Source organism: Mesorhizobium sp. B2-6-4 (assembly GCF_006441495.1).
Lineage (GTDB): Bacteria > Pseudomonadota > Alphaproteobacteria > Rhizobiales > Rhizobiaceae > Mesorhizobium.
Genome location: NZ_VFUE01000001.1, coordinates 228,216 through 455,859, shown reverse-complemented (window position 1 = coordinate 455,859; position 227,644 = coordinate 228,216). Strand labels below are relative to the sequence as shown.

At 64.2% G+C, this 227,644-nt stretch carries 208 protein-coding genes, 1 tRNA gene, 1 other RNA gene and 2 pseudogenes (2 of these 212 only partly in view); 107 read left to right on the top strand and 105 right to left on the bottom strand.

Translation table 11 applies throughout. From position 1 onward, the window contains the following. Positions 1-799, bottom strand: the 5' portion of a protein-coding gene (locus FJ426_RS02105) for a lipopolysaccharide biosynthesis protein (RefSeq protein WP_140559751.1). The gene continues 698 nt to the left of window position 1, outside the view; only the first 799 of its 1,497 coding nucleotides appear in the window; its start codon is at positions 797-799; its stop codon lies beyond the left edge, outside the window. A 188-nt stretch (positions 800-987) separates the two neighbouring features. Between FJ426_RS02105 and FJ426_RS02100 the strand changes: the two genes are divergently transcribed. The 6 genes from FJ426_RS02100 (at position 988) to FJ426_RS02075 (ending at position 8,663) form a co-directional block, all read left to right on the top strand. Beyond that, the gene (locus FJ426_RS02100) at positions 988-2,160 is read left to right on the top strand and encodes a glycosyltransferase family 4 protein (protein ID WP_140559750.1); all 1,173 of its coding nucleotides are present in this window, start codon (positions 988-990) and stop codon (positions 2,158-2,160) included. 15 nt (positions 2,161-2,175) lie between these two features. Further along, the gene (locus tag FJ426_RS02095) at positions 2,176-3,165 is read left to right on the top strand and encodes a glycosyltransferase family 2 protein (RefSeq protein ID WP_140497165.1); all 990 of its coding nucleotides are present in this window, start codon (positions 2,176-2,178) and stop codon (positions 3,163-3,165) included. Further along, positions 3,165-4,115 (top strand): glycosyltransferase family 2 protein, encoded by a 951-nt coding sequence (locus tag FJ426_RS02090; RefSeq protein WP_140559749.1) that lies wholly within the window; start codon positions 3,165-3,167, stop codon positions 4,113-4,115. The genes FJ426_RS02095 and FJ426_RS02090 overlap by 1 nt, the downstream gene beginning before the upstream one ends. Next, the gene (locus tag FJ426_RS02085) at positions 4,105-5,073 is read left to right on the top strand and encodes a glycosyltransferase family 2 protein (protein ID WP_140559748.1); all 969 of its coding nucleotides are present in this window, start codon (positions 4,105-4,107) and stop codon (positions 5,071-5,073) included. Before FJ426_RS02090 ends, FJ426_RS02085 begins: the two co-directional genes overlap by 11 nt. 74 nt (positions 5,074-5,147) lie before the next feature. Continuing rightward, positions 5,148-6,044, top strand: a complete 897-nt coding sequence (locus tag FJ426_RS02080; protein WP_140512943.1) for a UTP--glucose-1-phosphate uridylyltransferase — start codon at positions 5,148-5,150, stop codon at positions 6,042-6,044. A 237-nt stretch (positions 6,045-6,281) separates the two neighbouring features. Next, on the top strand, positions 6,282-8,663 hold the full coding sequence (locus FJ426_RS02075; protein ID WP_140497157.1) for a polysaccharide biosynthesis tyrosine autokinase: 2,382 nt from the start codon (positions 6,282-6,284) through the stop codon (positions 8,661-8,663). Positions 8,664-8,755: 92 nt separating this feature from the next. On the opposite strand, the gene FJ426_RS31215 is transcribed toward FJ426_RS02075, so the two are convergent. The 5 genes from FJ426_RS31215 to FJ426_RS02050 form a co-directional block, all read right to left on the bottom strand. Continuing rightward, complete coding sequence (locus tag FJ426_RS31215) at positions 8,756-9,238, bottom strand: hypothetical protein (RefSeq protein ID WP_181176915.1); 483 nt, start codon at positions 9,236-9,238, stop codon at positions 8,756-8,758. Positions 9,239-9,467: 229 nt separating this feature from the next. Continuing rightward, positions 9,468-9,788, bottom strand: coding sequence for a putative quinol monooxygenase (locus FJ426_RS02065; protein ID WP_140556862.1), 321 nt, complete (start codon positions 9,786-9,788; stop codon positions 9,468-9,470). A gap of 135 nt (positions 9,789-9,923) precedes the next feature. Beyond that, complete coding sequence (locus tag FJ426_RS02060; RefSeq protein WP_140559747.1) at positions 9,924-11,003, bottom strand: acyltransferase; 1,080 nt, start codon at positions 11,001-11,003, stop codon at positions 9,924-9,926. A gap of 244 nt (positions 11,004-11,247) precedes the next feature. Beyond that, the gene (locus FJ426_RS02055) at positions 11,248-13,155 is read right to left on the bottom strand and encodes a propionyl-CoA synthetase (protein ID WP_140824718.1); all 1,908 of its coding nucleotides are present in this window, start codon (positions 13,153-13,155) and stop codon (positions 11,248-11,250) included. 242 nt (positions 13,156-13,397) lie between these two features. Next, positions 13,398-14,087 (bottom strand): PIG-L deacetylase family protein, encoded by a 690-nt coding sequence (locus FJ426_RS02050; RefSeq protein ID WP_140523588.1) that lies wholly within the window; start codon positions 14,085-14,087, stop codon positions 13,398-13,400. Between the two features lie 27 nt (positions 14,088-14,114). Between FJ426_RS02050 and FJ426_RS02045 the strand changes: the two genes are divergently transcribed. The 5 genes from FJ426_RS02045 to nhaA all read left to right on the top strand — a co-directional run bounded on the left by FJ426_RS02045 (position 14,115) and on the right by nhaA (position 21,170). After that, positions 14,115-15,005 carry a DMT family transporter gene (locus FJ426_RS02045; protein WP_140497147.1) on the top strand — a complete coding sequence of 297 codons (891 nt, stop codon included), beginning with the start codon at positions 14,115-14,117 and terminating at the stop codon, positions 15,003-15,005. 47 nt (positions 15,006-15,052) lie between these two features. Next, positions 15,053-17,644, top strand: coding sequence for an ATP-dependent helicase HrpB (hrpB, locus tag FJ426_RS02040; RefSeq protein WP_140559745.1), 2,592 nt, complete (start codon positions 15,053-15,055; stop codon positions 17,642-17,644). A 72-nt stretch (positions 17,645-17,716) separates the two neighbouring features. Further along, on the top strand, positions 17,717-19,048 hold the full coding sequence (locus FJ426_RS02035; protein ID WP_140559744.1) for an ActS/PrrB/RegB family redox-sensitive histidine kinase: 1,332 nt from the start codon (positions 17,717-17,719) through the stop codon (positions 19,046-19,048). Between the two features lie 63 nt (positions 19,049-19,111). After that, positions 19,112-19,675, top strand: coding sequence for an ActR/PrrA/RegA family redox response regulator transcription factor (locus FJ426_RS02030; RefSeq protein ID WP_140497143.1), 564 nt, complete (start codon positions 19,112-19,114; stop codon positions 19,673-19,675). Positions 19,676-19,973: 298 nt separating this feature from the next. Continuing rightward, positions 19,974-21,170, top strand: coding sequence for a Na+/H+ antiporter NhaA (gene nhaA / locus FJ426_RS02020; protein ID WP_140559743.1), 1,197 nt, complete (start codon positions 19,974-19,976; stop codon positions 21,168-21,170). A gap of 242 nt (positions 21,171-21,412) precedes the next feature. Here the strand turns inward: nhaA and FJ426_RS02010 are convergent, their stop codons facing one another. The 3 genes from FJ426_RS02010 to cueR form a co-directional block, all read right to left on the bottom strand. Next, the gene (locus FJ426_RS02010; protein WP_140559812.1) at positions 21,413-21,913 is read right to left on the bottom strand and encodes an MmcB family DNA repair protein; all 501 of its coding nucleotides are present in this window, start codon (positions 21,911-21,913) and stop codon (positions 21,413-21,415) included. 177 nt (positions 21,914-22,090) lie between these two features. Then, a complete protein-coding gene (locus FJ426_RS02005; protein WP_140497139.1) occupies positions 22,091-22,510 on the bottom strand; it encodes an OsmC family protein in 420 nt (139 codons plus the stop codon). 50 nt (positions 22,511-22,560) lie between these two features. Next, entirely contained in the window at positions 22,561-22,980 is a 420-nt protein-coding gene (gene cueR, locus FJ426_RS02000; RefSeq protein ID WP_140559742.1) for a Cu(I)-responsive transcriptional regulator, read from the bottom strand. Positions 22,981-23,203: 223 nt separating this feature from the next. On the opposite strand from cueR, the gene FJ426_RS01995 reads away from it, so the two are divergent. Next, positions 23,204-23,821 (top strand): L,D-transpeptidase, encoded by a 618-nt coding sequence (locus tag FJ426_RS01995; protein WP_140497135.1) that lies wholly within the window; start codon positions 23,204-23,206, stop codon positions 23,819-23,821. A 146-nt stretch (positions 23,822-23,967) separates the two neighbouring features. Here FJ426_RS01995 and FJ426_RS01990 read toward each other — a convergent pair whose 3' ends face one another. The 5 genes from FJ426_RS01990 to FJ426_RS01970 all read right to left on the bottom strand — a co-directional run bounded on the left by FJ426_RS01990 (position 23,968) and on the right by FJ426_RS01970 (position 30,974). Continuing rightward, complete coding sequence (locus FJ426_RS01990; protein WP_140497133.1) at positions 23,968-24,537, bottom strand: NifU family protein; 570 nt, start codon at positions 24,535-24,537, stop codon at positions 23,968-23,970. 146 nt (positions 24,538-24,683) lie between these two features. After that, positions 24,684-25,175, bottom strand: coding sequence for a universal stress protein (locus FJ426_RS01985; protein WP_140497131.1), 492 nt, complete (start codon positions 25,173-25,175; stop codon positions 24,684-24,686). A gap of 103 nt (positions 25,176-25,278) precedes the next feature. Further along, complete coding sequence (gene trpS, locus FJ426_RS01980; RefSeq protein WP_140497129.1) at positions 25,279-26,346, bottom strand: tryptophan--tRNA ligase; 1,068 nt, start codon at positions 26,344-26,346, stop codon at positions 25,279-25,281. A 172-nt stretch (positions 26,347-26,518) separates the two neighbouring features. Beyond that, on the bottom strand, positions 26,519-28,126 hold the full coding sequence (gene murJ, locus FJ426_RS01975) for a murein biosynthesis integral membrane protein MurJ (RefSeq protein ID WP_140559741.1): 1,608 nt from the start codon (positions 28,124-28,126) through the stop codon (positions 26,519-26,521). Between the two features lie 46 nt (positions 28,127-28,172). Next, entirely contained in the window at positions 28,173-30,974 is a 2,802-nt protein-coding gene (locus FJ426_RS01970) for a [protein-PII] uridylyltransferase (protein WP_140559740.1), read from the bottom strand. A 187-nt stretch (positions 30,975-31,161) separates the two neighbouring features. Between FJ426_RS01970 and FJ426_RS01965 the strand changes: the two genes are divergently transcribed. From FJ426_RS01965 to FJ426_RS01955, 3 genes are all read left to right on the top strand, one after another. After that, complete coding sequence (locus FJ426_RS01965; protein ID WP_140824717.1) at positions 31,162-33,666, top strand: heavy metal translocating P-type ATPase; 2,505 nt, start codon at positions 31,162-31,164, stop codon at positions 33,664-33,666. 43 nt (positions 33,667-33,709) lie between these two features. Then, complete coding sequence (locus FJ426_RS01960; protein ID WP_140556843.1) at positions 33,710-34,102, top strand: DUF305 domain-containing protein; 393 nt, start codon at positions 33,710-33,712, stop codon at positions 34,100-34,102. Positions 34,103-34,180: 78 nt separating this feature from the next. Further along, complete coding sequence (locus FJ426_RS01955; protein WP_140559738.1) at positions 34,181-35,026, top strand: aldo/keto reductase; 846 nt, start codon at positions 34,181-34,183, stop codon at positions 35,024-35,026. A 256-nt stretch (positions 35,027-35,282) separates the two neighbouring features. Here the strand turns inward: FJ426_RS01955 and mutS are convergent, their stop codons facing one another. Next, positions 35,283-38,045 carry a DNA mismatch repair protein MutS gene (gene mutS, locus FJ426_RS01950; RefSeq protein ID WP_140556839.1) on the bottom strand — a complete coding sequence of 921 codons (2,763 nt, stop codon included), beginning with the start codon at positions 38,043-38,045 and terminating at the stop codon, positions 35,283-35,285. Positions 38,046-38,262: 217 nt separating this feature from the next. On the opposite strand from mutS, the gene FJ426_RS01945 reads away from it, so the two are divergent. Continuing rightward, a complete protein-coding gene (locus FJ426_RS01945) occupies positions 38,263-40,542 on the top strand; it encodes an NADP-dependent malic enzyme (protein WP_140497115.1) in 2,280 nt (759 codons plus the stop codon). Positions 40,543-40,584: 42 nt separating this feature from the next. Here FJ426_RS01945 and FJ426_RS01940 read toward each other — a convergent pair whose 3' ends face one another. Together FJ426_RS01940 and FJ426_RS01930 are read right to left on the bottom strand one after the other, a co-directional pair. Next, on the bottom strand, positions 40,585-41,286 hold the full coding sequence (locus FJ426_RS01940; protein WP_140559737.1) for a hypothetical protein: 702 nt from the start codon (positions 41,284-41,286) through the stop codon (positions 40,585-40,587). A gap of 472 nt (positions 41,287-41,758) precedes the next feature. Continuing rightward, positions 41,759-42,751: an adenosine kinase gene (locus tag FJ426_RS01930; protein ID WP_140497109.1), complete on the bottom strand. Its 993-nt coding sequence runs from the start codon at positions 42,749-42,751 to the stop codon at positions 41,759-41,761. Between the two features lie 217 nt (positions 42,752-42,968). On the opposite strand from FJ426_RS01930, the gene FJ426_RS01925 reads away from it, so the two are divergent. Further along, positions 42,969-43,853 (top strand): EamA family transporter, encoded by an 885-nt coding sequence (locus FJ426_RS01925; RefSeq protein ID WP_224705481.1) that lies wholly within the window; start codon positions 42,969-42,971, stop codon positions 43,851-43,853. A gap of 418 nt (positions 43,854-44,271) precedes the next feature. Further along, on the top strand, positions 44,272-44,985 hold the full coding sequence (locus FJ426_RS01920) for a sulfate transporter family protein (protein ID WP_140497105.1): 714 nt from the start codon (positions 44,272-44,274) through the stop codon (positions 44,983-44,985). 11 nt (positions 44,986-44,996) lie between these two features. On the opposite strand, the gene FJ426_RS01915 is transcribed toward FJ426_RS01920, so the two are convergent. The 5 genes from FJ426_RS01915 to FJ426_RS01895 all read right to left on the bottom strand — a co-directional run bounded on the left by FJ426_RS01915 (position 44,997) and on the right by FJ426_RS01895 (position 48,674). After that, positions 44,997-45,995, bottom strand: coding sequence for a proline racemase family protein (locus FJ426_RS01915; protein ID WP_140497103.1), 999 nt, complete (start codon positions 45,993-45,995; stop codon positions 44,997-44,999). A gap of 13 nt (positions 45,996-46,008) precedes the next feature. Further along, positions 46,009-46,809 (bottom strand): oxaloacetate decarboxylase, encoded by an 801-nt coding sequence (locus tag FJ426_RS01910; RefSeq protein ID WP_140497101.1) that lies wholly within the window; start codon positions 46,807-46,809, stop codon positions 46,009-46,011. A gap of 152 nt (positions 46,810-46,961) precedes the next feature. Continuing rightward, positions 46,962-47,621: an HAD family phosphatase gene (locus FJ426_RS01905; protein WP_181167621.1), complete on the bottom strand. Its 660-nt coding sequence runs from the start codon at positions 47,619-47,621 to the stop codon at positions 46,962-46,964. Further along, positions 47,621-48,106, bottom strand: coding sequence for a dUTP diphosphatase (gene dut, locus FJ426_RS01900; RefSeq protein ID WP_140559736.1), 486 nt, complete (start codon positions 48,104-48,106; stop codon positions 47,621-47,623). Before dut ends, FJ426_RS01905 begins: the two co-directional genes overlap by 1 nt. A 97-nt stretch (positions 48,107-48,203) precedes the next feature. Further along, complete coding sequence (locus tag FJ426_RS01895; RefSeq protein WP_140497095.1) at positions 48,204-48,674, bottom strand: Lrp/AsnC family transcriptional regulator; 471 nt, start codon at positions 48,672-48,674, stop codon at positions 48,204-48,206. A 115-nt stretch (positions 48,675-48,789) separates the two neighbouring features. On the opposite strand from FJ426_RS01895, the gene FJ426_RS01890 reads away from it, so the two are divergent. Beyond that, positions 48,790-49,038, top strand: coding sequence for a DUF6356 family protein (locus FJ426_RS01890; RefSeq protein WP_140512988.1), 249 nt, complete (start codon positions 48,790-48,792; stop codon positions 49,036-49,038). Positions 49,039-49,052: 14 nt separating this feature from the next. Then, complete coding sequence (locus FJ426_RS01885; protein WP_140559735.1) at positions 49,053-49,847, top strand: class II glutamine amidotransferase; 795 nt, start codon at positions 49,053-49,055, stop codon at positions 49,845-49,847. A 42-nt stretch (positions 49,848-49,889) separates the two neighbouring features. Here the strand turns inward: FJ426_RS01885 and FJ426_RS01880 are convergent, their stop codons facing one another. After that, the gene (locus tag FJ426_RS01880; protein WP_140824716.1) at positions 49,890-50,957 is read right to left on the bottom strand and encodes an FAD-binding oxidoreductase; all 1,068 of its coding nucleotides are present in this window, start codon (positions 50,955-50,957) and stop codon (positions 49,890-49,892) included. Positions 50,958-51,097: 140 nt separating this feature from the next. Between FJ426_RS01880 and FJ426_RS01875 the strand changes: the two genes are divergently transcribed. Next, positions 51,098-52,690 (top strand): peptide chain release factor 3, encoded by a 1,593-nt coding sequence (locus tag FJ426_RS01875; RefSeq protein ID WP_140550224.1) that lies wholly within the window; start codon positions 51,098-51,100, stop codon positions 52,688-52,690. Between the two features lie 169 nt (positions 52,691-52,859). Here FJ426_RS01875 and FJ426_RS01870 read toward each other — a convergent pair whose 3' ends face one another. Beyond that, positions 52,860-53,327 carry a VOC family protein gene (locus FJ426_RS01870; RefSeq protein WP_140497085.1) on the bottom strand — a complete coding sequence of 156 codons (468 nt, stop codon included), beginning with the start codon at positions 53,325-53,327 and terminating at the stop codon, positions 52,860-52,862. Positions 53,328-53,597: 270 nt separating this feature from the next. Here FJ426_RS01870 and ilvD point away from each other — a divergent pair, with 270 nt between their 5' ends. The 3 genes from ilvD (at position 53,598) to FJ426_RS01850 (ending at position 58,021) form a co-directional block, all read left to right on the top strand. Then, the gene (gene ilvD, locus FJ426_RS01865) at positions 53,598-55,442 is read left to right on the top strand and encodes a dihydroxy-acid dehydratase (protein ID WP_140559734.1); all 1,845 of its coding nucleotides are present in this window, start codon (positions 53,598-53,600) and stop codon (positions 55,440-55,442) included. A gap of 272 nt (positions 55,443-55,714) precedes the next feature. After that, the gene (locus FJ426_RS01855; protein ID WP_140559733.1) at positions 55,715-56,995 is read left to right on the top strand and encodes an amidohydrolase family protein; all 1,281 of its coding nucleotides are present in this window, start codon (positions 55,715-55,717) and stop codon (positions 56,993-56,995) included. A 102-nt stretch (positions 56,996-57,097) separates the two neighbouring features. Next, positions 57,098-58,021 carry a DMT family transporter gene (locus FJ426_RS01850; RefSeq protein ID WP_140559732.1) on the top strand — a complete coding sequence of 308 codons (924 nt, stop codon included), beginning with the start codon at positions 57,098-57,100 and terminating at the stop codon, positions 58,019-58,021. On the opposite strand, the gene FJ426_RS01845 is transcribed toward FJ426_RS01850, so the two are convergent. Beyond that, the gene (locus FJ426_RS01845) at positions 58,018-58,920 is read right to left on the bottom strand and encodes a phosphotransferase family protein (RefSeq protein ID WP_140559731.1); all 903 of its coding nucleotides are present in this window, start codon (positions 58,918-58,920) and stop codon (positions 58,018-58,020) included. The two genes, FJ426_RS01850 and FJ426_RS01845, sit on opposite strands and share 4 nt — an antisense overlap. A 104-nt stretch (positions 58,921-59,024) precedes the next feature. On the opposite strand from FJ426_RS01845, the gene FJ426_RS01840 reads away from it, so the two are divergent. Then, positions 59,025-59,657 carry a class I SAM-dependent methyltransferase gene (locus tag FJ426_RS01840; RefSeq protein WP_181165288.1) on the top strand — a complete coding sequence of 211 codons (633 nt, stop codon included), beginning with the start codon at positions 59,025-59,027 and terminating at the stop codon, positions 59,655-59,657. Here FJ426_RS01840 and FJ426_RS01835 read toward each other — a convergent pair whose 3' ends face one another. Both FJ426_RS01835 and FJ426_RS01830 read right to left on the bottom strand, forming a co-directional pair. Then, complete coding sequence (locus FJ426_RS01835; RefSeq protein ID WP_140559730.1) at positions 59,658-62,111, bottom strand: FAD-dependent oxidoreductase; 2,454 nt, start codon at positions 62,109-62,111, stop codon at positions 59,658-59,660. A gap of 4 nt (positions 62,112-62,115) precedes the next feature. After that, complete coding sequence (locus FJ426_RS01830; RefSeq protein ID WP_140497071.1) at positions 62,116-62,994, bottom strand: phosphotransferase family protein; 879 nt, start codon at positions 62,992-62,994, stop codon at positions 62,116-62,118. A 443-nt stretch (positions 62,995-63,437) separates the two neighbouring features. Here FJ426_RS01830 and FJ426_RS01825 point away from each other — a divergent pair, with 443 nt between their 5' ends. After that, a complete protein-coding gene (locus tag FJ426_RS01825; RefSeq protein ID WP_140497069.1) occupies positions 63,438-64,208 on the top strand; it encodes a DeoR/GlpR family DNA-binding transcription regulator in 771 nt (256 codons plus the stop codon). Between the two features lies 1 nt (position 64,209). On the opposite strand, the gene FJ426_RS01820 is transcribed toward FJ426_RS01825, so the two are convergent. Continuing rightward, positions 64,210-65,109, bottom strand: coding sequence for an NAD(P)/FAD-dependent oxidoreductase (locus tag FJ426_RS01820; RefSeq protein ID WP_140559729.1), 900 nt, complete (start codon positions 65,107-65,109; stop codon positions 64,210-64,212). Then, positions 65,099-65,548 carry an Rrf2 family transcriptional regulator gene (locus tag FJ426_RS01815; protein ID WP_140523665.1) on the bottom strand — a complete coding sequence of 150 codons (450 nt, stop codon included), beginning with the start codon at positions 65,546-65,548 and terminating at the stop codon, positions 65,099-65,101. The genes FJ426_RS01820 and FJ426_RS01815 overlap by 11 nt, the downstream gene beginning before the upstream one ends. Positions 65,549-65,637: 89 nt before the next feature. Between FJ426_RS01815 and FJ426_RS01810 the strand changes: the two genes are divergently transcribed. From FJ426_RS01810 to FJ426_RS01785, 6 genes are all read left to right on the top strand, one after another. After that, positions 65,638-66,564 (top strand): LysR substrate-binding domain-containing protein, encoded by a 927-nt coding sequence (locus FJ426_RS01810; RefSeq protein ID WP_140513010.1) that lies wholly within the window; start codon positions 65,638-65,640, stop codon positions 66,562-66,564. 126 nt (positions 66,565-66,690) lie between these two features. Continuing rightward, positions 66,691-67,845: an ABC transporter substrate-binding protein gene (locus tag FJ426_RS01805; protein ID WP_140559728.1), complete on the top strand. Its 1,155-nt coding sequence runs from the start codon at positions 66,691-66,693 to the stop codon at positions 67,843-67,845. 200 nt (positions 67,846-68,045) lie between these two features. Continuing rightward, positions 68,046-69,044 carry an ABC transporter ATP-binding protein gene (locus tag FJ426_RS01800; protein ID WP_140559727.1) on the top strand — a complete coding sequence of 333 codons (999 nt, stop codon included), beginning with the start codon at positions 68,046-68,048 and terminating at the stop codon, positions 69,042-69,044. Between the two features lie 223 nt (positions 69,045-69,267). After that, positions 69,268-70,233 carry an ABC transporter permease gene (locus FJ426_RS01795; RefSeq protein ID WP_140497058.1) on the top strand — a complete coding sequence of 322 codons (966 nt, stop codon included), beginning with the start codon at positions 69,268-69,270 and terminating at the stop codon, positions 70,231-70,233. Beyond that, the gene (locus FJ426_RS01790) at positions 70,223-71,038 is read left to right on the top strand and encodes an ABC transporter permease (RefSeq protein ID WP_140556820.1); all 816 of its coding nucleotides are present in this window, start codon (positions 70,223-70,225) and stop codon (positions 71,036-71,038) included. Before FJ426_RS01795 ends, FJ426_RS01790 begins: the two co-directional genes overlap by 11 nt. 63 nt (positions 71,039-71,101) lie before the next feature. After that, the gene (locus tag FJ426_RS01785; protein WP_140559726.1) at positions 71,102-72,529 is read left to right on the top strand and encodes a gamma-aminobutyraldehyde dehydrogenase; all 1,428 of its coding nucleotides are present in this window, start codon (positions 71,102-71,104) and stop codon (positions 72,527-72,529) included. A gap of 151 nt (positions 72,530-72,680) precedes the next feature. Here the strand turns inward: FJ426_RS01785 and FJ426_RS01780 are convergent, their stop codons facing one another. The 12 genes from FJ426_RS01780 to FJ426_RS01725 form a co-directional block, all read right to left on the bottom strand. Beyond that, positions 72,681-74,090: an FAD-binding oxidoreductase gene (locus FJ426_RS01780; RefSeq protein ID WP_140559725.1), complete on the bottom strand. Its 1,410-nt coding sequence runs from the start codon at positions 74,088-74,090 to the stop codon at positions 72,681-72,683. A 288-nt stretch (positions 74,091-74,378) separates the two neighbouring features. Then, on the bottom strand, positions 74,379-74,693 hold the full coding sequence (locus FJ426_RS01775) for a hypothetical protein (protein WP_140497050.1): 315 nt from the start codon (positions 74,691-74,693) through the stop codon (positions 74,379-74,381). 33 nt (positions 74,694-74,726) lie between these two features. Beyond that, positions 74,727-75,155 (bottom strand): nuclear transport factor 2 family protein, encoded by a 429-nt coding sequence (locus FJ426_RS01770; RefSeq protein ID WP_246675460.1) that lies wholly within the window; start codon positions 75,153-75,155, stop codon positions 74,727-74,729. Positions 75,156-75,173: 18 nt separating this feature from the next. After that, positions 75,174-75,653, bottom strand: a complete 480-nt coding sequence (locus FJ426_RS01765; protein WP_140559724.1) for a carboxymuconolactone decarboxylase family protein — start codon at positions 75,651-75,653, stop codon at positions 75,174-75,176. Between the two features lie 107 nt (positions 75,654-75,760). Then, positions 75,761-77,314 carry an alpha/beta fold hydrolase gene (locus tag FJ426_RS01760; protein ID WP_140556817.1) on the bottom strand — a complete coding sequence of 518 codons (1,554 nt, stop codon included), beginning with the start codon at positions 77,312-77,314 and terminating at the stop codon, positions 75,761-75,763. A gap of 112 nt (positions 77,315-77,426) precedes the next feature. Next, positions 77,427-77,738 (bottom strand): formate dehydrogenase subunit delta, encoded by a 312-nt coding sequence (locus FJ426_RS01755; RefSeq protein WP_140559723.1) that lies wholly within the window; start codon positions 77,736-77,738, stop codon positions 77,427-77,429. Further along, complete coding sequence (gene fdhD, locus FJ426_RS01750) at positions 77,728-78,552, bottom strand: formate dehydrogenase accessory sulfurtransferase FdhD (protein ID WP_140559722.1); 825 nt, start codon at positions 78,550-78,552, stop codon at positions 77,728-77,730. Before fdhD ends, FJ426_RS01755 begins: the two co-directional genes overlap by 11 nt. Positions 78,553-78,809: 257 nt before the next feature. Next, complete coding sequence (gene fdhF, locus FJ426_RS01745) at positions 78,810-81,719, bottom strand: formate dehydrogenase subunit alpha (protein ID WP_140559721.1); 2,910 nt, start codon at positions 81,717-81,719, stop codon at positions 78,810-78,812. A 10-nt stretch (positions 81,720-81,729) separates the two neighbouring features. Next, entirely contained in the window at positions 81,730-83,286 is a 1,557-nt protein-coding gene (locus FJ426_RS01740; protein WP_140559720.1) for an NADH-quinone oxidoreductase subunit NuoF, read from the bottom strand. Beyond that, the gene (locus FJ426_RS01735; RefSeq protein ID WP_140513030.1) at positions 83,283-83,762 is read right to left on the bottom strand and encodes a formate dehydrogenase subunit gamma; all 480 of its coding nucleotides are present in this window, start codon (positions 83,760-83,762) and stop codon (positions 83,283-83,285) included. The genes FJ426_RS01740 and FJ426_RS01735 overlap by 4 nt, the downstream gene beginning before the upstream one ends. A 132-nt stretch (positions 83,763-83,894) precedes the next feature. Beyond that, the gene (locus FJ426_RS01730) at positions 83,895-84,794 is read right to left on the bottom strand and encodes a LysR family transcriptional regulator (protein ID WP_140556811.1); all 900 of its coding nucleotides are present in this window, start codon (positions 84,792-84,794) and stop codon (positions 83,895-83,897) included. 92 nt (positions 84,795-84,886) lie between these two features. Then, entirely contained in the window at positions 84,887-85,264 is a 378-nt protein-coding gene (locus FJ426_RS01725; RefSeq protein WP_140559719.1) for a VOC family protein, read from the bottom strand. Positions 85,265-85,473: 209 nt separating this feature from the next. Between FJ426_RS01725 and FJ426_RS01720 the strand changes: the two genes are divergently transcribed. From FJ426_RS01720 to FJ426_RS01710, 3 genes are all read left to right on the top strand, one after another. Beyond that, complete coding sequence (locus FJ426_RS01720; protein WP_140497032.1) at positions 85,474-86,115, top strand: DUF47 domain-containing protein; 642 nt, start codon at positions 85,474-85,476, stop codon at positions 86,113-86,115. A gap of 3 nt (positions 86,116-86,118) precedes the next feature. Further along, positions 86,119-87,123: an inorganic phosphate transporter gene (locus FJ426_RS01715; protein WP_140497030.1), complete on the top strand. Its 1,005-nt coding sequence runs from the start codon at positions 86,119-86,121 to the stop codon at positions 87,121-87,123. Between the two features lie 77 nt (positions 87,124-87,200). Continuing rightward, a complete protein-coding gene (locus FJ426_RS01710; protein WP_140559718.1) occupies positions 87,201-88,385 on the top strand; it encodes an Mrp/NBP35 family ATP-binding protein in 1,185 nt (394 codons plus the stop codon). Positions 88,386-88,420: 35 nt separating this feature from the next. Here the strand turns inward: FJ426_RS01710 and FJ426_RS01705 are convergent, their stop codons facing one another. Further along, positions 88,421-88,873 carry a carbon monoxide dehydrogenase subunit G gene (locus tag FJ426_RS01705; RefSeq protein ID WP_140497026.1) on the bottom strand — a complete coding sequence of 151 codons (453 nt, stop codon included), beginning with the start codon at positions 88,871-88,873 and terminating at the stop codon, positions 88,421-88,423. Between the two features lie 151 nt (positions 88,874-89,024). Here FJ426_RS01705 and FJ426_RS01700 point away from each other — a divergent pair, with 151 nt between their 5' ends. From FJ426_RS01700 to FJ426_RS01680, 5 genes are all read left to right on the top strand, one after another. Beyond that, complete coding sequence (locus FJ426_RS01700) at positions 89,025-90,830, top strand: IlvD/Edd family dehydratase (RefSeq protein ID WP_140497024.1); 1,806 nt, start codon at positions 89,025-89,027, stop codon at positions 90,828-90,830. Positions 90,831-91,073: 243 nt separating this feature from the next. Next, a complete protein-coding gene (locus FJ426_RS01695) occupies positions 91,074-91,892 on the top strand; it encodes a sulfurtransferase/chromate resistance protein (protein WP_140559717.1) in 819 nt (272 codons plus the stop codon). Then, positions 91,889-93,280 (top strand): chromate efflux transporter, encoded by a 1,392-nt coding sequence (gene chrA, locus FJ426_RS01690; protein ID WP_140824715.1) that lies wholly within the window; start codon positions 91,889-91,891, stop codon positions 93,278-93,280. Before FJ426_RS01695 ends, chrA begins: the two co-directional genes overlap by 4 nt. Before the next feature lie 19 nt (positions 93,281-93,299). Beyond that, the gene (locus FJ426_RS01685) at positions 93,300-93,677 is read left to right on the top strand and encodes a VOC family protein (protein ID WP_140559715.1); all 378 of its coding nucleotides are present in this window, start codon (positions 93,300-93,302) and stop codon (positions 93,675-93,677) included. Between the two features lie 107 nt (positions 93,678-93,784). Continuing rightward, entirely contained in the window at positions 93,785-94,183 is a 399-nt protein-coding gene (locus tag FJ426_RS01680; RefSeq protein ID WP_140497299.1) for a hypothetical protein, read from the top strand. A 23-nt stretch (positions 94,184-94,206) separates the two neighbouring features. On the opposite strand, the gene FJ426_RS01675 is transcribed toward FJ426_RS01680, so the two are convergent. Together FJ426_RS01675 and FJ426_RS01670 are read right to left on the bottom strand one after the other, a co-directional pair. Further along, positions 94,207-95,793: a trimethylamine methyltransferase family protein gene (locus FJ426_RS01675; RefSeq protein ID WP_140559714.1), complete on the bottom strand. Its 1,587-nt coding sequence runs from the start codon at positions 95,791-95,793 to the stop codon at positions 94,207-94,209. Positions 95,794-95,986: 193 nt separating this feature from the next. Then, on the bottom strand, positions 95,987-97,480 hold the full coding sequence (locus FJ426_RS01670) for a PLP-dependent aminotransferase family protein (RefSeq protein ID WP_140497014.1): 1,494 nt from the start codon (positions 97,478-97,480) through the stop codon (positions 95,987-95,989). 260 nt (positions 97,481-97,740) lie between these two features. Here FJ426_RS01670 and pgi point away from each other — a divergent pair, with 260 nt between their 5' ends. Both pgi and FJ426_RS01660 read left to right on the top strand, forming a co-directional pair. Beyond that, entirely contained in the window at positions 97,741-99,384 is a 1,644-nt protein-coding gene (gene pgi, locus FJ426_RS01665) for a glucose-6-phosphate isomerase (RefSeq protein ID WP_140559713.1), read from the top strand. A gap of 5 nt (positions 99,385-99,389) precedes the next feature. Next, positions 99,390-100,112 carry an HAD family hydrolase gene (locus FJ426_RS01660; RefSeq protein WP_140497010.1) on the top strand — a complete coding sequence of 241 codons (723 nt, stop codon included), beginning with the start codon at positions 99,390-99,392 and terminating at the stop codon, positions 100,110-100,112. Here the strand turns inward: FJ426_RS01660 and FJ426_RS01655 are convergent. Both FJ426_RS01655 and FJ426_RS01650 read right to left on the bottom strand, forming a co-directional pair. Next, the gene (locus FJ426_RS01655) at positions 100,086-100,835 is read right to left on the bottom strand and encodes a methyltransferase (RefSeq protein WP_181172728.1); all 750 of its coding nucleotides are present in this window, start codon (positions 100,833-100,835) and stop codon (positions 100,086-100,088) included. The two genes, FJ426_RS01660 and FJ426_RS01655, sit on opposite strands and share 27 nt — an antisense overlap. Positions 100,836-100,843: 8 nt before the next feature. After that, positions 100,844-102,547 (bottom strand): long-chain fatty acid--CoA ligase, encoded by a 1,704-nt coding sequence (locus FJ426_RS01650; protein ID WP_246675464.1) that lies wholly within the window; start codon positions 102,545-102,547, stop codon positions 100,844-100,846. A gap of 97 nt (positions 102,548-102,644) precedes the next feature. Here FJ426_RS01650 and FJ426_RS31670 point away from each other — a divergent pair, with 97 nt between their 5' ends. From FJ426_RS31670 to FJ426_RS01625, 6 genes are all read left to right on the top strand, one after another. Further along, complete coding sequence (locus FJ426_RS31670) at positions 102,645-103,175, top strand: hypothetical protein (RefSeq protein WP_246675458.1); 531 nt, start codon at positions 102,645-102,647, stop codon at positions 103,173-103,175. A 210-nt stretch (positions 103,176-103,385) separates the two neighbouring features. Beyond that, entirely contained in the window at positions 103,386-104,978 is a 1,593-nt protein-coding gene (locus tag FJ426_RS01645) for an ABC transporter substrate-binding protein (RefSeq protein ID WP_140497006.1), read from the top strand. A 48-nt stretch (positions 104,979-105,026) separates the two neighbouring features. Beyond that, positions 105,027-106,034: an ABC transporter permease subunit gene (locus FJ426_RS01640; RefSeq protein ID WP_140497004.1), complete on the top strand. Its 1,008-nt coding sequence runs from the start codon at positions 105,027-105,029 to the stop codon at positions 106,032-106,034. Positions 106,035-106,104: 70 nt separating this feature from the next. Next, a complete protein-coding gene (locus tag FJ426_RS01635; protein ID WP_181169874.1) occupies positions 106,105-106,959 on the top strand; it encodes an ABC transporter permease subunit in 855 nt (284 codons plus the stop codon). A 2-nt stretch (positions 106,960-106,961) separates the two neighbouring features. Further along, on the top strand, positions 106,962-107,819 hold the full coding sequence (locus FJ426_RS01630) for an ABC transporter ATP-binding protein (RefSeq protein ID WP_140497000.1): 858 nt from the start codon (positions 106,962-106,964) through the stop codon (positions 107,817-107,819). Continuing rightward, positions 107,816-108,646 (top strand): dipeptide ABC transporter ATP-binding protein, encoded by an 831-nt coding sequence (locus tag FJ426_RS01625; RefSeq protein WP_140556803.1) that lies wholly within the window; start codon positions 107,816-107,818, stop codon positions 108,644-108,646. Before FJ426_RS01630 ends, FJ426_RS01625 begins: the two co-directional genes overlap by 4 nt. Before the next feature lie 117 nt (positions 108,647-108,763). On the opposite strand, the gene FJ426_RS01620 is transcribed toward FJ426_RS01625, so the two are convergent. From FJ426_RS01620 to FJ426_RS01605, 4 genes are all read right to left on the bottom strand, one after another. Continuing rightward, on the bottom strand, positions 108,764-110,044 hold the full coding sequence (locus tag FJ426_RS01620) for a cysteine desulfurase-like protein (RefSeq protein ID WP_140559711.1): 1,281 nt from the start codon (positions 110,042-110,044) through the stop codon (positions 108,764-108,766). Between the two features lie 47 nt (positions 110,045-110,091). After that, the gene (locus FJ426_RS01615) at positions 110,092-110,766 is read right to left on the bottom strand and encodes an amino acid ABC transporter permease (protein ID WP_140496993.1); all 675 of its coding nucleotides are present in this window, start codon (positions 110,764-110,766) and stop codon (positions 110,092-110,094) included. A 158-nt stretch (positions 110,767-110,924) separates the two neighbouring features. Then, positions 110,925-111,722, bottom strand: coding sequence for an ABC transporter substrate-binding protein (locus FJ426_RS01610; protein WP_140496991.1), 798 nt, complete (start codon positions 111,720-111,722; stop codon positions 110,925-110,927). Between the two features lie 437 nt (positions 111,723-112,159). After that, positions 112,160-112,936 (bottom strand): HpcH/HpaI aldolase/citrate lyase family protein, encoded by a 777-nt coding sequence (locus FJ426_RS01605; RefSeq protein ID WP_140559710.1) that lies wholly within the window; start codon positions 112,934-112,936, stop codon positions 112,160-112,162. A 125-nt stretch (positions 112,937-113,061) separates the two neighbouring features. Between FJ426_RS01605 and FJ426_RS01600 the strand changes: the two genes are divergently transcribed. After that, positions 113,062-114,153, top strand: a complete 1,092-nt coding sequence (locus tag FJ426_RS01600) for an LLM class flavin-dependent oxidoreductase (RefSeq protein WP_140559709.1) — start codon at positions 113,062-113,064, stop codon at positions 114,151-114,153. Positions 114,154-114,302: 149 nt separating this feature from the next. Here the strand turns inward: FJ426_RS01600 and FJ426_RS01595 are convergent, their stop codons facing one another. The 13 genes from FJ426_RS01595 to FJ426_RS01530 all read right to left on the bottom strand — a co-directional run bounded on the left by FJ426_RS01595 (position 114,303) and on the right by FJ426_RS01530 (position 128,142). Next, positions 114,303-114,698: a RidA family protein gene (locus FJ426_RS01595; RefSeq protein WP_140559708.1), complete on the bottom strand. Its 396-nt coding sequence runs from the start codon at positions 114,696-114,698 to the stop codon at positions 114,303-114,305. A 68-nt stretch (positions 114,699-114,766) separates the two neighbouring features. Then, complete coding sequence (locus FJ426_RS01590; protein WP_140559707.1) at positions 114,767-115,915, bottom strand: acyl-CoA dehydrogenase family protein; 1,149 nt, start codon at positions 115,913-115,915, stop codon at positions 114,767-114,769. Between the two features lie 210 nt (positions 115,916-116,125). Next, positions 116,126-116,938: an enoyl-CoA hydratase family protein gene (locus tag FJ426_RS01580; protein WP_140559705.1), complete on the bottom strand. Its 813-nt coding sequence runs from the start codon at positions 116,936-116,938 to the stop codon at positions 116,126-116,128. Next, positions 116,935-117,405, bottom strand: a complete 471-nt coding sequence (locus FJ426_RS01575) for a MarR family transcriptional regulator (protein ID WP_140513060.1) — start codon at positions 117,403-117,405, stop codon at positions 116,935-116,937. The genes FJ426_RS01580 and FJ426_RS01575 overlap by 4 nt, the downstream gene beginning before the upstream one ends. Next, complete coding sequence (locus FJ426_RS01570; RefSeq protein WP_140559704.1) at positions 117,399-118,172, bottom strand: SDR family NAD(P)-dependent oxidoreductase; 774 nt, start codon at positions 118,170-118,172, stop codon at positions 117,399-117,401. Before FJ426_RS01570 ends, FJ426_RS01575 begins: the two co-directional genes overlap by 7 nt. Continuing rightward, positions 118,169-120,463 carry a bifunctional salicylyl-CoA 5-hydroxylase/oxidoreductase gene (locus FJ426_RS01565; protein WP_140559703.1) on the bottom strand — a complete coding sequence of 765 codons (2,295 nt, stop codon included), beginning with the start codon at positions 120,461-120,463 and terminating at the stop codon, positions 118,169-118,171. Before FJ426_RS01565 ends, FJ426_RS01570 begins: the two co-directional genes overlap by 4 nt. A 141-nt stretch (positions 120,464-120,604) precedes the next feature. Further along, positions 120,605-121,204 carry a VOC family protein gene (locus FJ426_RS01560; protein ID WP_140523755.1) on the bottom strand — a complete coding sequence of 200 codons (600 nt, stop codon included), beginning with the start codon at positions 121,202-121,204 and terminating at the stop codon, positions 120,605-120,607. Positions 121,205-121,284: 80 nt separating this feature from the next. After that, positions 121,285-122,121, bottom strand: coding sequence for an ATP-binding cassette domain-containing protein (locus FJ426_RS01555; RefSeq protein WP_140559702.1), 837 nt, complete (start codon positions 122,119-122,121; stop codon positions 121,285-121,287). Next, a complete protein-coding gene (locus FJ426_RS01550; protein WP_140556781.1) occupies positions 122,114-122,992 on the bottom strand; it encodes an ABC transporter ATP-binding protein in 879 nt (292 codons plus the stop codon). Before FJ426_RS01550 ends, FJ426_RS01555 begins: the two co-directional genes overlap by 8 nt. After that, positions 122,989-123,837 carry an ABC transporter permease gene (locus FJ426_RS01545; protein ID WP_140559701.1) on the bottom strand — a complete coding sequence of 283 codons (849 nt, stop codon included), beginning with the start codon at positions 123,835-123,837 and terminating at the stop codon, positions 122,989-122,991. The genes FJ426_RS01550 and FJ426_RS01545 overlap by 4 nt, the downstream gene beginning before the upstream one ends. After that, positions 123,830-124,837 (bottom strand): ABC transporter permease, encoded by a 1,008-nt coding sequence (locus FJ426_RS01540; RefSeq protein ID WP_140559700.1) that lies wholly within the window; start codon positions 124,835-124,837, stop codon positions 123,830-123,832. The genes FJ426_RS01545 and FJ426_RS01540 overlap by 8 nt, the downstream gene beginning before the upstream one ends. Before the next feature lie 88 nt (positions 124,838-124,925). Continuing rightward, the gene (locus FJ426_RS01535) at positions 124,926-126,455 is read right to left on the bottom strand and encodes an ABC transporter substrate-binding protein (RefSeq protein ID WP_140559699.1); all 1,530 of its coding nucleotides are present in this window, start codon (positions 126,453-126,455) and stop codon (positions 124,926-124,928) included. Between the two features lie 112 nt (positions 126,456-126,567). Beyond that, positions 126,568-128,142, bottom strand: a complete 1,575-nt coding sequence (locus FJ426_RS01530; protein WP_140559698.1) for an NAD(P)/FAD-dependent oxidoreductase — start codon at positions 128,140-128,142, stop codon at positions 126,568-126,570. Positions 128,143-128,260: 118 nt separating this feature from the next. On the opposite strand from FJ426_RS01530, the gene FJ426_RS01525 reads away from it, so the two are divergent. From FJ426_RS01525 to FJ426_RS01500, 5 genes are all read left to right on the top strand, one after another. Further along, the gene (locus FJ426_RS01525; RefSeq protein WP_140559697.1) at positions 128,261-129,052 is read left to right on the top strand and encodes a cyclase family protein; all 792 of its coding nucleotides are present in this window, start codon (positions 128,261-128,263) and stop codon (positions 129,050-129,052) included. A gap of 305 nt (positions 129,053-129,357) precedes the next feature. After that, positions 129,358-130,929: an NAD(P)/FAD-dependent oxidoreductase gene (locus tag FJ426_RS01515; RefSeq protein WP_140559696.1), complete on the top strand. Its 1,572-nt coding sequence runs from the start codon at positions 129,358-129,360 to the stop codon at positions 130,927-130,929. Continuing rightward, positions 130,929-131,411 carry a MarR family transcriptional regulator gene (locus tag FJ426_RS01510; protein WP_140496955.1) on the top strand — a complete coding sequence of 161 codons (483 nt, stop codon included), beginning with the start codon at positions 130,929-130,931 and terminating at the stop codon, positions 131,409-131,411. Before FJ426_RS01515 ends, FJ426_RS01510 begins: the two co-directional genes overlap by 1 nt. Before the next feature lie 45 nt (positions 131,412-131,456). Then, complete coding sequence (locus FJ426_RS01505; RefSeq protein ID WP_140496953.1) at positions 131,457-133,610, top strand: indolepyruvate ferredoxin oxidoreductase subunit alpha; 2,154 nt, start codon at positions 131,457-131,459, stop codon at positions 133,608-133,610. Next, entirely contained in the window at positions 133,603-135,186 is a 1,584-nt protein-coding gene (locus FJ426_RS01500) for an indolepyruvate oxidoreductase subunit beta family protein (RefSeq protein ID WP_140496951.1), read from the top strand. The genes FJ426_RS01505 and FJ426_RS01500 overlap by 8 nt, the downstream gene beginning before the upstream one ends. Positions 135,187-135,201: 15 nt before the next feature. Here FJ426_RS01500 and FJ426_RS01495 read toward each other — a convergent pair whose 3' ends face one another. The 9 genes and pseudogenes from FJ426_RS01495 to FJ426_RS01460 form a co-directional block, all read right to left on the bottom strand. Beyond that, positions 135,202-136,941, bottom strand: coding sequence for a sulfatase-like hydrolase/transferase (locus FJ426_RS01495; protein WP_246675457.1), 1,740 nt, complete (start codon positions 136,939-136,941; stop codon positions 135,202-135,204). A gap of 94 nt (positions 136,942-137,035) precedes the next feature. Then, positions 137,036-137,269, bottom strand: a pseudogene (locus FJ426_RS01490) (hypothetical protein); the annotation flags it as partial. Between the two features lie 169 nt (positions 137,270-137,438). Further along, on the bottom strand, positions 137,439-137,735 hold the full coding sequence (locus FJ426_RS01485) for a hypothetical protein (RefSeq protein ID WP_140496949.1): 297 nt from the start codon (positions 137,733-137,735) through the stop codon (positions 137,439-137,441). A 107-nt stretch (positions 137,736-137,842) separates the two neighbouring features. Further along, the gene (locus FJ426_RS01480) at positions 137,843-138,292 is read right to left on the bottom strand and encodes a periplasmic heavy metal sensor (protein ID WP_140496947.1); all 450 of its coding nucleotides are present in this window, start codon (positions 138,290-138,292) and stop codon (positions 137,843-137,845) included. Continuing rightward, the gene (locus FJ426_RS01475) at positions 138,289-138,738 is read right to left on the bottom strand and encodes a hypothetical protein (protein WP_140496945.1); all 450 of its coding nucleotides are present in this window, start codon (positions 138,736-138,738) and stop codon (positions 138,289-138,291) included. The genes FJ426_RS01480 and FJ426_RS01475 overlap by 4 nt, the downstream gene beginning before the upstream one ends. Beyond that, positions 138,731-138,877: a hypothetical protein gene (locus FJ426_RS31210; protein ID WP_181165287.1), complete on the bottom strand. Its 147-nt coding sequence runs from the start codon at positions 138,875-138,877 to the stop codon at positions 138,731-138,733. Before FJ426_RS31210 ends, FJ426_RS01475 begins: the two co-directional genes overlap by 8 nt. Then, a complete protein-coding gene (locus FJ426_RS01470; RefSeq protein ID WP_140496943.1) occupies positions 138,870-139,412 on the bottom strand; it encodes an RNA polymerase sigma factor in 543 nt (180 codons plus the stop codon). Before FJ426_RS01470 ends, FJ426_RS31210 begins: the two co-directional genes overlap by 8 nt. A 44-nt stretch (positions 139,413-139,456) precedes the next feature. After that, a complete protein-coding gene (locus FJ426_RS01465) occupies positions 139,457-139,900 on the bottom strand; it encodes an EF-hand domain-containing protein (RefSeq protein ID WP_140496941.1) in 444 nt (147 codons plus the stop codon). A 305-nt stretch (positions 139,901-140,205) separates the two neighbouring features. Continuing rightward, positions 140,206-140,394: a DUF2158 domain-containing protein gene (locus FJ426_RS01460; protein ID WP_140496939.1), complete on the bottom strand. Its 189-nt coding sequence runs from the start codon at positions 140,392-140,394 to the stop codon at positions 140,206-140,208. Positions 140,395-140,937: 543 nt separating this feature from the next. On the opposite strand from FJ426_RS01460, the gene FJ426_RS01455 reads away from it, so the two are divergent. Then, on the top strand, positions 140,938-141,759 hold the full coding sequence (locus tag FJ426_RS01455) for a membrane-anchored protein (RefSeq protein ID WP_246675454.1): 822 nt from the start codon (positions 140,938-140,940) through the stop codon (positions 141,757-141,759). A gap of 10 nt (positions 141,760-141,769) precedes the next feature. Here the strand turns inward: FJ426_RS01455 and FJ426_RS31665 are convergent. Next, positions 141,770-141,905, bottom strand: a pseudogene (locus tag FJ426_RS31665) (IS630 family transposase); the annotation flags it as partial. A gap of 243 nt (positions 141,906-142,148) precedes the next feature. Between FJ426_RS31665 and FJ426_RS01450 the strand changes: the two are divergent. Both FJ426_RS01450 and FJ426_RS01445 read left to right on the top strand, forming a co-directional pair. Further along, positions 142,149-142,757, top strand: coding sequence for a hypothetical protein (locus tag FJ426_RS01450; RefSeq protein ID WP_224518983.1), 609 nt, complete (start codon positions 142,149-142,151; stop codon positions 142,755-142,757). Beyond that, positions 142,754-143,452 carry a hypothetical protein gene (locus FJ426_RS01445; RefSeq protein WP_140559695.1) on the top strand — a complete coding sequence of 233 codons (699 nt, stop codon included), beginning with the start codon at positions 142,754-142,756 and terminating at the stop codon, positions 143,450-143,452. The genes FJ426_RS01450 and FJ426_RS01445 overlap by 4 nt, the downstream gene beginning before the upstream one ends. Before the next feature lie 27 nt (positions 143,453-143,479). On the opposite strand, the gene FJ426_RS01440 is transcribed toward FJ426_RS01445, so the two are convergent. Next, positions 143,480-143,555 (bottom strand) — tRNA-Thr (locus FJ426_RS01440). Positions 143,556-143,918: 363 nt separating this feature from the next. On the opposite strand from FJ426_RS01440, the gene FJ426_RS01435 reads away from it, so the two are divergent. Then, positions 143,919-145,070, top strand: a complete 1,152-nt coding sequence (locus tag FJ426_RS01435; RefSeq protein WP_140496901.1) for a hypothetical protein — start codon at positions 143,919-143,921, stop codon at positions 145,068-145,070. A 24-nt stretch (positions 145,071-145,094) separates the two neighbouring features. Here FJ426_RS01435 and FJ426_RS01430 read toward each other — a convergent pair whose 3' ends face one another. Next, on the bottom strand, positions 145,095-146,696 hold the full coding sequence (locus tag FJ426_RS01430) for a cisplatin damage response ATP-dependent DNA ligase (RefSeq protein WP_140523788.1): 1,602 nt from the start codon (positions 146,694-146,696) through the stop codon (positions 145,095-145,097). 4 nt (positions 146,697-146,700) lie between these two features. Next, positions 146,701-147,711 carry a ligase-associated DNA damage response exonuclease gene (locus FJ426_RS01425; RefSeq protein WP_140496897.1) on the bottom strand — a complete coding sequence of 337 codons (1,011 nt, stop codon included), beginning with the start codon at positions 147,709-147,711 and terminating at the stop codon, positions 146,701-146,703. Positions 147,712-147,897: 186 nt separating this feature from the next. On the opposite strand from FJ426_RS01425, the gene FJ426_RS01420 reads away from it, so the two are divergent. Then, entirely contained in the window at positions 147,898-148,257 is a 360-nt protein-coding gene (locus FJ426_RS01420) for a hypothetical protein (protein ID WP_140559694.1), read from the top strand. A 48-nt stretch (positions 148,258-148,305) separates the two neighbouring features. Here the strand turns inward: FJ426_RS01420 and FJ426_RS01415 are convergent, their stop codons facing one another. The 7 genes from FJ426_RS01415 to FJ426_RS01385 form a co-directional block, all read right to left on the bottom strand. After that, a complete protein-coding gene (locus tag FJ426_RS01415) occupies positions 148,306-149,247 on the bottom strand; it encodes a glyoxylate/hydroxypyruvate reductase A (protein ID WP_140496893.1) in 942 nt (313 codons plus the stop codon). Between the two features lie 86 nt (positions 149,248-149,333). After that, positions 149,334-150,965: an ABC transporter ATP-binding protein gene (locus FJ426_RS01410; RefSeq protein ID WP_140513100.1), complete on the bottom strand. Its 1,632-nt coding sequence runs from the start codon at positions 150,963-150,965 to the stop codon at positions 149,334-149,336. Next, positions 150,962-152,107, bottom strand: coding sequence for an ABC transporter permease (locus tag FJ426_RS01405; RefSeq protein ID WP_140523799.1), 1,146 nt, complete (start codon positions 152,105-152,107; stop codon positions 150,962-150,964). Before FJ426_RS01405 ends, FJ426_RS01410 begins: the two co-directional genes overlap by 4 nt. After that, a complete protein-coding gene (locus FJ426_RS01400; protein WP_140496886.1) occupies positions 152,107-153,201 on the bottom strand; it encodes a microcin C ABC transporter permease YejB in 1,095 nt (364 codons plus the stop codon). Before FJ426_RS01400 ends, FJ426_RS01405 begins: the two co-directional genes overlap by 1 nt. Before the next feature lie 168 nt (positions 153,202-153,369). Further along, the gene (locus FJ426_RS01395) at positions 153,370-155,238 is read right to left on the bottom strand and encodes an extracellular solute-binding protein (RefSeq protein ID WP_140559693.1); all 1,869 of its coding nucleotides are present in this window, start codon (positions 155,236-155,238) and stop codon (positions 153,370-153,372) included. Beyond that, a complete protein-coding gene (locus FJ426_RS01390) occupies positions 155,238-157,115 on the bottom strand; it encodes an extracellular solute-binding protein (protein ID WP_140559692.1) in 1,878 nt (625 codons plus the stop codon). The genes FJ426_RS01395 and FJ426_RS01390 overlap by 1 nt, the downstream gene beginning before the upstream one ends. A gap of 165 nt (positions 157,116-157,280) precedes the next feature. Next, positions 157,281-157,982 carry a cytochrome c family protein gene (locus FJ426_RS01385; protein WP_140496880.1) on the bottom strand — a complete coding sequence of 234 codons (702 nt, stop codon included), beginning with the start codon at positions 157,980-157,982 and terminating at the stop codon, positions 157,281-157,283. Positions 157,983-158,173: 191 nt separating this feature from the next. Here FJ426_RS01385 and FJ426_RS01380 point away from each other — a divergent pair, with 191 nt between their 5' ends. Together FJ426_RS01380 and FJ426_RS01375 are read left to right on the top strand one after the other, a co-directional pair. Continuing rightward, complete coding sequence (locus FJ426_RS01380; RefSeq protein ID WP_140523806.1) at positions 158,174-158,902, top strand: 3-deoxy-manno-octulosonate cytidylyltransferase; 729 nt, start codon at positions 158,174-158,176, stop codon at positions 158,900-158,902. Positions 158,903-158,937: 35 nt separating this feature from the next. Further along, the gene (locus FJ426_RS01375) at positions 158,938-159,801 is read left to right on the top strand and encodes a prephenate dehydratase (RefSeq protein ID WP_140513110.1); all 864 of its coding nucleotides are present in this window, start codon (positions 158,938-158,940) and stop codon (positions 159,799-159,801) included. A 1-nt stretch (position 159,802) separates the two neighbouring features. Here FJ426_RS01375 and FJ426_RS01370 read toward each other — a convergent pair whose 3' ends face one another. Genes FJ426_RS01370 through FJ426_RS01360 form a run of 3 tightly spaced genes read right to left on the bottom strand, consistent with a single transcriptional unit; the run spans position 159,803 to position 161,534 of the window. Next, positions 159,803-160,102: a Dabb family protein gene (locus FJ426_RS01370; RefSeq protein ID WP_140496873.1), complete on the bottom strand. Its 300-nt coding sequence runs from the start codon at positions 160,100-160,102 to the stop codon at positions 159,803-159,805. 19 nt (positions 160,103-160,121) lie between these two features. Continuing rightward, on the bottom strand, positions 160,122-161,063 hold the full coding sequence (gene nudC / locus FJ426_RS01365; protein ID WP_140496871.1) for an NAD(+) diphosphatase: 942 nt from the start codon (positions 161,061-161,063) through the stop codon (positions 160,122-160,124). A gap of 51 nt (positions 161,064-161,114) precedes the next feature. Further along, on the bottom strand, positions 161,115-161,534 hold the full coding sequence (locus tag FJ426_RS01360) for an HIT family protein (protein ID WP_140556749.1): 420 nt from the start codon (positions 161,532-161,534) through the stop codon (positions 161,115-161,117). Positions 161,535-161,679: 145 nt separating this feature from the next. Between FJ426_RS01360 and ffs the strand changes: the two genes are divergently transcribed. From ffs to FJ426_RS31590, 13 genes are all read left to right on the top strand, one after another. Next, an RNA gene (ffs, locus tag FJ426_RS01355) (signal recognition particle sRNA small type) lies at positions 161,680-161,776 on the top strand. A gap of 105 nt (positions 161,777-161,881) precedes the next feature. Then, positions 161,882-163,714, top strand: a complete 1,833-nt coding sequence (locus tag FJ426_RS01350; protein ID WP_140559691.1) for a DNA polymerase III subunit gamma/tau — start codon at positions 161,882-161,884, stop codon at positions 163,712-163,714. 30 nt (positions 163,715-163,744) lie between these two features. Next, a complete protein-coding gene (locus FJ426_RS01345) occupies positions 163,745-164,068 on the top strand; it encodes a YbaB/EbfC family nucleoid-associated protein (protein WP_140496865.1) in 324 nt (107 codons plus the stop codon). A gap of 70 nt (positions 164,069-164,138) precedes the next feature. Beyond that, positions 164,139-164,546, top strand: coding sequence for a hypothetical protein (locus FJ426_RS01340; RefSeq protein WP_140496863.1), 408 nt, complete (start codon positions 164,139-164,141; stop codon positions 164,544-164,546). Positions 164,547-164,742: 196 nt separating this feature from the next. Next, complete coding sequence (locus FJ426_RS01335; RefSeq protein ID WP_140559690.1) at positions 164,743-165,702, top strand: cell wall hydrolase; 960 nt, start codon at positions 164,743-164,745, stop codon at positions 165,700-165,702. Between the two features lie 98 nt (positions 165,703-165,800). After that, on the top strand, positions 165,801-166,406 hold the full coding sequence (recR, locus tag FJ426_RS01330) for a recombination mediator RecR (protein ID WP_140496859.1): 606 nt from the start codon (positions 165,801-165,803) through the stop codon (positions 166,404-166,406). 197 nt (positions 166,407-166,603) lie between these two features. Then, on the top strand, positions 166,604-167,881 hold the full coding sequence (locus FJ426_RS01320) for a lytic murein transglycosylase (protein WP_140559689.1): 1,278 nt from the start codon (positions 166,604-166,606) through the stop codon (positions 167,879-167,881). A gap of 253 nt (positions 167,882-168,134) precedes the next feature. Next, entirely contained in the window at positions 168,135-169,778 is a 1,644-nt protein-coding gene (locus tag FJ426_RS01315) for an ABC transporter substrate-binding protein (RefSeq protein WP_140496855.1), read from the top strand. Between the two features lie 9 nt (positions 169,779-169,787). Continuing rightward, complete coding sequence (locus tag FJ426_RS01310) at positions 169,788-170,855, top strand: ABC transporter permease (RefSeq protein WP_140496853.1); 1,068 nt, start codon at positions 169,788-169,790, stop codon at positions 170,853-170,855. Between the two features lie 139 nt (positions 170,856-170,994). Further along, positions 170,995-171,921: a nickel transporter permease gene (nikC, locus tag FJ426_RS01305; RefSeq protein ID WP_140559687.1), complete on the top strand. Its 927-nt coding sequence runs from the start codon at positions 170,995-170,997 to the stop codon at positions 171,919-171,921. Further along, positions 171,918-172,763, top strand: coding sequence for an ABC transporter ATP-binding protein (locus FJ426_RS01300; protein WP_140523825.1), 846 nt, complete (start codon positions 171,918-171,920; stop codon positions 172,761-172,763). Before nikC ends, FJ426_RS01300 begins: the two co-directional genes overlap by 4 nt. Beyond that, positions 172,760-173,509, top strand: a complete 750-nt coding sequence (locus FJ426_RS01295) for an ABC transporter ATP-binding protein (protein ID WP_140559686.1) — start codon at positions 172,760-172,762, stop codon at positions 173,507-173,509. The genes FJ426_RS01300 and FJ426_RS01295 overlap by 4 nt, the downstream gene beginning before the upstream one ends. A gap of 202 nt (positions 173,510-173,711) precedes the next feature. Next, entirely contained in the window at positions 173,712-173,864 is a 153-nt protein-coding gene (locus tag FJ426_RS31590) for a hypothetical protein (RefSeq protein WP_210240535.1), read from the top strand. A gap of 12 nt (positions 173,865-173,876) precedes the next feature. On the opposite strand, the gene FJ426_RS01285 is transcribed toward FJ426_RS31590, so the two are convergent. The 3 genes from FJ426_RS01285 to FJ426_RS01275 are packed head-to-tail and all read right to left on the bottom strand — an operon-like array spanning position 173,877 to position 179,031. Next, positions 173,877-176,975, bottom strand: coding sequence for an efflux RND transporter permease subunit (locus FJ426_RS01285; RefSeq protein WP_140559684.1), 3,099 nt, complete (start codon positions 176,973-176,975; stop codon positions 173,877-173,879). Beyond that, positions 176,972-178,051, bottom strand: a complete 1,080-nt coding sequence (locus FJ426_RS01280; protein WP_140523837.1) for an efflux RND transporter periplasmic adaptor subunit — start codon at positions 178,049-178,051, stop codon at positions 176,972-176,974. Before FJ426_RS01280 ends, FJ426_RS01285 begins: the two co-directional genes overlap by 4 nt. Continuing rightward, positions 178,048-179,031: an efflux RND transporter periplasmic adaptor subunit gene (locus FJ426_RS01275; protein WP_246675452.1), complete on the bottom strand. Its 984-nt coding sequence runs from the start codon at positions 179,029-179,031 to the stop codon at positions 178,048-178,050. Before FJ426_RS01275 ends, FJ426_RS01280 begins: the two co-directional genes overlap by 4 nt. Between FJ426_RS01275 and FJ426_RS31660 the strand changes: the two genes are divergently transcribed. Both FJ426_RS31660 and FJ426_RS01270 read left to right on the top strand, forming a co-directional pair. Beyond that, on the top strand, positions 179,030-179,248 hold the full coding sequence (locus FJ426_RS31660; protein ID WP_224618226.1) for a hypothetical protein: 219 nt from the start codon (positions 179,030-179,032) through the stop codon (positions 179,246-179,248). The two genes, FJ426_RS01275 and FJ426_RS31660, sit on opposite strands and share 2 nt — an antisense overlap. 405 nt (positions 179,249-179,653) lie before the next feature. Beyond that, the gene (locus tag FJ426_RS01270; protein ID WP_140559683.1) at positions 179,654-180,931 is read left to right on the top strand and encodes a 4-aminobutyrate--2-oxoglutarate transaminase; all 1,278 of its coding nucleotides are present in this window, start codon (positions 179,654-179,656) and stop codon (positions 180,929-180,931) included. A gap of 54 nt (positions 180,932-180,985) precedes the next feature. Here FJ426_RS01270 and FJ426_RS01265 read toward each other — a convergent pair whose 3' ends face one another. The 3 genes from FJ426_RS01265 to FJ426_RS01255 are packed head-to-tail and all read right to left on the bottom strand — an operon-like array spanning position 180,986 to position 182,839. Then, on the bottom strand, positions 180,986-181,306 hold the full coding sequence (locus FJ426_RS01265; RefSeq protein WP_181167355.1) for a type II toxin-antitoxin system RelE/ParE family toxin: 321 nt from the start codon (positions 181,304-181,306) through the stop codon (positions 180,986-180,988). An 11-nt stretch (positions 181,307-181,317) separates the two neighbouring features. Further along, positions 181,318-181,548, bottom strand: coding sequence for a type II toxin-antitoxin system ParD family antitoxin (locus FJ426_RS01260; RefSeq protein WP_140496834.1), 231 nt, complete (start codon positions 181,546-181,548; stop codon positions 181,318-181,320). Positions 181,549-181,585: 37 nt separating this feature from the next. Continuing rightward, positions 181,586-182,839 (bottom strand): FAD-dependent oxidoreductase, encoded by a 1,254-nt coding sequence (locus FJ426_RS01255; RefSeq protein ID WP_140559682.1) that lies wholly within the window; start codon positions 182,837-182,839, stop codon positions 181,586-181,588. 438 nt (positions 182,840-183,277) lie between these two features. Between FJ426_RS01255 and FJ426_RS01250 the strand changes: the two genes are divergently transcribed. From FJ426_RS01250 to FJ426_RS01165, 18 genes are all read left to right on the top strand, one after another. Continuing rightward, the gene (locus FJ426_RS01250) at positions 183,278-184,567 is read left to right on the top strand and encodes an imelysin family protein (RefSeq protein WP_140523847.1); all 1,290 of its coding nucleotides are present in this window, start codon (positions 183,278-183,280) and stop codon (positions 184,565-184,567) included. Between the two features lie 108 nt (positions 184,568-184,675). Further along, entirely contained in the window at positions 184,676-184,987 is a 312-nt protein-coding gene (locus FJ426_RS01245; RefSeq protein WP_140523850.1) for a (2Fe-2S)-binding protein, read from the top strand. After that, positions 184,953-185,438 carry a bacterioferritin gene (bfr, locus tag FJ426_RS01240; RefSeq protein WP_140496826.1) on the top strand — a complete coding sequence of 162 codons (486 nt, stop codon included), beginning with the start codon at positions 184,953-184,955 and terminating at the stop codon, positions 185,436-185,438. The genes FJ426_RS01245 and bfr overlap by 35 nt, the downstream gene beginning before the upstream one ends. Before the next feature lie 12 nt (positions 185,439-185,450). After that, entirely contained in the window at positions 185,451-187,049 is a 1,599-nt protein-coding gene (locus tag FJ426_RS01235; protein ID WP_140523853.1) for a di-heme oxidoredictase family protein, read from the top strand. Further along, on the top strand, positions 187,049-188,128 hold the full coding sequence (locus FJ426_RS01230) for an imelysin family protein (protein WP_140559681.1): 1,080 nt from the start codon (positions 187,049-187,051) through the stop codon (positions 188,126-188,128). The genes FJ426_RS01235 and FJ426_RS01230 overlap by 1 nt, the downstream gene beginning before the upstream one ends. Before the next feature lie 2 nt (positions 188,129-188,130). Continuing rightward, a complete protein-coding gene (locus FJ426_RS01225; RefSeq protein WP_140559680.1) occupies positions 188,131-189,237 on the top strand; it encodes a DUF1513 domain-containing protein in 1,107 nt (368 codons plus the stop codon). A gap of 110 nt (positions 189,238-189,347) precedes the next feature. Next, positions 189,348-190,025: a tRNA (adenosine(37)-N6)-threonylcarbamoyltransferase complex dimerization subunit type 1 TsaB gene (gene tsaB, locus FJ426_RS01220; RefSeq protein ID WP_140559679.1), complete on the top strand. Its 678-nt coding sequence runs from the start codon at positions 189,348-189,350 to the stop codon at positions 190,023-190,025. Then, on the top strand, positions 190,025-190,519 hold the full coding sequence (gene rimI, locus FJ426_RS01215) for a ribosomal protein S18-alanine N-acetyltransferase (RefSeq protein ID WP_140559678.1): 495 nt from the start codon (positions 190,025-190,027) through the stop codon (positions 190,517-190,519). Before tsaB ends, rimI begins: the two co-directional genes overlap by 1 nt. 21 nt (positions 190,520-190,540) lie before the next feature. After that, positions 190,541-191,341: a lysophospholipid acyltransferase family protein gene (locus tag FJ426_RS01210; protein WP_140559677.1), complete on the top strand. Its 801-nt coding sequence runs from the start codon at positions 190,541-190,543 to the stop codon at positions 191,339-191,341. Between the two features lie 64 nt (positions 191,342-191,405). Further along, complete coding sequence (gene miaB / locus FJ426_RS01205) at positions 191,406-192,815, top strand: tRNA (N6-isopentenyl adenosine(37)-C2)-methylthiotransferase MiaB (RefSeq protein ID WP_140559676.1); 1,410 nt, start codon at positions 191,406-191,408, stop codon at positions 192,813-192,815. An 83-nt stretch (positions 192,816-192,898) separates the two neighbouring features. Beyond that, positions 192,899-193,891 carry a PhoH family protein gene (locus FJ426_RS01200; RefSeq protein ID WP_224518987.1) on the top strand — a complete coding sequence of 331 codons (993 nt, stop codon included), beginning with the start codon at positions 192,899-192,901 and terminating at the stop codon, positions 193,889-193,891. Positions 193,892-193,908: 17 nt separating this feature from the next. Next, positions 193,909-194,415, top strand: coding sequence for an rRNA maturation RNase YbeY (ybeY, locus tag FJ426_RS01195; RefSeq protein WP_140559675.1), 507 nt, complete (start codon positions 193,909-193,911; stop codon positions 194,413-194,415). A 27-nt stretch (positions 194,416-194,442) separates the two neighbouring features. After that, a complete protein-coding gene (locus FJ426_RS01190) occupies positions 194,443-195,537 on the top strand; it encodes a hemolysin family protein (protein ID WP_140496806.1) in 1,095 nt (364 codons plus the stop codon). A gap of 10 nt (positions 195,538-195,547) precedes the next feature. Further along, complete coding sequence (locus FJ426_RS01185; RefSeq protein ID WP_140559674.1) at positions 195,548-196,015, top strand: VOC family protein; 468 nt, start codon at positions 195,548-195,550, stop codon at positions 196,013-196,015. A 200-nt stretch (positions 196,016-196,215) separates the two neighbouring features. Further along, a complete protein-coding gene (lnt, locus tag FJ426_RS01180; protein WP_140559673.1) occupies positions 196,216-197,808 on the top strand; it encodes an apolipoprotein N-acyltransferase in 1,593 nt (530 codons plus the stop codon). A 139-nt stretch (positions 197,809-197,947) separates the two neighbouring features. Then, a complete protein-coding gene (locus FJ426_RS01175) occupies positions 197,948-198,367 on the top strand; it encodes a helix-turn-helix transcriptional regulator (RefSeq protein ID WP_140496800.1) in 420 nt (139 codons plus the stop codon). A 169-nt stretch (positions 198,368-198,536) separates the two neighbouring features. Further along, complete coding sequence (gene metK, locus FJ426_RS01170; RefSeq protein ID WP_140496798.1) at positions 198,537-199,802, top strand: methionine adenosyltransferase; 1,266 nt, start codon at positions 198,537-198,539, stop codon at positions 199,800-199,802. A 27-nt stretch (positions 199,803-199,829) separates the two neighbouring features. Continuing rightward, positions 199,830-200,531: a tRNA (guanosine(46)-N(7))-methyltransferase TrmB gene (locus FJ426_RS01165; protein ID WP_140496796.1), complete on the top strand. Its 702-nt coding sequence runs from the start codon at positions 199,830-199,832 to the stop codon at positions 200,529-200,531. A gap of 113 nt (positions 200,532-200,644) precedes the next feature. On the opposite strand, the gene FJ426_RS01160 is transcribed toward FJ426_RS01165, so the two are convergent. Beyond that, entirely contained in the window at positions 200,645-200,809 is a 165-nt protein-coding gene (locus FJ426_RS01160; protein ID WP_140496794.1) for a hypothetical protein, read from the bottom strand. Between the two features lie 294 nt (positions 200,810-201,103). On the opposite strand from FJ426_RS01160, the gene rimP reads away from it, so the two are divergent. The 10 genes from rimP (at position 201,104) to FJ426_RS01110 (ending at position 213,394) form a co-directional block, all read left to right on the top strand. After that, the gene (gene rimP / locus FJ426_RS01155; protein WP_140557592.1) at positions 201,104-201,751 is read left to right on the top strand and encodes a ribosome maturation factor RimP; all 648 of its coding nucleotides are present in this window, start codon (positions 201,104-201,106) and stop codon (positions 201,749-201,751) included. Positions 201,752-201,800: 49 nt separating this feature from the next. Further along, positions 201,801-203,396: a transcription termination factor NusA gene (nusA, locus tag FJ426_RS01150; RefSeq protein ID WP_140496790.1), complete on the top strand. Its 1,596-nt coding sequence runs from the start codon at positions 201,801-201,803 to the stop codon at positions 203,394-203,396. Positions 203,397-203,434: 38 nt separating this feature from the next. Beyond that, positions 203,435-204,085, top strand: a complete 651-nt coding sequence (locus FJ426_RS01145) for an RNA-binding protein (protein ID WP_140497289.1) — start codon at positions 203,435-203,437, stop codon at positions 204,083-204,085. Further along, on the top strand, positions 204,082-206,655 hold the full coding sequence (gene infB, locus FJ426_RS01140; protein ID WP_140496788.1) for a translation initiation factor IF-2: 2,574 nt from the start codon (positions 204,082-204,084) through the stop codon (positions 206,653-206,655). The genes FJ426_RS01145 and infB overlap by 4 nt, the downstream gene beginning before the upstream one ends. 114 nt (positions 206,656-206,769) lie before the next feature. Beyond that, positions 206,770-207,183: a 30S ribosome-binding factor RbfA gene (gene rbfA, locus FJ426_RS01135; RefSeq protein WP_140496786.1), complete on the top strand. Its 414-nt coding sequence runs from the start codon at positions 206,770-206,772 to the stop codon at positions 207,181-207,183. Continuing rightward, positions 207,183-208,154, top strand: coding sequence for a tRNA pseudouridine(55) synthase TruB (gene truB / locus FJ426_RS01130; protein WP_140560893.1), 972 nt, complete (start codon positions 207,183-207,185; stop codon positions 208,152-208,154). The genes rbfA and truB overlap by 1 nt, the downstream gene beginning before the upstream one ends. A 44-nt stretch (positions 208,155-208,198) precedes the next feature. Continuing rightward, complete coding sequence (gene corA, locus FJ426_RS01125) at positions 208,199-209,293, top strand: magnesium/cobalt transporter CorA (protein ID WP_140560892.1); 1,095 nt, start codon at positions 208,199-208,201, stop codon at positions 209,291-209,293. A gap of 139 nt (positions 209,294-209,432) precedes the next feature. Then, a complete protein-coding gene (gene rpsO, locus FJ426_RS01120) occupies positions 209,433-209,744 on the top strand; it encodes a 30S ribosomal protein S15 (protein ID WP_281405124.1) in 312 nt (103 codons plus the stop codon). 413 nt (positions 209,745-210,157) lie between these two features. Then, entirely contained in the window at positions 210,158-212,305 is a 2,148-nt protein-coding gene (pnp, locus tag FJ426_RS01115) for a polyribonucleotide nucleotidyltransferase (RefSeq protein ID WP_140513176.1), read from the top strand. Positions 212,306-212,374: 69 nt separating this feature from the next. Then, positions 212,375-213,394: a class I SAM-dependent methyltransferase gene (locus tag FJ426_RS01110; RefSeq protein ID WP_140560891.1), complete on the top strand. Its 1,020-nt coding sequence runs from the start codon at positions 212,375-212,377 to the stop codon at positions 213,392-213,394. An 18-nt stretch (positions 213,395-213,412) separates the two neighbouring features. Here FJ426_RS01110 and FJ426_RS01105 read toward each other — a convergent pair whose 3' ends face one another. From FJ426_RS01105 to fabA, 4 genes are all read right to left on the bottom strand, one after another. Then, positions 213,413-214,957, bottom strand: a complete 1,545-nt coding sequence (locus tag FJ426_RS01105; protein WP_140513180.1) for a bifunctional diguanylate cyclase/phosphodiesterase — start codon at positions 214,955-214,957, stop codon at positions 213,413-213,415. 126 nt (positions 214,958-215,083) lie between these two features. Next, positions 215,084-215,896, bottom strand: a complete 813-nt coding sequence (fabI, locus tag FJ426_RS01100; protein ID WP_140513182.1) for an enoyl-ACP reductase FabI — start codon at positions 215,894-215,896, stop codon at positions 215,084-215,086. Positions 215,897-215,927: 31 nt separating this feature from the next. Then, positions 215,928-217,148: a beta-ketoacyl-ACP synthase I gene (gene fabB / locus FJ426_RS01095; RefSeq protein WP_140496770.1), complete on the bottom strand. Its 1,221-nt coding sequence runs from the start codon at positions 217,146-217,148 to the stop codon at positions 215,928-215,930. Between the two features lie 49 nt (positions 217,149-217,197). Beyond that, positions 217,198-217,716 carry a 3-hydroxyacyl-[acyl-carrier-protein] dehydratase FabA gene (gene fabA, locus FJ426_RS01090; protein ID WP_140496768.1) on the bottom strand — a complete coding sequence of 173 codons (519 nt, stop codon included), beginning with the start codon at positions 217,714-217,716 and terminating at the stop codon, positions 217,198-217,200. 242 nt (positions 217,717-217,958) lie between these two features. Between fabA and irrA the strand changes: the two genes are divergently transcribed. Both irrA and FJ426_RS01080 read left to right on the top strand, forming a co-directional pair. Next, positions 217,959-218,390, top strand: coding sequence for an iron response transcriptional regulator IrrA (irrA, locus tag FJ426_RS01085; protein ID WP_181165297.1), 432 nt, complete (start codon positions 217,959-217,961; stop codon positions 218,388-218,390). An 85-nt stretch (positions 218,391-218,475) separates the two neighbouring features. Beyond that, on the top strand, positions 218,476-218,835 hold the full coding sequence (locus FJ426_RS01080; RefSeq protein WP_140560890.1) for a DUF4260 domain-containing protein: 360 nt from the start codon (positions 218,476-218,478) through the stop codon (positions 218,833-218,835). Positions 218,836-218,879: 44 nt separating this feature from the next. On the opposite strand, the gene FJ426_RS01075 is transcribed toward FJ426_RS01080, so the two are convergent. Continuing rightward, on the bottom strand, positions 218,880-219,440 hold the full coding sequence (locus tag FJ426_RS01075) for an SH3 domain-containing protein (protein ID WP_140496762.1): 561 nt from the start codon (positions 219,438-219,440) through the stop codon (positions 218,880-218,882). Between the two features lie 148 nt (positions 219,441-219,588). Between FJ426_RS01075 and FJ426_RS01070 the strand changes: the two genes are divergently transcribed. After that, positions 219,589-220,590 carry a D-glycerate dehydrogenase gene (locus tag FJ426_RS01070; protein ID WP_140496760.1) on the top strand — a complete coding sequence of 334 codons (1,002 nt, stop codon included), beginning with the start codon at positions 219,589-219,591 and terminating at the stop codon, positions 220,588-220,590. A gap of 30 nt (positions 220,591-220,620) precedes the next feature. Here FJ426_RS01070 and FJ426_RS01065 read toward each other — a convergent pair whose 3' ends face one another. The 7 genes from FJ426_RS01065 to FJ426_RS01035 all read right to left on the bottom strand — a co-directional run. Next, positions 220,621-221,109 (bottom strand): GNAT family N-acetyltransferase, encoded by a 489-nt coding sequence (locus tag FJ426_RS01065; protein ID WP_224680784.1) that lies wholly within the window; start codon positions 221,107-221,109, stop codon positions 220,621-220,623. A gap of 2 nt (positions 221,110-221,111) precedes the next feature. Further along, positions 221,112-221,870: a molybdopterin-synthase adenylyltransferase MoeB gene (locus FJ426_RS01060; RefSeq protein ID WP_140560889.1), complete on the bottom strand. Its 759-nt coding sequence runs from the start codon at positions 221,868-221,870 to the stop codon at positions 221,112-221,114. A gap of 39 nt (positions 221,871-221,909) precedes the next feature. Beyond that, entirely contained in the window at positions 221,910-223,052 is a 1,143-nt protein-coding gene (recF, locus tag FJ426_RS01055; protein ID WP_140560888.1) for a DNA replication/repair protein RecF, read from the bottom strand. 11 nt (positions 223,053-223,063) lie between these two features. Then, positions 223,064-224,182 (bottom strand): DNA polymerase III subunit beta, encoded by a 1,119-nt coding sequence (dnaN, locus tag FJ426_RS01050; RefSeq protein WP_140496751.1) that lies wholly within the window; start codon positions 224,180-224,182, stop codon positions 223,064-223,066. A 200-nt stretch (positions 224,183-224,382) separates the two neighbouring features. Continuing rightward, positions 224,383-225,927 carry a chromosomal replication initiator protein DnaA gene (gene dnaA, locus FJ426_RS01045; protein WP_140496749.1) on the bottom strand — a complete coding sequence of 515 codons (1,545 nt, stop codon included), beginning with the start codon at positions 225,925-225,927 and terminating at the stop codon, positions 224,383-224,385. Positions 225,928-226,775: 848 nt separating this feature from the next. Continuing rightward, the gene (gene rpsT, locus FJ426_RS01040; protein WP_140496747.1) at positions 226,776-227,042 is read right to left on the bottom strand and encodes a 30S ribosomal protein S20; all 267 of its coding nucleotides are present in this window, start codon (positions 227,040-227,042) and stop codon (positions 226,776-226,778) included. A 206-nt stretch (positions 227,043-227,248) separates the two neighbouring features. Then, a protein-coding gene (locus tag FJ426_RS01035; RefSeq protein WP_140560886.1) for an enoyl-CoA hydratase crosses the window boundary here: on the bottom strand, positions 227,249-227,644 show its 3' portion. 378 nt of this gene lie beyond the right edge of the window; only the last 396 of its 774 coding nucleotides appear in the window; its start codon lies beyond the right edge, outside the window — the gene reads right to left on this strand; it ends in the stop codon at positions 227,249-227,251.

The following is a 227,644-nucleotide window of genomic DNA, read 5'->3' as shown; positions in this document are numbered from 1 at the left end:
GGCTCAGCGGGAACAGGAGCAGCTTGTAGGCACGGTCATAGAGGCCGAGCTGCGCCTCGCCCCAGTATTTTCCGATCAGCACGTTGTCGAGATTGCGGGCGAAGAAATTGGCGAAGTTGAAGCCGGTTATGCCGGCGCCGAAATTGATCAGCTCGCTGATCCCGGCGACCTTGCGCGGCAGGCTGGGCCGCCAGCGCGAACTGGCCCAGTAGCACAGCGTCGGCAGCACGGCTCCGGTCAAGGTGCCGGCGAAAAGTGCCCAGTAGGAGCGGTCGATGAAGGTCCAGGCGATCGACACGGCAAGACCAGCCACGGCGCCTGCGACATCGATGATGGCCAGGCGGCCGAACTGCATGCGGCGGGTCAGGAGCGCCAGATGCTGCGCACCGAGGCCGTAGGCCATGATCTGCAGGCCCAGCGCCGCCACCAGGCCAGCCACACGCGGTTCGCCGTAGAAGGCGGCGACCAGCGGTGCCGCGCCGGCAAGCACGCAGGCCAGGATGGCGCTGACGGCGACATTGATCCAGAACAGGTAGTTCACCTCGTCGTGCCGTATGCCCGATTTCTGGATGGTCGCCTGGGTGAGGCCGAAATCCTGGAACAGCGCGATGAAGGCCAGCACCGGCGCGCACATCGCCACGACGCCGAAATCCTGCGGCAACAGGAGACGCGACAGCACGATGACGGAAATGATCTGCGTGGCGACCCGCACGGACTGCGACAAGGCCGTCACGACCGCGCCACGCCCGACCGATTTGCGCAGCGAGCCTTCTGGCGGATCGAATGGATTGGCTTCCAAATTCAGGATTCCTGATTCTTGTGCAGGTTCCGACAGGAACCCTGCAACCGCCGCCGCGGCCAAATTACGGCATTTATTTTGCAGTGCAACAAAAAACGTGGATTTTGCTACGCTGCACCAAAAATGTTGCGATGCAGCAAGACCTGTACTAGGTTCGCCGTGGGTGGGCCAACAGCGGTCGAGTTTTCATGCTGAATGTCTTGTACCTTGTGCATGACGTTTCCGACCCGGCAGTGCGCCGGCGGATTACAATGCTCAGGGCAGGTGGCGCCCAGGTCACGCTCGCAGGCTTCCGCCGCACGGCAAATCGCATTGCCGACGTCGAGGGTTTGCGGCCGCTGGATCTCGGCGCGACGCGTGACGGGCGATTCGCCCAGCGCCTGACGGCAGTCGCCAAGGTGGCGGTTTCGATCGGCACCAGGCTCCGCGGCATGCCGAGGCCCGATCTCATCATCGCGCGCAACCTGGAAATGCTGGCGCTCGCCCGCCGCGCCAACACGGCATTCGGCGCCGCGGTGCCGATCGTCTATGAATGCCTCGACATCCATCGCCTGATGCTTCGCAGCGATGCGGTCGGCAAGGCGCTGCGGGCCACGGAACGTTACCTTGCCAGGGACGTAAGGCTGCTGGTGACCAGTTCGCCCGCGTTCACCGCCAATTATTTCGAACCGTTCGGCCAGGTGACGGCGCCGGTCGAACTGGTCGAAAACAAATATTTCGAGGCAGCGGCGATCCTGCCGGCCGAGCATGAGATGGCCGAGGCGCCTGTCGCGCCACCCTGGCGCATCGGCTGGTTCGGGGCATTGCGCTGCCGCCGCTCGCTCGAACTCCTGGCCGATTTCTCGCGCCGCGCCGATGGCCGGTTCGAGATCGTGCTGCGCGGCCGCCCGGCGTTGACCGAATTCCCGGATTTCCACGCCTTCGTCGAGGCCGAGCCCTGGCTTTCGTTTCGCGGACCCTACCGCAACCCGGAGGACATGGCGGCGATCTACCGGGACGTGCATTTCTCCTGGGCGATCGATTTCTTCGAGGCGGGCCAGAATTCCGAATGGCTGCTGCCCAACCGACTCTATGAAGGCTGTCGTTTCGGCGCGGTGCCGATCTCGATGGCCAACACGGAAACTGGGCGGTTCCTCGGCCGGCAAGGCATCGGCATTCTGTTGCCCGAAGCCTCACCCGACGCGCTCGAAGCCGCCATCGGCAAGATGGAGGAGCGCCGCTTCAGCACGTTGAAGGAGCGCGTTCTGTCGCGCAACCCCAGGATATGGAGCTATGATCGCAGCGATTGCCAGGCGCTGGTCGACAAGCTTCGCAGCCTGGCCGCCATGCGCCAACCCTTCGCGGCCGAGGCTTTGGCCTAGGATGGAGATCGCCCGATGATGCAAGCGCTCCCCTCCAGCCTGATCGTGATTCCCTGCCTCAACGAGGCAGCCCATATCGGTGTGCTGCTCGACCAGCTCAGCCCCGCGGCCGCGAGGCTCGGCGCCAGGATCGTCGTTGCCGATGGCGGCAGCACCGATGGTACCCCGGCCATTGTCGGCGAGCGTGCGAAGGAAGATCCCCGCATCATCCTGCTCCACAATGAAAAGCGCATCCAGAGCGCGGCGATCAATCTTGCCGTCGCCAGATTCGGCGATGGTGCCGAATATCTGATCCGCATCGATGCCCATGGCGGCTATCCCGCCGACTATTGCGACCGGCTGGTCGAGGAAGCGCTGGCCACGGGCGCCGATTCTGTCGTGGTCTCGATGCTGACCAGCGGCAGCGGCACCGTGCAGAAGGCGGCCGCGGCGGCACAGAATTCAAAGCTCGGCACCGGCGGTTCCAAGCACAGGCATCTGTCCGCCGGAGAATGGGTCGATCACGGCCATCACGCGCTGATGCGGATTTCTGCCTTCCGGGCCGTCGGCGGCTATGACGAGACGTTCAGCCATAATGAGGACGCCGAGCTCGACTACCGGCTGAGACAGGCCGGCTACAGGATCTGGATGAGCGGCAGGACGCAGATGGTCTACTATCCGCGCGCGTCGCTCAGCGGCCTCTATTTCCAGTATCTCGGCTACGGCCGCGGACGCGCCAAGAATGTCCTGAAGCACCGCGTCATCCCGAAGGTCCGGCAGATGGTGCCGCTGCTGGTGTTCCCGGTGGTGGTGCTCGCGGCCTTTTCCTTCGTGCACTGGCTGGCGGCGGTGCCGCTTTTGATCTGGGCATCCGTATGCCTCGGCTATGGCCTGTGGACGGCGGTAAGCCAGCGCAATGCCGACATCGCGCTTGCCGGCGTCTCGGCGATGGTCATGCATTTCGGCTGGTCCGTCGGTTTCTGGCTGCAGCTTCTCGGCCTTGGCAAACAGCGCGGGGTCGCGTGATGGCGGTTACAGGCAAGAACCGCCGCATCGACATCGGCGTGTGCACGTTCCGCCGGCCGGAATTGGCCCACACGCTGCGCTCGCTCGATGCCATGGACAGGCCGGCCGGTTTCGATGTCCGGGTCATCGTCGCCGACAATGACGACACGCCGAGCGCCAGGGATCTGGTGACGGCCCTGGCGCGGGAACTGACGCTGCCGATCAGCTATCACCACTGCCCGGCGCGCAACATCTCGATCGCCCGCAATGCCTGTCTTGACGCCAGCACGTCGGATTTCGTCGCCTTCATCGATGACGACGAGACGGCTTCGCCGCGCTGGCTTGCCGAGCTCGTCGCAACAGCCCAGGCAAGTCGCGCCGCCGCTGTGCTGGGCCCGGTCAAGGCGCGCTATGGGGCCGATGCGCCGGACTGGATGCGGCGTGGCGACTTCCATTCGACCTTGCCGGTCTGGGTGCGCGGCGAGATCCGCACCGGCTACACCTGCAACGTGCTGCTCGACATGGGGTCGGACAGCCTGCGCGGGCGCCGCTTCAGCTTGGCGCGTGGCCAGACCGGCGGCGAGGACACCGAATTCTTCGACCAGATGCACAAGACCGGAGGCACGATCGCCTTTTCTCCGGAGGCTTGGGTGGACGAGGCCGTGCCGCGGACCAGGGCCGCGTTCGACTGGCTTGGCCGCCGCCGCTTCCGCGTCGGGCAGACGCATGGCCATCTCCTGGGGCGCAATGCGAGCGGCATTGGCCTGGTCAAACAGGTCGGCATTGCCTCGGCAAAGGCAGCCTATTGCTTCGCCGCGGCGTTTCCCTTCCTTGGCAGCCCCGTGCGGCGGAACCGCAGCGTGCTGCGCGGCATTATGCATGTCGGCGTCGTCAGCGGCCTTGTCGGCATCCGCGAGATTCGTCTCTACGGCCAGCCCTCGCCACAGGAAGGAGGCAAGCGTGCAGCCTGACGTCAGCTTCGTCCCGGACGTTTCCTTCGTCATTGCAGCCTACAACGCCGAAGCGACCCTCGACCGGGCGATCGCCAGCGCCATCGCGCAAAAGGGTGTCAGCGTCGAGGTCATCGTCGTCGACGACAAGTCGCGCGACGCCACGCTCGACGTGGCAAGGGCCTATCCGCAGGACATCGTGCGCGTCGTGGCGCTCGCGCAGAACAGGGGCCCCGGCGGCGCCAGGAATGCCGGCCTCGAGGCTGCCCGAGGTCGCTGGGTCGCGGTCCTCGATTCCGACGACGCGGTCTATCCCGGCCGCATCGCCGCCATGATCGCGCGGGCTGAAAGGGCGGGCGCGCAAATCGCCGTCGACAACCTCCAGGTCGTCCGCGAGGACGGCGTGATCGAGGATGCGATGTTCCCGACGCGCTATCTGGAGGAATTGGGCGAGATCTCGCTGGCCAGCTATATCGCCGGCAACGTCGTCTTCGAATCGAAGTTCAATCTCGGCTATCTCAAGCCGATCTTCGAGCGCCGCTTCCTGGAAGAAAACGGACTTCGCTACGACGAGGACCTGATCATCGGCGAGGATTACATTTTCCTGGCCAACGCCCTGGCCAAGGGCGGCAGGTGCGTGGTCGAGCCTGACATCGGCTATGTCTATCACATCCGCAGCGGCTCCATTTCGCGCGTGCTCGAGCCTCATCACGTCGAGGCGATGCGCAAGGCCGATGCGATTTTCGCTCAAAGCCATCAGATGGACGCGGCCACGCAAGCGGCCTTCGCCCGGCGCAGCCGCAGCCTGCGCAAGGCGGCTTCGTTCCTGTCGATGGTCCAGCACATCAAGGCGCGGTCCCCGCTCAAGGCGATCCGGACGGCGCTCAGCGACCCGGCGGCGGTCAGGCATATGGGCATGCCGATCGCCGTGCGGTTGCGACGAGTAGCGGCACAATTTGCCGTGGGGGCGGGGAGGTGAAGATGCAGGCACATGGAGGGATTTTTCCTGGCCTGCGAATGGACTGAAGTCGATCTCCTCAGAAGGAATTTGCGATGAAGAAAATCAGGAAGGCCGTGATACCGGTGGCGGGGCTTGGAACGCGGTTCCTGCCGGCGACCAAGTCGATGCCGAAGGAAATGCTTCCCGTCGTCGACCGGCCCGTCGTGCAATACGCCGTCGATGAGGCCTTCGAGGCCGGCATCGAGCACATCGTGTTCGTGACCGGCCGCAACAAGGCGGTTATCGAGGATTATTTCGACCTGCATCCGGAATTGATCGGAACACTGGAGCAGAGCGGCAAGAAGGCGCAATTGCAGTCGCTGGAAAGCCTGCTGCCGGTGGCCGGCGCCACCAGCTTCATCCGCCAGCAATCCCCGCAAGGCCTTGGCCACGCCGTCTGGTGCGCGCGCGAGGTCATCGGCAACGAGCCCTTCGCCCTGCTTTTGCCTGACATGGTCTCGTTCGGCGGCCGCGGCTGCCTGGCCGAGGTCGCCGACCTCTATGCCGAGACCGGCGGCAACGTCATTGCGGTCGAGCGCTGTGACCCGACCGAGACCAACAAATACGGCATTGTCGGCCGCGGCGCCGACATTGGCGGCGGTTTCGAGGTGACGGCGATGGTCGAAAAGCCGGCGCCGGCCAATGCGCCGTCGAACTTCTACATCAACGGCCGCTATATCCTGCAGCCCGAGATCTTCGCCCTGCTCGGCAACCAGCAGCGCGGCGCGGGCAATGAGATCCAGTTGACCGACGCCATGGTCCGCCTGGCGCAGGAGCAGTCCTTCTTTGCCCAGCCTTTCAAGGGCCGCATGTTCGACTGCGGCTCGAAGGAGGGCTTTATCCAGGCCAACATCGCCTTCGCCTTGGCGCGCGACGACATGAAGGGTCCGGTTTTCGAGATGCTCCAGGAGTTCGTCCGGTCGCATGAACGACAGGAAGAAGCCGCATAATGCCCATGTTTCGGGAGCATTGTCGGACGGCTGACGGTGCGATGCGCGCAACGCCCTGTGGCGTCCGGCATGGAACTTGCGTTGCTTTTTGGCAATGCTCCCGATCTTCGAAGTGCCTGGGAGCCAAGGCATGATCCCGGAAAGCGCAAGGCGGTTTTCGGAAAAGATCATGTTCAAACAGTGAGATAGAGCCCATCCCGATGATTGGGATGGACGGGCTCTGGAATTGGACCGAAGATGAACTATGCCAACTTTCCTCTCGACAAGAGGATGCCATTGCCGAATTCGGAAGCAGGAGACGGCGAAGACTTCATCGATGTCGAGCGGCTGCTTGGCATGGCAGCGCGGCAGGCCAAGGTGGTTGTCCTGGGCGCGGTCATTGGTCTTGTCCTGGGCCTGCTCTATCTGCAGACCACGCCGCCCAAATACCAATCGGTCTCGAGCGTGCTGATCGATGAGGGGCTGAACAAGATCGTCGACGACATTTCGGCGGCGTCGACGACCATGCAGACCGATTCGGCCATCCTGAGCCAGATCGAAATCCTGACCTCGACGAGGCTTGCCGCCGTGGTCGTCGACAAGCTGAAGCTCGACCGCAACGACGCATTCATGAACCCGCCCCAGTCGGCGCTCGCCCAGGGCATTGGCCTGATCCGCGGCCTGATCCAGTATGTTCGCCCTAGTCCTCCCATGCCGGGCGTCGGCGACGTCACCAAGCTCGACCCCGCCACCCGCGATGCGCTGATCGCGACCTCACGTCGCGACTACGCGATCCTCAAATTGCAGAACGAGGTGCAGGCGGAGCGCGTCGGGCGAAGCTATGTCATCGCGCTCGGCTACCAGGCGACGGACCCGGCACTGGCGACCGCGATCACCAAGGCCTATGCCGATGCCTATCTCGCCGACCAGCTCGACGCCTCCTTCGATGCCACCGAGCGCGCCGCGGTCTGGCTGCAGGGCCGGCTGACGGAACTGCGCGAAAGCTCGCAGGCGGCATCGCTCGCGGTCGAGAAATTCAGGGCCGAGCACGGCCTGTCCGCCAACAGCGACGGCCAGCTGATGAGCGCCAAGCAGCTTGCCGACCTCAACGCCCAGCTTATCGTGGCGCAGGCCGATACGGCCCGGGCCAGCGCCCGCTACCAGCAGTACAAGTCAATCGTCGAAAGCGGTTCGGAGAACGCCTTCAAGGATGCCGCCATATCGAGCGACCAGCCGAGCAGCTCGGTCATCGCGGCGCTCAAGACGCGCTATCTCGCCGTCGCCAAGCGGCAGCAGGATGTCGAGGCCAATTTTGGGCCGCAGCATCCGCAGGCGGTGGCGCTCGCCAAGGAGAAGGCCGACATATCGGCGCAGATATTCGGCGAGCTGAAGCAGCTGACCGAAAGCTATCGCAACGAATATGAAGTGGCGCTGGCGCGCGAGACCGCGCTCAGGGCCAATGTCGCCGCGGCGCAAGGCAAGAGCGCCATCGACAACCAGTCGCAGGTCAAGCTGCGTGAACTCGACCAGAAGGCGACGGCGCTCTCCACGCTCTACCAGACATTCCTCGGCCGCTACGAGGAAGCCGCCCAGCAGCAATCCTTCCCGGTCGGCAAGATCCGCATCATCTCGGATGCATCGACGCCGCTCAGCGCCTCCAGCCCGCGCACGGTGGTTGTGCTGGCGCTCTCGCTTGTGCTGGGCACGTTGATGGGTGCCGGGCTCGGCGGCCTGAACGAATTCAACGAGCGTTTCTTCAGGACCGGCGAGGATGTCCGCGACCGCGTCGGCCTCAAATTCCTCGGTTATCTGCCTGTCATCGGCGGCAAGACCGCCAGGGAGGAAAAGCCGGCCGACCCGGATCTCAAAACCGCCAAATCGCCGGCCGCGGCCGAAAAGCGCGCGCGCATGCGCGTCAGCGTCGATGCTCCGGCGTCGATGTTCTCCGAGACGCTGCGCAGCGCAAAGATCGCCTTCGACGTCGTCATGGAAGGGCAGGGCAGCCGCGTCATCGGCGTCATCTCGGTCCTTCCCGGCGAAGGCAAGTCGACGGTCGCGGCCAATCTGGCCGGACTGCTCGCCGCCAACGGCGCCAGGACGCTGCTGATCGACGGCGACCTGCGCAATCCGGGCTTGAGCCGCAGCCTCGGCATGGAGGCCGAGCAGGGACTGATGGAAGCGGTGGTGAGCGGCCAGACCTGGCAGTCGGTCGGCAAGATCGACCGGCAGACGAAGCTGGCGATCATTCCGGCCGTGCTGCGCGGCAATTTCTCGCATACCAGCGAGCTTCTCTCCTCGGCCGGCATGCGGCGCTTCATCGACAACGCCAAGGAGACCTTCGAATACATCGTCGTCGATCTGCCGCCGCTGGGGCCGGTGGTCGACGCCAAGGCCTTCGCGCCGCTTGTCGACGGCTTCGTGCTGGTCACCGAATGGGGCCGCACGCCGCGCGCGATGGTGAGGTCGATGCTCGAATCCGAACCCTATGTCGCCAACAAGATCGTCGGCGCGGTGCTGAACAAGGTCGATCTCAAGAAGCTCGCCAAATACGGCTCGTTCGGAGCGTCCGAAAAATTCTTCGGCCAGTACTCGAGCTATTATCTCGACAAGACCGAAGTGCGCAGCAAGACAACGGTCTGAGTTCAACCGTGGCGATTTCCGTGCCTGAGTGACGAGGCAGGTCATCGCCTATGTGGCTGCGGCGGGCTACAGTGGGAGTCTAAACCCGGGCATCATTCGGCAGGCAATGTCAGCTTACGCGGCCAATAGCGGCTCGCCACCAAAAGACTGAGATGGACGACAACTATTCCGAGGATGCCTGCCAAAGCCTTCAGTGAGCCGTCCGAAAGGCGCGCATGCCGACCGGGTTCGAGGAGCTGCATCAGCTCCAGCACAGTGGCTACGACGACAACTATAGTGACAGTTCCAGCCAAGCGGTTTGGAAAGCCGAGCCCCATTGCCACGCCGAACAGAACGTAGGCGAGGGCGCGTTCGAAATCTGGGTCACCCAGGTGGGGCCGCATCTGGATTGGCGACAGCGTCGCGAACACAATGATGGCGAGCAAAGCAAGGGCGGCAATGCGAGAGATGAGGGTCATTGCCGTTCGTAAAGCGAACAAGCCGGCGAAACAAGTACGGGCATCTTCAAGGGTCGAATTTATAACGAGGTAGCTTCCGTACTGCTTGGCGGATTCAAGCAGCCGCGCCCGATCCAAAGACCCATGCTAGCCCGTGACGCCCGGTTTCTTTGGCTGATTGACGATGTCTATGAAATGACATCCGGAGCAATATTATATTGCGCAGAATCGACGCGCTTTGAGGTTGGCGACATGGATTGGAAGCAGGTCGGCCCCAGAGCAGATCAGTCTATTTCGCTTGCCAGCGATTTCGACGGCAGGTCGATCGTCCGCTCTGGATGGACGGCGGTGTCGGTCCAAGCCCTGGTCAGTTTGAGTTCTGACCGGGTTTCGCAGACAGCGCGATCGGGTCGGTTTCGATAAGCCGAAGCGACCGCACCATGTTCGCCGTTTGCGTCTTGTACTTGAGAAAATGCGGTGTGGTCAGATGGGCGTCGTACGCCGTCTGATCGGCGTAGCATTCGATCACGCGCACCTTTTCAGGCGCACCTTTTTCCGACACGGCATGAAGGAAAAGCACGCCCGGCTCGATTCGCACGGAGGCCTCGATCTCTTCGGCAATCAGGGCCTTGTAGCTGTCGATCTGGTCAGGATCGATTTCCAGTTCGGCTATCCTGACGATCCGCATCGATTGGTCCCTAGCTTTGTACAGGGCCGCGACTCCCTATCCAGGCCTCGGAACCCTGCGGCTGGACAGTGCGCTCCTGCGAGGAAGGCACCGAGGTGCCTGTTGGTCAATCCTCATTGGTCAACAAGATCGCGACTACGCGGCCCTGAGCCGGTAGCGGAACACCGTGTGGTCGAGCAGCAGCCGGATGCGCGGTTCGGCTTCGGTCGCCACCAGCCAGCTTGCCGCGATCATGGTCGCTCCGACCGTTGCCATGGACAACAGATAAGGCAGCCCGGCGCGGACCATCGCGCCGAGCACCGCCGCGCCGATGACGTCGTGGATCAGATAGAGCGGGTAGGTCATCAGGCCGATCCGGCGCCAGCCGCTCCAGCTGAGGTCGAGCCGCAGCGACCACGCCATCAGGGCGATGGCGACCAGGAAGACAAGGATCGGCGGCGCATAGGGCATCGCGGCACCGACCTTAATGCTGTGGACGTCGACCGAGCTGGCGATTTGCAGCACGCCCCCGCCCAGGAACAGCAGGCAGAAGGCTAGGCGCGAGGCCGTCACCGCCTTGAACCGCATCAGCCAGATGAGCACGCCGACGGCGAAAAAAGAGCCATGGTGCACCAGGACGAGCTGCAGCCAGCGTGTCTCGGCGAGGTCGGACCAGCCGAGCGGATAATAGAGGCACCAGAACAGCGTGCTGACGAGGCCGATCACGACTGCCACCGTCTCCATCAGGTGGAAGCGGCCAAGCCGCAACAGGATCCAGACGACAGCGTAGAAGGCGATCTCGATGCCGAGCGTCCAGTAGACGCTGTCCACCCAAGGGCCGTAGGGCGCGAAAAGGCCGGTGCGAACGAGCCTGATCACGGCATCGGTTGGCCAGCTCAGACCGGTGAGCAGCAGCACCGCCGCGGTCACCGGCGCGCAGATCCAGACCGCCGGCGCCAGCCTTTTCACCCTTGCCTCGAAAAACCGCAGCGGCGTCGAATTCTCGGCGCTGAAGGCGATGACGAAACCGCTGATGACGAAGAATATCTGCACGCCGACCCAGCCGGAGCCGACCAAGGCCATTTCGGGATGGGGCGGGATGCCGCCGGTCGCGCGCGCCGAAACCCCGTCAGGGAATGCCCATACCCAGAAGCCATAGTGATAGAACATCACCATGACGGCGGCCAGGAAACGCAATATGTCGACGCCGCCGAATGTCGCCTTGTGCTGAGCCATGCCGTGCCTTTGGAATGGCCCCCCAAGCCAAACCCTAGAGTCTGTTGTTGCATTGCACAACAAAAGATTGGCCGGATGTGACAGTTGGCGCCGACCTTCACCCGCGAACGACGGGGAGTGGGGGAAGTCGGCACTGGAGTACGTCGCTACCGTCCTTCATGGGGAGAAGGTGCGGGCAGGCGGATGGGGGGGCGGCGCCGACCGCTCAATAAACGGAAGGATCGTGTCTGCTGCGCCCGATCATCTAGACCCCGATGCCGCGCTCCTTCAGCACGGCCGTGATCTCGTCGAGGATGACCGGGTCGTCGATCGTCGCCGGCATGGTCCAGTCTTCCTTGTCGGCGATCTTCTGCATGGTCCCGCGCAGGATCTTTCCCGACCGCGTTTTCGGCAGCCGCTTGATCGTCACCACCGTCCTGAAGGCGGCGACCGGGCCGATGCGCTCGCGCACCAGCCCCACCACTTCGCTCTCGATGAGGCCGATCTCGCGCGAGACACCAGCGTTGAGCACGACGAAGCCGAGCGGAACCTGGCCCTTCATCGAATCGGCGATGCCGACGACGGCGCATTCCGCGACATCGGGATGCGTTGCCAGCACCTCTTCCATGGCGCCGGTCGACAGCCGGTGGCCGGCGACATTGATGATGTCGTCGGTGCGGGCCATCACGTAGAGGTAGCCGTCCTCGTCGATCATGCCGGCATCGGCCGTCTTGTAGAAGCCGGGGAACTCGTCGAGATAGGCCTGGCGGAAACGGGCGTCGGCGTTCCACAGCGTCGGCAGGCAGCCCGCCGGCAGCGGCAGCTTGACCACGACATTGCCGAGCGTGCCGCGCGGCACCTCGTGGCCGGCATCGTCGAGCACGCGGATGTCGTAGCCGGGCATCGGCACGCCGGGTGAGCCGTATTTTACCGGCAGCAGGCCAAGGCCTGCGGGGTTGATGGTCATTGGCGAGCCGGTCTCGGTCTGCCACCAATGGTCGATGACCGGCACGTTCAGTTTTTGCTCCGCCCATTTGATGGTTTCGGGATCGGCGCGCTCGCCGGCGAGGAACAGCGTTCGGAATTTCGACAGGTCGTATCTGGCGACGAATTCGCCCCTGGGATCCTGCCCCTTGATGGCGCGGAACGCCGTCGGCGCGGTGAACAGGGCGACCACGCCATGCTGCGCGATCACCCGCCAGTAGGTGCCGGCATCGGGCGTGCCGACCGGCTTGCCTTCGAACAGGATGCTGGTGCAGCCATGCAGCAGCGGCCCGTAGACGATGTAGGAATGGCCGACCACCCAGCCGACGTCGGACGCCGCCCAGAACACTTCGCCGGGCTTGACGCCGAACTCGTTTTCCATCGTCCATTCGAGCGCCACCATGTGGCCGCCATTGTCGCGAACGATGCCCTTGGGCTGGCCGGTCGTGCCTGACGTATAGATGATATAGAGCGGGTCGGTGGCAAGCACTGGAACGCAGTCGACATTGGCGCCGGCCGCCTGCTCGCGCGCGACCGCGTCCGCATAGTCGATGTCGTAATTGTCCCTGAGCTCGCAGCGCAATTGGTCGCGCTGCAGGATCAGGCAGGCGTCCGGCTTGTGGCGGGATATCTCGATCGCCTTGTCGAGCAGCGGCTTGTAGGCGACGACGCGGCCGGGCTCCAGGCCGCAGGAGGCCGAAATGATCACCTTCGGCCTGGCGTCGTCGATGCGGGTGGCGAGCTCATGCGAGGCAAAACCGCCGAAGACGACCGAATGCACGGCGCCGACGCGGGCGCAGGCAAGCATGGCGATGGCCGCTTCCGCCACCATCGGCATGTAGATGATGACGCGATCACCCTTGCCGACGCCGCGGTTCTTCAGCACCGAGGTCAGCGCCACCACTTCGCGTTTGAGCTCGGCATAGGTGAATGTCTTCACGGTGCCGGTGATGGCGCTGTCATGGATCAGCGCGATCTGGTCGGCACGCCCGCCGGCGACATGCCGGTCGAGGGCATTGTAGCAGGTGTTGCAGGTGGCGCCGGTAAACCAGCGGCCATAAACGCCGGCTTCCGCATCGAACACCTTGTCGTAAGGCGTGTACCAATCGATGGCGTTCGCCGCATCCGCCCAGAACTTTTCCGGGTCGCGTTTCCAGCCGTCATAGACCTCGTGATAGCGTGAAGCCATCCGTTTCCTCCCCGGGAAGATTTGCCGTCCTGGCAATAGCCTATGCTGTTTTTTCCGGCGATGTCTTCCCTCAATTCGTCTGATCCGGCCCGGTCCTGGCCGCAAAGGTGCGACATCGTGGCCCTCCGGGAAGAAAAGCACGGTCCGGCCCGGGCGTGCCCATGTGGCCGTGTGCACCGGTGCGTCAGCCGGTGGTCTCGTCGTCGGGCACGGTCACCGCGATGGAGCAGCCGTCTCCCGGCTCAGTCGACCCTTTTGGTGCTCACGATGACCGGTCGGATCGGCGGCGCCGGCGGCAGCAGGTCGCGAATGTCTGCAAAGGGAAACATCGGCTCGAAGCGGAAGGCTTCGGCCTGTGATCCCGGCGCGCCGTTGCACTGGCCGGCGCGAAAAAAATTCTGCGTGCGGGCGATGTCGACGAAGCGCTCCGGATCCTGCGACTGGTGCAGGCGGATCGCCTTGGCCTTGATCTCGGCCTGGGCTGATATCTCGACATAATGGGTCGGGGAGAATCCGGTGCCGCCCATCGTGTCGGCATGCAGCACCGGTACGGCGAACGACGCCGCGATGCGCACGGCGTCCGACAGCGCGCGGTGGTCGGCGTGATAGTCGTTGGACGCATGGGTAATCACCAGATCCGGTCCGGTTTCGCCAATCAGCGTCTTCAGCGCGCCGATCAGCGCGTTATCCGCCACCAGCCTGCCGTCGGGAAAGTCGAGGAAGCGCGGCGCCGCCCCGAGCAGCGCGGCCGCGGCCGTTGCCTCCTCGCGACGGACACGGGCGAGAACCGTGGGATCGCTCTTGCCGCCCCTGGCACCATCCGTGGCTATGGCAAAAGTCAGTTCTGCGCCTTGCGCCGCATAGGCCGCCATCGTACCGAACATGAATATCTCGATGTCGTCAGGATGCGCGCCGAGCGCCAGTATTTTCAACGCTTCTCTCCCCGGAAATGGAAAAACGTGACGAACGGAATCCTGCTCGCCCTGATCGCCTATGCAAGCTATTCGGGCAGCGATGCCGTTGTCAAAAGCCTGGGTGGGCAGTTCACGGTGTTCGAGATCGGTTTCTTCTCGATATTGTTTGCCGGCTGCTTTCTCTTCTTCACCCGGCCGGCGGACGAGCGTTGGCGTGATTTCTGGCGCACCAAACGGCCTTGGGCGGTGCAGGCGCGCGCCTGGGCCGGCATCGCCTCGGGCGTGCTTAGCGTCTATGCCTTCACCACCATTCCGCTGGCCGAAGTCTACGCGCTCGTCTTCCTGGCGCCGCTCTGCGTCACCATCCTCTCCACGGTCGTCCTCAAGGAAAAGGTCGGGCCCTGGCGCTGGCTGGCGGTGGTCGCCGGTTTTGCTGGCGTCATGCTGGTGGTGAGACCGGGTTTTCGCGAACTCAATCTTGGACACCTCGCCGCCTTTGGCGTGGCCTTTCTGGCAGCCGCCAGCGTCATCCTGATGCGCTCGCTGGCAAAGCAGGAAAAGCGCACGACCATGCTCGGCGTGCTGATCGGCTACGGCCTGTTGTTCAACGGCATCGGCATCGCCGCTACCTCGTTCACGCTTCCCGACGCAAGGCAGCTTGCATGGCTGATAATGGCCGGCGCCTTCACCGCATGCGGACAATTGCTGCAGCTGCTGGCCGTCAAATACGCGCCCGCCAACCGGATCGCGCCGACGCATTACTCGCAGATGGTCTGGGCGGTCATCCTCGGTGCGCTGTTCTTCCGGGAATATCCCGACTGGCTGTCGCTGGTCGGCCTCGCGGTCGTCGGTGGGTCCGGCCTGCTCACCATGGTGCGCGAGGAAGTACGGTTGGGCACGGTGCGCTGGAACCCGTTTTCGCGCACCCGGCTTTGATCTGGCGCCGGTTGCATGGCGACCACGAGCGCTGATATGCGGGCGCGATGACGACAAAAGTCTTGCCGGAGCTTCCGGTATCCGCCGTGCTGCCGGCGCTGGGCCATGCACTCGGCTCCGGCAACGGCGCCGTGCTTGTGGCGCCGCCCGGCGCCGGCAAGACGACGCTGGTGCCGCTGGCGCTGCTCGATGCGCCATGGCTGGGCACGGGCAAGATCGTGCTGCTGGAGCCGCGCCGGCTCGCCGCCCGCGCCGCCGCCCGCCGCATGGCCGAATTGCTTGATGAGGAGCCCGGCGCCACCGTCGGCTATGCCATGCGCATGGAGAACCGCACTTCGGCCCGGACAAAAATACTGGTCGTCACAGAAGGTGTGCTGGCGCGGATGATCCTTGACGATCCCGAACTGCCCGGAATCTCGGCCGTGATCTTCGACGAATTCCACGAGCGCTCGCTCGACGGCGATTTCGGCCTCGCTTTGGCGCTCGACGTGCAAGGCGCGCTGCGGCCGGACCTGCGCGTCTTGGTGATGTCGGCGACGCTGGACGGCGCCCGTGTCGCGAAGCTGTTGTCGGGCGCGCCGGTGATCGAAAGCGAAGGCCGTGCCTTTCCCGTCGACATCCGCTACGACGAACGGCCGGCCGGCATCGCAATCGAAGATGCCATGGCCAAGGCGATCCGCTCCGCTCTTGCCGACGAGAGCGGCAGCGTGCTTGCCTTCCTGCCCGGCCAGCGCGAGATCGAGCGCACCGCCGAGCGGCTTGCCGGCAAGGTGGGCGCCGACACCGATATCGTGCCGCTCTACGGCATGCTCGATGGCAAGGCGCAGGACGCGGCGATCAGGCCGGCGCCGGCGGGCCGCCGCAAGGTGGTGCTGGCTACGTCGATCGCCGAGACCTCCATCACCATCGACGGCGTGCGGGTCGTCATCGATTCCGGCCTGTCGCGGCTGCCGCGCTACGAGCCGGCCAGCGGCCTGACGCGGCTGGAGACGGTGCGCGCCAGCAAGGCCTCCGCCGACCAGCGCGCCGGCCGTGCCGGACGCACGCAGGCCGGCGTCGCCATCCGACTGTGGCGCGCCGAACAGACGGCGTCGCTTCCAGCCTTCACCCCGCCGGAAATCCTCGAGGCCGACCTTTCCGGCCTGCTGCTTGACTGCGCCGCCTTCGGCGTCGCCGATCCGACGAGCCTCGCCTTCCTCGATCCGCCGCCGGCCCCGGCGCTCAACGAGGCAAGGGCGCTGCTGCGCGCGCTTGATGCCATCGACGAGGCGGGGCGGCTGACGGAAGCGGGCGCCGCGATGCGCAAGCTCGCTCTGCCGGTGCGGCTGGCGCATATGGTCGCCGAGGCGGCCCGCGGCGGCCATGCCGGCGAGGCGGCCATGCTCGCGGTGCTGCTGACCGAGCGCGGGTTGGGCGGTGACGGCGCCGATCTCGAACGCCGGCTGATGCGCTTTCGCCAGGAAAGATCGCCGCGCGCCACCGCCGCGCGGCAACTCGCCGAACGCCTGGCGAGGCAGGCCTCTTCACCCTCCCCCTTATGGGGGTCCGAAGGACGGGCGAGACCCGTGGCTCGCCCCGGAACGTCGATCCGCGAAGCGGAGCGGGGCGGGGGGCTTTGGCGCCGCACCCCCACCCCGGCGCTACGCGCCGACCCTCCCCACAAGGGGGAGGGTGGCAGCGCTGGTCCTCTCCTCATCCATGCCTGGCCCGACCGCGTCGCCAAGGCGCGCGGCGAGCGCGGGCGTTTCGTGCTGGCCAACGGCTCCGGTGCCATGCTCGATGCTGCCGATCCGCTTGCCGGCGAGGCGTTTCTGGTTGTCGCCGACCTGCAGGGCAAGGCGCAGAATGCGCGCATCACGGCGGCGGCGGCGATCAGCGAGGACGATATTCGTTCAGCACTGGCGGAAAGGATCGAAACCCGCAGGCAAACGAGCTTCGATCGCGAGCGCCGCGCCGTGCGCGTGCGCGAAACCGTACGCCTCGGCGCTATCACGCTGGCCGAGCGCATGCTGCCTCCGCCAACCGGCAATGAGGCCGACCGCGCCATGCTTGACGCCTTGCGCGAACATGGACTTTCGCTGCTGAGCTGGAGCAAGGAGGCCGAGACGCTGCGCCAGCGCCTGTCCTGGCTGCATCGCGGCCTTGGGGCGCCGTGGCCCGATATGTCCGACACGGCACTTATCGATCGCCTCGACGACTGGCTGCTGCCGTTCCTGTCGGGTGCCGCATCCTTCTCGGCCATCGATCCGGGTGTCGTCCCGGCCGGGCTGACGGCGCTTGTGCCGCACGATTTGCAGCGCCGGATCGACGCGCTTGCGCCGACCCATTTCGACGTGCCGTCCGGCAGTCGCGTGCCGATCCGCTATGACGGCGAATGGCCCGTTTTGGCGGTTCGTGTCCAGGAACTGTTCGGCCTCGACCGGCACCCTGCAATCGCAGGCGGCACCGTGCCGCTGACGCTCGAACTGCTGTCGCCCGCGCACCGGCCGATCCAGACGACGCGCGACCTGCCCGGTTTCTGGCGCGGCTCCTGGGCCGATGTGCGCGCCGACATGCGCGGCCGCTACCCCAAACACGTATGGCCGGAAAATCCGCTGCTCGCCGCCGCCACCAGCCGCGCCAAGCCGCGCGGGACGTAGTTGCTTGGCGATTGGCGCAAACGCCATCGCTTCGTCATCCACCTAGCGCTGGCCGCTTCGCGGCTGTATTTCATGGCCATGATCAACGTATTGCGTTCTCCCGACTTCCAGCAGAGCCAGCGACTGCGCCTCAACACGCTGATCCGGCTGCGCTGGCTTGCCATTGTCGGCCAGAGCGTGACGGTGCTTTTCGTCGCCTACGGCCTGAAATTCCCACTGCCGGTCAGCCTGTGCTTTGCCCTGATCGCCTGTTCGGCCTGGATGAACCTGCTCCTTGCCTTTCGGTTCCCGGCCGCGCACCGGCTCACGCCGTTCGCCGCCTTCGGCATCCTGATCTTTGATAGCCTCCAGCTTGCCGGCCTGCTCTACATGACCGGCGGCCTTACCAATCCGTTCTCGCTGCTGATGACGGTGCCCGTGGTCATTTCGGCGACGTCGCTGCCCTTGCGCCTGACCGCGGTGCTTGGGGGGCTGGTGATGACGACGGCGACCTTGCTGGTCTTTTTCCACTTGCCATTGCCCTGGCATGAAGGCGCGCCGCTGGCGATGCCCTTCATCTATGTTGCCGGCATGTGGATGGCGGTGCTGTCTTCGATCGCCTTCACCGCCATTTACGCCTTCCGCGTGGCCGCGGAAGCCCGCCTCCTGGCCAATGCGCTCGCCGCCACCGAACTGGTGCTCCAGCGCGAGCAGCATCTGTCGGCACTCGACGGGCTGGCCGCCGCCGCCGCGCATGAGCTGGGCACACCGCTCGCCACCATCACGCTTGTCGCCAAGGAGATGGAAAAGGCGCTCGGCAAGGACGCGAAATACGGGGAGGATGTGACGCTGCTGCGCTCCCAGAGCGAGCGGTGCCGCGAGATCCTCAAGCGCCTGACCAGCCTGTCGTCCGAGGGAGAGGCGCATTTGTCCCGCCTGCCGCTGACCTCGCTGGTCGAGGAGGTCACCGCGCCGCACCGCGACTTCGGCATTTCGATCAAGCTCAGGCCCGGCGAGCGCAGCGGCCCCGAGCCGGTCGGGCGCCGCAATCCCGGCGTCATCTACGGCCTTGGCAATTTGGTGGAGAACGCCGTCGATTTCGCCCGCGAGAGCGTCACCGTGCGCTGGAGCTGGGACGAGGCCACCGTCTCCTTCTCGATCATCGATGACGGTCCCGGCTTTCCGCCCGAGATCATCGACCGCATCGGCGAGCCCTATATGTCGACACGCCAGGGCACGGAGGCCGGCGGCGGGCTGGGGCTGGGCCTGTTCATCGCCAAGACATTGCTCGAGCGATCGGGCGCCACGCTCGACTTTCGCAATTCGAGCGGACTGGGCGAGGGCGCCATGGTGCGGATTTCATGGCCTAGAAATGTTTTCCTGAACCCGGAATCGGCGCCCGCGACGATGTTTGACACCGCGTAAATTGGACAATCGCGACGCAAAACTATATCTGCGTAAAATTAAGGCAGCAGGAATTTCAAGACGATGACAGGCGATGAAAACAGTGGCGCAATGGTTGAGGGCGAGGACACCTCGCTTCTGATCGTCGACGACGACAAACCCTTCCTGACCCGTCTGGCCCGCGCCATGGAAACCAGGGGGTTCGTGGTCGAAACGGCCGAGAGCGTCGAGGAGGCGGTCGGCAAGGCACGCGCCAATCCGCCCGCCTACGCGGTGGTCGATATGCGGCTTGGCGACGGCAACGGCCTCGACGTCGTGGCCGCCATCCGTGAGAAGCGCGAGGATTCCCGCGCGATCATCCTGACCGGCTATGGCAACATCGCCACCGCGGTGACGGCGGTGAAGCTCGGCGCCGTCGACTATCTGTCGAAGCCGGCCGACGCTGACGACGTCTTTGCCGCGCTCACCCGCACGGCCGGCGAGCGTGCCGCACCCCCGGAAAATCCGATGTCGGCCGACCGCGTGCGCTGGGAGCACATCCAGCGTGTCTACGAAATGTGCGAGCGCAACGTCTCCGAGACCGCGCGCCGCCTCAACATGCATCGCCGCACCCTGCAGCGCATCCTGGCCAAGCGCGCGCCGCGCTAGGAGTGTGCGCGCTGAGCAATTCCTTCGGACCGGTTTCTGCTTACGGGGAAGCATCTAATTGTCGAACTCGGCGCCGCCCCTCACCTGCCTGCCGGTATCCTCTCCCCGTATAGTGACGGGGAGAGGGGCGCTGTCATCGCCGATTTCGCTAACCACCAGCGTTGCAAAAAGGCGCCGACGCTGCGGCCAGCCTCTTTCTCCCCGTCACTATACGGCGAGAAATGCCCGGCAGGGCAATGAGGGGCGCCGCCGGCCTCGACAATAAGCCTGCCGAACAGGCGGCATAACGGAGGGTGACATGCGGGACTTGAAAGAGCGGCCGGTTTCCGTCTTGCGCGAATTTCTCGACAGCGAGGCGGCCGGCGGCATCATGCTGATGGTGGCGGCGGCATTGGCCTTGATCGTCGCCAACTCACCGCTCTCCGGAACCTATTTTGCCGTCCTCCACGCCTATCTCGGCCCGCTCAGCGTGTCGCATTGGGTCAATGATGGACTGATGGCGGTGTTCTTCCTGCTCGTCGGCCTGGAGATCAAGCGCGAGATGCTGGACGGCCAGCTCTCGACTTGGCCGCGCAGGGTGCTGCCCGGCATCGCGGCGGCCGGCGGCATGGTGGTGCCGGCGCTGGCCTACGTCGCCATCAACCGTGACAATGCGGGCGCGCTGTCCGGCTGGGCGATCCCGACCGCCACCGACATCGCCTTCGCGCTCGGCGTGCTGTCGCTGCTCGGCAGCCGCGTACCGGCCTCGCTCAAGATCTTCCTCACCGCCCTTGCCATCATCGACGATCTCGGCGCGGTCATCATCATCGCGATCTTCTACACCAGCGGTCTGTCGCTTGCCTATTTGGGCGCCGCCTTCGCGGTGATCGCCGCGCTTGTCGTGCTCAACCGCATGCGGGTGATGAGCCTCGTGCCTTACCTCGTGCTCGGTGCGATCCTGTGGGTGCTGGTGCTGAAGTCGGGCGTGCATGCCACGCTTGCCGGCGTGGCGCTGGCCCTGACCATTCCGCTCGAACGCACCGCCGGCATCGAACGCGATCTCGATCATTCGCCGCTGCACCGGCTCGAGCACGGCCTGCACGCAATAGTGCCCTTCGTCGTCATCCCCATCTTCGGCTTCGCCAATGCCGGCGTTTCGCTGGCGGGCCTCAGCGTCGGCGCGCTGTTCGAGCCGCTGACGCTCGGCGTCGCCGCCGGCCTCGTCGTCGGCAAGCTGGTCGGCGTGTTCGGTTCCTCCGCGCTCGCCATCCGCTTCGGTCTCGCCGACCTGCCGGCCCATGCAGGCTGGCTGCACATGATCGGCATCTCGCTGCTGTGCGGCATCGGCTTCACCATGAGCCTGTTCATCGGCCTGCTCGCCTTTGCCAGCGACGTCGCGCTGCAGGACGCGGTCAAGGTCGGCATTCTCTCCGGCTCCCTGGTCGCAGCGCTGCTCGGCGCGGCCGTCCTGCTGATGGCGCCGGCGGCGACTGAGGTGGATGAGGGCGAGAAGTAGGGGCCTATCAGCGACTTCAATGCACTCTTTTCGAGGTCGCGCTGCCCCTCATCTGCCTGCCGGCATCTTCTCCCCGTATAGAGACGGGGAGAAGGGGTGACGCGACCCCTTGGCGCTTTCTTCCATAAGTTGGCGAATCGCCGACGACAGCACCTTTCTCCCCGTCTCTATACGGGGAGAAATGTCCGGCAGGACAATGAGGGGCGGCGCCGTCGGTTGCGTTCTATCTCCTGCCTGTCAGCCTATTCGCTCTCCCCCTCCAGCGCCGGCACGGCCACCCCGGCGAGCTCCGCCGCCAGCAGCCGCGCGGCACCGGCCCGCGCGATCCGCAGCATCAGCGCCTTGCGCGTCGCCGCCGCCATGCGGTGCTCGGGCGCCTCGCGCAAAATCTCCGCGCCATAGCCGTCGGAGAGGATGAAGCCGCATTCTTCGGGAAAAATCTCCGCCGGCACGCCGGGATGGGTGGCGAAGAAGAAGCGGTCCGAGTGCAGCCGGTAGTCGGGCCATTTGCGGTCGACACGAAAATCCTCGACCGAGGATTTGATCTCGATGATCCATATGTCGCCGTGGCGGGTCAGCGCGACGAGGTCGGCGCGGCGGCCGGTCGCCAGCGACAGTTCAGGCAGCACATGCGCGCCCATTTCGCGGAGCAGGCGCTGCACCCCGCGCCGCACCAGCATGGCGCGTTCGGACTGGCGACCATCGATGAGCGGGTTCAGGGGAATCGGTGAGATGATTGGCATGACGGGACCATGCCAGATTTTGTTCACGATTTGAACCCGTACCGCTCATTTGGTGGCCACCCAAATCAATGGGTGCTCGATAGCATGAGCAGGCACGGAGAACCGTATGGCCACCTTCACTTTCCGTGATGGGTGAACGTGGCGGGACGACCTACGGCGCGGGAGAAGTCCTGGCGTTTATGAGCGACCAGGCCCCGTCGTTTCGATCGTAACCGGCACGCCCTGGCGCAACGAGTTGCTGACCGTGGAAACCACGCTTGCACGGTCAATGATCCTTTGGGGATCGGACCCGTCCAAGGTCTCGCAGGAAACCGTCATCCTTGCCGCGGTCGCCAGCAGGGGCTTGCCGTCGAGGTCAAGCCTCACCGAGACGGCGATCCTGCCGAGTTTCACGCCGATCTCGTCGGCGACATAGCGAAGGTCGTTGCAGAAGCAGCCGCCAATCGCCAGCGCCAGCAGCTGGCCGCCATTGAAGCCCAGGCCCATGCCGCCGGCCTTGCCCTCGGGCCGGTCGACGACGATCGTGTGGCCGCCGGCCCAGCCCATGGCGGCTTCGGTGCCTTCGACATTGTGCAGTTCGACAGTCATCGAGGCCATCGGCATCCTCCCTCCGTAGCCGAGAGGCGTCGGGCCTGGCCGGCACGGATCTATGCGACCGTGACGGCTTTATCGCCGAGCGGCGCGGTTCCCGCAATGTCATCGATGATCGGGCAGTCCGGCCGGTCGTCGCCATGGCAGGCCTGGACGAGCTTCTGCAGGGTCGATCGCATCGCCTGCAGCTCGCGCACCTTCTCCTCGATCGCCCTGACATGGGCGGTGGCGATCTCGCGCACGTCGTGGCTGGCGCGGCTGCGGTCCTGGTAAAGCGCCATCAACTGGCGGCAATCGTCGATGGAAAAGCCCAGGTTGCGGGCACGGCGCAGGAAGGTCAGCCGATGGATGTCGTCGCCCGAATAGTCGCGATAGCCGTTGCCGGCACGCGCAGGCGCGATCAGGCCGATTTCCTCATAGTAGCGGATGGTCTTGGCTGGCAGACCGGAACGCTGGGCGGCGTCGCCGACATTCATGGTTGTTCCTCGATTCCTGCTGGCCCGAGAGTCATGGCCATTGAATTTCCTTCACAATCCGGTGAAGGCTGTTGCCGAAATGCCGCAGTTGCTGGCTTACCGGCAGGTGAGGTCTTGCATATAGGCATCGCGTACTTGGCAAGCAAAGCAAATGCCAGCATGAATGATGGCAAGAAAGCGGCCGACTCGTGCCGCGGATGTTTGGCGGGGCACGGATCACCTCATGCGCATGAAGTCGCTTGCAGTAATTGCCGCACTGGCGCTGTCCACCGCACTCGCCGGTTGCAGCACCATTGGCGGGCAGATATTCTCCAACGACTATGGCGCGGTGACCGACGCCGGCTACCAGCTGCCGCGCATCCCGATCGAAAAGGTGCCCGCGAAGTATCACCGGCAGGAGGTGAACTACGACACCAAGGAAAAGCCGGGCACCATCATCGTCGATACGCAGAACAAGTTCCTCTACTTCGTCGAGGGTGACGGCCGGGCAATTCGCTACGGCATCGGCGTCGGCCGCGAGGGCTTCGAGTGGCATGGCACCGCCCATGTCGCCATCAAGCGCGAATGGCCGACCTGGACGCCGCCATCGCAGATGATCAAGCGCCAGCCGGAACTCGCCAAGTTCGCCGGCGGCATGGAGCCGGGCCTGAAGAACCCGCTCGGCGCGCGCGCTCTGTACCTGTTCAACAAGGGCGGTGACATGGGCTATCGCCTGCATGGCAGCCCGGAATGGAACTCGATCGGCAAGGCTATGTCGTCGGGCTGCATCCGGCTGATGAACCAGGACATCATCGACCTTTACGATCGCGCCGAGGTCGGCGCCAAGGTCATCGTTCTCTGACGTGACCGCGAGGTTCATGGTCAAAACCGTTCGTACGCGGACCGTCTAGGCAACAACGGACGTCCCCAACAAAAAACCGGGCAATTCGGCCCGGTTTTTTGTTGCTTGCATTTGAGAATCGTCGCCCCTTCGGCGAAGGCGAACGGTCAGGCGACCTGTTCGACCTGCTGGACCTCGGGAACGAAGTGGCGGAGCAGGTTCTGGATGCCGTGCTTCAGCGTTGCCGTCGATGACGGGCAGCCGGCGCAGGCGCCCTTCATGTGCAGGAACACGGTGCCGTTCTCGAAGCCGCGGAAGGTGATGTCGCCGCCATCCTGGGCCACTGCCGGGCGCACCCGCGTGTCGAGCAACTCCTTGATGGTGATGACGAGTTCCTCGTCGGCCTTGTCATAGAACTCGCCGGTCTGGCTGGTCTCCGCGGCCGGGCCGGCGTTGGCCATGACAGGCGCGCCGGACATGAAATGCTCCATGATGGCGCCCAGGATCGCCGGCTTCAGATGCTGCCAGTCGGGCCCGTCCTTGGTCACGGTGATGAAGTCGTAGCCGAAGAAGACGCCGGTGACGCCCGGTATTTCGAACAGCCGGCCGGCCAGCGGCGAGGCCGTCGCCGCACTATCGGCATCACGGAAATCGGCGGTGCCTTCCAAAAGCACTTCCTTGCCGGGCAGGAATTTCAGCGTCGCCGGGTTTGGCGTCGATTCGGTCTGGATGAACATGGCCGTCTCCGTGCCCGTCTCGGGCAGATAGTTTGGAATAATTCTAAATAAGCTCTATCGGCTGGACATTCAAGCGAAACGCGTCGCCCGAACGGCTGGCTGGCGGAATGTTTTTGCTGGCTGGGGATCGAAATCCCTGGCGGGCTTCAGGCGAGGCTGTCGATTTCCTCGTCCGAAAGGTTTTGCGGCACCACGGTCACCGGGATAGGGAAGGCGGCGCCCTTGCCGGCCACCGCGCCGACCAGCGGCCCGGGCCCTTCCTTGCCGGCGCCGGCCGCCAGCACCAGGATGGCAATATCCTGATCTTCCTCGATCAGCTTGTGGATCTCTTCGGTGGGCTTGCCCTCGCGCACCACCATCTCGGGTTCGATGCCGAGCTTCTGGCGCACCTTGTTGGCATAGCTGTCGAGCGCGGTGCGTGCGGTGGCGGTCGCCTCCTCGCGCATGATCTTCTCGACGCCCAGCCAGTGCTGGAAATCGTCCGGTTCGATGACATAGAGCAGCACCAGCACGCCGCTGGTGCTCAGCGCCCGCTTCGAGGCGTAGGCGACGGCGCGCTCGCATTCGGGCGTATCGTCGATGATCGCCAGGAACTTCCGGCGATGTCCGGCTTCGCGGCTGAGGCGTTTGGAGACCATGTCTATTTACTCGATGTCATTTCGGCCGCAATCTGCCACTGCGGCTGACCGGCGGCAAGCCGCCGGTCTTTGGCCGGTATGGTGCGGGGCATAAGGATGCGGATCAGTCCTGCAGCAGCCCGATGATGTCGCGCACCGTCTTCATCGTCGCTTCGGCCAGCACGCCGGCGCGCTCGCCGCCGTCCCGCAGTACCGCGTCGACATAGGCGCGGTCATCGGAAATGCGGCGCATTTCGGCGGCGACGGGAGCCAGTTTTTCGACTGCCAGGTCGGCCAGTGCCGGCTTGAACACCGAAAACTGCTGGCCGCCGAACTCCTTCAGCACCGCCTCTTTCGATATGTCCGCAAGGCCGGCATAAATGCCGACCAGGTTTTCCGCTTCCGGCCGGGTGGCGAGGCCGTCCACTTCGCTCGGCAAGGCTTCCGGATCGGTCTTGGCCTTGCGGATCTTCTTGGAGATGGCGTCGGCATCGTCGGTCAGATTGATGCGCGACAGATCCGACGGGTCCGACTTCGACATCTTCTTGGAGCCGTCGCGCAACGACATGATGCGCGCCGCCGGCCCGCCGATGACCGGCTCGGTGATCGGAAAGTAGCCGTTCACAATTTCCTCTCCGACCTGCATCTCGACGCCGACGCCAAGACCGGCGATGCGGTCCGAAAAGTCGTTGTTGAATTTCTGGGCGATGTCGCGCGTCAGTTCCAGATGCTGCTTCTGGTCCTCGCCGACCGGCACATGGGTGGCGCGGTAGAGCAGGATGTCGGCTGCCATCAGCGAGGGATAGGCAAGCAGGCCGAGCGAGGCGTTCTCGCGGTCCTTGCCGGCCTTGTCCTTGAACTGCGTCATCTTGTTCATCCAGCCGATGCGCGCCACGCAGTTGAAAATCCAGGCGAGCTCGGCGTGCTGCATCACCCGCGACTGGTTGAACACGATGTGCTTCTTCGGATCGATGCCGGAGGCCAGGAATGCCGCGGTGATGGAGCGCGTCTGGTCCTTGAGGTCGTCATAAACCAGCTGGGCCGTCAGCGAATGCAGGTCGACGACGCAGTAGATGCAGTCGGACGTCTCCTGCAGGGCGACGAATTTCTTGATGGCGCCGAGATAGTTGCCAAGATGCAGATTGCCGGTTGGCTGGACGCCGGAGAAGACGAGTGGCTTGAAGGCGGACATGGTTTCCTCGTGGCTTGTGGAGGGCCGTATAAGCGTGATTCCGAAAAGTTGCAGACTTTTCGGAGCCAATCACGCGGCTGGAAACCGCGTGCGGCGAAAGTCTTGCGACGGCGCGCTTATGGACGAACATGACGCTGCGATCAAGACTGCTATTGCAGTCGGGCTGCCCGGCCTACTCGTCCAGCTCGGCGTTTACGGCTGGTGGTGTCGCCTTGCCTGAGCCGCGCTTCACATTGCGGCGGATCATGCCGAAATCGGCGCCGCCGCTGGCAAAGGCCGTGACGAAGTAGAGCAGCGCCCCGCCGGCCACCAGCCCCAGCAGCGTCGTCGCCTTGACGACCAGCGGCGAGCCGGAGCCGAGCCTGGCGCTCAGCCAGTGTTCGGCGAAATAGAGGGCGACGCCCATCACCGCCGCCGAGAGCACCAGACGCGGAATGCGCTTCAAAAGAGGCACGTCGCGGCCCCAATGGCCGCGCCGGATCAGCACCCCGAGCAGCATCAGCGCGTTGACCCAGCCGGCCACCGCCGAGGCCACGGCGATGCCGGGCGCGCCCATCCTCGGAAACAGCGTCAGCGCGGTGGCGACGTTCACCGCCACCGAGATGGCGGCGAAGATCATCGGCGTGCGTGTGTCCTCGCGGGCGAAATAGCCCGGGGTGAACGCCTTGATCAGCACGAAGGCCGGCAGGCCGAGCCCGAAGATCGCCAGGATCGCCGCCACGACAGGCGTCGAATGGTTGGTGGCGAACGCGCCGCGCTCATAGACCAGCCGCACGATCGGCTCAGACATGACCCAGAGCGCCACCGCAGCCGGCAAGGTCATGAACAAGGTGAATTCGACCGAGCGGTTTTGCAGATTGGCCGCCTCGATCAGATTGCCCGACTTCAGCGCCCGCGACAGTTCCGGCAACAGCACGATCGCAACGGCGACGCCGACCACGCCAAGTGGCAGCTGGTAGACGCGGTCGGCATAGGCGAGCGAGGAGACGGCGCTGTCCTGCGTCGAGGCGATGGCGGTGCCTATCAGCTGGTTGATCTGGGTGATGCCGCCGGTGATCGCCGCCGGCAGCGCCAGGATCAGGAGCCGCTTCACGTTCGGCGTCATCTTCGGCCGGCGGAAACCGATCGAGATGCCGGCGTTGCGAACCGCCACCCAGACGATGGCGAGCTGCACGAGGCCCGCCGCCAGAACGCCCCAGGACAGGCTGAAGCCGACGGCATGCGCATCCAGCCCATGATACCAGGCATAGCCAAGCACGCTGATCAGGATGATGTTGAGAAAGGCAGGCGCGATCGCCGCGGCGAAATAGCGGCGTAGCGAATTCAGCATGCCCGCCATCATGGCGGCCAGCGACATGCAGATGAGATAGGGGAACATGATCGTCGCCAGAGTGACGGTCGTCTCGAACTTGCCCGGCGTGTCGGCGAAACCCGGCGCCACCAGGTAGCGCACGATCAGCGGCATCGCCAGTTCCATGGCGATGGTCAGCGCCAGCAGCGCCGTGAACAGCACCCCGAACACTTCCTCTGAAAAGCGCTTGGCGCCGTCGGTGCCGTGCGTCTCGATCTCCTTGGCGAACAGCGGCACGAAGGCGGCGTTGAAGGCGCCTTCGGCGAACAGCCGGCGAAAGGTGTTGGGAAACTGGAAGGCGGCGTTGAAGGCGTCGGCCACCGGCCCGGTGCCCAGTGCTGCCGCCATCAGCATCTCGCGGCCGAAACCGAGCGCGCGGCTCATCAGCGTGCCGGAAGCGACCGTAGCGAATTTCTTGACGAGGCTCATGCGTTTGGAGACTGCCTGCGCGATTGGGACAAAGTGATGGTGGCGCTCACTCGGCGGCGGCCCTGGTCCTGCTGCCGCGTTCGGAGGCCGTGCCCTCGAGCGTCGCCGTCAGCCGGTTGCGGATGGTGGTGGTGCGTGACGGGCTGTCGATCTTCTGGCCGGTGAGGTCGGTGACATAGAACGTATCGATCACCTTTTCGCCGAAGGTGGTGATGTGGGCCGACGCGATGTCGAGCGACAGGTCGGACAGCGTTCCGGTGATCTCCGACAACAGGCCCGGCCGGTCCAGCCCCTCGACCTCGATCACCGAAAATCGGTTCGACAGCGTGTTGCGGATTTCGGCGCGCGGCGCGATCCGGAAGACCTTGGCGCCGCGCTTGGGCTTGGTGCGCTTCTCGATCATCTCCGGCAGCCAGCTCTTGCCCGACAGCACGTCCTCGATCAGCCGCCCGACGCGCTCGGCGCGCCGGCGCTCGTCCTCGTCGCGGTCGAACTCCCTCGAGATCAGGATCGTGTCCAGTGCGCGGCCGTCCGAGGTGGTGAAGATCTGCGCGTCGACGATGTTGCCGCCGGCCGCCGCACAGGCGCCGGCGATCACCGACAGCAGGCGCGGATGGTCCTGCGCCAAAACGGTGATCTCGGTCACCGCCTCGAACTGGTGCGTCTTGACCATGGTGGCGAGCTTGTTGCCGGACGCATCCGCCTCGCGGATGAATTCGGCGTGGCGAAGCTGGTCCGGCAGGTCGACGGTCAACAGGTAATTCTCATAGTGCAGGCCGACATAGCGTTTGCGGATCTTGTCGGGCCAGCCGGCGAGGGCTTCGGCCAGGCACTCGCGCGCCGCCGCCGTGCGCTGGGCGCGCGACACTTCCGAGAAGCCGCCGGTGAGCAGCAGTTCGGTCTCGTAGTACAGCGTGCGCAGCAACTGGCCCTTCCAACCGTTCCAGACGCCCGGTCCGACGCCCCTGATGTCGCAGACGGTGAGGATGAGAAGCAGCTTCAGCCGCTCGACGGACTGCACGATCGAGGCGAAGTCCTCGATCGTCTTGCGATCGTTGAGATCGCGCGTCTGCGCCGTCATCGACATGACCAGATGGTTCTCGACCAGCCAGGCCACCGTTTCGGTGTCGGCGGTCGAAAGTCCCATATGCGGGCAGATGCGCCGGGCGATCCGCGCGCCGGCTTCCGAATGGTCCTCCGGCCTGCCCTTGGCGATGTCGTGCAGCAGCACGGCGACGTAGAGCGCTTCGCGGCTCTTTCTCAGTCCCGGCATCAGCGAATGCGACAGCGGATGCACCTTCTCGCCGTCGCCGCGCTCGATCTCGGCCAGCACGCCGATGCAGCGGATCAGATGCTCGTCGACCGTGTAGTGGTGGTACATCGAGAACTGCATCATGGCGACGATCTTGCCGAAATCGGGGATCAGCCGGCCGAGCAGCCCCGCCTCGTTCATGCGGCGCAGATTGAGCTCGGCGTTGCGGTCCGAGGTCAGGATGTCGAGGAACAGCCGGTTGGCCTCCTCGTCGCGCCGGAGCGATTTGTTGACCAGGCCGAGCGAGCGGGTGAGCAGCTTCAGCGCGTCGGGGTGAAACTCCAGCCCGTGCTTGTCGGCGAACCAGAACAGCCTGAGCAGATTGACCGGATCGCGCTCGAACACCTGGTCGTCGGCGATGTTGATACGGTGGTTGTCGACGATGAAATCCGACGTGCCGGCAAGCTTGCGCTTGCGGCGCTGGAAGGTGAGGAAGATGCGGTTGAAGCCCGGCACATGCTTGGCCTGCTCCTCTTCGAGCGCGGCGCAGAAGATGCGGGTCAGGTCGCCGACATCCTTGGCGACGAGGAAATAGTGCTTCATGAAGCGCTCGACCGCCGACAGGCCGGGATGCGTGGTGTAGCCCAGCCGCTCCGCGATCTCGCGCTGGATGTCGAAATGCAGCCGCTCCTCGGCCTTGCCGGTGAGGAAATGCATGTGACAGCGCACGGCCCACAGGAAATCCTCGGCCTTCTGGAACTCGCGGTATTCGGCCTGCGTGAAGACGCCCTTCTCGACCAGCTCCTCGCCGGTGCGCACCCGGTAGAAATATTTGCCGATCCAGAACAGCGTCTGCAGGTCGCGCAGGCCGCCCTTGCCGTCCTTGACGTTGGGCTCGACCAGATAGCGGCTTTCGCCGGCCTTGGCATGGCGCTCGTCGCGTTCGGCGAGCTTGGCCTGCACATATTCCGGTCCGGTGGTGCGCACCACCTCATGGTCGAAGCGCAGCATCAGTTCGTCGTAGAGCTTCTGCTCACCCCACAGGAAGCGCGCTTCCAGGATCGAGGTGCGGATGGTGATGTCGGTGCGCGACAGCCGCAGGCATTCCTCGATGTTGCGGGTCGCGTGGCCGACCTTCAGCCCGAGGTCCCACAGCATGTAGAGCATGTATTCGACTGTCTGTTCGCCCCACGGCGTCTGCTTGTAGGGCAACAGGAACAGGAGGTCGATGTCGGATCCCGGCGCCAGCGTGCCGCGCCCATAGCCGCCGACCGCGACGACGGCCATGCGTTCGGCCACCGACCGGTTCTTTACCCGGTAGACATGGGTCGCGACAAAATCGTAGAGCGCCCGGATCAGCTCATCCATCAGATGCGACAGCCGCTCGGCGCAGGCATTGCCGCCGCCATCCTGCTTCAGCATGGCCTCGGCTGTTTTGCGGCCCGCGGCGAGCCGGCCCTTGAGAAGCTGGAGAACCCCGGCGCGGGCGGCCGATCCGGAGCCGTCCCCGGTCGTGGCCGCCGTCAGCGCGGTCATCTCGCGGCGCAAGGCGTCGCCGTCGATCAGTTCATCGAGCTTCAGGGAGATTTTCGCCATGGTACCGGTTGGCCTTGCCTTTTGGGCGGCGTCTATAGCGCGTTTCCGCGGCGCTGGGTATGGGGGCGGGTTGACGCGTTTCCATGGTGCGGGACACCCGCGACAATAAAATTCAAGCCAGTCCTTGACCTTCCAGTTACTGGAAGGACTACCTCCGGCTCGAAGCAGTTTGATAGAGGCATTCGAAATGACGCATTCAGATCACGATCATCACGCGCATGGTGGTTGCTGCGCGGCAAAAGGTGCGGCCGTGGATGCGGGCGCCGTCACACGCGATCCGGTCTGCGGCATGACCGTCGATCCAGCCGCCGGCAAGCCGACATCGCAGCATGCTGGCCGTCTCTATCATTTCTGCAGCGAAAGCTGCCGTTCGAAATTCCGGGCCAAGCCGGAAACATACCTGACCGCCACCGACCCCGTCTGCGGCATGAGCGTGGACCGCGCCACGGCAAAGCATTTTCTGCGCCATGACGGCCAGGGCTTCTATTTCTGCTCCGCCGGCTGCAAGTCGAAATTCGAGGCGGCGCCGCAAACCTATCTCGGCGACAGACCGGCGCCGGAAGCGATGCCGAAGGGCACGCAATACACTTGCCCGATGCATCCCGAGATCGTCCGCGACAAGCCCGGCTCCTGCCCGATCTGCGGCATGGCGCTCGAGCCGATGGGCGTGCCGACAGGCGATGAGGGGCCAAATCCCGAACTGGTCGATTTCACCAGGCGGTTCTGGGTCAGTGCGGTGCTCTCGGTGCCCCTTCTCATCGTCGCCATGGCGCCGATGATCGGTCTGTCGTTCGAGAACCTGATCGAGGACCGGACAAAGGTCTGGATCGAGCTGGCGCTCGCAAGCCCGGTCGTGCTTTGGGCCGCATTTCCGTTCTTTCATCGCAGCTGGGACTCGATCCGCAACCGCAGCCCGAACATGTGGACGCTGATTTCGCTCGGCGTCGGTGCGGCCTATCTCTACAGCGTCGTCGCGACGCTGTTCCCGGACATTTTTCCGCATCAGTTCCGCGGCCATGGCGGGGCGGTGCCGGTCTATTTCGAGGCCGCAGCCGTCATCGTCGCGCTGGTCTTTCTCGGCCAGGTGCTAGAACTGCGCGCCCGCGAAAAGACCGGCTCGGCGATCCGCGCCCTGCTCGACCTTGCGCCCAAGACCGCCCGCCGCATAGGAGAGGACGGTTCCGAGAGCGATGTGCCGCTGGACAGCGTCAAGGCCGGCGAGCGCCTGCGCATCCGGCCCGGCGATGCCGTGCCGGTCGACGGTACCGTGCTCGAAGGCCGCTCTTCCATCGATGAATCGATGATCACCGGCGAACCGTTGCCGGTCGAGAAGGCCGAAGGGGATGCCCTCACCGGCGGCACGCTCAACAAGAATGGCTCGCTGATCATGCGCGCCGACCGCATCGGCGCCGAGACCACGCTCTCGCGCATCGTCGAGCTGGTCGCCAAGGCGCAGCGTTCGCGCGCTCCGATACAAGGCTTGGCCGACCGCGTTTCCTTCTACTTTGTCCCGGCTGTCGTTCTGGTCGCCATCGCCGCGTTCGCCGCCTGGGCGGTCTTCGGCCCAGAGCCCAGCCTGATCTTCGCCATCGTCTCGGCGGTCTCGGTGTTGATCATCGCCTGTCCCTGTGCTCTGGGCCTCGCCACGCCGATGTCGATCATGACCGCTACCGGACGCGGCGCGCATGCCGGCGTGCTGATCAAGGAGGCCGCCGCGCTCGAACGCTTCGCTTCCGTCGATACGCTGATCGTCGACAAGACGGGGACACTGACCGAAGGCCGGCCGAAACTGACAAATGTCGTGGCCGCCGATGGGTTTTCGGAGGAGGAATTGCTGGGCCTCGCCGCGAGCCTGGAGAAGGGCTCGGAGCATCCCCTGGCCGAGGCTATTGTCGAAGGCGCCGCGACCCGCGGTGTAAGGGTCGCCGAAGCCAATGGCTTCGAGGCGGTCACCGGCAAGGGTGTTTCCGGTGCCGTTTCGGGCAGGAATGTAGCGCTCGGCAACGCCGCGATGATGCGTGATCTCGGTGTCGACGTGTCCACCGTTTCGGCCGTGGCCGAGGCGCTACAAGGCGATGGCAAGACGGCGATGTTCGTCGTCGTGGACAGGAAATTGGCCGGCATCGTCGCCGTCGCCGATCCGGTCAAGGCGACCACCGCCGAGGCGATCAAGGCCCTGCACGACAGCGGCTTGAGGATCATCATGGCGACCGGCGACAATGAGCGCACGGCAAACGCGATCGCCAGCAGTCTCGGCATCGACGAAGTCCGCGCCGGCCTGTTGCCGGAACAGAAGGGCGCGCTGGTCGAGGAATTGCGCGGCAAGGGCGCCGGCGTCGCCATGGCCGGCGACGGCGTCAACGACGCACCGGCCTTGGCCGCCGCCGATGTCGGTATCGCCATGGGCACCGGCGCCGATGTCGCCGTCGAAAGCGCCGGCATCACTTTGGTCAAGGGCGACCTCAACGGCATCGTGCGTGCCCGCACACTGGCGCAGGCGACCATCCGCAATATCAGGCAGAACCTGTTCTTCGCCTTCCTCTACAATGTGCTTGGCGTGCCGGTTGCGGCCGGCGTGCTCTATCCGCTGACCGGCACGCTGTTGTCGCCGATGCTGGCGGCGGCGGCGATGAGCCTGTCCTCGGTTTCAGTGATCGCCAATGCGTTGCGGCTGAGGACATTGAAACTTTGAGCCGATCCCCCAAATACGAAACCCGATCAACAGGAGACCATCAATGACCTTGGCCAAAAAAATCGTGCTGCTGCTGATGGCGGCTGGAATGCTGGTTGCCGTCTTCCTCGAAAGCGTTCCCGCACAGAGCGAAGAGATGAAGCACGACATGGCCGGCATGGCGACGGGGGCGGAAGGCCCGTCGACCGCAGGCTACAAGGCGGCTATGGACAAGATGCACGCCGACATGATGGCCTCCAAATACACCGGCGACGCCGACGTCGATTTCGTCCGCGGCATGATCCCGCACCACCAGGGCGCCATCGACATGGCCAAGGTCGAACTCGCCAACGGCAAGGACCCCGAGATCCGCAAGCTGGCCGAGGCCGTCATCGCGGCGCAGGAAGCCGAGATCAAGCAGATGCAGGACTGGCTCGCCGCCCATCCGGTGAAGTAAGCTTTCGCGGCTCGGCGAGAACGCCTCTGAATTTCTCGTCCGGCCTGTGATGCGATCCCGTCTCAACTGGAGCCTGCCATGCCATCGAGCGTCAGAACCACCACGCTGCCCTGCGGCGAAGCCATCCCCGTTCTCGGCCAGGGCACCTGGAAAATGGGCGAGGATTCGCGCCGCCGCGCGGAGGAGGTGAATGCCCTCAAGCTTGGTCTCGATCTCGGCGTCAAGCTGATCGACACCGCCGAAATGTACGCCAGCGGCGGCGCCGAGGAGGTGGTGGCCGAAGCCATTGCCGGGCAGCGTGCCGAGGTCTTCCTGGTCTCGAAGGTGCTGCCGTCCAACGCCTCGCGCGCCGGCGTGCAGCGCGCCTGCGAAAACAGCCTGAAGCGCCTCGCCACCGACCGTATCGATCTTTATCTGCTGCATTGGCCGGGCAGCGTGCCCCTGGCCGAAACCGTCGAAGCTTTCGAGGCGCTGAAGAAAGCCGGCAAGATCCGCCACTGGGGCGTCAGCAATTTCGACACCGGGGAGATGGAAGAGCTGGTCGGCCTGCCCGACGGCGGCAACGTCCAGACCAACCAGGTGCTCTACAATCTGGTCCGGCGCGGCCTTGAGTTCGATCTGGCGCCCTGGAGCCGGAAACGCGGAATTCCTCTTATGGCCTATTCGCCGGTCGAGCAGGGCGCCTTGGCGCGCAATGCCAGTTTAGACGCGGTCGCAGACCGCCACGGTGCGACCGCGGCACAAATCGCACTGGCCTGGGTGATGCACCAGGATGGCGTCATCGCCATTCCCAAGGCCAGCAGCCAGGACCATGTCCACCAGAATGTCGCGGCACTCGACATCGAGCTCACAGGCGAGGACCTCGCCGACCTCGACCGCGCCTTCCCGCCGCCGAGCCGCAAACGCGGGCTGGAGATGATCTGAGCGTTATCGGTGAAGCTGCCAATCTCCCCCCTCGAGGGGGAGATGCCCGGCAGGGCAGAGGGGGGCGCTGTCCCGCCAACACATCAATTTTTACAACGACGGCTTCCGCGCTGGCATACTCCGGCGAGCATCGCCAGAGGGCAAGTTAATCAAGGCCGCCACTCTACGAGGCCCCCCCTCTGTCCTGCCGGACATCTCCCCCTCAAGGGGGGGAGATTGGCGGTTTCGGCGATACCGCCATGCCAGCAGGTTCAATTTACATCCCCGCCAACCCCTTCAACCGATAAAGCGCTTCCAGCGCTTCCCTCGGCGTCATCTCATCGGGATTGATGTCACTGAGTGCGACGCCCAGCGCATCGCTCTTGACCGGCTTCTGCGCTTCCCGCTTCACCGCCACGGAAAACAGCGGCAGGTCGTCGACCAGCCGGTTGGTCTTGCCCGAAACCTCGCCTTCCTCGAGCTGGTGCAGCACTTCCTTGGCACGGTCCACCACCGCCTCCGGCAGGCCGGCCAGCCGCGCCACCTGGATGCCGTAGGAGCGGTCGGCCGCGCCCTTGCCGACCTCGTGCAGGAAGACGACGTCGTTCTCCCATTCCTTGACCCGCATGGTGACGTTGTGGAGCCGCGCCAGCTTGCCGGCAAGCGAGGTCATTTCGTGGAAATGCGTGGCGAAGATCGCCCGGCAGCGGTTCTTCTCGTGCAGATATTCCACCGCGGCCCAGGCGATCGACAGGCCGTCGAACGTGGCGGTGCCGCGGCCGATCTCGTCGAGGATTACCAGCGCCCGTTCGCCGGCCTGGTTGAGGATCGCCGCCGTCTCGACCATCTCGACCATGAAGGTCGATCGGCCGCGCGCCAGATCGTCCGAGGCGCCGACGCGGGAAAAGAGGCGGTCGACGACGCCGATATGAGCCGATGTCGCCGGCACGAAAGAGCCGGTCTGGGCCAGGATGGCGATCAGCGCGTTCTGCCGCAGGAATGTCGATTTACCGCCCATATTGGGGCCGGTCAGCAGCCAGATCGCGCCGTTCTTGGCGCGGCCCTCCGGCGACAGGTCGCAGTCATTGGCCACGAACGGCCCTTCGCCCGAGCGCCGCAGCGCCTGTTCGACCACGGGATGGCGCCCACCCGAAATCTCGAAGGCAAGGCTGGCATCGACCAGCGGCCGGCACCAGGCCTCGCTTTCCGACAAAAGCGCGAGCGCCGCCGACACGTCCAGCACGGCGAGCGCATCGGCCCCGGCGCGGATCTTCTCCGCTTCGCCGACCGCTTCCGCCGTCAGCGCGTCGAAGGCGGCAAGCTCGATGCTCAGCGCCCGGTCGGCGGCATTGGCGATCTTTGTTTCCAGCTCCGCCAGCTCCGTCGTGGTGAAGCGCATGGCGTTGGCCATGGTCTGGCGGTGGATGAAGCGCGCCTTGGCGCCATCGCTGCCGGTCATCACCGCGTGATGGTTGGCGGTCACCTCGATGTAGTAGCCGAGCACATTGTTGTGCCGGATCTTCAGGGACCGAATGCCGGTCTCCTCGATCAGCGAACGCTCCAGCCCGGCGATCACTTTTCGCGACTCGTCGCGCAGCGCCCGCATCTCGTCGAGCTCGGCGTTGTAGCCGCCTCGGATGAAGCCGCCGTCGCGCTTCAGCAGCGGCAGTTCCTCGCCAAGTGCCTGCGTCAGATGCCCGGCAAGCGCGTGCGGCAGCGCCCGGATGGCGGCGAGCGCCGCCGCCAATTCCTGGGGCAGGGCGGTCGCGGCAAAGACCTCCGCGATCGCGCCGGCCGCCTCGAAGCCGGCGCGCAGCGCGCCGAGGTCGCGCGGGCCGCCGCGGTTGAGCGCCAGCCGCGACAACGCGCGCGGCATGTCGGCGACGCTCTTCAGGCTCGCCCGCACGGTCTGGCAAAGCCGCGTCTCGGAACGGAAGAACGACACCGAATCCAGCCGCGCGGCAATTGCCGCCGGATCGGTCAGCGGCGCCATCAGCCGGTCGGCGAGCAGCCTGGCGCCGCCGCCGGTCACCGTGCGGTCGATCGCCTTGAACAATGAGCCTTCACGGCTGCCCGACAGCGTGCGCAGGAGTTCCAGGTTGCCGCGCGTCGCCGGGTCGATGAACAGGGTCGAGCCGGCCTCCTCGCGCTCGGGGCGCGACAGCGGCGGCCGCTCGGCCTTCTGCGTCTTTTCGACATAGGCGATGGCGCCCGAGATCGCCGACAGCTCGGCACGGGAAAACGCACCAAAGCTGTCCGGTGTCGCCACCTCGAAGAAGCGGGCGATGCGCGCGGCCGCCGAGGCCGAATCGAACAGGCTCGGCGGCTGCGGGTTGGCGACGCGGCCGAGCATGTCGAATACCGGTCGCAATTCGGGATCGTGGAACACCGGATCGGCGACGATCAGCTCGCGCGGATCGACGCGGAAGATGTCGGCCAGCAGCCGGTCGGCGGTGGTGTCTGTGACCCGGAAAGCCCCGGTCGAAATGTCGATCCAGGCCAGGGCAAAGCTTCCTTGGGTCCCGGTCGCGCCGCCGCGCTCCCCACTTCTTGGATCGCCGCCGCCCTTCACTCGTCCCAGCGCCATCAGGAAACTCGATTCCGACGGCGCCAGCAATTTGTCCTCGGTGATGGTGCCAGGCGTCACCAGCCGCACCACATCGCGGCGCACCACCGATTTGGAGCCGCGCTTCTTGGCTTCGGCCGGATCCTCGATCTGCTCGCAGACGGCGACGCGGAAACCCTGCGCGATCAGTTTCTGCAGATAGTCGTCCGCCGCATGCACTGGCACGCCGCACATCGGGATGTCGTGTCCCTGATGCTTGCCGCGCTTGGTCAGCACGATGCCGAGCGCCCGGCTCGCCTTCTCCGCATCCTCGAAGAACAGCTCGTAGAAATCGCCCATCCGGTAGAACAGCAGCGAATCCGGGTTCGCCGCCTTGATCTCGATGAACTGCTCCATCATCGGCGTGACGCCGCCAGCGGCTGCCGGCGTGATCGCCTCGGGAGCGTCCGGTTCGTTTTGAATGTGCATGTTCATGCGCTCACGCTAGCAGATGTGGCGGCGGGGTTTAATGCCGGCCATTGGAAAAGCAGGGGAAGAACGGAGATCAACCACCATTGAACGCCATGCGTCCTTCCGACGCCAGTTCGGTAACGCTTGGCGGTTTACACGCGGCGGCGCGTAGTCTTAATTCGGAATCACACAAGGCACCCGCCTCAAGGAGGTGCCGCATGGCGAGGAAATCAAAAGCATCATGGCAAGGAAAACCGAAAACAGCGGTCCGTCCGTCAGCGCGCAGGAAGCGCTCGAATTCCACGCCATGGGGCGGCCCGGCAAGCTCGAGATCGTCGCCACCAAGCCGATGGCCACGCAGCGCGATTTGAGCCTCGCCTATTCGCCTGGCGTCGCCGTGCCGGTACTGGCCATCGCGGAGGATCCCAGCCGTGCCTTCGACTACACGTCGCGCGGCAACATGGTCGCCGTCATCTCCAACGGCACCGCGATCCTGGGCTTGGGCAATCTCGGCGCGCTGGCCTCCAAGCCGGTCATGGAGGGAAAGGCGGTGCTGTTCAAGCGCTTCGCCGACGTCGATTCCATCGACCTCGAGGTCGACACCGAGGACGCCGACGAGTTCATCAACTGCGTGCGCTTCCTTGGGCCCTCCTTCGGCGGCATCAACCTGGAGGACATCAAGGCGCCGGAATGCTTCATCATCGAGCAGCGGTTGCGCGAGCTGATGGACATCCCGGTCTTCCACGACGACCAGCACGGCACCGCCATCATCTCGGCCGCCGGCCTGATCAACGCGCTGGAGATCACCGGCCGCGACATGAAGACCACCAGGATGGTCTGCAACGGCGCCGGTGCGGCCGGCATCGCCTGTATCGAGCTGATGAAGGCGATGGGCTTTGCGCCCGAAAACATCATCCTGTGCGACACCAAGGGCGTGGTCTTCCAGGGCCGCACCGAAGGCATGAACCAGTGGAAGTCGGCGCATGCGGTCAAGACCGATGCGCGGTCGCTGGCCGAGGCGCTGGACGGCGCCGACGTCTTCCTCGGCCTTTCCGCCAAGGGCGCGCTGACCACCGCCATGGTGCGTTCCATGGCCAAGAACCCGATCATCTTCGCCATGGCCAACCCCGATCCCGAGATCACGCCCGAGGAAGTGGCGGAGATCCGCACCGACGCCATCATGGCGACCGGGCGTTCGGATTATCCCAATCAGGTCAACAACGTGCTCGGCTTCCCCTATATTTTCCGCGGCGCGCTGGATGTGCGGGCCACCACCATCAATGACGACATGAAGATCGCCGCCGCGCGTGCGCTTGCCGACCTGGCACGCAAGGACGTGCCCGACGACGTCGCCGCAGCCTACCAGGGCAACCGGCCGAAATTCGGCCCCAACTACATCATCCCGGTGCCGTTCGATCCGCGCCTGATTTCGGCCATTCCGCTGGCCGTCGCCAGGGCGGCGATGGATTCTGGCGTCGCCCGCAAGCCGATCCTCGATCTCGACCGCTACGCGCAGGAGCTGTCGGCCCGCCGTGATCCGATCGCCTCGACCTTGCAGCGCATCTATGACCGTGTGCGCCGCCAGCCCAAGCGCATCGTCTTCGCCGAGGGCGAGGAGGAGCAAGTGATGCGCGCCGCCGTCTCCTATGTGAACCAGCGGCTCGGCACCGCCATCCTGCTCGGCCGCGACGACGTCATCAAGGAGAACGCCAGGCACGCCGGCATCGACCTCGACAAGCAGGGGCTGGAGATCATCAATGCTCGCCTGTCGCGCCGCAATTCGGTCTATACCGATTATCTCTACGAGCGCATGCAGCGCAAAGGCTTCCTGTTCCGCGACTGCCAGCGCCTGATCAACAACGACCGCAACCATTTCGCCGCCTGCATGGTGGCGCTGGGGGATGCCGACGGCATCGTCACCGGCGTCACCCGCAACTATTCCACCGCGCTCGACGATGTCAGGCGCGTCATCGACGCCAAGCCCGGCCACCGCGTCATCGGCGTGTCGATCGTTTTGGCGCGCGGCCGCACTGTGATCGTCGCCGACACAGCCGTGCACGACATGCCGAACGCCGAGCAGATCGCCGACATCGCCGAGGAGGCGGCAGGCTTTGCCCGCCGCATGGGCTATGAGCCGAGGCTCGCCATGCTCGCCTATTCCACCTTCGGCCATCCCCACGGCGAGCGCTCCGAGCGCATCCAGGAAGCCGTGCGCATCCTCGACAAGCGCCGCGTCGATTTCGAGTATGACGGCGAGATGGCCGCCGACGTCGCGCTCAACGCCCGTGCCATGGCGCAATACCCGTTCATGAGGCTGACCGGCCCGGCCAATGTGCTGATCATGCCGGCCTTCCACTCCGCCTCGATCTCCACCAAGATGCTGCAGGAGCTCGGCGGCTCGACGGTCATCGGCCCGCTGCTGGTCGGGCTGAACAAGCCGGTGCAGATCGTCTCGCTGAACGCCAAGGACAGCGATATCGTCAACATGGCGGCCATCGCGGCCTACACGGCGGGGACCTGAGGAAGGTCCGCGCGTCGGATGCGAAAGCTGCGGCGGATCTGCTTAACCCGCGGAAAACACCCGCGCCGCCTCGACGACCTCCTTGACCTGGTCTTGCCGCAGCAGGTCGATGGGAATGCGCTCGTCGAGCAGCGCCGAGGGGCGGGTCAGCCACAGCCATGCCAGCCTCGGATTGCCGATCAACGACAGCACGTCTCGAATGCCCGCCACCGGCCTGCCGTCCACGAACTGCGCCAGCGGGAAGACGTGCTTGCGGCCGCCCTTGCGCAAGGCGACCACCTCGCCCCGCCTTTGCCAGCGGTGCAGGGTCGAGCGGGCAATGCGCAGGTGTTCCTCCAGATAGGTCGAACCGGAGACCCGCCCGGCCCAGTCTTCGATCAGCATCGATTCGAGATCGTCGGACTGGGTGCGCGGAAGCGGGGAGGCGGGGCCGTCGAAACCCGCCGACGGATTTGTGGCGCCCGCGGAGCCGGCTTCGCTGCGGCGCGCGGCTTCCGCGGCCAGCGCACGCACGAATTTCGACGCCAGCCCCGGAAGGTCGGCATGAATGGCATCGATGGCGCGCTGATGCGTCGGCGATAGCAAGGTGACGGCTGACGCTATGCTGCCGGCGATCTTGCCAACCGAGACCATGGTGGGTTTGTTGATGGCCTCGTCATAGTGGGCGAGCGCCCGCTCGACTTTCTCCGCGACCATGTCCGCGAAGTCGTCTTGTTTAAGACCGGTTATGTGAAATCTGTTCATGCATCTGTCTTCTGGCCGCGAGCGCTCCTCCCCGACTGCGCCCGTTGCTGAATTTCTAATGTGGAAAGCGGAAATCGCGGCGGCAACAAATCCGGCCGCCCGACAGCTTGCTTTCTTGCATCTTGGCACCCCAACTGGTTGAGGGCGCCCAAATGTCAGTCAAAGGGCGCCCAGATTGCGTGTAGGTGCGATGTGTGACAGCCGCGCGACGGTGAAGCTGCCGATCTCCCCCCTCGTGGGGGAGATGCCCGGCAGGGCAGAGGGGCGCGCGAAGGATCGCTAGGTTGCGGTGGTTCCCTTCCGCGTGCCCATACTCTTCGAACTGGCGCCCCGACATGACAGTACGCTCATGCCGTTCATTTCGGGCTTGGCGGCAGTGTAGAACCCTGGATATGCCAGCGGGACAGCGCCCCCCTCTGGCCTGCCGGCCATCTCCCCCACGAGGGGGGAGATCGGCAGCTTCACCGCCCCCCTACAGCAGCCCCGCCAGTTCGGCCTCGCGACGCAGATTCTGCCTTGGCCTCGGCCCGATCTGCTGGATCACCAGGCCGGCCGCCAGTGAGCCGAGATCGCCGCAGGTCTTGAGGTCGCGGCCCTGCGTATAGCCATGCAGGAAACCCGCGGCATAGAGGTCGCCGGCGCCCGTCGTGTCGACCAGCTCCTTGATGGCGGTCGCCTGGATGACGACGGTCTCGTCGCCGCGCGCGATGACGGAGCCTTTTTCCGAACGCGTCACGGCGGCGACTTTGCAGTCCTTCCGGATCCGGGCCAGCGCCTCGTCGAAGGACGAGGTCTGGTAGAGCGACTTGATCTCGTGGCTGTTGGCGAAGACGATGTCCACGGTGCCCGAGCGCATCAGGTCGAGGAACTCGTCGCGGTAGCGGTCGACGCAGAACGAATCCGACAAGGTCATCGACACTTCGCGGCCCGCCGCGTGCGCCAGCTTGGCCGTCTGCCGGATCGCCTCCTTGGCGCGGGGCGGATCCCACAGATAACCCTCGAAATAGGTGACCTTGGCGCCCGACGCCTTGTCGGCCTCGACGTCCTCCGGCCCGAGCTCGACGCAGGCGCCGAGATAGGTGTTCATCGAGCGCTCGCCGTCGGGGGTGACGAAGATCATCGAGCGCGCCGTCGGCGGCTCGCCCTGAAGCGGCTTGGTGTCGAAGGCGACGCCCTGGGCGTGGATGTCGTGGGCATAGATTTCGCCCAAAGCATCGTTGGAAACCTTGCCGAAGAAGGCGGCGCGGCCGCCGAAGGAGGCAACGCCGGCCGCCGTGTTGCCCGCGCTGCCACCGGACGCCTCGATCGCCGGGCCCATGCGGCTGTAGAGTAGCTCGGCGCGGTGCGTGTCGATGAGGTTCATCGCGCCCTTGATGATGCCATTGGTCTCCAGGAATTCCTCTTCGCACTGGGCGATGATGTCGACAATCGCATTGCCGATGCAAAGCACGTCATAGTCCGGCATCAATGTCTCCGCCAAAATCCGCGCCGGCTTCTTGCCATGCCGGCCGGGCGCGGGTCTAGCGATTTGCAACCGGTTTGCCTAGGCCATGTTCATATCGCCTGACGCCTAGGCGCTACGACAATTCGGTCGTGGCCGAAGCATTTCACCGCGGCTTTGCCTAAAAAGGGCCGTTCGATCCCGGCCCGAAGGCGGCAAACCCATGCCTGCAAGAAACGACATGAACACCGATCTGGCGCTGCTCGCCCTCCTGGCGGTGCTTTGGGGCGCCTCCTATACGTTCATCAAGATCGGCGTCGAGACGATCCCACCGGTGACGTTCATCGCCGCCCGCACCTTGATCGCGGGCGCGATCCTGCTGGCCATCATCCGCTGGCGCGGGCTCGCCATGCCGGGCGATGCAGCGAGCTGGCGTCGTTTCGCCTTCCAGGCGTGCCTCAACAGCGTCATCCCGTTCACCCTGATCGCCGCCGCCGAGCGCTCGGTGGATGCCGGCCTCGCCACCATCCTCAACGCGACGTCGCCTATCTTCACCTTCCTGTTGACCGCGCTCATCACCCGCCATGAACCGGTGACGCTGCGCAAACTGATCGGCGTCGGCGCCGGCATTGCCGGCATCTGCCTCATCGTGGGCACACAGGCGCTGGGCGGTCTCGGCCATGAACTTTGGGCGCAGCTTGCCATCGTCCTTGCAACGGTCTGCTATGCGGGGGCGGCGATCTTCGGCCGAGGCTTCAAGGGCCTCGACCCGATGCTGCCCGCCGCCGGCTCGATGCTCTGCGGCGCCGTCATCCTGGTGCCGCTCAGCCTCGCCGTCGACCAGCCCTGGACCTTGGCGCCGTCGACGGCGTCGATCCTGGCCTTGCTCGGCCTGTCGGTGTTTTCGACCGCGCTGGCCTTCGTCATCTATTTCCGCCTGATCCACACGCTGGGCTCGGTCGGCACGACCTCGCAGGCCTATCTGCGCGTGCCGATCGGCGTCGGCATCGGCGCCGTTTTCCTTGGCGAAAGCCTGGGTTCGACGGCCTGGCTCGGCATGGCCTTCGTCGTCGCCGGCGTCGCGGCCATGACCATTCCCACCCGCAAGCCGGCGCTCGCACAATAGGCAGACAGGGCAATCGCCTCAGACCAAATGGCTCCGATTGTCGAGGTAGCGCCGCCCCTCATCCGCCTGCCGGCGTTCGTCACTCGAAAAGCCAAGCAGTTGGCTTTTCGTCCGCTTCGCGGACCGCTCCTCCAACTCCCCGTAAGTGATGGGGAGAAGGGCGCTGTCATCACTGATTTCGCCAATCACTACGTTGCGATGGAGGCACCGGGGTTGCCGCCAGCTCCTCTCTCCCCGTTCTACGGGGAGAGATGTCCTGCAGGACAGTGAGGGGCGGCGCCGGCGCTCGCAAGAGGGGTGATGCGGAGAGTTCGAAACCTGAAACGACCGCCTTGACCCACGGCAGGCAATAGAGCTTGTGACCGGCGAACCTGCTGCCTATCCTCCCAGGGGCAATCCGTCGAAGCGAGGAAGCACCGTGATCTCCAGCGCCGCCCGCGCCGCCGCCGGCCAGTTGTTCTCGCCCGAATTGCGCGCCGTCTTCCTCAAGACGTTAGGCCTGACTGTGCTTGCTCTGGTCGGCCTGTGGTTCGGGCTGACCAGCCTCGTCGAGTGGCTGGCGCTGCCATGGCTGCACACACTCTTTCCCGGCCTGCCGTCCTGGGCCGGTTGGCTGGGCGGCATCATCGCGGCCATCGCGCTTGCCTTCGGCATGGCGCTGCTCGTCGCGCCGGTCACGGCTGTCGTCGCCGGGCTGTTCCTCGACGATGTCGCCGAAGTGGTGGAGCGTACCGACTATCCCGGCGATCCGCCCGGCCGCGCCATGCCGGCGCTGCGCTCGCTGGTGTTGGCGATAAAGTTCTTCGGCGTCGTCGTTTTGGGCAACATCGTTGCCCTGCTGCTCCTGCTGGTGCCGGGCATCAACATCGCCGCCTTTTTCATCGTCAACGGCTACCTGCTTGGGCGCGAGTTCTTCGAATTCGCCGCTATGCGCTTCCGTCCGGAAGAAGAGGCCAGGGCCTTGCGCCGGCACCATGCCGGGACGGTCTTTCTCGCCGGCCTGGTGATAGCGGCCTTCCTTGCCGTGCCGGTGCTCAACCTGGCGACGCCGCTCTTCGCCGCAGCCATGATGGTGCATCTGCACAAGGCGATCTCGGCCCGGCCCGATCGGGGGAGCAAGCCGTCCCGTTGATGCGCCAGTCCCTACCGCAGCAGAAAGCCGCGCCCCAGTTCGTCGTCGGGCTCGACGATGAATTCCGCCCGGCCGCAATAGTAGGCGCGGCCGCCGACGCGGGCGATGATCGCTTCATGCGGTCCGGCTTTCGCCGTCCGCGCCACCGCGCCGGAAAAGCGCGAGCCGGCGATGCTCTCGAAAGTGCGTGTCTGGCCTGTTGCGATCTCGCCCTTGGCATGCATCGCCGCCAGCCGGGCGGTGACGCCGGAGCCGGTCGGCGACCGGTCGACCTGCGCCTCGGCGAAGACGCAGACGTTTTTCGTCGGCTCACCCGAAAACGTATCCCGCCCGTCCGTCAAAATGGTGCCGTAGAGAAAGGCGAGGTCGGCATGGTCGGGGTGCGACAGGTGGAATTCCTGCTTCAGCCTTTCGGACAGCGCCGTCGCCGCATCGACGAAATCGCGCACCCGATCGCGGCCGAATTCCAATCCGAACTGGTGACAGTCGGCCAGGGCATAGAAGGCGCCGCCATAGGCGATGTCGAAGCCGATCGCGCCGTAGCCGGGCAGCTCGATCTTGCGGTCGCGTGCGAACAAGAAAGCCGGCACGCTTTCGAACGACACAGCACCTGCCTTGCCGTCGCGCACCTCGACCGAGGCAATCACCATGCCGCAGGGCGCCTCGATGTTGACCATCGTCACCGGTTCCCGCTTGGTCACCAGCCCTTCGTCGACGGCATAGCGGCCGAGCGCGACGATGGCGTGGCCGCACATAGTCGAATAGCCCTCATTGTGCATGAACAGCACGGCAAGGTCGGCGCCCGGCAAATCGGGCTCGACCAGCAGCGCGCCGTACATGTCGTAATGGCCGCGCGGCTCGAACATCAGGATTTTCCGGAGATGATCGAAATGGTCGCGCACATGGGCGCGCTTTTCCAGGATCGTGCCCTTCGGGATATCGGGATAACCCCCGGTGACGATCCTCAGCGGCTCGCCGCCGGTGTGCATGTCGACGACGGTCAGCGTCATGTGTTCGGCCCGCTTATCCCGATTTGCCAAACAGCGCCTGCAACTTGCCGAAGGGCATGGCGGCGCGGGCGAAGCCGAACGTGCCGTCCTGCTGGATCTCGCGCGCCGCCGTTTCCAGCATGCCATAGGCGAAGTTGGTGAGCCACGGCCCAAGCGAAACGCGCTTTGCCCCGGCAGCGGTCAGATCGGCAACGGTGAAGTCGGGCCTTGCCATGACGTTGACCGGCTTGCTCACCGCCGAGCAGACCGTGCGCACCATCTCGACGTCGCCGATGCCCGGCGCGTAGAGCACGTCGGCGCCCGCCTTCTCGAATGCCTGCAGCCGCTTGATGGTGTCGTCGAGGTCGGACTTGCCCCAGAGGAAGTTTTCCGCCCGCGCGGTGAAGACGAAATCACGCTTCAGCGCGCGAGCCGCTTCCGCCGCCGCCGCGACGCGCTCCACCGCGTGCGAAAAATCATAGATCGGCTTGTTCGGGTCGCCGGTGTGGTCCTCGATCGAGCAGCCGGCAAGGCCGGCGGCTTCAGCCGCGAAGATGGTTTCGGCGGCCTGCTCGGCGCTGTCGCCCTTGCCGCGTTCCAGGTCGGCCGAAACCGGCAGCTCGGTTGCCGCCGTCACCTCGCGGCAATGATGGATCATCTGGTCGAAGGTCACCGCGCCGTCCGGCAGGCCGCGCGAGAAGGCGAAACCGGCGCTGGTCGTCGCCAGCGCCTTGAAACCGAAGGATCCAAGCAGCTTCGTCGTGCCGACGTCCCAAGGGTTGGGCATGACGAAGGTCGAGGCATGCAGGTCGCGAAAGATCTTGCCCTTGTCCATGGAAGTTCCCCCATCGTGTTGAGTGCGATGGCGCGGATTTTAGCTTGCCCGCCTTGCCCGGGCAAACGAATGCAGTTGGCTCAGAAGCGTTTCGCGTTCTCTGCTGACAATTCGTCCGGCGCGTCCATGCAACCCCGTCAGAACGGCGCCGATCAGTGGATCGGCACCAGTCCGGCCAGTGTGCGCATGTCGTCGAACAGGATGCCGCCGGCTCGCATCAAGCCGTCACGGTCGCTGTAGGGATCGCCATGATAGGAAAATACCCGCATGCCGGCGGCGATGCCGGCCTGCGTGCCGGCGACGCTGTCCTCGATGACAATGCAGTCGGCAGGCGCAAAGCCCATCGTCTTGGCCGCATGCAGGAACAGGTCCGGAAACGGCTTGCCGCGCGCGACCATGGTCGAGGAAAACATCGCATGTTCGAACAGCGGCAGCAGGCCGGTCTGGCCAAGCGTGATGTGCATTTTCGACACCCTGGCCGAGGTGGCGACGCAATAGGCGATGCCGGCCGCGCGCACAGCCTCGACGAACTCCCGGACATAGGGAATCGCCTCGACCCCATGGGCGAACAGGTCCGGCAGCCCTGCATTCCAGCGCTCGACGAAGTCTGCGCCGAGCCTGACGCTGGTCTCTTCTTCGATCTGCTTCTGCACTGAGACCATGCTGCGGCCGGAGAAGTTCTTGCGGCAATATTCAAAGCTGGTGGGATACCCGGCTTCGCTCAGCCATTCGGCGAGACGCCGGTTGGCCAGGTTCTCGGTATCGACCAGAATCCCGTCGCAGTCGAAGATGACAAGTTTCGGTATGTTCATCAGGCCGTGCCGGTCGAGCCGAACCCGCCCGAACCGCGCGCCGTGCCGCCGGCCAGGGCGCGCTCTTCGACGCCCGCCTGCGTCACCGCGGCGAACACCATCTGGGCGATGCGCATGCCGCGCGTCACCGCAAAATCCTCGTCGCCGAGATTGACCAGCAGCACCTTCACCTCGCCGCGATAGTCGCTGTCGATCGTGCCCGGCGTGTTGAGGACGGTCAGCCCGTGTTTGAAGGCAAGGCCGGAGCGCGGCCGCACCTGGCCTTCCATGCCTTCAGGAATTTCCAGGATCAGTCCGGTCGGCACCAGCGCACGTTTTCCCGGCAGGATCAGCAGCGGCCGATCGTCGGGCACCGCCGCGCGCAGGTCCATGCCGGCGGCGCCGGGGCTTTCATAGGCAGGGAGGGGGAGTCCTTCCGCATGCGGTAACCTTACGAAGCCGACGGTCGGACCGATGACGGAGGAATTTTGGATGGCTGCGCGCATAAAATCGATCCTATCGGCGCGATTGCCGATTCGGTCAATTCGCCCGCGACCCTATCAACGGCTTTCTTTCGGGCATCACTATGGCCGGAGCCAACCCTTAGCGCACTTCCATCGGCACCACCGTCGTCTCCTTGATCTCCTCCATCACGAAGGACGCCGAAACGTCCGACAGCGCCACCTTGGCGATCAGCCGCTGGTAGAGCCGGTCATAGGCCTTCACGTCGGCGACGCGGGCGCGCAAGACATAGTCGAGGTCGCCGGACATGCGGTAGACTCCCGTGATCTCGGAAAACCCGGTCACCGCCGCCCGGAATTTCTGCAACCACTCGGGATCATGATTTGAGGTCCGAACCAGGATGAACACGGAGAGGCCGAGCCCGAGCTTCTCGGCATCGACCAACGCCACCCGGCCGGTGATGACGCCATCCTCCTCCAGCCGCTTGACGCGTCGCCAGCAGGCGTTGCGCGACAACGCCACCCGCTCCGACAGCTGGTCGACCGACAACGTGCCGTCGCGTTGCAATTCGGCGAGCAATTTCCGATCGATTTCGTCGATTTCGATGGCCATGTGGGATGTTTGTCCCACGAACAAGCAAAATACAAGGACATTTTGAGACCGATGAACCGACGAACCGTGCCAGGATACCCCTATCGAGAACTTGAAGCGCTGAAGGGGAAGCAACATGTCGGTCGCACGGATTTTCACCTCCCATCCGGCCAAGGTCGGCGAAACCTATTTCGGTCACATGGCCTTTGCCGCCTGGTTTTCCTCGCGCCTGCTGACGGCCGCCGGGGCCGCCCTCGTTCACGCTTTCTTGCCATTTCTGTTCGAGACTACCGCCAGCCGAATCGTCCGCGAACTTTACGAGCGGACGCACAACAGAGGTTCGCACGCGGTCAAGGAGCCCAAGGCCCTTCCGGACCGCGCCTAGGAACGGAAGAAGCGATGTGCCGGTGGGCGGCCTATCTCGGTGAAGCGGTCTTCCTCGAAGACATCCTCACGGCGCCCTGCCACTCGCTGATCGCCCAGAGCCATTGCGCCGAGGAAGCCAAGTCGCCGACCAATGGCGATGGTTTCGGCCTTGCCTGGTATGGCGACCGGTCCGAGCCCGGCCTCTACCGCGACATCCTGCCGGCCTGGTCCGATCCCAATCTGAAGAGCTTGTGCCGACAGATCAAATCCGGATTGTTTCTCGCCCATGTGCGCGCCTCGACCGGCGGCGCCACCAGCCGCATGAATTGCCATCCCTTCATCTCGGGCCCTTGGTCGTTCATGCACAACGGCCAGATCGGCGGCTTCGAGAAGATCCGCCGCGCGCTGGAAAATTCGCTGTCCGACGCCGTCTTCGACCAGCGCGAGGGCACCACCGATTCCGAGCTGTTTTTTCTCCTGATGATCGATGAAGGGTTGGCCGCCGATCCGCAAGGCGCCGTCGCTTGTGCCACCAGCCGCGTGCTGGAGGCTTCGCGGCGTGCCGGCATCGAGCCGGCGCTGAAGCTGACGGCCGCCTTTTCCGACGGGCAGGCGCTCCACGCGGTCCGCTACGCCACGGATGACCACGCGCCCACCCTCTATACCGCCGCCAAGGGCGGCGGCCGCTGCATCGTCTCCGAACCCTTCGACCGTGAAGGCGGCGACTGGCAGGCGATCCCGCCATCGAGCTTCGTCACCATGACCAGGGATGGCGTGAATATTCAGCCGTTTGCGCCGGCCCCGGCGAAGCTGGCGCTGGCCGGGTAGCCTCCTCGCGGCGCGAATTGCCGTAGAGAGCCGTCCACCAAGCTATTGAGCGAACCGACCCAATCCATAGGACGCCAGCAGCGGATCGCGCTCGCCGTCGAGGATTTCGCGCGCCGCGAACAAGCCGACCGCCGGCGCCAGCGTGATGCCGGAATGCGTGACCGCGATGTAGAGGCCGTCCATGCCCTCGGCGCGGCCGATGATCGGGAAGCCGTCGATCGGCGTCGGCCGGTAACCGACCGTATGGAAATCGAGTTCCAGGCCATCGCCGCCGCGCAGCATGGCTTGCACCGCCGCAAACAGCTCGCGCGCCGTCGCCGCCGCATCCATCCCCGGGTCGGCACCGCCAAAATCAGACCCGGCGATGATGCGGCCTTGCGCCGTCTGGCGCATGTGCAGCCGCTCGGCCAGCACCAGACCGTTGAGCAATTTTCTGTAAGGTCGCGAATAGACGATCAGGCCGGGCGGCATTTCGATCGGTAGCCTTATGCCGGCCGTCGCGGCAATCTCCGGCGAGCCGGCGCCGGCCGCGATCACCACCTCGTCGGCTGCAAACAGCCCATGCGACGTGTCCACGCCCGTCGTCCTGCCGCCGGTTTGGACCAACGCCGTAACCGTGCTGGAGACGAAGCGCGCACCGCGCCGTTCGGCGTCGGCCAGCAGCGCGTTCGTCGCCGCGACCGGCTCGGCGACACCCTCCTCGGCGACATGTAAGGCAAAGTCGGGAAGCCCGGCGAGATTGGGCTCGATGCCGACCGCGCCGGCGCGGTCGACCCGCCTGATGCCATAACCCCAGGACGAATGCTCCGCCGCATAGGCCTCCAATTTGTCCGCCGGCAAGTCCCAGCACAGCCCGCCGCACCAGGCGAGCGGAAGGCCGGGCAGGTCCTGCGCCAGCCGCGACCATTCCGCCATGGAGCGGATGCGCAGCCAGAAATACGATTCCGGATTGCCCCAGCTGGCATTGATCCAGGCAAACGAGTTCGGCGTCGCCACGCCGCCGGCAGCGCTGTCGGCAATGACCGTCACCTGCGCGCCCGCCTTGGCCAGGTGCCAGGCGATCGAGGCGCCGATGATGCCGGCGCCGATGACGATCACTTTCTTGCTCATGCAGGATCTCCATCGAACAGGTCTTCTGATGCCATCGCGTCGTCCCTATCTCAAGAGCCGGCGGACCAATCCGGGCAAATCTGTTCGACAGGCCGGGAAAGCGCTGCTAGAAGCCCGCGCCACAGACAGGATTCCATAAATTGGCTGAAGACATCGAACAGGCGGTATCGCGCCGCCGTACTTTCGCGATCATCGCCCACCCGGACGCCGGCAAGACGACGCTCACCGAAAAGCTGCTGCTCTTCGGTGGCGCCATCCAGCTTGCCGGCGAGGTCAAGGCCAAGAAGGACCGCATCCAGACCCGGTCGGACTGGATGAAGATCGAGCGCGAACGCGGCATTTCGGTCGTCACCTCGGTGATGACGTTCGAGTATGAGGACAACGTCTTCAATCTGCTCGACACGCCCGGCCACGAGGATTTCGCCGACGACACCTACCGCACGCTGTCGGCGGTCGACTCGGCGGTCATGGTCATTGACGCCGCCAAGGGCATCGAACCGCGCACGCTGAAGCTGTTCGAGGTCTGCCGGCTGCGCGACATCCCGATCATCACCTTCGTCAACAAGATGGACCGCGAGAGCCGCGATCCCTTCGAGATACTGGACGAAATCGAGCAGAAGCTGGCGCTCGATACCGCGCCCATCACCTGGCCGATCGGCCGCGGCAGGACGTTTTCGGGCACTTACCACCTGGCGCTGAACGCCGTGCGCAAGGGCGATGACGAGAAGGAACGCACTCCGGTCAACGGTCCCGATTCCAACCGCGTCGCCGGCCTGTTGCCGGAAAACGAGCGCGAGGCCTTCATCGAGGAGCTGGAACTCGCGCGCGAAGCCTGCCGTCCGCTCGACATCGACGCCTTTCGCGAGGGCCATCTGACGCCGGTCTATTTCGGCTCGGCGCTGCGCAATTACGGCGTGCGCGACCTGATCGAGGCGCTCGGCGCTTTCGGGCCGCCGCCGCGCGCGCAGGATGCCGACACCCGGATGGTGGAGGCGACCGAGGAGAAGATGACCTCCTTCGTTTTCAAGATCCAGGCCAACATGGATCCCAACCACCGCGACCGCATCGCCTTCGTGCGCGTCTGCTCGGGCAAGCTCGAGCGCGGCATGAAGGCCAAGCTGGTGCGCACCGGCAAGCCGATGAGCCTGTCTGCGCCGCAATTCTTCTTCGCCCGCACCCGCGTCACCGCCGACGAGGCCTTTGCCGGCGACGTCGTCGGCATCCCCAACCACGGCACGCTGCGCATCGGCGACACGCTGACCGAGGGCGAGGAAATCCTGTTCCGCGGCGTGCCGAACTTCGCCCCGGAAATCCTGCGTCGTGTGCGCCTCGGCGATGCGATGAAGGCCAAGAAGCTGAAGGAGGCGCTGCACCAGATGGCCGAGGAGGGCGTCGTGCAGCTGTTTTCGCCCGAGGACGGCTCGCCGGCCATCGTCGGCGTCGTCGGTGCGCTGCAGCTCGACGTGCTGAAGGAGCGGCTGAACTTCGAATACACGCTGCCGGTCGAATTCGAGATGTCGCGTTTTTCAGTCTGCCGCTGGATCTCGGCTGACGACAAGACGGAAGTGCAACGCTTCATCGAAGCCCATCGCGGCGACATTGCCCGCGATCTCGATAACGACCCGGTGTTCCTCGCCCAGCACGCCTTCTCGCTGAATTACGAGGCCGAGCGCTGGAAGGCGATCCGCTTCGCCACGATCAAGGACTACCAGGTCCGCGACAAGGCGGCTTGAGGCGCGGTCTTCCCTTCTCCCCGCTCACGGGGAGAAGGTGCCCGAAGGGCGGATGAGGGGCAGCGCCGGCCTCAAAAATCAATGGACAGCCCTGCCCTTCGCAGGCTCAGGGCGTTCGAAGCTCGGAAAGCCCAGCAATTGGCTTTCCGTCCGCTACGCGGACCACTTCTCACCCCTTCGCCGCCTCTTCGATCTTGGCGATGTCGATCTTGCCCATCTTCATCATCGCACTCATCACCCGGCCGGCCTTTTCCCGGTCCGGATCCTGGAGCAGGCGCGGCAGCTGTTCCGGCACGACTTGCCAGGAGACGCCGAACTTGTCCTTCAGCCAGCTGCACGGGCCGGGCTCGCCGCCCTCGGTGAGCCTCTCCCAGAAATAGTCGACCTCTTCCTGCGTCTTGCAGTCGATCGACTGCGACATCGCCTCGTTGAACTTGAATTGCGGTCCGCCGTTGAGCGCCTGGAACGGCACGCCGTCGAGCTCGAACGTGGTCAGCAGCACTTTGCCTTCATCGGCGTGGCCCTTGGGCCAACGCATGACGCTCAGCACCTTCGAATTCTTGAAGATGGAGACATAGTGGTTCATCGCCTCTTCGGCCTGTCCATCGAACCACAGGCAGGTGGTGATCTTTTGCATGTCGTGCTCCTCGGTTGCTTCTTGCTGCTACAATGGAACGGCTGTCTGAGAAAATGGTCCCACTCCCTTGCCGTTGATCCAAGGACGGGCGCCCGGTAGGCGATCCGACACGGAAGGCCATCTTTTTTCGCAAACTCTGAATTTTTCTGGAGAATCTGGCGCATTGCAAAAATGTGGCCAGACAATAATTGCCGGTCTATAACGCCTGCGATCCATATTCAGGGCCGCGACGCTCCGCATCGGGCGCAGCCAGCCAGCTAAGGAAAGTTCATGCCTGCCTATCGCTCCCGCACCACCACCCATGGCCGCAACATGGCCGGCGCCCGCGGCCTCTGGCGCGCCACCGGCATGAAGGACAGCGATTTCGGCAAGCCGATCATCGCGGTGGTCAACTCCTTTACCCAGTTCGTGCCGGGCCACGTCCACCTGAAGGATCTCGGCCAGCTGGTCGCGCGCGAGATCGAGAAGGCCGGCGGCGTCGCCAAGGAATTCAACACCATCGCCGTCGATGACGGCATCGCCATGGGCCATGACGGCATGCTCTATTCGCTGCCGTCGCGCGAGCTGATCGCCGATTCCGTCGAGTACATGGTCAACGCCCACTGCGCCGACGCCATGGTCTGTATCTCCAATTGCGACAAGATCACGCCCGGCATGCTGATGGCCTCGCTGCGCCTCAACATCCCGACCGTCTTCGTCTCCGGCGGGCCGATGGAAGCGGGCAAGGTGGTGCTCGCCGGAAAGGCGCAGGCGCTCGACCTGGTCGACGCCATGGTCGCCGCCGCCGACGACAAGATCTCCGACGAGGACGTCAAGGTCATCGAGCGCTCCGCCTGCCCGACCTGCGGTTCCTGCTCGGGCATGTTCACCGCCAATTCGATGAACTGCCTGACCGAAGCGCTCGGCCTGTCGCTGCCGGGCAACGGTTCGACACTAGCGACGCACGCCGACCGCAAGCGGCTGTTCGTCGAGGCCGGACACTTGATCGTCGATCTCGCCCAACGCTATTACGAGCAGGACGACGAGACGGCGCTGCCGCGCAGCATCGCTTCAAAGGGCGCGTTCGAGAACGCCATGACGCTCGACATCGCGATGGGTGGCTCGACCAACACCGTGCTGCACATCCTGGCCGCGGCGCATGAGGGTGAGGTCGACTTCACCATGGAGGATATCGACCGGCTGTCGCGGCGGGTGCCCGTGCTGTGCAAGGTGGCGCCGGCCAAGTCCGACGTGCACATGGAGGACGTCCACCGCGCCGGCGGCATCATGGCGATCCTCGGCCAGCTCGACCAAGCCGGACTGATCAACCGCGACCTGCCGACCGTGCACACATCAAGCCTCGGCGAGGCGCTCGATCATTGGGATATTTCGCGCACCTCAAGCCAGAACGTGCGAGATTTCTTCCTCGCCGCGCCCGGCGGCGTGCCGACGCAGGTCGCCTTCAGTCAGGACCGCCGCTGGGACGAGCTCGATCTGGACCGCGAGACGGGCGTTATCCGCTCGGCGAAGACACCTTTTTCCAAAGACGGCGGCCTTGCCGTGCTCAAGGGCAACCTGGCGCTCGACGGCTGCATCGTGAAGACGGCCGGCGTCGACGAGTCGATCCTGAAATTCACCGGCCCGGCGCGGGTGTTCGAAAGCCAGGATGCCTCGGTCAAGGCGATCCTGTCGAATGAGATCAAGGCCGGCGACGTCGTCGTCATCCGCTATGAAGGACCGCGCGGCGGCCCCGGCATGCAGGAAATGCTCTATCCGACCAGCTATTTGAAATCGAAGGGCTTGGGCAAGGCTTGCGCGCTGATCACCGACGGGCGCTTCTCCGGCGGCACGTCGGGGCTCTCGATCGGCCATGTCTCGCCGGAAGCCGCCGAAGGCGGCACGATCGGGCTGGTGCGGGAAGGCGACACGATTGAGATCGACATCCCCAACCGCTCGATCCGCCTCGCCGTGAGCGATGAGGAGCTCGCCAGCCGCCGGGCGGCGATGGCGGCCAAGGGTGCCCTGGCCTGGAAGCCCGAAGAAAAACGCAAGCGCAAGGTGACGACCGCATTGCGCGCCTACGCCGCCTTCGCCACCAGCGCCGACAAGGGTGCGGTGAGGCACGTTCCGGAATAGCGCTCGAATCGGCCAGGTTCGTGCTGCCCCTCATTGTCCTGCCGGACATTTCTCCCCGTAAGTGACGGGGAGAAAGGGCTATAACCAAAGATTTCGCCAATTGTAGACGTTGCAAAAATGGCGGCGAGGTCGCAGCATCTCCCTTCTCCCCGTCTCTATACGGGGAGAAGGTGCCGGCAGGCGGATGAGGGGCGGCGCCACGTGGCAAGATTTTTCGCCCGCCGCGATCACGGCGGCAGCCGACAGGTGCTGATTCTTCGGGGACGACACAGATGGATTTCGACCTTATCGTTCGCGGCGGCACATTGCCTGACGGCAGGGTTGCCGACATCGGCATCGTCGGCGAGACGATCGCGACGATCGAGCCGAAGCTCGATGGCAACGCCGGCACGACGATTGACGCGCGGGGCAATCTGGTCTCTGCGCCGTTCGTCGACCCGCACTTCCATATGGATGCGACGCTTTCCTACGGCATTCCGCGGATAAACGCCTCGGGCACGCTGCTTGAAGGCATTGCTCTGTGGAGCGAACTGAAGCCGCTTCTGACGCATGAAGCGGTGCGCCATCGCGCGCTCGCCTATTGCGACTGGGCGGTGTCGATGGGATTGCTCGCCATCCGCACCCATGTCGACGTTTGCGACGACAGGCTGCTGGCGGTCGAGGCGCTGCTCGATGTCAAGAAGACGGTGGCGCCCTATATCGACCTGCAATTGGTCGCCTTTCCGCAGGATGGGCTCTACCGCTCGCCCGGTGCACGGGAAAACACCATCCGCGCGCTGGATCTGGGTGTCGATATCGTCGGCGGCATTCCGCATTTCGAGCGCACCATGGCCGACGGCACCCGCTCGGTGACCGAGCTTTGCGAGATCGCGGCAAAACGCGGCCTGATGGTCGACCTGCATTGCGACGAGACCGACGACCCGCTGTCGCGTCACATCGAGCAACTGGCCTATGAGACGCAGCGTCTCGGCCTTCAGGGCAAGGTGGCCGGCTCGCATCTTACTTCGATGCATTCCATGGACAATTACTACGTCTCGAAACTCCTGCCGCTGATCGCCGAGGCGGGCGTCTCCGTCATCCCCAATCCTTTGATCAACATCATGCTGCAGGGGCGCCACGACACGTTTCCCAAGCGCCGCGGCATGACGCGGGTCAAGGAGATGCTGGCGCTGGGCATCCGCGTCGGCTGGGGCCAGGATTGCGTGCTCGATCCCTGGTATTCGCTGGGCACCGCCGACATGCTCGACGTCGCCTTCATGGGGCTTCACGTCGCCCAGATGTCGAGCCCTGCCGACATGGCGCGCTGTTTCGACATGGTCACCAACGTCAATGCCGCCATCATGGGGCTCGATCATCTAGGCCTCGCCGTCGGCAAGCGCGCCAGCCTGGTCGTCCTCGACGCTGGCAATCCGGTCGAGGCCATTCGCCTGCGCCCTGAACGCATTTGCGTCATCGCCAGGGGCAAAGTGGTGGCGGAACGAACCAGGCAGGACACCCGGCTTGCCATCCCCGGCAGGCCGGCACTGGTGAACCGGCGGCACACATCGTCCTAGACCCAGCCGATTCCCGGCGCTGGCCTTGCCGATTCCCGGATTTCTCCTCGTCAAAGCGGCCGCTTCCGTCTACGACGCGGCTTGGACAGGCAAGGGATCGGCATGACGCAACCCGTGGCGCAGAATACCACAATCAGGAACGTGCTTCTGGCCGGCATTCTGCTGATGCTGGCCGGCGACTTCCTGTTTGCGCTCAACGACGCCATGGGCAAATGGCTGGTCGCCAGCTTTTCCGTCGGCCAGGTGGTTCTGATCAGGTCGATCGGCGCGTTTTTCGTGCTCGGTCCGATGATCGCCCACCAGGGCGCCGCCAAGCTGTTCCGCATGGAAAGGCCCGAATTGCAGGTCCTGCGCGTCATCATGACCACGCTCGATACCGGGCTCTTCTATGCCGCCGTCGTCTATCTGCCGCTTGCGGATGTGATGAGCTTCTATATGGCCGGGCCGATCTATGTGGCGGCACTCTCGCATCTCCTGCTTGGCGAGAAGGTCGGCTGGCGCCGCTGGATGGCGATCCTGCTCGGCTTCTGCGGCGTGCTGATCATGCTCAAGCCCTCCTCGGCGGCTTTCTCGCTGTCGTCGGGCTTCGCGCTGGCGGGCAGCGTTGCCTTCGCCTTCGCCATTATCCTCAACCGGCGCTTGCGCGGCACCAGCGACACCAATCTGGTGACATGGCAGACCATCGGCACGCTAGTGGTCGGCGGCGCCCTGACCATCGGCGCCTGGCAGACGCCGTCGGCGCTCGATTTCGGCGCCATGCTGCTGCTCGGCATCGTCTCCTGCGGCGCCCATCTGATGATCACGCGGGCGCTCAAGCTGGCGCCGGCCTCGACGCTGGCGCCGCTGCACTACACGCTGCTTCTATGGGCGGTGGTCTTCGGGCTGGCGTTCTTCGGCGACGTTCCCGGCCCGCGCATCCTCATCGGCTCGGGCATCGTCGTGCTGGCTGGCCTGTTCATCTTCCACCGCCAGAAAGTGGTCGACACGACGGTGCCGCCTGAAAACGTGCCGAAGGGTGTGAATTAGCCCTCGCGGATCGTTGCCAGGTGCCGCGAAAATTCCGGCGTCTCCATCAGCGCCTTGCAGCGCGCGAAGCGGCCGTCGGCATAGGCCCGAAAATCGTCGACAGGATTGTGATTGGCGAGTTGGATCAGTCCCCACAGCGTCCACAACAGGTCGCACATCGCCTTGTAGATGACGATGCGCCCTCGCTCCGCCGGTTTCGCCTCGCCGCCGAAATAGGCGCGGATCATCTCCTCGTCCTGCGCGGCATCGAACTTGCCTTCGACGGAGAGGTCGCCAAGATCCCAGAGCGGATCGTTCATTCCTGAATATTCCCAGTCGACGATCCACATCCTGTCACCCGCATCGAGAAAATTCTCGCACAGCGGGTCGCAATGACAGGCGACGACGGGCAGCGGGTGGGCCGACAGCGCCGCGCGCACGCCACCGGCCTCGCGCACCACGTCGTGATAGCCGGCGGGCAGGGCGACCTCCTTGGTCGACAGCACCTTCAGATAGTCATCGATCATCGCGAACAGTTCGAAACGGAACGGAAACACCGCACCGGACGAATGCAGCTTGCGGAAGGCCGCTCCCGCACGCGCCGGGCTGCCCGGCCGAACCCTGAATTTTTCCGGCGACATGGTTACGGCGCCGGCGATGAAGCGCGTCACCATCACGCCGGTGCCCGGATCGACATGCAGCACCTCGGGGCTGACACCTGCCTTAGCCGCTTCGCGCGCCGCCACCGCCTCATTGGCGCGGTTGATATATTCCTCGGTGCCTTTGCCTGGAATGCGCAGGCAGAAGTCCCCGGCCTTGAAAACCAGGTTGGTGAGGCCGCCAAGCCGCTCCAGCGTCCCGTTATAGCCGGCCAGCATGGGAATGGCGGCAAGTTTTGTCCGTGCCTCGTCCATTGTCATGCCCGCTCCCCCGCTGTTATTTGTCGCAGAGACGGTTCCACAAAATTCGTGCTTTGGCTATCATCCGTGCGAGACCAATTTAGGGCATGGCGGACAGGACGAAAGTGACCGACAGCAAGCATAAGGGCGCGCTTGGCGCTGCCTACGCGGCCAAGCGCCCGGAAGACGTGGCGGCGCTCTATGACCGTTGGTCGCAGACCTACGACAGCGACATGTCGGCCGCCGGCTATCGTCATCCCACCATCTGCCTGGCCTTGCTGGCAAGGCATCTGCCGCGTGGCTCGGCCCCGCTGCTCGATGCCGGGGCCGGCACCGGGCTCATCGGCGAATGGCTCGACATTGCCGGCTATCCCGAGGTCGAGGCGCTCGACATCTCGCAAGGCATGCTGGATCAGGCAGAGCGCAAGGGCGTCTATTCGGCCCTGCATTGCCTGGCGCTTGGCGGGCCGCTGCCCTTTGCCGACAATGCCTATGCCGGGGTGATCTCGGCCGGCGTCTTTACCTCGGGCCATGTCGGTGCCGAAGGGCTGGACGAACTGATCCGCATCTGCCGGCCGGGCGGCGTGATCGTGCTGACGGTCAAGAACACGATCTGGGATCTGGGCTTTAACGCGCGGGTCGCGGAGCTGGAGGCGCAGGGGCTGGTCACCCGCATCGAGGAAACGCGCCCGTACGTCTCGATGCCGGGCGAGGCCGACACGGTGCCCAGCCGCTGCCTCGCCTTGCGTGTGAACTGATCAGGCTTTGATCCTGTTCCCGGCCGGATCATACATCGGCTCGAGATGGATCTTTGCCGGCGTGCGCTGCATCGCCACGACCAGCTCATAGCGGCCCGAGGCGAGAAAATCGTCGCTCACGCCGTCGGCATTGCGCACATAGCCGTAGCCGATGTTCTTCTCCACGGTGTAGCCGTAGCCGCCGCTGCTGAGATAGCCGACCGGCTCGCCATTGCGCAGGATCGTCTCGCGCCCGACGAGCACGATGTCCTGATCGTCGACCGTGAAGCCGGCGAAACGCTTCTTCAATGGCCCGCCAGTGATTTTCTCCAAGGCGCGCCGCCCTACGAAATCCGTGTTCTTGCGAAGCTTCACCGCCCAGCCGAGGCCGGCTTCCAGCGGCGTGTCGTTGGGGGTGATATCGGAGCCCCAGGCGCGATAGCCCTTTTCCAGTCGCAGCGATTCCAGGGCCCGGTAGCCGACCGGGCGGATATCATGTTGCTTGCCTGCCGACATCAACGCGTCGAAGATCTCGCCGGTTGCGGAGATCGGCACGTGCAGCTCCCAGCCGAGTTCCCCGACATAGGTGACGCGCAACGCCCGCACGGTGTGGCCGGCAACGACAATCTCGCGGGCATGGCCGAATGGGAAACCGCTGTTGGAAACGTCGGCATCGGTCACGCCGGCCAGCACTTCGCGGGCGCGCGGTCCCATCAGCGACAGCGTGCCGAAATCCTCGGTGACGTCGGTGAGCGTGATGTCGAGCTCCTTTTCGACATGGTCGCTGATCCAGGACAGGTCATGGGTGCGGAAGCCCGTGCCGGTAACGATATAGAACCTGTCCTCGCCGAACCGCGACACGGTGAGATCGGCCTCTATGCCGCCGCGCGTGTTGAGAAGCTGCGTATAGGTCAGCCCGCCGGCCGGCTTGTTGACGTCGTTGGCGCAGATCCAGTCCAGCGCCTTCGGCGCGTCGGGCCCGGTCAGCTCGTATTTGGCGAAGGACGACTGGTCGAAGATGCCGACCTTCTCGCGCACATGGCGATGTTCGTCGCCGACGGCTGAAAACCAATTCTGCCGGCCCATGGAATAGACGTCACGCGGGTCGACGCCTTCGGGGGCGAACCAGTTCGGCCGCTCCCAGCCGAGCTTCGAACCGAACACGGCGCGATGCTGTTTCAGCCTGTTGTACAGCGGCGAAACGATGCGCGGCCTGCCGGAAAGATACTCCTCATGCGGAAAGCCGATCGTGTAGTGCTTGCCATAGGCTTCCAGCGTGCGCTCGCGGACCCAGTGCCGGTCGCGGTGCAGGCTGGAAAAGCGCCTGATGTCGACGACCCACAGATCGAACGGCGCCTCGCCATCGACCACCCATTGCGCCAGCACCCAGCCGGCGCCGCCGCCCGAAGCGATGCCGAAGGCGTTGAAGCCGGCGCCGACGAACATGTTGGCGCATTCGGGCGCCACGCCGAGGATGAAATTGCCGTCCGGCGTGAAACTCTCGGCCCCGTTGATCATCTGCTTGACGCCGACGGTTTCCAGCGCCGGCACGCGCGCGATCGCCTGGCTCATATGCTGTTCGAAATGATCATAGTCGTCGTCGAACAGCCGGAACTCCCAGTCATTGGGCACGTCGCCTCCGGGGAGATCTGTCGTCCAGGCCTGCGGGTTTGGCTCATAGCCGCCCATCACCAGCCCGCCGACCTCTTCCTTGAAATAGGTGCGCCGGTCCGGGTCGCGGATGGTCGGGACATCGGTCGCCAGACCGTCGATCTTCTCGGTGACGATAAACTGGTGCTTCACCGGCTGCAGCGGCACGTTGATGCCGGCCATGGCGCCAACCTGCCGTGCCCATTGTCCTGCGCAGTTCACCACCTTGTCGCAGGCGATGTCGCCCATGTTGGTCTTCACCGCAATGATGCGGCCGCCTTTGATCTCGAAGCCGGTGACGCGCACTTCCTCGTAAAGCCTTGCGCCATGCATGCGCGCGCCCTTGGCCAGCGACTGGGTGACGTCGGATGGGCTCGCCTGACCGTCGGTCGGCAGCCAGGAAGCGCCGACGAGATCGCCGGTTTCCATCAGCGGCCACATGTTCTTGACCTCTGCCGGCGACAGCAACTCCATGTCCATGCCAAAGCTCTTCGCTGTCGTCGCCAGCCTCTCGTACTCGGTCCAGCGGTCGGCATTGGTGGCAAGGCGCAGGCACCCGCTCATCTTCCAGCCGGTGGCAAGGCCGGTCTCGGCCTCCAGGCCCTTGTAGAGGTTGACCGAATATTTGAGCACGCGGGTGATCGAGGCCGACGAGCGCAGCTGCCCGACCAGGCCGGCGGCGTGCCAGGTCGAGCCCGAGGTCAGCTTGCCCTGTTCGAGCAGCACCACATCTGCCTTGTGGTCGCGGGCCAGATGGTAGGCCGTCGAGCAGCCGATAATGCCGCCGCCGATGACGACGATCGCTGCCTGGGTTGGCAAGGTCATGAATTCAGGTCCCGTATTTTGTCCGGTAGTTTTCCAGCGCGGCATCGAGCCGCGTCAGGTTCTCTTCCGTGTAGGCGACGTAGTCGATGCCGGGCACGTCGAGGTAGAGTTCCGAAACCATGCTCCACATCGCCTCGCGCAGCAGCGAGGCGCATTGCATGGCCGCATGCGAGCGGCGGATCGCCTCGTCCGGCTCCTTCATGAAATAAGCGGTCAGGAAGGCGAAGGATTCCTCGTCGCTCATGCCGGCGTTCGAGGCGACGCCGGCAAGGTCGAACATCGCGGTATTGAAGCCGGCATATTCGAAGTCGATCAGCCATAGCCTGCTGCCGTCGTCGAGAATATTCGCCGGCAAAAGATCATTGTGGCCGAACACGATCGGCAGCAGTTTCTGGGCGCGTTCGAGCTCGTCGGCCAGCATCAGCAGACGCGGCAGGTCGCTCGCCTTGCGGCTGCCGGCGTCCTCCAGCGTGCGCGCATAGTCGCGGATGACGTGGAACACCCAGAACATGAAGCCGGCACCGGAGACGTGGTTGGGCATCTCACGGTGGAAGCCGCGCATCAGGGCGGCGACACGGCCGAGATTGGCGCGCACGTCCTCAGCCAGACAGGTCTTGGCGCCGAGATACTCCGTCACGAGAATGCCGGGTTCGGCATGGCGGACCGCCGGCGCGAAACCGGCGGCATGCGCGGCGCGTGCGGTCATCACCTCACGCTCGCGAAAGACGTGGTGGAAGGGATAGTCCCTGCCGAAACGCACGACATGCCTCCCGGCCGCGTCCTTAACCCGATAATTGGCATTGCTCAGCCCGCCGGGCAGCGGCTCGATCTCGACGCTGCCTGTCCAGCAAGGCAGGGCGCGGATGCGGTCCTCGGCCGTCATGAATTCGCCCTTCGTCCGGCAAGGCGCCGACGGGGCGGCACCACCGTGGCGACCCGCCGTTTGTCCGGACGCTCGTTCTGGCAAAGACCTCGCCGGCGCGGCATTCGGGATCGGTATCCCGCGCCGCACCGACGAGCCCCACGTGCCGGGCTCTTCGAGGCCGGCATCCGCCCCCGCGGATGAGAAAATTCTTCCAGTCGCCCTCGCGTCAGGCAGTTTCCAGACCTTGGGGCACACAAATTCGGATCAGGCTCCGCTATCGCTTTTCCGTGGCAGTGCGAGCCTGACACGGCATCAGTGTCACGCCGGGTAAGCCACGTTGTCAACGAGATTCTGTGGCTTTTTCTGCTTTCCTGCCCGTATTCTTTCGAGATTCCTTGTAATATGCGGCAGATTTGCCATAGAAGCGGTCACTGCATCATGGCGCGACTGGAAATGACCCGATGAGCCATTCCAAGCGGCACGGCGAAATCCTGCGGTTTCTGCAGGAGGAAGGCACCGTCACCATCGCCAGCCTGGCCGACCGGCTAGGCGTCTCGCTGGAAACCGTTCGCCGCGACGTCAAGCCCCTCACCAGCGACGGCTCGCTCCTGAAGATGCATGGCGCCGTCGGCCTGCCGTCGACGATCGGCGAAGCGCCGTTCGAACGGCGCATGCGCGAGAACGCCGAGGCCAAGCGCCTCATCGCCCGCATGGTCGCCGCCACCATCCGTGACGGCGAATCGATCATGCTCGACACGGGAACGACCACCTCGTTCCTGGCGCGTGAACTGCTCGGCCATCGGCGGCTGACGGTCGTCACCAACTCATCCGACATCGCCCGCACGCTGGCCACCGTCAACGGCAACAAGGTCTACATGGCCGGCGGTGAGCTGCGCAGCGATTCCGGCGCCGCCTTCGGCGCCTCGGCCATCGACTTCGTCAGCCGCTTCTCGGTCAGCCATGCGGTGATCTCGACGGGTGCCGTCGATGCGGTGACGGGTGTCATGGATTACGATCTCGACGAGGCCGAGTTCGCCCGCATGGTGCTGTCGCGCGGCCAGCGTTCGCTCGTCGTCACCGATCATTCCAAGTTCGGGCGCCAAGGCCTGGTCCAGGTCTGCGGCTTCGATGGCTTTTCCGAGCTCGCCACCGACCGGCCGCCGCCGCGCGACATCGCTGCCGGCCTGGCGCAGGCCGGCGCGCGGCTCAGCGTCGCGGGCGAGGCAGCCTGAGCTAACCGAATACCAGCGACTGGTGGGCGCATATGCCGGCGAAGGCGCCGCCCGATACGGCGAAGGCGATGTTGTGCATCGCGCGTGACGCGTCCCCGGCGGCGTAGACGCCGGGAACCGTCGTCTGCTGCCTGTCATCGATTGATATCACCGGGCCAAGGGGACCGTCCGTGAAGCCGCAACCGAGCTGTTCGGCCACCGGGCTCGCCATTGTATTGCGCGGCGCGGTGAATATCGCGCGAACCCCCGCCTTTCGGCCGCCGTCGAGGATCACCGTCAAGCCGCCCGCGCCATCCTCCCGCAGTTCGGCGACCGCAGCGGGTTCGAACCTCACATTCTTGCCTTCCAGGACAGACATCTGTTCGGCATCGGGCTCGATCAGGCGATTGCCGAACAGCGTGACGTCGCCCCAGTCGGCGATCAACTGCGCCTGATGCTGGGACATGGGCCCGGTCGCCAGCACGCCAAGCGGCCCGCCGGAAACCTCGTAGCCGTGGCAATAGGGGCAGTGCAGCACGGTCTTGCCCCACTGCTCGGCAAGCCCGGGAACTTCCGGCAGGATGTCGCGCACGCCGGTGGCCAGAACCAGCCGCGCGGCGCCAAAGGTCTCGCCGCCCTCTGTGCTGATTTCGAAGTCGCTGCTGCTATTGGCGACCGCCTTGTCCGCACGTCCCTTGACAAGGCGAGCCGTCGGATAGGCTAGCAACTGCCGTCTTGCCTCCTCCAGGATGGCGCCTGGCGTGCGCCCGTCTTGGCCGAGGAAGCCGTGCGAATGCGCGGCGAACCGATTTCGGGGCCGGCCGGCGTCGATCACCAGGACGTTGCGCCGGGCCCGGGCCGCCTGGATGGCGGCGGACAAGCCGGCAAAGCTGCCGCCGACGACGGCAAGATCATACTGCATGGCTGGAGACTCCGATGAGGTCGTAACGGCGGCGGAAGTCGGCGGTCAGGTCGGCCAGCGTGATACGGCTGAGCTTCTCCGCCAGCAGCTTCTCCGCCGCGATCCGAAAATCGTCGAGGACGGCGATGACGGCCTGCTCGACAAGGCAGCCGGGGCTCTCCGGCTCGGTGCCGAACTGCAGCAGCGTCTCGCCAAGCGCGGCGCTGATTTCGGCCAGCGAGATCTCGTCGGGCGGGCGCCCGAGCAGCCAGCCGCCGCCATGTCCGCGTGAAGAGGTGACGATGCCGGCATCCCGCAACCCCGCGATGGTGCGGCGCACCACGACCGGATTGGTATGGATGAAGGTGGCAAGCTGCTCCGAGGTCAGCGCCCGCTCGGGCTTCTCGGCCATGTGGACCAGAATGTGCAAGGTGGAAGACAGCCGGCTGTTGCGTTTCATGTAACTTATTTAGTTACAATTCTGGGGGCCGTCAAGTTGCCGATCCGTTTCCACTTCCCAGTGTCGTCCCCGCCGTGTTTAGTCCGGCCATGGCTTTCACCATCCGCCAGTTGCAGTTCTTCATCGCCGTCGCCGAGCAGGGCACGGTGTCGGGTGCCGCGCAGAACCTCTCCATTTCGCAATCCTCGGTCACCGAAGCGATCAAGGAACTCGAAGGCGATCTCGGCGTCGAATTGTTCGACCGCCATCCGCGCGGCCTCAACATCACCCACAAGGGCCACCAGTTCCTGCGTCACGCCACCAAGATCCTGGCCGATGTGTCCGATGCGCGCCGCGCCTTCCTCGGCGAGCAGGCGACAGCGGGCGGCCGGCTGCAGCTCGGCGTCACCTCGCTGGTCGCCGGCTATGTGCTGTCGGACCTGCTTTCCCGCTACCGCCGTGCCTATCCCGGCGTCGAGGTCTCCGCCATCGAGGACAATGGCGACTATCTCGAGCATCTGCTGATCGGCGGCAAGCTGGACATCGCCGTGATGGTCACGTCCAATCTGCGCGACCGAACCGCGCTGCAATCCGAAATCCTCGAAGTCTCGGCTTACCGCCTGTGGCTGCCGCTCGGGCATCCGCTCGCCGGCGCCGACATCATCGGCATCGGCGACATCGCTTCGGAGCCGCTGATCATGCTGACCGTCGACGAGATCGAGGAGAACACCGGCAAGCTGCTGACGGCAATCGGCGCCAAGCCGCATGTCGCCTTCCGCACCCGTTCGGTCGAAGCGGTGCGCAGCCTTGTCGCCACCGGCGCGGGCGTGGCGCTGCTGCCCGACCTCGTCTACCGGCCATGGTCGCTGGAAGGCGACCGCATCGAATCGCGCGACGTCTCCGGTGCCCTACCCGTCGTCCAGGTCGGGATGGTCTGGCGCCGCGGCTCCGGCCTGCCGCAGGCTGCGCGCGATTTCATCGGCCTCGCGCAGTCGCAGCGCATGGTTCGCCAGCGCCCCGACAAGAACGGCCGCTGATCTATCGGAAAAACCGATATCCCCCTTCTGATAAATGAATTTGCGAAACCGGGATTTTCACAGCACCTTCGCGTCAGGGAACAAAGCCGCCGCCGAAGCGCGGGCCCTATCAATGGGAGATCGACGATGAATTCATTCCTGAAGTCATGCACTGCATTGACGGTCGCGCTGACCTTCTCCGGCCAGGCCATCGCTCAGGTCACGGAACTCGGCAAGGGTGAAGGCGAGGTCAATATCGTCGCCTGGCCGGGCTATATCGAGCGTGGCGAGACCGACAAGGGCTATGACTGGGTCACCGCCTTCGAGAAGGAAAGCGGCTGCAAGGTCAACGTCAAGACCGCCAACACGTCGGACGAGATGGTCTCGCTGATGAACGAGGGCGGCTTCGACCTCGTCACCGCTTCGGGCGATGCATCGCTGCGCCTCGTTGCCGGCAAGCGCGTGCAGCCGATCAATACCGATCTCATCCCGAGTTGGAAGACGGTCGACGACCGCATCAAGGACGCCCCCTGGTTCACCGTCGACAAGGTGCATTACGGCGTTCCCTACCAGTGGGGGCCGAACGTGCTGATGTACAATACCGATGTCTTCAAGGAAGCGCCCAAGAGCTGGAACATCGTCTTCGAGGAGATGAAGCTGCCGGACGGCAAGTCCAACAAGGGCCGCGTCCAGGCCTATGACGGCCCGATCCACATTGCCGATGCCGCCAACTACCTGATGTTCCACAAGCCGGAGCTCGGCATCAAGGACCCCTATGAGTTGAACGAGGACCAGTACAAGGCCGCGCTTGAGTTGCTGCGCGTCCAGCGCACGCTGGTCGGCCGCTACTGGCACGACGCCGCCATCCAGGTCGACGATTTCCAGAACGAAGGCGTGGTTGCCTCCGGCTCGTGGCCATACCAGGTCAACACGCTGATCGCGGCCAAGAAGCCCATCGCCTCGACCGTGCCGGAGGAAGGCGTCACCGGCTGGGCCGACACCACTATGATGGAGGCCGACGCGGCACATCCGAACTGCGCCTATATGTGGCTCGAACACTCGCTTTCGCCCAAGGTGCAGGGCGACGTCTCGGCCTGGTTCGGCTCGCTGCCGGTCGTCCCCGCCGCCTGCAAGGGCAACGAGCTCCTGACCGACGAAGGCTGCAAGACCAACGGCTACGAAAACTTCGACAAGATCAAGTTCTGGAAGACGCCAGTGACCAAATGCGCCACCCAGAACGACCAGTGCGTGCCCTATTACCGCTGGGTGTCGGACTATATCGGCGTCATCGGCGGGCGATGATTTTCTTCACCCTCCCCTTGTGGGGAGGGTCGACGCGCAGCGTCGGGGCGGGGCGTCGCGGCGGTCTGTGCCAGAGCACCCCACCCGCGACTTCGCCGCGACCTCCCCCATCGAGGGGAGGTAAGTGGCGCGCGCGTTCGCCGTCCAGCCATGATTGCGGGCGACCGAAGAGAACCCAATCGGCAAGAGACTGACACCCCATGACCTCAGCCGTTTCCTTTCAAAAAGTCTCGCGCCATTTCGGCAGCGTGCGCGCCGTCGACACGGTCGACCTCGAAATCGTACCTGGCGAGTTCTTCGCCATGCTCGGGCCGTCCGGTTCCGGCAAGACGACCTGCCTGCGCCTCATTGCCGGTTTCGAGCAGCCGACGGCGGGTTCGATCTCGATCTTCGGCGAGCGCGCCGAGGGCGTTCCGCCTTATCGCCGCAACGTCAACACTGTCTTCCAGGACTATGCGCTGTTCCCGCATCTCAATGTGCTCGACAATGTCGCCTACGGATTGATGGTCAAGGGCGTCGGCAAGGCCGGGCGGCACAAGGCAGCGGAAGAGGCGCTGTCGCTGGTCAGGCTGCCCGGCTACGGCGCCCGCCGCCCCGGCCAGCTTTCCGGCGGTCAGCGCCAGCGCGTCGCGCTGGCCCGCGCACTGGTCAACCAGCCCAAGGTGCTGCTGCTCGACGAGCCGCTCGGCGCGCTCGACCTCAAATTGCGCGAGAACATGCAGGAAGAGCTGAAGTCGCTGCAAAAGGCGCTCGGCATAACGTTCGTCTTCGTCACCCACGATCAGGGCGAGGCGCTGTCGATGGCCGATCGCGTCGCCGTCTTCAACGACGGCAGGATCATGCAGATCGGCACGCCGGAAGATATCTACCAGCGGCCGAGCACCCGCTTCGTCGCCGATTTCGTCGGTTCCTCCAACGTGCTGCCGCCGGATTTCGTCCAGCGTTATTGCGGCCAGCGCGGCTGGGGCAGCCTGCGCCCCGAATCCATCCGCGTCGGCCGCGCGGCGAGCGGCGAGGGCGTCGCCGCGCGCCTCGTCTCAACTAACTATCTCGGGGCGACCACCAGGCTGGCGCTCGATGCCGACGGTCTGAAATTGCACGCCATCGTGCCTGCCGGCACGGCCTTGCCCAGGGAAGGCGAGGCGGTGGTGCTCACCTTCAACCGCGAGAGCCTGCATTTGATGGACGAGCCGGTGTGATGAAGGCTTGCGCGAAGCACCCCCCTCTGTCCTGCCGGACATCTCCCCCTCAAGGGGGGAGATTGGCTGCCCTTTCGGGTTTCGCCAATTTCCAACGTCGCAGAATTGGCGAGGCCGAGAAATTGCCAATCTCCCCCCGTGAGGGGGAGATGTCCGGCAGGACAGAGGGGGGCGACGCAGAACGCGGCCTCTCATATAATTCTCTTCAGCACACGGCGGCCCCATGACCATTGCCGCGCTCAACCCCAGCCCAGCCCCTGCCATCCTGCCCGGCAGCGGCGGCATACGCGGCGCGCTCTCCGACCTCTTCTGGCGCAGGCCGCAACTGCTCCTTCTGCTTATGCTGCTGCCGCCGGTCCTGTGGCTCGGCATCGTCTATATCGGCTCGTTGTTCGCTCTTTTGGCGCAGAGCTTTTTCTCGATCGACGAGTTCTCCGGCCTCATCAATCGTGAGTTCACGTTGAAGACCTATGGCGACCTGTTGCAGGCCGCCAATCTCGACATCATCCTGCGCACGGTGACGATGGCGGCCCTGGTGACCCTGGCCTCGGCCGTCGTCGCTTTCCCCATCGCCTACTACGCGGCGCGCTATGCGCGCGGCCGCTGGAAGGCGCTGTTCTATCTCGGCGTCATGCTGCCGCTGTGGTCGAGCTACCTGGTCAAGATCTACGCCTGGAAACTGATCCTGGCCAAGGAAGGCATTCTCACCTGGCTGCTCGCCAAGCTGAACCTGTTGTGGCTGCTTGACGCCTGGCTGTCGCTGCCGGTCGTCGGCGGCAACTCGCTGTCGGTGTCGTTCACCGGCACCTTTATCGTTTTCGTCTATGTCTGGCTGCCCTTCATGATCCTGCCGGTGCAGGCAGCCCTCGAGCGCGTGCCCGGCAATCTGGTCGAAGCCTCTTCCGACCTTGGCGCGTCGCCCGGCCAGACTTTTCGCAATGTGCTGTTCCCGCTGGCGCTGCCCGGCATCGTCGCCGGCTCGATCTTCACCTTTTCGCTGACATTGGGCGACTACATCATCCCGCAGATCATCGGCACGTCGCGCCTGTTCATCGGCCAGGCCGTTTATTCGCAGCAAGGCACGGCCGGCAACATCCCGCTCGCCGCCGCCTTCACGGTCGTGCCCATCGTCATCATGGGCTTCTATCTCTGGGGCGCCAAGCGCATGGGGGCCTTCGATGCGCTCTGACCGTGCCCAATCGGCTCCGCTTGGCCTGAAGATCGCCGCCGCTTGCGGGTTGCTGTTCCTGCATCTGCCGATCCTGCTGATCTTCGTCTATGCCTTCACGACGGAGGAGAAGAGCTTCGTCTGGCCGCCGCCGGGGCTCACCACGCAGTGGTTCGCCGTCACCTGGAACCGGCCGGACGTGTGGCAAGCGCTGTCGCTCTCGGTGCGCGTCGCCGCCATCTCGACGGCCATCGCGCTGGTTCTCGGCACGCTGTGCGCCGCCGCGGTGTCACGGACGAAATTCTTCGGCCGTGAAACCATTTCGCTGCTGGTCATCCTGCCGATCGCGCTGCCCGGCATCATCACCGGCATTGCGCTGCGTTCGGCTTTCGCGCTGGCCGACATTCCGTTCTCGTTCTGGACAATCGTGCTCGGCCACGCCACCTTCTGCGTGGTTGTCGTCTACAACAATGCCGTTGCCCGCTTCCGCCGCACCTCGGGCTCGATGATCGAGGCCTCGATGGATCTCGGCGCGGATGGTTTCCAGACCTTCCGGCATATCGTGTTGCCCAACATCGCCACGGCGCTGCTTGCCGGCGGCATGCTGGCCTTCGCGCTGTCGTTCGACGAGGTCATCGTCACCACCTTCACCGCCGGCCAGCAGCAGACGATGCCGATCTGGATGCTTGAAGAACTGATCCGCCCGCGCCAGCGCCCGGTCACCAATGTCGTGGCGATGGTGGTGGTGCTGGTGACGCTGCTGCCGATCCTCGCCGCCTACTACCTGACCCGCGACGGCGACCAGATCGCCGGCAGCGGGAAATGAAAACAGCGAATAGGGAATAGCGGGTAGCACTATTCGCATTCGCTCCTCTTCAAGGAGAAACCAATGGACACCCAGATGCTGATCGGCTCGAAGTTCGAGAAAGGCACCGAGACCGAGGAGTCGGTCCTCAATCCGAAGACCGGGGCGACCATTCTCAATCTCCCCGAGGCGAGCCCGGCGCAGATCGAGGCGGCGGTGGCGGCTGCCGGGAAGGCGTTCACGGCTTGGTCGCGTACCACGCCCGCGCAGCGCTCGGGCTATCTCCTTAAGATCGCCGACCGCATAGAGGCCGAAGCCAGGGAATTCGCGGCGCTCGAGGCGCTGAACTGCGGCAAGCCGATCAATGCCGTGCTCAATGATGAAATCCCGGCGATCGTCGACTGCTACCGTTTCTTCGCCGGCGCCGTCCGCTCCATGCCAGGCCAGGTAGCCGGCGAATACCTGCCGGGCCACACCTCGATGGTCCGGCGCGATCCGATCGGCATCGTCGCTTCCATCGCGCCGTGGAATTACCCGTTGATGATGATGGCCTGGAAGCTGGCGCCGGCGATCGGCGGCGGCAATACGGTCGTCTTCAAACCGTCGGAACAGACGCCGCTGACGGCGCTGAAACTGGCGAAGATCCTGGCCGAAATCCTGCCCGAAGGGGTCGTCAATGTCGTGCTCGGACGCGGCGACAGCGTCGGCAATACGCTGATCAACCATCCCAAGGTCAACATGATCTCGATCACCGGCGATGTCGCCACCGGCAAGAAGGTGCTGCAGGCGGCCGCCAAGTCGGTCAAGCGCACGCATCTGGAACTCGGCGGCAAGGCCCCGGTCATCGTCTTCGATGATGCCGACCTCGGCGCCGTGGTCAACGGCCTGCGCGCTTTCGGCTACTACAATGCCGGCCAGGACTGCACCGCCGCCTGCCGCATCTATGCCGGCAAGAAGGTCTACGACAAGCTCGTCGCCGATCTCTCCTCGGCCGTGTCGACCATCAAGTACAATCTGCCGGACGATGCCGAGAACGAGATCGGCCCGCTGATCTCGCGCCGCCAACGCGACCGTGTCTCGAGCTTCGTCGAGCGCGCCTCGGAATTGAAGCACATCGAGATCACCACCGGCGGCAAGCCGGGCGAGGGCACCGGCTTCTACTACCAGCCGACCGTCGTCGCCGGTGCCTTGCAGGAGGACGAGATCGTGCGCCGCGAAGTGTTTGGTCCGGTCGTCTCGGTGACCCGCTTCTCGGATGTCGACGAGGCGGTGAACTGGGCCAATGACAGCGATTATGGCCTGGCATCGTCGGTGTGGACCAGGGACGTCTCGCGCGCCATGGCGACCGCCGCTCGCCTGCAATATGGCTGCACCTGGATCAACACCCACTTCATGCTGACCAACGAGATGCCGCATGGCGGGCTGAAGCAGTCCGGTTACGGCAAGGACATGTCGCTCTACGCGCTGGAGGATTATACCGCCGTGCGCCATGTGATGGTGGCGCACGGGTAATCTGTCTCCTTCCGGCAAAGGCAGATCTTATATGGCTGTGGCCGGCGCCGGCGACCCCGCTTGAGAGGGTCGTCAGCGCCATTCCACTTCGCGATTGCGCTGCATTTGACAGGCACGGCCGCCGAACGGCATCAGCGGCGAGACCCCGGCACTACGCGGCCGTCCGGCCCGGCATCGCCGATGTCGCAGGCTTGATGTTCAGGTTGACCCGGAAGACATTGGATGGGTCGTAGGTTCGCTTAACCTGGCTCAGCCGCTCGTAATTTCCGCCATAGCTCGCCTGCAAGCGCGCGTCTCCTTCATCGTCCATCATGAAGTTCACGTAGCCGCCCTCGCCATTATGGGGATGGACGCTCGCCCAGTAATTCCGTGCCCACGCGGTCAGGTCGGCGGCTTTGCCCGGATCGGGGTCGATGGCGGCGATGACCATCGACCAGCTTGCGTCACGCGCGTTCCAGGCGGTCTCGTCCTTGCCGACGCGGCGGACGGCGCCGTCAATCGGGTATAGATGCATAAGCGACAATTCGCTGGGCGCCTGGGCGGCCTGGGCGATATGGGTCGCGATCGCTTCGTCGGGAAGCGACTTGACGAAATCGCCCTTCCAGTACCATTGCAGGCCTTTCGGAAGGAGCGGGTCGAATAGCGACTGCATCGCCGGGAACGGCATTACGCCCATCCAGTTGAACATTGGCGGCGGCAAGGTGTCCAGCAGCGGCGCCATGGCCTTGCGCCCGTCCTCCTCCGTGCCGTTGTAGCACGAGATGATGGCACAGGCGCGCTTGCCCCAATGCTCGCGCGGGAAAGGGTCGCTCGAAGGGACGGATTTGAGGCCGACGAAAGCGCCGAGGTCTTCCGGCGCTTCCGGCAGGTAGTCGCGATAGGTACGCATGACCGCCGACGCGTGCCTGGCGTCCCAGAACACCGGACCGCCGAAGATCATGTTCACCGGATGAGCCTGGAACAGGAAGCTGGTTACCACGCCAAAATTGCCGCCGCCGCCCCGGAGCGCCCAGAACAGGTCGGGATTCTCGCTTTTGCTGGCCTTCGCCATGCTGCCATCGGCCAGCACCAGATCGGCCTCGATCAGATTATCGATGGTGAGACCGTACTTGCGCGTGAGATAGCCCGTTCCTCCACCAAGGGTTAGACCGGCGACGCCCGTGGTCGAAACGATGCCGAACGGAACGGCGAGCGCGAAAGGATGGGTGGCGTGGTCCACGTCGCCCGAAGTGCAGCCGGGCGCGACCCTCACGGCGCGGGTTTTCGGGTCGACATGGACGCCTTTCATCATCGACAGGTCGATGACGAGACCGTTGTCGCAAATCCCCAATCCCGCGCCGTTGTGGCCGCCGCTGCGCACGGCGATGAGGAGGTCGTTTATGCGCGCGAACCTTACAGCGGTGATCACGTCGGCGACATCGACGCAGCGTGCAATCAGCGCCGGACTCTTGTCGATCATGCCGTTGTAGACCTTGCGGGCCTCCTCATAGCCGGCTTCGCCGCGCAGGATCAGCTCTCCGCGCAAGCCTTCACGCAGTTTTGCATAGGTTTCGTCGGTCATCGGTTTCCTCCCTGATCGCGCCCGCGCCATATGGTTTCGACGCGACGATTTATCTTGTTGCTTTGCTTGTGCCGTCCATCCGTCGGGTGCGCAGGATGGTGCAGGAGAGCACATTGCACCGATCCGGCTCCTCGCTGCTTCGCCCGAAAGGGCCAGTGGGGAAATGGCCCGGGAGAGCCATAGCGGGCAGGCGGAAGCCGTCATGGTAGCGAAAGCGCGTCGCGTCGAAAGGGATCGATGCGACGCGCTTCAGGTCCTTGTTCTATGGCGACGTCAGGACGACATGCATTATTCGACGATGCGGAAAATCTGCCATAGGCTGGTGCCCGACACGACGTAAGGCTCGATCTCCTTGCCCCATTTGGCATGCGCGTCGATCTTGCCGATCCTGGCGAAGAACTCTTCCAACTGGGCCAGGCTTTCGACCTGGTGGTGAGATTCGACCGTCGCCTCCCGCGCGCCGATCGAACCCGTCATGATCTGGAACTTCAGGTCGGCGACGCCGACCTGCGAACCGATCTCGGATTCCCATTTCCGCAAGAGGTCGAGCACGGTCTGCTTGTGTCCGAACCTGGCGTCGATCTGCCATCTGGCGCTGAACATGTTTTCCTCCTCCGAAGATGCGGCTGATGCCGCTTACTCGTCCCAGGCCTGCACGACGGTCTGCCGTGCAATCCGCCCGCCCTTGAGTTCCAGCATCGCCGCACAGAACACCTTGGTCCCGTCCGGGTAGGCGCAGGCTTGGGTGAAGGCGAGATTGTCGCCATCGGCAATGGTGGTATCGACCTTGTGGGTCATTGCCCGGCTGCAGATGTCGTCCCAGAATGTGCTGATCGCCGCTCGGCCGCGGATCTCGCGCGGCTTGCTCGGCGGATTATTGCGGTCGACGACCCGCAACACCGCATCGTCGGCGTAAAAGCTCGACAGCATCTGTCCATCGCGCCCTTCGATGGCTTTCTTGATTGCCGCGCCGTCAACGGTCTGTGTCTTGGTCAGCATTTCGTCCTCCATGCGCCCGTCTTCCCGATCGGGCGGTTGATGAGCAAAGTGCTGCCCGGCGGTCATCGCCGTGCAGCGATAGTGTCACTGCGACTTGGCCTTCACGGCCGCGAACACGTCGTCGGTCTGCTTCTTGAAGGCTGTGAGGTCGACCTGGCTGCCGTTGAGCATCGTCGACCAGTGGCGAACGATCGCCGCCATTGCCACCGCTTCCTTGATCTCCTCGTCGGTCGCGCCGTTGAGCTTGGCGGCCTCGGTGTGGAAGTAGACGCAGTACTGGCAAGGAATCTGCGAGGCGACGGCAAGCCCCATGAGTTCCTTGGTCTTGCCATCGAGTGCGGTCTTGGGGTTGAGCTGCATCGACTTTATCTCGGCCCAGGCACCGGCGACCGCCACGTCAGGCAAAGTCCTGAACATGTCCGGTACGGAGCCGAGCGTGGCCGCTATGTCCTTGTATGCTGCCGTCGCCGAGGCATCCTCGGCCCGCGCCGGAGCCAGGGCCAGCAAGGCGCCGACGCCGGCCGCGATGACGAGCAATCTGGTCTTGCGACTTGATTTCACCATTTCATCCTCCCTTCGCAGTACCGTCACGGCGATATCGCCTGGCCTGCATGGGAAGAATTGATAATCCCCGACGCCATCGGCCGCTTCGCCCGAAAGCGCCATGGCCTTTATGGCCCGTGCGGGCCAGGGTTGCGTGCCGAAAACGCGGCCGCCGCCGCCCGCGACGGCAGGTCGAGCTTGAGCAATATGTTGGCGACGTGACGCTTGACCGTATGCTCGCTGAGGTTGAGCTCGGCGGCGATCGCGGCATTGCTTTTGCCGTCGGCGATCAGGCTCACCACCTCGCTTTCGCGCGCCGTCAGCGCGGCCGGTTCGGCAGGCCTGGGCTTGGATCGGCAGGCGGGTTCCAGATGCTGCTCGGACGTCGCAAGAACAAACGCCAACGGCTCGTCCAACTCGTCGAGCGCAATGCGTCCGCCATCGATGAAGTGTAGGCCGGAGCCGGTCGCCAGGTCGGAAACCAGCCGCGACGCCAGGATCTCGCCGCGGCTGGCATGGGCCGCAAGTTGTATGGTCACGCGTGCAGTCAAGCCGACCGGCGGTCCGCGCATCTCGATCTCGCCGACATGCACGCCCTGTGCACTGGCCACACCGATCTCCTGCGCCGCTTCGCGCAATGCCGCCGCGCAGCGTATGGCGCGCGCCGGACCGTCGAAGCGCGAGATCATCAGCTCGCCATGCGTGCCTGCGACACGTCCGCCATGGCGCCCCACCAGCAATCGCCAGGTCTCCTGGAATCGCTGGCTGCGCTCGCTCCACATGCGGTCGCCGAGGCGCGCCGTATCGTAGATACGCGTCACCAGCAATGCGGCGAGCACGCGCTCGCTGTCGGCCACGGCCGGCTCGCCGGTCAGGAATTCCTCGATCAGGTCGGCGACCCGGTCGACATCACCGGTCCACACCGGGTGGTCGCGCCCGGGGATTTCGACAAGCCGGGCGTTCGGGATTTTCCGGGCGAGAAAGCGGCTGGCATCGGGATCGACGCGCGCGTCGTTGCGGCGGTGGATCAGCAGCGTCGGCGCGCTGATCGCCGAGAGTATGCCGCGCACGTCTATGCCGGCATTCATGCGCGCCAGCGCCGCCGCCGCCGTTGGACTTGCCGACAGCCGCTCGAACCGCGACCACCAGGCGGCAAAGTGACTGTCTTCGACGCGGCCGGGCGCAAAATGCGGCAAGGTGGCGCCTGTGCCCCAGGCGGTTTCCGTCGTCGCGATGAATGCGTCCAGCCGTTCCGGCGGCATCACCCATCGGTGGAAATGGGCATAGCCGCCATAGAGCGCCAGGGCGCGCGTCCGCTCCGGATACGTGGCGGCGAACAGCATGGCCATCGGAGCGCCTTCCGAGGCGCCGAGCAGGGCCGCGCGGCCGCTGCCGGCCGCGTCCATCACCGCACGCACGTCGTCCATGCGCGTTTCGAGGCTGGGGAGATGGTTGGCATCGACGCGGTCGGACAGACCGGTGCCGCGCTTGTCGAACAGGATCAGCCTTGAGAAGGCGGAAAGCCGTTTCAGCAGCCTGCTATAGCCTTCATCCTCCCAATGCAGGTCGAGATTGGAGATGAAGCCCGGCACGAAGACGAGATCGAACGCGCCTTGGCCGACCACCTGATAGGCGATCCGCACATCGCCGCTACGGGCGTATCGGGTCTCGATCGGCCTCACGAGTTGTTCCGCCCGGCCTGGCGATTTCGGATCGCTGACCATAGCAGAGCTGCGTCGCGTGCGGCAGCTTAAACTTTAGCGGAAGGAAATATAAGCGGACGCGAACCAATGGCTATTTTTGCGAGACGGCTACGTCGCCTGGGGGAAGCTTGAGCCCGAGCTTCAGATCGGCCTCGGCGGGCGAGACCGGCCGCTTGATCCTGGTCGAGGCAGCCACGACGAGTTCATCGAAGCCGTCGCCGCCGCTGTCCAGCATCTCGAAGAACTGACGCCGCATCCTCGGCTCCCAGAATTTGTTGATATGCTCGGCCACCCCGGCCACGCCTTCTTCGCGCGGCCTGGAGTGGAAAAAGGCCGCGATCTGGTTGGCCATCCGCACCAGCTTCTCGCTGGTGCTCATGATGTGGTCTTCGTCATGCGACATGTTTGGCAACTCCGCGAACCACCCGGTCCGGATGGGTGAAAATATCGAAATCGTCGCCGCGAACCAAGGCCACCAGCGTCATGCCGGCCTGTTCGGCGGTGCGGACGGCGAGCGCGGTCGGCGCAGAGACGGCAATGATGAAGGGCGAGCCGATCGTCGCCGTCTTCTGCACCATCTCGACGGAGACGCGCGACGTCACCACTACCGCGCCGGTCGCGCCGTCGATGCCGGCCTTGGCCAATGCACCGGCCAGCTTGTCCAGTGCGTTGTGACGGCCGACATCCTCGCGCGCAATGACGGTGCCCTTGCCGGGGATATAGAAGCCGGCGGCGTGCACCGCGCCCGTCTCGCTGTGCAGCGGCTGCATCCTGGAGAGAAGCTTGACGGAACGGACGATGTCGCCGGCATCAAGCGTAAGTTTAGACGCACCAACCGCATCGACCGAGCGCATCGCTTCCTCGATGGATTCGATGCCGCAGAGCCCGCAGCCAACCGGTCCGGCGAGCCTGCGCCGCCGCGTCTCGAACCGCGTGTTGGCCTGGTCCTTCAGTCGAATCTGGATGTCGATGCCGGCGCCGAGATCCTCGACCTCGATCGCCTCGATTTCGTCGGGTGAAGCGATGATGCCTTCGGTCAGCGAGAAACCGAGTGCGAAATCCTTCAAATCGGCCGGGCTCGCCATCATCACCGCGTGCGTCGTGCCGGCAAAGGAGAACGCCACCGGCGTTTCTTCCGGCACCATGCGGCGGGCCGCTGCCGTGCCGCTGGCGCGATGGGCTAGGCGGGAGGTCTGGGAAATGGCGGCACGCTTCACGCAGCACCGCCTGTCCTGCTGGATATTTCGTCGAGAAAGCAAAGGGATTTGCCAGCCTTAAACGGCATTTGCTCTCGGAGGGCTTCCCCCACTCCGTCGCTGCTACGCAGCGCCACCTCTCCCCCCTTCGGAGGGAGAGGAAGGAAGCCAGCTGACGCACGCTCGCGCCTTTCCTCTCCCCCGTCGATCGGGGGAGAGGTGTCGAGCGAAGCTCGACGGAGTGGGGGTCGACCTGCCGTCAAGATTTTGTCTCTATACTACTCCGCCGCTTCCAGCGGGGCGATGCGGCGGCTGTTGCGCGCCTGCTCGTCATAGTTGCGTTGCCATTCCGATGGTCCGTTGGAGGCACCGACCTGCACCGCCGTCACCTTATATTCCGGACAGTTGGTCGCCCAGTCCGAAAAATCCGTGGTGATGACGTTGGCCTGCGTGTCGGGATGGTGGAAGGTCGTATAGACCACGCCCGGTGACACCCTGTCGGTGATCTGCGCGCGCAGCGTCGTCTCGCCGGAGCGGCTGGTCAGCCGCACCCAGTCGCCGTCGCGCAGGCCACGGTTCTCGGCGTCGTGCGGATGGATCTCCAGCCGGTCCTCGGAGTGCCACATGATATTGTCGGTGCGCCGCGTTTGCGCGCCGACATTGTACTGCGACAGGATCCGGCCGGTGGTCAAAAGCAGCGGGAAGCGCGGCCCGGTTCGCTCGTCCGTCGCCACATATTCGGTGCGGATGAACTTGCCCTTGCCGCGCACAAAGCCGTCGACATGCATGACCGGGGTGCCGAGAGGGGCCTTCTCATTGCAGGGCCACTGCACCGATCCGAGGCGGTCGAGCAACTCGAAGGAGACGCCGGAGAAGCTCGGCGTCGTCTTGGCGATTTCGTCCATGATCTCGGACGGATGCGCATAGTTCCAGTCCAGCCCGACGGAACGGGCAAGCTCCTGCGTCGCTTCCCAATCGGCGTAACGCGCCTTCGGTTCCAGCACCTTGCGCACCATGTTGATGCGGCGCTCGGCATTGGTGAAGGTGCCGTCCTTCTCAAGGAAGGTCGAGCCCGGCAGGAACACATGCGCGTAGTTCGCCGTCTCGTTGAGGAAAAGGTCGTGCACGACCACGCATTCCATCGCGGCCAGTCCGGCGGCGACATGCTTGGTGTCGGGATCGGACTGCAGGATGTCCTCGCCCTGGATGTAGATGCCCTTGAAGGAGCCGTCGACGGCGGCATCCAGCATGTTGGGGATACGCAGGCCGGGTTCGTCGTCCAGCTTCACGCCCCACAGGCTTTCATAGATGTCGCGCACCGCGTCGCCCGAGACATGGCGATAGCCTGGCAGTTCGTGCGGGAAGGAGCCCATGTCGCACGAGCCCTGCACGTTGTTCTGGCCGCGCAGCGGGTTCACGCCGACGCCCGGGCGACCGATATTGCCGGTGGCCATAGCGAGATTGGCAATCGCCATCACCGTGGTCGAGCCCTGGCTGTGCTCGGTGACGCCGAGGCCGTAGTAGATCGCCCCGTTGCCGCCCTTGGCGTAGAGACGCGCAGCACCGCGGATCAGTTCGGGATCGACGCCGGACAGCTTGCCGACGGTTTCGGGGCTGTTCTCCGGCAGGGCGACGAAGGACGCCCAGTCCTGGAATTCCGTCCAGTCACAGCGCTCGCGGATGAAGGCCTCGTCGAACAGGCCTTCGGTGACGATGACATGTGCCAGCGCCGTCAGCACGGCGACATTGGTGCCGGGCTTCAGCGGCAGGTGGTAGTCGGCTTCGATATGCGCCGACTTGACCATCTCGGTGCGGCGCGGGTCGAGCACGATCAGCTTGGCGCCCTGGCGCAGCCGCTTCTTCAGCCGCGAGGCGAAAACCGGGTGTGCGGAAGCCGGATTGGCGCCGATGATGACGGCGACGTCGGTGAATTCGACGGAATCGAAATCCTGCGTGCCGGCCGAGGTGCCGTAGGTCTGGCCGAGCCCGTAGCCGGTCGGCGAATGGCAGACGCGCGCGCAGGTATCGACATTGTTGTTGCGGAAGCCTTGGCGCACCAGCTTCTGGACCAGATAGGTCTCCTCATTGGTGCAGCGCGACGAGGTGATACCGCCGATCGCCGTGCGTCCATATTGGTACTGGATGCGGCGGAACTCCTTGGCCGTGTGGGCGATCGCCTCCTCCCAACTCACTTCGCGCCAGGGATCGCTCACCTTCTCGCGGATCATCGGCGACAGGATGCGGTCCTTGTGGGTGGCATAGCCATAGGCGAAGCGGCCCTTCACGCAGGAATGGCCGTGATTGGCCTTGCCCTCCTTGTAGGGCATCATGCGGATGACCTCGTCGTCCTTCACTTCGGCCTTGAACGAGCAGCCGACGCCGCAATAGGCGCAGGTAGTGACGGCCGAGCGTTCCGGCAGGCCCTTAGCGAGCACTGTCTTCTCGCGCAGTGCATCGGTCGGGCAGGCCTGCACGCAGGCGCCGCAGGACACGCATTCGGAAGCGATGAAATCCTCGTGCATGCCGGCGACCATGCGCGATTCGAAGCCGCGGCCCTCGATCGTCAGCGCAAACGTGCCCTGCACCTCTTCGCAGGCCCGCACGCAACGCGAACAGACGATGCATTGCGCCGGATCATAGGTGAAATACGGATTGGATTCGTCACGCGCGATGTAGTCGACGGCCAGCGAGCCGTGGCCGGGCGCGACGCCATCCTCCTTGACGTGATTGCGGCCTTCGACGCCGTAGCGGTTCTCGGTCAGGCCAACCGACTTCGCCACCGCGTCGAACTCGCTGGCGCCGGTGCCGGCCTTCTGGTTCCAGCCCACCGGATGGTCGGAGACATAGAGTTCCATGACGCCGCGGCGAATGGCGTCGAGCCGTTCCGACTGCGTGCGCACCACCATGCCTTCGCCGACAGGCGTCGTGCAGGACGCCGGCGTGCCGCCGCGCCCTTCGATCTCGACCAGGCAAACGCGGCAGGAACCGAACGAGTCCAGCATGTCCGTGGCGCATAGCTTCGGGATCTCGACCCCGCTTTCCATCGCGGCGCGCATGATCGACGTGCCTTCCGGCACGCTGATGCTGCGGCCGTCGACGGTCAGCGTGATCCGCTTCTCAGCTTTCGATTGCGGAGTTCCGTAATCGATCTCTTCGATAAGCGTCGGGAAGTCGGCCTTGATGTTCATCTGCCAGCTCCTATTCAGCAGCCACGCGCGCCGGCGCGGGCTTGAAATCCTCGGGGAAATGCGTGATGGAGCTCATCACCGGGTAGGGCGTGAAGCCGCCCAGCGCGCAGAGCGATCCGAACTTCATCGTGTTGCAGAGATCGGTGACCAGGGCGAGGTTCTTCTCCGGCTCGATGCCGGCGGCGAGCCTGTCGATGGTCTCCACCCCGCGCGTCGAGCCGATGCGGCAGGGCGTGCACTTGCCGCAGCTTTCGATGGCGCAGAACTCCATGGCGAAGCGCGCCTGCTTCAGCATGTCGGCGGTGTCGTCGAACACGGTGATGCCGGCATGGCCGATCAGTCCATCGCGCTTGGCGAATTCCTCATAATCGAACGGCGTGTCGAACAAATCGCGCGGAAAATAGGCGCCGAGTGGACCGCCGACCTGCACCGCTTTCACCGGCCGGCCGGTGGCCGTGCCGCCGCCGATATCGTCGACGATTTCGCCCAGTGTCATGCCGAAAGCCGCCTCGAACAGGCCGCCACGCTTGACGTTGCCGGCGATCTGGATCGGGATCGTGCCGCGCGAGCGGCCCATGCCGAAATTCTTGTAGTAGGCGGCGCCCTTGTCCATGATGACGGGCACCGAAGCCAGCGAGATGACGTTGTTGATCACCGTCGGCTTGCCGAAAAGGCCCTGGATTGCCGGCAGCGGCGGCTTGGCGCGCACCACGCCGCGTTTGCCTTCCAGACTGTTCAGAAGCGAGGTCTCCTCGCCGCAGACATAGGCGCCCGCGCCGACGCGGATCTCCATGTCGAAGGCGGTGGCCGAACCGAGCACGCTGACGCCGAGCACGCCGGCCTTGCGGGCGACCTCGACGGCCTTGTTCATGACCGCCACCGCATGCGGATATTCCGAGCGGATGTAGACGAAGCCCTTGGTCGCGCCGGTGGCGATGCCCGCGATCGCCATGCCTTCGATCAGCACGAAGGGATCGCCCTCCATGATCATGCGGTCGGCGAAGGTGGCGCTGTCGCCCTCGTCGGCGTTGCAGACGATGTATTTGCGCTCGGATGTCGTATCGAGCACCGTCTTCCATTTGATGCCGGTCGGGAAGCCGGCGCCGCCGCGGCCGCGCAGGCCGGACTCCGTAACCTGGCTGACGATCTCTGCCGGGGCCATGGCCACCGCGTTCTGCAGGCCCTTCAGCCCGCCAAGCGACTTATAGGCGTCGAGTGACAGCGGGTCGTTGATGCCGCAGCGCGCGAAGGTCAGACGGGTCTGCTTGGCCAGGAACGGGATCTTGTCCGGCGCGCCCAGCCAGCGCTTGTGATGGCCGCCGGTGAGAAAGCCGCTGTCGAACAAGCTCTTGACGTCGGAAGGCTTCACCGGCCCGTAGGCGACGCGGCCGTTTGCTGTGGCGACCTCGACCATAGGCTCTAGGAAATAGGCGCCGCGCGACCCGTTGCGGACGATCTTGGCCTCAACGCCGCGCTCGGCGAGTTCAGCACGAACAGCCTTGGCGACCCTTTCGGCACCGAGCGCCAGCGCGCCGGAATCGCCGGGAATGTAGATGCGCGGGATCATGAGCGCACCTCCGCGACGATCTCTTCGATCTTCTCGTTGTCGAGCCGCCCGATCACCTCGCCATCGAGCATCGCCGAGGGCGAGCAGGCGCACAGTCCCAAGCAATAAACCGGCTCCAGGGTCACCGAACCGTCTTTCGCCGTCTCGTGGAAATCAATGCCGAGCAATTGCTTGATCCTGGCGGCCACCGCATCGGAACCCATCGACTGGCAAGCTTCGGCCTGGCAGAGCTTGAGCACATGCCGGCCTGCCGGGCGGGCGCGGAAATCGTGATAGAAGGTGACGACGCCGTGCACCTCTGCTCTGGAAAGGTTCAGTCCGTCGGCAATGACCGGGAGTGCTGCCTGCGGCACATGGCCGAACTCTTCCTGAATGTTATGGAGGATCGGCAGCAGCGGACCTTCGAGGTCTTTCAGATCCTGGATGATCGCGGCCGTGCGCGATGCGATCTCGGTACTTGCAGGCTGCATCGTCACGCAGCGCCCTCCCTGGTCGGTGGCTTTATCGCTAAGTCTTTACAAAATCAGGAGAAACCCCTGAAATCAATAAAGCGGATCCGTCGCTTGATAGAAATTTTCTATCGAATTCCAGCACCTGCATTTCCTAACCTAGCGGGGGGCGCGGAAATCGTCTGCAAGCGCCATCGCCTCGTCCAGCAGCGCCGAAACCAGCGGCGTGTGCGGTTCGCGCAACGCGGCCACCAGCCCGACCGTGTGGCTGGCGTCCGGCTCGACGATCGGGATAGCCCTGATAGGTTCGGAAAAGCCGAACGTTTCCGTGAGGTTGAGCGGCATGATCGAGGACCATTTGCCCGTGCGGATATGCGAGAACAGCACGATCATCGAATTGGATTCCAGCGTCGGCCGGACCTCGACACCGGCCTCGGCCAGGTGCTGGTCGATGATGCGGCGGTTCTGCATGTCCGGGGTCAGCAGGCAGAGCGGCAGGTGGCTGATCTCGGCCCATGTCACCTTGTCGCGGTCGGAATAGGGGTTTCCGATGGCGGTGATCAGCTGATAGCGCTCATCGTAGAGTGGTACGCTGGTCACTCGTCCGAGCGGTTCGTTGTCGAGATAGGTGATGCCGGCGTCTATATCGAAATTGCCGAGCAGCGACAGCACTTCGATCGAGGTCCGGGACAGTACCGAGAAGGTGACGCCGGGGTGTTTTTCGCGGAATGGCGTCGTCAGCCGCGCCACCATGGCGAGCGCGGTGGGAATGGCGGCGATGCGGATACGTCCCGACAAGCCGTGCCGCGCCGCCCGCATCTCCTCGCGCATGGTTCTGGTATCGCCGACGATGCGGCGCGCCCACACCAGCACCTGCTTGCCCTCCGGGGTCAGGCCCTGGAAGCGCGAGCCGCGCAGGACCAGCATCACGCCCAGCTGACCCTCAAGTTGCTTGATGCCGGCCGACAAGGTGGGCTGGGTGACGCCGCACACTTCGGCAGCCCGCCCGAAATGCTCTTCCTTGGCCAGCGCGATGAAAAATTCCAGCTTGTCGATCATATCTGAAGCTAACCGCCGCCGCCGCACCGCGCCAGAGGGCTGCCGGCCACTGCGATGTCGATCGCCCCAAGCCGATGCTTGATCGCAGAAACCTATCGGTCGACGAGATTGAGGATGTTGCCGTCCGGATCCTTGAACCAGGCGACCTTCATGCCGTGACCGACATGGATGTCGCCTTCCAGTGTCAGGCCGGGCATCTCGTAGTGCTCGAACGCAACGCCTTTCGATTTCAGCCCGCTGACGACGGTGTCGATCTCATCGCCGACCGTCCACGTCACCGCCGTCGCCTTGTTGGTTCCGGCGAACTGAGAGCGATAGACATTGATCGTGGTGTCGCCGCTTTTGTACACGATCAGTTCGCCACCCTCGTCATGCACCTGTTTCAGGCCGAGCGTCCCCTCGTAGAAAGCCTTTGCCTTCGCCGGCTCTTTCACCGCGAGGTTGGCCGTCGCGTTGCTGTTTGCAAGCATGATCGTTTCTCCTTCGCTGCTTGTCGTCCCCGGCGTCTCCTTGGAAATAGGTCGCTCCGGTCGCTTGACGACCCCCGCTTTGCCGGCGGCCAGCCAATTGCGAGCGGTGCCTGCAATTGGCTGCATCCACATCTTTCAGCCGGCTTACTGTTCCCCATGGGCGCATGCGGCGCTATGTGGATGGAACTGGTGCGCCGGGAGGGACGAACATGCTGGGCTGGTTCCGCAAGCTGTTGCCGCGCGAAGATCGCTTCTTCGACCTGTTCGAGCGGCATTCCCGCACGGTGGTCGGCGGCGCGGAGGCCCTGCAGCAGCTCCTCCTAGGCAAGGACATCGAGCATTGGTGCGAAAAGATCGTCGATCTCGAGGACGAAGCCGACCATATCACCGCCGAAGTCCTGCTTGCCGTGCGGCGCTCATTCATCACGCCTTTCGACCGCGGCGATATCAAGGACCTGATCCAGTCGATGGACGACGCCATCGACATGATGCACAAGACCGTCAAGACGGTGCGGCTGTTCGAGAAGAGGGAATTCGATCCGCTGATGCAGGAAATGGGCGCCGTCATTGTCGATGCCGCCAGGCTCGTCGCGGAGGCGATCCCGCTGCTGGCCAAGGTCGGCGCCAACAGTGCGCGCCTGAACGAACTCGCCGAGGAAGTCATGCGTGCCGAAGGCCGAGCCGACGATCTGCATGAGCAGGGCCTGAAGGATCTCTTCAGGCGGCACGGCCGCAGCGATGCGATGGCCTATCTGATCGGCTCGGAGATCTATGGCCAATTGGAGAAGGTGGTCGACCGCTTCGAGGACGTCGCCAACGAGATCAGCGGCATCGTCATCGAGAACGTCTAGGCGATGGAAGTCGCGATCGCCTTTCCCCTGCTGGTCGGCCTCGTCGCCGTCGCGCTGTTCTTCGATTTCCTCAACGGCCTGCACGACGCCGCCAACTCGATCGCCACCATTGTCTCGACCCGGGTGCTGAGACCGCATTACGCGGTGTTCTGGGCGGCCTTCTTCAATTTCATCGCCTTCATGTTCTTTGGCCTTCATGTCGCCGAAACCGTGGGCAAAGGTATCATCGATGCAAGCATCGTCACCCCGGCGGTGATCTTCGCCGCCCTGGTCGGCGCCATCGTCTGGAATATCGTCACCTGGATCGCCGGCATCCCGTCGAGCAGTTCGCATGCGTTGATCGGCGGATTGGTGGGGGCAGGCGTCGCAAAGGCCGGCACGGGTGCCATCGTCTGGGCGGGGCTCGGCAAGACGGTCGCCGCCATCGTCCTGTCGCCGGCGACGGGCTTTGTCCTGGCGCTTCTCCTGATCCTGGTGGTTTCCTGGCTGTTCGTGCGCCAGACGCCGTTTGCCGTCGACAGTACCTTCCGTGTCATGCAGTTCTTTTCCGCCTCCCTCTATTCGCTCGGTCATGGCGGCAACGATGCGCAAAAGACCATGGGCATCATCGCCGTGCTGCTCTATTCCCAAGGCATGCTCGGAACGGATTTCTACGTGCCGCTCTGGGTGGTCCTGACTTGCCAGTCGGCATTGGCGCTGGGCACGCTGTTCGGCGGTTGGCGCATCGTCCACACGATGGGCTCGAAGATCACCAGGCTCAACCCGATGCAGGGATTCTGCGCCGAGACCGGCGGCGCCATCACCCTCTTCGCCGCGACATGGCTCGGTGTTCCGGTTTCGACCACGCACACCATCACCGGCGCCATCATCGGCGTCGGCGCCGCCCGCCGTGTCTCGGCGGTGCGCTGGGGCATAGCCGGCAACATCGTCATCGCATGGGTCGTCACCTTGCCGGCGACGGCGGCGATTTCGGCACTGACCTATCTGGCGGTTCGCCTGGCAGGCTGATGTCGCGGCCTGGCGCTTGGAGCCGCCGGCGATCTGCACTATGTGAGCAGCAGCCGAACGCCAGGGAAGCAACAGCCATGTCCGTCACCAAGGAAACCGTCACCAAGGAAACCGTCATCGAGCGCCTGAAAACGGTCAATGGCCCCGATTTCACCGGCAACATCGTCGACCTCGGCATGGTTTCCGAGATTTTCATCGCCGATTCGAAAGTGTTCTTCTCGATCACCGTTCCGGCCGCCAGGGCGCAGGAGATGGAGCCATTGCGCGCCGCGGCCGAGCGTGTCGTGAAAGCTATTCCAGGTGTCGCTGGCGCCGTCGTCGCCTTGACGGCGGAGAAGAAGGGCGGCGGCATGGAGGCGCCTGTCGCGGCGCACCCGGCGCCACGTCCCGCCCCGCCCGTTGCCGCGCCGCGCCCGGCGCCCCATGCGCCTGCCTCGCACAGCCAGGGCAAGCGCGGCGTGCCCGGCATCGAGGCGATCATCGCGGTTGCGTCCGGCAAGGGCGGTGTCGGCAAGTCGACCACAGCCGTCAATCTGGCCCTCGGCCTCGCCGCCAACGGGCTGAAAGTGGGCGTGCTCGATGCCGACATCTATGGCCCGTCCATGCCAAGGCTGCTCAACATCCGCGGCCGGCCGCAGACCGTCGACGGCAAGATCCTGAAACCGATGCAGAATTACGGTCTCAAGGTGATGTCGATGGGCTTCCTCGTCGACGAGGAAACGCCGATGATCTGGCGCGGGCCGATGGTGATGTCGGCGCTGACGCAGATGCTGCGCGAAGTCGAATGGGGGCCGCTCGACGTGCTCGTCGTCGATATGCCCCCTGGCACCGGTGACGCCCAGCTCACCATGGCCCAGCAGGTGCCGTTGGCCGGCGCGGTCATCGTCTCGACGCCGCAGGATCTGGCCCTGATCGATGCTCGCAAGGGCCTCAACATGTTCAGGAAAGTCGACGTGCCGCTGCTCGGCATCGTCGAGAACATGAGCTATTTCCTCGCCCCCGACACCGGCAAGCGCTACGACATCTTCGGCCATGGCGGCGCACGCCGTGAGGCCGAGCGCCTCGGCGTCACCTTCCTTGGCGAGGTGCCGCTGGAGATGGGCATCCGCGAAAGCTCGGATGAAGGTGCGCCGGTGGTGGCATCGAAGCCCGACAGTGCCGAAGCGAAGATCTATCGCGATATCGCTTCGAAGGTCTGGGACAGGGTCAACGAAGAGCGCGGCGCGGCCGCGGACGCCGTGCCGAGCATCGTCTTCGAGTAATGTCGTCCAGGGGCGCTAACGCTGGATAGACCAGCCTAAGCAGCCCCCACCTTCTCGCCGAAGCTCGAAAAGAACTGTCCCGCCAATTTCTTCGAGGTCGATTCGATCAGCCGACTGCCGAGCTGGGCGATCTTGCCGCCGACTTCGGCCTTGGCAGCGTATTTGAGCACCGTCGCGTCCGCCCCATCCTCGGTCAGCGTCACGTCGGCGCCGCCCTTGGCGAAGCCGGCGATGCCGCCCTTGCCTTCGCCCTGGATCGTGTAGGCATGCGGGGGATTGAGATTTCTCAGCGTCACCTCGCCGTTGAAGGTCGCCTTGATCGGGCCGATCTTCAGCACCACCGTCGCCGCCATCTCGGTCGGCGACTTCATTTCGAGGCTCTGGCAGCCGGGGATGCTTTCTCTCAGCACCGCCGGATCGTTCAGCGCTTCCCAAACTTTCTGGAGGGGTGCGGCGATGCGCTCCTCGCCCTCGATCACCAAAGCCATCAGAACCTCCCGGACGACCAATGTCGGATTGTTGGTAGCGTGCGGCCCGATTGATGTCTATCGCACCAAAGTCCGGATTCAGATCACGCGTGCCCCTTGCCTGCATCCGCGCGTTGTCATATCGATTTGTCATACAAATACGGAGACCATGATGGCTGGCGCCCCCACAGGAAAGAAAAAGTTTCGCTCGCAGGAGTGGTTCGACAACCCCGACAATCCGGGCATGACGGCACTTTATCTGGAGCGCTACCTGAATTACGGGCTGACGCGCGCCGAACTGATGTCGGGCAAGCCGCTGATCGGCATTGCCCAGACCGGTTCCGACCTGTCGCCTTGCAATCGCCACCACATCGAGCTCGCCAAACGCGTGCGCGAAGGCATCGTCTCGATGGGCGGCATTCCTTTCGAATTCCCGTGCCACCCGATCCAGGAGACCGGCAAGCGCCCGACCGCAGCTCTCGACCGCAACCTTGCCTATCTCAGCCTGGTAGAAGTGCTCTATGGCTATCCGCTTGACGGCGTCGTGCTCACCATCGGCTGCGACAAGACGACGCCGGCGCTGTTGATGGCGGCGGCGACCGTCAACATTCCGGCCATAGCGCTGTCGGTCGGTCCGATGCTTAACGGCTGGCACAAGGGCAAGCGCACCGGTTCGGGCACCATCGTCTGGGAATCGCGCCAGCGCCTGTCGGCCGGCGAGATCGGCTACGACGAGTTCATGGACATCGTCGCCTCCTCGGCGCCGTCCACCGGCTACTGCAACACCATGGGCACCGCCACCACCATGAACTCGCTGGCCGAGGCGCTCGGCATGCAGCTGCCGGGCTCGGCCGCGATTCCGGCTCCTTATCGCGAGCGCGGCCAGATCGCCTACGAGACGGGAAAACGCATCGTCGATATGGTGCACGAGGATTTGAAGCCCTCCGACATCATGACGCGCAAGGCCTTCGAGAACGCCATCGTCGTCAATTCGGCGATCGGCGGCTCCACCAACGCGCCGATCCATCTCAACGCCATCGCCCGCCATCTCGGCGTGCCGCTCGACAATGACGACTGGCAGAAGATCGGCCTCGACGTGCCGCTCATCGTCAATCTCCAGCCGACGGGCGAATATCTGGGCGAGGACTACCATCACGCGGGCGGCGTGCCGGCCGTGGTGGCGGAGCTCATGAAAGCCGGGCTGCTGCCGCATCCGGATGCTCTGACCGCCAACGGCAAGACAATGGGCGACAATTGCCGCGATGCCGTCAACGAGAACCGCGAGGTCATCCGCACTGTCGCCGAGCCGCTGAAGGCCAATGCCGGCTTCATCAATCTCAAGGGCAATCTGTTCGATTCGGCAATCATGAAGACCAGCGGCATCTCGCCCGAATTCCGCGAGCGCTATCTCTCCAACCCGAAGGACCCCGAGGCCTTCGAGGGCAATGCCATGGTCTTCGACGGTCCGGAGGATTACCACGCCCGCATCGACGACCCGGCGCAAGGGATCGACGAGCACACCATCCTGTTCATGCGCGGCGCCGGTCCGGTCGGCTATCCCGGCGGCGCCGAGGTCGTCAACATGCAGCCGCCGGCCTATCTCATCAAGAAGGGCATCCACGCGCTGGCCTGCATCGGCGACGGCCGCCAGTCCGGCACGTCAGGCTCGCCCTCCATCCTCAACGCCTCGCCGGAAGCCGCCATCGGCGGGGGGCTTGCGTTGCTCAAGACAGGCGACCGCGTTCGCATCGACCTGAAAAAGGGCACGGCCAACATTCTCGTCACCGATGACGAGATCACCCGCCGCCGCGCCGAGCTGCAGAACAATGGCGGCTACCATTATCCCGAGCACCAGACGCCGTGGCAGGAAATCCAGCGCGGTATGGTCGACCAGTTCTCGGGCGGCATGGTGCTGAAACCGGCGGTGAAATACCAGGACGTCGCTCATACGAAGGGCGTGCCCCGGGACAATCACTGATTATTCCCCGGGACATTCATCGATTGTTTGAAGCGACAATTGACGGATAGCGATCGACGATCGGCGGCCTGATCGGCCGCCGATCGTTTTTTCGTTTCGTGGCCCGCTATGGACCGAGGACATTGCGTCCTTGACAAGCCTGCCCAACAAATCCACCATCCCTGCAAGGGGTTCATCGCGACGACCCCGTGAGGCGTCAGCCCAACGTTCGCGTCCAGGCTTCTCTTTCAGGAGGTGGACGCCATGCCGTCAACAACCGCCGTCACCGTGCCGCAACTGATCCGTATGGTCGGTTTGCCGGGCTCGCCTGCAATCCTCGATATCCGTACCGAGGACGACTACAACGCCGATCCACGTTTGCTGCCGGCGTCGTACCGGCGCGATTTCAAAACCGTCCAGACCTGGGCAGCCGACTTCGCCGGTAGCCGCGTGGCGGTCGTTTGCCAGCAGGGAAAAAAGCTCTCGCAAGGCGTCGCCGCATGGCTGCGCCATGAAGGGATCGCCGCCGAATCGCTCGAAGGCGGCTTCGAAGCCTGGCGGGACGCCCACGGCCTTCTGGTCCGCGCCGACAGGATGCCGCCTCGGGACGACAAGGGCCGCACCGTCTGGGTGACGCGGGCCCGGCCCAAAGTCGATCGCATCGCCTGCCCTTGGCTGATCCGCCGTTTCGTCGATCCCCAAGCGGTCTTCCTGTTCGTCGACGCGGCGGAAGTGCCCGATGTCGCCAATCGTTTTCAGGCCGTTCCTTTCGACATCGACAATGCGTTCTGGAGCCATCGCGGCGAGCGCTGCACCTTCGACACGATGCTCGAGGAGTTCGGGCTCGAATCCGAAGCGCTCGACCGCCTCGCCGTGATCGTGCGCGCAGCCGACACGGCGAGCCTCGACCTGGTTCCGCAGGCAGCGGGATTTCTCGCTGCCTCGCTTGGTTTGTCGCGCATGTTTCGCGATGACCTGCAACAATTGGATGCCGGCATGCTGCTTTACGACGCGTTCTTCCGCTGGTGCCGCGATGCCACCGACGAAACGCACAATTGGCCGGCCGGGGCGAAGGCGTCATGAGCTCCCTCCTTTCCGAGGAAAGTGCTGACCTCATCGAGGCGCCTGCGGTCCCGAGCTTCCGCGAGGCCACGAAACTCTGGGCGAAGATCGGGTTGCTCAGTTTCGGCGGACCGGCCGGGCAGATCGCGCTCATGCACAGGGAATTGGTCGAGGAAAAGCGCTGGATCGGCGAGCAGCGTTTCCTGCATGCGCTGAACTACTGCATGCTGCTGCCTGGCCCCGAGGCCCAGCAACTCGCCATCTACATCGGCTGGCTGCTGCACAAGACGATCGGCGGTCTTGTCGCCGGCATCCTCTTCGTCGTGCCCGGGGCGGTCGTCATGCTGACCTTGAGCATCCTCTATGCGCTCTATGGCGATGCGCCGCTGGTCGACTCGCTGTTTTTCGGGGTGAAGGCGGCGGTGCTGGCGATCGTGGTCGAGGCCGTTATCCGCATCGGCCGGCGCGCCTTGAAGAACCGGGTGATGGCGGCGATCGCGCTTTGCGCCTTTGTCGGCATCTACGTGCTCAACGTCCCCTTTCCGCTCCTCGTCCTGTTTGCAGGACTGGTGGGGTGGGTCGGAAACGGCATCGCGCCGGCCCTGTTTTCTGGCGCCGCGCATGGCAAGGACGAAGCTCCCGACGCCACGGGCGCGGTCGATCTGATGTTCGAGCGCGGCGAACTGGCCCACACCAGGCCGACGCGATGGCACGCGCCGCGCACCATCGCGATCTGGCTGCCGATCTGGCTTGGACCGGTTGTGCTGATCTGGGCGTTCACATCGGCAAACAGCGTCTGGACGCAGATCGGCGGCTTCTTCAGCCTCATGGCGGTCGTCACTTTCGGCGGCGCCTATGCCGTTCTGGCCTATGTCGCGCAAGCGGCCGTCGGTTCTCTTGGCTGGCTTGCGCCAGGCGAAATGGTCGATGGCCTGGGCCTTGCCGAAACCACGCCAGGACCGCTCATCCTGGTCCTGCAGTTCGTCGGCTTCCTTGCAGGCTTGCGCCATTCCGGATCGCCATATCCGTTGTTTGCCGGATCGCTTGGAGCGCTGCTTACGCTGTGGGTTACCTTCACGCCGTGCTTCTTCTGGATATTCCTCGGCGCGCCCTACATCGAGGCGCTGCGCGGCAACAAGGCATTGTCGGCGGCATTGGGCGCGATCACCGCGGCGGTCGTCGGCGTCATCATGAATCTGGCCCTGTGGTTCGCCTTGCACGTCATCTTCCGCGACGTGCGCGCGACGGGGCTCGGAACGGAGATGCCGGTACTGTCCTCGATCGACTGGCGTGCCGCGCTGCTGTCCTGCGCTACCATGATCGCCATCCTCAAGCTGAAAATCGGCATGCTGCCGACGCTTGCCGGATCGGCTTTGGCGGGTGTCTTATTGCTTGCGGCGAGTGGGTAGCTTCGACACGGAGGAGACCATGGAAACGGTCAGTGTCCGCTATATCGTCAATGACGTCGACAAGGCCTTCTACCGCGACCATCTCGGCTTCACGGTCGCCATGCACCCGGCGCCATCGTTCGCCATGCTTGCCAGGGGCAACCTGCGGCTTCTGCTCAATGCCGCTGGCGGTCCTGGTGGGGCGTCGCAGCCGATGCCCGACGGCAGCGTGCCCGAACCCGGCGGCTGGAACCGCATTCAGATCGAGGTGGAGGATCTCGAAGGCGTGGTTTACAAGCTGAAAACTGCCGGCCAGGCTTTCAGGAACGAAATCGTCAAGGGCATGGGCGGCAGCCAGATATTGCTGCGGGACCCATCCGGCAATCTGGTGGAACTGTTCGAACCGGGGCGCAGATAATGCGTCCCTGTCACGAATAGCCAGCTGACATGGGCAGAAACCACCTGCACGGCATTTGCATTCCGTTGCCAGGCCACTCAATTTGCTGGGAAACAGATTGGACCATGATGGCCAAACGACGCTCTTCCCTCGGTTTCCTCGGCATGTTCGGCCGTTCAAGCGACCTCAGGCAGCTCGATGCCGCATTGCGCGGAGCCGACTTGCATCCCGCCCTTGTGCCGGAGGGCGTAAAGCTCACCATCGTCAACCTGATGAAGGATCACTGGCCCGACGAGCCGCCGCCGCAGGCTTATGCGCAAGTGGCGTGTTTGTTCAGCTATTGTATTGCTGGGCCTGAGGCATTCGAGCGCTCTCATGGCGCGCAGCCGCGGCAGGACGTGGAGCGTCGGATAGAGGCCGCGGTCGATGCCGGAGACAGTTTCGACGCCCAGATCGTGCTGATGGCGCTACACGCCAAGCTGGTCAATACCGAGGTCGTCGAACATTATGGGCTGAGCGCGGATTAACCTGTTTTCAAAGGGGGGCGTTCTCAGCCGCCCATGCCGTTGCGCGGCAGCTTGATCATGTCGCCGAAGCGGGCGCGCAGCCTGTCGTCGAGCGGCTTCGGCACATGGCGCGGGAAGCGTTCGGCGAGGATGCGCTTCTTCTCGACGATCGCCCGCTGCAATATGTCGGGTCGGCCCTTCTCGTTCCATTCCTTCGGCGAAAACCGGTCGCCGACGGCGGGGTAGAAATATTCGGTCTGCATCAGCTTCAGCGTCTGCTCGTTGCCGAGATAGTGGCCCGGACCTTTCAGGCAGACATCGGCGATGGTGTCGATCGACAGCGCGTCGTCCGTCACCTCGATGCCGCGCACGCAGCGCAGGCAATGGCCGAGCATGTCATTGTCGATGATCAGGCTTTCCAGGCAGAAGCCGAGCAGGGAAGCGTGCATGCCGGCCGATTCGTAGACCAGGTTGAGGCCGGAAAGGCCGGCCATCACATTGGTGATGCCTTTTTCATAGCCGGACTGGATGTCAGGCAGTTTCGAATCCGTCATGCCTGCGGCCGAACCGCCTGGCAGGTCGTAGAACTGCGCCATCTGCGCGCAGGCTGCGGTCAGCACCGCCTGTTCGGCCGAGCCGCCCGACATGGCGCCGGTGCGCAGGTCCGACACGAACGGCCAGGTACCGAAGATCGCCGGATGCCCCGGCTTGATGGTGTTGACATAGACAAGGCCGGCCAGCACTTCGGCCACGGCTTGCACCACCGCACCCGCGATCGCCGCCGGAGCGGTGGCCCCGGCCTGTCCCGCCGAAAGCAGCAGGATCGGGATGCCTCCTTCGACGCAGGCCTCGAGCACGCCGCAGGCGTCCTCGGCGAATTTCATCGGCGGCACGACGAAACAGTTGGAGTTCGACACGAACGGCCGGGCCCGGAAATTCTCCTCGCCACCGGCGATCGCGTAGAGCATTTCGAGCGCCGGTTGCACGTTCTCCCGCACCGTGAAGGACGTGCCGACATGCTTGGACGTGCCCATCACGCAGGCATAGAGCGTGTTGAAGTCCATTTCGAGCGGATCGGGAATGTCGCGCGGCACCATGGGCCGCTGGAAGAAATGGATGTTGTCGAGCCCGTCGACGATGCGCGCGGCATCATAGATGTCCTGCAGCAAGGATTCGCGATACTCGCGCTTCTCGACGTCGACAAGATGCACGGCAGCACCCGCCGTGCCGTAATGCACGCGCTTGCCCTGGATCACCATGTCGTGCTTCGGGTCCTGGCCGTGGAGCGTGAAATGCCGCGCCGCCCGCTTGATCGTGTTGAGCACCAGTGCGCGCGGGAAACGGATACGGCCGTCGTCGCCATGGCTGGCGCCGGCCTTGGTCAGCGCCTCGATGCAGGACGGGATTGCGTTGGCGAAGCCGACCGTCTCCAGCAGGGTCAGCACCGCTTCGTGGATGCGCTCGCAATCAGTGCCGCGCAGGGGGCCATAGCTCCCCCCCTCAAGGCCGGCGCGAACCGGCCTGATGTCGTCGGCGAGCGGCGCCGCCCGCATGGCGCGACGCGCTTCGCGTCCGCCGGAGCGGCGCGAACGCTGGTCGGCCGCTTCCTGCTTTTCGACAGCCACTGACATGGAAGCACTCCACCTTTTCTCGGAAGCAGGGCGGCGGTTGGTCCACCATCGGCTGCTTCGTCCCCTTTAGGCCTCGACTATGCCGCCGGCATTGGCACAGCCTATGAGCCAGCCGGTCCGGTTGCATATGCCAGTGCTAAAGAAGCAGGAGCCGCTGTTGCGCGGCTCCCGGGAGGTGGTCAGGCCCAGGTGATCAGGCGGCGGCCGGCCTGCGGCCCGCGGCGGTTGCAAGTTCGCGGATACCGGGCTCGATATGCTGCAGCGCGATCGAGGAGATGCCCAAGCGCATGAAACGCGAAGGCTTTTCGGTGCGGTCGAAGAAGCGGTCGCCTGGTTCGATGATGACGCTGCGCGAGGCGGCGGCCTCGGCCAGTCCGCGGGAATCGGTGCCGCGCGGTCCCTCCAGCCACAGCGACGTGCCGCCGGCCGAGTCGGTCGAACGCCACTCGGGCAGGAAAGCGGAAATCGCATGGACCAGGCGCTTGCGCCGCTCGTCGAAGGCGCTCGACAGCCGCCGCACCAGCGCTTCGTGGTGGCCGAGCGACAGGAACAGCGCGACCGCGCGCTGGTTGTTGGCCGGCGGATGGCGCAGCATGAAGCGGCGCAGCGCCCTGAGTTCGGCGATTAGTCCAGCCGAGGCCACGATGTAGCCAAGCCGCAGGCCCGGAGCCAGCGTCTTCGACATCGAGCCGACATAGATCACGCGGCCGGAGCGGTCGAGGCTCTTCAAGGCTTGCTGCGGCGCCTCGTCGAGAAGCTGGCTGTCATAGCCGTCCTCGATGATGATCTGGTTGTAGCGGTTGGCGCGCGCCAGAAGGTCCTGCCGGCGTTCCGCCGACAGCGGCACCATGGTCGGGCAATGATGGCTGGGCGTGACGAAGACAAAGCCGGAATCGTTGGGAATCGAAGAGGTTACGATGCCGGACTGGTCGACCGGCACCGGCTGGATGTCGGCGCCGGCGAGCCGGAAGATCGAGCGTGCGTCGGGGTAGCCCGGATCCTCCATCGCCACCTTCGAGCCCTTGGTCATCAAAAGCGTCGCCAGCATGTAGAGCGCGTTCTGGGCGCCCAGCGTGACGATGATCTCGTCGGGGTTGGCGAAGATGCCGCGCCTGGGCAGCAGCCGCGCCTGGATCTGCTCGATCAGCAGCGGATCGTCGCGATCGACCATGTCGGAGGCCCAGTTGCGGATCTCCAGCACGGCAAGCGCCATGCGGTTGCACTCGCGCCACTCGGCGGTCGGGAACAGCGCCGGATCGAACTGGCCATAGACGAAGGGGTAGGACGACTTGATCCAGTTCTCGTGCTTGGCCGGCGGCGGCATGTCGCTGGCCGCGATCTGCCGGCGTGCCTTCCAGTCGATCTCGTTGGCCTGGTCGGGCGCCTTCTGGTGCGGCTTGGCCGGCGTCGCCAAAACGTCGGGATTGACGAAATGGCCGCGCCGCTCGCGCGCCACCAGGAAGCCCTGGTCGACCAGTTGCTGGAAGGCCAGCACCACGGTTCCGCGCGCCACGCCGAGTTTTTCGGCCAATATCCGGCATGACGGAAGCGGCATCGAAGCGGCGATCTGGCGGTCGAGAATAGCGGCCACGATCGCCTGGCGGATCTGTGCCTGCAAAGTCTGGCCGGATTCGGCCGAAATCCGGAACAGGCCGGACCATATGGCCGTGTCGTTGCGCTGTGGCATGGGAAATGTTCCTCGATGGCCAGCTTTTTTCGTTTGGCTGGACCAGTCGAATGTAACGGTGGCACAAGGGGTTGCGCCAATCAATTTTTCTGATCTTTGGGATTTATGCCAGTGATCTTTCGGCCTTCGCATCCCGTGTAACGCAGTGCGTCATCGCCGCGTATTGACCGGACGGAATTCGGCTCAATAGTTTGGCGCGACGACACGCGCCGGAAACATCCGGTCTGCTAAGATAATTTAACAGTCCCAGGAGCCCGCCGGTGGATCAGTCAGCCTTCCAAAAACAGCTTGCCGCCTTGCGCGACCATCGCGCCGCGGCAGCCGGCGATATGCGCCAGGCCTTCGCCGCCGATCCGCAGCGGTTCAAGACGTTCTCCGCCAGCTACGGCGACCTGTTGCTCGACTGGTCGAAATGCGCCGTCGATGCGCGCACGATGGACCTGCTGGAGAATCTGGCTGACGCCGCCGATCTCGAAGGCCGCCGCGCCGCCATGTTCGCCGGCAAGAAGATCAACGTTACAGAGGGCCGCGCTGTTCTGCACACCGCCCTGCGCAACCTGACCGGCAAGGGCATCGTGCTCGACGGGCAGGATGTGAAGGCGGAGGTCATCGCCGTATTGGACGCGATGGGCGCCTTCGCCGACGCGGTGCGTTCCGGCAAGGCGACAGGCGCCACCGGCAAGAAGATCACCGACATCGTCAATATCGGCATCGGCGGCTCCGATCTCGGCCCGGCCATGGCGACGTTGGCGCTGGCGCCCTATCATGACGGTCCGCGCGCGCACTATGTCTCCAACATCGACGGCGCCCATATCCACGACACGCTGAAGGGCCTTTCCGCCGAGAGCACGCTTTTTATCGTCGCGTCGAAGACCTTCACCACGGTCGAAACGATGACCAATGCGCAGACGGCGCGCGACTGGGTCCAGAAGGCGCTCGGCAAGGAAGCGATCGGCAAGCACTTCGCCGCTGTCTCGACGGCACTCGACCTGGTGGCGAAGTTCGGCATCGAGCCGGACCGCGTCTTCGGCTTCTGGGATTGGGTCGGCGGCCGCTATTCTGTGTGGGGCGCCATCGGCCTTCCCGTGATGATCGCCATTGGTCCACGCGATTTCCGCGCCTTCCTCGATGGCGCGCACGAAATGGACGAACACTTCCGCACAGCGCCGCTGGCCAAAAACCTGCCGGTGCTGCTTGGCCTTTTCGGCTGGTGGCATCGCGTCGTTTGCAAATACCCGGCCCGCGCGGTCATCCCCTATGACCAGCGCCTGTCCAGGCTGCCGGCCTATCTCCAGCAACTCGACATGGAATCGAACGGCAAGAGCGTCACCCTGGACGGCGGTCCCGTGGCGACGCCGACCGGGCCGCTGGTCTGGGGCGAGCCCGGCACCAATGGCCAGCACGCCTTCTTCCAGCTCCTGCACCAGGGAACCGATTTCATTCCGGTCGAATTCCTCGCCGCGGCGAACGGCCACGAGCCGGAGCTGAAGCACCATCACGACCTGCTGCTCGCCAACTGCCTGGCGCAGTCGGAAGCCTTCATGAGGGGCCGCACGCTGGAGGAAGCGCGCGCGCAGATGCTGGCCAAGGGCATGAAGCCGGCCGATGTCGATCGTATTGCCCCGCACCGCGTCTTCTCCGGCAACCGGCCCTCGGTGACCATTCTTTATCGCAAGCTTGACCCGCGCACGCTCGGCCGCCTGATCGCTCTCTACGAACACCGCGTCTTCGTCGAGGGAACGCTGTTCGACATCAACTCCTTCGACCAATGGGGCGTCGAGCTCGGCAAGGAACTGGCCACCGGCCTTCTGCCAGTCGTGGAAGGCAAGGAAAGTGCCGCAAAGCGGGATGCCTCGACCGCCGGCCTGGTGGAACACATCCACCATTTGCGTGGTTCGGAGTGACTGAGTTGGCAGACATCAAGGGAATATTGTTCGACAAGGACGGAACGCTTGTCGACTTCAATGCGACCTGGCTCGGGGTTGCCGACTTCATGGCCATGGACGCCTCCGAAGGCGACCGCTGGAAGGCCGACAGGCTGCTTGCGGCCGCGGGCTTCGATTTCGCCAACAGGCGCTTCAAGCCCGATTCCATCTTTGCCTCCGGCACCAATCTCGACGTCGTTGAATTGTGGTTTCCGCGCCTGTCCGACGAAGACCAGATGCTGGCCGTCGCCCGCTTCAACCAGATCACCTCGGTGCAGGGCTCGGCGATGGCGGTGGCTCTGCCGGGCATCGTCGAAACGCTCGGCACCTTGCACGCAAGGTCCTATCGGCTCGGCGTCGCCACCAACGATTCGACCAGCGGCGCGGAAAAAACGCTGGTAACGCTCGGCGTCGCGCAGCTGTTCGACGCCGCCTACGGCTATGACGCGGTGGCCAATCCCAAGCCGGCGCCGGATACGATCCAGGCCTTCTGCGATCTCACCGGCCTGAAGCCGACGCAGGTCGCCATGATCGGCGATAACCGCCACGATCTCGAAATGGCTCGTGCCGGCGGCTGCGGCCTGGCGGTCGGCGTGCTCTCGGGCACCGGCACGCGTGAATCTCTGGCCGGAATTGCCGACGTGATCCTGGATTCGGTTGTCGACCTGCCGGATTTCCTTTCAGCGCGGGTCAAGGAGACGATCTGATCTCGTCGCTAGCGGCGTCTCGGCTTCGAAGGAAAAGACGCCGCTCGGCCTGCTTGCGGCGCCCTTCGCGTCGCCGAAATCCGGCACCTGATATTCGGCGAGCAGCCTGAGCCGCGACAATGGTAGATCGGCGCGGCGCGGGTCGCCGATCAGGACCTCGACGCCAGCGGCAAGGCAGCGGTCGAGGAAGGGGATCATGCGTTGGGTGACATCGGGTCCGTAGAACACGTCGCCAGCCAGCACAAGGTCGACCGCCGGTGGCGGACCGGTGGTAATGTCTTTGCAGATCACCGAGATCGTGACGCCGTTGTCTTTTGCATTGAGACCGAGCGCGGCGACGCTGTTTCGGTCGATCTCGGCGGCGATCACTTCGCGGGCCCCGGCCTTCGCGGCAGCGATGCCGACAATGCCGGAGCCGGCACCAAGATCGAGCACGCGGCGTCCCGCCACGGTCATCGGATGGTCGAGGACATAGCGCGCGAGCACGGTGCCGCCGGCCCATGCATAGGCCCAGTAGGGCGGTTGTGGCTCCGGCGCATCCTCGTCGGCTTCGTCGTGCGGCTCCACAAGCCGCCTCAATCCTGTGCCTGGATGGGGTGCGTAAAGCCATATCTCGGGAAGCGCGGGAACAGGCACGAGGCGCATGTTGGCCTTGATGAACTCGGCCGGGTCGAGGCGCTGGCGCCGGTCTGGCGCATCGTCGCCGGCAAGATCGTGGTCCAAGCCGGCTCCTATTCGCGCAATGCGCGCCGCAGGATCTTTCCGACCGGCGTCTTCGGCAGTTCTGTCCTGAATTCGATGTATCTGGGCCGCTTGTACCCGGTCAGGTTCTCACGGCAATAGGCGGTGATGGCCTCGGCGGTCAGCGCCTGGTCCTTCTTGACGATGAACAGTTTCGGCACTTCGCCCGAATGCTCGTCCGGCACGCCGATTGCCGCCACTTCGAGCACGCCGGGATGCAGCGCCACGACTTCCTCGAGCTCGGTCGGATAGACGTTGAAGCCGGAAACGAGGATCATGTCCTTCTTGCGGTCGACGATCTTGGTGTAGCCGCGCTCGTCCATGAAGCCCATGTCGCCCGACTTGAAGAAGCCGTCCTTGGTCATCACCTTGGCGGTCTCGTCAGGCCGGTTCCAGTAGCCCGCCATCACCTGCGGCCCCTTGATGCAGATTTCGCCGACCTCGCCGAGCGGCAAATTGTTGTCCTCCTCGTCGCGGATGGCGATCTCGGTAGACGGCAGCGGCAGGCCGATCGTGCCGGTGAATTCGCCGGAGCTGAATTTGTTGGCCGTTGCCACGGGCGACGTCTCCGACAGGCCGTAGCCTTCACTGATCGGGCAGCCCGTCAGCGCCTTCCAGCGCTCGGCGACGCCCTTTTGCACCGCCATGCCGCCGCCCAGCGTCAGGAGCAGCGGCTTGAAGTCGAGCTTGCGGAAATCCTCATTGTTGAGCAGCGCGTTGAACAGCGTGTTGAGGCCTGGAAAGATATGGATCGGATACTTGCCCATTTCCTTGACGAAGCCGGGGATGTCGCGCGGATTGGGGATCAGTATGTTCTTTCCACCCATTTGCATGCCCATCAGCGCATTCACGGTCAGCGCGAAGATATGATAGAGCGGCAGTGCGCAGATGAGGTTGAGATGGGCGGGTTTTGGCTTGACCGTGTAGGCGTCCTGCAGCCACAGCGAATTCTGCGCGACATTGGCCAGCACGTTGCTGTGCAGCAGGATAGCACCCTTCGAGATTCCCGTGGTGCCGCCGGTATATTGCAGGAACGCGATATCGTCGGCCGCCACCTTGGCCGGCTTGAAACCCATGCCGCTGCCCACCTTCAGCGCCGCGTTGAACTTGACATGGCCGGGCAATGACCAGGCCGGCACCATCTTCTTGACGCGGCGCACCACCAGATTGACGATGCTTCCCTTGAGCCCGCCGAGCATGTCGCCCATGGCCGCGACGACGACGTGCTTGACCGACGTCCTGGCGATCACCGCTTGCAAGGTGCTGGCGAAGTTCTCCAGGATGATGATCGCTTGTGCCCCGGAATCCTTGAGCTGGTGTTCCAGCTCGCGCGGCGTGTAGAGAGGGTTGACGTTGACCACCGTGTAGCCGGCGCGCGCCACCGCCATCATCGCCACCGGATATTGCAGCACGTTCGGCATCATCAGGGCGACGCGTGCGCCTTTGGGCAACCCGGTCGATTGAAGGTAGGCGCCGAACGCCGCCGAAAGCCGTTCGAGTTCCGCATAGGTGATCGACTTGCCCATGCAAGTGAAGGCCGGCTGGCCTGCAAATTGCTTGCAGGCGGCAACGAGGAAATCGCCGATGGAGCTGTAGGGCAGGGCGCCGATCTCGGCCGGCATGTTCTTCGGGTAGCTTTCCAGCCACGGTTTTTCCGGCAAGCCTGCGGCCAGGGCGGTGAGCGCTTTCGGCAATCGCTTGGCGGCCGCCGGTTTCGAGGCCGCCGGTGCCGGCTTGGCCACGGATGCGGCTTGTGCGGCGCCAGTCTTGCTAGTCCGGGTCGCCCCGGTCTTGCTCGCGCCAGTCTTCGTCGTCCCGGCCTTGGTCGAACTGGTCTTTGTCGCCCCGGTTTTAGCAGTTCCGGCCTTCGCCGACGTCTTTGCGGGGACGGCTTTGGCCGCCGGCTTCGTGGCCGGTTTGACAACAGCGTCCGCCTTGCCGGCGGAAGGTTTCCCTGCGGCCCTTGCCTTTGCGCCCTTTGTGTTCTTGGCAGGGGGCGTTGGCTGCTTGTCGGCGCCCGCGGCCGGCTTCAGGGTCGCCTTGGCCGTCTTCGGCGGAGCCGTCCTGTTCGATGCTTTTGCCAACCGTCCCTCCCTGTTTTGTTCGTCCCTGCCGCGCTCGCCTCCTGATAACAGAGGCGTCCCCCGCTGCCGCTGGTGCCTTGTCTATGTATGGCCTCTATCGGCGGGCGTGCAAGCCTTGCCCCAGCGGCAAGCCGTCGAAAGATTTGCCGCCGAAAATCTTTCTCGCCATGGGCGCAGCGGCCCTGCATCGTCCGGCGTCCCCGGTCATATGAAAGCGGGCGCGACGTCGATCTCGTGAGATTGGTGATCAATAAAAAAATGCGGTCGTTAATAATGTTGTGAATAGAAAAAAATACTGAATTTTTCCATTTTTTCGCGGGAGGGAGGATTTTTTTCCCGCTTACCATGGGGTAGGCAAACTGGGTGTTCCAAAGCCGGAGAAACGGTGCTTATATGCGCGCTTCGCGAGCCTGATAGAGGGGCTTGGAAAAACATCAGGGAGTGCTCAATGAGGAAGAAACTGACTTTTGCAGCCGCGTTGCTGGCTGCAAGCGTCCTGGGCGGCGTGGCCAACGCAAAAACCTTGGTCTACTGCGCCGAAGCTTCGCCGGAAGGCTTTGACCCGGCGCCCTACACCGCGGGACAGACGTTCGATGCGTCTTCGCGTACGGTCTTCAACCGCCTCGTCGAATTCGACCATGGCAAGACGACGGTCTCGCCGGGCCTGGCCGAAAGCTGGTCCATTTCCGACGATGGCAAGGAATACACGTTCAAGCTTCGCAAGGGCGTGAAGTTCGCCGCTACCGACTATTTCACCCCGACGCGCGACTTCAACGCCGACGACGTGGTGTTCTCGTTCCAGCGTCAGGTCGACAAGAACGGCCCCTGGTTCCAGTACATACCGGGCATTGCCTACCAGTATTACAATGACCAGTTCGGCGACAACATCACCAAGGTCGAGAAGGTCGACGACCTGACGGTGAAGTTCACCCTCAAGGAGCCGGCGATCACTTTGATCCCGACGCTGGGCATGGACTTCGCCTCAATCGTTTCCAAGGAATATGCCGACAAGCTGCAGGCGGACAAGACGCCTGAACTGTTCAACCAGAAGCCGATTGGCACCGGCCCGTTCATCTTCGTCGATTACCAGACCGACGCTGCCATCCGCTACAAGGCCAACCCCGACTATTGGGGCGGCAAGCAGAAGATCGACGACCTTGTCTTCGCCATCACCACCGATCCGGCGGTCCGTGCGCAGAAGCTGAAGGCCGGCGAGTGCAACATCATGTCCTACCCGGCGCCGGCCGACATCGCCGGCCTGCAGGCCGATCCGAACCTGAAGGTCGACGAGCAGGAAGGCCTCAATGTCGGTGCGCTGATGTACAACACCCAGCAGAAGCCGTTCGACGACGTGCGCGTGCGCAAGGCGCTCAACATGGCCATCAACAAGAAGGCCATTATCGACGCGGTCTTCCAGGGCGCCGGCCAGGTGGCCGTCAACCCGATCCCGCCGACCATGTGGTCCTACAACAAGGACGTGAAGGACGATCCGTACGATCCGGATGCGGCCAAGAAGATGCTCGAAGAGGCCGGCGTCAAGGACCTCAAGATGAATGTCTGGGCCATGCCTGTGTCGCGCCCCTACATGCCGAACGCGCGCCGCACCGCCGAGCTGATCCAGGCCGACTTCGCCAAGGTCGGCGTCACCGTCAACATCGTCAGCTACGATTGGGGTGAATACCTCAAGCGCGCTTCGGCGGTCGATCACGATGGTGCCGTCATCGTCGGCTGGACCGGTGACAATGGCGATCCGGACAACTTCCTCGGTGTGCTCCTGAGCTGCGCTTCCGTCGGTTCGAACAACCGCGCGGAATGGTGCAACAAGGACTTCGATGCGCTCATCAACAAGGCCAAGACGGTTTCCGACCAGGCCGAGCGCACCAAGCTCTACGAACAGGCGCAGGTCATCTTCAAGGAACAGGCACCGTGGGCGACGCTCGCACACTCCAAGGTGTTCATGCCGATGCAGAAGACCGTCTCCGGCTTTGCGATGGATCCGCTCGGCATCCATCGCTTCGACGGCGTCGATATCGCCGAATAAGGTTCGCGAAACGGGGCGGCGCCACAGCGCCGTCCCACCTCGCCCGCCATGCTGCGTTATATCCTCGGCAAGCTCGCCCTCATCGTCCCGACCTTCATCGGGATAACCATCCTCGCCTTCGGCTTCGTGCGCATCCTGCCCGGTGATCCGGTGCTGGTGCTCGCGGGCGAACGCGGCCTGTCGCCCGAACGTCACGCTGCGCTGATGCACCAGTTCGGCTTCGACCTGCCGATCTGGCGACAGTACCTGACCTATCTGGCCAATATCCTCAGCGGTGATTTCGGCACCTCGTTTTCCACCAAGACGCCGGTTCTCAAGGATTTCCTGGTGCGGTTCCCGGCAACCGTCGAACTCGCCATCTTCGCCATGATCTTCGCCATCGTCATCGGCGTCGCCTTCGGCATCTTCGCCGCGATCCGCCGCGGCTCCTGGTTCGACCAACTGACCATGGGAACGGCGCTGGCAGGCTATTCCATGCCGATCTTCTGGTGGGGGCTGCTGCTGATCATCGTGTTCTCCGGCATGCTGCACTGGACGCCGGTTTCCGGCCGCATCGACCTTCTCTATTTCTTCAAGCCGGTAACCGGCTTCATGACCATCGATTCCCTGATCTCCGGACAGAAGGGTGCATTCCGCTCGGCCCTATCGCACCTCGTCCTGCCCACCATCGTGCTCGGCACCATTCCGCTTGCCGTCATCGCCAGGCAGACGCGGTCGGCCATGCTCGAGGTCCTCGGCGAGGACTATGTGCGCACCGCGCGCGCCAAGGGCCTGGCGCCTCGCCGCGTCATCGGGCTGCACGCTTTCCGCAATGCGCTGATCCCGGTCGTCACCACCATTGGCCTGCAGGTCGGCACGCTCCTGACCGGCGCCATCCTGACCGAGAGCATTTTTTCGTGGCCAGGCATCGGCAAATGGATGATCGACGCTATTTCCAAGCGCGACTATTTCACCGTGCAAGGCGGCTTGCTTTTGATCGCGCTCATCGTCATGTCGGTGAACCTCATCGTCGACGTGCTCTATGCCGTCATCAACCCGCGTATCCGGGCGAATTGACATGACCAACGAAGGCCCTGCCACAATCGAAGCCGCGACCGTCGTCAGGCCGCAGGACGCCCGGCTGCAGATGTTCGCCGAGTTCTGGCACTATTTCTCGATCAACAAGGGCGCGGTGATCGGCCTCTTCGTCTTCGCGCTGCTGATCCTGATCGCCGTCTTCGCGCCGCTGCTCGCCCCGCATTCGCCGGACGACCAGTTCCGCGACTTCTTCCTGACGCCGCCGGCCTGGCAGGCGGGCGGCAGCGCCCAGTTCCTGCTCGGTACCGACGCCGTCGGCCGCGACATTCTCTCGCGCCTGATCTACGGCTCGCGCTTCTCGCTCGCCATCGGCTTCGTCGTCGTCACCACGGCGCTGATCTCCGGCGTCATCCTCGGCCTGCTCGCCGGCTACTGCCGCGGCTGGGTGGATACGCTCATCATGCGCATCATGGACATCATCCTGGCCTTCCCGTCGCTGCTGCTGGCGCTGGTGCTGGTCGCCGTTCTGGGACCTGGGCTGGTCAACGCCATGATCGCCATTGCCTTCGTGCTGCAGCCGCACTTCGCCCGGCTCACCCGCGCCGCCGTGATGGCCGAGAAGAACCGCGAATATGTCATCTCGGCCAAGGTCGCGGGCGCAAGCCATCTCAGGCTGATGCTGGTCACCATCCTGCCCAACTGCATCGCGCCGCTGATCGTGCAGGCGACGCTGTCCTTCTCCAACGCCATCCTCGAGGCCGCCGCCCTCGGCTTCCTCGGCATGGGCGCGCAGCCGCCGACGCCGGAATGGGGCACGATGCTGGCCGAGGCGCGCGAGTTCATCCTGCGCGCCTGGTGGGTGGTGACCTTCCCCGGCCTTGCCATCCTGATCACCGTCTTTGCCATCAACCTGATCGGCGACGGCCTGCGCGACGCGCTCGACCCCAAGCTGAAGAGGTCGTGAGCATGTCCCTGCTCGAGATCAAGAATCTCACCGTTTCCTTCGACACCGCCGCCGGTCCGTTCATGGCCGTGCAGGGCATCGACCTGTCGATCGAGCCGCGCGAAGTGCTGGCGATCGTCGGCGAATCCGGTTCCGGCAAATCGGTGGCGATGCTGGCGGTGATGGGGCTGCTGCCCAACACCGCGACCGTCAAGGCCGACCGCATGGCCTTCGACGGCGTCGATCTGCTGAAGCTCAGCCCGTCCGAGCGGCGCAAGATCGTCGGCAAGGATATCTCCATGATCTTCCAGGAGCCGATCGCCAGCCTCAACCCGTGCTTCACCGTCGGCTTCCAGATCGAGGAGGTGCTGCGCTTCCATATGGGCATGGACCGCGCCCAGCGCCGCGCGCGCGCCATCGAATTGATGAAGCTCGTCGGCATTGCCGATCCGGAAGAACGGCTGAGTTCGTTTCCGCACCAGATGTCGGGCGGCCAGTGCCAGCGCGTCATGATCGCCATCGCCATCGCCTGCAATCCGAAGCTCTTGATCGCGGACGAGCCGACCACCGCGCTCGATGTCACCATCCAGAAGCAGATCCTTGATCTCCTGGTTTCGCTGCAGGCCAAATACGGCATGGGCCTGATCATGATCACCCACAATATGGGCGTGGTGGCCGAGACCGCCGACCGCGTCATCGTCCAGTACAAGGGCCGCAAGATGGAAGAGGCCGACGTGCTGTCGCTGTTCGAGAGCCCGAAAAGCAACTACACGCGCGCGCTGCTGTCGGCGCTGCCGGAGAACGCGGTCGGCGACCGGCTGCCGACCGTTTCCGACATGCTGTTCGAGCCGGCGCCCTCAGCCGCGGGAGCCTCCGCATGAGCACCACCGTCCTCGAAGGCAAGAACATCGTTCGCGACTACCATATCGGCGGCGGCCTGTTCAGCGGGCCGCGCACGGTGCACGCGGTCAAGGGCGTCTCGTTCACCGTGGACAAGGGCAAGACGCTCGCCATCGTCGGCGAAAGCGGCTGCGGCAAGTCCACGCTCGCCCGCATCATCACGCTCATCGATCCGGCGACATCGGGCGAGCTGTTCATCGACGGCAACAAGGTCGACATCGCCAGGGGCGGATTGACCAAGGAGATGCGCCGCAAGGTGCAGATCGTCTTCCAGAACCCCTACGGATCGCTCAACCCGCGCCAGAAGATCGGCGACGTGCTGGGCGAACCGCTGCTGATCAACACCGACAAGACGGCCGCCGAGCGGCGCGACCTCGCCATGAAGATGCTGAAGAAGGTCGGCCTCGGTCACGAGCACTACAACCGCTATCCGCACATGTTCTCGGGCGGCCAGCGCCAGCGCATCGCCATCGCCCGTGCGCTGATGCTGAACCCGAGCCTTCTGGTGCTGGACGAGCCGGTCTCGGCGCTCGATCTTTCGGTGCAGGCACAGGTGCTCAACCTGCTCGCCGACCTGCAGGACGAATTCCAGCTGACCTATGTCTTCATCAGCCACGATCTCTCCGTGGTGCGCTACATCGCCGACGACGTGATGGTGATGTATTTCGGCGAGGCGGTCGAATACGGCTCGCGCGACGAGGTCTTTTCAGACCCCAAGCACAGCTACACCAGGACCCTGTTCGCCGCCACGCCGCGCGCCGATGTCGCCAGCATCAAGGCGAGGCTGGCGAAGAAGAAAGCGGCTTAAGCCGCGGTGGTCGTCATCCTCGGGTCTGCGCCGCGTCGCTCCGCTCCTTGCTCCGCCCGTGGATGACGAAACGGAGGCAGTCAAGCCTCCGGTTTCTCTCGCGAAAAGGGTCGAGCGCTACGACAGCTTCGCGATGACAGCCCGCAGCGCTTCACCGAAACGCCTGACCTCGTCTACCGTATTGTAGTGCACCAGCGAGGCGCGGATGGCGCCGCTGTCCATCGACAGGTTGAGGCGCTTCATCAGGCGCGGCGCGTACATGTGGCCGTCGCGGATGCCGATCTGCATCTCAGCCATTTCCTCGACGATCCGCTGCGGCGACAATTTGCCGATGTTGAAACAGAAGGTCGGCACGCGTTCGTTGATCCGGGCCTCCTCGGAAACGCCGTAGATCCTCGCCCCGCAGCTCTTCAGCACAGCCAGCATCTCGCGCGCCAGCACCAGCTCGTAGTCGCGGATGGCGCCCATGCCGGCGACGATGTTTTCGCGCCGCGAGCGGTTGTTGGACGGCGCAAGGTTGCGGCCGATGAGTTCCAGATACTGCACCGCCGCATCCATGCCCGACACGTTCTCGTAGATGAAGGTGCCGGCCTCGACCTTGTAGGGCGGCTCGTCGGGGATGAAGTCCTCGCGGAAGGTCGGCAGTCGCTTCAGCGTTTCGAAGCGGCCCCACAGGAAACCCATATGCGGCGAGAAATTCTTGTAGCCGGAACAGACGAGATAGTCGCAATCCCAGGCCTGTACGTCGATCAGCCCATGCGGCCCGTAATGCACGCAGTCGAGGAACACTTCGGCGCCGGCGGCGTGGGCAATCCCCGCCACTGAAGCCACGTCGACGATCGAGCCGATGGAATGCGCCGTCACCGTGCAGGCGACAAGCCGGGTGCGTTCTGAAACCAGCGGGCGCAAATCGTCGACATGCAAATTGCCGTCCTCGCGCATGCGCCACCACTTGAACTTGGCGCCGGCGGATTCGAGCGCCAGCCATGTCGCGATGTTGGCGTCGTGGTCCATGTCGGTGACGACGATCTCGTCGCGCTCTCCAAGCATCTGGCCGATGCCGAGGCTGACCAGGCGGATGAACGAGGTGGCGTTCATGCCGAAGCAGATCTCGGATGGGCTGTAGGCATTGATCAGCAGTGCCACGCTTGTCCGCGCATCGGCGACCGATTGGTCAACGGTGACGCTGCGCCCATAACGGCCGCCGCGCTGCACATTGTGCGAAACCAGATGGTTGGTCACCGCATCGAGCACGCTCTGCGGAATCTGCGCGCCGGCGGCGTTGTCCAGGAAGATGAAGTCGCCTGCCCGCTGCAAGGCCGGGAACATCGCCCGGATTCTTTCAACAGGGAACGCGCCGGAAGTGCCGGTCGCATTGGCGGCTTGATGCTTGTTCATGGTCGTCTCCTGCGAAGTGCTCGGTAGAGGGGAAATTGTAGGCGCGGTCAGCGCGTCTTCTCGGTCTTGAAACGGTCTTCAAGCAGGCTGACGAGGCGAACCATCGGCCACAGGAAGATGAGATAGACCAGGGCTGCGCCGATCAGCGGCGAGGGGTTGGCGTAGAGCGACTGCGCATTGGTCGCTTCCTTCAGGAGTTCCGGCAGCGCCACGGTGGAGGCGAGCGAGGTGTCCTTGAACATCGAGACGCAGTTGCTGGTCATCGGCGGGATGACCACGCGCACCGCCTGCGGCAGCACCACCTTGCGCAAGGTCAAAAGGAACGGCAGGCCGAGCGCCTGCGACGCCTCGAACTGGCCGCGCGGAATGCTTTCGATGCCGGAGCGGAACACTTCCGCCGAATAGGCCGACATGATGATGGCGAAGGCCGTCACGGCGGAAGCCCAGGACGACAGGCGGATGCCGAGGAAGGGCAGGGCATAATAGATCAGGATCAGCACCACCAGCACCGGCAGCGCGCGGAAGATGTCGGTGTAGCCGACCGCCAGCCATCTGAGCGGCTTCGGCGCATAAAGCCGCAACAGGCTGATCACCAGGCCGATGGGGATGCCGATGCCGATGCTGAGCAGGCCGAGCAGCAGCGTGTTGAGAAAGCCGCGCAGCAGCGCCGGCAGACTGGACGCGATGACGTCGGCGTTGAAGAAGGTATCGAGCAGCGACATGGGAGGCTTTCCCGAACCGTTTGGCGTCCCTTGACGCCGGAGCAGAGGTCCGGAACAGCGAAAGCGGTTTTGCCGCGCCGCGCTGGTTCCGGGAGACTATGTATCAAACGGAACGTGCCGGCCTTTCGAGCCGGCACGTTCTCCTTGGCGGCCGCCGCTCAGGCCTTCGGCACCGGCATTTCCTTGGCGGTCGAGGAATCGGCGGGCGCGTCGCTGCCGAACCACTTCTTGTGGATCGCGGCCAGCGTGCCGTCCTTCTTCATTGCCGTCAGCGCGTCGTTGAGCTTGCCGAGCAGCGGGTGGTCCTTGGTCATCATCAGCCCGTACTGTTCGCCGGTCTTGATGCGTTCCTTGACGGTGAGATCCTTCATCTTGGTGAAGGAGTACTGCATGCCCGGAATGTCGCTGACAGCCGCGTCGATGCGCCCGGCGCTGAGGTCGAGCAAAAGGTTCTGCTGTGTGTCATAGCCCTTAACATCGCTGAGGCCATCGGCCTCCTGATGCGCCTTGACCCAGGTCTCGCCGGTCGAGCCGGACAGCACGCCGACGATCTTGCCCTTGAGGTCGGCCTCGGCCTTGATCGGGCTGTCGGTCTTGGTGGCGATGCCCATGTCGGAATCATAGTAAGGCTGCGTGAACGACTGCGACTTCAGCCGCTCCGGCGTGATGGTGATCGACGAGATGGCGACATCGATGCGCTTCGAGGTGGTGGCGGCGAACAGCGCCTGGAAGCCGAGATCGGCGATGTCGGTGGTCATGCCGACGCGCTTTGCCGCTTCGTTGACGATGTCGACTTCAAAGCCCTCGAAAGTGCCGCTCTCGTTCTTGTACTCGAACGGAGGGTTGGTCGGGTAGGCGCCGACATTGAGCACATCGGCGGCATAGGCGGTTGCCGGTCCGGCGGCGATGCCGATGGCGGCCGCGAGGAGGATGAGATTGCGACGGGTCAGGCTCATTGTTGGTCCCTCTGGGGTGTTCCCTCTGGTTGTTGATCGGGCGGGCTGATGCCCGCACGGTTTCTTGCCGCCCCACCTCCCAGCGGGGCGTCAATTCATGCTCGCCGCCATACGGTCGGGCGCTGTCCGGTCGCGGCAGACGCACATGGGCGGGAAGGCAAGGTTGGCGATGCTCTCGGTATGCGGATCGCGGATCTGGCGCGCGCACGCCATCGCACGCATGGCGCGTGTCGGAGGATGACTGGGGGCAGCATGAACGACAAGGACTGAAACCCTTTGATCCCACCCGATGCACCGATGGATGTCCGGCAAGCCCGTCCGGAACGGCAGTCGCCATCGATCGAGGAATGCTTATCCAAACCGCGGCAGTTTTCAAGGCAAAAGTTTTAAGCTTAAAAAGTTGGCGGCGACGGCGCCTGGCAAACCTTTCGATAGCGCTAGCTGCGGCCGCTACCGCCCAGCTCAGCATCCGCGCCGGCTTTGCCGGCGGCAGCGCCAGCCCCCAGAAACATCGTGTCGCTGGCCAGGATAAAGAAACTGGCGCCGAGTGTCGCCCATTGGGCGACATCCTGCGGCCTCGCGCAGAAGATCCCGGATGTCCTGCCATGCGCGATCGTCGCATCGATGATCCTGTGTATCGCTTGCGCGAGCTTGTCGGCGCCTTTCGGGCCGATCGCATCGATCGATACGGAGAGATCGCCGGGCCCGACGAAGGTCACGTCGACACCCTCGACGGCGGCGATCGCCTCGATATTGGCCAGCCCTTCCGATGTCTCGACCTGAACCGCCACGACGATGCTGTCATTGGCCTGAGCGAGATATTCGGAGATGCGGTAGCCATAGCCGGCGGCCCGCCCGGGCCCGACGCCGCGCTCGCCGGTCGGCGGATAACGCGAGGCCTTCACCGCCGCCTGCGCCTGGGCAGCGGTCGAGACGCGCGGGACGAGCACGCCTTGCGCGCCGCTGTCCAATGCCGCGGCGATCGCTTCCGGTGCATGGCCGGGCACGCGCACCATGGCCGGCACGCGATGGATGTCGGCCGCGCGCACCATCGCCTCGATCATGTCGCGCGAAATCTGGGCATGTTCCCAATCGATGCAGAGAAAATCGAGACCGGACTGCGCCATCAGCTCGACCGCAACGGGATGCGGAATGGCGGCAAAGGAACCGACGAGGCTTTCCCTGCCGATGCATTTGTCGCGAAACCCGCTCATCGTTCCATCCCCTTGTTGTCGTGCCGGAATTCATATCCGCAAACAGCGGCGAGGCGAAGCTATTTCAGGCTTGAAATATTTTCGCGCGGGCCTAGCGTGTCGATCTCCCGCCGCGAGTTCCGGACATGATCAAAGCGCATCCCCTGCACCGCCCAAACAGACTGAAGCTCGGCGTCTTCTCGACCAATGCCGATGGCGGCCTTGCCATATCGGATGTGCCTGAACGCTGGACGGCAAGCTGGCACGACAATCTGACGGCGGCGCAGATCGCCGACCGCGCGGGGCTGGAATTCCTGCTGCCGATTGCGCGCTGGCGCGGCTTTGGTGGCCGCAACAGGGTGCGCGAATGGTCGTTCGAGACCTTCACCTGGGCGGCGGCGCTCAGTGTGGCCACCGAGCAGATCGGCCTGTTCATGACCGTGCATGTGCCGCTCGTGCATCCGCTCTATGCCGCCAAGGCACTGGCGACGGTCGATCATATCAGCCAGGGCCGCGCCGGCCTCAACATCGTCTGCGGCTGGAATCCGAAGGAATTCGGCATGTTCGGCACGCCGCTGGTCGAGAAGGGGTATGATCAGGCCGCCGAATGGATCGACATTCTGGAAAGGCTTTATGCGTCGGCTGAACCTCTCGACTATGAGGGCACTTATTATCGTCTCAAGGAGGCGGTCAGCCGGCCGGCCAGCCTGCAAGTTCCGCGCCCGGTGACGATGAACGCGGCTTTCGGCGGTCCGGGCCGCGATTTCGCCGCCGCCCGTTGCGACTATCTGTTCACGACCTTTTCCGAAATGGACGATGCCGGCAAACATGTCGCCGATATCAGTGAGCGGGCCGACAAGGCTGGCCGCGAGGTCGGCGTCTACACCGTGGCGCATGTCGTCTGCCGGCCGACGATGGAGGAGGCACAGGCCTATTACACACGCTATGCCGTCGATCTGGCCGACCGTGAGGCGGTCGATGCCCATATGGCCGGCAAGAAGGAATTCTCGCGCTCGCACGACCCGCATGCCTATGACCGCTACCGCCAACGTTTCGCCGGCGGCGCCGGCACCTACCCCTTGATCGGAACGCCCGAAACGATCGCAGCCGATATGGCCGCCATTGCCGGGCATGGCTACCAGGGCATTGCGCTGTCCTTCGTCAATTACACGCAGGAACTCCCCTATTTCTGCGGTCACGTGCTGCCGCTGCTGGAGCGGGCCGGCCTTCGCGAATAAAATAGTCCTAGCGCAATTCCAGGAAAAGTGTGGACGGTTTTCCTGGGAAAAGCGCATAGCGCTTCCCCTTGGGAATTGCGCAAAAACAAAGAGATAGAGCGGTTCGCCGTTTCCGTGGAACGGTGAGCTGCTCTAGGAAAACGAATTCTTTATTCCGGGATAACCGCGGTGGCCTGGATCTCCACCTTGGCGCGGTCCTCGACCAGTGCGATCACCTGCATCGCGGCCATCGCCGGGAAATGCCGGCCGATTACCTTGCGATAGGCCTCGCCTATACCCCTGAGATTGGCCAGATATTCAGCCTTGTCGGTGAAATACCACGTCATCGACGTGATGTGCCGCGGCTCAGCTCCGGCCTCCGCCAGCACCGCGACGATATTTTGAAGCGTCTGCCGCACCTGGCCGACGAAATCGTCGGTCTCGAACTGGCACTGGCCATTCCAGCCGACCTGTCCGCCGACGAACACGAGCCTGCCGCGCGCTGCAACGCCATTGGCATAGCCGACCGGTTTTGCCCAGCCTTCCGGCTGCAGGATCTCGTGCATTTCAACTCTCCAATATCGGTCCGCAATATCCGCGTTCGAAAACAGTCCAGTCCGACGACGCGCCCTGTTCAGGCAGCGCCCATCACCTGACGCGCGATCACCACCTTCTGCACGTCGGAAGCACCCTCGTAGATGCGCAGCGCGCGGATCTCGCGATACAGGCTTTCGACGACATGACCCTTGCGGACGCCGTCGCCGCCATGCAGTTGCACCGCTTTATCGATCACCTCTTGCGCCTTGTCCGTGGCGAACAGTTTGGCCATCGCCGCCTCGCGCGTCACCCGCGCCGCGCCCATGTCCTTGGTCCAGGCGGCACGGTAGACCAAAAGCGCCGCGGCATCGACGTCGAGCGCCATGTCGGCGATATGGCCCTGCACCATCTGCAGCTCGGTCATTGGCGCGCCGAACAGCTTGCGTTCGGCCACCCGCTTGATGCTTTCATCGAGCGCGCGGCGTGCAAAGCCGAGTGCCGCCGCGCCGACGGTCGAGCGGAACACGTCGAGCACCGACATGGCAATGCGAAAGCCGTCGCCCGGTTTGCCGATCAGTGCGGCGGCCGGCAGGCGGACCTGATCGAAAGACAGTCGTGCCAGCGGATGCGGCGCTATGACTTCAAGGCGCTCCGCGATGTCGAGGCCCTTGCTGTCCCCCGGCACGATGAAGGCGGATAGCCCCTTGGCGCCGGGTGCCTCGCCTGTGCGGGCGAAGACGACATAGAGATCGGCGATGCCGCCATTGGAGATCCAGGTCTTTTCGCCCGACAGAACATAGTCGTCACCATCGCGGGTCGCGGTCATCTCCATATTGGCGACATCCGATCCCGAGCGCGGTTCCGACAGCGCAAAGGCGGAAATGATCTTGCCGGCGCGCGTCTTCGAAAGCCATTGCTGCTGTTGCGGCGTGCCGAACAGGCTGAGCGCTCCGGTGCCAAGCCCCTGCATAGCGAAGGCGAAATCGGCGAGCCCGTCATGCCGCGCCAGCGTCTCGCGCGTGATGCACAAGGTCCGCACGTCAAGCGGCCCGGGATTGCCGGTGTCGAGCGCCGTCGGCTTCAGCCAGCCGTCCCGGCCGAGTTTTTGCACCAGCTCGCGGCAGGCGGCGTCGACGTCATGGTGATCGACGGGTAGGTTCTTCGCGCACCATGCTTCGAGGTGCTCGGCCAGTTCGCGATGACGGTCTTCGAAGAAGGGCCAGTCGAGGAAGGAGCGGTCAGGCATGCCTATCTCCTTCTGCGCCGAGTTCCTTCACACCCCCCTCTGGCCTGCCGGCCATCTCCCCCGCAAGGGGGGAGATCATCTGGCTGTCATGTTTTCGCCAATAATAGACGTTGCCGAAGGAGCGGCGACGCTGAGGCTGCCAATCTCCCCCCTTGCGGGGGAGATGGCCGGCAGGCCAGAGGGGGGTGCCTGGGCAAAAACCGCTCATCCTCAATTCCCCTCGAACACCGGCTTTTCCTTGGCAACAAACGCCTTGTACGCCCGCTCGAAATCGCGCGTCTGCATGCAGATCGCTTGCGCCTGAGCTTCCGCCTCGATCGCCTGGTCAAGGCCCATCGACCATTCCTGGTTCAACTGCGTCTTGGTAATGCCGTGAGCGAAGGTCGGGCCGGAGACGATGCGCGCCGCCATGTCGAGCGCGTCGGCCTCGAGCGATGCGGCATCGACCAACCTGTTGTAGAACCCCCAGCGCTCGCCTTCGGCAGCCGTCATGTTGCGGCCGGTGTAGAGCAGTTCGGCGGCGCGGCCCTGGCCGATGATGCGCGGCAGGATCGCGCAGGCTCCCATGTCGCAGCCGGCAAGACCGACGCGGGTGAACAGGAATGCCGTCTTGGCGTCCGGCGTAGCGATGCGGATGTCGGAGCTCATGGCGATAATGGCGCCGGCGCCGACCGCCACGCCGTCGACCGCCGCGATGATTGGCTTGCCGCAATTCAGCATCGCCTTTACGAAATCGCCGGTCATGCGGGTAAAGGCCAAGAGTTGCTTCATGTCCATCTTGACCAGCGGTCCGATAATGTCGTGGACATCGCCGCCGGAGCAGAAATTGCCGCCATTGGACAGGAACACCACGGCATCGACATCGTCGGCATAGACGAGGTCGCGGAATGTATCGCGCAGTTCCGCATAGCTGTCGAAGGTCAGCGGGTTCTTGCGCTCCGGCCGGTCGAGCCGGACCTTGGCGATCCGGCCTTCGACCTGCCAGAGGAAATGCTTCGGCTTGAAGCCGGCCATCCTGCTCATTCGCGTCCCTCCCAGTTGCTGCGGAACGAGGTCAGCATGCCGGTCAGCCGGCGTGCGTCGTCCTCGCTCACCTTGCCCAGCAATTCGCCGACCCAGCCCTCGTGAGCGGCAGCGATGACGGCGAAGGATTTGGAGCCTTCATCCGTCAGCCGCACCATCGAGGTGCGGCGGTCGCCATTGCGGCGGGCGCGCGCGACCAGCCCCTCGGATACGAGCCGATCTACGATGCCCGTGACATTGCCGTTGGATACCAGCAGGAAGCGCGACAGATCGCTCATCAGCATGCCTTCGGGCGCTCGGTAGAGCGCGGCCATCACGTCGAAGCGCGGCAACGTCGTGTTGAATTCCTTCTTCAGCCGCTCGCGCAGTTCGGCCTCGATCGTGCGCGAGGCGCGCAGCAGCCTGATCCACAGCCGCAAGCGGTCCTTGCCGGGTCCCGACGGCGCGGGCAGGGGGCCGGCTACCATGTTTCGCCTCCTGAGATCGAAATTGCCTGTCCGGTGATCGACGCCGCCGCATCGCCGCACAGCCACAGCACGGCGGCGGCAATTTCCTGCGGCTGGATGAAGCGGCCTTGTGGATTGGTCGAGGCAAGGCTCGCCCGCGCCTGTTCAGTCGAACGGCCGGTTTTTTCAACGATCCGCTCGATGGACTCGTCCAACATGTCCGTCTCGACAAACCCCGGGCACACCGCATTGACGGTCACGCCGGATTTCGCCGTCTCGGCAGCCAGCGCCCGCATCAGGCCGACGACGCCATGCTTGGCCGCCACGTAAGGCGCAACATAGGCGTAGCCTTTCAGTCCGGCGGTAGACGCGATGAAGACGATGCGGCCCGCCTTGCGCGCGGCCATGCCGGCGAGCGCCGGCTTCACCGTCAGGAAAGCGCCGGTCAGGTTGACGTCCAGCGTCCGCTGCCAGTCGGCCAGCGTGGTCTTGTGCGCCGGCGTGCTGCCCGCCATGCCGGCATTGGCGACGACGATGTCGAACGGCCCGCGCGCGGCCTCCGCCGTCTCGTAAAGCGATGCCATCGCCGCCTCATTGGTGACATCGGCAGTGATGACGAAAACGCCTTTGCTTTCGCCAGCCACCTTGGCCAGCTCCGCCTCGCGGCGGCCGCATATGGTGACGTCGATGCCGGCACCAGCCAGCGCCAGAGCGATCGCTCGGCCGACACCAGACCCGCCGCCGGTGACAAGGGCATGGCTGCCGGCGATCATCGCGGCGGCCGTCATACTTTCAGCCCCGCTGCGGCGTCGCGTTCGGCCAGTCGGTAGATCTGGTCGCGCCCCGGCAGATAAGGATCCGGCCATTTCACGCCACGGTCGCCGAGCGCCACCGCCGCATGCAGCGTCCAGTAGGGATCGGCGAGATGCGGCCGTGCCAGCGCCACCAGGTCGGCGCGGCCGGCCATCAGGATCGAATTGACATGGTCCGGCTCATAGATGTTGCCGACCGCCATCGTCGCCATGCCGACCTCGTTGCGGATGCGGTCGGAAAACGGCGTCTGGAACATGCGGCCATAGACCGGCTTTGCCAGCACCGAAGTTTGTCCTGCCGAGACGTCGCAAATGTCGACGCCGGCCTCATGCAACAGCCGCGCGATCTCGACGGCGTCGGCGGGTGTTACGCCTTCGATGCCGACCCAGTCATTGGCCGAAATGCGCATTGAGATCGGCTTCTGCGCCGGCCAGGCGGCGCGTACGGCGCGAAAGATTTCAAGGGGATATCGCATGCGGTTTTCCAGCGAACCGCCATACGCATCCGTGCGCCGGTTGGTGACCGGCGTGATGAAGGACGACAGGAGATAGCCGTGCGCGGCGTGGATCTCGAGCATGTCGAAGCCGCAGCGGTCGGCCATCTCAGCCGAAGCCACGAACTCGTCGCGCACTCTGTCCATGTCGGCGCGATCCATGGTCTTCGGCACCTGATTCTGCGGCGACCAAGCGACCGCCGATGCCGCCATGACTGGCCAGTTACCCGAGGCGAGCGGCACGTCCGTGCCTTCCCACCCAACCTGGGTCGAACCCTTGGCGCCGGAATGGCCGATCTGTGCGCAGATCTTCGCCTCGGTCTCGGTATGGACGAAATCGACCAGCCGTTTCCACGCCGCCTCATGTTCGGGCGCATAGAAGCCCGGGCAGCCGGGCGTGATCCGCCCTTCGGGGCTGACGCAGGTCATCTCGATATAGATGAGCCCGGCGCCGCCCTTGGCACGCTCGGCATAGTGCGTGAAATGCCAGTCCGTCGGGCAGCCGTCGACGGCCTTGTACTGCGCCATCGGCGAGACGACCACGCGGTTGCTGAGCCGCATGTCGCGCAGCTTGAAGGGCGCGAACATTGGCGCGCGGCGCAGCCTGTTGGCGCCGGCGCCCGCCTGGCGCTGGAACCATTCCTCCGCGCTTTCAAGCCACTCCGCGTCGCGCAGCCGTAGGTTTTCGTGGCTGATGCGCTGCGAACGGGTCAGCAGCGAATAGTTGAACTGCACCGGATCGAGGCCGAGATAGCGCTCGACCTCCTCGAACCATTCGAGCGAATTGCGTGCCGCCGACTGCAGCTTCAGCACCTCGGTGCGGCGCGCATCCTCATATTTGCGGAAGGCGGCGTCGAGGTCCGGTTCGGTTTCGACATACTCGGCCAGCGCAACCGCGCTTTCCAGCGCCAGCTTGGTGCCGGAGCCGATCGAGAAATGCGCTGAAGCCGCCGCGTCGCCCATCAGCGCCAGGTTCTCGAACGACCAGCGCTCGCACAGCACGCGCGGGAAATTGATCCAGGCCGAACCCCTGATGTGGTTGGCATTGGTCATCAGCTTGTGGCCGCCAAGATGCTTTTCGAAGATGCGCTCGCAGACGGCGATGGATTCCTGCTGCGTCATGGCGCCGAAGCCGAAGGCGGCCCAGGTCTGTTCGCTGCACTCGACGATGAAGGTCGCGGTGTCGCTGTCGAACTGGTAGGCGTGCGCCCACACCCAGCCATGCTCGGTCTTTTCGAAGATGAAGGTGAAGGCGTCGTCGAATTTCTGGTGGGTGCCGAGCCACACGAACTTGCATTTGCGCGTGTCGATGTCGGGCTTGAAGATGTCGACGAAGCTGTTGCGCGCCCTGGAATTCAGCCCGTCTGCGGCGACGACCAGGTCATGCGTCTCCATATAGGGCCGGGGATCGGCGATGTCGGTCTCGAACACCAGCTTGACACCGAGCTCGCGTGCGCGCCGCTGCAACAGGATCAAGAGCCGCTTGCGGCCGATGCCGCAGAAGCCGTGGCCTGAGGATACAGTGCGCACGCCGTCATGGACCACGGCGATGTCGTCCCAATACGCAAAATGCTTCTTGATCCAGACGGCGCTGACCGGATCGTTCCTGGCCAGATTCTCAAGCGTTTCGGCTGACAGAACGACGCCCCAGCCGAACGTGTCGTCGGCGCGATTACGCTCGAAAACCGTCACATCGTGCGCGGCGTCCCTCAGCTTCATCGAAATGGCGAAGTAAAGGCCGGCTGGTCCGCCGCCGAGAACCGCAACCTTCATCTGTGCGATCTCCTCTTCGCTTGCTTGATTTCAGTATCGCGCCGGGGCCAAGATATTTCAAGCTTAAAGTTTTATGCCGAAACGATTATGCGAAATAGCGGACCGCGCGCTCGCGCATCGCCGCACGCGCGGTCCGTGGGGTCACTTTTCCGGGTTCTTCGGGCTCCACAGCACCGTCTCGGCACCCTTCTCGTAAGCCATGCCGTCGGGATAGCTGATCGCTTCCAGCTGCAAGCCCCAAGGCGCCTGGAAGTAAAGGATGGTCTGGCCGGCGGCGGGTCCTTCCTTGACCGGCAGCGGCCCCAACCTGGTCTTTACGCCCTTGGCCTCGAGATAGGCTTTCGCCGCCGCGACGTCGTCGACATAGAAGGCGATGTGAAAACCGCCAATGTCGCTGTTCTTCGGTGTCAGGTCCTTCTGGTCCGGCGCGGTGTATTTGAACAGCTCTATGTTCGACCCCGTGCCGCAGCGAACCATGGTGACCTGCTCGATGACAGCCTTCGGATCGACGCCGAGAAGATCCTGCATGAAGGTGCCCTTGTCGTCGGCGAACGGGCCGAACGACATTGCCTTCTTGCAGCCGACCACGTCGGTGAAGAAATCGACCGCCTGCTTCATGTCGGGAACCGTGATGCCGGTGTGGTCGTGCCCGCGCATGCCGGGGATCGAGCTTGCTGCCGCCACACCGGTGCTGCCGAGGATGGCGGCAGCGAGTGCTGCATTTCGAATTGTTGTCTTCATGTCAGTTTCTCCTCCATTTGGCGGGGCTTTGTCATTGGCCGGTCGCACATCCGAGCCCGCTTTTCGGCGTGCGTATGCATTCATGTCGGAGCCTTGGCAGCGGAAGGAATATCCAGCCAGCCGTCGTCGATTTCGGGCAGTGGGATGGCCGCGATCAGGTCGCGCGTGTAGGTCTGTCGGGGATTTTCGAAGAGAGCGTCCGTCGCGCTCGCTTCGACGATCCTGCCTTCGCGCATGACGATGACCTGCCGGCACAGCCGCCGGATGACCGACAGATCGTGGCTGATGAAGGCGACCGTCAGCCCCATCTCCTCCGCCAGTTTCTCCAGAAGGGTGAGGATCTGCGCCTGCGTCGAGACGTCGAGGCCGGAGACGATCTCGTCGGCCAGCACGAATTTCGGCGCCAGCGCCAGCGCGCGCGCTATGCCGACGCGCTGGCGCTGGCCGCCCGACAGTTCGTGGCGGTAGCGGCCGGCGAAGCTCTGCGGCAGGCCGACGCGCTGCAAGGCCTCGGCCACGCGGTCCCTGAGATTGTCGCCAAGCCCGTTCTGCTTCAGCGGCGCGGCAATGATGCTGGCAATGGTGCGGCGCGGGTTGAGCGACGACATAGGATCCTGGAAGATCATCTGCAGATCGCGGCGCAGCGGCCGCAACTCCGCCTCCGGCAGATGTGTGATGTCTATGCCGTCGAAGCTGATGCTGCCGGCGCTGGGCTCCAGCAGTCGTACCAGGGCACGGCCGAGCGTCGACTTGCCGGATCCGGACTCGCCGACGATGCCGGTCACCGATCCCTTGGGCAGGTCGAAGTCCAGGCCTTTTAGGATTTCCGCCAGCGGCGCGCGGCCGATCAGCGGCTTGCGGGTCATGTCGGGCAGCGCGACTTTCAGACCGCGCACGGAAAACAGCGGCTCAGCCATGCGGTCGCCTCCACGCCTGGTCCGCGGCCGCAATCTCCGTGGCAAGCCCGGCCAGCACTGCCTCGTCGACCGGCTTTAGCGAGGCGAGGGGATCGGTGTAGCGCGGCGTTGCCGCCATCAGTGCCCGTGTGTAGGGGTGCTGCGGTGCCGCGAAGAGGGCAGCTGTTTCGGCCTCTTCCACGACCTTGCCGGCATAGAGCACCGAGACCTTCTGGCTGATCTTGGAGACGACGCCGAGGTCGTGGGTGACGAACAGGATCGCCGTGCCGTGCTCGCGCTGCAACGCAGCGATGAGCCGCAGGATCTGCTTCTGCACGGTGACGTCGAGCGCCGTGGTCGGCTCGTCGGCGACGATCAGCCGGGGCTCGGCGGCGAAGGCTGCGGCGATCAGCACGCGCTGGCGCATGCCGCCGGAAAGCTCGTGCGGGTAGCTTTTCAGTACCCGGTCGGGGTCACGGATCTGCACCTCGTCCAGCAATTGCCGGATGCGGGTTTCGGCCCTCTCGCCGCTCCAGCCGAGGATGCGCACCAGCCGGTCGGTCGTTTGCGGGCCGATGCGGCGCGACGGGTTGAGCGCGGTCAGCGGATCCTGCGGGATCAGTGCGGTGCGCGCGCCGATCAGCGTGCGCCGTGCCTTCGGGTTGAGCTTGCCGAGGTCTTCGCCCTCGAGCCGCATATCGCCCTCGACGATGCGCACGCTCGACGGCAAGACGCCAAGTACCGCCTTGCCGATCATCGTCTTGCCGGCGCCGCTTTCACCGACCAGTGCTCGCACTTCGCCGGGCTGCACGGCAAGCGACACCGAGCGCAGCACGCGCTGGCCGTTCGGCAGCACGGCGCTCAACTCCTTGATATCGAGACAGGCGCTCATCGCAGCACCGGATCGAAACGTGTCTTCAGCGCCTCGCCGAACTGGCTGAACGACAGCACGGTCAGGATCAGCGTGATCAGCGGGAATACCAGCACCCACCAGGCCTGGTGGATCGACAGCCGGCCCTCGGCGATGATGCCGCCCCAGGTCGGGTCGTCGGTCGAGATCGACAGGTTGACGAAGGACAGGATCGCCTCGACGATGACGGCGATGCCCATTTCCAGCGACAGCAGCGCCACGATCGATGGCACCACATTGGGCAGCACTTCGCGCAGCATGATGCCGATGCGGCCATAGCCGGCGATGCGGGCGTTCTCGACATAGTCCATGCGCGACTGGCCCATCGCCTCGGCGCGGATGACCCGGCAGAAACGCGTCCAGTCGATGATCGCGATCGCCAGGATGACAGAGCTCAAACCCGTGCCGAGCACGGCAACCAAAAGGATGGCGAACAGCACCGGCGGGAATGCCATCCAGACATCGACGATGCGCGAGATGATGCGGTCGGCCCAGCCGCCGAAATAGCCTGCGATCAAGCCCAGGGTCGAGCCGACGAGGCAGGCGGCACTGGCGGCGGCGAACGCAACGATGAAGGCGATGCGCCCGCCGAAGATCAGGCGTGACAACAGATCCCGGCCGAGGCTGTCGGTGCCCAGCCAATAGCCGGGCTCCGCGCCATCGAGCCAGAACGGCGGCAAACGTTCGAGCATAAGATCCTGCGCAAGCGGGTCCTGCGGCGCGACCAGCGGCGCCAGGATCGCCGCCAGCAGCACCAGCAGCAGCCAGCCGCCGGCCAGCCAAAGCCTGGCGCTTGAGCCGTGTCTTGAGATGCGCCTCTCATCCATGGCGCAGCCTCGGATTGAGCAGCGCATACATCATGTCCACGGCGAGATTGATCAGCACGAACAACAGCGCGAAGACCAGCACGATGCCCTGGATCAGCGGCAGGTCGCGGTTGATGACCGCGTCGATCGCCATGTTGCCGAGACCCTCATAGGAAAACAGCCGCTCGACGATGACCGTGCCCCCGATCAGGAAGGTGAACTGCACGCCGACCAGCGTCAGCGTCGGCAGGGCGGCATTCTTCAGCGCCTCGCGTAGGATGACCTGCGTTTCCGAAAAACCCTTCACCCGCGCCAGCACGACATAGTCGAGGTCGAGCACTTCCTTCAGCGATTGTTTCAGTAGCTGCGAGATGATCGCCGCCAGCGGCAATGCCAACGCCACTGCCGGCATAAGCATGTGCTTCAGGAGATCCCATGTGAGATCGAGGCGGAGCCGAAGCAAGCTTTCGAACAGATAGAACTGGCTGACGAAGGGCAGGTCGAGTTGCGGCGAGACCCGGCCGGAAATGTCGAAGATCGGCACCAGCACCCCGAACAGCAGGATCAGCACCAGGCCCCAGAGGAAGTCGGGAATGGAAAGTGCCGCCCCGCTGGCGATGTCGATGCCGGCCTCCACCGCCGTGCCTCGTTCGCGGGCGCCGAGGATGGCCATCGTCCCCCCGATCGCCACCGCCATGATAAGCGCGACGATGGCGAGTTCCAGCGTTGCCGGCAGCCGGTTGAAGACAAGCCCGAGCACGTCCTGCCGCAGCGAGATCGAGGTGCCGAAATCGCCTTTGACGACGCCGGACAGCCAGATGAAGAACTGCTCGACAATCGTCTTGTCGAGGCCGTAGAGCGCCCGCAGCCAGGCGATGTCGACATCGGTCGCGCCGGGCGGCAGCATCATGGCGATCGGATCGCCGGGAGCGATGCGGATCACGACGAAGACGACGACGGCCACGCCGAACAGCGTGATCAGCATCGTCAAAAGACGGATCAGGAATCGTTGCAGGAGCATGTAAATCTTTGCTGGAGCCCGCAGACTCGTATGCCGAAAGAAGATGCGCGCCGTCGCTATGGACGGCGCGCGGCAAGCCCGGCCGATATCAGGCCGGGGTCATCAGGGCCGGCAACAGCGCGCCGGACACATGCTGCACGACGTTGACGCCCTTGGCATGCACGATCGGCTGCGCATACTGCATCAGCGGCAGCACATAGGCTTGCTCGGCGATGTATTTGTCCACCGCCTTCCAGCCGGCGATGCGCTTGGCCTCGTCCTTCTCACCCCACAGCGGGTTGATCATGTCGATCAGATCCTGGCTGTCCCACACCGAGTGCGGGCTCGGACCATACATGGCAAAGCCGGTGGAGGTGGTCGGGTCGCCGATGGCGTTGCCCCAGTTGTAGAAGGCCGCCGGCGCCAGCTTGTCGGCGGCGCGCAATTCGTAATGCTTGGCGATCTCGTAGACTTCAATGGTGGCCTCGATGCCGACCTTGCGCCACATGCCGACGATCGCCTGGATCATCTCGTAGTCCTTGGGCTTGAAGCCCTTGGTCGTCTGGATGGTGAACTTGACCGGCTTTTCCGGCGAATAGCCGGAAGCGGCCAGCAATTGCTTGGCCTTTTCCGGATTGTGCTCGATCTTGATCGACGCGTCGTAGGCCGCGTATTCCGGCGTTTCCAGCGTGGCGAGCGGCTGGCCGTAGCCGCGCAGCAGCCGCTTGACCAGAAGCTCCTTGTCGACCGCCATGACGGCTGCCTGGCGCACGTTCTTGTCCAGCATCGCCTCGACGTCGTTGAAGAAGATCATGCCGATGTCGGAAACATTCTTGATCGAGCCGGCAAGGCCGTCCTTGGCGATCAGGCGGTCATACTCCTCATAGGGAATCTCGAGCGTCACCTGCGAGGAGCCGGACTCGATTTCGGCGACACGGCTCGCCGCGTCTGTGACGAATTTGATCGTCACGTTCTCGAATGCCGGCTTGCCGCCCCAGTACTTCGGATTGGCCTTCAGCCGCAGGAAGGCGTTGCGTTCGAACTTCTCGACCATGTACGGGCCGGTGCCGATCGGAGCCTTTTCGAAACCTTCGGCGCCCACCTTCTCGTAATAGGCCTTCGGCATGATGTAGCCCGTGAGGAACGACATCCACTTGAAGTAGACCGGGTCGAACTGCACGACATCGCCCGTGATCTTGTTGCCCTCGATCTTGAAGTTGTTGACGTTCTTCCACACGAACTGGATCGGGTTGCCGGTCTTTTCATCGCCAGCCCGCTGCAACGACCAGACCACGTCCTCGGGCGTGAACGGCGAGCCGTCATGCCAGGTTACGCCCTCGCGCACCGTCATCATGATCTTGGTGCGGTCGTCATTCCAGCCCCACTCGGTGAGCAGCCCCGGCGCGAAGGACAGGTCCGGCTTCTGCGGGATGAACTGATCGAACACCGACTGGTAGAGGCCCTGGATGGTCGGGTTGACCGCCGAAGGTCCGGTGGTCGGATCCCAGGACGGCAGGTTGACATTGTAGGCGATGGTCAGTTCGCCGGCCGCCGCCCCGGCGATCTTCGGCAGGCCGATGACCGTCGCCCCGAGTGCGGCGGCACCGTATCCGAGCAATTCGCGTCTGTTGATTGTCATGGTCGTTCCCCTTGTTGGTTTTTCTGTTTTCCGTGCACGGCTTCGTTGTTTGATCAGTGGGTTCCCTGGGCAACCGTACCTTGCCTTGCTCCACCCCAACGCCTTTCGGCTGCTACCTCCCGCCAAGCTGTTGCGCCAGCATGAAGCCCGAGGCGGCACCCGTGCCGGCGCCCGGCCATGTGGCGGCACCGGTGAGATGCAGATTGGCCACAGGCGTGTTCCAACCGGCGTAGCCGCGTGCCGGGCGAAACAGGAAATTCTGTGCCAGGTGGTGGCTACCACAAACCTGGTCGCCGCCGACGAGGTTCGGGTTCTCGCGCTCGAGGTCGATGGGCGAGAACACGGCCTGGCCAAGGATCTTGGCTCGCAGGCCGGGCGCGTAGGTTTCGACGATGTCGAGCACGCGCTCGGCATAGCGATCCTTGACCTGATCCCAATGCGCGGGCGTGATCTTGCCGGCGGCGTCGCCAAGGATTTCTGCCGGCAGCATGCGCACCTGCACCCACAGCACATGCTTGCCTTGAGGCGCGCGCGACGGATCGACCGCGGTTGGTTGGCCGACGACCAGCACCGGCTCGTCCGGCAGCACGCCCGCCATCGCCTGCTGATAGGTGCGCGACATGGCGTCGAGCGACGGTGACAGATGCACATAGGCGAACTGCCGCAACTCGGCGCCGGCGCGCCAGTCCGGCAGATCGTCTAGCGCCAGATGGATCATCATGGTGCCCGGCGCGTGCCGGAATTTTTGCATCGCCGTGTCGAAGCCGGCGTCGCCGGAACCGTTGGGCAAAAGCGTGCCGGCCAACGCCTTGGGTGCAACGCCGGCAATGAGCGCCCTGGTGGCCGTGTGCGTCTCACCGGACTTGAGCCGCACACCCGTCGCCTTGCCGGCCGAAACCGTGATTTCGGCCACCTCGGCGTTGGTGAAGATCTTGCCGCCGGCGCCCGTGACCATCCCCGATAAGGCACGAATGATGGTGTGGGCGCCGCCCTTGCCCAGCACCATGCCGAAACTCTGGTTGGCCATGGATTCCAGATAAGGGAACACGGCACCGCCTGCGATGTCGGGCGCAAAGTCGAGATGCATGCCCCAGGTGGCGAGCGTCGCCCGCACATGGGGCGACTCGAAAGTCTCCTCCAGCCACGCGCGGGGCGAGGAAAGCAGCAGGCGCCCGGTGTCGAGCGCGCCGGCGAGGCCCTTCTTGCGCCAAAGGTTCCACGCCGTGCCGGCAAGGGCGCGGGCGCTCATCGGTGATCCCAAGAGGCGAAACAGATGCTCTGCTTCCGCCGGGAAGGCGGCGACCAGCTTGCGCCACGTGGCGGCATCGGCGGCGGAGAAGGCAGCCATGCGCGCGGCCGTCTTTTCCAGATCGTTGCTGACGCCGAACCAGCGTCCGTCCGGGAAGGCGCTGGCGAAACAGTCGGAAACCGGCGCGAATTCCAGCCCGTGGGCTTTCAATTCATTTGCATATTTCTGGTGGAAGGCCGAGCCGGCGAACAGGCTCAGATTCATCGCGCCGAAATCGTGTCGGAAACCCGGCAGCGTGAATTCGCGGGTCTGGACGGCGCCGCCGATATTTGCACTGCGCTCAAAAACCCCGGTTTTCCAGCCTTTGAGCGCCAGATGCGCGGCGCAAGCCAGACTGTTGTGGCCCGCCCCGACAAAGATGGCGTCGAACTCGCTCACGCCCCGCACCCATTTCCTTTATGCTTAAAGATAATTGCAGATGCATATGTTTTCGTCTAGTAGGATATTAAGGGCCGAGACGAGCCTTCAGCACATCAGACAAGAGGGAACAGAGACCATGGATACGCAACAACTCCTCGGCGAAGTCGCCGGCCAGCTTCTTTCAGGCGCCATCAAGGTGGTCGACCTGTCGGCGCCGCTCGGTCCTGACACGCCGCTGATCAAGCTGCCGCCGGAACTTGCCGTCGACACGCCGAAGGTCGAGATCCATAACATCTCCCGTTACGACAAGAATGGTCCCTGGTGGGCCTGGAACTGGCTGAAGCTCGGCGAACACTCGGGCACGCATTTCGACGCGCCGCAGCACTGGATCAGCGGCAAGGATTATCCGGATGGCGCCACCGACACCATTCCGGCGCAGAACTTTATTGGTCCGGTCAATGTCATCGACTGCTCCAAGGAAGCCGCCGCAGACCATGATTTCCTGCTCACCGTCGATCACATCAAGGCGTGGGAAGCCAAGCATGGCGCCATCAAATCAGGCGAATGGGTGGTGATGCGCACCGACTGGTACAAGCGCAACGGCTCGGAAGCCGAATTCCTCAACGCCAACGAGACCGGCCCACACACGCCTGGCCCGACGGCGGAAGCAATCCAGTTCCTGATCAGCAAGGACATCAAGGGCTGGGGCTCGGAGACGATCGGCACCGATGCCGGCAAGGCCGGCGGCATGGAGCCGCCATTCCCGGCTCACACGCTGATGCACAAGGCCAACCGCTACGGCCTGGCCAGCCTGTGCAACCTCGACCAGTTGCCGCCGAAGGGCGCCATCCTGATCGCCGCGCCGCTCAAGATCGAGCACGGCACCGGCAGCCCGATCCGCGCCCTGGCGCTGGTGCCGGGCAAATAGGGCGAAGTGGATCTTCGGGAGAAGATCATGCGCGCGGGCGATGATGCAGTGACGAGGTGGGAGAAGGGCAACGCTGGCGCTCTACGGCGCCCCCCTCTGTCCTGCCGGACATCTCCCCCACGAGGGGGGAGATTGGCTGCTTCCGCGCCCCGCTCATTCCTTCAGCGCTGGAGATTGGCGAAATCCGAGACGACATTCGATCTCCCCCCTTGTGGGGGAGATGTCCGGCAGGACAGAGGGGGGCGCGACGGAACTCGACATCGCGTGTTTGAACCCTACCTTCGGCCGGCCGGGGGCAGTCACCCATGAACGCCCCCGACCACATCATCGTCGGCAGCGGCATCAACGCGCTGGTCTGCGCGGCGATGCTGGGCGGCAAGGGCGCAAAGGTACTCGTGCTGGAGCGCAACGACCGCATTGGCGGCTGCATGCGCACCGAGGAAATCACCGCGCCCGGTTTCATCCATGATGTGATGGCGACGACATTCGTGCTGTTCATTACCTCGCCGGCTTACGCGGCGCTGGGCAAGGACTTGGCCCGGCATGGCCTGGAGTTCTGTCACGCGGCCACCCCGACGGGGGTGCTGCGGCCCGACGGCAGCCATGCCGTGCTCAGCACCGACCGCGCCGCCAACATCGCCGCCTTCAATGCGATCGCCGCAGGCGACGGCGACCGGCACGCCGAGGATGTCGGCGGCATCGAGCGCAATGCCGGGCTGCTGTTCGGCCTGCTCGGCGGCAGCCTTTGGTCTTATCCGACAATGAAGCTGCTCGCCGGTGATGCCTGGCGGCGGAGCCCGCGCGGGCTGGCCGCCTTTCTCGGCGATGCGCTGGTGCCGGCGCGCGGATGGCTGGAAAGCACCTATCGGTCCGAAACCATACGCGCGCTGTGGGCACCGTGGGTGCTGCATGCCGGACTTGGGCCGGAAGATGCTTTCTCCGGCCAGATCGCCAAGGTCATCGCCTTCGCGCTGGAGGCTGCGGGCGCGCCGATCGTCAAGGGCGGGGCGAAGAACCTGCTGTCGGCGTTCGAGGCACTTGTCAAAGAGCGCGGCGGGGTCATCTCCACCGAGGCCGACGTTGCCTCGATCATCCTGACCGAAGGTCGCGCCACCGGAGTGCGATTGGCCTCGGGCGAGACCGTCAATGCGAAGAAGAGCGTCATCTGCTCGGTCACGCCAACGCAGCTTTACGGTCGGCTGCTCGGCAGTGACGGCCCCAAAACCGACGTCGAAGCGACGCAAAAATACCGCTACGGCAAAGGCAATTTCCAGATCCACTATGCCCTCGACAAGCCGCCTTCATGGCGGGGCCAGGGGTTGGACAAGGTGGCGCTGCTGCATCTGACGCCTGGGTTGGACGGTGTGTCGAAGGCCTGCAACGAGGCGACGCGCGGCATGCTGCCCGAAGTGCCGACCATCTGCGTCGGCCAGCCGCACGCGCTCGATCCCTCGCGCTGCCCGCAAGGCAAGGCGATCCTGTGGCTGCAACTGCCCGAGGCTCCCCGTCACATCAAGGGTGATGCCGCCGGCAAGCTGCAGGCGCCGGCGGACGGGCAGTGGACCGACGCGCTGCGCGAGGCCTATGCCGATCGCGCCGAAGCGATCCTTGCCAGTCATATCGATGGCTTCAAGGACAGCGTCATCGCGCGCCGCGCCTATTCGCCTGCTGATCTCGAAGCGATGAACATCAATCTGGTCGGCGGCGACCCCTATGGCGGGTCCTCGACCGTCGACCAGTCCTTCCTGTGGCGGCCGTTCAAGACCAGCCGCAATCACCAGACCGGCATCAAGAACCTCTACCATATCGGCGCCTCGACCCATCCGGGCGCGGGCCTCGGCGGCGGCTCCGGCTTTCTCCTGGCGGGGAGACTATGATGGAGCAGAAAATCGCGGAAAAGCGCCAGCGCATATCGACCTTGGGTCAGATCGGCCTGCAGCAATTCGCGCCCTATCTGATGAACCGCATCATGGGCCGCTACAACGCCACCTTGCGCGACGATTTCCGCAAGCAGGGCCTGACCATTTCGCAGGTGCGGGCGCTCGCGGTGCTGTCGGTCACCGACGGCGTCACCGTCAACGACCTCTCGGTCTACACGGTGATCGAGCAGTCCACCTTGAGCCGCACGCTCGACACGCTTGAGGGGCAGGGGCTTGTGCGGCGCGAGCAGGGGGTTAGCGACAGTCGCATCCGCCATGTGTTCCTGACCGACGAAGGCCGCACCGAGTTCACCCGCGCCTGGCCGGCCATGCATGACGCTTTCGAGGCCATGTTCGACGATGTCGACGACGCCGAATACGCCGCGCTGATCGCGACATTGCAGAAAATGCTGAAGAACATTCGCAAGCACGACATCTAGACGTACGCGCCGCCGCTGCCGGGCGGCAACGGAAGGAGGCCAAAAATGGCCGAACGGTCTTTTGCCAAGGAAGTCGAAAAGCTGAGGCTCGGCGCGGGCGAGGAATTTGCCGGCGAAGGCATCCTCGCCATCACCAAGGCGCTGCTGCAATGCGGCGTCGGCTATGTCGGCGGCTACCAGGGTGCGCCGATCAGCCATCTCATGGACGTGCTGGCCGACGCACAGGACATTCTGGGCGAACTCGGCGTGCATTTCGAGGCGAGCGCCTCGGAAGCCACCGCCACCGCCATGCTGGCGGCCTCGGTGCATTATCCGATCCGCGGCGCGGCAACCTTCAAGTCGACGGTCGGCACCAATGTCGCCTCCGACGCGCTCGCTAATCTGGCATCTGGCGGCGTCACCGGCGGCGCGCTGATCATCGTCGGCGAGGACTATGGCGAGGGCTCCTCGATCATGCAGGAGCGCAGCCATGCCTTCGCCATGAAAAGCCAGGTCTGGCTGCTCGATCCGCGCCCGAACCTGCCCTCGATCGTCAAGGCCGTGGAAGACGGCTTCGAGTTGTCCGAGGCCTCCAACACGCCTGTCATGCTGCAGGTGCGCATCCGCTGCTGCCATGTCCACGGTCATTTCACCGCCAAAGACAACAAGCGGCCGCCGATGACGGTGGCCGATGCGCTGGAGGCGCCCCGCCGCGACACCGGCCGCATCGTGCTGCCGCCCGCTTCCTTCCTGCACGAGAAGGAGAAGGTCGCGAAGCGCTGGCCGGCGGCGGTGGATTTCATCAAGAGCCGCAAGATCAACGAGATCTTCGGTTCCGATCACGGCTCCGTCGGCATCGTCATGCAGGGCGGCATGTACAATTCCGTCATCCGCGCTTTGCAGCGGCTCGGCCTTGCCGACACCTATGGCGAGACCGACGTGCCGCTCTACGTGCTCAATGCCGTGTATCCGTTGATCGACGACGAGTTTCTGTCCTTCTGCGAAGGCAAGCAGGCGGTGCTGGTCGTCGAGGAAGGCCAGCCCAACTACATCGAACAGGCCTTTGCCGCCATGCTGCACAAGGCCGGGCGTGGCACCCGCCTGGTCGGCAAGGAGCACCTGCCGATGGCCGGCGAATATACCGGCCAGGTCATGCTCGACGGCATCGGCGCCTTCCTGCGCACCGAGGCGCCGCATCTTCTGCCCGGCGAAGTGCGGGCTCCCAACAAGGTCGGCGACGGCGTCGACACGGCGGACCTGATCAATGTCGTTCCAGGTCGACCGCCCGGTTTCTGCATCGGCTGCCCGGAGCGGCCGATCTTTGCCGCGACAAAACTGGTCGAACAGGAACTCGGCAAGCACCACATCGCGTCCGACATCGGCTGCCACCTGTTCTCGATCATGCCGCCCTTCGAACTCGGCGCCACCACAATGGGCTACGGGCTCGGCCCGGCCTCGGCCTCGGCCTTCAATTCACCCGACGCCAAGCGCCGCTCGATCTCCTTCGTCGGCGATGGCGGCTTCTGGCACAACGGCCTGACCTCCTCGATCGGCAATGCGGTGTTCAACAAGAACGACGGCGTCATCGTCATCGTCGACAATTTCTACTCGGCCGCGACGGGAGGACAGGATATCCTGTCGTCTCGCGCCGGCAACAAGACCAAGTCGACGAAGCATCCCATCACCGAGGCCGTGAAAGGTATGGGCGTCAAGTGGCTGCGCCATGTCGACCGCACCTATGACGTCGGCAAGATGCAGGACACGCTGCGCGAGGCGCTGACCACGGACGAGAAAGGCCCGAAAGTCATCGTCGCCTCGTCGGAATGTATGCTCAACCGCCAGCGCCGCGAAAAGCCCCTGGTCGACAAGGCGATCAAGGGTGGGACGCGCGTCGTCAAGCCGAAGTTCGGTGTCGACGAGGATATCTGCACCGGCGACCACGCCTGCATGCGGCTGTCCGGCTGCCCGTCGCTGTCGGTGAAGTCGCTCGACGATCCGCTGCGCGACGATCCTGTCGCAAGCATCGACCAGAACTGCGTCGGCTGCGGCAATTGCGGCGAGGTGGCGGACGCGGCGGTGCTGTGCCCGTCCTTTTATCGCGCCGACGTCGTGCACAATCCGAGCCGTTGGGACCGCGTCCTCGAGAGCACCCGGCGCGCGGTCATTGGCCTTTTGCAGCGTCGCCGCGAGGGCCGCCGTCTGATGTTCGCCGATGCTTGATCCCAACGCTACACTGCGCCCGAAGGCTGGCGCCGCCGCCGACGAACGCGTTATCAAGCTTGCGGTGCTCGCCGTCGGCGGCCAGGGCGGCGGCGTGCTTGCCGACTGGATCACCGACGTCGCGGAGCGCAACGGTTACGTCGCGCAATCGACCTCGGTGGCCGGCGTCGCCCAGCGCACCGGCGCCACGATCTACTATGTCGAGATGGCCCGTGACACCGGCCGCCTGCCGGTCTTCGCGCTGTCGCCCTCGCAAGGCGACGTCGACATATTGATTGCCGCCGAGCTGATGGAAGCCGGCCGCGCCATTATCCGCGGCTTCGTCACCCCCGACCGCACGACGCTGATCACTTCCTCGCACCGCATCGCCGCCGTATCGGAAAAGATCGAGCCCGGCGACGGCAGGGCGTCGTCGTCGAAGGTGCACGCGACGGCTGAAGCCGCATCGAAGCGCTTCATCGCTTTCGATATGGAAAAGATCGCCGCCGACAGCGGCTCGATGATCTCGGCCAGTCTGCTTGGCGCGCTGGCCGGCTCCGACGCTCTGCCGTTCACGCGCGAAAGCTACCAGGAGGCGATCGGCGCCGGTGGCCGCGGCGTCAAGGCCAGCCTCGCCGCCTTCGCCGCCGCCTATGATCGCGCGCGCGGCACGGCATCATCCGCTGCGCCAAAACCGGCGGAAGCAGCTGTCGTCGGCTCCGCCCTGGCCGCTGGACAGGTGAGTGGCCCGCAAGACCTCCTGCGAGGCTGGCAGGCCCTGGCCGCCCGCATCGACGTGATGCCCGTGGCGGTGCGCGACATGGCGCTGCGCGGTCTGCGAAAGGTCGTGGACTATCAGGACATTGCCTACGGACGCGAATATCTCGACCGCCTGGACAAAGCCGTCGTGCTGGACGGGCCTGATCGAGCCTATGCCCTCTCGATCGCCGCCGCCAAGCATTTGGCGAACGCCCTATGCTACGACGACATGATCCGCGTCGCCGACCTGAAGACGCGCTCGACCCGCGACAGGCGCGTGCGCAAGGAGGTCGGCGTCAGGGATGGCTCGGTCCTGCAGGTGACCGAGTATTTCCATCCGCGCATCGAGGAGTTCTGCGGCACGCTGCCGGCGGGGCTGGGCAGCTACATCGAGAACCGGCCGAAGCTCGCCGCCTTCCTTGACCGTCGCATCAATCGCGGCCGGCGCATCCGTACCGATAGTTTTGCCGGTTTCACCGCTCTGTGGTTCATCGGCGGCCTGCGCCGCTGGCGCCGCCGCCTGCTGCGCCACAAGGTGGAAGCCGCGCATCTGGAGAGCTGGTACGCGCTGGCGCTGGGCCATGCGCGTGAGGACTATGCGTTGGCCGTCGAGATCCTGAACTGCCGCCGGCTGATCAAGGGCTACAGCGACACCCATGTCCGTGCCCAGTCGAAGTTCGACCGCGTGCTGTCGGCGCTCGACCTGCTCAAGGGGCGCGCCGACGCCGCTGACTGGATCAGGCGGTTGCGCGAGGCGGCGCTGAAGGACGAGAAGGGCGACATGCTCGACGGCGCTCTCAAGACGGTGGCGACGCTGGGGGCCGGGCCGACACACTGAGGCCGCGTCGCGCCGTCACCGTGTTTCGACTTGTGAATGAAGCGGCGCAGCTTGCGGGAAAAGATGCAGCAGTCCTGAATCGGCGCGGCGGCGCAGATGTGCATCCACCTCGGCCCGGTCAGCACAGCCATGGAACCTGCCGCCGCAATGGTCACGCAACCGCACCAGATCGGACATGACGGGTGACATCGGCAGGCCGGCGGCATCGAGCAGGCTTGCGCTGAGAAAGGCAATATCGAGCGACGCCATATCGGGCATCGGGTGACGCAGTGGATGATGGAAGGTCGTGAGGGTGTAGAAGGTGCGATAGGCGAGCGAGTCAAGCTTGGCCAGCGCGTCACTGCCTGCGGTCGCATCGACAAACGGTTTGGTTGCCGAGGACTGGTGGTCGCCGAATTCGAGCACCACGGCGCCGCGCCTGCCGGCCTCCGCTTCCCGTTGTCTGAGAAAATCCTGAAAGTCGCCGCGCGCGATCGCCATGCGGCGCAGATATTCGCCGGCCTGGAAATCGTCCGCGAAGGGCTCGCCTTCCACCTTCAATCCCGGCTCCATCCGCCCCTCATAGGGCGAGTGCGGAAACATGGTCTGGATTTCGAGGAACAGTGGCCGGCCGTCTTCCCGGCGGTGCCTGGCGATGAATGCCTCCGCCGCGTGATAATAGAAATTGTCGCGCAGATGGTAGAAGGGCGCGGCGATATCCCTGATGTCGAGGACGTTCTCGAACCCGATCGACTTCAAGAAAGGCCCCTCGTTGACGAAGGTAAAGTCCATCGGCGTCATGACGGCCGTTCGATAGCCGCAGCGCGCCAGCAACTCCGGCAACGCTCCGGCGACCTTATCCTGTAGCGTGATCGTCAGATAGGGACTTCGCCAGCCGAAGTCGGTGGCCGAAACCCCGGTCATCAGCGACAAATTGCTGATCCAGGTGCCGCCGCCGAACGTCTCGACCTGCATCGGGTGGGGCTCGCCGGCGGCAGGTGCAAATCGTTGCAGGAATCCCGCGCCACTGGCGATCTGCGGAAAATAGCTTGGATCGGACTGGCTTTCGCTCAACACGAAGAAAATATCGGGAAGCGCTGCCCGGTCGCCGCAGTCGACCGTGTCGGCGAAGGGTGGCTGTGGCGCGACGGCCTGCAGTCGCTGCTCGAACGCCGGCTCGACGACCAGGTTGCGCAGATCCATCAGTGAGATGAAGAAGGCCGACATGTGCCGGCCCTGCATATAATAGAAGTACCGGTCCTTCGAAGCCTCGGCTGGAAAGGTCAGCGGCACCAGTGTGACGAGGACGGCCAGAAGCAGGGCGCGCGCCGATGCGGGCCAGCCAAGCTTCCGGTCGGCGCGAAAGATCAGGATCGCGGCGGCGATGCCAAGCACCAACGCCGCGGCGACAGGCAGGATGAGGTGGAGATAGGAGCCGAGCAGGAAGCGATACACTCCCGGATCCGTGGACACGAAGATCGTGTCGTAGAAGTGCAGCGAGAACCCCTTCATCCGGAACTTGACCGCCGAGATCAGCGTCACCAGGGCAACGGCCATCCAGGCGAGATAGACGGAAAAGGCGAGGCGCCCCGATGTCAGGAACACCGCTCCCGCGAGCGCCGCCACCAATGTCAGCGAGAACGGCACCGACAGCCATTCATGCTCGGCCCGGCCGGCACCAAAAACGCCCGCGAGGCTGATCAGCACCAACGCCAGCGGATGGCAGAGGGCCCGCAAAGGCCCTTGAAGTCGAGATATGGCTTTCCCCACGAACATGTCTGTGCGTTCCTTTGGGGGAGCTTTGTGTCATTTGCAGCTTTCGAACAATTCCATAGTAAATTTAACCTTAATCGCCATCTGCAACCGGAATTCAGACGACCAGATCGCGCATCGGCTTCATCGCCGCGGACTCCGGGAACACCTTGTCGCCGAGCACCGCCGCCGAAAGCCCGAACTGGTCGGCGAGCAGGCCTTTCAGCACCGCCCTGACATCGCTGGTCGGTGCCAGGTCGCGCTGCTCGTAGAGCTGGGCCGGCTTCAGGCCCGGCCAGTCGGCTATGACGCGGCCGCCCTTGATCGCGCCGCCGGCGAGCAGCACCACCGACCAGGGCGGCGTCCGGCGGCATGGAGCCTTTGGCCGGGATAGCCACGTCAGCTCCTTGTTCAGGCCCAGCGCGGCGCATGAACCCGTTTTCGGCGCGATGCGCTCAGGTCGGATCGGTTGCTGCGGTCGAGGGGGCCAGGCCGGTGAAGCGGCTGGCCCCCGCGCACGCTTACCAGTGACGCCAGCGGTGCCAGACCCGATGTGGGTGCCAGACAGGATGGGGGTGCCAGACGTGGAAGACCGGGCCGGGCCGGTAATAACGCGGATACACAACCCCCCGATTGGGCACGCAGCGCCCCCAGTGGTTGGGATGCCAGCCGGGGCCGCAACCCCATGCCACATGCTCGATCAGCGCGGGGGCGCTTGGCTGGGCCAGCATCGGCGTGGCGGATGCCGCCGCAACGGTCGCGGCCGTTCCGGTCAAGGCAAGCGCGGCGGCGGCCGCGTATTGTGTCAGACGGTTCATGACGATACTCCAAATGGTCTCGAAGTTGAAAACCTGTTCGCACCAGGCGGTCCGGCAGGTGTGCCCTTCTTGCCTTAAACGGCGGCTTCGGCGCATTCCGTCGGTGCTTATGGCGATTTTTTTGGCGCCGGCGGCAACCCGGCGCGTCTTGTCAGCCCCTCAGCCAGAACGCCGCGATCCTCTGCCGAACTTGCCGCGGCGAACTCGACGATGCGCTGCTCCAGCCGCATGCGCATGGTGACGTCGGCGTTGCGGGCCCGCTCGAGCGCGGCTGTCAGGGCTGCCGTGTCGAGGGTGGGCTGCCGCAGCAGGTCGGCGGCCTCGCGCCTGGCCTGCTGGCCGTCGAGGATGACCTGGCGGGATTCGCGCCGGACCTCACGCAACGCCTTGCGGAATATCCTGCGTTCCTGGTCCGGAAGCCGGCCTCCGACCGCTTCCAGCGAATAGCCCTGGCCCGCCTTGCCACTTCTCAGCCAGACTGCGCCGCCGGCAAGGGCGCCGGCCAGGAAGACGTTCAGCGCCACGGACGCGATGAGGAGCTTGCGGCCCGTGCTCATAGGTTTTCCTCGATCGTGTCGTCGGGACCGGCATCGCCGAACGCCGTCGTATTGGCGTCCAGCACATACTGATCGGGCTGAACCTCAGGCGTGGCGACGATCACCAAAGCCGATCCGGCAACCGCGCCGGCCAGGCCGATGCCGGCAAGTCCGAGCCCCAGCCACCACAAGCGCCGGCGCCAGCGTTGGGCAAGATGACCGTCGGCAGCCCTCACTATGCCGACGTGCAGCGCCTTGCCGGGCGCTTCGACGCGGTAGCTGTCGAGCAGGGCGTCGAGCTTGCCGGCATCCCTCAGAATGGCCGCGCCCGCATCGCTTGCGGCAAGGATGCTGCCCGCCGCGCGTTCGGCCTGTGGCCATCGCCGCAAGTCGCCGCCATAGGCTGCCGCCAGCGCGGCAAAGCGTTCGGCATCCATCGTCGGTGCGTCCCTGGATCGGTCAGACATCGGTCTTTCCCTTGCCTGTTGGCCCCTTGCCCGCTGGCATCGCGTGCCCGCACGGCGCGGCGATCATCGGAGCCGGCCGCCAGGCGGTGTCGGCAAGGCGCGAACGCTGCGCCTTCATGGCGGCGCGGTTTTCATTCATGGACACCGTCCCTGGCCAGGATCGCCTGCAGCGCCCTGCGGCCGCGCGAAAGCAGGCTCTCCAGGGCATCGACGCTGATCTCCAGGGTCGTGGCCGCCTCGATGTTCGACATGTCCTGATAGTAGACCAGGATGATGGCTTCGCGCTGGCGCGGGGCGATGGCTTGCAGGGCCTGTTCGACGCGCTGCGCGTCTTCCCGCGGCTGGGCATCCGGAAGCGGCGCCGGGTCCATCACCTCCGGCAGATCGTCTGTCACCCATTCGCGGCGGCGGCGCAGCCGGTCGTAGCAGAGGTTCAGCGTCACCCGGTGGATCCAGGTGTCGAAGCGTGCATTGCCGCGCCGCCAGCCCGAGGCATGGCGCCAGATTCGGACGAAGGTCTCCTGCGCGACATCCTCGGCTTCTGCCGTGTCGCCCAGCATGCGCACGGCAAGCGCCAGGATACGCGGCAGTTTGCGCGCGACCAGCGTTTGCACGGCCGCCGGATCGCCGGCGCCGACACGGCGAACCAGCTCCTCGTCCGGATCCGCGCTCATCGGCTGGCGCACCCCTGATGGTCATCGCGTGCCATTACCCCCGTTCATTGCTCCGGCTTGGGAGCGGTTTTGTGGCCCGGCATTTCGTCGACGCTCAGAACGCCGTCGCCATTCTTGTCCAGCCTGGCGAAGCGCTGGGCGAAGAACGCATCGAGCTCGGCGCGGTCGATGAAGCCGTCATGGTTCGAGTCGGCGCGCGCGAAGGACTGTGTCGGGTCGCCCTTGGTGCCGCGCTTTGCCTGGAGGGCCTCCCATTCCAGCAGGCTGATCTTGCCGTCGCCATCCGTGTCGGCGGCCATGATCGCCTTCTCACGCCGCTTCTGGAACTTGGCCAGCGTGATGTCGGGCCTGGTCTTTGACGTGGCTGGCGCGGCAGTGGGGGGCGGTGCAGAAGGGGACGTCGCGGCCGGAGGCTGTGTCGCCGTCTGGGCGAACGCCGTGGCGGTCAGCAGGCTCAAGGCAGCGGCAAGGATCGAACGGCGTATCATGCTGGCGTCTCCGGTTGGCGCGCTGCCATGGCATTGTGCCGTGGCGACGCTTCTTCCGTTAAACGCAGCGGCGGTAGAAATCCGTCGGTGACTTTTGTGCCGGCAGGCGCATGCCGCAACAACGCGCCCGATCGGGCGCTGCTTGCGCCATGTTCGAACCCTTCAGCCGAAGGGCAGGAACTAGAGCAATTCCAAGAAAAGTGTGTACGGTTTTCCCGGGAAAAGCGCGTAGCGCTTTCCCTATGGAATTGCGTAAAAACAAAGAGATAGAGCGTTTCGCCGCTTCCGCGAAACGGTGAACCGTTCTATGTCGATTGGTCCGCCACCACCAGCTGGTCCGGCTTGAAGCCGGCATGCTGCGGGGTCCATACATCACCCTCGCGGTTGAACCAATGGCACATATATGTGCCGGAGGCGGCACCGTCGCTTATCGTCATCTTCGGGCCTCCGGACTTCAGCTTGACGACGTCTCCGGTCTTGAAACTGTTGGGCATTTTGACCTCCCATGCTGACGCCGGGAGTTTCACATCAAACCTCGGTCTCGACAATGGCGGATGCATTCGGCCAGCATCGCGATCCACAGTGCCAGGCGGCGTTTTGAGGTCGGGTCTCGGTCCCAGTTGTAGATTCGGTCGCAGTTGCAGCAATGTGTCTTGCCGTTTGCTGTCGAAATTGGATGTTGAAATTCCTGTTCGGCTGGTGGAGATTGATCCTCTGCTGAGTATTGAGCGCGGCTATCGCTTCGGCGATGCTGCCGATCTGGCACCATGAGTTTCGGACGGAGTTCTATCGAACCGTGATCAGAAGCAACAAACAACAGCAACCCGCATGCAGTCTCGTGCCGAATACAGTAGAGTTGCGACATTGAGTGAGAGAGGCTTGAAGCGCTTGGGGAAAAGCGAAGGGTTCCCATCAGAGCGCCGGAGGAAATGATTCGTCACGTTATGGTTGCTGCCTGCCCCAACGATCAAGCCGCTGATCAACGCCGGCTGGCAGGGGGGAGTACATGCCCGGGAAAGCATTGAGAGGAGGCCGGTTTGGCGAAGGCCAAGGGGATCGCTCTGGAGATTGCAGAGCATAGCGCAGCGAATCCCGATGCACAGAAGCCGCTGCGCAAGCGCTTGTTCGATCACCCGCTTCTGGTGGTTAAGCGGAAACTGTTATATCGCCTGCTGCATCCCCAGGCGCCACAGCACCCTGTGCCGCTTACAAAGCCGGTCCTCATCGTAGGCTCCGCGCCGGTCTCACACCCGCCGGTGGGTTTTCAGCGCGATGCTTTCACACTCTTTACCGTGAATGGCTCGCAGACCGTGACTGCCCGCTGGGGGATGGGTACTCCTGACGCGACATTTCTTTACGTCAACCAACTTGACGCGACCAAGCCCAACGCTGTGGCCGTGCGCGCCGTCTTGACCGGCCAGGAGACCGATCTGCTCTGGATTGTGCGTGCACACCGCACGATGGAGGAATTGCGCTGCAACATCGCGGCCTTCAACTACCGCTGTCGCGACCTGCGCACGATGACCCGTCACCAGCGCATGGCGCTCTACGAAGCAGTGATGGGTGTGCCCAATTTCGAGATGCATCTGGAGGAGAAGTTCTCGACCGGGATCACGGCGGTCCTTTACGCCTTGCATAACGGCGCGCCGGCCGTGATCATCACGGGTATTGACCCAGGTTCGCACGGCCATGTGTACAACAAACTGAACATCGACCGGATGCACGTCGGTTCCGACCGTGCCACCCTGCTGGCGCTGTTGGCGCTCGGTTTCCCCCTTTATACGAGCGATCCGCACGTGGCGGACTCGCTCGGTCTGCCACTCTGGACGGGCCAGGCCAGGAGATGTGAGGTCCAATAACAACGGTCGATGTGGCTTGCTGGTGAGCTGTCTCAAATGTGAGTGCGACGATCCGCTCGACAGCTCCGTCGTGAAGAGGTGCGATGCCGGTTGCTTGGCACTTGTCGCGCAAAAACACCATCGACACCTTCAGAGATGAAACGCTCGTGGCAACCCGGACACACGGCATTGCGAATGTGCTTCTGGTCTTCCGCGTGCAGTGCTGCCATGCTAGATTCGTCGAAATTCACATCAGATTATAGAACTGCCACATGATACCAATCTACATTGGCTATGATCCGCGCGAATCCCGAGTTCTGGACGTGGCGCGATGGAGCGCCTATCGGCGGACAAGCACCCCGTTGCAGATACAGCCGCTCGTGCTCAAGGACCTTGTAGCCCAAGGAATCATGACGCGACCGATGGAAGTACGTGACGGTAAGCTCTGGTGCCCGATTTCCGAGGCGCCGATGGCGACCGAGTTTGCCATATCGCGCTTTGCCGTTCCGTTCATGGGGCAAAGCGGCTGGGCCATGTTCTGCGATTGCGACGTCCTGTTTCTGAAGGATCCGGTCAAACTGCTCGATCTGCTCGATCCTTCCTACGCGATCATGGCGGTCAAGCACCAGCAACGCGAATCCGAAGCGGTCAAGATGGACGGACAAACGCAGACGTTCTATCGCCGCAAGAACTGGTCGTCGGTCGTTTTATGGAATCTGGATCATCCCGCCAACAAGCGGCTGACCAATGAGATGCTCAATACGTGGCCCGGACGTGACCTCCACGCCTTCAAATGGCTTGAGGACCATGAGATCGGCGAATTGCCCCTGGCGTGGAACTACCTCGTCGGGGCTTCGGCTTCCGAACTCGATCCCGCCGATGTCTCGCTGGCGCATTATACGCTCGGCGGCCCTTGGTTTGCGGGTTGGTCCGGCACCACGCAATGGGACGAATTGTGGAGCCGGGAAGAGAGCATCCTGCGCGCGTTTGAGGAACAGGCGGTTCAGATTCCCGGATGAAAACTCCGCTTTCGGATCTCTTGCCAATCTTCCAAAAACCAATTCTTCGCCTGCCCAGGGCCACAGGTCCCGCCTTGGTGATGGGGTCGGCGCCGAATTTTCGCCTCCCGCAGGGATATGATGCCGATTGGGCACTTGTGACCGTCAATGCTTCCCAGCTTTTGGCGGAAACCGTCGGCCTCCCCGTTCCTGATATCGCTGTTATCCGCCGCGGCATTTTTGTCGACGCCAGCGAACAGGATTTCTACAAGCGTGATCTGTTAAATGGACGGCAGGCAAAGCACCTGATCATCCCGGTTTGGCCCGATGTCGAGGACAAGCTGAAAGCCGGTTGTCGCACCTTCAATTATCGTTATGAAACCTTGCAGGCGCTTACCAAATGGCAGCTTGCCAACGTCGTCTGGCAGCTTAGCGGCAAATATCATATGTTCCGCGGCTGGCACCGGAAGATCTCCACCGGAGCCTTCGCGATCATACTGGCGCGTTTCGCCGGCTTTGCCCCTGTCGTCGTCAGCGGGTTTTCCCTGTCCCAGGCCGGGCACGGATACGACACCCGAAACGCCTTTCGATATCACGCCAACGAAGATGCGGCCCTGCTTGGGCGGGTGGTGAGAAGAGGCGAACCGATCTACGCGGAGGACAAAGACTTCGCGGCCGAAAGTGGATTACCCTTGTGGCAGGGACAGATGCCATGACGGCGACGTCAGCAGGGGCTGGGGAAGTGGTGCCGCTTGCGTGACTCGAACACGCGACCCCATCATTACGAATGATGTGCTCTACCAACTGAGCTAAAGCGGCCCGGGAAGCGTTAGGCCTCCAAGATGGGCTGGGTGATAGACTCAACCGACGGCGAATTCAAGATGGGCGATCGCGAATTCAGGATGCGGCCCGGCAATTCGTGTTGCGCGTCGTTCCGCCCCGACGCATCGCCGACAAAGCCGGCTGCCACGCCCTTACCGATCGGCTGGGACATTGCGCCTGGCCCCGTGCCTCCCTGCCGGCAAAGATCAATGAAGCATGTTGATTTCGTTGCCGGAATACCGCCAAGATGGACTTTGGACACTCCAACGAGGCAGAATGCGGACGCTCGCCCGTTGATTGATTGGTCGGCTGCGGCTAACGATCATGGCGAGGTTTGGGCAACGCACAGAGGGATCTCGCTTGGACGCAATCGAAAAAGCGATCCGGAACGCCCTCGAAAGAGGCAATGCCGAGGACCGCGCATACCGCGAGAAGGTCTATCGCTCGGCTTTCGCCGCGCTCGACCGCGCGCTCCAGGCCAATCCCGGCGTGACGGTGGAAGTCGCCATCAAGCGCCGCAAGGCGATACAGGCCAAGATCACCGAAATCGAATCCGAATTCCTGCCGGCGGTGCCGGATGTCGCTCCCCAGGCTGAGTCCGATGCACCGGCGGTCGAGCTTCCGGCGAGCCCGGCTGCACCCGCCGCAACCGGCGAGAGCGCGGCGCCGCCCGCAGTTTCCGTCGACGAGCCTGCACAGCCGGCTGCCGATGCCCCGCGCTCGCGCGTCTTGCCGGTCGTTCCAGACATCATGCCCGACGCGACCCTTTCCGGCGTGCCGTCCATCGACATGTCGGCTCCCGCTTCGTCCGAAGCCACGGCTGAAGTGGCGCCCGATCGCGACGAGAGGCGCATCAGGGGCCGGCGCCTGCCGCTGACCGCCATCTTCCTCACCGTGACGCTGCTCGCCGCGGTCGGCATCGGCCTGTTTTTCGCCATGCAGACCGGCGTCTTCAAGACCCAGGCTCAGCTCGACACCGCGCCGCCCGAAGCGCCGCCGACCGTCGAGGACGACGATTTCACGCCGGCGGATGGCGAGACCGGGCCGGAAAAGCCCGGCGCTGCCGATCAGGCGCGCAACTGGATCAACGTGTTTTCGCCCACCGACCCGGCGCATGTCAGCGCTCCGTCGGACGCCAAGGCGGAAACGATGAAGGACGATTCCGGGCCATTCCTGCGCATCCAGTCCGGCGCTTCCGGTTCGGCGATCAGCTTCGATGTCGGGCAAGGCGTGCTGGAGAAGCTCGCCGGCAAGCACGCCGTGTTCGATATCGTCGCCCGCGCCGAGGACGGCAAGGACACGCAGATCTCGGTCGACTGCAATTTCGGCGAGCTTGGTGATTGCGGCCGCAAACGCTATGCGGTCGGCCAGCAGCGCAACGAATATCTCTTCGACGTGAAATTCCCCGACAAGCGGCCCGGCTCGGCCGGAACGATCGCCATCAACTCCGATTTCGACAAGCAGGGCAAGGCGGTCAACATTTACGAGATCCGCGTCTCCGTCGAGCCTTGAGCGCCGGCACCGGAGAGGGTGCGATCAACGATCGAGCAGCGCCTGCAGCGTCTCGATGTGGTCGGCCTCGTTGGCGGGCTTGTCCCAGCGCAGCCGCGAGATGCGGGGAAAGCGCATGGCAACGCCGGATTTGTGACGCGTCGAACGGTTGAGCCCTTCGAAGGCGACTTCCAGCACCAGCCCGTTGTCACGGTCGGCGCGCACCGAGCGCACAGGCCCGAAACGCTCGATCGTGTTGTCGCGGACATATTTGTCGATCTGCCTCAATTCCTCGTCGGTGAAGCCGAAATAGGCCTTGCCGACCGGCACCAGTTCCTCCTCGCCTTCCGCTCCGGACCAGACGCCGAACGTGTAATCGGAGTAGAAGCTCGAGCGCTTGCCGTGGCCGCGCTGGGCGTACATGAGCACGGCGTCCACCGTGTGCGGGTCACGTTTCCATTTGAACCAGGGCCCCTTCGGCCGGCCGGCGACATAGGGCGAATCCCAGCGCTTCAGCATCACGCCTTCGATGATCGGGTGCGGCGGCGCCCGGCGCAGTTCCTCCAGCGCCTGCCAGTCCGAGAACGCGACGAATGGCGAAAGATCGAAGCGGCTCGGGTCGAGCGTTTTCACGAAGTTTTCGAGGCGGACGCGCCGCTCCCGGAAGGGCAATCCCCGCAAATCCTCCGCGCCGACCTGCAAAAGGTCGTAGCAACGCATGAAAGCCGGATATTGCTGCTGCATCTTCAGTGACACCGTCTTGCGGTTCAACCGCTGCTGGAGATCCGAGAATGTCCCTGTCGCTTCCCGGGGATCGCCGACCAGCAATTCCCCGTCGAGCGTGGCCGAGAAAACCATCGCCTCGGCGAGGTCGGGAAAGGCGCCGGAGACATCGTCGCCGGTGCGCGAATAGAGCCGGCGGATGCCGCCTTCCGACACCGCCTGGACGCGGATGCCGTCCCATTTCCACTCGGCCACGTAATCGGCGGGGTCGAGCCTGTCGAGATCGCCGTCGCCGACCGGGTTGGACAGCATCACCGGCCGGAACAGTGCCCGCGCGGCCCTCTCGGGCTTTGCGGCCTTGCCTTCCAGCCATGCGAACAAGGCTGTGTACGGCGGCGACAGCCCGTGCCAGAGTTCCTCGATCTCGGCGACGTCGACCTTGCCGAAATCCGCCAGTGCCTGCTTGGCCAGCCGCGCCGACACCCCGATGCGCAACCCGCCGGTGACCAGCTTGATGATGGCGAAGCGGGCCGAGATGCCGGCACTGTCGAGCAGGTTTGACAGCACTTTCGGGCCGTCGGAGCGGCTCGCCGCCTGCAGCTTCGCGACCACCTCACCGAGCGTCGGCTCACGGTTCGGTATGGTTCCGGGCGTCTGCGGCCAGACCAGCGACACGGTCTCGGCGAGATCGCCGACATAGTCGTAGGAATAGCCGAACAGCACCGGATCCATGCGTTCGGTCACCAGGGTGCGCAGCATCGCCGGCTTGATCGCGGCGATGTTGAGGTCGCCGGTGATGGCAGCCAGCGCCAGCCCGCGATCGGGATCCTCGACGCTGCGGAAATAATCGGTCAGCAGCGTCAGCTTGCCGTTGCGCGACGGCGTCAGCACAAGGCGGTCGAGCAGTTCGGCGAAGCGATTCATGCCATCAATCGCCCTCGTCCTCATACCCCACCAGATGCAGTGGCCGCGCCGCGATGCCTTCGAGTTCGCACCAGCGCACCAGCGCCTCCTCGCGGCCGTGTGTCACCCAGATTTCCTCTGCGCCGGTCTCCTTGATCGTGGCGGTCAGTTCGTCCCAGTCGGCATGATCCGAAATGATCAGCGGCAGCTCGACGCCGCCCTGCTTGGCGCGCTGGCGGATGCGCATCCAGCCCGAGGCGAAGCAGGAGATCGGATCGGGAAAGCGCCTCGCCCAGCGATCGGCGAAGGCGGCCGGCGGACCGACGACGATGGCGCCGGTGAAATCATCCTTGCTGGCGCTCTCCACTGTCGCCGGCTCCAGCGTGCCGAGATCGATGCCCTGGCTCTGGTAATAGTCGCTGAGCTTGGCCAGCGCGCCGTGGATATAGATCGGCCTGTCGTAGCCGGCGTCGCGCAACAGACGCATCACCCGTTGCGCCTTGCCCAGCGCGTAGGCTCCGATGAGATGCGAGCGTTCGGGGAACTGCGCCGCCGATTTCAGGAGCCGCGCGATCTCCTCCTCGTCCGGCGGGTGGCGAAACACCGGCAGGCCGAAGGTTGCCTCGGTGATGAACACATCGCACGCGATTGGCTCGAACGGCAGGCATGTCGCGTCCTGCTGCCGCTTGTAGTCGCCGGAGGCGACGATGCGCATGCCCTGATGCACGACCGCGATCTGCGCCGAGCCCAGCACATGGCCGGCCGGATGAAAGCTGATGTCGACGCCGTTGAAGGCAATTCGCTCGCCCAGTCCTGCCGTCTGTGTCGTGCCTGCAAAACCCTCGCCATAGCGAAGCCTCATGATGTCCAGCGTCTGCTGCGTCGCCAGCACCGAGCCGTGGCCGGAGCGTGCGTGGTCGGAATGGCCGTGCGTGATCAGCGCCCGGTTGACCGGCCGCACCGGGTCGATGAAGAAGTCGCCCGGCGGGCAGTAAAGGCCCTCGGGCCGGGGATGGAGCAGGTCGCTGGCGCGCATCGTTCCAAGATAGTGGCTAATTCGGGCGCGGGAAGCCTGTTGCAAGAGACTGCTGACTCGTCCTACAGCCACCCGCCGGGCAGCAGTCAGGCAACGCACTCTGAGGCCTGCGGATGCCTCTGCTGCGAAAAAGCCCCAATCGCATGCCGGATTATGTCGGGGCAGTGTCGTAAGGAGGGATTTTCCATGCGCTGGAACATGATGGCCTTGGCCTCTTGCCTCGTTATGGCGGGCTGTGTCGGCAACTCCATGTCCGAGCGCCAGGACGAAAACGTCCAGTCTTCACTGCAGTATGACAGCGTGCCTTGCGGCCAGTTGCTGGCGCAACGCAACGCCCTGGCTCGGCAATACAATCTGACCCAGCAGGCCAAGCCGACATTCTCCAACCCCGCGATGGGCTTCGGCCCGTTCATTCCGGATATCCGCTCCAAGACCAAGCGCGATGCCGACAAGGCAAGCGGCGAGATCGACGCCATGAACCGGTCTATCGAGCGCCGCGATTGCGGCAAGCCGGACAAGCAGAAGAAGTTCGCTCTGCCCGGCTGACGCAGGTCGCCTAGTCTAAGGCGATCCCGATGACCACATGCCAGCGGCCTAATATCCCGCTTTGCGGTCCACCAGGTTCTCCAGCTTTTCGCCCCGCTCGAAGGCGTCCATCTGGCGCAGCATGATCGGCGCCAGGTGGACGGGATCGGACGTGGCCGCGGCATGCGGCGTCACGAACACTTTCGGATGGGCCCATAGCGGGCTGGTCTTCGGCAGCGGTTCGACCTCGAACACGTCGAGGCTCGCTTCCTTCAGCGTGCCGTCGTCCAGCGCGCGCACGATGTCGGCATCCTTCTGCAGGCGGCCGCGACCAGCATTGATCAGCACCGAGCCGCCAAGACCGTTGCGCTTGCGCAATTCCTTCAGCACGCCGTAATTGATGATACCCTTGGTATCCGGCGTCAGCGGCAGCAGCACGACCAGTATGTCTGTGGCATTGAGGAACGGGATCAGCCCGGCCTCGCCGCAATAGGTCGCGACACCTTCCATCGGCCGGTCGGTGCGCGACCAGCCATTGACCGCGAAGCCGAGCGACAGCAGCGCCGACGCCGCCGCGCGGCCGAGACTGCCGAGCCCCATGATGCCGACAGAGATATCTTCAGCGGTGCGCTGCGCCGGCTCGCGCCATATCTTCTTCGGCTGCTGCGACCGGTACAGCAGGCCCTGGCGGTGATGATCGAGCACCCGCCAGACGACATATTCGGTCATGTGCTGGGCCAGGTTGCCGGCGACGACCTTGACGATCGGCACGTCCGGCAGGCTGGGATCGGAGAAGATGTGGTCGACACCGGCGCCGATCGAGAAGATGGCGCGCAGATTGGGCAGCGACCCCAACAGGTTCGGCCGCTGTTTCCACACCACCGCATAGGTGATCGAAGGATCGCTGGCGCCGTCCGGCTCGAGCACCACCTCGCGCTCTGCGGACAGCAGTTCGCGCCAGCGCTGCGGGTGAAAGCCGGTGACGGCAAGCAGGATTTTGCCTTTTTCCATTTATGGATTTTGTCCTGTTGTTCGGTTTGGAGCAATTGCGGGAAAGGCGCAAGGCGGCTTTCCGTCCGGAATTGCGAAGGAAGGAGTCACTCGCTGACGACCCCCGTCGGGGCGGTTTCTATCTTGAAGGCGGCCGAGATCAGCGCCCGAGTATAGTCGGTTTGCGGCTTTTCAAAAATCTGTTCGGAAGGACCGGCTTCGACGATCTGGCCATTGCGCATGACGATGACATCGTTGGCCAGGGCCCGGATGACCTTGAGGTCGTGGCTGATGAAGAGATAGGCGAGGTCATGCTTGGCCTGCAGGCTGCGCAGGAGGTCGACGACCTGCGCCTGCACGCTCATGTCGAGCGCCGAGGTCGGCTCGTCCAGCATGACGAAACGCGGGTTGAGCACCATGGCGCGAGCAATGGCGACGCGCTGGCGCTGGCCGCCGGAGAATTCGTGCGGATAGCGGTTGCGCGTCGCCGGGTCGAGCCCGACTTCCTTCAGCACGTCGACCACCTTGTCGTCGCGCTCGTCGAGCGACAGCTTCGGCTCGTGGATCTTCAAGCCTTCTTCGATGATCTCGGCGATGGACATGCGGGGGCTCAGCGAGCCGAAAGGATCCTGGAAGACGATCTGCAATTCGCGCCTGAGCGGGCGCATGGCGTTGAACGAGAGCTGGTTGATGTCGCGCCCGTTGAACTGGATGGTTCCGCTCGACGAGATCATCCGCGCCAGCGCCAGGCCGAGCGTGGTCTTGCCCGACCCGGACTCTCCAACCACGCCCAGCGTCTGGCCGGCCCGCACGGTGACATCGATGCCGTCGACCGCCTTCACATGGTCGACGGTGCGTCGGAAGAAGCCCTGCTTGATCGGAAACCAGACTTTGATGTCCTTGCCGGTCATCACGGGTGCCGCGGCGCTGTTGGCCGCGGGTGGCTTGCCCTTGGGCTCGGCCGCCAGGAGATGGCGCGTATAGGCGTGCTGCGGATTGGCGAAGATGTCCTTGGTAGGCCCCATCTCGACGATCTTGCCCTTGGTCATCACGCACACCCGGTCGGCGATCTTGCGCACGATGCCGAGATCATGGGTGATGAACAGCATCGACATGCCCTTGCGGCTTTTCAAGCCGGCCAGCAGCTCGAGGATCTGCGCCTGCACGGTGACGTCGAGCGCCGTCGTCGGCTCGTCGGCGATCAGGAGTTCCGGCTCGTTGGCCAGCGCCATGGCGATCATGACGCGCTGGCGCTGGCCGCCGGACAGCTGGTGCGGATAGGCGTCGAGGCGCTTCTGCGGCTCGCGGATGCCGACCTCGTTGAGCAGGGCCAGCGTGCGCGCCTTGGCCGCGCGGTCCGCCATGCCCTGGTGCAGCTTCAGGATCTCGACGATCTGCTGCTCGATCGTGTGCAGCGGATTGAGCGAGGTCATCGGCTCCTGGAAGATCATGGTGATCTTATTGCCGCGCACCTGCCGCAGTTGCTTCTCGTTCATGGCGAGCAGGTCGGCGCCCTGGAACAGGATCCTGCCCGAGGGGTGGCTTGCGCTGGGATAGGGCAAGAGCTTCAGCACCGACAGCGCCGAGACCGATTTGCCGGAGCCGGATTCGCCGACCAGCGCCACCGTCTCGCCCTTGGCGATGTCGAAGGAGATGTGATCGACGGCCAGCGACTGCTGTCCGCCTTGCGCAAAGGCGACGCTGAGGTCCCGGACCGAGAGCAGGGGAGGCTCGCTCATCGGAACGTCTTGCGCGGATCGAAGGCGTCGCGTGTCGCTTCGCCGACGAAGACCAGCAGCGACAGCATCAGCGAGATGACGACGAAGCCGGAAATGCCGAGCCACGGCGCGTTGAGATTGCGCTGCGCCTGCTTGAGCAATTCCCCAAGCGAGGCCGAGCCCGGCGGCAGGCCGAAACCGAGATAGTCTAGCGAGGTCAGCGTCGAGATCGAGCCTGAGAGCAGGAACGGCAGGAAGGTCAGTGTCGCCACCATGGCGTTGGGCAACAGGTGCCGGAACATGATGGTGCGGTTGCGCACGCCGAGCGCGCGCGCCGCGTTGACGTACTCGAAATTGCGCGCGCGCAGGAATTCGGCCCGCACCACGCCGACCAACGCCACCCAGGAAAACAGCAGCATCAGCCCGAGCAGGATGAAGAAGCCCGGCGGCAATATGGCGGCGACGATAAGCAGGAGATAGAGCACGGGGATAGCCGACCATATCTCGATGAAGCGCTGGAACAGCAGGTCCGTCCAGCCGCCGAAATAGCCCTGTAGGGCGCCGGCCGCGACGCCGATCAGAGCCGAGCCGGCGGTCAGGATCAGTCCGAACAGCACCGAGATACGGAAACCGTAGATGACCCGCGCCAGCACGTCGCGCGCCTGGTCGTCGGTGCCCAGCCAGTTCCAGTTACCGACGCTGCAGGCCGGATCAGCAGGCCCTTGCGGGTACTGGTTGCAGCGCGTCTTGGCGTCATACTGCCAGGACGGCTTGGCCGGGGCTGCTTCGGGAATGGCGTTGTTGACGGTCTGGTATGAATAGCGGATCGGCGGCCAGATCATCCAGCCATTGGCGTTGATCTCGTCCTGGATCACCGGGTCGCGATAGTCGGTGACGGCATAGAAGCCGCCGAACTTCTCTTCGGGATAGGCGACCAGCACCGGAAACAGGATCTCGCCCTTGTAGGAGGCGATGATCGGCTTGTCGTTGGCGATGAATTCGGCGAACAGCGACAGCACGAACAGGACAAGGAAGATCCACAGCGACCAGTAGCCGCGCCGGTTGGCCTTGAAGTTCTGCAGGCGGCGCTTGTTGAGCGGCGACAGAAACGGCCGCGGCATCCGCTCCGGCACGACCCCGGCGGTAACACTTGCCTCCGACATCAAACGTCTCTCCGCTCGAAATCGATGCGCGGATCGACCCAGGTGTAGATGAGGTCGGACAGCAATCCGACGAACAGGCCGAGAAGCGAGAAGATGTAGAGGTTGGCGAACACCACGGGATAGTCGCGTTCGACCACCGACCGGAAGCCGAGCAGGCCGAGCCCATCGAGCGAGAAGATGTTTTCGATCAGCAGCGAACCGGTGAAGAAGGCCGAGATGAAGGCGCCGGGAAAACCGGCGATGACGATCAGCATGGCGTTGCGGAAGACATGGCCATAGAGCACCTGCCGTTCCGAGAGGCCCTTGGCGCGGGCGGTCACCACATACTGCTTGCGGATTTCCTCCAGGAAGGAATTCTTGGTCAGCAGCGTCGTCGTGGCGAAGGCCGACAGCACCAGCGCCGTCAGCGGCAAGGTCATGTGCCAGAGATAGTCCCCGATCTTGGCCGGCCATGACAACTGGTCCCAATTGTCCGAGACGATGCCGCGCAGCGGGAACCAGTCCCAGAACGAACCACCGGCAAACAGCACCATCAGCATGATGCCGAACAGGAAACCCGGAATGGCATAGCCGACGATGACGACGCCGCTGGTCCAGATGTCGAAGGGGCTGCCGTCCTTCACCGCCTTGCGGATGCCGAGCGGGATCGAGATCAGGTAGGACAGGAGCGTGATCCACAGCCCGATCGAGATCGACACCGGCATTTTTTCCAGGATCAGGTTGAGCACCGAAATGTCGCGGAAATAACTGTCGCCGAAATCGAACCGGATATAATTCCACAGCATCAGGCCGAAGCGCTCGAGCGGCGGCTTGTCGAAGCCGAACTGCTTCTCCAGCTTCTTAATGAATTCCGGATCGAGCCCCTGCGCGCCGCGATATTTTGAACCGACGTCGCCGGCGGCATCGAAATTACCACCGCCCGCATCGCCGCCGCCACCGCCCAGACGATCGCTGCCGCCCTGGTTCGTCAGCTTGGCGATGACCTGCTCGACCGGGCCGCCGGGGGCAAACTGAATGACGGCGAACGAGATCGCCATGATGCCGAACAGGGTCGGAATCATCAAAAGGATGCGGCGCAGGATATAGGCGCCCATCAGATGGTGCCCTCCCGACGCATGTGATTGGCGAAACCGTCGATGAACGCGCCTCTTTCCCCGTCACTATACGGGCAGAGGATGCCGGTCCACCCTCCGCAGCTGCGGCGCAGCTGCTGCGGAGGACGGGCAGGCAGGTGAGGGGCGGTGCTTACGCCCGCAAGAAATTCAGCCTTTGCCAATTTTTGCCGCCTTGCCCTTGTCGAACCACCACAGCGTCTCGACCGGAAAGCCGAAATCAGGCTTTTGCTCGACGAAGCCGAACATGTCCCAATAGGCGACGCGGTGATTCGCCAGATAGTATGTTGGAATCCAGTCCAGCCGCGCGCGCAAGACCCGATCGAGCGCTCTGAGCGCGGTGACGAGTTCGGACCGGCTTCGCGCCTTGCCGGCTGCCACGATCAACGCGTCGATGGCCTTGCTTTCTGTTCCGGGGTAGTTGCGCTGCCCCGGGATTTTCGCCATTCGAGAATCATAGAGCATCTCCAGGCTGTCATCAGTCGGCGTCGCCCCGATCGACCAATGCAGCACGGTAAGATCGAAGTCGAAATCGCTCTGCCGCTGTTCATATTGCGCCGAATCGACCTGCCGGATCGAAGCGTCGATCCCGATCGCCTTCATATTCTCGGACCATGGGGTGTAGATGCGAACGATGCCGTCATCCTCCGTCAGCATTTCCACCCGCAGCCGCTCGCCCTTGTCGTTGACGACGAAATTGCCCGCCCGCTTCCAGCCGGCTTGCGCGAGCAATCTCGAAGCCTCGCCCAGCAGCTTGCGGTCATGGCCTGACCCGTCGGACAGAGGCTGCGTCACGGCTTCGCCAAAAACCTCCGGTGGCAACTCGGCCCGGAATGGCTCCAGCAGGACCAATTCCTCAGGCGAGGGCAAGCCTTCGGCCTTGTAATCCGACCGTTCGAAGTTCGATTGAGAGCGCTCGTAAGAGCCATAAAACAACGCCCGCTTCATCCATTCGAAATCGAAACACCGGGCGATCGCCCGTCGCACCCGCTCATCGCGGAATTGCGCACGACGCTGGTTCAGTGCGACGCCCTGCATGTCTGGCGTCTTCTCGCCGGGAAATTCCCGTTTGACGACCTTGCCGTCCTTGAGCGCCGGAAAATCGTAGCCGGTCGCCCAGACCCGCGCGGTAAACTCCTCGCGAAAATGCGTGTCACCCTTCTTGAAGGCTTCGAACGCCGCCTGCCGGTCGAGATAGAAGTCGATGCGGATACGGTCGAAATTATACTGGCCGCGGTTCACCGGGAGGTCGCGGCCCCAATAGTCGGCCACGCGCTCATATTCGACTGTCTGTCCCGCGGCCACTCGCCCCATTTTGTATGGTCCCGAGCCGAGCGGCGGCGTCATCGTCGAAGCATTGAAATCATTGGCCGCATAAAAGGCCTTGGACACGATCGGCATCGCCACGATCCTGAGGATGTTTTGCGCGGACTGTTCGCCGTTGAAGGTAAGGTTGAGGGTGAGCGGATCCTCGGCGACCGCGTCGGTCATATACCGCAACGCCTGGGAAAGGTTCGGATGCCCTTGCTCTTTGTAAAGCTTCAACGCGAAGACGACGTCTTCGGCGGTCAGCGGCGAGCCGTCGTGGAAACGCGCTTGCGGTCGCAGCGCGAAGCGGAAGCCGTTGCGGTCTTGCGACAAGGTGACAGACTCGGCAAGCAGGCCGTAGACCGCATCCGGCTCGTCGAGCGCGCTTGCCATCAAGGAATCGAAACAGAGTTCGGTGCGCGGCGGCGCATCTCCTTTCAATACCAGGGAATTCAACGTGTTGAAGGTCAGGAAGCTTTGGTTGAGCGTGCCGTTCGGCGGCGCGAAATTCATCTGGCCGCCCTTGGGTGCATCCGGATTGACGTAGTCGAAATGCGTGAAATCCGGTTTGTATTTGAGGTCGCCGTAGGCGGACAGGCCGTGCAGTTTGGTGCCGGTCGCAATATTGGCAAAGGCTTTTCCGGGCAACAGGGCGGCGACAGCGGCGGCACTGCCCAGGCCCAGGAAATCGCGACGGGGCAGCACCGCCATCAATTGTTGCCCTTGTATTTGGCCGCCAGCGCCTTTTCCTTCTCCGGATCGATCCACCAGGAATTCTGGTCGGCGCCGATATAGCTCGGCTGTTTGGCGGGAATGCCGAATTTGTTCCAGTAAGCCAGCCAGACCACGGCTCGATAGTACTGCGGCACGACGTAGTAGTTCCACAGCAGCACGCGGTCGAGCGCGTGGGTGGCGGCAACCAGGTCCTCGCGGTCGGTGGCGAAGATGATGCGATCGACCAGGGCATCGACGACCGGGTTCTTGATGCCGGCGTAGTTGCGCGATCCCGGCCTGTCGGCGGCCTTGGAACTCCAGAAGTCGCGCTGCTCATTGCCAGGCGATTCCGACTGGCCGAGTTGCCCGATAATGACATCGTAGTCGAAATTGTTGACGCGGTTGACGTACTGGGTCTGGTCGATGATGCGCAACGTGGCGTCGACGCCGATCTTGCGCAGATTGGCGATATAGGGGCTGGAGATGACTTGGTCGGTGTCGTTCCAGCCGAGTATCTCGAACTTGAACGGCTCGCCGGTCTTGGCATTGATCATCTTGCCGCCCTTGATCACCCATCCAGCCTTGGCGAAGAGGTCGACTGCCTGCTTCAGGTATTTCCGCTCGGCCTGCGGCGAATCGTAGACCGGCAGCTTGAATTCCTGGGTGAACAGTTCGGGCGGCAGCTTGTCGCGATACTGTTCAAGAATTTCCAGCTCCTTGCCTTGCGGCAAGCCGCTGGAGGCCAGTTCAGTTCCCTGGAAATAGCTGCTGGTGCGGGTGTTGAACCCGTAGAACAGCGTACGGTTCATCGTCTCGAAGTCGAAAGGATAGGTCAGCGCGGCCCGCACCAGGCGGTCCTGGAACAGCGGGCGCCTCTGGTTGAGCATGAAAGCCTGCATCGGCTCTGGCGAGGTGGTCTTGAATTCCTGCTTGATGACATCGCCGGCCTTGACCGCCGGGAAATCATAGAATGTCTTCCAGCGCTTCGAACTGTTTTCCGGTTTGATGTCGTCAAGTCCGCCTTTGGTGAAGGCCTGCCAGGCGGCATTGTCATCAAGGATGTAGGTGAAACGCTGCCTGTCGAAATTCTCGCGGCCGACCTTCACCGGCAGCTTGGCACCCCAATAGTCCGGCACGCGCTGCCAGACGATTTCCGAGCCAGGCTTGAAGCTGGCGATCTTGTAGGCGGCGGAGCCGAGCGGCGGCTCCAGCGTCGGCCTGGTGACGTCGCGCTTCTTGCCGTTGGCATCCGTGCCTTCCCACCAATGTTTCGGTAGCACGGCGAGGTCACCCAGGATTTTAGGCAGCTCGCGGTTGCCCTTCTGGCTGAAATGAAACTCGACTTCGCGATCCGAGACGGCCACGGCATCCGTGACATTCTCGAAATAGCGGCTGTACATCGGGCTGTTCGCCTTCAGCACCTGGAATGACCAGATCACGTCGTCGACGGTGATAGGCTGGCCGTCATGCCATTTCGCGCGGGGGTCGAGCCGGTAAGTCGCCGAGGAAAAGTCGGCCGGGTATTTGTAGGCGTCGGCGATCAGCGGATGGCTGACACTGCCTTCGTCGGTCGCCTGCTCCATCAGCGTGTCGTAGAGCAGGCCGCCGCCGAACCCGACCAGGCCGGCGGCCGGTGAACCCTGCACGATATAGGGATTGAAGCTGTCGAAAGTGCCCAGTACCACCGAATTCAGCGTGCCGCCTTTGGGTGCGTTGGGGTTCACGTAGTCGTAGTGCTGGAAATTGTCGCCATATTTGGATTCGCCGATCAGCGATGAGGTGGTGCGCCACTCATCGGCCAGGGCCGCCTGCAACCCCGCGGCCAGCAGGGCCGCCGCCAGCAACGATTTGAGAAGCACTCGGCCAAGCGTCATCCACTGTCCTCTTCGCGATGCGTGCCATCATCCAGAAAGGCAATCTAGATGATTTGCCGCGCGTGAAAACCGCCATGCGCGGCTTTGTCGCCGTAGAGGCGGTTTTCCTAACGAAAAAGCCGGGCAGAACCCGGCTTTTTCAAGGTCGTCGAGACTATATCCGATTTATTGAGCAGGCGCCGGTGCCGGGGCGGCCGGAGCTGGTGCGGCGGGAGCCGCAGGCGCCGCTGGCTTGGCAGGAGCTGCGCCTTCGGCCGGCTTGGCCGGTGCGGCCCCTTCGGCGGGCTTGGCGGGGGCGGATGCATCGGCGGCAGCGCCCGGCGCGGGCAGCGGCTTGGGATTGTCCGACAGCGTGCGCAGATAGGCGATGACGTTGGCGCGGTCTTCTTCCTTCGGCAGGCCGGCAAAGCCCATCGCCGTGCCTTTCACGAATTTTTTCGGCGAGGTGATGAAGTGGTTGATGTTGTCGTAGGTCCACTTCTCTGTGCCGCCCTTGGAAAACTCCTTCATGCCGGCCGAATAGGCGAAGCCCTCATGCTCGGCGACCGGGCGGTCGATGAGATCCCACAAATCCGGGCCGACCTTGTTGGGGCCGCCCTTCTCGCCGGAGTGGCAGGCCTGGCATTTCTTGAAGATGGCAGCGCCCTGTTCGGCACTTGCGTTGGCCAGAAGATCCGCGATCGGCTTTTCGGCGGCTGCCGGAGCGGCGGGGCCGCCCTCGGCGGGCTCGGCGGCCTCGATGGCGAAGCCGGGCTTTTCCGGAGCGGGCGAGGCAAACAGCGCGTCCGACACGATGCCGACCGAGAACACCACGAAAACGGTTCCGAGCAATCCGGCGAGCAGCTTGTTGACTTCGTTGGAATCCATACGCCCCTTGCTCCCTTTTCCGGCGGACCGATCCGTCCACTCCGTCCGTCGGTATCGAGACCTGCCCTCCAGAGCCGGTCAAATCGCGCGGAAACTAGGTCTTTTGCTCCGGCGTTGCAACACCTATAAGGGCGCTTCCAGTGAGACCTTTTGCCACTTTCCCCTCCTCGTTTCGAACGCCCGCCAAACCGATGTCCACCTTGATCCTGATCCCCGCCCGCATGGCCTCGACCCGGCTCCCGGGCAAGCCGCTGGCCGACATTGCCGGCGCCCCGATGATCGTCCATGTCGCGCGCCGCGCCGCCGAGGCCGGGCTTGGCCGTGTGGTGGTGGCGACCGACACGCAAGGCGTGGCGGAAGCGGTGCGCGCGCATGGTTTCGAGGCGGTGATGACGCGCTCGGACCACGAATCGGGTTCGGACCGGATATTCGAGGCCCTGACGGTGCTGGATCCGGCAAACAAGGTCGAAACCATCGTCAATGTGCAGGGTGACCTGCCGACCATCGATCCCGCGATCATCGTGGCCTCGCTCAGGCCGTTCGAGGACAGGGCGGTGGACATCGCCACGCTCGGCGTCGAGATCGAGCGCGACGAGGAAAAGACCAATCCCAACGTCGTCAAGATCGTTGGCTCGCCATTGTCGGCCACCAGGCTGAGGGCGCTTTATTTCACCCGCGCCACCGCGCCCTGGGGCGAGGGCGCTCTCTATCATCACATCGGCCTCTATGCCTATCGCCGCTCGGCGCTCGAGCGCTTCGTGGCGCTCAAGCCGTCGCCGCTGGAGCGCCGCGAGCGGCTGGAGCAGTTGCGGGCGCTGGAAGCCGGCATGCGCATCGACGCCGAGATCGTGCGGTCGCTGCCGCTCGGCGTCGACACGCCGCAAGACCTGGAACGGGCCAGAACGATCCTTTCAAACTGAGCGCCGAACCGACACCCCTTCAACGAGAATTGGCCATGCCTGAAAAGACCAACAGAATATCCTTCCAGGGCGAGCCCGGAGCCAATTCCGACACCGCCTGCCGTAACGTCTATCCCTCGATGCAGCCTTTGCCATGCCCGACCTTCGAGGACGCGTTCAACGCGGTCGAGACCGGCAAGGCCGATCTCGCCATGATCCCGATCGAGAACACCATCGCCGGGCGCGTCGCCGACATTCACCATCTGCTGCCGGAATCGAGGCTGCACATCGTCGGCGAATATTTCCTGCCCATCCATTTCCAGCTGATGGTGCTGCCAGGTGTGAGGCGTGACGAGATCAAAACCGTGCACAGCCACATCCATGCGCTCGGCCAGTGCCGCAAATACGTCCGCAAAAATGGCTGGAAGGCGGTTGTCGCCGGCGACACGGCGGGCGCGGCCAAGATGGTCTCCGAGGTCAAGGACCGCACCATGGCCGCCCTGTCCCCGGCATTGGCCGCAACGCTCTACGGCCTAGACATCATCGAGGAGAATGTCGAGGACACCGATTCCAACGTCACGCGCTTCGTCGTCCTGACCAAGAACAAGCAGTGGGCCGAACGCCCGTCGCTTGACGCCAAGATGATGACGACCTTCATCTTCCGCGTCCGCAACGTGCCGGCCGCCCTCTACAAGGCGATGGGCGGTTTCGCCACCAACGGCATCAACATGACCAAGCTCGAGAGCTACCAGCTCGGCGCCTTCACGGCGACACTGTTCTACGCCGACATCGAGGGCCACCCCGACGATCCCCTGGTCAAGCTGGCGCTGGACGAGCTTCGCTTCTTCTCGCGCGAGGTGCGGATCCTCGGCGTCTATCCGGCGAGTGAGTCACGCGAGCAGTGGAAGGTAGCGGATTGAGCTACCAGCCAAGGGGCACATAGTCGATCTCCATGAAGGTCTCGACTTCAGGAATCCAGCGGTCGCGCACGAAGGCGACGTGGTCGGGATGGTCGTTGTACCTGGTATAGGCGGCCTGGTCGGCGAATTCCATGGAGAAGCCGAACTGGTAGTCGTTCTTGGGGCTGACCTGACGCAGCTGTTCGAAATGGGTGACGCCCCTGATCGCCGAGAGGATTTTCCTGGCGTCGACCAGGAACCTTTTTTCCTCCAGCGAGTGCGGCGGATGCTTCAGCGTGAACACGACGGTATGGCGGATCATTTCCCTCTCCTGATTTCCCTTATTCGCTGTCGACCCAGGCGCGGATCAGGTGATGCGCTATGGCTCCCTTCGGCGGCGTGATCAGATTGCCCGGATGCTCCCTGGCCAGCATCAGGCGCACCTCGTCGCGCAAGAACCAGCGGCAGTCTTCCAACTCGTTGAGGTCGGCCTGGATGTCTTCATTGAGCGGCTCGCCGAAGCAGCCGATCATCAGCGAATAGGGGAATGGCCAGGGCTGGCTGGCGTGGTAGACGACGCGGCCGAGCCGGATGCCGGCCTCCTCCAGCGTCTCGCGGCGCACCGCCGCCTCGATCGTCTCGCCCGGCTCGATGAAGCCGGCAAGGGCGGAGTACATGCCCGGCGCGAAATGCCGGCCGCGCCCGAGCAGGCATTTCTCGCGCGTCGCCGTCAGCATGATCGCCACCGGATCGGTGCGCGGAAAATGCTCGGTGCCGCAATTCGGGCAATGGCGCTTGTAGCCGCCGGCCCGCATTTGTGACTCGGTCCCGCATTTGCTGCAGAAACGATGGCTGGCGTGCCAGGCGAGCAGCGCGGCGCCCTGCGCCATCGCTCCGGCGGCCGCTTCGTCGATCAGGCCTTGCATATAGACCGAGCGGTAGTCGATGGCCTTGACCGTTTCGGGAAGCTGTTCCGGCTCGAGGCCGGCGGTCACCGCCAGCACCGGGCCCTGGTCGGAGAATCCGAGCAGCACGCCGCTGCCGGGCAAGGTCTGGAAGGGCAGGCTTTCGGCGACGCCGAACCAGGGGTCGAAGCTGCCGTCACGAACCTTCAGGTAGAGCCGGCCGCCCTGCATCAAAAGCAGCCTGGTTCCAGGATCGGCGAGCGCTTTGTCGACCGAATCGTCGGCGCGGTTCTCGGATTGTCGGTCGATACTGTTGCCGGCGAAGCCGACGAATTGGCTCGGCTCGCGCAAGGGCGCGTCAAACAGGCTAAAGCTCATGCGGACTCTGGGCGTTCGGGATGGACACGTTCGGGATGGACACGGGAAGGCTTATAGCGCCGCCCTTATCGTTTCGGCAAACCGGCGCAGCTCGGAGCGCTGATAGGGCTCGCGCAGGCCGTGTCCCCACACCGGGCCGGGCCAGCCGGGATCGCCTTCCGAACGGGCGATGACGTGGATGTGCAGCTGGCGCACGATGTTGCCGAGCGCGCCGGTGTTGATCTTGGTGCAGCCGGTCACCTTCTTCAGCGCCTGCGCCACCATATTGGTCTCGAAGGTCAGCATTGTCTGGTCGAGTGGCGTCATGTCGTGGATTTCCTCCACGCCCGGCCGCTGCGGCACCAGAAGCAGCCATGGCCAGCGGCGGTCGTTCATCACGCGCAGTTCACACAGCCCAAGCCACATCAACTGCTCGCTGTCCGCCTCCAGCCGGGTATCCAGCGTGAATCCGGCCTTCAGGCCCGGCAGCATCGGCGTTTCCCTTGCTTTTGGTGTTTTCCTCAGAGTCATGAACGCTAGAGCGGCTGCATCGAGGCTGCAAGCGAATCTCGTGGCTGGTGCAGCCGATTTGCCTGCGCCCTTGCATTTCGTCGCCGAATTGCCGATATGGACGGCGGGAGGTTGGTGGTGGACGATCCACTCGCCAACCGGGTCAGGTCCGGAAGGAAGCAGCCCTAACGAGCCCGGAACGGGTCATTGTTCCAGCCTCCCACCTCATCGGCCCTTCTCGCGACGTTGACGACGCATTGCAGCGCGGGCGAAACTATGCGCAGGAATCGGCCGCCTTTTGGCGCGGCCATTTGGAGTTTTGCGGGCGAATGAGCGAAGCCGGAAATTCGGGACCAAAAAGCCTGGAGATAGGCAAGGCTGGCGCCTATCGCGTGCTGGCGCGCAAGTACCGTCCGGCGAATTTCTCCGAACTGGTCGGCCAGGAGCCGATGGTGCGCACGCTCACCAACGCTTTCGCCACCGGCCGCATCGCCCAGGCCTGGATGTTGACCGGCGTGCGCGGCGTCGGCAAGACCACGACGGCGCGCATTCTCGCGCGGGCCCTGAATTATAAAACGGCAACAATCGACCAGCCTTCCGTCGACCTTGCCGTGCTCGGCGAGCACTGCCAGGCGATCATGGAAGGCCGCCATGTCGACGTCATCGAGATGGATGCCGCCTCGCACACCGGCATCGATGATATCAGGGACATCATCGAACGGGTGCGCTACGCGCCGGTCTCGGCCCGCTACAAGGTCTACATCATCGACGAAGTGCACATGCTGTCGACGCAGGCCTTCAACGGCCTGTTGAAGACGCTGGAAGAGCCGCCGCCGCACGTCAAGTTCATCTTCGCCACCACCGAAATCCGCAAGGTGCCGATCACCGTGCTGTCGCGCTGCCAGCGCTTTGACCTGAGGCGCATCGATGCGGCTGTGGTGAAGGCTGATCTCGCCCGGATAGCGGGCCTGGAAGGCATCGAGGCGGAAGACGACGCGCTGGCAATGATCGCGCGCGCGGCCGAGGGGTCGATGCGCGATGCTCAATCGATTTTCGACCAGGCCATCGCGCATGGCGGCGGTGCGGTCAGCGCCGAAGCCGTGCGCGCGATGCTGGGTCTCGCCGATCGCGCCCGCGTCGTCGATTTGTTCGAACATGTCATGAAGGGTGACGTTGCCGCGGCACTGGCGGAATTGCGCGCGCAATACGACACCGGCGCCGATCCGGCCGCCGTGCTGACAGACCTTGCCGAATTCAACCATCTCGTCACCCGGCTGCGTTTCGTTCCGGCCGCCGCCGACGACGCGGCGCTGTCGCAGGACGAGCGCGAGCGCGGCGCCGATTTCGCGCGGACGCTCTCGATCAAGGTGCTGTCGCGGACGTGGCAGATGCTGCTCAAGGGCATCCCGGAGGTGCAGTCGTCCAACCGCCCTGTAAGTGCCGCCGAGATGGTGCTGATCCGGCTGGCGCATGCGGCCGACCTGCCGACGCTGGACGAAGCATTGAGATCGCTGGAGAACGGCCTGCCGGCGCCGGGCGCCGCGCCGCGTTCGAACGGCGCGCCGGCGAGCCCCGGTAATGGCGGCGCTCCTGGTGGCAACGGCGCCAGCGCAGTGGCGCAGGCGCGCATGCCCGGCGGGTCGGGCGGCGCGCAGACCATGCGGCTGGTGGAAGCCGCGCCCGCTCCGGCCGCCTTCATTGCGCCTGTGCAGCCGGCGCCGGAGGCGCAGCCAATACCGCTGAAATCGCTGGCCGATATTGTCGCCCTTGCCGACGCGCAGCGCGACATCGCCTTCAAGGTGCTGGTCAAGCGCTGCATCCGCCTCGTGCGCATCGAGCCCGGCCGCATCGACGTCAGCCTGACCGACGATGCGCCCAAAATGCTGCTTAACGATTTGACGACCAAGCTGCGCGCCTGGACCGGTCGCAACTGGCTGGTGTCGCTGTCGAAGGAAGAGGGCGGCCAGACGCTGGCCGAAATGGAATCGACCAGGCGCGAGAACGCTTTGCTCGACGCCAAGAGCGATCCGACGGTCGCCGCCATCCTGGCGCGTTTTCCCGGCGCCAGGATCATCGACGTGCGCATCCCCGACGCGCCGGAAGCCGACGCGGTCGAAGCCGAAGTGCCGGTCGAGCCGCCGGCGGACGACGACGAACCCTGACGAAACCACGACTCTGCAAAGGATCGGACCATGAAAGATCTTCTCGGCCTCATGGGCAAGGCGAAGGAAATGCAAGCCAAGTTCCAGGCTATGCAGGACGAAATCGCCACGGTCGAAGCCGTCGGCCAGGCCGGCGGCGGCCTGGTCATTGTCACGTTGACCGGCAAGTTCGAGATGAAGTCGCTGAAGATCGACCCGTCTCTGTTCAAGGAGGATGAGGTGGAGATCCTCGAAGACCTGCTTCTGGCCGCTCACAATGACGCCAAGGCCAAGGTCGAGCAGATCATGCAGGAAAAGACCAAGGCGCTGACCGCCGGCCTGCCGATTCCGCCGGGAATGAAACTGCCGTTCTAGATGCATGTCGCCCAAGAGTGTGCGACGGTTTTGGGATAACGACATGCATAAAGCCAAAGACTAGTTGGCCATGGCCGAAGAGCCGTCCGAAAGGCTGATCGAGCAGCGTATCCGCAACAGGATCTACGAGATCCTGGAAATCCTGGCCGATTCTGATGCCGGCGTCGATCTCGTCGGCATCAAGGGCTATTTCAACCTGTTCGAGGATTTCGTGCATCGCCCCTCGATCGAAGCGGGCACTTCGGCGCTCTCGAAGGAAGAACGCGCCATCGTGCTGGAGATCGCGGATTTCCTGGAGGCTGCCGGAGAGGCCAATCCCGATTTCACCAGGTCCGAGTTCATCGACAGCGACTGGCCGGGAAAGATCGCGCCGGTCGCCCGCAATGCGCGAGCATTGTTCCTGAAGCGCGGGCTGTTCTCGGAGAAATTCGAAGAAATTGAGCCAGGACGGCCGGCAGCGATTTCAGCCGGGCGATAATGCATGTCGTCCAAAAGCGGTCTCGGCCTGGACAAGGGCGTGCATAAAACAAAGGCTTGAAGTCCGGATCTTGCCACGTAACTGTGCCAGTTTGGCAACAGCATCTCACCAATAACGTTTTAGCCATCATTTTGCCCGAAAGTGTCTCATTCTTGCCGCAGCCTGGGGGCGGGCATCGAAGTGAGAGGGTTACCTGTTGATTGCCACGCGATGGAAGACGCCGCTGTTGCTCGGCGTCGTCACGTCTCCCCTGTTCCTGGCCGCTTGCAGCCAGACCGCGTCACACGGCATGTCCAGCCTGACCGACGCCATCACGCCGAGTTTCCTGAGCTCTCGCGGCTACCACACGCCGAAGGACAGGGAATGCCTGGAAAGGGTGATGTTCTTCGAATCCAACCGGTCGAGCCGCGATGGCATGATCGCCGTCGGCACTGTCGTGATGAACCGGCTGCGCTCCGGCAAACATGGTGACACCATCTGCGCGGTGGTGGGCGAGCGCGGCCAGTTCGCGCCCGGCGTCATGACCAGGCCGATGAATTCGCGTGCCATGCCCGATGTCGAGGAAGCCGCCGACGCCGTGCTCAAGGGCGAGCGCAAGGCCAAGCTCAAGAACACGATGTATTTCCACACCGCGGGCCTGCGCTTCCCCTACAAGAATATGCATTACACCATGGTCGCCGGCGGCAATGCGTTCTACGAGAAGCGCGGCCGCAACTGGCAGCCGCTGCCGGACGAGCCGACGGTCGCGGTCGCCTCGGCCGAGCAGCCAGCAGCCTTGCCCGGAGTAGCCGCGACTCGTGTCGCTTCCGCCGAGCCGACGGCCAAGACATCCGATCGCACCGCTGCGGCGTACGTGACTGCCGCGGCGGAGCCGGTGCGCTCCGGCAAGGCGGCCCAGCAGACCTACGTGACGGCATCGGCTGCGCCGGCCGCAAAATCCGCGCGCGTCCAGGAGAAGCCGACGATGGTGGCGATGCAGGAGCCGATGGAGGAACCGGACGCCGCTCGTTTTGGCGGGACCTTGAACACGAAGGTCATTTCCTCGGTGCAGGGCGCGCCGCAGGAAGCGGCGATGGGGTTCCAGTCGACGCCTGAGAACACGGATGCCATCGGCGCAATGATCGTCAGCCAGAGCCGTCCGCTCGAAACCAACTGAGGCGGGCCGCACTTGACGGCCTGCCGGTGCTGGTTGGAGACGCGGTCCGGACGCAAAACCGCTTCGCACTTTTCGCGGAATTGCTCTAGATCAGGGCAATGTCCAAGCGAATCGCGGGTCCCGAGATCGAACGCCTGATCCAACTCCTGGCCAAAGTGCCGGGGCTTGGTCCTCGTTCGGCCAGGCGCGCCGCGCTGCATTTGATCAAGAAGAAGGAACAGCTGCTGTCGCCGCTCGCCGCCGCCATGGGCGAGGCGGCCGACAAGGTGCGCATTTGCTCCACCTGCGGCAATGTCGACACGTCCGACCCCTGCATGATCTGCACCGATCCGCGCCGTGACGCCGGCACGCTGATCGTCGTCGAGGACGTCTCTGATCTGTGGGCGCTGGAGCGGGCGGCGGCGATGAACGTGCGCTACCACGTGCTGGGCGGCACGCTGTCGCCGCTCGACGGCATCGGCCCCGATCAGCTCAACATCCGCTCATTGGTCGACCGCGTCGCCGGCGGCGAGGTCAAGGAGATCATCCTGGCCGTCAATGCCACGGTGGAGGGCCAGACCACGGCCCACTACCTGACCGATCAATTGCACGGTTTCGAGGTGAAGATAACGCGGCTGGCGCATGGCGTGCCGGTCGGGGGCGAACTCGACTATCTCGACGAAGGCACGCTGGCGGCAGCGCTGCGCTCCAGGACGGCGTTTTGACGCGATTGCGGGGAAGGATGCTTGTCACGGTGATCCCGCATCCTCAAAAGTTGGCGTTCCGTGGCGCCCCCCTCTGTCCTGCCGGACATCTCCCCCTCAAGAGGGGAGATTGGCAATTTCGCAGCCGGCATCTCCTTTTCAACGGCGGTGTTTGGCGAAGGCAGAGACAACGGTCGATCTCCCCCCTTGTGGGGGAGATGGCCGGCAGGCCAGAGGGGGGCGCCAAGGAACGCGGCCTCCGCAAGTTCTGCTTTGCGTTTTTCCTGGCGATACTGGCTGCACTGTTCCTCTCCACCTCCGCCTCGGCCGCCAAGATCGACGACCAGTTCCGCGCCTGGCTCCGGAGCGATCTGTGGCCTGACGCCAAGGCCAAGCGCATTTCCAAGCAGACCTTCGATGCCGCTTTCGACGGTGTCAAACCCAATCTCAAGCTGCCCGATCTTGTCATGCCCGGCGAGAAGCCGAAGACGCCGCAGAAGCAGCATCAGGCCGAGTTCGGCTCGCCCGGCGCCTATTTCGCCGAGAAGACCATCCGCGCCGTCACATCGGGCGGGCGGACGCGCGCGGCGGCCAACGCCAGGACGCTCGCCGCGATCGAAAAGCGCTATGGCGTGCCGGGCGAGGTCCTTTTGGCGATCTGGGGTCGCGAAACAGGATTCGGCGCGGCGAAGATGCCTTACGACGCCTTCGAGGTGCTGGGCACCAAGGCGTTCATGTCGACGAGGAAGGACTTCTTCCGCACCGAGCTGCTGGCGGCGCTCGAGATCGTCGAGCGTGGGCTGGCCCCGGTGAATGCGATGAAATCGTCCTGGGCCGGTGCGCTCGGCCAGCCGCAATTCATGCCGACGTCGTTCCTCGAGCATGCCGTCGATTTTGATGGCGACGGGCGTGTCGACATCTGGAGCTCGACGCCTGACGTGCTCGCCTCGATCGCTAACTATCTCGTCCATTATGGCTGGGTGAGGGGACGTGGCTGGGGCTTCGAGGTGACCGTGCCGGAGAGCGTCTCCTGTTCGCTCGAAGGCCCCGACCAGGGCAAGACAATCTCGCAATGGGCCGCAATGGGCATCAAGCGTGTCGGCGGCAAGCCATTCCCGGCGAGCGAGCTGAAGGCAGAGGGCTTCCTGCTGATGCCGGCCGGCCGCAGCGGCCCGGCCTTCATCGCCACGCCCAATTTCTACGTGCTGAAGCGATACAACACCAGCGACCTCTATGCCCTGTTCATAGGCCATGGCGCCGATCGCATCGCCCATGGCGATGCCAATTTTTCCGGCAACTGGGGCGCGGTCGGTGACCTCCACCGCTCCGATATCGCCGCCCTGCAGCGGGCGCTGGAGGCCAAGGGCTATGATGTCGGCAGCGCCGACGGGCTGCCCGGCTTCAAGACCCGCCGCTCGATCGGCGCCTGGCAGGAAAAGAACGGCAAGCCCGCCACCTGCTTTCCCGATGCCGGCCTGGTCGCTGCTCTGAACTAACTCTCAAGTCAGGGTTTTTTCTCGACTGCCGGCCTCTGTTGGCCTTCGCATGCTCCCGCTCGCCCGCCTGCCACTATGATCCAGTGAGCCGACGCATAAATGCTCGTTGCCCGCCGCGAGGCCGCCGGATATGCTGTTGACCAACTGGACAAAAACCACGACGGTAAGTGGTCAAAGGGGGCCCTTGTCGGCCTGGAAAAACACCGCAACCCTGAGCCGGGAACTCAGGTCAACAAAACAGGGAACAATCACCATGATGATGGAAAAGCTTGCTCTACGATCCCGCATTCTGCTTGCGGGTGCCGCAATGTCGGCGCTGCTTCTCGCGGGAGCGCCGGCTGGCGCGGTCACGCCAGCCGACACGCTGGTCGAAGGCTTTGCCATCGACGACATCATCTCCATGGATCCGGGCGAGGCGTTCGAGCTGTCGACCGCCGAGGTCACCGGCAACACCTATGACCTGCTGGTCCGGCTCGACCTCAGCGACACCTCCAAGGTCAAGGGCGACCTCGCCGAAAGCTGGACCGTCTCGGACGATGGCCTGACCTACACGTTCAAGCTCAAGCCCGGCCTGAAATTCGCCTCGGGCAACCCGATCACCGCGGCCGACGTCGCCTATTCGTTCGAACGCGCCGTCAAGCTGGACAAGAGCCCGGCCTTCATCATCGACCAGTTCGGGATCAGCGGCGACAATGTCGCCGAAAAAGCCAAGGCGGTCGACGACACCACCTTCCAGTTCATCGTCGACAAGGCCTATGCGCCGAGCTTCGTGTTGAACTGCCTGTCGGCCACCGTCGCCTCGGTCGTCGACGCCAAGCTGGTCAAGGAACATGTCGCGGCGGTCACGCCGAGCGCCGACTACAAATGGGACAATGATTTCGGCAATGCCTGGCTGAAGACCGGCTATGCCGGCTCGGGCGTCTACAAGCTGCGTGAGTGGCGCGCCAACGAGGCCGTCGTGCTCGAACGGAACGACAATTACTACGGCGAAAAGGCAAAGCTTGCCCGCGTCATCTACCGCAACATGAAGGAAAGCTCAGCACAGCGCCTGGCGCTTGAGGCCGGCGACATCGACGTCGCCCGCAATCTCGAGCCGAACGACCTCGACGCCATTGCCAAGAACGCCGACCTCACCACAACCAGTGCGCCGAAGGGAACTGTCTACTACATCAGCCTCAACCAGAAGAACCAGAACCTCGCCAAGCCCGAAGTCCGTCAGGCCTTCAAATATCTGGTCGACTATGACGCGCTGAGCTCGACCATCCTCAAGGGCATCGGTGAAATCCACCAGACTTTCCTGCCCAAGGGCGTGCTCGGAGAACTGGACAAGAACCCGTTCAAGCTCGACGTCGCCAAGGCCAAGGAACTGCTGGCCAAGGCAGGCCTGCCCGACGGCTTCAGCGTGACCATGGATGTGCGCACCGGCCAGCCGACAACCGGCATGGCGGAATCGATCCAGCAGACGCTCGGTCAGGCCGGCATCAAGCTTGAGATCATTCCCGGCGACGGCAAGCAGACGTTGACCAAGTACCGCGCCCGCAACCACGACATCTATATCGGTCAGTGGGGCCAGGACTATTTCGATCCGAACTCCAATGCCCAGACCTTTGCCTCGAACCCGGACAATTCGGATGAGGGCAAGTCCAAGACGCTGGCCTGGCGCAACGCCTGGGATATTCCGGACCTGACCAAGCAAACCGAAGCCGCTTTGCTGGAGAAGGATTCGGGCAAGCGCGCGGACATGTACAAGGATCTGCAGCAGAAGATCCTCGACACCAGTCCCTTCGTCATCATCCATCAGCAGCTGGAAGTCGCCGGGTTGCGCAAGAACCTCAAGGGTTTCGCGCTCGGCCCGAGCTTCGACACCAATTTCGTTGGGCCGGTTTCCAAGGAATAGCGCCGGCGGATGAGCGTAGCTGAAAATCAGGCGGCGGCAGGGCGCGGCAGCGCCCGTGCCGTCGCCATTTTCTCATCGATCGGCCGCTTCCTGGTGATCGCGATCACGACCTATCTCGGTCTGCTCGCGGTGACCTTTTTCATTGGCCGCGTCATCCCCATCGACCCGGTGTTGGCCGTGCTCGGCGACCGGGCGCCGGCCAATGTCGTGGAACGCACGCGCCGCGAGATGGGTCTCGACCTGCCGCTGGTCGAGCAGTTCTATATTTATGTCAAAAATGCCCTCAATGGTGATTTCGGCACCTCGGTGCTGACCACCAATCCGGTCATGACCGACATCCGCCGCGCCCTTCCGGCAACGACGGAACTGGCGACGTTGGGGACACTGATCGGCGCGCTGTTCGGCGTGCCGCTGGGTGTGCTGGCTGCCGTCAGGCGCGGCAGCCTCATCGACCAGGTCGTCCGCGTCATCGGCCTGATCGGCTATTCCGTGCCGATCTTCTGGCTTGGCCTGCTCGGGCTCGTCCTGTTCTACGCCAAGCTGCAATGGGTGGCTTTCCCGGCGCGGCTCGACGTCGTCTACGAATACACCTTCACGCCGATCACTGGCTTCTACCTTCTCGATTCGGCGATGCAGGGGCAGTGGGATGTCTTCTGGGACGCGTTCCGCCACATCATCCTGCCGGCCTCGCTGCTCGGCTATTTCTCGCTCGCCTATATCAGCCGCATGACGCGCTCCTTCATGCTCAACGAACTCACCCAGGAATACATCGTTGCCGCGCGCGCCAAGGGCCTATCGGAAACCCGCATCATCTGGGCTCATGCATTGCGCAATGCCGCCGTGCCGATGGTGACCGTGATCGCGCTCTCCTATGCCGGGCTGCTGGAAGGTTCGGTGTTGACCGAGACGGTCTTCTCCTGGCCTGGCATCGGCCTCTACATCACCAATTCGCTGCAGAATGCCGACATGAACGCGGTGCTCGGCGGCACCATCGTCATCGGCTCGGTGTTCATAGCCATCAATCTTCTGTCCGACCTGCTTTACCGCGTGCTCGACCCGAGGACCAAGGTAAGATGAGCAGAGGAATCCCACTTTCAGGCTCGGCTGCGGCCCACCCCGGCCCTTCGGGCCACCTTTCCTCTCCCCCGTCGAACGAGGAAGAGATGGTCTGCGAAGCAGACCGGAGTGGGGGTCGACAGCGCCAAGAGGCATCGTCATGACCGCCTCCGACGCCGCCCCCCTCTCCCGCCGCGACTGGCTGCTCAGCGAGCGGCCGGCCTCGCGCATACAGGCGAGGCTCGGCCGCGCCTATGTCGCGTGGCGGCGTTTTTCCGCCAATCGGCTGGCCTTTCTCGGCCTGCTCATCATCATCGCACTGCTGGTCATTGCCGCCCTTGCAGGGGTACTGGCGCCTTATTCGCCGACTTTCGGCGATCTGAAGAATGCGCGCCTGCTGGCGCCAAGTGCTGAGCACTGGTTCGGCACCGACGATCTCGGCCGCGATATCCTCTCGCGCATTCTCTACGGCTCGCGCTGGACGCTCTATGTCGTTATCCTGGTCGCCATCATCGCCGCCCCCATCGGCCTCGTGGTCGGCACCGTCGCCGGCTATGCCGGCGGCTGGACCGATGCCATACTGATGCGCATCACCGACATCTTCCTCGCTTTCCCCAAGCTGATCCTGGCGCTGGCCTTTGTCGCGGCCCTCGGCCCCGGCATCGAGAACGCGGTGCTCGCCATCGCCATCACCTCCTGGCCGCCCTATGCCCGCATCGCGCGTGCCGAAACGCTGACCGTGCGCAATTCCGATTACATCAAGGCGGTGGAACTGATGGGGGCCTCGCCCTTCCGCATCGTGCTGCGCCACATCATGCCGCTCTGCATCTCCTCGCTGATCATCCGCGTGACGCTCGACATGGCCGGCATCATCCTCACCGCCGCCGGCCTCGGCTTCCTCGGGCTCGGCGCGCAGCCGCCGCTGCCCGAATGGGGCACGATGATCGCTTCGGGCCGCCGTTTCGTGCTCGACCAATGGTGGGTGGCCGGCGCGCCTGGCTTCGCCATCCTGATCGTCAGCCTCGGCTTCAACCTGCTTGGCGACGGCCTGCGCGACGCGCTCGACCCCCGGAGCGGCGACCAATGAACGCTGACAGCAAGACTCTGCTCGAAGTCGACGATCTGCGCGTCACCTTCCCGACGCGCACCGGGCTGATCGAGGCCGTGCGCGGCGTCTCTTTCTCGCTCGGCCGCGAAAGGCTGGGCATTGTCGGCGAGAGCGGCTCGGGCAAGTCGCAGACCGGCCGTGCCATCATGGGGCTGACGCCGCCACAGGCGCGGATATCAGCCAATAAATTGGCCTTCGACGGCATCGACCTACTCGGCGTCTCGGCGCGCGAGCGCCGCGCGCTGCGGGGCAATCGCATCGCCATGATCCTGCAGGATCCGAAATATTCGCTCGACCCGGTGATGAGCATCGGCCGCCAGATCGTCGAGACGCTGCGCACGCATGAGAAGGTCTCCAAGGCCGAGGCGCGGGAGCGCGCGCTGGCCATGCTGGAGGCGGTGCAGATCCGCGACCCCCGGCGTGTCTTCGACCTGCATCCGCACGAGGTCTCCGGCGGCATGGGCCAGCGCGCCATGATCGCCATGATGCTGATCGCCGGGCCGGAAATGATGATCGCCGACGAGCCGACCTCGGCGCTCGATGTCACCGTGCAACTCGACGTGCTCGGCATTCTCGACCGGCTGGTCGGCGAGCGCGGCATGGGGCTGATCTTCATCTCGCACGATCTGCGCCTGGTCTCGTCCTTTTGCGACCGCGTCATTGTCATGTATGCCGGCAAGGTGGTGGAGCAGCTCAAGGCCTCCGAACTCGGTCGCGCCCAGCATCCCTACACGCGCGGCCTGCTCAACTGCATGCCCAAGATCGGCGCCGATCGTCACCCGCTGCCGGTGCTCGACCGCAAGCCGGAGTGGGCGGCATGACGTCAGCAATTGCCGTCGACGGGCTGGAGGTCATCTTCGACCGCTTTCGCGCACTGAAGGGCGTCAGCCTGGACGTGCAGCCGGGCGAATCCTTCGGCCTGGTCGGTGAATCCGGCTCCGGCAAATCGACGCTGCTCAGGGCGATCGCCGGCCTTGCGCCGGTCGCTTCGGGCAGCATCGCGGTCAACGGCAAGAAGCTCGGCGCGCGCCGCGACAAGGCCTTTTACCGCGAAGTGCAGATGGTGTTCCAGGATCCGTACGGTTCGCTGCACCCGCGCCAGACCATCGACCGCCTGCTGCAGGAGCCGCTCGCCATCCATGGCTTTGCCGACGGCGAAAAGCGCATCCAGCGGGCGCTCGACGAGGTCGGCCTCGGCAACGGCTTCCGCTTCCGCTACTCGCATCAATTGTCGGGCGGCCAGCGCCAGCGCGTGGCGATCGCGCGCGCGCTGATCCTCGAACCGTCGATCCTGCTGCTCGACGAGCCGACCTCGGCGCTCGATGCCTCGGTGCAGGCCGAGGTGCTCAACCTGCTCGAGGAAGTACGCCGGCGGCGCAAGCTGACCTTCCTGATGGTCAGCCACGACCTCGCCATCATCACCCATATGTGCGAGCGCCTGATGGTGATGCAAAGCGGCGAGGCGGTGGAGAATTTGACGGCGGATGACCTGGTCGAACGCCGCGTGACGAAGGATTACACGCGCAATCTCTTGCGGGCCAGCGACGGGTTTGTGAGAGCTATTTGAATTCGCTTGTCTTGCGAACCGATCGTCTTAGGGGACGTCATGAAAGGAATGGCAGTTTGCAGATCCTCCTAACGTCGGGGTGTTTTTGGACAGGGGCATAGTAACCCGGGGCGACTGGATCGCATATGTCTCGCATGACGATAACGACGGCAGTTGGCAATTCCACAACAGCGAAACCGGACCTGTTGAAGAAGGCGACATAATGATCGTGAGCCTGCAAAGCGTTTTGCAGCGGGATGAAAGCATCCAAATCTTGGCCGACTTGCCGGAAGGCTGGCATGCCTGGCGCAGCTCAAAATCGTCACCTTGGCAGCGGGCAAAATCGCGTCCCACACCCACCAACGACAACGAATGACTCGGCAATGTCTCAGGTCTGAGCTTGCACCGGTTCGCCGGTCTCCAGAGCGGGCGGCTCATCCCGACGCTTCGGCTCCTTGATCCTGAACCACGTCACATAAAGCGCCGGCAGGAACAGCAGCGTGATCGCAGTACCCGCGATGATGCCACCCATCATCGCGTAGGCCATCGGTCCCCAGAACACTTCGCGCGCGATCGGGATCAGCGCCAGGCTGGCGGCGGCGGCCGTCAGCGCGATCGGCCGCATCCGGTGTTCGGTCGCCTCGATAACGGCGGCCCAACGGTCCTTGCCCTCCGCGACAAGGTCCTCGATCTGCACGATCAGGATGACCGAGTTGCGGATCAGGATGCCGATCAGGGCGAGCACGCCGAGGATGGCGACGAAGCCGAGCGGTGCGCCGCTCGGCACCAGAGCCGCCACCACGCCGATCAGCCCGAGCGGCGCCACCGCCACCACCAGGAACAGGCGCTGGAAGCTCTGCAGCTGGACCATCAGGATGGTTGCCATCACGAAAAGCATCAGCGGCACGACGGCCGCGATCGGCCCCTGGCTCTTGGCGCTTTCCTCAACGGAGCCGGCGGTCTCGACGGAATAGCCCGGCGGCAGCTTGGCGATGAAGGCATCGACCGATGGCTTCAATTCGTTGACCACTGTTGCCGGCAGAACGTCGCCGACCAGGCCGGCCCGCACGGTGATGGTCGGGATGCGGTCGCGCCGCCACACCGTCGGCTGTTCGAGCTCGTATCGGAAATTGGCCACCGCCGCGAGCGGGATGGCCTCGCCGGTGCTCGTCGGCAGCTGCATGTTCTGCAAAGTCTCGATCGAGCCGCGTTCGGCCTCGCGCGAGCGCGTCACCACATTGATCAGATAGGTGGCATCGCGCACTTGCGTGATGGTGGCGCCGCCGACGGTGCTGTTGAGCGCGCTGGCGATGTCGGACGAGGTGATGCCGAGCTGCCGCGCCTTGTCCTGCAGCACGTCGACCCTGAGCACGCGCTGCGGCTCATTCCAGTCGAAGGTCGGCGCGGCGAGCTTGGGATTGGCCGAGATGACGCCGGCGAATTGCTGCGCCAGCGCGCGCACCGTCTGGATGTCGGGCCCGCCGACGCGGTACTGCACGGGGCGGCCGACAGGCGGCCCGAGTTCGAGCAGCTTGACGAAGGCGTCGGTGCCGACGAATTCCTCGCGCAGCAGCTTTTCCAGCGCCGGCTTCACCCGGTTGCGAGCCTCGATGCTTTTGGTGACGATCACCGTCTGGCCGAAATAGGGATTGGCCGGTTGCACGTCATAGGCGAGCACGAAGCGCACCGCGCCCTGGCCGATATAGGACGAGAAATGGTCGATGTCGGGATTGCCGACCAGCGCCCGCTGCTCGAACCGCTCCATCTGCTCGCGCGTGTCGGCGATCGAGGAATTCTGCGGCAGGTTCCAGTCGACGATCAGCTCCGGCCGGTCCGATGGCGGGAAGAACTGCTGCTGCACCAGGCCGAAGCCGGCGATCGAGCCGGCAAACAACAGCACCGTGGCGATGATGGTCAGCCAGTGATGGCGCACCGAGCCGACAAGGGCACGCCGGAACAGCGAGGTGAAGCGGCCTGGCTGGTCGTGATGCTTCGTCTTCATCGTCGCCGGCAGAATGGTGACGCCGAGCAGCGGCGCGAAAAGCACCGCCACGATCCACGACACCAGCAGCGACACGGCGATGACGACGAACAGAGTGAAGGTGTATTCGCCGGCGGCGCTGTTGTTGAGGCCGATCGGAATGAAGCCCGCGACGGTCACCAGCGTGCCGGTCAGCATCGGGAAGGCGGTCGATGTGTAGACATAGGTCGCCGCCTTGCGCAGGCTATCACCGACCTCCAGCCGCGCCACCATCATCTCGACCGCGATCATCGCGTCGTCGACCAGAAGCCCGAGCGCGATGATCAGCGCACCGAGCGAGATGCGCTGCAGCGAGATGCCGAGATAGGACATGACCGTGAAGGTGATGGCCAGCACCAGCGGGATCGACAGCGCCACGACGAAGCCGGCGCGCATGCCGAGACTGATGAAGGACACGGCCAGCACGATGGCCACCGCCTCGAACAAGGCGCGCGTAAAGCCCGAGACCGCTTCCTCGACGATGACCGGCTGGTCGGCGACCAGATGCACGCCGACGCCGACCGGCAGGTCTGCCAGCACCTTGTTCATCGCCTCATGCAGCGCCTCGCCGAATTTGAGCAGATTGGCGTTGGGCTTCATGCCGATGGCAAGCCCGATCGCGTCCTGGCCGTTGAAGCGGAACAGTGCCGTTGGCGGATCGGCATAGCCGCGCGTGATCGTCGCCACGTCGCTCAGCCGGAAGAAGCGGTCGTTGACGCGAAGATTGATCGCGCGAAGGCTGTCTTCGGAGGTGAACTGGCCGCCGACCCGCACGCTGATGCGTTCCGGGCCGGACTGGATGACGCCGGACGGCGTGATCGCGTTCTGCGCTTGCAGGCTTGCCACGATCGCCTGTTGGTTGAGGCCGAGGGCCGCGATCTGGCGGGTCGAGAATTCGAGGTAGATCGCCTCGTCCTGGGCACCGACCAGGTCCACCTTGCCGGCATTCGGCACGGTCAGGATTTTTGTCCTGACATCCTCGACATAGTCGCGCAGCTGGCGCGGCGTCAGCCCGTCCGACGTGAAGGCATAGATGTTGCCGTAGACGTCGCCGAAACGGTCGTTGAAGAACGGCCCCTGGACGCCTTGCGGGAACTGCGCCTTGATATCGTTGACCATGTTGCGCACCTGAATCCAGTTCGGCACGACATCGCGCGCCTTGGTAGTGTCCTTCAGGTTGACGAAGATGACGGTCTGGCCGGCTGTGGTGACGGATTTGGTGTAGTCGAGGCTGTCGAGTTCCTCGAGCTTCTTCTCGATGCGGTCGGTCACCTGCTGCACCGTCTCCTTGACCGAAGCGCCGGGCCAATTGGCCTGGATGATCATGGTCTTGATGGTGAAGGCGGGGTCTTCCTCGCGGCCGAGGTTGAGGTAGGAGAAGATGCCGGCCGCAACGAAGACCAGCATGAAATACCAGACCATCGAGCGGTGGTTGAGCGCCCAGTCGGAGAGGTTGAAGCCCTTCATGAGGCCCCTCCCGCGGGCAGTTTGACCTTCTGGCCTTCGGTCAGGCTGTGGACGCCGGCGGTGACGACGCGCATTCCCGCTTCCAGTCCCTGAGCCACCGTGAAGGTTCCGCCGTTCCTGGAGGCAACCTTGATCTCGCGCGTGCTCACGCTCGATGTCTGCGCATCGACGATCCACACCCTGTCGGAGCCGTTCCTCTGGAAGAGCGCCGACAGCGGCAGTTCGATCGTCGGCTCCACCGTGGTCATGCGCGTTGCGGTCACGGTCGAGCCGAGCCGGAAGGCCTGCGGCGGATCGGTAAGCGTCAGCCGCACGCGCCGCGTGCGCGTCGAGCCCTCGGCCTGCGGCGCGATCTCGCGCAGCTTGGCCTCGGTCCGGATCGTCGGCAGCGATTGCAGGATGACCTGGAACGGCGTGCCGGCCGTGAGATCGCCGGTCAACTGGTCTGGAATATCGACCACCGCTTCGCGCGGGTCCGAGCGCGCCACGGTGACGACCGTCTGGCCGGGGGAGACCGTCTGGCCGACCTCGGCGCCGACAGCCGTGACGACGCCGTCGAAATCCGAGAACAGCCTGGCATAGCCGAGCTGCTCCTGCGATTTGGCCAGCGAGGCCTTGGCCCGCTCGACACTGGCCTCGGCCGCCTTCCTCGCCTGCTGCGCGGCATCGAACACGGCTTGCGTGGTGTTGGCGGTGGCAAGCAATTGGCGCTGGCGCTCCTCGCTGGCGGCGGCGTTGGCAAACTGTGCCTCGGCATTGGAGAGCTCGGCCTTGGCCGCCTGGACGGACAGCTCCAAGGCGGTCGGGTCCAGTGCCGCGATCGTCGTGCCCTTGCTGACGATGTCGCCGACATTGACGTCGCGGGACACGACCCGGCCGAGCAGGCGAAAGGCGAGATCGGCGCTGACCTGCGGCTCGACCGATCCGGCGAAGCCGAAGACCTGCGTGGTGCGCGGCTCGACCACCACCGACAGCACCGGCCGGATGATCTCCGGCGGCTTCTCCTCCGATTTCGAGCAGGCGGCGAGCGCGCCAAGCGCTATCACGCCAAGCAGGAGGCGCGGCAGCCGGCTCATTGGCCCGCTCCCGATATCTCGATTTTCTGACCCGCACTGAGCAGCTGTCCGCCCGCGGTGACGACGCTTTGGCCCTCCTCCAATCCCCTGGCGATGACGACGGTGCCGGAATTGAAAGCCAGCACCTCGACCGGTGCCATCGTCACCGTACCGGTCGAGGGATCGACGATCCAGACCGCCGGCTTGCCGGCGCTGGACGTCAATGCCTGCCAGGGCAGCAGGATCGCCTTGGCCGGTTTGGCGCCGACCGAGCCGATGACGGCCGCGCCCAGCGGCATGCCGGCGGGCCTATCGGCAATGCCGACCTTGACCCGGATCGAGCCCGACGCCGGATCGACCGCCGGGGAGATTTCGCGCACCTTGCCCGTTGCCCTGATCTGCGGGTCGGACAGAAGCGTAATCGTCACCGCCGGCGAGGTCGGCGTCCTGGCGACCAACGTCTCCTGGACGTTGAACACCGCGTCGCGGTCGCCGTCCTCGGCGACGGTGAAGACGGTCTGCGCAGCCTGCACCACCTGGCCGGTTTCGACTTGGCGGGCGGTGATGACGCCCGCGGCGCCAGCCTTGAGTTCGGTGAAGGACAGGTTCTGCTTGGCATTGGCGAGCGCGCTCTGCGCCGCGTCGAGGCTGCCTTGCGCCACCTTCAATGCCTGATCGGCGGCGTCATAGTCGCGCCTGGTGGTGTAACCCTGGGCAAGCAGCGTCTTTTGCCGCTCGAAGGCGGCGGCGGACTGGGTCAACTGCGCTTGCGCCGCGTCGAGATCGGCCTGCGCCGAGCGCAAATCGGATTCCTGCTCCTGCGGGTCGATGCGGGCAAGCACCGCGCCCTTGTCGACATGCTGGCCGACATCGGCAAGCCGTTCGGCGACGCGGCCGCCGACCCGGAACGACAGATTATTCAGCGTACGCGCCGCGATCACCCCGGTCAGCGCGGTTCTCGGCGCATAGTCGGCCATCGCCACGGTCTCGGTGCGCACCATGATCGGCAGCTTTTTCTCGGCCGCTTCCTGTTTCTGGCAGCCGGCCAAAAGCAGGACGGCCGTGCAAGTGAAAAGCGCTACGCCGATGGAAAAAGTCGAAAAATTAGAAGGTTTGACCGATGGCGGCGAGACGGACGATGTCGCGTTCCTGCTCATGGGCTCCCTCAGCCGCAGGCCGCTCGCCGATCGCGATGCCTCGCGGATCCCGGCACGATAGTCGATCTCCCGAAAAAGGAAACCGGACTCGTACCCGTGTCAGGCATCCGACTCGGGTTTGCAAAGGCCTGACGACGGCCAGTCCCGGCCGGGCAGCTTTTCGTGATAGGAATTTTTTCCTTGACGAGGTGAAGGCAACTATGATAGATATTTGGATATGGTGCTGAGTTGCGCCAGGGACCCGCCGCACAGGCGGGTTTTTCCGTTCAATGATCCTCAACAGCGCGCCGCGAAGGCTCCGAACCCGTTAACGCAGTCCGTTGCCCTGGTACGGATATCGCCGGCTGGTCAGGCGCGATACCTCAGGCCCAATCGCCTGCCGGCGGTGCCGACTTGAGGAAAGCATGAAATAAGCCCAGAAGACATCTTATCAAGCAGAACGGGCGCCGGCCCTATGAGGGACATCATGAAGAACTCAGCCATTTCCGAACGCAAGAGCCAGTCGATCTCGCGCGGTGTCGGTATGACCACGCAGATTTACGCCGACCGGGCCGAGAACTCGGAGATCTGGGATGTCGAGGGCCGCCGCTACATCGATTTCTCCTCCGGCATCGCCGTCGTCAACACCGGCCATCGCCACCCCAAGGTCATCGAGGCGGTCAAGGCGCAGCTCGACCGCTTCACCCACACCTGCCACCAGGTGGTGCCCTATGAGAGCTATGTAAGGCTGGCCGAGCGGCTGAACGGCATACTTCCGGGCAAGTTCGAGAAGAAGACGATCTTCGTCACCACCGGCGCGGAGGCGGTCGAGAACGTCATCAAGATCGCCCGCAATGCCACCGGCCGCCAGGCCGTCATCGCCTTTGCCGGCGGCTTCCATGGCCGTACCTTCATGGGCATGGCGCTGACCGGCAAGGTCGTGCCCTACAAGGTCGGCTTCGGCGCCATGCCGGCCGACGTCTTCCACGCCCCGTTCCCGGTGCCGCTGCACGGCGTGTCGGTGGCCGATTCGCTTGCCGCGCTCGATCGCCTGTTCAAGGCCGACGTCGATCCGGCCAGGGTCGCGGCCATCATCGTCGAGCCGGTGCAGGGCGAGGGCGGCTTCTACGAAGCGCCGCGCGATTTCATGACCGCGCTGCGCAAGATCTGCGATCAGCACGGCATCCTGCTCATTGCCGACGAGGTGCAGACCGGCTTTGCCCGCACCGGCAAGATGTTTGCCATGGAGCACCATGAGGTGACCGCCGACATCACCACCATGGCCAAGGGCCTGGCCGGCGGCTTTCCGCTGGCGGCGGTCACCGGCCGCGCCGAGATCATGGATGCGCCTGGCCCCGGCGGGCTGGGCGGCACCTATGGCGGCAGCCCGATCGGCGTTGCCGCCGCGCACGCGGTGCTTGACGTGATCGAGGAAGAGAAACTGTGCGATCGCGCCAACTCGCTCGGCGCCAGGCTGAAGCAGCGTCTGGGATCGATCCGCGACGACGTCCCGGAAATCGTCGACATCCGTGGCCCCGGTTTCATGAACGCGGTCGAGTTCAACGACGTCAGGAAGGGCTTGCCATCGGCGGAGATGGCCAATGCGGTCAGGCTGAAGGCACTCGACAAGGGGCTGATCCTGCTCACCTGCGGCGTCCACGGCAACGTCATCCGCTTCCTGGCGCCGCTCACCATCCAGGACGGCATCATGACCGAGGCGCTCGACATTCTGGAAAGCTCGATCCGCGAGGTTCGCGCTGCCTGAGGGGCCGGCGCCCATTTCTCCTGACGGCTTACACTGAGCCCGGTGAACGTGCCGTCAGGAGCTCGGATTCTGTAACCAGGCTGGAATGTCCATCTTGGCGTGCAGCACCCGCCAAACATCGATATGGTCGGTCTGTTCAAGATAAAAAATCAGGTATGGATAGCGCCTGACTTGCACGCTACGCAGACCAGGCAATCCAATTTCGTAGCCATATCTCAGAGAGCCCGATGCCGGATGGCTGGCTAGCAGTTTGTAGGCGTTTTGAAGCTCCTCGATGTAGCCCAATGCCGCGCGCGAACCAGCTTCTCGCGTATAGTAATCGACAGCATCCTCGACATCCCGCAGGGCTAGTTTTCGAGGAATGATCGCCTTTATGGGCACTTACTCTATTGGCCCTGCGCCCGTTTCCGCAGCGCGGCGAAATAGTCGTCGTCAACCGGAGCGCCCGGGGCGGACGATGCGCCCTCAAGGAGCAAGCCGCGCAGAAGCTGACGATCCTGATCGCGGCGGATCAATTCACGCACATACTCGCTGCTCGTGCCATAGCCGCGATCGGTCACTTGCTGATCGACAAAATGCTTCAAGCTTTCCGGCAGGGAGATGTTCATGGTGCTCATTCAGGCATTTTATAGCCTATGGCAAAAATTGGCAATCTTAGGCACTGGCCTCGGCTGACTCTTTGTTCTGGAACGCGGCCAGCGCCGCTTTCAATCCGTCCGGCCCCGCTGCCACCGTCTGTGGCGCCGGCGAGAAGCCGGCGCTCAGCATCTTGCGGCCGAGCATGTGGTCGCCGGGGCGGTTGACCGATTCGATGCCGAGCAGCCTGTCTGCGGCATAATGGTAGATCGAGAACTTGTTGTCGGCGAGATCGCCCAGCACGACATGGCTGTCGCCGCCGGATGTCAGACCGACCATCTGCAGCTTCATGTCGCCGATGTCGGACCAGAACCAGGGCACGGCCGAATAGGCGTCGGCATGGCCCGTTATGGTGCGCGCGGCAAGCCGCGCCTGGTCGGTAGCGTTCTGTACCGATTCCAGCCGCACGTCGCCCCCGGTGAACCAGTGTCGATAGGAGGCGGCGTCGCCGATGGCGAGGATTTCCGGCACCGAGCTGCGCATCTGGTGGTCGACGCGAATGCCGTTGGCGATGGTGAGGCCGGCTTCCCCGGCCAGTTCGACGTTGGGCAAGGCGCCGATGCCGACGACGACCATGCGCGCCGGCAGCCTTTCGCCAGACGAGGTGATCGCTGCCGTGACATGGCCGTTTTCGCCTTCGAGCCTTGCGATCGTGGTGCCGGTGAGAATGTGCACGCCGGTCGCTTCCAGCCGTTGGCGGACATGGCTCGCCACGATCGGCGCCACGGCGCGGCCAAGCAGCCGGTCGACCGCTTCCACGACCGTTACGGTGCGGCCGGCCGCGCGCAGCGTCGCCGCGATCTCCAGCCCGATGAAGCCGCCGCCGAGGATGACGACGTCTTCGCTCCGTGCGCTCAAGTCCCGGATCAGCCGCGCATCGGAAAGCGAGCGCAACGACACCACACCGGACAGATCCGCGCCGGGCAGCGGCAGGAGGCGCGGGCGCGAGCCGGTGGCGAGGATCAGATGATCGAAGGCAAGTTCGCCGCCGCCTGATATCTCCAAACGGCGACTGCCGGCATCGATGCGGTCGATCCGAACGCCCGGCCGGTAGTCGACGGCGTTGCCGGTGTAAAATGCCTCGCCACGCAAGGGTTGCGGCTTGGCCTCGGCATCCTTGATGAAGGTCTTCGACAGCGGCGGCTTGTGATAGGGCAGCTCGTTCTCGTCGCCGACGAGGATCACCGGCCCGTCGTAACCCTCCTCGCGCAGGCTTGCCGCCGCCTGCACGCCCGCATGTCCCGCACCGACAATGACCACGCCGTTCTTCATCGCATTCCGATCCCAAGCTTGATTTTAGGATGTCTCGCCACGTGGGAATTGTCTGGCGCCGCCGCAAGAGGCCATTTGCGGGTCGCACCCGGAACGGCGGCTGTCAATCGGACAGTTCGGCGATGAAGTCGGCACACGGGGCAGGCGGCTAAAGTTGACTATCGCAGTTTAGAATAATTCTAAACTGTTGTTTCGATTGAGTTTTCCTGTCGATTTTCGTTGACTTCCATCGGTCCTGAAGCTTTATGGGGCCTCGCGCATCGGCGCATCCCTTTGATGTCTGGGCCTTGAACCCTTTCGATTGGAGGCATTTTGGTGTCTTTCTTCTTCGACCCGCGCGACAGCGCGGCATGCCCCGCGAATGACGGCCTGCACATGGCCTGGCGCCGGTTGTCGCGCGCGCCGTTCACAAAATTCCCGAAAAACTGGAGAGTGATAATGACGGCACGACATGGCAGCAGGCTTGCGGCGATCGGTGCCACGGCCCTGCTGACGGCGGCGGTGTTCGTGCTGCCGGCCAAGGCCGAGAGCGATCCCAAGGCGGTCATCAAGACCTATGCCGACATCGCGCTTGCCAAATACGAGGATTCGCTGACCACCGCGCAGGCGCTCGACAAGGCGGTCGATACCTTGTTGGCCAAGCCTTCGGCCGAGACGTTCAATGCCGCCCGCGAGGCCTGGAAGGCATCGCGCGTTCCTTACCAGCAGACCGAGGTCTACCGCTTCGGCAACAAGATCGTCGACGACTGGGAAGGCAAGGTGAATTCCTGGCCGCTGGACGAAGGCCTGATCGATTATGTCGCCAAGAGCTACGGCACAGAATCCGACGCGAATTCGCTCTACACGGCCAATGTGATCGCCAACAAGGAGATCGAGATCAACGGCAAGAAGGTGGACGCCTCGAAGCTTTCGCCGGAATTCCTCTCCGGCACGCTGCAGGAGGCCGGCGGCGTGGAGGCCAATGTCGCCACCGGCTACCATGCCATCGAGTTCCTGCTCTGGGGCCAGGATCTGCACGGCACCGGACCGGGCGCCGGCGAGCGCCCCTACACCGACTATGATCTCAAGAACTGCACCGGCGGCAATTGCGACCGCCGCGCGGAATATCTGAAGTCAGCCAGCACCCTTTTGGTGTCCGACCTCCAGGAGATGGTCGGCGACTGGAAGGAAGGCGGCGCTGCGCGCAAGAATCTGGCGGACGGCGAGCCGAACGCCGCCATTTCGGCCATCTTTACCGGCATGGGCTCGCTCTCCTACGGCGAACTCGCCGGCGAGCGCATGAAACTCGGCCTGCTGCTGCACGATCCGGAAGAGGAGCATGACTGCTTCTCCGACAACACCTACAATTCCCATCTCTATGACGCCGTCGGCATCCGCGCCGCCTATCACGCCAGCTACACCAGGCTGGACGGCACCGTTATTTCAGGGCCGTCGGTGGCGGACATGGTCAAGGCGGCTGATCCGGCCATCGACAAGGAACTGTCTGACAAGCTCGATGTCACCGTCGCCAAGATGGAGGCGATCAAGGCCCGCGCCGAAGGCGGCGAGGCTTACGACCAGCAGATCGCCGAAGGCAACACCGAGGGCAACGCCACGGTGCAGGCGGCAATCGACGCACTGGTCGACCAGACCAAATCGGTCGAACGCGCCGTCGGCGCGCTGAAGCTCAACGCCATAGCCTTTGAGGGTTCAGACAGCCTTGATGCGCCGGACAAGGTGTTCCAGTAAGCGTCGAAGCCTGGAAGCCCGGGCCGAAGTCACAAAGGGCTTCGGCGCGGGGAAGATAGAGTCAAGCCACACGGCGCGGAAGGCGCCGTCAGCCATCCGAGCAAGTTTATGCTGATCTGCCATTGCAACATCATCACCGAGAAGGAGATTGAGCAGACGATCGTCGGGCTGCTGGACCAGGATCCCTGGCAGCTCATCGTGCCGGCAAAAGTCTATCACGCCATGCACAAGCGCGGTCGCTGTTGCGGCTGCTTCCCAAATGTGGTCGAAACGATCATTCGGGTCACCGAGAACTACCACGCCCGCTCGCAGGCGAGCGGCGTGGACATCGTTTCACATCTGGATCGCGTCAGAGGCCTGCGCGTCCAATACGGGAGCAGAACCCATGAAAGGCGAACCACAGATCATCGAGCGGCTTAACGAGGCTCTGTTCCTGGAGCTTGGTGCCGTCAATCAGTATTGGGTCCATTTCCGTCTGCTGGAGGACTGGGGATACGCCAAGCTCGCCAAGAAGGAACGCGCCGAATCGATCGAGGAGATGCACCATGCCGACAAGCTCGTGGCCCGGATCATCTTCCTGGAAGGGCACCCCAATCTGCAGTCCGTGGCGCCGCTGCGTATCGGACAGAACGTGAAGGAAGTGCTCGAATCCGACCTTGCCGGCGAGTATGACGCTCGCACCGCCTACAAGCGCTCGCGCGAGGTCTGCAACGAAGCCGGCGACTATGTCAGCATGAAACTGTTCGAGGAACTCTTGGCCGACGAGGAGGGGCACATCGACTTCCTCGAGACGCAGCTCGATCTGCTTGCCTCGATCGGCGAGGAAAAATACGGCCAGCTCAATGCCGCATCGGCGGACGAGGCGGAGTAAGGGCATGCGGGAATGCGGCGCACCCTAGCATTGCTGCGCCGCTGGCGGCGGGCCGAAGGCCTGTCGTCAAACAGAAAACCGGGAAGCGTCGTGCTTTCCGGTTCGGCCGCCATCATTCTTTTGACCTTCGCCACGGGCGGGTCCGGCTCGCAGCAGCCCGCCAATTTCGCCGCCACGCGCACCGACCTCAGCCCGAAGGATCAGGCGCGCGTCACAGCCGTTACCAGGCCGACCAAGGACTTCTCGAAACCCGAGCAGTTCGAATTGATGCAAGGCGGCGCCGGCACATCCAGGAAGGACGTCAACCGCGATTCCTTCTCGCAATCGTCGGCCAACATCACCTTCGAGGAAGAAGGCACCTTCAAGCTGGGCAACGCCCTGTTCCGCAAGAATTGGGTGTCGTCGCCGTCCTCGACGCAGGCCTCCGACGGGCTCGGACCGCTGTTCAACGAACGCGCCTGCCAGAACTGTCATCTGAAGGACGGCCGCGGCCGCCCGCCGCAAGGCGCGGCTGGCACCACGTCGATGTTCCTGCGGCTGGCGCGCGAGGCGAGCACCGAGGAGGAGAAGGCTCGGCTTGCCGACCACAGGCTGCTTAACATCCCCGATCCGGTCTACGGTTCGCAGCTGCAGGACCTGGCCGTCCCCGGCCTGCGCGGCGAGGGCCGGATGCGCGTCGACTACAGCGAGGAAAAGGTCGGGCTCGGCGACGGCGCCGTGGTTTCGCTGCGCAAGCCCGCTTACGCGGTCGATGATCTGGCCTACGGCCTGCTCGATCCGCGCACCACGCTGTCGCCGCGCCTGACGCCGCCGATGATCGGGCTCGGCCTGATCGAGCAGATCGCGCCCGCTGATATAATCGCCCATGCCGATCCGAACGACCGGGACGGCGACGGCATTTCCGGCAGGCCGAACATCGTGCGCGACGGCATGAGCGGCGCGCTCACCCTTGGTCGTTTCGGCTGGAAGGCGCAGACCGCGTCAATCCGCCAGCAGGCCGCGGATGCCTTTGCCGGCGACATCGGCATCTCGACGCCGGAGGAGCCCAAACACTGGGGCGACTGCACCGCCGCCGAGAAGGATTGCCTTGCCATGCCGGACGGCGTGCAGGAGCGGCTCGGTCCGGCCGAGGCGCCGGCGCCGGTCATGGACCTCGTCACCTTCTATTCGCAGAACCTGGCCGTGCCGGCGCGCCGCGACCTCGGCGCCCCGGATGTGCTCGCCGGAAAGAAACTCTTCTACGAGATCGGCTGCGTTTCCTGCCACGCGCCGAAATTCGTAACCCGCCGCGACGCGCCCAACAAGGCGCAGGCCTTCCAGCTTATCTGGCCCTATTCCGACTTCCTGCTGCACGACATGGGCCCCGGCCTTGCCGACGGCCAGGCGGTGGGCGAGGCGACGGGCAACGAATGGCGCACGCCGCCGCTATGGGGCATAGGCCTCACCGAAACGGTCAACGGCAACAATTTTTATCTGCACGATGGCCGCGCCCGCAGCCTGGTCGAGGCGATTCTTTGGCATGGCGGCGAGGGCCAGAAATCGCGCGACCGCTTCGCCGCCGCCGGCGCCGCCGACCGCGAGGCATTGCTCAAATTCCTGGAGTCCCTGTGATGTTGAAGCGTCCCGCGCTGGTAATCCTTCTTCCTCTGGCCCTGCTGGGCGTCAGCCCCGCATCGGCGGCGGTGAAGGCCACCGACGTCATCCAGCGGGCAATCGACGGCTTTGTCCGGCCGGCCTATGCCAGTCTGCACGACCGCGCGGCGGGCTTGAACAAGGCGATGCACGCGCTTTGCGAAAAACCCTCAAAGGGCGATCTCGATGCGGCACGCGCCGAATTCTCGCGCACGGTGGATGCCTGGTCGTCGGCCGAGATCATCGGGTTCGGCCCGATCAAGGAAAACAACCGGCTGGAGCGAATGCTGTTTTGGCCGGATCGCAAAAGCATCGGCCTGAAACAGGTGCAGGCCGCGTTGGCCGCCCAAGACCCGAGCGCCACCGATCCGGCACAGCTTTCCGGCAAGAGCGTCGCCATGCAGGGGCTCGGCGCCTTGGAATTCGTGCTCTACGGTGACGGCGCCGATGCGCTTGCCGGCAAGAACGATCCCTATCGCTGCGCCTATGGTGCGGCGGTTGCCGACAACATCGAAACCATGGCCGGCGATGTCGCCGACGCCTGGAACAGGCCGGACGGCTTTGCGGCGCTCTGGGCCAATCCGGGGCCGCAGAATCCGCTCTATCGCGACGGCACAGAAGCGGCGACGGAACTGGTCGGCATCTTCATCAACGAGCTGGACATGGTTCGCGACGTGCGCCTGAAAGGCTTCCTGGGCGGCAAGCCGGAGGCGGACAAGCCGAAACAGGCGATCTACTGGCGTTCGCAAAACACCACCAATTCGCTGGCTGGAAACCTTGCCGGCATCGACGGGCTGTTCGAGGCCTCGAAGCTCGGCGATGCGCTGCCGCCCGATGCGCGCTGGATGGCGGAATCGATCCACATCCAGCTGCTCAACGGCGTCGCCGCCGCGAAGTCGGTGCAGGGGCCGATCGACAAGGCGCTCGCCGACCCGGCGCTGCGCGAAAAGCTCGAGCATCTCGCGCTGATCACCTCCAGCCTGTCGACCCTGTTCGGCACCAGGCTGACCGCCGAATTCGGCCTGACCGCCGGTTTTTCCTCGCTGGATGGGGACTGAGCGTGAAAACCTCCCTCATTGACCGTCGCGATTTCCTGAGAGCCGCGGGCATCGGTTTTGCCGCCGCGATGGCGCCGCCGGCCTGGGCAAATACGCTTGCCGCCGATGCCGTCTTCGCCACCGCCTTCGTCAAGCGCGACGGCAGCTATGGCGCCGCAATCCTGTCCGAGGCCGGCAAGCTCCTGCACGCGATCGACTTGCCCGACCGCGGCCACGACGTCACCTTCGATCCCATATCGAAGCGCTCAGTGGTGTTCGCCCGCCAGCCCGGCACCTTCGCCGTGGTCTTCGATCACGCCGGGCGCGATGAACCGCTGACCATCGCCAGCATCACCGGCCGGCATTTCTTCGGCCATGGCGTGTTCTCCCCGGACGGCGCCTTGCTTTATGCCACCGAGAACGATTTCGACAACGCGGCCGGCGTCGTCGGCGTCTACGACGCGCGGGCGAAATTCAAGCGCCTTGGTGAATTCCCGACCTATGGCATGGGACCCCACGAGCTTCTGCTCCTGGGCGACGGCAGGACGATCGCCGTTGCCAATGGCGGCATCGAGACTCATCCCGATTATGGCCGCGCCGAGCTCAACATCGCCACCATGAAGCCATCCTATGTACTCATCGACCGTGTCACCGGCGATCTGGTCGAGAAGCACGAATTGCCGGCGGCGCTGCACCAGCTGTCGATCCGCCACATGGACACCGACCAGACCGGCACCGTCTGGTTCGGCTGCCAGTACCGGGGACCCGGCACCGACCGTCCGCTGCTGGTCGGCCGCGCCGCGCGCGGCAAGGATTTGCAGCTCCTCGACATGCCGCGGGATGTCCTGTCCGGCTTCCGCAACTATATCGGTTCCGTCGCCGCCAATCCGGTTGCCGGCACCATTGCCGTCTCTTCGCCGGAAGGCAATTCGCTTGTGGTGATCGATGCGGCGAGCGGGCGGCTCGTCTCGTCAAGCGCACTGGTCGAGGTCTGCGGCGTGGCGCCCGACGGGACGGGTTTCATGGCTACCACCGGAGCCGGCGAAATCGTCGAGGGCAATGGCGCGACACGGTCCGAACCGGACTATGTCTGGGACAACCACATGCTGCGCATAGCGCCTGCCGCATAGACACCGTTCCCGCTGTGCCGGAACGAAGCCGCTTAAGAAATTATGCGCTATCCCCTTGCGGTGGCGCGCTGTGGCAGGCACAGGGAATTGTTTTTCGAACCGGTCGTTTCATGAAAGTGCTCGCCATCGACTGTGCCGCCAACCTCTGCGCCGCCTGCGTCTATGATGCCGGGGCGAGGCAGGAACTCGGCCGCGCGGTGCTCGATCTCGGCAAGGGCCATGCCGAGCATCTGATGGGCGTCATCGCCGAGGCGCTGAAGGCCGGTGCAACCGCCTATGCCGGTCTTGGCGCCATCGCCGTCTCCGTCGGCCCCGGTTCCTTCACCGGCCTGCGCGTCGGGGTTTCCACGGCGCGCGGCCTGGCGCTGGCGCTCAAGGTACCTGCAATCGGCGTGACGACGCTCGAGGCGCTGGCAGCCGAGGCGGCACGGGCATTTCCCGGCCGCGCCGTGCTGGCCGCGCTCGATGCCGGACGCGAGGAGATCCATGCCGCTCTCTATGATGAGATGTCGGTTTTGACTTACGGTCCGGCCGTGGTCACACTGGCGGATGCCGTGGCCATGGCGAGCGAGCGGTCTTCGGTGCTCGCCGGAACCGCCGCGACGCGGATCGCGGCATCCGCCGGACGCGCCTTCGACATCGGACCCGAGACGGCGACCGCGGACATTCTCACTTACGCCCGCCTGGCGGTCGCCAAGGGCGACGGCGAGAGGCCGAAACCTCTTTATCTGCGCGGCGCCGACGCCAAGCCGCAGGCCGGGTTCATACTTTCCAGGCAAGGGAAATAATGCGCATACCTTTTCTCCAGTCGCGCCGCCGCGATTACGCGCTCGAACCGCTCAGGACCACCGACAGTCCGGCGGTCTCGCTCCTGCACCGCGAGGACTTCGTCCGCCCCTGGACCGATGGCGAGTTCGCGGCCTTGCTCGAACAGGACACCGTGTTCGGCTATGCCGCGCGCGAAACCGGGCACGGCGCCAAGCCGCCGGTCGGCTTCGTGCTGGCCCGGCTGGCGGCCGGCGAAGGCGAGATCCTGACCGTTGCAGTGGCGCGGTCGCATCGCCGCCAGGGGCTGGGCTGGCAGTTGATGGACGCGGTGCTGCGCGAACTGCACGCGCAACGCGCCGAAGCGCTCTTCCTCGAGGTCGACGAGACCAATGTCGCCGCGATCGCCCTCTACAGGCGTCTCGGATTCCGCGAGGTCGGCAAGCGCCCCAACTATTACAGGTCGCCCGAGCATGGACCGACCGGCGCGCTTGTCATGCGCCGCGATCTTCGCTAGCCAGGTTTTCGGGGTGGAGCGATGATCGGAAAAATCAGGGTTTTCCTGGCGATAGGGCTGGTCGTCGCCGGTTCGCTGATCCTGGTGCCTTTGCAGGTCCTGTCGATGAAGACCGGCTGGTGGCCGGAAACCTTCATCCTCAAGATCTGGCACAGGCTGATCGTCAGGGCGCTCGGCATGCGCATCCATGTCAACGGCACGATGTCCGACCGCCGCCCCTTGTTGATTGCCTCAAATCACATCTCCTGGACCGACATCATGGTGCTGGGTTCTTTTGCCGATGTGAAGTTCATCGCCAGGGCCGACATGGAAGGCTGGCCGCTGATCGGCATGCTGTCGAAGCTGCAGCGCACCGTCTTCATCGAGCGTGAGCGCAAGCGCTCGTCCGGCGACCAGGCGAGCGAGATCGCCAACCGCATGGCCAAGGGCGATGCCATGGTGCTGTTTGCCGAGGGCTCGACGGGCGACGGCAACGTCGTCCTGCCCTTCAAGAGCACGCTGTTCGGTGCCGCCTCGATGGCGATTTCGGAGGGCGCGGCGGAGCAGGTCTTCATCCAGCCGGTAGCGATCGCCTATACCCGGTTGCATGGCGTGCCGCTCGGCCGCCGGCACCGGCCGATCGCGGCGTGGATCGGCGACGAGGACCTGATGCCGCATCTCAAAGTGCTGATGGCGGAAGGCGCGCTCGATGTCGAGGTGCATTTCGGCGAACCGATTGCCTTCGCCAAGGGGTCGAACCGGAAGGAAACGGCCAAGCTGATGGAAAGCCGCGTGCGCGAAATGATGCAGGCGGCACTGGCCGCGCCGCGCCCGAGCCGCTGAATCCCGAAGGCCCCCAGGCAGAATCGTCTGTTTTTTGTCGCGGAAAGGCGTTAGAAGCCGCCGGATGGACTTGAACACGGTTGAAAGCGACGACATCGGGACTGCGGCTGGAGAGCAGGCAGTAATTTCCGCGGCGGCGAAAAAGGTCTTCGTCAAGACTTATGGCTGCCAGATGAACGTCTATGATTCACAGCGCATGACAGATGCGCTGGCCGCCGACGGCTACACGGCGACGCAGACCATCGGCGAAGCCGACCTGGTGCTGCTAAACACCTGCCATATCAGGGAAAAAGCGGCTGAAAAGGTCTATTCCGAGCTCGGTCGCATTCGCGAGATGAAGGCCGAACGCGCCGCCGCCGGCCGCGAATTGCTAATCGGCGTCGCCGGTTGCGTGGCGCAGGCCGAAGGGGCCGAGATCATCCGCCGCTCGCCCGCCGTGGACCTGGTCATCGGCCCGCAGACCTATCACCGGCTGCCGGACGTACTGGCCAGGGTGCGCGGCGGCGAGAAGATCGTCGAGACCGACTACGCCATCGAGGACAAGTTCGAGCACTTGCCGCAGCCGAAGCGCGCCGAGGTGATCAAGCGCGGCGTCACCGCCTTTCTCACCGTCCAGGAGGGCTGCGACAAGTTCTGTACCTTCTGCGTCGTGCCCTACACCAGGGGGGCCGAAGTGTCGCGGCCGGTGGCACAGATCGTCGCCGAAGCCGAGCGCCTGGCCGAAGCCGGGGTGCGTGAGGTGACGCTGCTTGGCCAGAACGTCAATGCCTGGCATGGACAAGGCGAAAACGGCGAGGAATGGGGCCTTGGCCGCCTTCTGTTCAGGCTGGCCGAAATTCCCGGGCTGGCGCGCCTGCGCTACACCACGAGCCACCCGCGCGACATGGACGACGAGCTGATAGCGGCCCATCGCGACCTGCCGGCACTGATGCCGTATCTGCATCTGCCGGTGCAATCCGGGTCCGACCGCATCCTGAAGGCGATGAACCGCAGGCACACGGCGGTTGATTATCTGGCGCTGCTCGACCGCATCCGCGCCGTGCGGCCCGATATCGCGCTGTCGGGCGATTTCATCGTCGGTTTCCCCGGCGAGACCGAGACGGATTTCGAGGCGACGATGGAGCTGGTGCGCCAGGTGAACTACGCCTCGGCCTTTTCGTTCAAATATTCGCCGCGCCCCGGCACGCCGGGCGCCGAGATGGCCGGCCATGTGCCGGAAGCGGTCAAGGACGAGCGTTTGCAGCGGCTCCAGGCGCTGCTTTTGAAGCAGCAGCAGGATTTCGGCTTGAGTCTCGTCGGCCGCACCATAGATACGCTGATCGAGAAGCCAGGTCGCCAGGCCGGCCAGAAGGTCGGACGCTCACCTTGGCTTCAGCCCGTTATTGTTGATGAAAAGGCCGGCGAAATCGGTGACATTATCCAGGTGCGAATCACGAAGACGGGTTACAATAGCCTGTTCGCCGAATTGGTCTGATGACCTCGGCAGATGAGGAGAGACGGTTGAGCGCAGCGGAGCTGAAGAACCTGCCCCCGGTACCGGCATCTGGGGCTTCTGACATGGCGCACATCGTACTGACTTTCGACAACAACAAGCTTGCCAGCGCCCTCTACGGCCAGTTCGACGAGAACCTCGCCCGGCTCGAGCAGAAACTGGGCGTCGACATCCGCTCGCGCGGCAACCAGCTGACCATCAAGGGGTCGGCTTCCGCCGCCGAGCAGGCCCGCCGCGCGTTGGACAACCTCTACGGCATCCTCCAGAAGGGGGTGGATATCGGCCAGTCCGATGTCGACGGCGCCGTGCGCATGGCGGTCGCCGCCGATGACCAGCTCACGCTGCCGACGCTGGAGCGCAAGGGCAAGGTTTCGGCCGCCCAGATATCGACGCGCAAGAAGACGATCTACGCCCGCTCGCTCACGCAGGACGCGTATATGCGGGCGCTGGAGCGCTCGGAACTGGTGTTCGGCATCGGCCCGGCCGGTACCGGCAAGACCTACCTGGCGGTGGCGCATGCGGCGATGCTGCTCGAACGCGGCATGGTCGAGCGCATCGTGCTGTCGCGGCCTGCCGTCGAGGCCGGCGAGCGGCTGGGCTTCCTGCCGGGCGACATGAAGGAGAAGGTCGATCCCTACCTGCGGCCGCTCTACGACGCGCTCTATGACATGATGCCGGCCGACAAGGTCGAACGCGCCATCGCCGCCGAGGTGATCGAGATCGCACCGCTCGCCTTCATGCGCGGCCGCACGCTGGCGCATGCCGCCGTCATTCTCGACGAGGCGCAGAACACCACGCCGATGCAGATGAAGATGTTCCTGACCCGTCTGGGCGAGAATTCGCGCATGATCGTCACCGGCGACCCAACGCAGATCGATTTGCCGCAGAACACCAAGTCCGGCCTTGTCGAGGCGCTCCGGATCCTCGACGGTGTGACCGGCATGGTGACGGTCCGCTTCAATGAAGGCGACGTCGTCAGGCATCCGCTGGTCGCCGAGATCGTCAAGGCCTACGACCGGGACGGCAAGCTAGCCCGCGGCCTGGGGACCGAAGGCTGATTTGATCGAGCGACCTCATGGTTGAGCCCGAAACGCCGAACGGGCCGGCTCCGCCGCTGCCCGTCGACATTGATCTGACGGTCGAGGCTGGGCATTGGCCGGACGAAGCCGAGCTTGTCCGGCTGGTCGGCGCCGCCGCCGCCGCGGCATTCGCCGAGACGGGTGCGGCTGGCCGTTCCGAACTCAGCGTCGTTTTTTCCGACGATGCCCATGTCCAGGCGCTCAACGCCGGCTGGCGCGGCAAGGACAAGCCGACCAACGTCTTGTCTTTTCCGGCATTTCCTTTCCCCAAGGGCGGTCCGCTGCCGCCGATGCTCGGCGATATCGTACTGGCCGCGGAGACGGTGGCGCGCGAGGCGGCACTGGAAGACAAGCCGCTGGAGAACCATATTTCCCATCTCGTCATCCACGGCCTGCTGCATCTCATGGGCCATGATCACGAGACCGATGCCGAGGCCGAGGAGATGGAGGCCGTCGAGCGCGCCGCGCTCGCCAGACTTGCCATTCCCGATCCCTACGCGTAACTACAAAACACCAATTGACGGACGAAGATGAACGACAAACCTGAAACTGCCGTCCGCCCCGACGCCGGCAGTGCGACCAAGGCTTCCGATACGTCGGAAGAGGGATCAAGTCCGAGTACCATTACCCCTGGCGTTGCCAACACCGGCAGCGCTGCCAGTGAGCCGTCGCCTGCCGGGCCTTCCCTGTTCAACCGCGTTCTGGGCCTGTTCAGGCAACGCAACGGAACCAGCCTGCGCGAGGAGATCGCCGGCGCGCTCGCCGAGACGACGAGCGATGTCGAATCCTTTTCGCCGGGCGAACGCGCCATGCTCAACAACATCCTGCGGCTGCGCGAGGTGCGCGTCGAGGACGTCATGGTGCCGCGCGCCGACATCGAGGCGGTCGAGATCACGACCACGCTTGGCGATCTGCTTGGCATGTTCGAGCAGTCCGGCCATTCCCGCATGCCGGTCTATGCCGAGACGCTCGACGACCCGCGCGGCATGGTCCATATCCGCGACGTGCTGGCCCATATCACCAAGATTGCGCGCGTCAGGAAAGGCCGGGCGACCAGGAAGACACCCGCCGCCACGGTTCTCGACCTCACCCAGGTCGACCTCTCGCGCACCATAGGCGAACTGAACCTGATCCGGCCGGTGCTGTTCGTGCCCCCGTCCATGCTGGCCTCCGATCTGATGGGCCGCATGCAGACGACCCGCACGCAGATGGCGCTGGTCATCGACGAGTATGGCGGCACCGACGGGCTCGTCTCGCTCGAGGATATCGTCGAGATGGTGGTCGGCGACATCGAGGACGAGCACGACGACGACGAGCCGATGATCACCCAGACCGGTGAAGGCGTGTTCGTCGTCGACGGCAAGGCCGAGATCGACGAGGTTGCCAAGATGATCGGCGGGGATTTCGCCGCCGGCGAACATGGCGAGTATGTCGACACCATCGGCGGCATGATCTTCAACACGCTTGGCCGGGTGCCGGCGCGCGGCGAGGTGGTGCAGGCCATCCCTGGCTTCGAGTTCCATGTGCTCGACGCCGATCCGCGCCGCGTCAAGCGCGTGCGCATCGTGCAGAACCAGAAGGGCGAACGTCGCCGCCGCGCCGCGGCGCGCACCGAGCAGGCTTAAGCGCCTGCGGATGACCGAAGACCCCTTCAGGCACGCCGCCTTGGGATCCGGCGTGTTCTACAGGGATCCGCGGGCCGCGCTGGATTGGCTGGAGGCAGCTTTCGGCTTCGAGCGCAGCATGGTGGTCAGCGATGCCGACGGCAAGCTCGTCCATTCCGAGATGCGGTTCGGCGACTGCTACATCATTGTCGATTCCGAATGGAGCGACTACGTCGCCAGCCCGGCCTCGGTCTCGGGCAAGAACACGCAGTCGGTCTATGTCAGGCTGAAAGACGGCATTGATGCACATTGCGAGCAGGCGCGGACGGCGGGTGCCGGTATAATCCAGGAGCCGGCGGACCAGTTCTACGGCGAGCGCCAGTATCGGGCGCGCGATCCCGAGGGCCATGTCTGGACCTTCACCCAGACCATCCGCTCCGTTCCGCTGGAAGAGGCCGAACGGCTCGGCGACGTGCGCATAGAAGGGTGGCACCGCTGATCCATGTCGCCCTAAGTAACTTCGGTTTTGGGAGGAGGACATGCACAAAAACAAAGACCTAAGGCGCGTCGTCTGATCAGTTCAAACGCGATGCGCTCCAGCAGTGGTGAGTGGGTTTCACGGCAGACCACCCGAAGTTTGGAGCGCAGGCCGCGGCCTGATAAATCTGCTGCCGTGATTCGCACGACTCGGAACAATGCATGAACCGCCTGGCCGGCCGGATAATTCTGTTTTGGGGTTGGCGGCGTGCGCTCGTGGCGTTCCTCGCGGGCGCCCTGGCGGTGCTCGGCCAGGCGCCGTACGATTTCTTTGCCGCTTGTTTCATTTCGTTTCCGCTGCTGGTCTGGCTGCTCGACGGGGCGACCGGTGAGGCCTCGGGCAGCCTGTTTGCGCGGCTGCGGCCGGCCTTTGCCGTCGGCTGGTGGTTCGGCTTCGGCTATTTCCTCGCCGGCCTGTGGTGGATCGGCTCGGCCCTGCTTGTAGAGGCCGACAGTTTCGCCTGGGCGCTGCCCTTCGCGGTGGTCGGCATCCCCTTTGCATTGGCCTTCTTCTACGGCTTTGCGGCCATGGTCGCCCGGCTCCTGTGGAGCAACGACATCGGCCGCATCGCGGCCCTGGCCGCCGCCTTCGGGCTGGCCGAGTGGCTGCGCGGCTTCCTGTTCACCGGCTTTCCCTGGAACGCGATCGGCTACGCGGCGATGCCGGTGCCCCTGCTGATGCAGAGCGTCTCGGTCACCGGGATGGTCGGCATGAACGTGCTCGCCGTGTTCGTCTTCTCGCTGCCGGCGCTGCTGGCGGCGCGCACGCATCTTCGTCTTGGCGTCGCGCTGCTTGTCGTGCTCGTCGCCGCTCATGCCGGCTTCGGCTATCTCAGGCTCAACGCTCCGGCCGCGCCTGAGGCCCGCACGATCGATGTGCGCATCGTCCAGCCGGCCGTCGACCTTTCGGAAAAGTGGGACGCCTCGGTGCGCGACCGTATCTTCGCCACCTTGATAGGCCTGTCGGCCAAGGCGCCGGACCCCGGCCATGAAAAGCCGCAACTGATCCTGTGGCCCGAAACCTCGGTCCCGTTCCTCCTCACCGAGCGGCCGGACGCTTTGACCGCACTGGGCGACATGCTGGACGCCGGCCAGATGCTGATCGCCGGCGTCGTGCGCGAGGAAGGCGGTGCGGCGGCCGGTGCCGGCAGCCGCTACTACAACTCCGTGGTGGCGATCAACGACAAGGGCGAAATCGCTGACGCCGTCGACAAGGTCCATCTGGTGCCGTTCGGCGAATACCTGCCTTTCGCCGACCTGCTCGATCGTTTCGGCATCGAACAACTGGTCGCTGGCCCGGTGACCTTCACGGCAGGCAATGAGCGGCATGCGATCACGCTGCCGGATGGCGTCCGCGCCTTGCCCTTCATCTGTTACGAAGTGATCTTTCCCGAACTGGTGGCGGTTGACGCAACGTCAGCGCAGCTTATTGTCAACGTTACCAACGATGCGTGGTTCGGCGATACGCCGGGTCCCTATCAGCATTTCAGGCAGGCTCAGATTCGCGCGGTGGAGAACGGGTTGCCCTTGTTGCGTGCGGCCAACAACGGCATCTCGGCGGTTGTCGACCCACGGGGGCGCATCGTCGATGCGCTGGCGATCGACGCGCGCGGGGCCATCGACGTCCGTGTGCCAATCTCGCAGCAAGCTGTCGTGTCCGCCGGCCAGCTGCGCATTAACGGAATGCTGATCATGTTGCTGTTTGCCCTGGCTGCCGTCCTGTTCAATGTAAGGCAAAGGCTACGGGTGAATTGACAGTCGACACATTAGAAACTCATACTGTAACGCCTGAAAATTTCTCGAAGCCGGTGGATCGTTCTGTTGGGGCAGTCGCCTCCGGCTTTGTTTGGGTAGGAAAAAAATCACAAAGCCGAAAAAATTCGGCGAGGAAAAAATGACAGAAGATAACAAGAAGAAACCGAATCCGATCGACATCCATGTTGGAAGTCGCATCCGGCTTCGCCGCAATATGTTGGGAATGAGCCAGGAAAAACTAGGCGAGAACCTCGGCATCACATTTCAGCAGATACAGAAATATGAAAAGGGCACCAACCGGGTCGGCGCAAGCCGCCTGCAGGCGATAGCATCCATACTCGGCGTGCCTGTCGCCTTCTTTTTCGAGGATGCGCCGGGCCAGGAGAGCCCGGCCGGCCGCGGTTTCGCGGAGGATGCTTCGATGGCTTTCGCCGTGGAATTCTGCGGCAGCCCGGAGGGCCTTCAACTCAACCGGGCCTTCGTCAAGATCGCCGACGTCAAGGTGCGTCGCAGGATCATAGACCTGGTGAAGTCGCTGGCGTCCGAAGATTCCGACTGATCCGCAACAGGACTCGACCGGCGGCATTCCGGCCGCTGGTGGTACAAAATATCGACATCGACATTCATGCCAGAAGGGCGGCACCGCTTGACGAGCGGCGCTTCGCCCCGCTAACACGTGGCGCGCCAAATCGGCAGCCTGCCGATCGTTTTTTCAAGAGGGGACACCCGTGACGCGGCAGAACTACTTCTTTACCTCGGAATCCGTTGCCGAGGGCCATCCCGACAAAGTCTGTGACCGGATATCCGACGAGATCGTCGACCTGGTCTACCGTGAGGCCAAGAAGACGGGCATGGATCCGTGGAAAGTCCGCGTCGCCTGCGAGACGCTGGCGACCACCAACCGCGTCGTCATCGCCGGCGAGGTGCGCGTTCCCGAGACGCTGCTGAAGAAGGACAAGGAAGGCAACATCCTGAGGGATGCCGCCGGCCATCCGGTCGTCAACCCGGCGAAGTTCAAGTCGGTCGCCCGCAAGGCGATCCGCGAGATCGGCTATGAGCAGGCCGGCTTCCACTGGAAAAAGGCCAAGATCGACGTTCTGTTGCATGGCCAGTCGCCCGACATCGGCCAAGGCGTCGACAATGCCTCCGACCGCCAGGGCGAGGAGGGTGCCGGCGACCAGGGCATCATGTTTGGCTATGCCTGCCGCGAGACGCCGGACCTGATGCCGGCGCCGATCTACTACAGCCACAAGATCCTCGAACTCCTGGCCGCCGCCCGCCACCAGAACAACGGCGATGCCGGCAAGCTCGGGCCGGACGCCAAGAGCCAGGTAACGGTCCGCTATATCGACGGCAAGGCCGCCGAAGCGACGCAGATCGTGCTGTCGACCCAGCACCTCGATGCGAGCTGGGATTCCAAGAAGGTGCGCAAGGTCGTCGAGCCCTATATCCGCGAGGCATTGGGTGACCTCAAGATCGCCGACGATTGCATGTGGTACATCAATCCGACCGGCAAGTTCGTCATCGGCGGGCCTGATGGCGACGCCGGGCTGACCGGCCGCAAGATCATCGTCGACACCTATGGCGGCGCCGCACCCCATGGCGGCGGCGCCTTCTCGGGCAAGGACACCACCAAGGTCGACCGTTCGGCCGCTTATGCGGCGCGCTACCTGGCAAAGAACGTTGTGGCGGCGAAACTTGCCGACCGCTGCACCATCCAGCTTTCCTACGCCATCGGCGTCGCCCAGCCCTTGTCGGTCTATGTCGACCTGCACGGCACCGGCAAGGTCGACGAGGCAAGGCTCGAGGAGGCGCTGCGCACTGTGATGGACCTGTCGCCGTCCGGCATCCGCCGCCACCTCGACCTTAACAAGCCGATCTACGCCAAGACCTCGTCCTACGGTCATTTCGGCCGCAAGGCCGGCCGCGACGGATCTTTTTCCTGGGAAAAGACCGATCTCGCCAAGGCGCTCAAGGATGCTGTCGCTGCCTGAGGGCGGCGACAGGACCTTGATCAGCCGATGAGTTCCGGGGACAGGCCAAGCCGCGCGACAGAAGCCTTCTTCGGCCGTCGGCGCGGCAAGCCGGTTCGCCCGCAGCAGGCGGCGGCGCTGGAAAGCGGCCTCGACACCTATCGGCTCGATCTGACGAATGAGGCGCCGTCGGATCTGCGGGCTCTGTTCGAAGCCGATGTTTCCGCCGTTCGCCTCGAAATCGGCTTTGGCGGCGGCGAGCATCTCCTGCATCGCGCGACCGAAGCGCCGATGACCGGCTTTATCGGTGTCGAGCCCTTCGTCAACGGCATGGCCAAGATGATGATGGCGATGCGGGAAAAGCCGCTGGCCAACCTCAGGGTCTACGACGACGACGCCACGCGGCTGCTCGACTGGCTGCCGCAGGCCTCGCTCGATGGCATCGACCTGCTCTATCCCGATCCGTGGCCGAAGAAGAAGCACTGGAAGCGCCGTTTCGTCAGCCCGGTCAATCTCGATCGTTTCGCACGCGTTGTGAAGCGTGGCGGCGAATTCCGTTTCGCTTCCGACATCGACACCTATGTGAACTGGACCCTGCTGCATTGCCGTGCGCATGGCGGTTTCGCCTGGCAGGCTTCAGAGGCCGTCGACTGGCATCGCCCCTACGATGGCTGGCCAGGCACCCGCTACGAGGCGAAAGCCGTCCGCGAGGGCAGGCGGCCGGCCTATCTTACCTTCATCAGGACCTAGGCATCAGGTCCCAGGCATCGGGATTTGGGCATCAGGATCTGGGCCCTTCGTGAGGGAGAGATCTTCAATTGTTGCGGGGACACAGAAATCGAATGTCGCCCGTTGGCCGGAGTTCAGAAACGGCCGATCTTGTCGAAAGCCGTCGGATCCATGCCGAGGCTGCGCAGATCCTGGGCGCGCGGCTTGCGGCCGGCTTCCACCGCCCGCGACGCGGCTACGGCGCTGCCGAATGTGGTGAAGAGATCGCCTATGGCGGAAAAAACCTTGCGGCTGTTCATTGTCATGTCCTTTCGCGTGCGGTGACGCGCTATCGCTGTCGCTTTGTGCAATGCAACATAGATAGGAGCGCGGCTTGAGGACCAACAAGGGCCGTTGCCGCATGGATGGCATGCACCTGGCGCAACCCCAATGCGCCAGGACATTCGCGCAGTTGGGACGGCGGGCTTGAAACACCGGGGCGGATCGTTTATATCAGCCTCAAATTCTTGGTCGGTATGACGAAGAGTGGGTCCACCCGGTCCCGCTCTTTTTTATTACCTGCCGACGGCTAGAGAATGATCGACAGGAATCGAATGACGTCAACGGCAAGCGAGAGCGACGATCGCATCATCCGCGAAAGCGGCATCGATGCACGCATCGCGCTGATCGTCCAGCCGGTGCTGCGCGGCATCGGCTTTCGCCTTGTACGCGTGCATCTGTCCGGCCAGAACGGGCTGACGCTGCAGATCATGGCTGAGCGCGAGGACGGCACCATGACGGTCGAGGATTGCGAAGAGGTGAGCCGTGCGGTGTCGCCGGCGCTCGACGTCGACGATCCCATCGAGAAGGCGTATCATCTCGAAGTCTCATCGCCCGGCATCGACCGGCCGCTGGTGCGCAAATCGGATTTCTCGACCTGGACCGGTCATCTGGTGAAGATGGAAACATCGGTCGTTGTCGCGGATCGCAAGCGCTTCAAGGGCAAGATCGCCGAAGCCGGTGAGAACGATGTGCTGATCGAGCGCGACAAGGCGGCCTACGGTGAGGAGCCGACAGTGCGCGTGCCCTACGACGCCATTGCCGAAGCCCGGCTGATCCTGACCGACGACCTCATCCGTGATGCATTGTCGAAGGACAATAGGGCGCGCAAGGAAGCCAAGAAACGCCGCGGCGAACCGGACGACGACGTACCGGAGGGTACGGAACCGGGCGCTACGGAAGAACACGAACAGGAAAGTTGATTGAGCTGCCAGGCCCCAGGGGCCGGCAAACAGGCTCGGGAGAAAAAACATGGTTGTAAGCGCCAACAGACTTGAACTGCTGCAGATTGCCGACGCGGTCGCGCGTGAAAAGTCGATCGACAAGTCGATCGTCATCGCCGCCATGGCTGATGCGATCCAGAAGGCGGCACGCTCGCGTTATGGCCAGGAGACCAACATCCGCGCCGACATCAACCCCAACACCGGTGAGATGAAGCTGCAGCGGCTGATGGAAGTGGTCGAGAAGGTCGACGACTACGCCACGCAGATCGCCATTTCCTCGGCGCGCGAGCGCAATCCCGATGCCCAGCTCGGCGACTTCATCGCCGAACAGCTGCCGCCGATGGATTTCGGCCGCATCGCCGCCCAGTCGGCCAAGCAGGTCATCGTGCAGAAGGTGCGCGAGGCCGAGCGCGACCGCCAGTATGACGAATACAAGGACCGCATCGGCGAGATCGTCAACGGAACCGTCAAGCGCGTCGAATACGGCAATGTCATCGTCGATCTCGGTCGTGGCGAAGCAATCATCCGCCGCGACGAGCTGATCCCGCGCGAAAACTACAAATATGGCGATCGCGTCCGCGCCTATGTCTACGACGTGCGCCGTGAGCAGCGCGGCCCGCAGATCTTCCTGTCGCGCACCCATCCGCAGTTCATGGCCAAGCTCTTCACCATGGAAGTGCCGGAGATCTATGATGGCATCATCGAGATCAAGTCGGTCGCCCGCGACCCCGGTTCGCGCGCCAAGATCGCCGTCATCTCGCGCGACAGCTCGATCGATCCGGTCGGCGCCTGCGTCGGCATGCGCGGCAGCCGCGTCCAGGCGGTCGTCGCCGAATTGCAGGGCGAGAAGATCGACATCATTCCGTGGTCGCCCTCGGCCGCATCCTTCATCGTCAATGCGCTGCAGCCGGCGGAAGTCGCCAAGGTCGTGCTCGACGAGGACGCCGAGCGCATCGAAGTGGTGGTGCCGGACGACCAGCTCTCGCTGGCCATCGGCCGCCGCGGCCAGAATGTGCGCCTCGCTTCGCAGCTCACCGGCTGGGATATCGACATCCTGACCGAGGCCGAGGAATCCGAGCGCCGCCAGAAGGAATTCGTCGAGCGCTCGGCGCTGTTCATGGAAGCTCTCGACGTCGACGAGATGGTCGGCCAGGTGCTCGCCTCCGAAGGCTTCACCAGCGTCGAGGAAGTCGCCTATGTCGATGCCGGCGAAATCGCCTCGATCGACGGCTTCGATGAGGATACCGCCTCGGAGATCCAGACCCGGGCCCGCGAATATCTGGAGAAGATCGAAGCCGAGCACGACGAAAAGCGCAAGGCGCTGGGCGTCAAGGACGAGCTGCGCGAAATCCCCGGCATCACCACCGCCATGATGGTGACGCTCGGCGAGGACGGCGTGAAGACGATCGAGGATTTCGCCGGCTATGCCGCCGACGACCTCACCGGCTGGAAGGAACGCAAGGACGGCGAGACCAAGGTGTATCCGGGCGTGCTGGCCGATCATGGCGTTTCGCGCGCCGATGCCGAGCAGATGGTGCTCGCGGCCCGTCTCAAGGCCGGCTGGATTTCCGAAGACGAGCTTGCAGCCGAAGAAGCGCCGGCTGACGAAGCCGTTGGTGCGTGAGGTGAAACCGCATCGCACAGAAACCGCCCTTGGACGAGATGAACGATCGCACCTGCATCGTCACCCGCAAGCAGGCCGAACCGGATGAACTGATCCGGTTCGTCGTCGGCCCGGATTCGGCCGTCGTTCCGGATCTCAAGAGAAATCTGCCCGGCCGTGGTTGCTGGGTGAGCGCCGACCGCCTACATATCGACAAGGCGGCGGCCAAGAACCTTTTTAGCCGCGCCTTTAAGGCACAGGTGGTCGTGCCGCCCGATCTCGGCGGCATGGTCGATGGGCTGCTTTCCAGATCCGCCCTTGGCATGCTGGGTCTCGCTCGCAAGGCAGGGGCGATCGCGCTGGGCGCCACCAAGGTGGAGAGCGCGGTGCGCGGTGGATTGGCGCTTTTCGTGCTCCACGCGACCGAAGCCTCAGACGATGGCGTGCGCAAGATCAGCCAGGCGCGGCGGGCGACCGTCCATATTGGCGGCCCCTCCATCCTTGCCTACAAACTTTTCTCCGAGGCCGAGTTGAGCTTGGCATTGGGGGGTACAAATGTGATACATGCTGCCGTCCTCGCGGGAGACGCGGGTAAGGCGGTCCAGAAGCGCATGGTTGCGCTCGACCGATATCGGGGCGGTACCCCGGACGATCTGGCAATGCTTGCGGCCGTTGCTGACGAAGATGAGGCCGCAGAGGATATGGAATGAGCGATACGAAATCGGGCGACGACAAGACGTTGAGTGTTACGCCGAAGAAGACCTTGACGCTGAAGCGCCCCGGCATGGAACAGGGCACCGTGCGCCAGAACTTCTCGCACGGCCGCACCAAGTCGGTCGTGGTCGAGACCAAGAAGCGCAAATTCTCGCTGCCCGGCGACAAGCCGGAGCCGGCGGTGGCGGCACCCGTGTTCACCCCGAAGCCGGCGGTCGCGGCGGCTCCCGTCGTGCAGGAGGCACCCAAGGCGCCGCCTCCACCTCCGCCGGCACCGGTCGAGCGCAGCGGCATGGTGTTGAACGAACTGTCGCGCAGCGAAATGGAAGCGCGCCGCAGGGCGCTCGAAGGCTCCAAAGCGCGCGAGGTCGAGGACCGCCAGCGCGCCGTCGAGGAAGCCAAGCGCCGCACCGAGGATGAGGAGCGCCGCAAGCGCGAGCGCGAGGAATCCGCACGCCGCCAGGCCGAGGAAGAAGCGCGGTTGCAGGCCGAGGCCGAATCCCGCCGCCGCGCCGAGGAAGAGGCGCGTCGCCGCGCGCCGCAGGCCGCCGAACTGGCGACCGCCGACGAGGAAGAAGAGGTCAAGCCGAAGCGGACTGGCGCCGGTGCGCCGGTGCGCCGTCTGGTGACGCCCGAAGTGGCGCGTCCGGCCAAGCCGACCAAGGGCGAGGAAGACCGCCGTCGCGGCAAGCTGACTTTGAACTCCGCGCTTTCCGACGAGGATGCGCGGGCCCGTTCGCTGTCGTCGATGCGCCGCCGCCAGGAAAAGTTCAAGCGCGCGATGCACAATGAGCCGCGCGAGAAGGTTATGCGCGAAGTGATCCTGCCCGAAACCATTACTATCCAGGAACTGGCGCAGCGCATGTCCGAGCGCGCCGTCGATGTGGTCAAGTTCTTCATGAAGCAGGGCCAGATCCTGAAGCCGGGCGACGTCATCGACGCCGACACGGCGGAACTGGTCGCCACCGAATTCGGCCACACGGTCCGCCGCGTCGCCGAGTCCGACATCGAGGAAGGCCTGTTCAACATCGCCGACCGTCCGGAAGACCTGGTGTCGCGGCCGCCTGTCGTGACCATCATGGGGCATGTCGACCACGGCAAGACCTCGCTGCTCGACGCGATCCGCAACGCCAATGTCGTCTCCGGCGAGGCCGGCGGCATCACCCAGCATATCGGCGCCTATCAGGTCGAGAAGAACGGTCAGAAGATCACCTTCATCGACACGCCCGGCCACGCCGCCTTCACGGCCATGCGCGCCCGCGGCGCCCAGGCCACCGACATTGCCATCCTGGTGGTGGCGGCCGACGACAGCGTGATGCCGCAGACGATCGAATCGATCAGCCATGCCAAGGCGGCCGGCGTTCCGATCATCGTGGCGATCAACAAGATCGACAAGCATGACGCCGATCCGCAAAAAGTGCGCTCGGAACTTCTGCGCCATGAGGTATTCGTCGAATCCATGGGCGGTGAAGTGCTTGATGTCGAAGTATCGGCGACCAAGGGCACCAACCTCGACAAGCTGCTAGAAGCGATCCTGCTGCAGGCCGAAATCCTCGACCTCAAGGCCAATCCGGACCGCACCGCCGAGGGCGTCGTCATCGAGGCGCAGCTCGACAAGGGCCGTGGCCCCGTCGCCACCGTGCTGGTGCAGACCGGCACGCTGATGCCGGGCGACATCCTTGTCGCCGGCAATGAATGGGGCCGGGTGCGCGCGCTGGTCGACGATCGCGGCGAACACGTCAAGGAAGCGCCGCCGGCTATGCCGGTCGAGGTGCTCGGCCTCCAGGGCACGCCGCAGGCCGGCGACCGCTTCGCCGTGGTCAACAACGAGGCCCGCGCCCGCGAGATCACCGAGTACCGCCAGCGTCTGGCCCGCGAGAAGGCGGTTGCCCGTCATGCCGGCCAGCGCGGTTCGCTCGAACAGATGATGTCGCAGCTGCAGACGAGCGGACTGAAGGAGTTCCCGCTGGTCATCAAGGGTGACGTGCAGGGTTCGATCGAGGCGATCAACGCAGCGCTCGACAAGCTTGGCACCGACGAGGTGCGTGCGCGCATCGTCCATGCCGGCGCCGGCGCCATCACCGAAAGCGACGTGTCGCTGGCGGAGACGTCGGGTGCGGCGATCATCGGCTTCAACGTCCGCGCCAATGTGCAGGCACGCGCCGCGGCGGCGGCCGCTGGCATCGAGATCCGCTATTACTCGATCATCTACAACCTCGTTGATGACGTGAAGGCGGCTCTGTCGGGTATGCTCTCGCCGGAGCGTCGCGAGACCTTCATCGGCAATGCGCAGATCCTCGAGATATTCGACATCACCAAGGTCGGCAAGATCGCCGGCTGCCGTGTCACCGAAGGCAAGGTCGAGCGTGGCGCGGGCGTGCGCCTGATCCGCGACAACGTCGTCATCCACGAAGGCACGCTGAAGACGCTGAAGCGCTTCAAGGACGAGGTTTCGGAAGTCCCGGGCGGCCAGGAATGCGGCATGGCCTTCCAGAACTACGAGGACATGCGCGTCGGCGACATCATCGAGTGCTTCCGCGTCGAGATGGTAACCCGCACGCTCTGAGTTCGTGTGACGTCCGTCATGCCAGGCGGTGGCCGAGAGGCCGCCGCCTGGCAAACATTTGAGACATGAGGCACGGTCCTATCCCGCGCCCCACGCTTTCAGGATCGAGAAAAAATGCCCCGTTCGACCACATCAGGCCCATCCCAGCGCATGCTGCGCGTCGGCGAGCAGGTGCGCCATGCGCTGTCCGAAACCTTGCAGCGCGGCGAGATCATCGATCCGCTGGTCGAGAATGCCGTGGTTTCGGTGTCGGAAGTGCGCATGTCGCCCGACCTCAAGATCGCAACCGCCTTCATCTCGCCGCTCGGCGCCACGGACGCCGGCGCGGTGGTCGAGGCGCTCAACAAGCATGCCAAGTTCATCCGCGGCCGTGTCTCCGGCGCGCTGCGGCAGATGAAGTACATGCCCGAGTTTCGCTTCCGGCTCGACACCTCCTTCGACAATTTCGCCAGGATCAACGATCTCCTGAAATCGCCGGAAGTGGCGCGCGATCTGGATGCGGACGACGACGATAAGGACAGCGAATAATGGCGCGCCGCGGCAAGAAGAAGGGCCGGCCGGTCTCGGGCTGGGTGGTGCTGGACAAGCCGGTCGGCATGGGCTCGACGGAGGCCGTCTCCAAGATCAAGTGGCTGTTCCAGGCGGAGAAGGCCGGCCACGCCGGCACGCTCGATCCGCTCGCTTCCGGTATGCTGCCGATCGCGCTCGGCGAAGCCACCAAGACCGTGCCCTACGTCCAGGACGGCGCCAAGATCTACCGCTTCACCGTGGCCTGGGGGCAGGAGCGCTCGACCGACGACCTCGAAGGTCCGGTGACGAGGGACTCCGACCGGCGCCCCGTGGAGGCCGAAGTGCAGGCGCTGCTGCCGAAATACACCGGCGTCATCATGCAGACGCCGCCGCAATTCTCGGCCATCAAGATCGCGGGCGAACGCGCCTATGATCTCGCCCGCGACGGCGAGACGGTCGACATTCCCGCGCGCGAGATCGAAATCGGCCGCCTCGACATCGTCGAGCACGGGGCCGATCACACGGTTTTCGAGGTCGAATGCGGCAAGGGTACCTATGTGCGCTCGCTGGCCCGCGACATGGGCCGCGATCTCGGCTGCTTCGGCCATATTTCTGAACTGCGCCGGATCGAGGTCGAGCCGTTCACCGCCGAGGATTTCGTCACCGTCGCCGAACTGGAGGCGGCGCGCTTCGGCGAGCAGGGTCATGGCACGCAGCAACCGTCCCCCGATTCGATAGAAGCGCCGATCGATTTTGGCGCGATCGACGCGCTGCTTGTCGACACCTCGGCGGCACTCGACTGCCTGCCGCAGATCGCCATCAGCGACGATGCGGCGACGAAGATCCGCCTCGGCAATCCCGTCATCATCCGGGGCCGCGACGCGCCGGTGGAGGCCGAGGAAGCCTGCGCGACCGCGCGCGGCAAGCTGGTGGCCATCGGTGCCGTCGAGCAGGGCATGTTCAAGCCCAAACGGGTCTTTGCCGGGTGAGGGCCCTCGTCTAATCTCTATGCGACATCTATCCGAGGGACCGCATGGCAAAGGTTGAGGCGATCAAGACGCGGGCGCCGCTCAGGGCCAGGCGGCCGCCGGTCGGTGCATCGCCCGGAACGCTGATCGCCGATCCCGCGGCGCGACGCTCGGAACTGCGGCTCACCCTGATCTCGCCGCAAAAGTCCAAAACGATCGACAATGCCAGCATCGACGACGTCAATGCCAATTGCGAAAAGTGGCCGGTCATCTGGCTGGACTGCACCGGCCTGGCCAATATCGAGCTGATCAAGGAGATCGGCCGCATCTTCAGCCTGCATCCGCTGGCGCTGGAGGACGTCGTCAACACGGGCCAGCGGCCGAAGGTGGATTTCTACGAAGACCATGCTTTCGTGGTCGTGCGGATGATCGACGACGTCGCCTCGCACCGCTACGAGCAGATCGCCGTTTTCCTTGGCAAGAATTTCGCCGTCACCTTCCAGGAGCGCGAAGGCGATCCGTTCGATCCGGTGCGCAAGCGCATCGAAAGCTCGGCGCCGAACCGGCTGCGCGCCCGTGGCGCCGACTATCTCGCCTATGCGCTGATCGACGCCATCGTCGACAGCTACTTTCCGCCGATCGAGGCGGCCGGCGAACTCGTCGACAGCATCGAGGACCAGATGCTGCACGCACCGCACAAGCATCAGATGCAGCAGCTTCATGGATTGCGGCACGACGCCAATGTGCTGAAGGGGGTGCTGTGGCCGGTGCGCGACGCGCTGGCGACGCTGATCCGCAACGACGTGTCCTATGTGAAGGCCGAAACCAAGGTCTTCCTCAACGATACGCTCGACCACGCGCTGCGGCTGATCGAGCTGGTCGAGAACCAGCGCGACATGCTGACCGGCCTGATCGAGATGCATCTGTCGCTGAGCCAGGCACGCACCAACGACGTCATTTCCTATCTGACGATCGTCTCGGTCATCTTCATGCCGCTCACGTTTCTGGTCGGCGTCTGGGGCATGAATTTCGATCCGGAGACGTCGCCCTGGAACATGCCTGAGCTGAAGGCCTATTACGGCTATCCCTTGTCGCTGCTGTTCATGGCCGTGGTCGCGGTTGGGCTGATTGCCTTCTTCAAATGGAAAAAATGGCTTTGACAGGGATAACTTGCCGTTTTGGCGTGAAAAGCCGGCTTCGTGAATTGGGCTGGTGTTTTCTTGGGAATTGCACTATATGCGCCGCAGCTTAGCGCTATGACGCTCTGCTTGCACCGGCCCCTGCTGGACGACATCCCGGCTGAGGGCGACCCGTTTCCTCGAACAGATAAGGAAAAACACGATGTCGATTACTGCCGAGCGCAAACAGGAATTGATGACTGAATTCGCAACCGCCAAGGGCGACACCGGGTCTCCGGAAGTTCAGGTAGCCATCCTTTCCGAGCGCATCAAGAACCTGACCGACCATTTCAAGGACCACAAGAAGGATAACCATTCCCGCCGTGGTCTGCTCGCTCTCGTCTCCCAGCGCCGAAGCCTGCTTGATTATCTCAAGCGCAAGGACGACACGCGCTACCAGACGCTGATCGAGAAGCTCGGCCTGCGCCGTTGACGAATTGACCGGCGGGCCTCACAAGGGCCCGCCGGTCGCGCATTTGAGCACCGGACCAATCCGATCTCGAATGCAGGTATTGGAGCGCCGCGCACCCATCCGGATGCCGGACGGACGCTCCAACAAGTTGAGTTTGCGCGTGACGTATTCCACAAGCCGCTGCTTGTGGGGTCATGCGCAGGGCCAGTCGGATCGATTGGCCAAATCCGGTTTCGAGCGTGCAGAGGGCCCCCTCGAAGCCACCCCATGGACGGTCATGGGGCAGGATTGCAGGACGCTCGCGCGGCCATCCGGCCGACATGGATCGAGCTTCCCGTTGTCTTGCCCGTGGCTGCCCGAGAAAGGAAGCCAGGGGAAAGGGCACCCGCGCACGCTGAAACGGCGCGGCCCTTTCCTCATATGAAGGACAAGACATGTTCAATCACCACAAAGTGGAAATCGAATGGGGCGGTCGCCCGCTCATCCTCGAAACCGGCAAGATCGCGCGCCAGGCCGACGGCGCCGTGCTCGCCACCTACGGCGAGACCAAGGTTCTCGCCACGGTCGTTTCGATGAAGGAGCCCAAGCCGGGCCTCGACTTCTTTCCGCTGACCGTCAACTACCAGGAAAAGACCTACGCAGCCGGCAAGATCCCGGGCGGCTATTTCAAGCGTGAAGGCCGTCCGAGCGAAAAGGAAACGCTGGTTTCGCGCCTCATCGACCGCCCGATCCGCCCACTCTTTGCCGACGGCTACAAGAACGACACGCAGATCGTCGTCACCGTCGTCCAGCATGATCTCGAGAACGATCCGGACATCCTGTCGATCGTCGCCACCTCGGCGGCCCTGACCCTGTCGGGCGTGCCCTTCATGGGCCCGATCGGCGGCGCCCGCGTCGGCTACATCAACGGCGAATACGTGCTCAACCCGCATGTCGACGAGATGCAGGAATCCAAGCTCGACCTGATCGTCGCCGGCACCGCCGACGCCGTACTGATGGTCGAGTCCGAAGCCAAGGAGCTCGGCGAAGACCTGATGCTCGGCGCGGTCATGTTCGGCCATCGCGGTTTCCAGCCGGTGATCGACGCGATCATCAAGCTGGCCGAAGTCGCCGCCAAGGACCCGCGCGACTTCACCGCGCCGGACTATTCCGCTCTCGAAGCCGAGATGCTGAAGATCGTCGGCGACGAGCTTCGCGACGCCTACAAGATCACCGACAAGCAGAAGCGCTATGCCGCCGTCGACGCCGTCAAGGCCAAGGTCAAGGCGGCCTTCGCTCCGGCCGAAGGCGAAGAGCCGAAATATTCCTCCGAGCAGATCGGCAGCGTGTTCAAGGAGCTCCAGGCCAAGGTCGTGCGCTGGAACATTCTCGACACCGGTTCGCGCATTGACGGCCGTGACCTGAAGACCGTGCGCAAGATCGTGTCCGAGGTCGGCGTCCTGCCGCGCACCCACGGTTCGGCGCTGTTCACCCGCGGCGAGACCCAGGCGCTGGTCGTCGCCACGCTGGGCACCGGCGAGGACGAGCAGTATGTCGATTCGCTGACCGGCATGTACAAGGAGAAGTTCCTCCTCCACTACAACTTCCCTCCCTATTCCGTCGGCGAGACCGGCCGCATGGGCTCGCCCGGCCGCCGCGAGATCGGCCACGGCAAGCTCGCCTGGCGCGCCATCCGCCCGATGCTGCCGACATCAGACCAGTTCCCCTACACGCTGCGCGTGGTCTCGGAGATCACCGAGTCCAACGGCTCGTCGTCGATGGCAACCGTCTGCGGCACCTCGCTGGCGCTGATGGACGCCGGCGTGCCGCTGGCCAAGCCGGTCGCCGGTATCGCCATGGGCCTGATCAAGGAAGGTGAGCGCTTCGCCGTGCTCTCCGACATCCTGGGCGACGAGGATCACCTCGGCGACATGGATTTCAAGGTCGCCGGCACCGCCAACGGCATCACCTCCTTGCAGATGGACATCAAGATCGAGGGCATCACCGAGGAGATCATGAAGATCGCTCTCGACCAGGCCAAGGACGGTCGTCAGCATATTCTCGGCGAAATGGGCCACGCGCTGTCCGGCGCGCGCGCCGAGCTCGGCGAGTTCGCGCCGCGCATCGAGGTCATGCACATCCCGACCGACAAGATCCGCGACGTGATCGGTTCCGGTGGCAAGGTCATCCGCGAGATCGTCGAGAAGACCGGCGCCAAGATCAACATCGAGGATGACGGCACGGTCAAGATCGCTTCGGCGAACGCCAAGGAGATCGAGGCGGCGAAGAAGTGGATCCACACCATCGTCGCCGAGCCGGAAGTCGGCGAAATCTACGAAGGCACGGTCGTCAAGACCGCCGACTTCGGCGCTTTCGTCAACTTCTTCGGCCCGCGTGACGGCCTCGTCCACATCTCGCAGCTTGCCAACGACCGGGTCGCCAAGACTTCGGACGTCGTCAAGGAAGGCGACAAGGTGTGGGTCAAGCTGATGGGCTTCGACGAGCGCGGCAAGGTCCGCCTGTCGATGAAGGTCGTCGACCAGGCCACCGGCAAGGAAATCGTTCGCGACAAGAAGGCCGAGAGCGAAGAAAACGCCGCCTGAACTGGCTAACGGAAAAATCGAAGCGGGCGCGGCTCATGTCGCGCCCGTTTTCGTTTATGGAGCAAAGGCATGTCCGCTGAAGTGCTGAAGACGCTGTTCCATCCATTCGAGGCCGAGGCGGTCGCCTTGCCGCGAAAGGGCGAGCGCATGCTTTTTCTCGGGGCCGAATCCGGCTTGCGGACACCGCGGGACTTCGACGCCGAGCTGCACGTGGTGCAAGGCTTCCGGCCGCATTTTCGCGCGCTGCAAGCTGCGGGCTTCACTGTCACCCCGCAAACGCAAGGCGATGGCTTTGACGCCGCGCTGGTGCTCGCGGGCCGCCATCGCGGCCAGAACGAGCTGCGCATCGCGGATGCGCTGGAGCGCGTCGCCGAGGGCGGATTAATCGTCATTGCCGGCGGCAAGGATGATGGCATCGCCAGCCTGCGCAAGCGCATGGACGAGCTTGTGCCGCTCGAAGGCCATCTGCCCAAATATCACGGCATCGCCTTCTGGCTTCGCCGGCCGGCCGGGACGGACGCGTCGACAGCGCTGCGTGCCGCCAATCCCGCCGGGCTGGTCGACGGCCGCTTCAGCACGGCGCCCGGCATGTTTTCCTTCGATCGTGTCGATGCCGGTTCGAAGTTGCTGGCGGACCATCTTCCGGCCGACCTGCGCGGCCATGTCGCCGATTTCTGCGCCGGCTGGGGCTATCTGGCGGCGGAGATGGAAGCGCGTTCGCCCGGCATCTCGGCACTTGATCTCTATGAGGCGGATTTCGCTTCTCTCGAAGCCGCCAAAGCCAATCTTGCCACGGCCAGCCAGTCGGTTGCGAAAGGTTTCTTCTGGACGGACCTGCAGGGGGAGCCGGTCGAGCGTCGCTACGACGCGGTCGTCATGAACCCGCCTTTTCATCGCAGCCGCGCGGCCGAACCGGAGATCGGCGCCGGCCTGATCCGGGCAGCGGCAAAGGCGCTGAAGCCGGGAGCGCGGCTGTACATGGTGGCGAACCGCCAGCTGCCCTACGAGCCGGCACTGGCCGCCGCCTTCTCCAGCCATGCCGAGCTCGCCCGTGACGGCATGTTCAAGGTTCTTTCCGCGCGTCGCTGACACGCAACGGCGTGACACTCAGTGCAGATTGGCCACGCGCCTCGAATCCTCGATGACATGTCCCTCGCCGGCCATGACCGCAAGCGGCGCCGGCCGGCCGAACAGATAACCTTGCACCACCTCGCAACCGGCTGCCCTGAGCAGTGTCGCCTGGTCCTCTGTCTCGACACCCTCGGCAATAATACTGACGCCGAGTGCTCGCGAGAGGCCGACAATGGTCGATACGACGGCGCCGGAGCTCGAATCCGTATCGATGCGGCTGACGAAGGAGCGGTCGATCTTCAGCTTGCCGAATGAAAAATCGATCAGGTAGCTGAGATTGGAATAGCCGGTGCCGAAATCGTCGACGGCAACCGAGATGCCCATATCGGCAAGCTCTTTCAGGATGGCGGCGGCGCGGTCGCGGTCCTGCATCATGGCCGTCTCGGTGACTTCCAGCTCCAGCCGCGAGGGCTTGATGCCGGTGGTCCGCATCGTGTCGCGCACGAGGCCGATGAAGTCCTTGGTCATGAACTGGACCGGCGAGATGTTGACGGCGACGAAGCAGTCGTCGGGTAAATGGCGGGCGTCGCTGCATGCCTTGCGCAGAACCCATTCGCCGATCGGATTGATCATGCCGGTTTCCTCGGCGATCTGGATGAACTCCAGAGGTGGGATCATGCCGCGTTCTGGATGGTTCCAGCGGATCAGCGCTTCATAGCCGACGATGCGGCCGCTCGGCAGGTCCAGCTGCGGCTGATAGTGAAGGTCGAAATCACCGCGCTCGAATGCGATGTGCAGCTCGGATTCGACCCATTGGCGATGATCGGCGACCCGACCCATCTCGGTATCGAAGACCGACCAGTTGCCGACTCCCCTGGCGCGCGCATTTTGCAGCGCCAAGTTGGAGCGGCGCAGGATGAGGACCGGGTCGACGCCGTCCTTGGGCATCGCCACGATGCCCACCGACAGGCTCACCGATTGCTGGTGGCTGCTGAGCTCATAGGGCTCCATCATCTCGTCGATGAGCCTCTCCACCATAGCTTCCATCGTTCCCTGAATCTGATGATCGGGAAGCAGCACCGCGAACTCGCCGGCGCCGATGCGCCCGATCTGCACGCGCTCGGGCACGCAGGCCTGCAGCCGCTTGGTGAAGGCGCGGATCAGTTCGTCGCCCTGGCTGTAGCCGATCGCGTCGTTGATCTGCTTGAACCGGTCGATGTCGATGTCGATGAGGAACATCGGGGCCCCGGTGCGGCTCGTCGCGCAGGCTGCCTCGGCGATCTTGCCGACCATCGCCGGACGCGCCAGCAATCCGGTCAGCTTGTCGAACTGGGTTTCGTTGAAGACGAAATCAGCCGATTCGTCGACGCCGGCGAAGAAAGACATCGCGGCTCCCGCCGCCGCCAATGCGCAAAGGGCAGCCATGATCGCCACCATCACGTCCGCCGGCATGCCGGCAAAGCCGTCGCCAAGCGCGTGCTTCAGCCCCCAGATGCCGAGAATGAAACTGCCAATGCCCGAACTGGCTATGGTGATCAGCCGGAACACCGGTGTGCGGTTCGGGTTGCTGACGGCAGGCATTGAAAGTCCCCAAATTGCGGGACTCTATAGCCGATAGGCCCTTAAAATGAGTTTCCGCGAATGCATCCAATTTTATTGGAAGGGAATTATTTCTTCGCAGGAGAAAAGACTATTTCGCGTAATGGCCTATTCGCTCGCGCGATCCGTCTGCTTCAGCTCCTCGAGCGTCGGCATGGAAACGATATGATAGCCGGAATCGACATAGTGGATTTCGCCGGTGACGCCGGAAGCGAGGTCGGACAGGAGATAGAGTGCCGAGCCGCCGACCTCGTCGATGGTCACGGTGCGGCGCAGCGGAGAATTGCGCTGCTGGTAGGAGAACATGTGGCGCGCATCGGAAATCCCGGCGCCGGCAAGCGTTCGCACCGGTCCGGCCGATATGCCGTTCACCCTGATGCCGCGCGGGCCGTAATCGTTGGCGAGATAGCGCACGCTGGCCTCGAGGCCGGCCTTGGCGACGCCCATGACGTTATAGTTCGGCATGACGCGCACCGAACCGGCATAGGTCAGGGTGATCATCGATCCGCCATCCTGCATCAGGGCCGCGGCGTGGCGCGCGACCTCGGTGAAGGAATAGCAGGAGATGACCATTGTGCGGATGAAATTGTCGCGGCTGGTGTCGGCGTAGAGGCCCTTGAGCTCATTCTTGTCTGAAAAGCCGATGGCATGGACCACGAAGTCGAGCCCGCCCCAGGCCTTGCCCAAGGTCTCGAAGGTGGCGTGGACCGAGGCGCTGTCCTCGACATCGCAGGGAACCACCAGCGCCGCGCCGAGCTTGTCGGCAAGCGGCTTGACCCGGCGGCCGAAGGCGTCACCCTGGTAGGTGAAGGCAAGTTCGGCCCCATGTTCGGACAGTTTCCGGGCTATGCCCCAGGCGATCGAATGATCGTTGGCGACGCCCATGACAAGCCCGCGCTTGCCCTTCATCAATCCGTCCATGATCGCCAATCCTCGTGGAAAAAACGTGGCCTTATGCGGAATAGCGCTGGAAAACCAGCGTTGCGTTGGTGCCACCAAAGCCGAAGGAATTGGACAAAACGGTGTCGATCCTGGCGTTGTCGATGCGCTTTCGCACCACCGGCATGCCCTCGAATTCGGGGTCGAGAGTCTCGATATGGGCGCTTTCGCCGATGAAACCGCCTTGCATCATCAGGATCGAATAGATGGATTCCTGCACGCCGGCCGCGCCCAGCGAATGGCCCGTCAGCGATTTGGTCGAGGTGATGAAGGGCATCTTCTCGCCGAACACCTCGCGGATCGCGCCCATTTCGCGGGAATCCCCCACCGGCGTCGAGGTCCCATGGGTGTTGATGTAGTCGACCGGGGTGGTGACGGTCGCCAGCGCCTGCCGCATGCAGCGGACCGCGCCTTCGCCCGAGGGCGCAACCATGTCGAAGCCGTCCGAGGTGGCGCCGTAGCCGACGATCTCTGCATAGATCTTGGCGCCGCGCGCCTTGGCATGCTCCAGTTCCTCGAGCACCAGCACGCCGGCGCCGCCGGCGATGACGAAGCCGTCGCGATCGACGTCATAGGCGCGGGAAGCGGCAGATGCCCTGTCATTGTACTTCGACGACATGGCGCCCATGGCATCGAACAGGTCCGACATCGTCCAGTCGAGATCTTCGTGGCCGCCGGCGAACACCATGTCCTGCTTGCCCCACTGGATCAGTTCGTAGCCATTGCCGATGCAATGCGCCGAGGTCGAACAGGCCGACGAGATCGAATAGTTGACGCCGTGAATCTTGAACCAGGTGGCCAGCGTCGCCGACGCGGTCGACGACATCGCCTTCGGCACCGCGAATGGGCCGATGCGCTTGGGGCTGCCATTCTTGAGCGTGGTTTCGGCCGCCTCGACGATGGTGCGGGTGGAAGGCCCGCCCGAGCCCATGACGATGCCGGTGCGCTCATTGGTGATGTCGCTCTCGCCAAGGCCGGCATCGGCGATCGCCTGGTCCATGGCGACATGGTTCCAGGCCGCTCCCTGGCTCAGGAAGCGCATCGCGCGGCGATCGATCATGGCGCTGGGATCGAGCGTCGGCGCGCCCCAGACCTGACAGCGGAAGCCGTGCTCGGCGAAGGAGTCGGAGAAGCTGATGCCGGATTTGGCGTCATGCAGCGAGGCTTGCACCTCGTTGGCATTGTTGCCGATCGACGACACGATGCCGAGGCCTGTGACTACGACACGTCTCATTCGCAACTCCTTCCAGGAATGCTGGCCACGAAGTCGGCCAGGGCGACGGTCAAGCGACCGCCGACTGCTTGGACAGACCGACTTTCAGGTCCGTTGCCGCGTATATGGGTTCGCCGTCCGCCTTTAGCCAACCATCGGCGATGCCCAGCACCAGCCGGCCACGCATCACACGTTTGAATTCCACGCCATACTCGACCTTTTTAACCGAGGGCGTGACCATTCCCTTGAACTTGACCTCGCCGGTCGACAGCGCCATGCCTTTGCCGGGTTCGCCCAGCCAGCCGAGATAGAAACCCGTCAGCTGCCACAGGGCATCGAGGCCCAGGCATCCAGGCATGATGGGATTGCCGATGAAATGGCAGGCAAAGAACCACAGGTCCGGCTTGATGTCGAATTCGGCGCGGATGAAGCCCTTGTCGAAAGCCCCGCCCGTTTCGCTGATCTCGGTGATGCGGTCAAACATCAGCATCGGCGGGTAAGGCAACTGGGCATTGCCCGGTCCGAACAGCTCGCCGCGGGCGCAGGCCAGCAATTCTTCGTAGTCGTAGCTGGATTTCGAACCCGCCATCAATCTCGTTCCCATATGTCCCGGGCGCTGGCGCGCCCTTGTCGTTGGTGTCCTAACACAATCTGTTTCGGGCCGGAAACCGGCGTTTGCGCTTAACCCGCCAGTCTTGCCGGGTCAATGCGCGCTATTGATCGCATCCGGACGACAGAATATATGTCGAAAGGGGTCCGGTTTCGGCAGACATCCATTTTTTTGCCATTCTGGACGTGTCTTGAGGCGGAACTGTGAGCTTGGACGACCAGATGGACCGGGGCTGCCGGAAGGAAAATGTCGCTGTGGACAAGCGGGTTCGTGAAGCCGGCCTGAGGCCGACACGGCAGCGCATTGCGCTTGCCGACCTGCTTTTCGCCAAGGGCGACCGCCATCTGTCGGCCGAGGAACTGCACGAGGAGGCCGTCGCCGCCGGCGTGCCGGTGTCGCTGGCCACCGTCTACAACGCCCTTCACCAATTCACCCAGGCGGGACTCCTGCGCATTCTGGCTGTCGAGGGCGCCAAAACCTATTTCGACACCAACACCTCCGATCATCACCATTTCTATATCGAAGGCGAAAACCGGATTTTCGACATCGCCAATGGTCCGGTCACTGTCACCAACCTACCGGAACCACCCGAGGGGATGGAGATCGCCAATGTCGACATCGTGGTGAGACTGCGCCCCAAACGCGCCGAATGACCGAGGGCCAAGCACGTACGCACGGCCGGGCACGTATGAACGGCCGGGCACGTATGAACGGCCAGGCACGTATGAACGGCCAGGAATGAAACCCCTCGATCTGGCTATCCGGCTGGAATGGGCCGCTGTCGCGGTGTCCGCTATCGTCTTTTATGCACTCGCCGGTGCGTCCTGGTGGTTGTTCGCCTTGTTGATCCTGGCGCCTGATCTGTCCATGTTCGGCTATCTGGCCGGGCCGCGCGTCGGCACCGCCTGCTACAATGCCTTCCACATCTTGGTCCCACCGGTGTTTTTGGTGCTTGCCGGCAGCCTGTTCGGCAATGCAGCCGCTATAGCGGTTGCATTGATCTGGATCGCCCACATCGCTATCGATCGCGCGCTGGGTTACGGCTTGAAGCTGTCGAGCAGCTTTCAGGATACCCATCTCGGCCGCATCGGCCGCTAAACGGTCCGGCCTGCGGTTCAAACGAGTCGCGGCAAGGCCAAAAATCAGTCCTTGACCCGTTCGCCGGGATAGGCGCCCCAGACGACGGATTGGGCGAGCCAGCCGGTGTGGCCATCGAGCGTCATTTCGCACCACTGGCCGTCGCAGGATTTGATCGTGCCCATGACGCCCGGCTCGACGATCGCCACCACGCTGGCGTCCTTTTCGGGGCTCCTGAGGAGATTGATCTGGGCGCCCTTGCCGCGCTGCCACGGCGCCACGATCGCCGTGCGCCGGCCCGAAAGCAGCGACTGGTTGATCCAACCTTCCGAACCGTCGGCGTCGCGCACGCGGCGCCATGTGTCGAATTCCTGGATGATCTCCATCGGCAGGCCTGCCTTCAGATACATCCAGTCGACCGAGTAGTTGGCGCCCGGCCCGACACGCGAATTGACGCGGCCGGATTTCAGGCTGACGAATCGTGGCAGCGGCAGGCCGCTCGGCCCGAGCGTGACGACGCTCTGGGCGGGGGCTGCTGCACCTTGCGCGCACAGTTGGGGTGAATAGAGCAGAGCGCCGAGAAATGCTGCGCTGAGGGTCAGGCGAAGCGACGCGAAACCAGACACTTTCGTTCCTTTCGGCGCTGGCCTGCCGGCCCCGGCGCCCCTTTTTCTTTGTCTTCGGCGGCACCGCTTGGTACATGGGTAAATCGGCTACCGCGACCGGCTTCCAGTTTCGCCGGTCTTGGTTAAAGAGGTCTCAACGAGGGAAACAATGGCAGGCAAAAAGAAGCCTCTCGTGGTCATCACGCGAAAACTGCCCGACCCTGTCGAGACCCGCATGCGCGAGCTGTTCGACGCAAGGCTGAACGTCGAGGACAGGCCGATGACGCAACCGGAACTGGTCGCGGCGGTCAAGGAGGCCGACGTGCTGGTGCCGACGGTGACCGACCGCATCGACGCGGCATTGATCGCCCAGGCCGGCGAAAACCTCAAGCTGATCGCCAATTTCGGCAATGGCGTCGACAAGATCGACGTGGCGGCCGCGGCCAAGAAAGGCATCACCGTAACCAACACGCCCAACGTGCTGACCGAGGATACGGCCGACATGACGATGGCGCTGATGCTGGCGGTGCCGCGCCGGCTGGCGGAGGGCGCCAATGTACTCACCGGCGACAAGAAATGGGCCGGCTGGTCGCCGACATGGATGCTTGGCCGGCGCATCTGGGGCAAACGGCTCGGCATTGTCGGCATGGGGCGTATCGGCACCGCCGTTGCCAGGCGTGCCAAGGCTTTCGGCCTCTCCATCCACTATCACAACCGCCATCGCGTGCTGCAGGCGGTCGAGGACGGGCTGGAGGCGACCTATTGGGAAAGCCTCGATCAGATGCTGGCCCGCATGGACATCATCTCGGTCAACTGCCCCTCGACGCCGGCGACCTTCCATCTGCTTTCGGCGCGGCGGCTGGCGCTGCTCCAGCCCACCGCCTATATCGTCAACACCGCGCGCGGTGACATCATCGACGAGGAGGCGCTGGTCAAGCTGATTCAGGATGGCAGGATCGCTGGCGCCGGACTCGACGTCTACGAGCACGAGCCCGCATTGAACGGAAAACTGCTCAAGCTCGCGACCAAGGGCAAGGTCGTGCTTTTGCCGCATATGGGGTCGGCGACGCTCGAGGGCCGCATCGACATGGGCGAGAAGGTGATCATCAACATCCGCGCCTTCGTCGACGGCCACCGCCCGCCGGATCGCGTGCTGCCGCTCAGGACCTGAGCGGCTTCGCAACATAATGTAAGTGGAAACTTACGAAACAGTCTTGCGCATGGTGACCGAAGTCGGTCGCGCATAACCTTCATGCGCCGTTCTCACGGTCTCGCGAAAACCGAGCCGGGCAAAGGCTGCCTGGTTCCCAGCCAGCTCGATTCGCGTCTGCAGCTCGATTGCGGCCTTGCCGCGGCTGCGGGCAAAATCCTGGACGGCTTGCATCAACAACCTGCCGATGCCCTGGCCCTGACAGTCCGGCGTGACGGCGAGCTTGCCGACATAGAGGTGGTCGGTTCGTTCCAGGGCGAAGATGCAGCCGACGATCCTGTTGCCGCTGAGCGCCAGCATGCCGGTCTCGCGGCGGGCTTTGTCGCGCAAGGTTTCCGCGGTGAGCAGGTGCGCCGAGGACGGCGGGTCGATGATGCCGTCCATGAAGGCGAATGCGCGCAGGATCAGGGCGAGCACTTCGTTCCAGCGGTCGAAATCGGCCGGAATCCGGGTGATGGCGATATCGGCAGTGCGCGTCAACGTCAGTTTCGTCTCTTGTAGCGGATGGTCTCGAAACGCGCGGCCAGCGCGTCATAGAGCAGCAGTCGTCCGATCAGCGGCTCGCCAATGCCGGTGATCAGCTTGATGGCTTCCATCGCCTGCAACGTGCCAATCACCCCAGTCAGCACGCCAAGCACCCCGGCCTCGGCACAGGACGGCACCAGACCCGGCGGTGGGGCCTCCGGGAAGAGGTCGCGGTAGCCGGGGTTGGAGGTGCCGTCCCTATCGGCTTGGAACGGCATCAGCACGGTCACGGAGCCATCGAAACGGCCCACGGCGGCGTGCACCAGCGGCTTTCCCTCCGCCGCGCAGGCATCGGCCACGACATAGCGCGTCTCGAAATTGTCGGACCCGTCGACGACCACGTCGTAACGGGCGACGAGGGCTTGGGCATTGTCCGCGGTCAGGCGCAATGTGTGGATTTCGACAGCGGTGTTGGGATTGATGCGGGCGATTGCCGCCTTGGCGCTGTGGGTTTTCAGCATGCCGACAGTGTCCGTGCCGTGAATCACCTGCCGCTGCAGGTTGGAGAGCGAAACCGTGTCGTCGTCGATCACGCCGAGCGTGCCGACGCCGGCTGCGGCAAGATATTCAAGCACTGGTGCGCCCAATCCGCCGGCGCCGATGACCAGCACCCGCGCGCGCTTCAGGCGCTGCTGGCCGGCGCCGCCAATTTCGGGCAGCACGATGTGGCGGGCATAGCGTTCGAGTTCTTCGTCGGTGAGGGCGGTGGCGATCATGGCTCGACCATATAGCGGGAGAAAAACCTTGTCAGGTGCTCACACAGCCATCGGCGCGACCGTGCCGTGATCCACGATCAGGAACTGCGCCCGGCCCGCCAGGCTGGAAAACAGCGCAGCATCGGTTCCCGTCATGAAAGCCTGGCAGTTCAATTCCTCCAGGATCGAGAACAGCGCCGCACGCCGGCCACCATCGAGATGTGCCGCGATCTCGTCGAGCAGCAGGATTGGCGTCAAGCCGGACATCTCGCCGGTCAATCTGGCATGCGACAAGACAATGCCGACAAGCAAGGCTTTCTGTTCGCCGGTCGAACACAGCGCCGCCGGCATCGCCTTGGGTCGGTGCCGGACCACGAGATCGGAGCGGTGCGGGCCCTCGAGCGTGCGCCCGGCGGCGCGGTCGCGGTCGCGGCCCCCGGCGAGCGTGCGGCGGAACCGCTCCTCGACGTCGACAGCCGGCATGGTGGCGATCTCGGCTTCCAGATCGCCCGACAGGCCGATATCGGCCTGCGGAAACGGGCCGCTGTCGGGCAGCCTGTCGATCATGGCGGCCAGAAGGCGCACCATTTCGGCGCGCGCCGCGGCGATCGCCACGCCCGTCTCGGCCATCTGCATCTCGATCGCCTCGAACCAGCTCAAATCCCGCGAACCTTCCGTCAGCAACCGGTTCCGGCCGCGCATCGCCTTTTCATAGTCGAGGGCGCGCTGTCCGTGGCCTGGATCGATCGCCAGCACCAGCCGGTCGAGAAAGCGCCGGCGGTCCGCGGCCGGTCCGGTGAACAGAGCATCCATGGCCGGCGTCAGCCACACGACGCGCAGCCATTCCAGCATGTCCTCGGCGGATCGCGCCGTGGCGCCGTTGATGCGCACCCGTCTGCCGCCCTCGCCAAGACTGTCGCCACCCGAAATGCCCGTCCCTATCTCGACTTGGCCGTCAGGTCCGTCGAGCCGTGCGTGCAGCGCAAAGCCGCCGTCACCGCCCTCACGCGCGACGTCCGCGTAAGGCGACCGGCGCAGGCCGCGGCCCGGCGTCAACAGGGAAATCGCTTCCAGCAGATTGGTTTTGCCAGCGCCATTGTCACCGGAAAACACCACCGCGCCCGGCTCAAGCTCGACCGACAGCGCCGCATAGTTGCGGAAATTGGTAAGTGTAAGCTTACTTATATGGGTTTGTGCCGGCAACCGCTACTGCTCTACACCCGCATCGGCATCAGCACATAAAGCGCGGTTTCATCGGCCATGTCGTGGATCAGCGTTGGCGAACCGGCGTCGGCCAACATGAACCGGGCCTCTGAACCGGTCAATTGTGCGGCAACGTCGAGCAGGTACTTGGCGTTGAAGCCGATCTCGATCGGGTCGGCTGAATAGTCGGCGGCCAACTCCTCGGTGGCGCTGCCCGAATCCGGATTGTTGACCGCAAGCGTCACCTGGCCCTCACTGATCGAAAGCTTCACCGCGCGCCCGCGTTCGGAGGAGATGGTCGAGACGCGGTCGACGGCGGCCGCGAAGCTCTGGCGGTCGATGATCAGCTTCTTGTCGTTGCCGGTGGGAATGACCCGCTGATAATCGGGGAAGGTGCCGTCGATCAGCTTGGAAGTCAGGATGACGCTGCCGATGGTGAAGCGGATCTTGGTGTCCGACAGTTCGGTGGTGACCGCCACGTCGGGATCATCGACCAGCTTCTGCAATTCGCTGACCGTCTTGCGCGGTATGATGATGCCCGGCATGCCTTCGGAACCCGCCGGCGCATCGATCTCGGCGCGCGCCAGGCGATGGCCGTCGGTCGCCACCGAGCGCAGCTTCAGCTTGCCGCCGACCTCATGTGTGTGAAGATAGATGCCGTTGAGATAATAGCGCGTCTCCTCGGTGGAGATGGCGAACTGGGTCTTCTCGATCAGCCCCTTGAGCGCGACCGAGTCGAGCCGGAAGATATGCGAGAAGGATCCGGCCGAAAGCTCGGGGAAGTCCGATTGCGGCAGGCATTGCAGGCGGAAGCTCGAGCGGCCGGAGGTCACCGTCATGGCGTTGCCGTCCTCGTCCGTCTTCAGCATCACCTCGGCACCGTCGGAAAGCTTGCGCACGATGTCGTAGAGCAGATGCGCCGGAACCGTCGTCGCGCCACCCCGCTCGACCTTGGCCGGCGTCGCTTCCGTCACCTCCAGGTCGAGGTCGGTGGCCTTCATTTCCAGGCTGGCGCCTTCGGCGCTGAGCAGCACGTTGGACAGGATCGGTATGGTGTTGCGCCGTTCGACCACGCGGTGGACGTGGTTGAGCGACTTCAGGAGATTTGACCGTTCCAGGATAACACGCATGACGAACCAGGCTCGCTTGAATGAATGAGCGGGTCTCCGGCTGGCGGCGTCCCGCGAAAGGTCTGAACAGGCTTCAGAATCTGCGTAAACTGACAGGAAAAAACCAGCAAACGCAAGCCCGCGCGACCGGTTCGGGCCGGCTACGCGGGCTTTCTGGGGATAAAGGCGGCGAAGCACGCCGCCAGGCGTTTTCGAACGGCTCAGGCCTGGTCGTTGATCAACCGTCTCAACAGTTCCAGTTCCTGCGCCAGCGTGTTGTCGCCGCCGGAAAGATCCTCGATCTTGCGCACTGCGTGCAGCACCGTTGTGTGGTCGCGGCCGCCGAAGCGCCGCCCGATCTCGGGCAGCGAGCGCGGCGTCATCACCTTGGACAGATACATGGCGACCTGCCTCGGCTTGACGATGGTGCGCGTGCGCCTGTTGGACAGCAACTCGGTCTTCGACACATTGTAGTGCCGCGCGACGATGCGCTGAATATCCTCGATACGGACCCGCTTCGGCTCGCCGGTGCGGTAGATATGGCCGAGGATCTCGTCGATGCGATCGATGGTGATCTGCGGCTCGAACGACTGGCGGAACAGGAGTTGATTGAAGGCGCCTTCCAGTTCGCGGCCGCTGCCGGTCACCGTGCGGGCGACGTGATTGAGGATCTCGTCGGAGATGTCGAGGGAAGCGTCGTCGTGCCTGGCGGTGGCGAGGCGCAGCTTGAGCATGCCCAGGCGCATGGCGAAATCGGGGGCCGACATTTCGAGCGCGACGCCGCCATTGAGGCGCGAGCGGACCCGCGGTTCGAGGGATTCCAGTTCCGACGGGGGCCGGTCGGCGGCGACGACGACCTGCTTGGCGCTGTCGAGCAGCATGTTGATCAGATGGCAGAATTCGTGCTGGATCGACTTGCCCTGCAGGAATTGCATGTCGTCGATGATGAGCAGGTCGATATCGCGAAGCTGTTCCTTGAGCGTCAAGGCATTGTTGTCGCGGATCGCGGTGGCGAAGCGCCACATGAAATATTCCGCCGTCAGGTAGACGACGCGCGATTTCGGGTTCTGCTTCAGCGATTCCGCGGCGATAGCCTGCAACAAATGGGTCTTGCCGAGGCCGACCGTCGCATGAAGGAAGAGCGGGTTGAAGCGCACCGCGCTCGACTGCGATTCCGCCACGGCCTTGGCCGCGGCGAAGGCCACCCGGTTCGACGGCCCTTCGATGAAAGAGGCGAACGTGTAACGCGGATCGAGCGGCGATCCTAGCACATTGTGGCGGAACTCGCTCTCGGCCGGCATGCCCGGGCGCGGCGCCGGAGCCCGCTCCAGCCTGCCGGGGCTTACGGTGCCGGCGGCCAGCGCCGTCTGCGTTTGTCGCGTCATCTTGCGCGCCGGCGCCAATTCCGGTTCGGCATGGCTGCGCCCCTGGCGGGTGGCTGTGCGCACGATGATCTCGATCTTGAGGATCTCGGGATCCTCGTGCTTCCAAAGCTCGCAGATAAGGTCGAGATAATGGCCGTTGATCCACGAGCGCAGGAAGGCAGTGGGCACCGAAATGCGAACGATGCCCTTTGAAGCCTCCGCGACCTTCATGCGCCCGAACCAGCTCGAATAGACTTCGGTTCCCAACCGCGCCTTCAACTGGGCCTTGACCCGGTCGAACTTCTGTTCCGCGTCGCTGGAAGCCGCCATCTCATCAGCTCCGATCAGATTTCCTGAAAATGGGATGTCATTGGTAAGCTCCCTTTCGACGCCGCTCTGCATGATCGAGTTCCTTGTCTCTGTACCTGTTTTTCCGCCGGGGATGCGCCTCCTGCATCCGTGTTCCAGCGACTGCGCTTTGCTGCGACGCCCGCTGCCGCCGCCGGCAGATGAACGTCGCCCATTATCCAGGGAACCGGTGCCGGCCCATGGAAGCCAGTCCGTGTTGGGTATGTCAGAACAATGCAACACCGTCCGGCGAAAATCGCCGGCGCTGTCGACCTGCCATGTATAGTTACGCCAGTCCCCTACCGTATCGAAAAAGAGCAAACCAAACCTGTCCGCGGACTTGATCCGCGCCACAAACCCCGCCAATTTAAGCTGGCCCATTCAGGCTGGGTCAGGGCCACCCGGCCCATCCCTTTCGATGGACCGACATTACCGAAATCGCTGTGGATAGGGCAAGGCCACGTCTAACGGATTTTTAAGGAATCTGGTTAGGTCCGGCGCGCCGAAGCGCCATGCGGCAGCACTATAGTTTGACAAAGCCATTGTGATTCAAACCCTTTTCCGGCGAATATGAAAAAGCCGGGCTGGCGCGAAATTTTGTGAAATAAATCGCTTGACAGCCAGTTGTTCTCCTGGCGCTTCGCCGCGCTGTGGACAACGTGTGGATGACTATCTGTAACTAGCTGGGAAATATTGATTATTTCTGCGGAGGGAGAATTTTTTAGCCGACACTTTTCAAGTATCTGGACCATCAGCCGACACGCATATGCCGGCAAAGCATTTCGGACCGCAAACTCCGCTTTCGACGCCGTTTCCGAGTATTCTTTTTAAGTGCTTGCCGGCAAACGAAAAAACCCGGCACTATCGGCCGGGTTCTCAGAAGATCAGTCCGGAAAGGGACGTCAGGCCGACAGCACCTTGAGGCGCTGGGCCAGCCGCGAAACCTTGCGGGCCGCGGTGTTCTTGTGGATCACGCCCTTTGTCGCGGCGCGCATCAATTCCGGCTCAGCGGCCTTGAAAGCCGCCTGCGCGGCGGCCTTGTCGCCGGAGGCGAGCGCCTCCTCGACCTGGCGCACATAAGTGCGGACGCGCGAGCGGCGGTTTTTGTTGATCGCCGCGCGGCGGACGATCTTGCGCGTTGCCTTTTTGGCCGAGGATGTATTGGCCATGATGCCTCTCTTCTGATCTGGTCGGCGCATGCGGCATGCCGCAGGGCACAAAAAACAAACGGGCAGCCACAGGGCCGCCTCGGTTGGTGCGGCTTATAGTTCAGCTTTCCCGGCGCGTCAACGCTGGCTGGCGTTCTTTTTGGCTGTCGTCGCGCCGGAGCATTTTTTTAGCCACGCCGAAGCACTTGGCCCCCGGAGGTGCGCTGTCAGCGATTGGTGAAATTCGGCTTGCGCTTCTCGGCGAAGGCCGCCATGCCTTCCTTCTGGTCGTCGAGCGCAAACAGCGAATGGAACAGTCGACGTTCGAACCGCAGCCCCTCAGCGAGCGTCGTTTCATAGGTTCGGTTGACGGCTTCCTTTGCCATCATCACCGACGGCAGCGAAAAATCGGCGATCTTGGCCGCCGCCTTGACGGCCTCCTCGACAAGCTCGCCGGCAGGCACGACGCGCGAGACCAGGCCGGAACGCTCGGCCTCCGCGGCATCCATCATCCGCCCGGTCAGGCACATGTCCATCGCCTTCGACTTGCCGACGAACCGGGTCAGGCGTTGTGAGCCGCCCATGCCGGGAATGACGCCGAGCGTGATTTCGGGCTGGCCGAA

What these genes read in the sequence shown, in the direction of transcription:
- FJ426_RS01235 (WP_140523853.1), top strand. Translation starts at nt 185,451, where the DNA reads ATGCGGCGCACCCTAGCATTGCTGCGCCGCTGGCGGCGGGCCGAAGGC.
- truB (WP_140560893.1), top strand. Translation starts at nt 207,183, where the DNA reads ATGGCGCGCCGCGGCAAGAAGAAGGGCCGGCCGGTCTCGGGCTGGGTG.
- FJ426_RS02090 (WP_140559749.1), top strand. Translation starts at nt 3,165, where the DNA reads ATGGCGGTTACAGGCAAGAACCGCCGCATCGACATCGGCGTGTGCACG.
- FJ426_RS01545 (WP_140559701.1), bottom strand. Translation starts at nt 123,837, where the DNA reads ATGGATGAGAGGCGCATCTCAAGACACGGCTCAAGCGCCAGGCTTTGG.
- FJ426_RS01250 (WP_140523847.1), top strand. Translation starts at nt 183,278, where the DNA reads ATGACGGCACGACATGGCAGCAGGCTTGCGGCGATCGGTGCCACGGCC.
- nhaA (WP_140559743.1), top strand. Translation starts at nt 19,974, where the DNA reads ATGCGGGACTTGAAAGAGCGGCCGGTTTCCGTCTTGCGCGAATTTCTC.
- FJ426_RS01960 (WP_140556843.1), top strand. Translation starts at nt 33,710, where the DNA reads ATGACCTTGGCCAAAAAAATCGTGCTGCTGCTGATGGCGGCTGGAATG.
- FJ426_RS02100 (WP_140559750.1), top strand. Translation starts at nt 988, where the DNA reads ATGCTGAATGTCTTGTACCTTGTGCATGACGTTTCCGACCCGGCAGTG.
- FJ426_RS01590 (WP_140559707.1), bottom strand. Translation starts at nt 115,915, where the DNA reads ATGCCTGACCGCTCCTTCCTCGACTGGCCCTTCTTCGAAGACCGTCAT.
- FJ426_RS01775 (WP_140497050.1), bottom strand. Translation starts at nt 74,693, where the DNA reads ATGTTCAGCGCCAGATGGCAGATCGACGCCAGGTTCGGACACAAGCAG.
- FJ426_RS01955 (WP_140559738.1), top strand. Translation starts at nt 34,181, where the DNA reads ATGCCATCGAGCGTCAGAACCACCACGCTGCCCTGCGGCGAAGCCATC.
- FJ426_RS01550 (WP_140556781.1), bottom strand. Translation starts at nt 122,992, where the DNA reads ATGAGCGCCTGTCTCGATATCAAGGAGTTGAGCGCCGTGCTGCCGAAC.
- FJ426_RS01575 (WP_140513060.1), bottom strand. Translation starts at nt 117,405, where the DNA reads ATGGTAGCCGGCCCCCTGCCCGCGCCGTCGGGACCCGGCAAGGACCGC.
- fabA (WP_140496768.1), bottom strand. Translation starts at nt 217,716, where the DNA reads ATGGCGGGTTCGAAATCCAGCTACGACTACGAAGAATTGCTGGCCTGC.
- FJ426_RS01855 (WP_140559733.1), top strand. Translation starts at nt 55,715, where the DNA reads ATGGATTTCGACCTTATCGTTCGCGGCGGCACATTGCCTGACGGCAGG.
- FJ426_RS01105 (WP_140513180.1), bottom strand. Translation starts at nt 214,957, where the DNA reads ATGCCTGCCGTCAGCAACCCGAACCGCACACCGGTGTTCCGGCTGATC.
- FJ426_RS01360 (WP_140556749.1), bottom strand. Translation starts at nt 161,534, where the DNA reads ATGCTGCCGGGCCTGAAGGCCGGATTCACGCTGGATACCCGGCTGGAG.
- FJ426_RS01910 (WP_140497101.1), bottom strand. Translation starts at nt 46,809, where the DNA reads ATGGACAAGGGCAAGATCTTTCGCGACCTGCATGCCTCGACCTTCGTC.
- nikC (WP_140559687.1), top strand. Translation starts at nt 170,995, where the DNA reads ATGACCGCCTCCGACGCCGCCCCCCTCTCCCGCCGCGACTGGCTGCTC.
- FJ426_RS01255 (WP_140559682.1), bottom strand. Translation starts at nt 182,839, where the DNA reads ATGAAGAACGGCGTGGTCATTGTCGGTGCGGGACATGCGGGCGTGCAG.
- FJ426_RS01565 (WP_140559703.1), bottom strand. Translation starts at nt 120,463, where the DNA reads ATGAAGGTTGCGGTTCTCGGCGGCGGACCAGCCGGCCTTTACTTCGCC.
- FJ426_RS01245 (WP_140523850.1), top strand. Translation starts at nt 184,676, where the DNA reads ATGCTGATCTGCCATTGCAACATCATCACCGAGAAGGAGATTGAGCAG.
- FJ426_RS02065 (WP_140556862.1), bottom strand. Translation starts at nt 9,788, where the DNA reads ATGCGGATCGTCAGGATAGCCGAACTGGAAATCGATCCTGACCAGATC.
- FJ426_RS01405 (WP_140523799.1), bottom strand. Translation starts at nt 152,107, where the DNA reads ATGTCGGAGGCAAGTGTTACCGCCGGGGTCGTGCCGGAGCGGATGCCG.
- FJ426_RS01070 (WP_140496760.1), top strand. Translation starts at nt 219,589, where the DNA reads ATGGCAGGCAAAAAGAAGCCTCTCGTGGTCATCACGCGAAAACTGCCC.
- FJ426_RS01260 (WP_140496834.1), bottom strand. Translation starts at nt 181,548, where the DNA reads ATGAGCACCATGAACATCTCCCTGCCGGAAAGCTTGAAGCATTTTGTC.
- FJ426_RS01600 (WP_140559709.1), top strand. Translation starts at nt 113,062, where the DNA reads ATGATCAAAGCGCATCCCCTGCACCGCCCAAACAGACTGAAGCTCGGC.
- FJ426_RS01385 (WP_140496880.1), bottom strand. Translation starts at nt 157,982, where the DNA reads ATGGATTCCAACGAAGTCAACAAGCTGCTCGCCGGATTGCTCGGAACC.
- FJ426_RS01765 (WP_140559724.1), bottom strand. Translation starts at nt 75,653, where the DNA reads ATGGTGAAATCAAGTCGCAAGACCAGATTGCTCGTCATCGCGGCCGGC.
- FJ426_RS01185 (WP_140559674.1), top strand. Translation starts at nt 195,548, where the DNA reads ATGACCGAAGACCCCTTCAGGCACGCCGCCTTGGGATCCGGCGTGTTC.
- FJ426_RS02095 (WP_140497165.1), top strand. Translation starts at nt 2,176, where the DNA reads ATGATGCAAGCGCTCCCCTCCAGCCTGATCGTGATTCCCTGCCTCAAC.
- FJ426_RS01620 (WP_140559711.1), bottom strand. Translation starts at nt 110,044, where the DNA reads ATGAACAAGCATCAAGCCGCCAATGCGACCGGCACTTCCGGCGCGTTC.
- FJ426_RS01475 (WP_140496945.1), bottom strand. Translation starts at nt 138,738, where the DNA reads ATGTCTGACCGATCCAGGGACGCACCGACGATGGATGCCGAACGCTTT.
- FJ426_RS01845 (WP_140559731.1), bottom strand. Translation starts at nt 58,920, where the DNA reads ATGACAATGGACGAGGCACGGACAAAACTTGCCGCCATTCCCATGCTG.
- fdhF (WP_140559721.1), bottom strand. Translation starts at nt 81,719, where the DNA reads ATGAACATCAAGGCCGACTTCCCGACGCTTATCGAAGAGATCGATTAC.
- FJ426_RS01570 (WP_140559704.1), bottom strand. Translation starts at nt 118,172, where the DNA reads ATGACGGCCGCCGCGATGATCGCCGGCAGCCATGCCCTTGTCACCGGC.
- FJ426_RS01710 (WP_140559718.1), top strand. Translation starts at nt 87,201, where the DNA reads ATGTCCGTCACCAAGGAAACCGTCACCAAGGAAACCGTCATCGAGCGC.
- FJ426_RS01805 (WP_140559728.1), top strand. Translation starts at nt 66,691, where the DNA reads ATGAATTCATTCCTGAAGTCATGCACTGCATTGACGGTCGCGCTGACC.
- FJ426_RS01930 (WP_140497109.1), bottom strand. Translation starts at nt 42,751, where the DNA reads ATGCCGGACTATGACGTGCTTTGCATCGGCAATGCGATTGTCGACATC.
- FJ426_RS01730 (WP_140556811.1), bottom strand. Translation starts at nt 84,794, where the DNA reads ATGATCGACAAGCTGGAATTTTTCATCGCGCTGGCCAAGGAAGAGCAT.
- nudC (WP_140496871.1), bottom strand. Translation starts at nt 161,063, where the DNA reads ATGAGCTTTAGCCTGTTTGACGCGCCCTTGCGCGAGCCGAGCCAATTC.
- FJ426_RS01445 (WP_140559695.1), top strand. Translation starts at nt 142,754, where the DNA reads ATGAAAACTCCGCTTTCGGATCTCTTGCCAATCTTCCAAAAACCAATT.
- trpS (WP_140497129.1), bottom strand. Translation starts at nt 26,346, where the DNA reads ATGTCCGCCTTCAAGCCACTCGTCTTCTCCGGCGTCCAGCCAACCGGC.
- rbfA (WP_140496786.1), top strand. Translation starts at nt 206,770, where the DNA reads ATGCCCCGTTCGACCACATCAGGCCCATCCCAGCGCATGCTGCGCGTC.
- FJ426_RS31660 (WP_224618226.1), top strand. Translation starts at nt 179,030, where the DNA reads ATGATCGGCAGCTTTTTCTCGGCCGCTTCCTGTTTCTGGCAGCCGGCC.
- FJ426_RS01480 (WP_140496947.1), bottom strand. Translation starts at nt 138,292, where the DNA reads ATGAGCACGGGCCGCAAGCTCCTCATCGCGTCCGTGGCGCTGAACGTC.
- FJ426_RS01350 (WP_140559691.1), top strand. Translation starts at nt 161,882, where the DNA reads ATGAGCGAAGCCGGAAATTCGGGACCAAAAAGCCTGGAGATAGGCAAG.
- FJ426_RS01400 (WP_140496886.1), bottom strand. Translation starts at nt 153,201, where the DNA reads ATGGGCGCCTATATCCTGCGCCGCATCCTTTTGATGATTCCGACCCTG.
- FJ426_RS01425 (WP_140496897.1), bottom strand. Translation starts at nt 147,711, where the DNA reads ATGCGCGCCAGCGACCTGCTCCATCCCCGGCCCGAGGGCCTTTACTGC.
- irrA (WP_181165297.1), top strand. Translation starts at nt 217,959, where the DNA reads ATGGACCGGGGCTGCCGGAAGGAAAATGTCGCTGTGGACAAGCGGGTT.
- FJ426_RS01790 (WP_140556820.1), top strand. Translation starts at nt 70,223, where the DNA reads ATGCGCTCTGACCGTGCCCAATCGGCTCCGCTTGGCCTGAAGATCGCC.
- FJ426_RS01815 (WP_140523665.1), bottom strand. Translation starts at nt 65,548, where the DNA reads ATGAAACGCAACAGCCGGCTGTCTTCCACCTTGCACATTCTGGTCCAC.
- FJ426_RS02005 (WP_140497139.1), bottom strand. Translation starts at nt 22,510, where the DNA reads ATGGCCTCGATGACTGTCGAACTGCACAATGTCGAAGGCACCGAAGCC.
- FJ426_RS01835 (WP_140559730.1), bottom strand. Translation starts at nt 62,111, where the DNA reads ATGACCTTGCCAACCCAGGCAGCGATCGTCGTCATCGGCGGCGGCATT.
- FJ426_RS01680 (WP_140497299.1), top strand. Translation starts at nt 93,785, where the DNA reads ATGGCCAAACGACGCTCTTCCCTCGGTTTCCTCGGCATGTTCGGCCGT.
- FJ426_RS01800 (WP_140559727.1), top strand. Translation starts at nt 68,046, where the DNA reads ATGACCTCAGCCGTTTCCTTTCAAAAAGTCTCGCGCCATTTCGGCAGC.
- FJ426_RS01640 (WP_140497004.1), top strand. Translation starts at nt 105,027, where the DNA reads ATGCTGCGTTATATCCTCGGCAAGCTCGCCCTCATCGTCCCGACCTTC.
- nusA (WP_140496790.1), top strand. Translation starts at nt 201,801, where the DNA reads ATGGTTGTAAGCGCCAACAGACTTGAACTGCTGCAGATTGCCGACGCG.
- cueR (WP_140559742.1), bottom strand. Translation starts at nt 22,980, where the DNA reads ATGAATGTCGGCGACGCCGCCCAGCGTTCCGGTCTGCCAGCCAAGACC.
- FJ426_RS01300 (WP_140523825.1), top strand. Translation starts at nt 171,918, where the DNA reads ATGAACGCTGACAGCAAGACTCTGCTCGAAGTCGACGATCTGCGCGTC.
- fabB (WP_140496770.1), bottom strand. Translation starts at nt 217,148, where the DNA reads ATGAGACGTGTCGTAGTCACAGGCCTCGGCATCGTGTCGTCGATCGGC.
- FJ426_RS01675 (WP_140559714.1), bottom strand. Translation starts at nt 95,793, where the DNA reads ATGTCAGTGGCTGTCGAAAAGCAGGAAGCGGCCGACCAGCGTTCGCGC.
- FJ426_RS02030 (WP_140497143.1), top strand. Translation starts at nt 19,112, where the DNA reads ATGACAGGCGATGAAAACAGTGGCGCAATGGTTGAGGGCGAGGACACC.
- FJ426_RS02010 (WP_140559812.1), bottom strand. Translation starts at nt 21,913, where the DNA reads ATGCCAATCATCTCACCGATTCCCCTGAACCCGCTCATCGATGGTCGC.
- FJ426_RS01555 (WP_140559702.1), bottom strand. Translation starts at nt 122,121, where the DNA reads ATGGCTGAGCCGCTGTTTTCCGTGCGCGGTCTGAAAGTCGCGCTGCCC.
- FJ426_RS01160 (WP_140496794.1), bottom strand. Translation starts at nt 200,809, where the DNA reads ATGAACAGCCGCAAGGTTTTTTCCGCCATAGGCGATCTCTTCACCACA.
- FJ426_RS01725 (WP_140559719.1), bottom strand. Translation starts at nt 85,264, where the DNA reads ATGCTTGCAAACAGCAACGCGACGGCCAACCTCGCGGTGAAAGAGCCG.
- FJ426_RS01060 (WP_140560889.1), bottom strand. Translation starts at nt 221,870, where the DNA reads ATGATCGCCACCGCCCTCACCGACGAAGAACTCGAACGCTATGCCCGC.
- FJ426_RS01595 (WP_140559708.1), bottom strand. Translation starts at nt 114,698, where the DNA reads ATGCACGAGATCCTGCAGCCGGAAGGCTGGGCAAAACCGGTCGGCTAT.
- FJ426_RS01870 (WP_140497085.1), bottom strand. Translation starts at nt 53,327, where the DNA reads ATGCAAAAGATCACCACCTGCCTGTGGTTCGATGGACAGGCCGAAGAG.
- FJ426_RS01320 (WP_140559689.1), top strand. Translation starts at nt 166,604, where the DNA reads ATGGCCGGCAGGCCAGAGGGGGGCGCCAAGGAACGCGGCCTCCGCAAG.
- FJ426_RS01420 (WP_140559694.1), top strand. Translation starts at nt 147,898, where the DNA reads ATGCGCTGGAACATGATGGCCTTGGCCTCTTGCCTCGTTATGGCGGGC.
- dnaA (WP_140496749.1), bottom strand. Translation starts at nt 225,927, where the DNA reads ATGCAGAGCGGCGTCGAAAGGGAGCTTACCAATGACATCCCATTTTCA.
- FJ426_RS01540 (WP_140559700.1), bottom strand. Translation starts at nt 124,837, where the DNA reads ATGCTCCTGCAACGATTCCTGATCCGTCTTTTGACGATGCTGATCACG.
- FJ426_RS01430 (WP_140523788.1), bottom strand. Translation starts at nt 146,696, where the DNA reads ATGAATCGCTTCGCCGAACTGCTCGACCGCCTTGTGCTGACGCCGTCG.
- FJ426_RS01635 (WP_181169874.1), top strand. Translation starts at nt 106,105, where the DNA reads ATGTTCGCCGAGTTCTGGCACTATTTCTCGATCAACAAGGGCGCGGTG.
- FJ426_RS01670 (WP_140497014.1), bottom strand. Translation starts at nt 97,480, where the DNA reads ATGCCACAGCGCAACGACACGGCCATATGGTCCGGCCTGTTCCGGATT.
- FJ426_RS01810 (WP_140513010.1), top strand. Translation starts at nt 65,638, where the DNA reads ATGGCTTTCACCATCCGCCAGTTGCAGTTCTTCATCGCCGTCGCCGAG.
- FJ426_RS01165 (WP_140496796.1), top strand. Translation starts at nt 199,830, where the DNA reads ATGAGTTCCGGGGACAGGCCAAGCCGCGCGACAGAAGCCTTCTTCGGC.
- FJ426_RS01780 (WP_140559725.1), bottom strand. Translation starts at nt 74,090, where the DNA reads ATGACCGACGAAACCTATGCAAAACTGCGTGAAGGCTTGCGCGGAGAG.
- FJ426_RS01450 (WP_224518983.1), top strand. Translation starts at nt 142,149, where the DNA reads ATGACGCGACCGATGGAAGTACGTGACGGTAAGCTCTGGTGCCCGATT.
- rimP (WP_140557592.1), top strand. Translation starts at nt 201,104, where the DNA reads ATGACGTCAACGGCAAGCGAGAGCGACGATCGCATCATCCGCGAAAGC.
- FJ426_RS01210 (WP_140559677.1), top strand. Translation starts at nt 190,541, where the DNA reads ATGATCGGAAAAATCAGGGTTTTCCTGGCGATAGGGCTGGTCGTCGCC.
- FJ426_RS01280 (WP_140523837.1), bottom strand. Translation starts at nt 178,051, where the DNA reads ATGAGCCGGCTGCCGCGCCTCCTGCTTGGCGTGATAGCGCTTGGCGCG.
- FJ426_RS01230 (WP_140559681.1), top strand. Translation starts at nt 187,049, where the DNA reads ATGTTGAAGCGTCCCGCGCTGGTAATCCTTCTTCCTCTGGCCCTGCTG.
- FJ426_RS01625 (WP_140556803.1), top strand. Translation starts at nt 107,816, where the DNA reads ATGAGCACCACCGTCCTCGAAGGCAAGAACATCGTTCGCGACTACCAT.
- FJ426_RS01700 (WP_140497024.1), top strand. Translation starts at nt 89,025, where the DNA reads ATGGCTGGCGCCCCCACAGGAAAGAAAAAGTTTCGCTCGCAGGAGTGG.
- FJ426_RS01310 (WP_140496853.1), top strand. Translation starts at nt 169,788, where the DNA reads ATGAGCGTAGCTGAAAATCAGGCGGCGGCAGGGCGCGGCAGCGCCCGT.
- FJ426_RS31590 (WP_210240535.1), top strand. Translation starts at nt 173,712, where the DNA reads ATGATCGTGAGCCTGCAAAGCGTTTTGCAGCGGGATGAAAGCATCCAA.
- corA (WP_140560892.1), top strand. Translation starts at nt 208,199, where the DNA reads ATGGCAAAGGTTGAGGCGATCAAGACGCGGGCGCCGCTCAGGGCCAGG.
- FJ426_RS01995 (WP_140497135.1), top strand. Translation starts at nt 23,204, where the DNA reads ATGCGCATGAAGTCGCTTGCAGTAATTGCCGCACTGGCGCTGTCCACC.
- FJ426_RS01200 (WP_224518987.1), top strand. Translation starts at nt 192,899, where the DNA reads ATGGCGCACATCGTACTGACTTTCGACAACAACAAGCTTGCCAGCGCC.
- FJ426_RS01825 (WP_140497069.1), top strand. Translation starts at nt 63,438, where the DNA reads ATGAGCCATTCCAAGCGGCACGGCGAAATCCTGCGGTTTCTGCAGGAG.
- FJ426_RS01615 (WP_140496993.1), bottom strand. Translation starts at nt 110,766, where the DNA reads ATGTCGCTGCTCGATACCTTCTTCAACGCCGACGTCATCGCGTCCAGT.
- rimI (WP_140559678.1), top strand. Translation starts at nt 190,025, where the DNA reads ATGCGCATACCTTTTCTCCAGTCGCGCCGCCGCGATTACGCGCTCGAA.
- FJ426_RS01965 (WP_140824717.1), top strand. Translation starts at nt 31,162, where the DNA reads ATGACGCATTCAGATCACGATCATCACGCGCATGGTGGTTGCTGCGCG.
- FJ426_RS01505 (WP_140496953.1), top strand. Translation starts at nt 131,457, where the DNA reads ATGGCCGAACGGTCTTTTGCCAAGGAAGTCGAAAAGCTGAGGCTCGGC.
- FJ426_RS01525 (WP_140559697.1), top strand. Translation starts at nt 128,261, where the DNA reads ATGGATACGCAACAACTCCTCGGCGAAGTCGCCGGCCAGCTTCTTTCA.
- FJ426_RS01605 (WP_140559710.1), bottom strand. Translation starts at nt 112,936, where the DNA reads ATGAGCGGGTTTCGCGACAAATGCATCGGCAGGGAAAGCCTCGTCGGT.
- FJ426_RS01535 (WP_140559699.1), bottom strand. Translation starts at nt 126,455, where the DNA reads ATGACAATCAACAGACGCGAATTGCTCGGATACGGTGCCGCCGCACTC.
- infB (WP_140496788.1), top strand. Translation starts at nt 204,082, where the DNA reads ATGAGCGATACGAAATCGGGCGACGACAAGACGTTGAGTGTTACGCCG.
- FJ426_RS01610 (WP_140496991.1), bottom strand. Translation starts at nt 111,722, where the DNA reads ATGAGCCTGACCCGTCGCAATCTCATCCTCCTCGCGGCCGCCATCGGC.
- FJ426_RS01685 (WP_140559715.1), top strand. Translation starts at nt 93,300, where the DNA reads ATGGAAACGGTCAGTGTCCGCTATATCGTCAATGACGTCGACAAGGCC.
- FJ426_RS01715 (WP_140497030.1), top strand. Translation starts at nt 86,119, where the DNA reads ATGGAAGTCGCGATCGCCTTTCCCCTGCTGGTCGGCCTCGTCGCCGTC.
- FJ426_RS01720 (WP_140497032.1), top strand. Translation starts at nt 85,474, where the DNA reads ATGCTGGGCTGGTTCCGCAAGCTGTTGCCGCGCGAAGATCGCTTCTTC.
- FJ426_RS01905 (WP_181167621.1), bottom strand. Translation starts at nt 47,621, where the DNA reads ATGAACATACCGAAACTTGTCATCTTCGACTGCGACGGGATTCTGGTC.
- FJ426_RS01190 (WP_140496806.1), top strand. Translation starts at nt 194,443, where the DNA reads ATGAACGACAAACCTGAAACTGCCGTCCGCCCCGACGCCGGCAGTGCG.
- pnp (WP_140513176.1), top strand. Translation starts at nt 210,158, where the DNA reads ATGTTCAATCACCACAAAGTGGAAATCGAATGGGGCGGTCGCCCGCTC.
- ilvD (WP_140559734.1), top strand. Translation starts at nt 53,598, where the DNA reads ATGCCTGCCTATCGCTCCCGCACCACCACCCATGGCCGCAACATGGCC.
- FJ426_RS01580 (WP_140559705.1), bottom strand. Translation starts at nt 116,938, where the DNA reads ATGAGCAGGATGGCCGGCTTCAAGCCGAAGCATTTCCTCTGGCAGGTC.
- recR (WP_140496859.1), top strand. Translation starts at nt 165,801, where the DNA reads ATGTCCAAGCGAATCGCGGGTCCCGAGATCGAACGCCTGATCCAACTC.
- FJ426_RS01515 (WP_140559696.1), top strand. Translation starts at nt 129,358, where the DNA reads ATGAACGCCCCCGACCACATCATCGTCGGCAGCGGCATCAACGCGCTG.
- FJ426_RS01740 (WP_140559720.1), bottom strand. Translation starts at nt 83,286, where the DNA reads ATGATCCCGCGCATCTACATTCCCGGCGATTCCGGCGCGCTGGCGCTC.
- FJ426_RS02075 (WP_140497157.1), top strand. Translation starts at nt 6,282, where the DNA reads ATGAACTATGCCAACTTTCCTCTCGACAAGAGGATGCCATTGCCGAAT.
- FJ426_RS01820 (WP_140559729.1), bottom strand. Translation starts at nt 65,109, where the DNA reads ATGCAGTATGATCTTGCCGTCGTCGGCGGCAGCTTTGCCGGCTTGTCC.
- miaB (WP_140559676.1), top strand. Translation starts at nt 191,406, where the DNA reads ATGGACTTGAACACGGTTGAAAGCGACGACATCGGGACTGCGGCTGGA.
- FJ426_RS01375 (WP_140513110.1), top strand. Translation starts at nt 158,938, where the DNA reads ATGCCTGAAAAGACCAACAGAATATCCTTCCAGGGCGAGCCCGGAGCC.
- FJ426_RS01275 (WP_246675452.1), bottom strand. Translation starts at nt 179,031, where the DNA reads ATGGTGCGCACCGAGACCGTGGCGATGGCCGACTATGCGCCGAGAACC.
- FJ426_RS01695 (WP_140559717.1), top strand. Translation starts at nt 91,074, where the DNA reads ATGCCGTCAACAACCGCCGTCACCGTGCCGCAACTGATCCGTATGGTC.
- bfr (WP_140496826.1), top strand. Translation starts at nt 184,953, where the DNA reads ATGAAAGGCGAACCACAGATCATCGAGCGGCTTAACGAGGCTCTGTTC.
- FJ426_RS01940 (WP_140559737.1), bottom strand. Translation starts at nt 41,286, where the DNA reads ATGAACAGATTTCACATAACCGGTCTTAAACAAGACGACTTCGCGGAC.
- fabI (WP_140513182.1), bottom strand. Translation starts at nt 215,896, where the DNA reads ATGGACGGATTGATGAAGGGCAAGCGCGGGCTTGTCATGGGCGTCGCC.
- FJ426_RS01890 (WP_140512988.1), top strand. Translation starts at nt 48,790, where the DNA reads ATGTCGGTCGCACGGATTTTCACCTCCCATCCGGCCAAGGTCGGCGAA.
- tsaB (WP_140559679.1), top strand. Translation starts at nt 189,348, where the DNA reads ATGAAAGTGCTCGCCATCGACTGTGCCGCCAACCTCTGCGCCGCCTGC.
- FJ426_RS01345 (WP_140496865.1), top strand. Translation starts at nt 163,745, where the DNA reads ATGAAAGATCTTCTCGGCCTCATGGGCAAGGCGAAGGAAATGCAAGCC.
- chrA (WP_140824715.1), top strand. Translation starts at nt 91,889, where the DNA reads ATGAGCTCCCTCCTTTCCGAGGAAAGTGCTGACCTCATCGAGGCGCCT.
- FJ426_RS01785 (WP_140559726.1), top strand. Translation starts at nt 71,102, where the DNA reads ATGGACACCCAGATGCTGATCGGCTCGAAGTTCGAGAAAGGCACCGAG.
- FJ426_RS01380 (WP_140523806.1), top strand. Translation starts at nt 158,174, where the DNA reads ATGTCCACCTTGATCCTGATCCCCGCCCGCATGGCCTCGACCCGGCTC.
- murJ (WP_140559741.1), bottom strand. Translation starts at nt 28,126, where the DNA reads ATGAGCCTCGTCAAGAAATTCGCTACGGTCGCTTCCGGCACGCTGATG.
- FJ426_RS01370 (WP_140496873.1), bottom strand. Translation starts at nt 160,102, where the DNA reads ATGATCCGCCATACCGTCGTGTTCACGCTGAAGCATCCGCCGCACTCG.
- FJ426_RS01850 (WP_140559732.1), top strand. Translation starts at nt 57,098, where the DNA reads ATGACGCAACCCGTGGCGCAGAATACCACAATCAGGAACGTGCTTCTG.
- FJ426_RS01410 (WP_140513100.1), bottom strand. Translation starts at nt 150,965, where the DNA reads ATGAGCGAGCCTCCCCTGCTCTCGGTCCGGGACCTCAGCGTCGCCTTT.
- dut (WP_140559736.1), bottom strand. Translation starts at nt 48,106, where the DNA reads ATGCGCGCAGCCATCCAAAATTCCTCCGTCATCGGTCCGACCGTCGGC.
- FJ426_RS01500 (WP_140496951.1), top strand. Translation starts at nt 133,603, where the DNA reads ATGCTTGATCCCAACGCTACACTGCGCCCGAAGGCTGGCGCCGCCGCC.
- FJ426_RS01390 (WP_140559692.1), bottom strand. Translation starts at nt 157,115, where the DNA reads ATGACGCTTGGCCGAGTGCTTCTCAAATCGTTGCTGGCGGCGGCCCTG.
- FJ426_RS01495 (WP_246675457.1), bottom strand. Translation starts at nt 136,941, where the DNA reads ATGTTCGTGGGGAAAGCCATATCTCGACTTCAAGGGCCTTTGCGGGCC.
- FJ426_RS02055 (WP_140824718.1), bottom strand. Translation starts at nt 13,155, where the DNA reads ATGGCTTCACGCTATCACGAGGTCTATGACGGCTGGAAACGCGACCCG.
- dnaN (WP_140496751.1), bottom strand. Translation starts at nt 224,182, where the DNA reads ATGCGTGTTATCCTGGAACGGTCAAATCTCCTGAAGTCGCTCAACCAC.
- rpsT (WP_140496747.1), bottom strand. Translation starts at nt 227,042, where the DNA reads ATGGCCAATACATCCTCGGCCAAAAAGGCAACGCGCAAGATCGTCCGC.
- FJ426_RS01830 (WP_140497071.1), bottom strand. Translation starts at nt 62,994, where the DNA reads ATGACGGCCGAGGACCGCATCCGCGCCCTGCCTTGCTGGACAGGCAGC.
- FJ426_RS01340 (WP_140496863.1), top strand. Translation starts at nt 164,139, where the DNA reads ATGGCCGAAGAGCCGTCCGAAAGGCTGATCGAGCAGCGTATCCGCAAC.
- FJ426_RS01985 (WP_140497131.1), bottom strand. Translation starts at nt 25,175, where the DNA reads ATGGTCTCCAAACGCCTCAGCCGCGAAGCCGGACATCGCCGGAAGTTC.
- FJ426_RS01770 (WP_246675460.1), bottom strand. Translation starts at nt 75,155, where the DNA reads ATGACCGCCGGGCAGCACTTTGCTCATCAACCGCCCGATCGGGAAGAC.
- FJ426_RS02080 (WP_140512943.1), top strand. Translation starts at nt 5,148, where the DNA reads ATGAAGAAAATCAGGAAGGCCGTGATACCGGTGGCGGGGCTTGGAACG.
- FJ426_RS01415 (WP_140496893.1), bottom strand. Translation starts at nt 149,247, where the DNA reads ATGGAAAAAGGCAAAATCCTGCTTGCCGTCACCGGCTTTCACCCGCAG.
- FJ426_RS01645 (WP_140497006.1), top strand. Translation starts at nt 103,386, where the DNA reads ATGAGGAAGAAACTGACTTTTGCAGCCGCGTTGCTGGCTGCAAGCGTC.
- ybeY (WP_140559675.1), top strand. Translation starts at nt 193,909, where the DNA reads ATGGTTGAGCCCGAAACGCCGAACGGGCCGGCTCCGCCGCTGCCCGTC.
- FJ426_RS01080 (WP_140560890.1), top strand. Translation starts at nt 218,476, where the DNA reads ATGAAACCCCTCGATCTGGCTATCCGGCTGGAATGGGCCGCTGTCGCG.
- FJ426_RS01560 (WP_140523755.1), bottom strand. Translation starts at nt 121,204, where the DNA reads ATGAAGACAACAATTCGAAATGCAGCACTCGCTGCCGCCATCCTCGGC.
- FJ426_RS01880 (WP_140824716.1), bottom strand. Translation starts at nt 50,957, where the DNA reads ATGAGCAAGAAAGTGATCGTCATCGGCGCCGGCATCATCGGCGCCTCG.
- FJ426_RS01485 (WP_140496949.1), bottom strand. Translation starts at nt 137,735, where the DNA reads ATGAACCGTCTGACACAATACGCGGCCGCCGCCGCGCTTGCCTTGACC.
- FJ426_RS01285 (WP_140559684.1), bottom strand. Translation starts at nt 176,975, where the DNA reads ATGAAGGGCTTCAACCTCTCCGACTGGGCGCTCAACCACCGCTCGATG.
- FJ426_RS01915 (WP_140497103.1), bottom strand. Translation starts at nt 45,995, where the DNA reads ATGACGCTGACCGTCGTCGACATGCACACCGGCGGCGAGCCGCTGAGG.
- FJ426_RS01945 (WP_140497115.1), top strand. Translation starts at nt 38,263, where the DNA reads ATGGCAAGGAAAACCGAAAACAGCGGTCCGTCCGTCAGCGCGCAGGAA.
- FJ426_RS01895 (WP_140497095.1), bottom strand. Translation starts at nt 48,674, where the DNA reads ATGGCCATCGAAATCGACGAAATCGATCGGAAATTGCTCGCCGAATTG.
- FJ426_RS01705 (WP_140497026.1), bottom strand. Translation starts at nt 88,873, where the DNA reads ATGGCTTTGGTGATCGAGGGCGAGGAGCGCATCGCCGCACCCCTCCAG.
- FJ426_RS01295 (WP_140559686.1), top strand. Translation starts at nt 172,760, where the DNA reads ATGACGTCAGCAATTGCCGTCGACGGGCTGGAGGTCATCTTCGACCGC.
- FJ426_RS01175 (WP_140496800.1), top strand. Translation starts at nt 197,948, where the DNA reads ATGACAGAAGATAACAAGAAGAAACCGAATCCGATCGACATCCATGTT.
- FJ426_RS01460 (WP_140496939.1), bottom strand. Translation starts at nt 140,394, where the DNA reads ATGCCCAACAGTTTCAAGACCGGAGACGTCGTCAAGCTGAAGTCCGGA.
- FJ426_RS01110 (WP_140560891.1), top strand. Translation starts at nt 212,375, where the DNA reads ATGTCCGCTGAAGTGCTGAAGACGCTGTTCCATCCATTCGAGGCCGAG.
- FJ426_RS01795 (WP_140497058.1), top strand. Translation starts at nt 69,268, where the DNA reads ATGACCATTGCCGCGCTCAACCCCAGCCCAGCCCCTGCCATCCTGCCC.
- FJ426_RS01395 (WP_140559693.1), bottom strand. Translation starts at nt 155,238, where the DNA reads ATGGCGGTGCTGCCCCGTCGCGATTTCCTGGGCCTGGGCAGTGCCGCC.
- FJ426_RS01315 (WP_140496855.1), top strand. Translation starts at nt 168,135, where the DNA reads ATGATGATGGAAAAGCTTGCTCTACGATCCCGCATTCTGCTTGCGGGT.
- lnt (WP_140559673.1), top strand. Translation starts at nt 196,216, where the DNA reads ATGAACCGCCTGGCCGGCCGGATAATTCTGTTTTGGGGTTGGCGGCGT.
- FJ426_RS01630 (WP_140497000.1), top strand. Translation starts at nt 106,962, where the DNA reads ATGTCCCTGCTCGAGATCAAGAATCTCACCGTTTCCTTCGACACCGCC.
- FJ426_RS01755 (WP_140559723.1), bottom strand. Translation starts at nt 77,738, where the DNA reads ATGTCGCATGACGAAGACCACATCATGAGCACCAGCGAGAAGCTGGTG.
- FJ426_RS01270 (WP_140559683.1), top strand. Translation starts at nt 179,654, where the DNA reads ATGAAGAACTCAGCCATTTCCGAACGCAAGAGCCAGTCGATCTCGCGC.
- mutS (WP_140556839.1), bottom strand. Translation starts at nt 38,045, where the DNA reads ATGAACATGCACATTCAAAACGAACCGGACGCTCCCGAGGCGATCACG.
- hrpB (WP_140559745.1), top strand. Translation starts at nt 15,053, where the DNA reads ATGACGACAAAAGTCTTGCCGGAGCTTCCGGTATCCGCCGTGCTGCCG.
- FJ426_RS01510 (WP_140496955.1), top strand. Translation starts at nt 130,929, where the DNA reads ATGGAGCAGAAAATCGCGGAAAAGCGCCAGCGCATATCGACCTTGGGT.
- FJ426_RS02035 (WP_140559744.1), top strand. Translation starts at nt 17,717, where the DNA reads ATGGCCATGATCAACGTATTGCGTTCTCCCGACTTCCAGCAGAGCCAG.
- FJ426_RS31210 (WP_181165287.1), bottom strand. Translation starts at nt 138,877, where the DNA reads ATGAATGAAAACCGCGCCGCCATGAAGGCGCAGCGTTCGCGCCTTGCC.
- FJ426_RS01970 (WP_140559740.1), bottom strand. Translation starts at nt 30,974, where the DNA reads ATGGCGAAAATCTCCCTGAAGCTCGATGAACTGATCGACGGCGACGCC.
- FJ426_RS01470 (WP_140496943.1), bottom strand. Translation starts at nt 139,412, where the DNA reads ATGAGCGCGGATCCGGACGAGGAGCTGGTTCGCCGTGTCGGCGCCGGC.
- FJ426_RS02060 (WP_140559747.1), bottom strand. Translation starts at nt 11,003, where the DNA reads ATGGCTCAGCACAAGGCGACATTCGGCGGCGTCGACATATTGCGTTTC.
- FJ426_RS01990 (WP_140497133.1), bottom strand. Translation starts at nt 24,537, where the DNA reads ATGTTCATCCAGACCGAATCGACGCCAAACCCGGCGACGCTGAAATTC.
- FJ426_RS01145 (WP_140497289.1), top strand. Translation starts at nt 203,435, where the DNA reads ATGAACGATCGCACCTGCATCGTCACCCGCAAGCAGGCCGAACCGGAT.
- FJ426_RS01925 (WP_224705481.1), top strand. Translation starts at nt 42,969, where the DNA reads ATGAACACCGATCTGGCGCTGCTCGCCCTCCTGGCGGTGCTTTGGGGC.
- FJ426_RS01465 (WP_140496941.1), bottom strand. Translation starts at nt 139,900, where the DNA reads ATGATACGCCGTTCGATCCTTGCCGCTGCCTTGAGCCTGCTGACCGCC.
- FJ426_RS01885 (WP_140559735.1), top strand. Translation starts at nt 49,053, where the DNA reads ATGTGCCGGTGGGCGGCCTATCTCGGTGAAGCGGTCTTCCTCGAAGAC.